Annotated in this window: 199 protein-coding genes and 3 riboswitches (1 of these 202 cut by a window edge); of the genes, 91 read left to right on the plus strand and 108 right to left on the minus strand. The window is 59.7% G+C overall.

The features are described from left to right. Positions 1–198 precede the first annotated feature (198 nt). The 5 genes from ACQZ60_RS21000 (at position 199) to ACQZ60_RS21020 (ending at position 7951) form a co-directional block, all read left to right on the plus strand. Positions 199–1149: a phosphoribosylaminoimidazolesuccinocarboxamide synthase gene (locus ACQZ60_RS21000; RefSeq protein ID WP_065657018.1), complete on the plus strand. Its 951-nt coding sequence runs from the start codon at positions 199–201 to the stop codon at positions 1147–1149. Positions 1150–1151: 2 nt separating this feature from the next. Beyond that, positions 1152–1811, plus strand: a complete 660-nt coding sequence (locus tag ACQZ60_RS21005; protein WP_448736068.1) for a TetR/AcrR family transcriptional regulator — start codon at positions 1152–1154, stop codon at positions 1809–1811. 199 nt (positions 1812–2010) lie between these two features. After that, a complete protein-coding gene (locus ACQZ60_RS21010; RefSeq protein ID WP_059760011.1) occupies positions 2011–3213 on the plus strand; it encodes an efflux RND transporter periplasmic adaptor subunit in 1203 nt (400 codons plus the stop codon). A 53-nt stretch (positions 3214–3266) separates the two neighbouring features. Then, on the plus strand, positions 3267–6356 hold the full coding sequence (locus ACQZ60_RS21015) for an efflux RND transporter permease subunit (RefSeq protein ID WP_448736069.1): 3090 nt from the start codon (positions 3267–3269) through the stop codon (positions 6354–6356). Positions 6357–6505: 149 nt separating this feature from the next. Beyond that, the gene (locus ACQZ60_RS21020) at positions 6506–7951 is read left to right on the plus strand and encodes an efflux transporter outer membrane subunit (RefSeq protein ID WP_059760009.1); all 1446 of its coding nucleotides are present in this window, start codon (positions 6506–6508) and stop codon (positions 7949–7951) included. A gap of 112 nt (positions 7952–8063) precedes the next feature. Here the strand turns inward: ACQZ60_RS21020 and efp are convergent, their stop codons facing one another. Beyond that, positions 8064–8633, minus strand: a complete 570-nt coding sequence (gene efp, locus ACQZ60_RS21025; protein ID WP_003521324.1) for an elongation factor P — start codon at positions 8631–8633, stop codon at positions 8064–8066. Between the two features lie 251 nt (positions 8634–8884). Between efp and epmA the strand changes: the two genes are divergently transcribed. The 3 genes from epmA (at position 8885) to ACQZ60_RS21040 (ending at position 11580) form a co-directional block, all read left to right on the plus strand. Next, entirely contained in the window at positions 8885–9949 is a 1065-nt protein-coding gene (epmA, locus tag ACQZ60_RS21030) for an EF-P lysine aminoacylase EpmA (RefSeq protein WP_020813466.1), read from the plus strand. Next, positions 9946–11010, plus strand: coding sequence for a lysine-2,3-aminomutase-like protein (locus ACQZ60_RS21035; RefSeq protein WP_020813465.1), 1065 nt, complete (start codon positions 9946–9948; stop codon positions 11008–11010). The genes epmA and ACQZ60_RS21035 overlap by 4 nt, the downstream gene beginning before the upstream one ends. A 378-nt stretch (positions 11011–11388) precedes the next feature. After that, a complete protein-coding gene (locus ACQZ60_RS21040) occupies positions 11389–11580 on the plus strand; it encodes a hypothetical protein (protein WP_003492264.1) in 192 nt (63 codons plus the stop codon). A 306-nt stretch (positions 11581–11886) separates the two neighbouring features. Here the strand turns inward: ACQZ60_RS21040 and ACQZ60_RS21045 are convergent, their stop codons facing one another. After that, positions 11887–12123, minus strand: coding sequence for an Lrp/AsnC ligand binding domain-containing protein (locus ACQZ60_RS21045; protein WP_003521320.1), 237 nt, complete (start codon positions 12121–12123; stop codon positions 11887–11889). Between the two features lie 103 nt (positions 12124–12226). Then, positions 12227–13153, minus strand: a complete 927-nt coding sequence (locus ACQZ60_RS21050; RefSeq protein ID WP_020813464.1) for a LysR family transcriptional regulator — start codon at positions 13151–13153, stop codon at positions 12227–12229. Positions 13154–13283: 130 nt separating this feature from the next. On the opposite strand from ACQZ60_RS21050, the gene ACQZ60_RS21055 reads away from it, so the two are divergent. From ACQZ60_RS21055 to modC, 4 genes are all read left to right on the plus strand, one after another. After that, on the plus strand, positions 13284–14567 hold the full coding sequence (locus ACQZ60_RS21055) for an NAD(P)/FAD-dependent oxidoreductase (protein WP_020813463.1): 1284 nt from the start codon (positions 13284–13286) through the stop codon (positions 14565–14567). 267 nt (positions 14568–14834) lie between these two features. Then, on the plus strand, positions 14835–15626 hold the full coding sequence (gene modA / locus ACQZ60_RS21060) for a molybdate ABC transporter substrate-binding protein (RefSeq protein ID WP_020813462.1): 792 nt from the start codon (positions 14835–14837) through the stop codon (positions 15624–15626). Between the two features lie 53 nt (positions 15627–15679). Then, complete coding sequence (modB, locus tag ACQZ60_RS21065) at positions 15680–16387, plus strand: molybdate ABC transporter permease subunit (protein ID WP_059759997.1); 708 nt, start codon at positions 15680–15682, stop codon at positions 16385–16387. After that, positions 16384–17460 (plus strand): molybdenum ABC transporter ATP-binding protein, encoded by a 1077-nt coding sequence (gene modC / locus ACQZ60_RS21070; RefSeq protein ID WP_448736070.1) that lies wholly within the window; start codon positions 16384–16386, stop codon positions 17458–17460. Before modB ends, modC begins: the two co-directional genes overlap by 4 nt. Here modC and ACQZ60_RS21075 read toward each other — a convergent pair. From ACQZ60_RS21075 to thiC, 6 genes are all read right to left on the minus strand, one after another. Continuing rightward, complete coding sequence (locus tag ACQZ60_RS21075; protein ID WP_020813459.1) at positions 17429–17824, minus strand: winged helix-turn-helix domain-containing protein; 396 nt, start codon at positions 17822–17824, stop codon at positions 17429–17431. The genes modC and ACQZ60_RS21075 overlap by 32 nt on opposite strands. A 3-nt stretch (positions 17825–17827) precedes the next feature. Beyond that, the gene (locus ACQZ60_RS21080; RefSeq protein ID WP_448736071.1) at positions 17828–18832 is read right to left on the minus strand and encodes a P1 family peptidase; all 1005 of its coding nucleotides are present in this window, start codon (positions 18830–18832) and stop codon (positions 17828–17830) included. An 88-nt stretch (positions 18833–18920) separates the two neighbouring features. After that, positions 18921–19694, minus strand: coding sequence for a thiazole synthase (locus ACQZ60_RS21085; RefSeq protein WP_448736072.1), 774 nt, complete (start codon positions 19692–19694; stop codon positions 18921–18923). Positions 19695–19698: 4 nt separating this feature from the next. After that, complete coding sequence (gene thiS / locus ACQZ60_RS21090; RefSeq protein WP_080853065.1) at positions 19699–19896, minus strand: sulfur carrier protein ThiS; 198 nt, start codon at positions 19894–19896, stop codon at positions 19699–19701. Further along, a complete protein-coding gene (gene thiO, locus ACQZ60_RS21095; protein WP_448736073.1) occupies positions 19865–20869 on the minus strand; it encodes a glycine oxidase ThiO in 1005 nt (334 codons plus the stop codon). Before thiO ends, thiS begins: the two co-directional genes overlap by 32 nt. Before the next feature lies 1 nt (position 20870). Next, entirely contained in the window at positions 20871–22694 is a 1824-nt protein-coding gene (gene thiC / locus ACQZ60_RS21100) for a phosphomethylpyrimidine synthase ThiC (protein ID WP_448736074.1), read from the minus strand. A 95-nt stretch (positions 22695–22789) separates the two neighbouring features. Then, a riboswitch (TPP riboswitch) is annotated at positions 22790–22901 on the minus strand. A 182-nt stretch (positions 22902–23083) separates the two neighbouring features. Between thiC and ACQZ60_RS21105 the strand changes: the two genes are divergently transcribed. The 5 genes from ACQZ60_RS21105 to ACQZ60_RS21125 are packed head-to-tail and all read left to right on the plus strand — an operon-like array spanning position 23084 to position 28872. Further along, the gene (locus ACQZ60_RS21105; RefSeq protein WP_003521307.1) at positions 23084–23335 is read left to right on the plus strand and encodes an acyl carrier protein; all 252 of its coding nucleotides are present in this window, start codon (positions 23084–23086) and stop codon (positions 23333–23335) included. After that, the gene (locus ACQZ60_RS21110) at positions 23335–24516 is read left to right on the plus strand and encodes an acyl-CoA dehydrogenase family protein (RefSeq protein ID WP_059759982.1); all 1182 of its coding nucleotides are present in this window, start codon (positions 23335–23337) and stop codon (positions 24514–24516) included. Before ACQZ60_RS21105 ends, ACQZ60_RS21110 begins: the two co-directional genes overlap by 1 nt. Before the next feature lie 4 nt (positions 24517–24520). After that, positions 24521–25429 carry an amino acid--[acyl-carrier-protein] ligase gene (locus tag ACQZ60_RS21115; RefSeq protein WP_003504856.1) on the plus strand — a complete coding sequence of 303 codons (909 nt, stop codon included), beginning with the start codon at positions 24521–24523 and terminating at the stop codon, positions 25427–25429. Positions 25430–25435: 6 nt separating this feature from the next. Continuing rightward, positions 25436–26419 carry a DUF1839 family protein gene (locus tag ACQZ60_RS21120; RefSeq protein WP_448736075.1) on the plus strand — a complete coding sequence of 328 codons (984 nt, stop codon included), beginning with the start codon at positions 25436–25438 and terminating at the stop codon, positions 26417–26419. Further along, positions 26416–28872 carry a beta-mannosidase gene (locus ACQZ60_RS21125; protein ID WP_448736076.1) on the plus strand — a complete coding sequence of 819 codons (2457 nt, stop codon included), beginning with the start codon at positions 26416–26418 and terminating at the stop codon, positions 28870–28872. The genes ACQZ60_RS21120 and ACQZ60_RS21125 overlap by 4 nt, the downstream gene beginning before the upstream one ends. Positions 28873–28892: 20 nt before the next feature. Here ACQZ60_RS21125 and ACQZ60_RS21130 read toward each other — a convergent pair whose 3' ends face one another. Together ACQZ60_RS21130 and ACQZ60_RS21135 are read right to left on the minus strand one after the other, a co-directional pair. Further along, positions 28893–30698, minus strand: coding sequence for an alpha/beta fold hydrolase (locus ACQZ60_RS21130; protein WP_448736077.1), 1806 nt, complete (start codon positions 30696–30698; stop codon positions 28893–28895). A 38-nt stretch (positions 30699–30736) separates the two neighbouring features. Further along, a complete protein-coding gene (locus ACQZ60_RS21135; protein ID WP_035264427.1) occupies positions 30737–30940 on the minus strand; it encodes a hypothetical protein in 204 nt (67 codons plus the stop codon). A gap of 102 nt (positions 30941–31042) precedes the next feature. On the opposite strand from ACQZ60_RS21135, the gene ACQZ60_RS21140 reads away from it, so the two are divergent. The 4 genes from ACQZ60_RS21140 (at position 31043) to ACQZ60_RS21155 (ending at position 37214) form a co-directional block, all read left to right on the plus strand. Beyond that, positions 31043–33760, plus strand: a complete 2718-nt coding sequence (locus ACQZ60_RS21140; protein WP_448736078.1) for an ABC transporter transmembrane domain-containing protein — start codon at positions 31043–31045, stop codon at positions 33758–33760. A 43-nt stretch (positions 33761–33803) separates the two neighbouring features. Then, positions 33804–34259 (plus strand): cyclic nucleotide-binding domain-containing protein, encoded by a 456-nt coding sequence (locus ACQZ60_RS21145; protein ID WP_003521299.1) that lies wholly within the window; start codon positions 33804–33806, stop codon positions 34257–34259. A gap of 190 nt (positions 34260–34449) precedes the next feature. After that, the gene (locus ACQZ60_RS21150; RefSeq protein ID WP_051671927.1) at positions 34450–35310 is read left to right on the plus strand and encodes an MBL fold metallo-hydrolase; all 861 of its coding nucleotides are present in this window, start codon (positions 34450–34452) and stop codon (positions 35308–35310) included. Positions 35311–35519: 209 nt separating this feature from the next. Beyond that, positions 35520–37214, plus strand: coding sequence for an adenylate/guanylate cyclase domain-containing protein (locus tag ACQZ60_RS21155; protein ID WP_080815745.1), 1695 nt, complete (start codon positions 35520–35522; stop codon positions 37212–37214). Between the two features lie 34 nt (positions 37215–37248). Here the strand turns inward: ACQZ60_RS21155 and ACQZ60_RS21160 are convergent, their stop codons facing one another. Together ACQZ60_RS21160 and ACQZ60_RS21165 are read right to left on the minus strand one after the other, a co-directional pair. Continuing rightward, complete coding sequence (locus tag ACQZ60_RS21160) at positions 37249–37731, minus strand: class I SAM-dependent methyltransferase (protein WP_448736079.1); 483 nt, start codon at positions 37729–37731, stop codon at positions 37249–37251. A gap of 4 nt (positions 37732–37735) precedes the next feature. Then, a complete protein-coding gene (locus tag ACQZ60_RS21165) occupies positions 37736–39076 on the minus strand; it encodes a nucleotide sugar dehydrogenase (RefSeq protein ID WP_448736080.1) in 1341 nt (446 codons plus the stop codon). A 127-nt stretch (positions 39077–39203) separates the two neighbouring features. Between ACQZ60_RS21165 and ACQZ60_RS21170 the strand changes: the two genes are divergently transcribed. Both ACQZ60_RS21170 and ACQZ60_RS21175 read left to right on the plus strand, forming a co-directional pair. After that, positions 39204–40301: a glycosyltransferase family 4 protein gene (locus ACQZ60_RS21170; protein ID WP_448736081.1), complete on the plus strand. Its 1098-nt coding sequence runs from the start codon at positions 39204–39206 to the stop codon at positions 40299–40301. Next, positions 40298–41041: a polysaccharide deacetylase family protein gene (locus ACQZ60_RS21175; protein ID WP_448736082.1), complete on the plus strand. Its 744-nt coding sequence runs from the start codon at positions 40298–40300 to the stop codon at positions 41039–41041. The genes ACQZ60_RS21170 and ACQZ60_RS21175 overlap by 4 nt, the downstream gene beginning before the upstream one ends. Here the strand turns inward: ACQZ60_RS21175 and ACQZ60_RS21180 are convergent. After that, the gene (locus tag ACQZ60_RS21180) at positions 41033–41995 is read right to left on the minus strand and encodes a glycosyltransferase family 32 protein (protein WP_448736083.1); all 963 of its coding nucleotides are present in this window, start codon (positions 41993–41995) and stop codon (positions 41033–41035) included. The genes ACQZ60_RS21175 and ACQZ60_RS21180 overlap by 9 nt on opposite strands. Positions 41996–42206: 211 nt before the next feature. On the opposite strand from ACQZ60_RS21180, the gene ACQZ60_RS21185 reads away from it, so the two are divergent. The 7 genes from ACQZ60_RS21185 to ACQZ60_RS21215 all read left to right on the plus strand — a co-directional run bounded on the left by ACQZ60_RS21185 (position 42207) and on the right by ACQZ60_RS21215 (position 51889). Beyond that, the gene (locus ACQZ60_RS21185) at positions 42207–44099 is read left to right on the plus strand and encodes an ABC transporter ATP-binding protein (RefSeq protein ID WP_031233340.1); all 1893 of its coding nucleotides are present in this window, start codon (positions 42207–42209) and stop codon (positions 44097–44099) included. Further along, positions 44096–45997 carry an ABC transporter substrate-binding protein gene (locus ACQZ60_RS21190; protein ID WP_142779795.1) on the plus strand — a complete coding sequence of 634 codons (1902 nt, stop codon included), beginning with the start codon at positions 44096–44098 and terminating at the stop codon, positions 45995–45997. Before ACQZ60_RS21185 ends, ACQZ60_RS21190 begins: the two co-directional genes overlap by 4 nt. A 1-nt stretch (position 45998) precedes the next feature. Then, a complete protein-coding gene (locus tag ACQZ60_RS21195) occupies positions 45999–46997 on the plus strand; it encodes an ABC transporter permease (protein WP_059759955.1) in 999 nt (332 codons plus the stop codon). Further along, complete coding sequence (locus ACQZ60_RS21200) at positions 46994–48169, plus strand: ABC transporter permease (protein WP_142779796.1); 1176 nt, start codon at positions 46994–46996, stop codon at positions 48167–48169. The genes ACQZ60_RS21195 and ACQZ60_RS21200 overlap by 4 nt, the downstream gene beginning before the upstream one ends. Positions 48170–48241: 72 nt before the next feature. Beyond that, positions 48242–49450: a glycosyltransferase family protein gene (locus tag ACQZ60_RS21205; protein WP_080853049.1), complete on the plus strand. Its 1209-nt coding sequence runs from the start codon at positions 48242–48244 to the stop codon at positions 49448–49450. A gap of 43 nt (positions 49451–49493) precedes the next feature. Beyond that, complete coding sequence (locus ACQZ60_RS21210) at positions 49494–50741, plus strand: glycosyltransferase family 4 protein (RefSeq protein WP_448736084.1); 1248 nt, start codon at positions 49494–49496, stop codon at positions 50739–50741. Next, positions 50738–51889 carry a glycosyltransferase family protein gene (locus tag ACQZ60_RS21215; RefSeq protein WP_448736085.1) on the plus strand — a complete coding sequence of 384 codons (1152 nt, stop codon included), beginning with the start codon at positions 50738–50740 and terminating at the stop codon, positions 51887–51889. The genes ACQZ60_RS21210 and ACQZ60_RS21215 overlap by 4 nt, the downstream gene beginning before the upstream one ends. On the opposite strand, the gene ACQZ60_RS21220 is transcribed toward ACQZ60_RS21215, so the two are convergent. The 6 genes from ACQZ60_RS21220 to ACQZ60_RS21245 all read right to left on the minus strand — a co-directional run bounded on the left by ACQZ60_RS21220 (position 51855) and on the right by ACQZ60_RS21245 (position 59027). Next, positions 51855–52595, minus strand: coding sequence for a copper homeostasis protein CutC (locus ACQZ60_RS21220; RefSeq protein ID WP_448736086.1), 741 nt, complete (start codon positions 52593–52595; stop codon positions 51855–51857). The genes ACQZ60_RS21215 and ACQZ60_RS21220 overlap by 35 nt on opposite strands. Positions 52596–52620: 25 nt before the next feature. After that, a complete protein-coding gene (locus ACQZ60_RS21225; protein ID WP_080856809.1) occupies positions 52621–53826 on the minus strand; it encodes an MFS transporter in 1206 nt (401 codons plus the stop codon). A gap of 62 nt (positions 53827–53888) precedes the next feature. Then, positions 53889–55322 (minus strand): M81 family metallopeptidase, encoded by a 1434-nt coding sequence (locus tag ACQZ60_RS21230; protein ID WP_020808525.1) that lies wholly within the window; start codon positions 55320–55322, stop codon positions 53889–53891. Positions 55323–55334: 12 nt separating this feature from the next. Continuing rightward, positions 55335–57254 carry a beta-N-acetylhexosaminidase gene (locus tag ACQZ60_RS21235; protein ID WP_448736087.1) on the minus strand — a complete coding sequence of 640 codons (1920 nt, stop codon included), beginning with the start codon at positions 57252–57254 and terminating at the stop codon, positions 55335–55337. A 44-nt stretch (positions 57255–57298) separates the two neighbouring features. Continuing rightward, positions 57299–58081, minus strand: a complete 783-nt coding sequence (locus ACQZ60_RS21240; RefSeq protein ID WP_448736088.1) for an SDR family oxidoreductase — start codon at positions 58079–58081, stop codon at positions 57299–57301. A gap of 82 nt (positions 58082–58163) precedes the next feature. Then, complete coding sequence (locus tag ACQZ60_RS21245) at positions 58164–59027, minus strand: MurR/RpiR family transcriptional regulator (RefSeq protein WP_003504906.1); 864 nt, start codon at positions 59025–59027, stop codon at positions 58164–58166. 243 nt (positions 59028–59270) lie between these two features. On the opposite strand from ACQZ60_RS21245, the gene ACQZ60_RS21250 reads away from it, so the two are divergent. Next, positions 59271–59756, plus strand: a complete 486-nt coding sequence (locus tag ACQZ60_RS21250) for a hypothetical protein (RefSeq protein ID WP_448736089.1) — start codon at positions 59271–59273, stop codon at positions 59754–59756. 152 nt (positions 59757–59908) lie between these two features. Here ACQZ60_RS21250 and ACQZ60_RS21255 read toward each other — a convergent pair whose 3' ends face one another. The 6 genes from ACQZ60_RS21255 to ACQZ60_RS21280 all read right to left on the minus strand — a co-directional run bounded on the left by ACQZ60_RS21255 (position 59909) and on the right by ACQZ60_RS21280 (position 65710). Continuing rightward, positions 59909–61021 carry an ABC transporter ATP-binding protein gene (locus tag ACQZ60_RS21255; protein ID WP_020809503.1) on the minus strand — a complete coding sequence of 371 codons (1113 nt, stop codon included), beginning with the start codon at positions 61019–61021 and terminating at the stop codon, positions 59909–59911. Positions 61022–61208: 187 nt separating this feature from the next. Further along, positions 61209–62441, minus strand: coding sequence for an ABC transporter substrate-binding protein (locus tag ACQZ60_RS21260; protein WP_003521275.1), 1233 nt, complete (start codon positions 62439–62441; stop codon positions 61209–61211). A 38-nt stretch (positions 62442–62479) separates the two neighbouring features. Next, positions 62480–63337, minus strand: a complete 858-nt coding sequence (locus tag ACQZ60_RS21265) for a carbohydrate ABC transporter permease (protein ID WP_020809501.1) — start codon at positions 63335–63337, stop codon at positions 62480–62482. Continuing rightward, positions 63334–64218 carry a carbohydrate ABC transporter permease gene (locus tag ACQZ60_RS21270; protein ID WP_003521273.1) on the minus strand — a complete coding sequence of 295 codons (885 nt, stop codon included), beginning with the start codon at positions 64216–64218 and terminating at the stop codon, positions 63334–63336. The genes ACQZ60_RS21265 and ACQZ60_RS21270 overlap by 4 nt, the downstream gene beginning before the upstream one ends. 12 nt (positions 64219–64230) lie before the next feature. Continuing rightward, positions 64231–65412, minus strand: coding sequence for a Gfo/Idh/MocA family protein (locus tag ACQZ60_RS21275; protein ID WP_448736090.1), 1182 nt, complete (start codon positions 65410–65412; stop codon positions 64231–64233). Between the two features lie 115 nt (positions 65413–65527). Then, positions 65528–65710: a hypothetical protein gene (locus ACQZ60_RS21280; RefSeq protein WP_448736091.1), complete on the minus strand. Its 183-nt coding sequence runs from the start codon at positions 65708–65710 to the stop codon at positions 65528–65530. A 153-nt stretch (positions 65711–65863) separates the two neighbouring features. Between ACQZ60_RS21280 and ACQZ60_RS21285 the strand changes: the two genes are divergently transcribed. The 4 genes from ACQZ60_RS21285 to ACQZ60_RS21300 are packed head-to-tail and all read left to right on the plus strand — an operon-like array spanning position 65864 to position 69766. Next, complete coding sequence (locus ACQZ60_RS21285; protein ID WP_142779806.1) at positions 65864–66616, plus strand: GntR family transcriptional regulator; 753 nt, start codon at positions 65864–65866, stop codon at positions 66614–66616. A gap of 28 nt (positions 66617–66644) precedes the next feature. Then, positions 66645–67667, plus strand: a complete 1023-nt coding sequence (locus ACQZ60_RS21290) for an SIS domain-containing protein (RefSeq protein WP_425646752.1) — start codon at positions 66645–66647, stop codon at positions 67665–67667. Next, positions 67664–68836, plus strand: coding sequence for an N-acetylglucosamine-6-phosphate deacetylase (nagA, locus tag ACQZ60_RS21295; protein WP_448736092.1), 1173 nt, complete (start codon positions 67664–67666; stop codon positions 68834–68836). The genes ACQZ60_RS21290 and nagA overlap by 4 nt, the downstream gene beginning before the upstream one ends. A 3-nt stretch (positions 68837–68839) precedes the next feature. Next, positions 68840–69766 carry an ROK family protein gene (locus ACQZ60_RS21300; protein ID WP_448736093.1) on the plus strand — a complete coding sequence of 309 codons (927 nt, stop codon included), beginning with the start codon at positions 68840–68842 and terminating at the stop codon, positions 69764–69766. A 6-nt stretch (positions 69767–69772) separates the two neighbouring features. Here ACQZ60_RS21300 and ACQZ60_RS21305 read toward each other — a convergent pair whose 3' ends face one another. Next, the gene (locus ACQZ60_RS21305; RefSeq protein ID WP_448736094.1) at positions 69773–71026 is read right to left on the minus strand and encodes an FAD-dependent oxidoreductase; all 1254 of its coding nucleotides are present in this window, start codon (positions 71024–71026) and stop codon (positions 69773–69775) included. Between the two features lie 30 nt (positions 71027–71056). Continuing rightward, complete coding sequence (locus tag ACQZ60_RS21310) at positions 71057–71758, minus strand: phosphatase PAP2 family protein (RefSeq protein ID WP_020809495.1); 702 nt, start codon at positions 71756–71758, stop codon at positions 71057–71059. 188 nt (positions 71759–71946) lie between these two features. Between ACQZ60_RS21310 and dxr the strand changes: the two genes are divergently transcribed. Further along, positions 71947–73140, plus strand: coding sequence for a 1-deoxy-D-xylulose-5-phosphate reductoisomerase (dxr, locus tag ACQZ60_RS21315; RefSeq protein WP_031233630.1), 1194 nt, complete (start codon positions 71947–71949; stop codon positions 73138–73140). Positions 73141–73175: 35 nt separating this feature from the next. Here dxr and hemA read toward each other — a convergent pair whose 3' ends face one another. Further along, positions 73176–74393, minus strand: coding sequence for a 5-aminolevulinate synthase (gene hemA, locus ACQZ60_RS21320; RefSeq protein WP_003521261.1), 1218 nt, complete (start codon positions 74391–74393; stop codon positions 73176–73178). 371 nt (positions 74394–74764) lie between these two features. Between hemA and ACQZ60_RS21325 the strand changes: the two genes are divergently transcribed. From ACQZ60_RS21325 to ACQZ60_RS21345, 5 genes are all read left to right on the plus strand, one after another. Next, positions 74765–75016 carry a YMGG-like glycine zipper-containing protein gene (locus ACQZ60_RS21325; protein ID WP_003504940.1) on the plus strand — a complete coding sequence of 84 codons (252 nt, stop codon included), beginning with the start codon at positions 74765–74767 and terminating at the stop codon, positions 75014–75016. 175 nt (positions 75017–75191) lie between these two features. Continuing rightward, positions 75192–77117, plus strand: a complete 1926-nt coding sequence (locus ACQZ60_RS21330; RefSeq protein WP_448736095.1) for an autotransporter assembly complex protein TamA — start codon at positions 75192–75194, stop codon at positions 77115–77117. Positions 77118–77162: 45 nt separating this feature from the next. Then, entirely contained in the window at positions 77163–81323 is a 4161-nt protein-coding gene (locus ACQZ60_RS21335; protein WP_448736096.1) for a translocation/assembly module TamB domain-containing protein, read from the plus strand. Between the two features lie 266 nt (positions 81324–81589). Then, positions 81590–82066, plus strand: coding sequence for a chemotaxis protein CheW (locus tag ACQZ60_RS21340; protein WP_003504949.1), 477 nt, complete (start codon positions 81590–81592; stop codon positions 82064–82066). A 366-nt stretch (positions 82067–82432) separates the two neighbouring features. After that, positions 82433–84166 carry a methyl-accepting chemotaxis protein gene (locus ACQZ60_RS21345; protein WP_059759921.1) on the plus strand — a complete coding sequence of 578 codons (1734 nt, stop codon included), beginning with the start codon at positions 82433–82435 and terminating at the stop codon, positions 84164–84166. Between the two features lie 46 nt (positions 84167–84212). Here the strand turns inward: ACQZ60_RS21345 and fdhD are convergent, their stop codons facing one another. From fdhD to ACQZ60_RS21385, 8 genes are all read right to left on the minus strand, one after another. Continuing rightward, positions 84213–85028, minus strand: a complete 816-nt coding sequence (gene fdhD / locus ACQZ60_RS21350; RefSeq protein ID WP_082710744.1) for a formate dehydrogenase accessory sulfurtransferase FdhD — start codon at positions 85026–85028, stop codon at positions 84213–84215. 346 nt (positions 85029–85374) lie between these two features. Then, positions 85375–85785, minus strand: a complete 411-nt coding sequence (locus tag ACQZ60_RS21355; protein WP_003492358.1) for a F0F1 ATP synthase subunit epsilon — start codon at positions 85783–85785, stop codon at positions 85375–85377. Between the two features lie 130 nt (positions 85786–85915). Then, the gene (gene atpD / locus ACQZ60_RS21360) at positions 85916–87370 is read right to left on the minus strand and encodes a F0F1 ATP synthase subunit beta (protein WP_003523533.1); all 1455 of its coding nucleotides are present in this window, start codon (positions 87368–87370) and stop codon (positions 85916–85918) included. A 23-nt stretch (positions 87371–87393) separates the two neighbouring features. Further along, positions 87394–88272: a F0F1 ATP synthase subunit gamma gene (locus ACQZ60_RS21365; protein ID WP_035263533.1), complete on the minus strand. Its 879-nt coding sequence runs from the start codon at positions 88270–88272 to the stop codon at positions 87394–87396. A 30-nt stretch (positions 88273–88302) separates the two neighbouring features. Next, positions 88303–89832: a F0F1 ATP synthase subunit alpha gene (atpA, locus tag ACQZ60_RS21370; RefSeq protein WP_004443771.1), complete on the minus strand. Its 1530-nt coding sequence runs from the start codon at positions 89830–89832 to the stop codon at positions 88303–88305. Then, the gene (locus tag ACQZ60_RS21375; protein ID WP_170988551.1) at positions 89832–90398 is read right to left on the minus strand and encodes a F0F1 ATP synthase subunit delta; all 567 of its coding nucleotides are present in this window, start codon (positions 90396–90398) and stop codon (positions 89832–89834) included. Before ACQZ60_RS21375 ends, atpA begins: the two co-directional genes overlap by 1 nt. A gap of 261 nt (positions 90399–90659) precedes the next feature. After that, entirely contained in the window at positions 90660–91046 is a 387-nt protein-coding gene (locus ACQZ60_RS21380; protein ID WP_003523527.1) for an AGROH133_08824 family phage infection protein, read from the minus strand. 79 nt (positions 91047–91125) lie between these two features. Then, positions 91126–93342, minus strand: coding sequence for a primosomal protein N' (locus ACQZ60_RS21385; RefSeq protein WP_448736097.1), 2217 nt, complete (start codon positions 93340–93342; stop codon positions 91126–91128). Between the two features lie 133 nt (positions 93343–93475). On the opposite strand from ACQZ60_RS21385, the gene ACQZ60_RS21390 reads away from it, so the two are divergent. Both ACQZ60_RS21390 and ACQZ60_RS21395 read left to right on the plus strand, forming a co-directional pair. Further along, positions 93476–94411 (plus strand): tyrosine recombinase XerC, encoded by a 936-nt coding sequence (locus tag ACQZ60_RS21390; RefSeq protein ID WP_035263532.1) that lies wholly within the window; start codon positions 93476–93478, stop codon positions 94409–94411. An 80-nt stretch (positions 94412–94491) separates the two neighbouring features. Then, positions 94492–95586, plus strand: coding sequence for a TraB/GumN family protein (locus tag ACQZ60_RS21395; RefSeq protein ID WP_035263531.1), 1095 nt, complete (start codon positions 94492–94494; stop codon positions 95584–95586). Here the strand turns inward: ACQZ60_RS21395 and ACQZ60_RS21400 are convergent. The 16 genes from ACQZ60_RS21400 to sdhC all read right to left on the minus strand — a co-directional run bounded on the left by ACQZ60_RS21400 (position 95570) and on the right by sdhC (position 112506). Next, complete coding sequence (locus tag ACQZ60_RS21400) at positions 95570–96058, minus strand: DUF2867 domain-containing protein (protein WP_035263530.1); 489 nt, start codon at positions 96056–96058, stop codon at positions 95570–95572. The two genes, ACQZ60_RS21395 and ACQZ60_RS21400, sit on opposite strands and share 17 nt — an antisense overlap. Positions 96059–96137: 79 nt before the next feature. Continuing rightward, on the minus strand, positions 96138–96638 hold the full coding sequence (locus ACQZ60_RS21405) for a cytochrome b (protein WP_035263529.1): 501 nt from the start codon (positions 96636–96638) through the stop codon (positions 96138–96140). Between the two features lie 127 nt (positions 96639–96765). Further along, positions 96766–98172: a dihydrolipoyl dehydrogenase gene (lpdA, locus tag ACQZ60_RS21410; protein WP_448736098.1), complete on the minus strand. Its 1407-nt coding sequence runs from the start codon at positions 98170–98172 to the stop codon at positions 96766–96768. Positions 98173–98239: 67 nt separating this feature from the next. Continuing rightward, complete coding sequence (locus ACQZ60_RS21415) at positions 98240–98881, minus strand: LysE family translocator (RefSeq protein ID WP_269831305.1); 642 nt, start codon at positions 98879–98881, stop codon at positions 98240–98242. A 10-nt stretch (positions 98882–98891) separates the two neighbouring features. After that, positions 98892–99302: an MAPEG family protein gene (locus ACQZ60_RS21420; RefSeq protein ID WP_448736099.1), complete on the minus strand. Its 411-nt coding sequence runs from the start codon at positions 99300–99302 to the stop codon at positions 98892–98894. A gap of 23 nt (positions 99303–99325) precedes the next feature. Then, on the minus strand, positions 99326–100558 hold the full coding sequence (odhB, locus tag ACQZ60_RS21425) for a 2-oxoglutarate dehydrogenase complex dihydrolipoyllysine-residue succinyltransferase (protein WP_035263525.1): 1233 nt from the start codon (positions 100556–100558) through the stop codon (positions 99326–99328). A 53-nt stretch (positions 100559–100611) separates the two neighbouring features. Then, on the minus strand, positions 100612–103608 hold the full coding sequence (locus ACQZ60_RS21430; RefSeq protein WP_035263524.1) for a 2-oxoglutarate dehydrogenase E1 component: 2997 nt from the start codon (positions 103606–103608) through the stop codon (positions 100612–100614). Positions 103609–103786: 178 nt separating this feature from the next. Continuing rightward, positions 103787–104689, minus strand: coding sequence for a succinate--CoA ligase subunit alpha (sucD, locus tag ACQZ60_RS21435; protein WP_003492390.1), 903 nt, complete (start codon positions 104687–104689; stop codon positions 103787–103789). A 17-nt stretch (positions 104690–104706) separates the two neighbouring features. After that, a complete protein-coding gene (gene sucC / locus ACQZ60_RS21440; RefSeq protein ID WP_080853030.1) occupies positions 104707–105900 on the minus strand; it encodes an ADP-forming succinate--CoA ligase subunit beta in 1194 nt (397 codons plus the stop codon). Between the two features lie 31 nt (positions 105901–105931). Beyond that, positions 105932–106894 carry a malate dehydrogenase gene (gene mdh / locus ACQZ60_RS21445; protein WP_003523512.1) on the minus strand — a complete coding sequence of 321 codons (963 nt, stop codon included), beginning with the start codon at positions 106892–106894 and terminating at the stop codon, positions 105932–105934. Between the two features lie 178 nt (positions 106895–107072). Continuing rightward, the gene (zapE, locus tag ACQZ60_RS21450) at positions 107073–108236 is read right to left on the minus strand and encodes a cell division protein ZapE (RefSeq protein ID WP_448736100.1); all 1164 of its coding nucleotides are present in this window, start codon (positions 108234–108236) and stop codon (positions 107073–107075) included. 93 nt (positions 108237–108329) lie between these two features. After that, complete coding sequence (locus ACQZ60_RS21455) at positions 108330–108872, minus strand: protease inhibitor Inh/omp19 family protein (RefSeq protein WP_142779826.1); 543 nt, start codon at positions 108870–108872, stop codon at positions 108330–108332. A gap of 205 nt (positions 108873–109077) precedes the next feature. Then, positions 109078–109857: a succinate dehydrogenase iron-sulfur subunit gene (locus ACQZ60_RS21460; RefSeq protein ID WP_003523509.1), complete on the minus strand. Its 780-nt coding sequence runs from the start codon at positions 109855–109857 to the stop codon at positions 109078–109080. A gap of 15 nt (positions 109858–109872) precedes the next feature. Continuing rightward, positions 109873–111714, minus strand: a complete 1842-nt coding sequence (gene sdhA / locus ACQZ60_RS21465) for a succinate dehydrogenase flavoprotein subunit (protein WP_174057456.1) — start codon at positions 111712–111714, stop codon at positions 109873–109875. 7 nt (positions 111715–111721) lie between these two features. Next, positions 111722–112102: a succinate dehydrogenase, hydrophobic membrane anchor protein gene (sdhD, locus tag ACQZ60_RS21470; protein WP_020811956.1), complete on the minus strand. Its 381-nt coding sequence runs from the start codon at positions 112100–112102 to the stop codon at positions 111722–111724. Between the two features lie 11 nt (positions 112103–112113). Continuing rightward, complete coding sequence (gene sdhC, locus ACQZ60_RS21475) at positions 112114–112506, minus strand: succinate dehydrogenase, cytochrome b556 subunit (protein WP_003523506.1); 393 nt, start codon at positions 112504–112506, stop codon at positions 112114–112116. Positions 112507–112812: 306 nt separating this feature from the next. On the opposite strand from sdhC, the gene ACQZ60_RS21480 reads away from it, so the two are divergent. Further along, entirely contained in the window at positions 112813–113193 is a 381-nt protein-coding gene (locus ACQZ60_RS21480) for a hypothetical protein (RefSeq protein ID WP_448736101.1), read from the plus strand. A 53-nt stretch (positions 113194–113246) separates the two neighbouring features. Here the strand turns inward: ACQZ60_RS21480 and ACQZ60_RS21485 are convergent, their stop codons facing one another. The 5 genes from ACQZ60_RS21485 to tsaD all read right to left on the minus strand — a co-directional run bounded on the left by ACQZ60_RS21485 (position 113247) and on the right by tsaD (position 116786). After that, positions 113247–113891 (minus strand): class I SAM-dependent methyltransferase, encoded by a 645-nt coding sequence (locus ACQZ60_RS21485; protein WP_448736102.1) that lies wholly within the window; start codon positions 113889–113891, stop codon positions 113247–113249. Between the two features lie 7 nt (positions 113892–113898). Then, positions 113899–114342: an EVE domain-containing protein gene (locus ACQZ60_RS21490; RefSeq protein ID WP_003523502.1), complete on the minus strand. Its 444-nt coding sequence runs from the start codon at positions 114340–114342 to the stop codon at positions 113899–113901. Positions 114343–114348: 6 nt separating this feature from the next. Beyond that, positions 114349–114642 (minus strand): YciI-like protein, encoded by a 294-nt coding sequence (locus tag ACQZ60_RS21495; protein WP_448736103.1) that lies wholly within the window; start codon positions 114640–114642, stop codon positions 114349–114351. Between the two features lie 63 nt (positions 114643–114705). Next, positions 114706–115689, minus strand: a complete 984-nt coding sequence (locus tag ACQZ60_RS21500; RefSeq protein ID WP_448736104.1) for an NAD(P)H-dependent glycerol-3-phosphate dehydrogenase — start codon at positions 115687–115689, stop codon at positions 114706–114708. After that, on the minus strand, positions 115689–116786 hold the full coding sequence (gene tsaD, locus ACQZ60_RS21505; RefSeq protein ID WP_448736105.1) for a tRNA (adenosine(37)-N6)-threonylcarbamoyltransferase complex transferase subunit TsaD: 1098 nt from the start codon (positions 116784–116786) through the stop codon (positions 115689–115691). The genes ACQZ60_RS21500 and tsaD overlap by 1 nt, the downstream gene beginning before the upstream one ends. A 73-nt stretch (positions 116787–116859) precedes the next feature. Here tsaD and hemC point away from each other — a divergent pair, with 73 nt between their 5' ends. The 6 genes from hemC to ACQZ60_RS21535 all read left to right on the plus strand — a co-directional run bounded on the left by hemC (position 116860) and on the right by ACQZ60_RS21535 (position 122919). Next, positions 116860–117789: a hydroxymethylbilane synthase gene (gene hemC / locus ACQZ60_RS21510; RefSeq protein WP_035262460.1), complete on the plus strand. Its 930-nt coding sequence runs from the start codon at positions 116860–116862 to the stop codon at positions 117787–117789. A gap of 4 nt (positions 117790–117793) precedes the next feature. After that, positions 117794–118534 carry a uroporphyrinogen-III synthase gene (locus tag ACQZ60_RS21515; protein WP_035262459.1) on the plus strand — a complete coding sequence of 247 codons (741 nt, stop codon included), beginning with the start codon at positions 117794–117796 and terminating at the stop codon, positions 118532–118534. Positions 118535–118607: 73 nt separating this feature from the next. Next, positions 118608–120074 carry a mitofilin family membrane protein gene (locus tag ACQZ60_RS21520; RefSeq protein WP_448736106.1) on the plus strand — a complete coding sequence of 489 codons (1467 nt, stop codon included), beginning with the start codon at positions 118608–118610 and terminating at the stop codon, positions 120072–120074. A gap of 4 nt (positions 120075–120078) precedes the next feature. Next, on the plus strand, positions 120079–121695 hold the full coding sequence (locus ACQZ60_RS21525) for a heme biosynthesis protein HemY (protein WP_020813556.1): 1617 nt from the start codon (positions 120079–120081) through the stop codon (positions 121693–121695). A 14-nt stretch (positions 121696–121709) separates the two neighbouring features. After that, positions 121710–122198, plus strand: coding sequence for a tellurite resistance TerB family protein (locus tag ACQZ60_RS21530; protein ID WP_020813557.1), 489 nt, complete (start codon positions 121710–121712; stop codon positions 122196–122198). Further along, the gene (locus tag ACQZ60_RS21535) at positions 122188–122919 is read left to right on the plus strand and encodes a glutamine amidotransferase (protein ID WP_003523491.1); all 732 of its coding nucleotides are present in this window, start codon (positions 122188–122190) and stop codon (positions 122917–122919) included. The genes ACQZ60_RS21530 and ACQZ60_RS21535 overlap by 11 nt, the downstream gene beginning before the upstream one ends. Positions 122920–123043: 124 nt before the next feature. On the opposite strand, the gene ACQZ60_RS21540 is transcribed toward ACQZ60_RS21535, so the two are convergent. Next, positions 123044–124276 (minus strand): MFS transporter, encoded by a 1233-nt coding sequence (locus ACQZ60_RS21540; RefSeq protein ID WP_020813559.1) that lies wholly within the window; start codon positions 124274–124276, stop codon positions 123044–123046. 246 nt (positions 124277–124522) lie between these two features. Between ACQZ60_RS21540 and ACQZ60_RS21545 the strand changes: the two genes are divergently transcribed. After that, complete coding sequence (locus tag ACQZ60_RS21545) at positions 124523–124813, plus strand: YggT family protein (RefSeq protein WP_003523487.1); 291 nt, start codon at positions 124523–124525, stop codon at positions 124811–124813. Beyond that, entirely contained in the window at positions 124810–125121 is a 312-nt protein-coding gene (locus ACQZ60_RS21550) for a DUF167 domain-containing protein (RefSeq protein WP_031234583.1), read from the plus strand. The genes ACQZ60_RS21545 and ACQZ60_RS21550 overlap by 4 nt, the downstream gene beginning before the upstream one ends. Positions 125122–125226: 105 nt before the next feature. Here the strand turns inward: ACQZ60_RS21550 and ppa are convergent, their stop codons facing one another. The 4 genes from ppa to ACQZ60_RS21570 all read right to left on the minus strand — a co-directional run bounded on the left by ppa (position 125227) and on the right by ACQZ60_RS21570 (position 130694). Continuing rightward, complete coding sequence (ppa, locus tag ACQZ60_RS21555; protein WP_003523485.1) at positions 125227–125760, minus strand: inorganic diphosphatase; 534 nt, start codon at positions 125758–125760, stop codon at positions 125227–125229. Between the two features lie 168 nt (positions 125761–125928). Beyond that, complete coding sequence (locus ACQZ60_RS21560) at positions 125929–126435, minus strand: GNAT family N-acetyltransferase (RefSeq protein WP_003523484.1); 507 nt, start codon at positions 126433–126435, stop codon at positions 125929–125931. A gap of 215 nt (positions 126436–126650) precedes the next feature. Next, complete coding sequence (typA, locus tag ACQZ60_RS21565) at positions 126651–128471, minus strand: translational GTPase TypA (protein ID WP_003523483.1); 1821 nt, start codon at positions 128469–128471, stop codon at positions 126651–126653. 162 nt (positions 128472–128633) lie between these two features. After that, on the minus strand, positions 128634–130694 hold the full coding sequence (locus tag ACQZ60_RS21570; protein WP_448736107.1) for a M3 family metallopeptidase: 2061 nt from the start codon (positions 130692–130694) through the stop codon (positions 128634–128636). Positions 130695–130884: 190 nt separating this feature from the next. On the opposite strand from ACQZ60_RS21570, the gene ACQZ60_RS21575 reads away from it, so the two are divergent. The 3 genes from ACQZ60_RS21575 to ACQZ60_RS21585 are packed head-to-tail and all read left to right on the plus strand — an operon-like array spanning position 130885 to position 132730. Then, on the plus strand, positions 130885–131112 hold the full coding sequence (locus ACQZ60_RS21575; protein ID WP_155246314.1) for a hypothetical protein: 228 nt from the start codon (positions 130885–130887) through the stop codon (positions 131110–131112). Beyond that, positions 131070–131528, plus strand: a complete 459-nt coding sequence (locus ACQZ60_RS21580; protein ID WP_020813564.1) for a MarR family winged helix-turn-helix transcriptional regulator — start codon at positions 131070–131072, stop codon at positions 131526–131528. Before ACQZ60_RS21575 ends, ACQZ60_RS21580 begins: the two co-directional genes overlap by 43 nt. 5 nt (positions 131529–131533) lie before the next feature. Beyond that, positions 131534–132730 (plus strand): multidrug effflux MFS transporter, encoded by a 1197-nt coding sequence (locus ACQZ60_RS21585; protein ID WP_448736108.1) that lies wholly within the window; start codon positions 131534–131536, stop codon positions 132728–132730. Positions 132731–132784: 54 nt separating this feature from the next. On the opposite strand, the gene ACQZ60_RS21590 is transcribed toward ACQZ60_RS21585, so the two are convergent. Further along, complete coding sequence (locus tag ACQZ60_RS21590) at positions 132785–134008, minus strand: argininosuccinate synthase (RefSeq protein ID WP_003523477.1); 1224 nt, start codon at positions 134006–134008, stop codon at positions 132785–132787. A 314-nt stretch (positions 134009–134322) separates the two neighbouring features. On the opposite strand from ACQZ60_RS21590, the gene ACQZ60_RS21595 reads away from it, so the two are divergent. Both ACQZ60_RS21595 and ACQZ60_RS21600 read left to right on the plus strand, forming a co-directional pair. Next, complete coding sequence (locus tag ACQZ60_RS21595; RefSeq protein ID WP_031234585.1) at positions 134323–135177, plus strand: SDR family NAD(P)-dependent oxidoreductase; 855 nt, start codon at positions 134323–134325, stop codon at positions 135175–135177. A gap of 128 nt (positions 135178–135305) precedes the next feature. Next, on the plus strand, positions 135306–135953 hold the full coding sequence (locus tag ACQZ60_RS21600) for a LysE family translocator (RefSeq protein WP_003523192.1): 648 nt from the start codon (positions 135306–135308) through the stop codon (positions 135951–135953). A gap of 39 nt (positions 135954–135992) precedes the next feature. Here ACQZ60_RS21600 and ACQZ60_RS21605 read toward each other — a convergent pair whose 3' ends face one another. The 7 genes from ACQZ60_RS21605 to ACQZ60_RS21635 all read right to left on the minus strand — a co-directional run bounded on the left by ACQZ60_RS21605 (position 135993) and on the right by ACQZ60_RS21635 (position 141811). After that, on the minus strand, positions 135993–136787 hold the full coding sequence (locus ACQZ60_RS21605; protein WP_065656934.1) for an ABC transporter ATP-binding protein: 795 nt from the start codon (positions 136785–136787) through the stop codon (positions 135993–135995). After that, positions 136784–137665, minus strand: a complete 882-nt coding sequence (locus tag ACQZ60_RS21610) for an ABC transporter permease (protein ID WP_003505036.1) — start codon at positions 137663–137665, stop codon at positions 136784–136786. Before ACQZ60_RS21610 ends, ACQZ60_RS21605 begins: the two co-directional genes overlap by 4 nt. A gap of 107 nt (positions 137666–137772) precedes the next feature. Beyond that, on the minus strand, positions 137773–138726 hold the full coding sequence (locus ACQZ60_RS21615; RefSeq protein WP_020813569.1) for an ABC transporter substrate-binding protein: 954 nt from the start codon (positions 138724–138726) through the stop codon (positions 137773–137775). A gap of 108 nt (positions 138727–138834) precedes the next feature. After that, a complete protein-coding gene (rlmN, locus tag ACQZ60_RS21620; protein WP_078052458.1) occupies positions 138835–140007 on the minus strand; it encodes a 23S rRNA (adenine(2503)-C(2))-methyltransferase RlmN in 1173 nt (390 codons plus the stop codon). 266 nt (positions 140008–140273) lie between these two features. After that, positions 140274–140777, minus strand: a complete 504-nt coding sequence (locus ACQZ60_RS21625) for an invasion associated locus B family protein (RefSeq protein WP_003523183.1) — start codon at positions 140775–140777, stop codon at positions 140274–140276. Between the two features lie 296 nt (positions 140778–141073). After that, positions 141074–141454 carry a YkvA family protein gene (locus ACQZ60_RS21630; protein ID WP_035263242.1) on the minus strand — a complete coding sequence of 127 codons (381 nt, stop codon included), beginning with the start codon at positions 141452–141454 and terminating at the stop codon, positions 141074–141076. Between the two features lie 51 nt (positions 141455–141505). Beyond that, on the minus strand, positions 141506–141811 hold the full coding sequence (locus ACQZ60_RS21635) for a 4a-hydroxytetrahydrobiopterin dehydratase (protein WP_003505045.1): 306 nt from the start codon (positions 141809–141811) through the stop codon (positions 141506–141508). A 58-nt stretch (positions 141812–141869) separates the two neighbouring features. On the opposite strand from ACQZ60_RS21635, the gene ACQZ60_RS21640 reads away from it, so the two are divergent. Further along, positions 141870–142349 carry a low molecular weight protein-tyrosine-phosphatase gene (locus ACQZ60_RS21640; protein ID WP_080707323.1) on the plus strand — a complete coding sequence of 160 codons (480 nt, stop codon included), beginning with the start codon at positions 141870–141872 and terminating at the stop codon, positions 142347–142349. On the opposite strand, the gene thpR is transcribed toward ACQZ60_RS21640, so the two are convergent. Then, positions 142283–142876 carry an RNA 2',3'-cyclic phosphodiesterase gene (thpR, locus tag ACQZ60_RS21645; RefSeq protein ID WP_003523177.1) on the minus strand — a complete coding sequence of 198 codons (594 nt, stop codon included), beginning with the start codon at positions 142874–142876 and terminating at the stop codon, positions 142283–142285. The two genes, ACQZ60_RS21640 and thpR, sit on opposite strands and share 67 nt — an antisense overlap. Positions 142877–142944: 68 nt before the next feature. Next, positions 142945–143595 (minus strand): arylesterase, encoded by a 651-nt coding sequence (locus ACQZ60_RS21650; RefSeq protein WP_035263240.1) that lies wholly within the window; start codon positions 143593–143595, stop codon positions 142945–142947. A 91-nt stretch (positions 143596–143686) separates the two neighbouring features. Between ACQZ60_RS21650 and ACQZ60_RS21655 the strand changes: the two genes are divergently transcribed. From ACQZ60_RS21655 to ACQZ60_RS21665, 3 genes are all read left to right on the plus strand, one after another. Then, entirely contained in the window at positions 143687–144397 is a 711-nt protein-coding gene (locus ACQZ60_RS21655) for an ABC transporter ATP-binding protein (RefSeq protein WP_035263238.1), read from the plus strand. Further along, positions 144394–146955 (plus strand): ABC transporter permease, encoded by a 2562-nt coding sequence (locus tag ACQZ60_RS21660; RefSeq protein WP_448736109.1) that lies wholly within the window; start codon positions 144394–144396, stop codon positions 146953–146955. Before ACQZ60_RS21655 ends, ACQZ60_RS21660 begins: the two co-directional genes overlap by 4 nt. A gap of 218 nt (positions 146956–147173) precedes the next feature. Beyond that, the gene (locus tag ACQZ60_RS21665) at positions 147174–147911 is read left to right on the plus strand and encodes a Bax inhibitor-1/YccA family protein (RefSeq protein ID WP_035263233.1); all 738 of its coding nucleotides are present in this window, start codon (positions 147174–147176) and stop codon (positions 147909–147911) included. A gap of 113 nt (positions 147912–148024) precedes the next feature. Here the strand turns inward: ACQZ60_RS21665 and ACQZ60_RS21670 are convergent, their stop codons facing one another. The 3 genes from ACQZ60_RS21670 to acnA all read right to left on the minus strand — a co-directional run bounded on the left by ACQZ60_RS21670 (position 148025) and on the right by acnA (position 152442). Beyond that, complete coding sequence (locus tag ACQZ60_RS21670) at positions 148025–148417, minus strand: DUF2794 domain-containing protein (RefSeq protein ID WP_003523170.1); 393 nt, start codon at positions 148415–148417, stop codon at positions 148025–148027. Positions 148418–148817: 400 nt separating this feature from the next. Then, positions 148818–149558 (minus strand): DUF1223 domain-containing protein, encoded by a 741-nt coding sequence (locus ACQZ60_RS21675; protein WP_003523168.1) that lies wholly within the window; start codon positions 149556–149558, stop codon positions 148818–148820. Positions 149559–149748: 190 nt separating this feature from the next. Beyond that, entirely contained in the window at positions 149749–152442 is a 2694-nt protein-coding gene (acnA, locus tag ACQZ60_RS21680; RefSeq protein ID WP_035263231.1) for an aconitate hydratase AcnA, read from the minus strand. A 271-nt stretch (positions 152443–152713) separates the two neighbouring features. Here acnA and ccmA point away from each other — a divergent pair, with 271 nt between their 5' ends. The 5 genes from ccmA (at position 152714) to ACQZ60_RS21705 (ending at position 155827) form a co-directional block, all read left to right on the plus strand. Further along, positions 152714–153355, plus strand: coding sequence for a heme ABC exporter ATP-binding protein CcmA (ccmA, locus tag ACQZ60_RS21685; RefSeq protein ID WP_035263230.1), 642 nt, complete (start codon positions 152714–152716; stop codon positions 153353–153355). A gap of 202 nt (positions 153356–153557) precedes the next feature. Beyond that, complete coding sequence (gene ccmB / locus ACQZ60_RS21690; RefSeq protein WP_059762654.1) at positions 153558–154217, plus strand: heme exporter protein CcmB; 660 nt, start codon at positions 153558–153560, stop codon at positions 154215–154217. A 74-nt stretch (positions 154218–154291) separates the two neighbouring features. Further along, positions 154292–155053 carry a heme ABC transporter permease gene (locus ACQZ60_RS21695; RefSeq protein WP_003520523.1) on the plus strand — a complete coding sequence of 254 codons (762 nt, stop codon included), beginning with the start codon at positions 154292–154294 and terminating at the stop codon, positions 155051–155053. Between the two features lie 4 nt (positions 155054–155057). Then, positions 155058–155231, plus strand: a complete 174-nt coding sequence (gene ccmD, locus ACQZ60_RS21700) for a heme exporter protein CcmD (protein ID WP_035261526.1) — start codon at positions 155058–155060, stop codon at positions 155229–155231. Further along, positions 155228–155827, plus strand: coding sequence for a DsbE family thiol:disulfide interchange protein (locus ACQZ60_RS21705; protein ID WP_059762656.1), 600 nt, complete (start codon positions 155228–155230; stop codon positions 155825–155827). Before ccmD ends, ACQZ60_RS21705 begins: the two co-directional genes overlap by 4 nt. A 16-nt stretch (positions 155828–155843) precedes the next feature. Here the strand turns inward: ACQZ60_RS21705 and ACQZ60_RS21710 are convergent, their stop codons facing one another. From ACQZ60_RS21710 to ACQZ60_RS21740, 7 genes are all read right to left on the minus strand, one after another. After that, a complete protein-coding gene (locus ACQZ60_RS21710) occupies positions 155844–157025 on the minus strand; it encodes a GGDEF domain-containing protein (RefSeq protein ID WP_269828505.1) in 1182 nt (393 codons plus the stop codon). 118 nt (positions 157026–157143) lie between these two features. Further along, on the minus strand, positions 157144–157740 hold the full coding sequence (locus tag ACQZ60_RS21715) for a DUF2585 domain-containing protein (RefSeq protein ID WP_035261531.1): 597 nt from the start codon (positions 157738–157740) through the stop codon (positions 157144–157146). Then, positions 157737–158387: a septation protein A gene (locus ACQZ60_RS21720; RefSeq protein WP_003520517.1), complete on the minus strand. Its 651-nt coding sequence runs from the start codon at positions 158385–158387 to the stop codon at positions 157737–157739. Before ACQZ60_RS21720 ends, ACQZ60_RS21715 begins: the two co-directional genes overlap by 4 nt. Before the next feature lie 2 nt (positions 158388–158389). Next, complete coding sequence (gene ftsY, locus ACQZ60_RS21725) at positions 158390–159826, minus strand: signal recognition particle-docking protein FtsY (protein WP_448736110.1); 1437 nt, start codon at positions 159824–159826, stop codon at positions 158390–158392. Between the two features lie 31 nt (positions 159827–159857). Then, positions 159858–161132: a tRNA (N(6)-L-threonylcarbamoyladenosine(37)-C(2))-methylthiotransferase MtaB gene (gene mtaB, locus ACQZ60_RS21730; protein WP_448736111.1), complete on the minus strand. Its 1275-nt coding sequence runs from the start codon at positions 161130–161132 to the stop codon at positions 159858–159860. After that, on the minus strand, positions 161129–162028 hold the full coding sequence (gene dapF / locus ACQZ60_RS21735; RefSeq protein WP_448736112.1) for a diaminopimelate epimerase: 900 nt from the start codon (positions 162026–162028) through the stop codon (positions 161129–161131). Before dapF ends, mtaB begins: the two co-directional genes overlap by 4 nt. 121 nt (positions 162029–162149) lie before the next feature. Continuing rightward, positions 162150–163220, minus strand: a complete 1071-nt coding sequence (locus tag ACQZ60_RS21740; protein ID WP_236000821.1) for an MBL fold metallo-hydrolase — start codon at positions 163218–163220, stop codon at positions 162150–162152. Between the two features lie 326 nt (positions 163221–163546). On the opposite strand from ACQZ60_RS21740, the gene ffh reads away from it, so the two are divergent. From ffh to trmD, 5 genes are all read left to right on the plus strand, one after another. Further along, positions 163547–165115, plus strand: coding sequence for a signal recognition particle protein (ffh, locus tag ACQZ60_RS21745; protein WP_448736113.1), 1569 nt, complete (start codon positions 163547–163549; stop codon positions 165113–165115). An 11-nt stretch (positions 165116–165126) separates the two neighbouring features. Then, the gene (locus ACQZ60_RS21750; RefSeq protein WP_003492497.1) at positions 165127–165444 is read left to right on the plus strand and encodes a chorismate mutase; all 318 of its coding nucleotides are present in this window, start codon (positions 165127–165129) and stop codon (positions 165442–165444) included. A gap of 33 nt (positions 165445–165477) precedes the next feature. Continuing rightward, positions 165478–165855 (plus strand): 30S ribosomal protein S16, encoded by a 378-nt coding sequence (gene rpsP / locus ACQZ60_RS21755; protein WP_003520510.1) that lies wholly within the window; start codon positions 165478–165480, stop codon positions 165853–165855. 120 nt (positions 165856–165975) lie between these two features. Beyond that, positions 165976–166542, plus strand: a complete 567-nt coding sequence (gene rimM, locus ACQZ60_RS21760; protein WP_020809492.1) for a ribosome maturation factor RimM — start codon at positions 165976–165978, stop codon at positions 166540–166542. A gap of 3 nt (positions 166543–166545) precedes the next feature. Continuing rightward, entirely contained in the window at positions 166546–167244 is a 699-nt protein-coding gene (gene trmD / locus ACQZ60_RS21765; RefSeq protein ID WP_020809491.1) for a tRNA (guanosine(37)-N1)-methyltransferase TrmD, read from the plus strand. Here the strand turns inward: trmD and ACQZ60_RS21770 are convergent. Beyond that, complete coding sequence (locus tag ACQZ60_RS21770; protein WP_020809490.1) at positions 167226–167972, minus strand: sulfite exporter TauE/SafE family protein; 747 nt, start codon at positions 167970–167972, stop codon at positions 167226–167228. The two genes, trmD and ACQZ60_RS21770, sit on opposite strands and share 19 nt — an antisense overlap. Before the next feature lie 265 nt (positions 167973–168237). Here ACQZ60_RS21770 and rplS point away from each other — a divergent pair, with 265 nt between their 5' ends. From rplS to ACQZ60_RS21790, 4 genes are all read left to right on the plus strand, one after another. Then, on the plus strand, positions 168238–168777 hold the full coding sequence (gene rplS / locus ACQZ60_RS21775; protein ID WP_003520506.1) for a 50S ribosomal protein L19: 540 nt from the start codon (positions 168238–168240) through the stop codon (positions 168775–168777). Positions 168778–169067: 290 nt separating this feature from the next. Next, the gene (locus ACQZ60_RS21780) at positions 169068–170801 is read left to right on the plus strand and encodes a type I secretion system permease/ATPase (protein ID WP_020809489.1); all 1734 of its coding nucleotides are present in this window, start codon (positions 169068–169070) and stop codon (positions 170799–170801) included. Beyond that, complete coding sequence (locus ACQZ60_RS21785) at positions 170794–172107, plus strand: HlyD family type I secretion periplasmic adaptor subunit (RefSeq protein ID WP_020809488.1); 1314 nt, start codon at positions 170794–170796, stop codon at positions 172105–172107. The genes ACQZ60_RS21780 and ACQZ60_RS21785 overlap by 8 nt, the downstream gene beginning before the upstream one ends. A 181-nt stretch (positions 172108–172288) precedes the next feature. Next, positions 172289–173251, plus strand: coding sequence for a calcium-binding protein (locus tag ACQZ60_RS21790; protein WP_020809487.1), 963 nt, complete (start codon positions 172289–172291; stop codon positions 173249–173251). Between the two features lie 121 nt (positions 173252–173372). Here the strand turns inward: ACQZ60_RS21790 and ACQZ60_RS21795 are convergent, their stop codons facing one another. Then, positions 173373–174650, minus strand: coding sequence for an MFS transporter (locus ACQZ60_RS21795; RefSeq protein WP_448736114.1), 1278 nt, complete (start codon positions 174648–174650; stop codon positions 173373–173375). A gap of 426 nt (positions 174651–175076) precedes the next feature. Between ACQZ60_RS21795 and leuC the strand changes: the two genes are divergently transcribed. Then, positions 175077–176486, plus strand: coding sequence for a 3-isopropylmalate dehydratase large subunit (gene leuC / locus ACQZ60_RS21800; protein WP_003505108.1), 1410 nt, complete (start codon positions 175077–175079; stop codon positions 176484–176486). 61 nt (positions 176487–176547) lie between these two features. On the opposite strand, the gene ACQZ60_RS21805 is transcribed toward leuC, so the two are convergent. Further along, positions 176548–177054 carry a DinB family protein gene (locus ACQZ60_RS21805; RefSeq protein WP_003505110.1) on the minus strand — a complete coding sequence of 169 codons (507 nt, stop codon included), beginning with the start codon at positions 177052–177054 and terminating at the stop codon, positions 176548–176550. 97 nt (positions 177055–177151) lie between these two features. Here ACQZ60_RS21805 and ACQZ60_RS21810 point away from each other — a divergent pair, with 97 nt between their 5' ends. Next, positions 177152–177748 carry a TetR/AcrR family transcriptional regulator gene (locus tag ACQZ60_RS21810; protein ID WP_003505112.1) on the plus strand — a complete coding sequence of 199 codons (597 nt, stop codon included), beginning with the start codon at positions 177152–177154 and terminating at the stop codon, positions 177746–177748. 12 nt (positions 177749–177760) lie between these two features. Here ACQZ60_RS21810 and ACQZ60_RS21815 read toward each other — a convergent pair whose 3' ends face one another. The 7 genes from ACQZ60_RS21815 to ACQZ60_RS21845 form a co-directional block, all read right to left on the minus strand. Beyond that, complete coding sequence (locus tag ACQZ60_RS21815) at positions 177761–179275, minus strand: M48 family metalloprotease (RefSeq protein ID WP_162996171.1); 1515 nt, start codon at positions 179273–179275, stop codon at positions 177761–177763. Between the two features lie 253 nt (positions 179276–179528). Beyond that, positions 179529–180245, minus strand: coding sequence for an ATP-binding cassette domain-containing protein (locus tag ACQZ60_RS21820; RefSeq protein ID WP_175281121.1), 717 nt, complete (start codon positions 180243–180245; stop codon positions 179529–179531). Next, complete coding sequence (gene thiP / locus ACQZ60_RS21825) at positions 180242–181867, minus strand: thiamine/thiamine pyrophosphate ABC transporter permease ThiP (RefSeq protein ID WP_448736115.1); 1626 nt, start codon at positions 181865–181867, stop codon at positions 180242–180244. Before thiP ends, ACQZ60_RS21820 begins: the two co-directional genes overlap by 4 nt. Positions 181868–181886: 19 nt before the next feature. Further along, positions 181887–182900, minus strand: a complete 1014-nt coding sequence (gene thiB / locus ACQZ60_RS21830) for a thiamine ABC transporter substrate binding subunit (RefSeq protein WP_448736116.1) — start codon at positions 182898–182900, stop codon at positions 181887–181889. A gap of 39 nt (positions 182901–182939) precedes the next feature. Further along, a riboswitch (TPP riboswitch) is annotated at positions 182940–183050 on the minus strand. Positions 183051–183095: 45 nt separating this feature from the next. After that, on the minus strand, positions 183096–183488 hold the full coding sequence (locus ACQZ60_RS21835; RefSeq protein WP_003520331.1) for a VOC family protein: 393 nt from the start codon (positions 183486–183488) through the stop codon (positions 183096–183098). 98 nt (positions 183489–183586) lie between these two features. Beyond that, positions 183587–185413: an ABC-F family ATP-binding cassette domain-containing protein gene (locus ACQZ60_RS21840; protein ID WP_448736117.1), complete on the minus strand. Its 1827-nt coding sequence runs from the start codon at positions 185411–185413 to the stop codon at positions 183587–183589. Between the two features lie 4 nt (positions 185414–185417). Further along, positions 185418–186071, minus strand: a complete 654-nt coding sequence (locus ACQZ60_RS21845; RefSeq protein WP_003520329.1) for a thiamine diphosphokinase — start codon at positions 186069–186071, stop codon at positions 185418–185420. Positions 186072–186160: 89 nt separating this feature from the next. Beyond that, positions 186161–186237, plus strand: a riboswitch (SAM riboswitch). 83 nt (positions 186238–186320) lie between these two features. Between ACQZ60_RS21845 and metA the strand changes: the two genes are divergently transcribed. Next, positions 186321–187247: a homoserine O-acetyltransferase MetA gene (metA, locus tag ACQZ60_RS21850; RefSeq protein WP_003520328.1), complete on the plus strand. Its 927-nt coding sequence runs from the start codon at positions 186321–186323 to the stop codon at positions 187245–187247. Positions 187248–187423: 176 nt separating this feature from the next. Next, the gene (locus ACQZ60_RS21855) at positions 187424–188443 is read left to right on the plus strand and encodes an aldose epimerase family protein (protein WP_448732637.1); all 1020 of its coding nucleotides are present in this window, start codon (positions 187424–187426) and stop codon (positions 188441–188443) included. Between the two features lie 15 nt (positions 188444–188458). On the opposite strand, the gene mtgA is transcribed toward ACQZ60_RS21855, so the two are convergent. Then, positions 188459–189106 (minus strand): monofunctional biosynthetic peptidoglycan transglycosylase, encoded by a 648-nt coding sequence (mtgA, locus tag ACQZ60_RS21860; RefSeq protein WP_211393980.1) that lies wholly within the window; start codon positions 189104–189106, stop codon positions 188459–188461. A 236-nt stretch (positions 189107–189342) separates the two neighbouring features. Here mtgA and ACQZ60_RS21865 point away from each other — a divergent pair, with 236 nt between their 5' ends. Next, complete coding sequence (locus ACQZ60_RS21865; RefSeq protein WP_003520324.1) at positions 189343–190257, plus strand: polyprenyl synthetase family protein; 915 nt, start codon at positions 189343–189345, stop codon at positions 190255–190257. Between the two features lie 30 nt (positions 190258–190287). Here the strand turns inward: ACQZ60_RS21865 and ACQZ60_RS21870 are convergent, their stop codons facing one another. The 6 genes from ACQZ60_RS21870 to ACQZ60_RS21895 form a co-directional block, all read right to left on the minus strand. Next, complete coding sequence (locus ACQZ60_RS21870) at positions 190288–190950, minus strand: OmpA family protein (RefSeq protein WP_003520323.1); 663 nt, start codon at positions 190948–190950, stop codon at positions 190288–190290. Positions 190951–191016: 66 nt separating this feature from the next. Beyond that, complete coding sequence (ispG, locus tag ACQZ60_RS21875; protein ID WP_448736118.1) at positions 191017–192267, minus strand: flavodoxin-dependent (E)-4-hydroxy-3-methylbut-2-enyl-diphosphate synthase; 1251 nt, start codon at positions 192265–192267, stop codon at positions 191017–191019. 120 nt (positions 192268–192387) lie between these two features. After that, complete coding sequence (locus ACQZ60_RS21880; protein WP_020810992.1) at positions 192388–193578, minus strand: MFS transporter; 1191 nt, start codon at positions 193576–193578, stop codon at positions 192388–192390. A 12-nt stretch (positions 193579–193590) separates the two neighbouring features. Beyond that, a complete protein-coding gene (locus tag ACQZ60_RS21885; protein ID WP_448736119.1) occupies positions 193591–194391 on the minus strand; it encodes a DeoR/GlpR family DNA-binding transcription regulator in 801 nt (266 codons plus the stop codon). A gap of 127 nt (positions 194392–194518) precedes the next feature. Beyond that, entirely contained in the window at positions 194519–197980 is a 3462-nt protein-coding gene (gene pyc, locus ACQZ60_RS21890) for a pyruvate carboxylase (protein ID WP_196378335.1), read from the minus strand. 106 nt (positions 197981–198086) lie between these two features. Further along, positions 198087–198824, minus strand: coding sequence for a helix-turn-helix transcriptional regulator (locus ACQZ60_RS21895; protein WP_035265197.1), 738 nt, complete (start codon positions 198822–198824; stop codon positions 198087–198089). 339 nt (positions 198825–199163) lie between these two features. Between ACQZ60_RS21895 and ACQZ60_RS21900 the strand changes: the two genes are divergently transcribed. After that, complete coding sequence (locus tag ACQZ60_RS21900; RefSeq protein ID WP_448736120.1) at positions 199164–200930, plus strand: glucan ABC transporter ATP-binding protein/ permease; 1767 nt, start codon at positions 199164–199166, stop codon at positions 200928–200930. A gap of 630 nt (positions 200931–201560) precedes the next feature. Here ACQZ60_RS21900 and ACQZ60_RS21905 read toward each other — a convergent pair. Then, complete coding sequence (locus ACQZ60_RS21905) at positions 201561–210056, minus strand: GH36-type glycosyl hydrolase domain-containing protein (protein ID WP_448736121.1); 8496 nt, start codon at positions 210054–210056, stop codon at positions 201561–201563. Positions 210057–210631: 575 nt separating this feature from the next. Between ACQZ60_RS21905 and ACQZ60_RS21910 the strand changes: the two genes are divergently transcribed. Beyond that, the gene (locus tag ACQZ60_RS21910) at positions 210632–211810 is read left to right on the plus strand and encodes a M20 aminoacylase family protein (protein ID WP_035265205.1); all 1179 of its coding nucleotides are present in this window, start codon (positions 210632–210634) and stop codon (positions 211808–211810) included. Positions 211811–211886: 76 nt separating this feature from the next. Here the strand turns inward: ACQZ60_RS21910 and ACQZ60_RS21915 are convergent, their stop codons facing one another. Beyond that, entirely contained in the window at positions 211887–212030 is a 144-nt protein-coding gene (locus tag ACQZ60_RS21915) for a hypothetical protein (protein ID WP_003505150.1), read from the minus strand. Positions 212031–212259: 229 nt separating this feature from the next. Here ACQZ60_RS21915 and ACQZ60_RS21920 point away from each other — a divergent pair, with 229 nt between their 5' ends. Beyond that, the gene (locus ACQZ60_RS21920) at positions 212260–213363 is read left to right on the plus strand and encodes an NAD(P)/FAD-dependent oxidoreductase (RefSeq protein ID WP_035265278.1); all 1104 of its coding nucleotides are present in this window, start codon (positions 212260–212262) and stop codon (positions 213361–213363) included. Positions 213364–213371: 8 nt separating this feature from the next. On the opposite strand, the gene ACQZ60_RS21925 is transcribed toward ACQZ60_RS21920, so the two are convergent. The 4 genes from ACQZ60_RS21925 to denD form a co-directional block, all read right to left on the minus strand. Then, entirely contained in the window at positions 213372–214346 is a 975-nt protein-coding gene (locus ACQZ60_RS21925; RefSeq protein WP_035265208.1) for a threonine ammonia-lyase, read from the minus strand. A 112-nt stretch (positions 214347–214458) separates the two neighbouring features. Continuing rightward, entirely contained in the window at positions 214459–216243 is a 1785-nt protein-coding gene (locus tag ACQZ60_RS21930) for an IlvD/Edd family dehydratase (RefSeq protein ID WP_035265210.1), read from the minus strand. A gap of 9 nt (positions 216244–216252) precedes the next feature. Next, a complete protein-coding gene (locus ACQZ60_RS21935; RefSeq protein ID WP_120356970.1) occupies positions 216253–217155 on the minus strand; it encodes an NAD(P)-dependent oxidoreductase in 903 nt (300 codons plus the stop codon). Further along, a complete protein-coding gene (denD, locus tag ACQZ60_RS21940) occupies positions 217152–218138 on the minus strand; it encodes a D-erythronate dehydrogenase (RefSeq protein WP_035265281.1) in 987 nt (328 codons plus the stop codon). The genes ACQZ60_RS21935 and denD overlap by 4 nt, the downstream gene beginning before the upstream one ends. A 199-nt stretch (positions 218139–218337) precedes the next feature. Between denD and ACQZ60_RS21945 the strand changes: the two genes are divergently transcribed. The 6 genes from ACQZ60_RS21945 to ACQZ60_RS21970 all read left to right on the plus strand — a co-directional run bounded on the left by ACQZ60_RS21945 (position 218338) and on the right by ACQZ60_RS21970 (position 224860). After that, a complete protein-coding gene (locus ACQZ60_RS21945; RefSeq protein ID WP_035265216.1) occupies positions 218338–219783 on the plus strand; it encodes an FAD-binding oxidoreductase in 1446 nt (481 codons plus the stop codon). A 117-nt stretch (positions 219784–219900) separates the two neighbouring features. After that, the gene (locus tag ACQZ60_RS21950) at positions 219901–220617 is read left to right on the plus strand and encodes a FadR/GntR family transcriptional regulator (RefSeq protein WP_003520305.1); all 717 of its coding nucleotides are present in this window, start codon (positions 219901–219903) and stop codon (positions 220615–220617) included. Positions 220618–220818: 201 nt separating this feature from the next. Next, positions 220819–221979, plus strand: coding sequence for a fumarylacetoacetate hydrolase family protein (locus ACQZ60_RS21955; protein WP_035265219.1), 1161 nt, complete (start codon positions 220819–220821; stop codon positions 221977–221979). A gap of 21 nt (positions 221980–222000) precedes the next feature. Then, positions 222001–222531 (plus strand): TRAP transporter small permease, encoded by a 531-nt coding sequence (locus ACQZ60_RS21960; RefSeq protein ID WP_003520303.1) that lies wholly within the window; start codon positions 222001–222003, stop codon positions 222529–222531. Positions 222532–222535: 4 nt separating this feature from the next. Next, on the plus strand, positions 222536–223813 hold the full coding sequence (locus ACQZ60_RS21965; RefSeq protein WP_035265222.1) for a TRAP transporter large permease: 1278 nt from the start codon (positions 222536–222538) through the stop codon (positions 223811–223813). Between the two features lie 39 nt (positions 223814–223852). Continuing rightward, on the plus strand, positions 223853–224860 hold the full coding sequence (locus ACQZ60_RS21970) for a TRAP transporter substrate-binding protein (RefSeq protein ID WP_035265226.1): 1008 nt from the start codon (positions 223853–223855) through the stop codon (positions 224858–224860). 106 nt (positions 224861–224966) lie between these two features. On the opposite strand, the gene acs is transcribed toward ACQZ60_RS21970, so the two are convergent. After that, the gene (acs, locus tag ACQZ60_RS21975; protein WP_035265228.1) at positions 224967–226922 is read right to left on the minus strand and encodes an acetate--CoA ligase; all 1956 of its coding nucleotides are present in this window, start codon (positions 226920–226922) and stop codon (positions 224967–224969) included. A gap of 231 nt (positions 226923–227153) precedes the next feature. Here acs and ACQZ60_RS21980 point away from each other — a divergent pair, with 231 nt between their 5' ends. Further along, the gene (locus ACQZ60_RS21980; RefSeq protein WP_003520299.1) at positions 227154–227855 is read left to right on the plus strand and encodes a DUF1013 domain-containing protein; all 702 of its coding nucleotides are present in this window, start codon (positions 227154–227156) and stop codon (positions 227853–227855) included. Positions 227856–227914: 59 nt separating this feature from the next. Here the strand turns inward: ACQZ60_RS21980 and ACQZ60_RS21985 are convergent, their stop codons facing one another. Continuing rightward, the gene (locus ACQZ60_RS21985; RefSeq protein ID WP_035265231.1) at positions 227915–228574 is read right to left on the minus strand and encodes a YggS family pyridoxal phosphate-dependent enzyme; all 660 of its coding nucleotides are present in this window, start codon (positions 228572–228574) and stop codon (positions 227915–227917) included. A 193-nt stretch (positions 228575–228767) separates the two neighbouring features. Here ACQZ60_RS21985 and leuS point away from each other — a divergent pair, with 193 nt between their 5' ends. Then, positions 228768–230686, plus strand: the 5' portion of a protein-coding gene (gene leuS, locus ACQZ60_RS21990) for a leucine--tRNA ligase (RefSeq protein WP_448736122.1). The gene runs 712 nt beyond the window's last position; only the first 1919 of its 2631 coding nucleotides appear in the window; its start codon is at positions 228768–228770; its stop codon lies beyond the right edge, outside the window.

Raw genomic sequence — 230686 nt, forward strand, 5'->3', positions numbered from 1 at the left:
TTCGTCAAAAAACTGACATTTTTATCAAACTATTGATTTTATTAGGTAGTTTCGCGTTTTTAACGGGAACCGGAGAAAAAGGCAGCCTTCATGTCGCGACTGGCCCTGTTCCAGGAAACATGCAATAGGAACGGACGAGAGTTTCAGAAGACTTGAGGCGTCTAACGCCTCTATATAAAGCCAAGAATTGGAGAGCCCGTGCGCATTCTCGATGAAGCCGTCATTTCCGAGCTGCCGAATTATTACCGTGGCAAGGTGCGGGAAAACTACGATCTGCCCGACGGCAACCGCATCATCATATCGACCGATCGTCTTAGCGCCTTTGATCGTATCCTCACCTGCATACCTTATAAGGGGCAGGTATTGACCCAGACGGCACGATACTGGTTCGAACAAACGAAGGATATTTGTCCGAACCACGTTGTGAGCTATCCCGACCCCAATGTCGTCATCGGCAAGCGGCTGGACATATTGCCGGTCGAGGTGGTGGTTCGCGGTTATCTTGCCGGCACCACCGGCACGTCCATCCTGACCCTTTATAAGAAGGGCGAGCGGCAGATGTACGGCATGAGCCTGCCGGACGGGATGAAGGATAACCAGATTCTGCCCGAGCCGGTGATCACGCCGACAAGCAAGGCCTTCGATGGCGGTCATGACGAGCCGCTGACACCGGCCGAGATCGTGGAGAAGAAACTGCTGACGCAGGAGCAATGGGACACGCTTTCCCGTTACGCGCTGGCGCTGTTCAAGCGCGGGCAGGAAATTGCCGCGAAACAGGGCCTCATTCTCGTCGACACGAAATATGAATTCGGCACAGATGAAAACGGCACCATCATCTTGGCCGACGAGATTCATACGCCCGATAGCAGCCGCTACTGGATGGCCGACAGTTATGATGAAAGCTTCCGCAACGGAACACGGCCGGCAAGCTTCGACAAGGATTTCGTGAGGGCCTGGGTCGCCGAACGCTGCGACCCTTACAAGGACGACGTTCCCGAAATTCCGCAGGACCTCGTCTTGCAGACTTCGAAGGTCTATATTGATGCTTACGAGCGCATCACCGGACAAAGCTTCGTTCCCGACGATAGTGGCGAGACGCCGCTTGCAAGAATACGCCGGAACCTGGAGCCGTTCTTCCCCGGAGTCTGACCGTGAGCAAAACGATCGAACAGGCGAGAAAGGACGACAGGAAGACTGACCGTCCTGTCAAGCGCCGGCCTCGCCGTTCCGCCGAGGAAACGCGGCGGGACATTCTCGCCAAAGCAGAAGAGCTTTTCCGGGAACGTGGTTTCAATGCGGTGGCGATTGCCGATATCGCCGCGGCGCTCGGCATGTCTCCCGCCAACGTCTTCAAGAATTTCAGCTCGAAGAACGCGCTCGTCGATGCGATCGCCTTCGAGCAGATCGGCGCATTCGAACGGGGCATCCAGCCGCTGGATAAAAGCCACGCGCCGCTTTCGAGACTGCGCCATCTCGCCCGCACCCTGATGGAACAGCACCACCGGGATCTAAACGACAATCCCTACATATTCGAAATGATCCTGATGACGGCAAAGCAGGACATGAAGTGCGGCGACTATTATAAAGCCGTCATCGCCAACCTGCTCGCTGACATTATCCGCGACGGTATCGACGCGCGAATCTACGCGCCGGCCGAGATTTCTCCCCTGGCGGAAACCGTGCTCCACGCGCTGACAAGCGTGATTCATCCCGTCCTCATTGCCCGGGAAGATATCGGCAATTTAGCAACACGTTGCGATCAACTCGTCGATTTAATCGATGCGGGATTGCGCAATCCGCTTGCTAAGTGACGATTCCCAATTTACGTCACCTTCTCGCAATTGCTTGCGAAGCGCAAAAGCCTGCGCTTCTATGCGCTTGGCGGTCCGGACAGAATGAGCGAATCGGGTCCCTTCCAAGGCCTTCGCCTGTCGTGTCTGTTTCCGGACGCGCATCCGCCGAGCGACATTGCGCTTATAGTTGAATGCGATCGATACGCAGGGAAGAACAATGAGCCGACGTATTTTACCCCTATTTGCTTCTCTGTGTGTGACCGCGCTTCTGGCGGGCTGCAGCGATGGCGGTGAGAGCAGCCAGAACGCCGCCCAGAGCGCCGAGCGTCCGCCGTCTCCGGTCAGCATTATCCTGATGAAGACCAGCGAATATCCGTTGACCACCGTTCTGCCCGGCCGCGCCAGCGCGTTCCAGACAGCGGAAATCCGCCCGCGCGTCACCGGCATCATCCGCGAAATTCCCTTCAAGGAAGGCAGCGAGGTCAAACAGGGTGATATTCTCTACCAGATCGAGGACAATACCTATCTGGCGGAAGTAGCGCAGGCCAAGGCAAACGTGGCGAAGGCGGAAGCAAGCATTCCAAGCGCCCAGGCGAACCTTGCCCGTTACGAACGCCTGGTCAACAGCGGCGCAACGCAGATCGAATATGAAAACGCCAAGGTGACGCTGCTGCAGGCGCAAGCCGATGTGGCCCAGACCAAGGCGGCGCTGGAAACGGCGGAAATCAACCTCGATCTCACCAAGGTTCGCGCTCCCTTCGACGGCATCACCAGCGCAACCGCTTTCAGCATCGGCAACGTGGTGACGGCCAACCAGACGACGGCTTTGACGACGCTGCGCCGCATCGATCCGATCTATATCGATCTGATGGAATCCAGCATCAATCTTCTGCGTCTGAAAAAGGCGATCTCGTCGGGCCAGCTCGGCGGCGACACGAAGGAGACCGGCATTCACCTGACGCTGGAAGACGGCACGGAATACAAGCATGACGGCAAGATCGACATGTCGGACATGGCCGTGAGCGAAACCACCGGCACCTTCTCCATCCGCGCCCTCTTCGAAAACCCGGACGATCTCCTGCTTCCCGGCACCTATGTTCGCGCCACGCTGACCATCGGCAAGGAAAAAGGCTTCCGCATTCCGCAGCGCGCCGCGAGCCGGAACGCCAATGGCGAACTGACAGCGAAATTCGTGACGGCGGAAAACAAGGTGGAAACCCGCACCTTCCCGTCCAGCCAGCAGTCGGGCAATGCCTGGCTGGTGACGGAAAACGTCAAGGATGGCGACAAGCTCATCGTCGACGGCTTCCAGTGGATTGCCGACGGTGCGACAGTCGCACCGGTTGAAGTGACCATCGACGATCGCGGTATCGTCGTTCTGCCGCAGCAAGCTCAGCCTGCCGCCGCCCCCTCGAAATAAGCATGAGCACGAAACCCTCGGTCGAAGCTCGTAAAAGGTAAGGCAGGACTGCCATGGCCCATTTCTTCATCCGGCGCCCCGTGTTTGCATGGGTTATCGCCATCGTCATCATGTTGGGCGGCGCCCTTGCGATCTGGACGCTTTCCATTTCGCAATATCCCGATATCGCACCGACGACGGTACGCGTCAGCGCGACCTATAATGGCGCGAGCGCCGAGACAGTCGAAAAATCGGTGACGACCATCATCGAGGACGGCATGACCGGCCTTGACGACCTCACCTATATGACATCGTCGTCCTCAACGGGCAGCGCCGAAGTGACGCTGACCTTCGGCAATACCATCCTGCCGGACATCGCGCAGGTTCAGGTGCAGAACAAGCTGCAGCTCGTCCAGTCGCAATTGCCCGATACCGTGCAACAGCAGGGTATCCAGGTCAGCCGCTCCACATCGAGCATCCTGATGGTGGGTGCGCTGATCTCGACCGACGGCAAGCGCAACTCCGCCGATCTCGGCGACGTGTTCTCCTCGCGTGTCGAAGACCAGATCAAGCGCCTCGAAGGCGTGGGCAGCATCAACGTCTTCGGTTCCGAATATGCGATGCGCATCTGGCTGGATCCGTTCAAGCTCAACAAGTACCAGCTGACCACGGCCGACGTGACCAGCGCCATCGAAAGCCAGAACACCCAGGTTTCGGTCGGTTCGCTTGGCGCGGTGCCCGCCGTCAAGGGTCAGCAGCTCAACGTGACGGTGACGGCGCAGAGCCAGCTCACCACCGTCGCCGATTTCGAATCGGTCATCCTGAAAGTCGAAAAGGACGGCGCAACCGTTCGCCTGAGCGACGTGGCCCGCATTGAAATCGGCCAGGAAACATATGGCGGCGATTCCCGTTCGAACGGCCGTCCTTCGGCCGGTTTCGCGGTCAACCTTGCCACGGGTGCCAACGCACTCGATACGGCAGCGCGCGTAAAGTCGGCGCTTTCCGCTGTCGAAGGTTCGCTGCCCGAGGGGGTTTCGATCGAATATCCCTATGACACGACACCCTTCGTGAAGCTGTCGATCGAGAAAGTGGTACACACGCTGATCGAGGCGATCATCCTCGTTTTCGTCGTGCTGCTGGTGTTCCTGCAAAACCTGCGGGCCACCTTCATTCCGATGATCGCGGTTCCCGTCGTGCTTCTCGGCACGTTCGGCGTCCTTGCGCTGACAGGATATTCCATCAACACGCTCACCATGTTCGCCATGGTTCTGGCCATCGGCCTTCTCGTTGACGACGCCATCGTCGTCGTCGAAAACGTCGAACGAATCATGTCGGAAGAAGGCCTATCGCCGGTAGAGGCGACCGAAAAATCGATGGGCGAGATCACCGGTGCGATCATCGGCATCGCGCTCGTGCTCACCGCCGTGTTCATTCCGATGGCCTTCTTCGGTGGATCGACGGGCATCATCTACCGTCAGTTCTCGGTCACCATCGTTTCGGCCATGCTGCTTTCGGCGGTGGTCGCCATCGTTCTGACGCCGGCGCTCTGCGCCACGATGCTGAAGCCGATCGACCATCACAAGAAGCAGCGCGGACCGGGCGCGTGGTTCAACCGCGGCTTCGGCAAGACGACGGATGGTTACGTCTCCTCCATTGGCTACCTGCTGAAGCGGCCCCTGCGCGTGATGATTATTTTCGCGATCGTGATCGGCGGCTGCGCCTGGTTCTTCAGCAAGCTGCCCAGTTCGTTCCTGCCACAGGAAGACCAGGGCGTGCTGCTGACGATCATCCAGACGCCGACCGGTTCGAATATCGAACGGACCAACGAGGTGGTGAAGCAGGTCGAAAGCTACTTCCGTGAAAAGGAAGCCGCCAATGTCGAATCGGTTTTCGGCGTTCTCGGCTTCAGCTTCAGCGGTTCGGGCCAGAACAACGCCATCGTCTTCACCAAGCTCAAGGATTTCGCCGAGAGAACGGCCCCCGACCAACACGCCGGCGCCATCGTGCAGCGTGCGATGGGCACCTTCTTCGGTTTCCGCGATGCTCAGGTGTTCCCGCTTCTGCCGCCGGCAATTCAGGGCATGGGCACATCGAGCGGTTTCTCGATGTATCTCGTGGATAGCGGCCGCAACGGCACCGAGGCACTGACCGCCACGTCCAAGGAGCTGATCGCGCTGGCGACCAGCAATCCGAAGGTCAGCTCGCTCAGAAGCGACAGCCAGGACAATGAAACGCAGATGAAGATCATTCTCGATCAGGAAAAGATGGGCGCCATGGGCGTCGATCTATCCTCCGTGAACCTCATGCTGTCGACGATCTTTGCCGGCCGAGATGTCAACGACTTCACGCTGAACGGCGAGCTCAAGCCCGTTTATGTTCAGGGTGATGCGCCCTACCGCATGCAGCCGGACGATCTCAAGTTCTGGTATGCCCGCAATACCAGCGGCGAGATGGTACCTTTCTCCTCCTTCAGCGAGGTGAAGTGGATCAATGCTCCGCCGTCTCTCGCCCGCTTCAACGGCACGGGCGCGATCTCGCTCGAAGGCACCGCCGGTGCGGGCGTTGCATCCGGTGACGCCATGGACGAGATGGAGCGGCTGACGGCAAGCCTGCCGGGCGGCTACACGGTGGCATGGCAGGGCATTTCCTATCAGGAACGCCTTTCCGGCTCGCAGGCTCCGATGCTTTATGCGCTGTCGGTTCTGATCGTGTTCCTTTGCCTTGCCGCCCTTTATGAAAGCTGGTCGATCCCCTTCTCGGTCATCATGGCCGTGCCGGTGGGCGTCCTCGGTGCATTGACCGCGGCGCATTTCTTCGGCCAGTCGAACGACGTCTACTTCAAGGTGGGCCTGCTGACGACCATCGGCCTTGCAGCGAAAAACGCGATCCTGATCGTCGAATTCGCCAAGGAAAGACAGGAGCACGGACTAAGCCTGATGGACGCGACACTGGAAGCGGCAAAGCTGCGCCTGCGTCCGATCATCATGACGTCGCTGGCCTTCATCCTGGGTGTCGTGCCTCTCGCAATCGCAACCGGAGCGGGTTCCGCCGCACAAAATGCAATCGGTATCGGGGTGCTGGGTGGTATGCTTTCTGCAACACTGCTCGGAATTTTCTTCGTTCCGTCCTTTTTCGTCATCATTCGTCGCCTTTCAAGGCGTTAACAAAACAAAAATGGGCTGTGCCAACCGTTAATACGCTGCTAGAAATGTTGCCGATTTGGCAAATGCACGTTTCTACGGCATATCGACCGCGCAGCCCATTTGTCAGCAAGCCGCGCTCGGTAAGCCAACCAGAGAATTGGGAAAATTACATGCTGTCTATTCGCGCTACTCTTCCCCTGACAATGCTGCTGCTCTCAGGCTGTGTTGTCGGGCCCGACCACAAGACGCCGGAAATTCAATTGCCGGGAAAGTTTGCGGAAGCCGGAAAAACCAGTAATGGCGACATCAGCAGCGTTGCGTGGTGGACAGCCTTTAACGATAGCCGCCTCAACGGTTACGTTTCCACTGGCCTCAGCCAGAACCTGACCGTGATGCAGGCGATCGAGCGCATCAATCAGGCGGAAGCCCAGGTTATCTCGGCCGGCGCAGGCGGTCTGCCGAGCCTGACGGCTAACGGCAGCCACACGACCAGCGAGACCAAGGGCAGCTACCGTGATGTTCCCGTCACCAACGTGTCCTCAGGCAGTCTCAGCGTCTCCTGGCTGCTTGACCTCTTCGGCCGCTATCGCCGCGCCACGGAAAGCGCCAATGCATCGCTCGATGCCGCTTACTCCACCGTCGATGTTCAGCGCCTGACGCTGATTTCCTCGGTCGCCGCAGCCTATATCGATGTGCGTTATTATCAGGAACGCCTGGCGATTGCCCGTCAGAACCTGGCTTCCCGCCGCGAAACGCTGGACCTGACCAAGCTGCAGCTTGAAGCGGGTGCGGCCTCCCGCCTCGATGTCGTCCAGTCCGAAGGTCTGGTGAACTCCACGCTGTCCGACATTCCGGGCCTCGAAACCAACTTCCGCAAGGCGGCGCATCGCATCGCCACGCTTCTCGGCCTGCCGGCCTCATCTCTGATTTCCGAATTGCAGAAGGGCGCACGCCAGCCGGTTGCCCGCAGCATTCCGCGCACCGGCATTCCGGCCGATCTCATCCGCAACCGTCCGGACATTCGTGTCGCCGAACGCAATCTCGCCGCCGCAGTTGCCTCAATCGGTGTCGCGGAAGCGCAGCTTTATCCCAGCATCGAGCTCGGCGGCTCGATCACACCAAGCTACAATTTCCTGAGCGGTGGCGGCAGGGGAACGGCCAATAGCTGGTCCTTCGGTCCGAGCCTCGTTCTGCCGATTCTCGATGGCGGCAGCATCCGCGCCAATATCGATCTGGCCAATTCCCAGGCGCGTGAAGAATATCTCGTCTGGAAGCAGACGGTGCTGACCGCTGTGGAAGAAGTCGAAAACGCTCTGGCCGCCGTCACGCGCGATCAGCGCACGGCCGATGCATTGCGCAAGACCGTGGCATCCTATCAGGAAGCGTTGCAGCTTTCGACGGCCAGCTACCGCGACGGCGCCTCATCGCTGCTCGACGTTCTCGATGCGCAGCGCCAGGTATCCACTGCACAGGCAAGCCTTGCACAGGCTGTACAGCAGACCGCGCAGGACTACGTCTCGCTGAACGTGGCGCTCGGCGGCGGTTACGCCGTTGGCCAGACCACGGCTCCGAAGAAGGCGCCCGGCCCGACCCGGACCGCGGCAAAGGCCATGTAAGATACGCCGCAAGGCAAAGAAAAAGCCCGCGTCTCGACGCGGGCTTTTTTATTGTTCATGACACAAAAAAAGCACCGGTCTCCCGGTGCTTTTGTCTAACCGGCCGTCAGGCTCAGTTCTTGGCGCGCTCGACGTAGGAATTGTCTTCCGTCGCGATGACCACGCGGATACCGGCATCGATATGCGGCGGCACCATGGTGCGGATACCGTTGGAAAGAATAGCCGGCTTGTAGGAAGAAGACGCCGTCTGGCCCTTAACGACCGGTTCAGTTTCGGTGATTTCCAGCGTGACGTGGCGCGGCAGTTCGACGGCCAGCGGATTGCCTTCATGAATGGAAAGAATGCAGGTCATGCCTTCCTGCAGATAGGCCTTCTGATCGCCCATCGTCTCAGTGTCGACCACAACCTGGTCATAGTTCTCGGGGTTCATGAAGTGGAAGCCTTCGCCATCTTCATAAAGGAACTGGAAGTTCAGGTCTTCAACGAAAGCGCGCTCGACCTGCTCGGTGGTGCGCCAGCGCTCGGAGACCTTCACGCCGTCTACGATGCGGCGCATGTCCACCTGCGTGACCGGCGTGCCCTTGCCGGGGTGAAAGTTCTGCGCGGTAAGAACGACGTAAAGCTTGCCGTCCACGTCGAGAACATTGCCCTTGCGGACGGATGAGGCGATAACCTTGACCATATGACTTCCTTGTAACTCGATGAAATGCGTCGTAAAGGACTGCGCGGCAGCACCGGCCCCGGCAGACGTTTTGTCTTTTTTCTGGGGCGCAACTACCTTAAATCCGCACGAATTGCCAGCCTTCTACAGCAATTCGCGGAAGAGTGCCTAGCGGTTTTCCGCCCGGAATAGCTTTAAATGACGCGATCAGGCGTTTTGTGGGCCGTTTATCCGCAATTGGGCGCCGCAGAGAAGACGGAAAAGAACAGAGAATGCGCGCAAGCAACGAGACAATGTCGCCATGGTGGACGCCGGACGTCCACGCCGACCGCCGCGCATTTCTCATTGGGCGCAATGCGATCCAGTCGGCTTTTCGCGGCTATTTCGCCAGCGCCGATTTTCTTGAGGTCGACACTGCTGCGTTGCAGATTTCCCCCGGCAACGAAGCGCATCTGCATGCTTTCGCCACACAGGGCCTGACGCCGGCCGGCGACGCCGTGCCGCTTTATCTCCACACCTCGCCTGAATTCGCCTGCAAGAAGCTGCTCGCTGCCGGTGAAAAACGCATCACCTGTTTTGCCCATGTTTACAGAAACCGGGAACGAGGCCCCTTGCATCATCCGGAATTCACCATGCTGGAATGGTACCGGGTCGGCGAAACCTATGAGAGCCTGATGAAGGACAGCGCCAATCTTCTGGCGCTGGCAGCCGAAACCACAAAGACGAAGAATTTCACCTATCGCGGCCGCAACGTTGATCCCTTCCTCGAACCGGAGCGGGTAAGCGTCGCCGAAGCCTTCGAGCGATATGCGGGCGTCGACCTGCTGGCCACCATCAGCCGAAACGGCGAAACCGACGCTCGCCATCTTGCGGCGAACCTCACCGATGCCGGCATCCGCGTGGCCGGTGACGATACCTGGGCGGATATGTTCAGCCGCGTCATCGTGGAGCGGGTGGAGCCGGAACTGGGTTTCGGCAGGGCGACCATTCTCGATGAATATCCGACCTGTGAAGCGGCCCTTGCCCGCAAGTCACCCAAGGATGCGCGGGTGGCGGAGCGTTTCGAGCTATATGCCTGCGGCGTTGAACTCGCCAATGCCTTCGGCGAATTGACCGACGCCGCCGAGCAGAGGCGGCGTTTCGAAATGGAAATGGCCGAGAAGCAGCGGGTTTACGGCGAAACCTATCCGCTGGACGAGGATTTTCTGGCCGCGCTGGCAATCATGCCGCCGGCAAGCGGCATAGCGCTCGGTTTCGACCGGCTGGTGATGCTGGCAACCGGCGCGCCCCGTATCGATCTCGTCATGTGGGCCCCAGTCGCGGAATATCGACGATGACAGGGCTTGAGACCATCAAGACAGCCGAAGCACTTCTCGAAGCGGGGCTTATCGAAGCCGAAGCGCTCGAGACGCTGCGCACGGTGACGCAACGTTACGCGCTCGCCATCACGCCATCGATTGCCGGGCTGATCGACAGCCGCGACCCGCAGGATCCCATCGCCCGACAATTCGTTCCTGATCCGGCCGAACTCGTTCATCTTCCTGAAGAACGGGACGATCCGATTGGCGACGACGCGCACAGCCCCGTCCACGGCATCGTCCATCGTTATCCCGATCGGGTGCTTTTGAAGGCAGTGCATGTCTGCCCCGTCTATTGTCGCTTCTGTTTCCGCCGGGAGATGGTCGGACCGCAGGGCAACGGCATGATGAGCCCGGCGGAACTTGACGCCGCATTCGGCTATATAAATGCCAATCCCGCCATCTGGGAGGTCATCCTGACCGGTGGCGATCCGCTGGTGCTTTCCCCGCGGCGCTTGTCCGACCTGATGACGCGCCTGAGAGACATACCGCATGTCAAGATCGTCCGCTTCCATACCCGCGTGCCGGTGGTCGATCCCGACCGTATAGACGCGGCGCTGATCGATGCGCTGAAGGCCAGTGGCAAAACCACCTATGTGGCCCTGCACGCGAATCATTCCCGAGAACTCAGCGAAGCCGCAAGACAGGCTTCGGCACGCCTGATCGACGCCGGCATCGCCATGGTCAGCCAGACGGTCCTTTTGAAAGGTGTCAATGACGACCCGGCGGTTCTTGCCGAGTTGATGCGCGCCTTTGTCGAGACCCGTATCAAGCCTTATTACCTGCATCATCCCGATCTTGCGCCCGGCACCAGCCATTTCCGGCTGACGATAGAAGAGGGGCAGCGAATCGTTTCCGCTTTGCGGGGGCATGTCTCCGGCCTTTGCCAGCCGACCTATGTTCTCGACATTCCCGGCGGCCACGGCAAGGCGGCAATTGGCAGAAATGCGGCCGAAAAAACCCGCGATGGCTGTTATTCCGTCTCCGACTTCAACGGAAACGATCATATTTACCCACCGCCAGCCACCGGCAGCGATTAAAAAATACATAAAAAGCCTGCTACACCGGGCTTTTCGCGGCGGCAGCCAACGAAAACAAAAATTTCACATTTCCGCCCCTCTCCTGTCATCATAAAGAAAAATATTCTACCTATAACAATCAGCATTGATTTTAGTGCTGGTCTGGATTATCAGTGTGGAACTGGAGAACGAGTCTCCTGATTCCGGGCCAACACCAATACAGGGAGTGTGTCATGTCAAAACATATCAACATCAACGCAATCCTTGGTTTTGAGTCCTGGAACGCTGGATTTAAATCCACGTGTTCCCGCTGCTGTCGAATGTGACTTAACGGTCTCAATTTCCTGAAAATCAGTTCGACAACATGCTGTGTGAAGTAGCCACAGCGGGAGTATATCTATGCAGAAGCAAGTTATTGAATTCGCTGGCGAGCCCGTCGGCATCGTCATCCCGGATAATGACCGGTTGAAGTTCATCGCGGTGAAGTTTCACGTTCACGACCTGGACGAACAGAAGTTCGACAGCGCCGACGACGTGCGGATTGCGATCCGCGATCTCGTGCGCAACCGGAATCTGGCCGCGGTCGCCTGATGCGGGAAAACTTTCGCCCGCTCACAGAACCGTCAAAACCAGAGCGCGCCAAATATCGGACCCCGAACAGCGGCCCGATGGCGCGCTCTTCTCTTGCATGTCTTGTGCGATAATCCGGCTGCCTGCATCGCGCCGGCCGTAGATCGCCAAATCGCTCTGAAGAATAGAGCACGGAAGCGCCCCACCCGCTTCCCATCGTCAGACAGAAAACATTCCAGCAGAATCAAAGTGGCGTATGGCGCCCTGCAAAATGGCACTCGTCGGGCTTTACCCCGCCGCCATGCATATATCGTCAGATAGGCTGCATCAAAACGCGGTGAAGGTCAGCGTCGTCAGCGAACGCACGATTCCCGGAATATTGACGATGTTCTGGTTGATGAACTTGCCGATATCTTCTTCCTGCGGCAGATAGATTTTCAGCAGCAGATCATATTCACCGCTGGTGGAATAAAGCTCGGAAACCAGTTCCGTCTTATAGATGGCGTCGGCGACATCATAGGTCTTGCCGGGCTCACATTGAAGCTGAACAAAAATGGGCTTCACGGACATCTCCCGTATTTGAACTTTCGGTGCATGGCTGCTCGCGCCACGCGTCATGGCGCACTATTGGCTGAGCAGCGTCCGTCTTGCAAGACCGCTCACCGGTTTACGCCGAAAACTCGCCGGCCCCGCCGTTCGCCCCGCTTGCGGCCTCGGAAACGATCCACCGCCGAAAACTCTCAAGCGGCGCATAACCGGCGCGATCCGGCATGCAGGCGAGATAATAGGCTTCTTCGCTCTCCACTTCCCCCGCAACAGCCGCGACCAGACGACCGCTTCGCAACTCCTCCTCGATCATGAAAGAAGGAATGAGCGACGCCCCGACCCCTGCACTCGCGGCCTCGGCAATCGTCGTGAACTGATCGAAAAGCATGCCATGCACATTGTCGAAACCAACGTCGTGGCTGCGAAACCATTGTTCCCAGGCATCCGGTCGGGTCGTCATGTGCAGCAACGGGACATGCAGCAGATCGTCCGGCTTTGAAAGTCCGTGTCGCGCCTTGAAGGCGGGGCTACATACCGGAATGACCTTTTCATGCATCAGGAAAACCAGCTCGGTGCCCGGCCAATGCGGCAATCCGAAATGGATCGCCGCATCGACTGTATCGGTGCGGAAATCGAACAACGATGACCGCGTCAGAAGATTGACCGAAACGCCGGGGTGCCTGGCGATGAAATCGGGAAGGCGCGGCACGAGCCAGCGCGTGCCGAAGCTCGGCAGAACGCCGAGGTTGAGCGTGCCGCCATCCGGATTGGCGCGCAGGTTGAGCGAGGCCGTCGATATGCGCCGCAAGGCCTCGCGGATTTCCCGCGCATAGCCCTCCCCCGCCCTTGTCAGTCGGATCGTCTGCCGCTCGCGCAGGAACAGCGCCACGCCGAGCTGCTCTTCGAGCGCCAGTATTTGACGGCTGACCGCACCCTGCGTCAGCCCCAGTTCCCTCGCAGCGGCGGTGACGCTGCCCGTCCGGGAAGCGGCTTCGAAAGCCGCCAGCAGCGACAGCGACGGCAGAAAACGGCGTGGCGGCAGGGCCATATTCCCTCACGGAATGAACTCTTGACGATATGTCGATATTCAACAAGAAATACCGCTTGTAAAGTCTTATAAACAAGGGCTTGTCACTCATACGAAGAACAAATGAACTGGCCCGGAACATGGTGGAACGATGTATAATGACCCCCGCTCGCACGGCCTCTGGGAAAAGACCGCGCCGCAGCCGCCCGTAACGCCCGCCTTGCAGGGCGCAGCGGTTGCTGATGTCGTCGTCGTCGGAGGTGGCTTCACCGGCCAGTCCGCCGCCCTTCATCTTGCCGAACGCGGTGTGGATGTCGTTCTTCTCGAAGCAAGGGAAATCGGTTTCGGCGGCGCAGGCCGCAATGTCGGCCTCATCAATGGCGGCATGTGGGTTATGCCGAAAGAGCTGCCCGGCGTGCTGGGCGAGGTTTACGGCGAACGCCTACTCGATCTTCTGGGCAATGCCCCGCTTCTCGTGCGCGAACTGGTGGAAAAACACGCAATTCCCTGCGAGATCGAAAAAAACGGCACGCTCCATTGCGCCGTAGGAGAAAAAGGGCTCGCCGAAATCCGTGAGCGCTGCGAACAATGGGCGGAGAGAGGCGCCCCCGTCCGTATCCTCGATGCCGAAGAGACAGCGAGACGCACCGGCAGCACGGGCTATTCCGGTGCGCTTCTGGATACACGCGCCGGTACGATACAGCCGCTCGCCTATGTTCGAGGCCTTGCCGCAGCAGCCCAGAAAGCGGGCGTGTGCCTGCACACCGAAAGCCCCGTGGTAGCGACCGAACGCAGCAATGGAAAATGGGTGGTGAAGACGCCGCAAGGGTCTGTAATCGCCAACTGGATCGTTGTGGCCACTGAAGCCTATAGCACCGGCCCATGGCAGATCGTTCGCGACGAACAGGTCTACCTGCCCTATTTCAATTTCGCGACGAGACCGCTCGGCGATAACCTGCAAAAGAGCATCCTGCCTGGCCGTGAGGGCTGCTGGGATACGAAGGAGATTCTCTCATCCTTCCGCATGGACAAAGCCGGCCGGCTGGTCTTCGGCAGCGTCGGCGCCCTGCGCGGCAGCGGCACCGCCATTCATCGTGCCTGGGCGAAGCGCTCGCTGAAGCGGCTTTTTCCGCAGCTCGGGGATACGGAATTCGAATGTGAGTGGTACGGCCAGATCGGCATGACGGACAATGCCGTTCCACGGTTTCACAAATTCGCTGAAAATGTCGTCGGCTTTTCAGGCTATAACGGCCGAGGCATCGCGCCGGGCACGGCCTTCGGCAAGGTCATTGCGCAGCATATTCTCAGTGAAATTGCTGAAGCCGAATTGCCGCTGCCTATGACGGAACCGAAAGCGCAGTCTTTCCGGGCGGTGAAGGAAGCCTATTACGAGGCAGGCGCGCAGATCGCCCATTTCGCCGGCGAGCGTTTTTGATCGGACACAGAGCCGCTTCAAGGGAACGACATCATCCTTGGGCTTGTCCCAAGGATCTAATCACATTCAAAAAATGGAGACGTTGCAGATGCGCGGGACAAGCCCGAGCATGACGAGGAGAGCTTTTCGAGCTTAACCACCCCTCTAAACAGACATCCCGGCAGCCTCTTTTCCCCATCCCATCGATATATCCTTGAAAATATAATGATTGCCCTATAGGCCTATCGATATATTCATCAGAATATCTCGAACCGGGGGTAACAAACCATGAGACTTTTGCGTCGCAGCTTCTTCAAAACCATTGCCGCCGCCACATCCTTCTGGATGGCGGCCTCCTTTGCGGCCGTTCCGGCCCATGCCGCCGAAAAAGTCACGGTGTTTGCCGCCGCAAGCATGAAAAACGCGCTCGATGCTCTCAACGCCGAATGGGCAAAGGAAAGCGGTAACGAAGCAACCGTTTCGTATGCAGCAAGCTCGGCGCTGGCCAAGCAGATCGAGCAGGGCGCACCGGCGGATATCTTCGTTTCCGCCGACCTTGCATGGATGGACTATGTCGCCGAAAAGAAGCTGATCAACGCTGACAGCCGCTCCAATCTTCTCGGCAACCGCATCGTTCTCGTCGCTCCGGCCGACAAGGCAAAGCCGGTCGAGATCAAGCAGGGCTTCGATCTTGCCGCTCTGGTGGGCGATGGCCGTCTGGCCATGGGCGCGGTTGATTCCGTGCCGGCGGGCAAATACGGCAAGGCCGCTCTGGAAAAACTTGGCGTCTGGTCCTCGGTCGAACAGAAGGTCGCCGGCGCGGAAAGCGTGCGTGCCGCCCTGCTGCTCGTCTCGCGCGGCGAAGCACCATATGGCATCGTCTACCAGACCGACGCCGCCGCCGACCCAGGCGTGACGATCGTCGGCACCTTCCCGGAAGACAGCCATCCGCCGATCATCTACCCGGTCGCCATTCTTTCGGAAGCCAAGTCCCCGGCCGCAAAAGCCTATCTGGATTTCCTGAAGTCGGCCAAGGCAACGCCCTTCTTCGAAAAGCAAGGCTTTACCGTTTTGAAATAAACTGCCTTTCGTGGCCCCAACCTATGGGCCGCGAGAGATGACGATTGCAGGATATGGCATTGCATTGGTGGACACTCAGCCCTGAAGAATGGACGGCGATCAGGCTCAGCCTGTGGGTGTCGTCCATCGCCATGCTTGCCAGCCTGCCTTTCGGCATTCTGGTCGCCGTGGCGCTGGCGCGCGGTCGCTTCTGGGGCAAGTCTCTCCTCAATGGCATCGTCCACCTGCCGCTCATCCTGCCGCCCGTCGTCACCGGCTTTCTGCTGCTCGTCCTGTTCGGCCGCAGGGGCGCGATCGGGCAATTTCTCGATAGCTGGTTCGGCATCGTCTTTTCCTTCCGCTGGACCGGAGCGGCGCTCGCCTGCGCCGTCATGGCCTTTCCGCTGATGGTGCGTTCCATCCGCCTCTCCATAGAAGCGGTGGACCGAAAGCTGGAAGAGGCGGCGGGAACATTGGGAGCAAGCCCGTTCTGGGTGTTCCTCACCGTCACCCTGCCCTTGACCCTGCCCGGCATCATTGCCGGCATGATCCTGGCTTTCGCCAAGGCCATGGGCGAGTTCGGCGCGACCATCACCTTCGTGTCCAATATTCCCGGCGAGACCCAGACTTTGTCCGCCGCCATCTATACCTTCACCCAGGTTCCGGGCGGCGATGCCGGTGCGTTGCGGCTAACCATCGTCTCCGTCGTGATTTCCATGCTCGCTTTGCTCGTCTCGGAGTTTTTGGCCCGCATCGTCGGCAGACGGGTGAGCATGGAATGACGCTTTCGGTCGCCACCCGCCATCGCCTCGGTTCTTTCGAACTCGATGCGTCATTCACCTCCGAAGGCGGCGTCACCGCGCTGTTTGGACGCTCCGGCTCCGGCAAAACCTCTATGATCCGCATCATAGCAGGCCTGTTGCGGCCGGATGAGGGACAGGTTTTGCTCGATGGCGAAGTGCTGGCCGATAGCGGAACACGGCTGTTCCTGCCGGCTCATAAACGCCGCTTCGGTTATGTTTTTCAGGAAGCGCGGCTCTTCCCGCATCTCAGCGTGGCGCAGAACCTGCATTACGGCCGCTGGTTCGCCGTGAACAAAACCGGGAGCGCGAATGAAGACCGCATCGTCGACATGCTCGGCATCGGCCATCTTTTACAGCGCCGGCCGGACAAGCTTTCCGGCGGCGAAAAACAGCGTGTCGCGATTGGCCGCGCGCTCCTCTCATCACCCAGGCTGCTGCTGATGGACGAGCCGCTCGCCTCGCTCGACGAGGAGCGAAAAGCCGAAATCATTCCCTATCTCGAACGGCTGCGCGACGAGACGAAAATCCCGATCGTCTATGTCAGCCATTCTATTCAGGAGGTCGCCCGCCTCGCCGACCGCATCGTGGTGATGAAAGACGGCAAGGTGGAGGCGCAGGGAAAAGCGGCCGACGTGCTTTCCAGACCGGATTTCAGCGCGCATCTCGAACGACGCGAGGCGGGCAGCATTCTTTCCGGGCACATTGAAAGCTTTGATGAGCGGCATGGCCTTGCCGCCGTAAGGCTGAAGACCATGCTGCTCCATGTTCCGGCCAAAAGGGGAGCGTCCGGCAGCCCGGCGCGGGTGCTCATACCGGCGCGCGACGTGATGCTGGCAACCGTAAAACCCGAAGGCTTAAGCGCGCTCAACATTCTCGCGGGCCATATCGCGACTGTTTCTGCCAGCGAAGACGGCATGGTCACGGTTCAGGTGGATTGCGGCGGCGACATCATCCAGTCGCGCATCACCGATCTGTCACGCGAGAGGCTGCAACTGGAGCCCGGAAAACCGGTGCACGCGATCATAAAGTCGGCGGCTCTCGATCCCTATTGAGAGCCGCATCGGGATTGCGGTTGGCCTCCAGCCAGTCGATATCCGCGCGCAAGGCCTCGTTCATCCGCTTTTCCATGCCGCGATAACGCTCCAGCACCTCAGTGCCAAAAGCGGTCAGCGCCGCACCGCCGCCCTGTTTGCCGCCACGTTGCGATTCGATAACCGGTTGCCTGAACATATGGTTCAGCGCATCCACCAGCAGCCATGCGCGGCGATAGGACATGTCCATCGCCCGCCCGGCGGCGGAGATGGAGCCGGTCTCGACAATCAACTCCATCAATTCGATCTTGCCATGGCCGAGACGTTCTCCGGGCGGAAAGTCGATACGAAGAACAGGCTTCAGTGGCGGGAGGGCCTCACTCATCGTTCAAAGGCTCCGTCCATGAAGATCGCGATAGGCCTTTTGCGCTCCATCCACCGGTAAGGCCGTCGCCTCATAGACGCCACGCGCGACCGCGCGCGCCATCACCATGGTCGCCAGATGGCAAAGCTCGGCGAAATGAACGCCGCCCTCAAGCGGCTTTTCACCGGTCGAGGCCGCGAACATGGTGTCGCCGTCGCTTGGCAGATGGGCGGGCAGAACGGCGCGCGCCAGCCCGTCATGCGCCATGATGGAAAGGCGATGCGCCTGCGCCTTGGTGAGCACGGCATCCGTCACCACCGCACCGATGGTTGTTGCCGTGAGATTAACCCCCTTGAGGCGCAGCGCAGTATGATCCGGCTCGAAACGATCGGGAAAACCGCAATCGCCGTATTCACCCTGCACTTCAAACGGCGCGGACCAGAAATGGCGGCTCGTTCCAACGGTTGCCGAGCCGAGCGCATTGACGGCAACGATGGCCGCCACTTTGTACCCGCCGGAACTGACGGCGCTTGCCGAACCGAGCCCGCCCTTGAAGGTGGCGGTCGTCGCACCCGCTCCAGCCCCGACCGTTCCAAGCTCGAAGGGCGTCGCACGCGCCGCCTTGAAGGCTGCATATCCCATCTCGCGATAGGGCGAATGCAGCCCCCAATCCTTGTCGCCGCCATTCAGCAGATCCATCAGGATCGCCTGCGGCACGATGGGAACGCGGGTGGAACCCACCTGCAGGCCGCGTCCGATTTCGCGCAGCCCGGCCTGAACGCCGCCCGCCGCATCCAGTCCGAAGGCAGAACCGCCTGACAGCACGAAGGCATCCACCGTTTCCACTGTCATCGACGGGTCGAGCAGGCCGGTATCGCGCCCGCCCGGCGCACCCCCCAAAACAGAACCGGAGGCAATGGCGGGCTTTTCGAAAACAATCGCCGTAACACCGGAGCCAAGGGCAAGATCGGTGATATTGCCGACCGAAACGCCGCCGATATCCGTCAGAAGATTGGTGAGTGCCGCCATGCCGTTTCCCTTTTCTTCCGGTATCCCGCCACCATCAGGCACTGTCAACGCAAAACGTGAGGTGCCTGATGTCGACGACAAGCCGCGATCAGGAAAAAACCGCCGTTCCAATCACCGGCGTCGAGGGAACAGCCATGTCCCTCGGCTCCAGCGGCCCGGAGAGATATGCCTGATGGCCGGCTTCTATCGCCCGGGCGAAAGCCTCCGCCATGCCGACCGGGTCTCCCGCACCCGCCACCGCCGTGTTGAGCAGAACGGCATCGTAACCGAGTTCCATCACCGTGACCGCATGCGACGGACGGCCGATACCGGCATCGACGATCAGCGGCACATCCGGGAAACGCGCCCGCATGGATTTCAGCGCCGTCAGATTGAGCGGTCCCATGGCGCTGCCGATTGGCGCGCACCAGGGCATCAGCACCTTGCAGCCTGCCTCCAGCAGCTTCTCGGCGACGACCAGATCGTCCGTCGTATAGGGAAAGACCTCGAAACCATCATCGCAGAGGATTTTCGCCGCCTCGACAAGTGCGAAAACATCGGGCTGCAGTGTGTCGTGATGACCGATGATCTCCAGCTTGATCCAGTTAGTGCGGAACAAATCGCGGGCCATCCTTGCCGTCAGCACCGCTTCTTTGACCGTGTGGCAACCGGCGGTGTTGGGCAGGATCTGGCGATCCAGCTCACGGATAAGCTCGAAAAACTGACCGCCCTTCTTGCCAGCCGCTGTTTCCCGGCGCAGTGAAATCGTCAGAATATCCGTGTTGCTCGCCCGCACGGCATCGGCAAGCACGGCGGGGGACGGATAGCGCGCCGTGCCGAGCAGGAGACGGGACGAGACCTCGCGACCATAAAGCGTCAGCATGGTTTCAGCCTCCCTGCATCGGCGAGAGGATTTCGATACGATCGAAAGCCTTCAGCTTATAATCTGCGCGCTCTTCCGAATGCACCAGATCGCCATTTACCGCCGTCGCCAGCCACTCACCCTCGTATTCGAGGCTGGCGAGCAGGCCGGCCAGCGTCTCGGCGGCCAGATCAAGCTCGTCGCCATTCACCAGAAATTTCATGATCCCGTTCCTTTTGAGAGAGAATTTGGCAGACGATTTCAGCCGTCTGCCGCGCCATCGCCGGCGACAGCAGAAAGCCATGCCGGTGCGCGCCGTTGATGAAAATTGTCCGGCCATCCTGCGTGACCTTCGGCAGATTGTCGGGATAGGCGGGGCGCACGCCGGTGCCTGTCTCGATGATTTCCGCTTCCGCGAAAGCCGGATGCACGGCATAGGCGGCATTCAGGAACTCCATCATCGAGCGGGCGGAAATGGCGCCCGCATCTTCCGTCTCGATCATCGTCGCGCCCACCATGAAACGGCAGGGCTCGCGCGGCACGATGTAGAGCGGAATGCGCGGATGCAGCAGCCGGACGGGACGAGACAGGGAAACCTCCCGCGTGGCGAGATAGAGCATCTCTCCCCGCACACCGCGAAGATCGGAAATCCCGCCGATTGCCGCAGCACCAGTGCAATCCACCACCCGGTCGAACGGCTCTTCATCCAGCGGGATACCCATATGGAACTGCACACCCATGGTGCAAAGCCGTTCATGCAGCGATTTCAGTGCAAGACGCGGATCGAGATGCCCCTCACCCGGAAAATAAAGCCCTGAGCGAAACCGCCCGGCAAGATCTGGCTCCAGCGCGGCGATTTCGCCCTCATCCACCCAGCGATAACCGTCGGTTCGCGATGCGAAACGCGAAAGCTCCGCCTTATCGCGGGCCGGCGCAACGACCAGCGTACCGTGCCGCACGACAAGGCCGGGTGTCGCTTCATCCCACCAGTCGAGCGCCGCCTGCCCGAGCGTCAGAACCGGCTCTTCACCGCTTTCACGCTCACACCAGGGCGCCAGCATGCCACCCGCATACCAGGATGCGCCGCGAGAGGGTTCGGCATTGCGCTCGCAAATATCGACGGTAACGCCGGTCCGCACCAGTTCGAAGGCCGCCGTCAAACCGGCGACCCCCGTTCCCTTGACAAGCACGCGCATGTTATTCGGCATCCGCAGGCGTCGCGAGCGGCATGTAAAGCTCGCCGCCTTCCTTGAAACGTGCGGCCATGGCCTCCAGCCCCTCCTTCTGCGCCTCGGCGCGGATATCGTGAGAAATCCGCATCGAGCAGAATTTCGGCCCGCACATGGAGCAGAAATGCGCGACCTTGTGCGCTTCCTTCGGCAAGGTCTCGTCATGGAAGGAGCGCGCCGTATCCGGGTCCAGCGACAGGTTGAACTGATCCTCCCAGCGGAACTCGAACCGCGCGCGCGACAGCGCATCGTCCCGCACCTGCGCTGCCGGATGGCCCTTGGCGAGATCGGCGGCGTGCGCGGCGATCTTGTAGGTGATGACACCGACCTTCACGTCGTTACGATCCGGCAGTCCGAGATGTTCCTTCGGCGTGACGTAGCAAAGCATGGCGGTGCCAAACCAGCCGATCATCGCCGCCCCAATGCCTGACGTGATGTGGTCGTAACCGGGCGCAATATCGGTGGTGAGCGGTCCAAGCGTATAGAAGGGCGCTTCACCGCACGTCTTCAGCTGCTTGTCCATGTTTTCCTTGATCTTGTGCATCGGCACATGGCCGGGGCCTTCGATCATCACCTGGCAATCCTTAGCCCAGGCGATCTGCGTCAACTCGCCCAGCGTTTCCAGCTCGGCGAACTGCGCGGCATCATTCGCGTCGGCAATCGAGCCGGGACGCAGGCCATCGCCCAGCGAGAAGGAGACGTCGTAAGCGCGGCAGATGTCGCAAATCTCCTCGAAATGCTCATAGAGGAAGCTTTCCTTGTGGTGATGCAGACACCACTTGGCCATGATCGACCCGCCGCGCGAGACGATGCCGGTGACGCGGTTGACGGTGAGCGGGATGTAATGCAGCCGCACGCCGGCATGGATGGTGAAGTAATCCACACCCTGCTCCGCCTGTTCGATCAGCGTATCGCGGAACACTTCCCAGTTCAGGTCTTCGGCAATGCCGTTGACCTTCTCAAGCGCCTGATAAAGCGGCACCGTGCCGATCGGCACCGGCGAATTGCGGATGATCCACTCGCGGATATTGTGGATGTTGCGGCCGGTAGACAGGTCCATGACGGTATCCGCACCCCAGCGGATCGCCCAGACCATCTTCTCCACCTCTTCCGCCATGGAGGAGGTGACGGCGGAATTGCCGATATTGGCATTGATCTTGACGAGAAAATTGCGGCCGATGATCATCGGCTCAAGTTCCGAATGATTGATATTGGCGGGGATGATGGCGCGGCCGGCCGCCACTTCCTGACGCACGAATTCCGCCGTGACGTAGTCCGGGATATGCGCACCGAAACTCTCGCCGTCGCGCGCCAACTTTTCCCTGGCCGCCTCGCGCCCGAGATTTTCGCGGATGGCGATGAATTCCATTTCTGGTGTGATGATACCTGCCCGCGCATAGGCAAGCTGGGTCACGGCTTTACCGGCCGTGGCTCTGAGCGGCTGGTGGCGCACGGAAAATTCTGGCGTCAGGCGTTCGCCGGTGGCAAAGCCATTGTCCTCGGGCTTGACGTGCCGGCCGTCATAAGCCTCGACATCGCCGCGCGCCACGATCCAGTCATGACGCAGACGCGGCAGACCCTTTTCAATCAGAACGGGATGCGAAGGATCGGTATAGGGACCGGAGGAATCGTAAACCGTCACCGGCGGTTCGCCCGCCGTCGGATGAACGGCGATCTCGCGCATCGGCACGCGGATATGGGGATGTAAAATGCCGGCTTTGTGAATTTTGGTAGAGGCGGCATGCGGCCCGGTGGTGACGACAAGCGGGATATTCTTGGCAGCGATATTCATCTTGAGGCTCCAAAGTTTGACAGTGGAGACCCAGTTCGAGCCGGAATGATGGAAAATACCGAATTGCCGAAACGCGACGTCATACGCCCGCCCGACCTTCGGTCTTTGCACCGTCCCTACGCCAGTATGAACTGGATCAGGTTCAACGGGTCACTGCGCATGAAAGCAGAATCTCAGCCCCTTGACGGGACACCCCTGGTGAATGGCCACAGCAAAAAACACCGACCGACATTTGTCAAGGCCGACGATCCATGCTTGGCAAAGGTGCGGGAATGGCGCATGCTGCCGTTAGTTGTAATTAACCTAACGGTTTAGGCGAATATTATCGTTTGCAACGTAACGATAAGCACAAACCATCCTGATGTGAAATTCATGGGAGATACGTCGGAATGAACGCGACTATTCGTGAAATACTGGCCAAATTCGGCCAGCTTCCAACCCCTGTCGATACGATTGCAGATGAAGCCGATCTTTATGCGGCAGGCCTTTCTTCCTTTGCATCGGTGCAATTGATGCTCGGCATCGAAGAAGCATTCGATATCGAATTCCCCGACAATCTGCTGAACCGCAAGTCCTTTGCGAGCATCAGAGCCATTGAAGACACCGTTAAGCTCATTCTGGATGGTAAAGAGGCAGCCTGATGAACGTCACCGTAGCGCCGCAGGATGAAACGCTGTCCGCGCGCGCGGGCCGTGTCGCGGCAATTGCCGCCAAACACGCGGATGAGGTGGATGTCACCGGCCGATTCCCACAGGAAGCCGTCGACGCCTTGCGACAGGAACGCCTGCTCGGCATCCAGGTCCCCTCTTCGCTGGGCGGCGAAAGCGCTTCCTTACAGGAAATCGCCGATATCTGCGCCCGTCTCGGTCAGGCCTGTTCGGCAACCGCGATGATTTTCGCCATGCACCATATCAAGGCATCCAGCCTGGTGGAACACGGCGAGACGAGCGCATGGCATGCCGGCTTCATGAGCCGCATCGCCAGCGAACAGCTTCTCCTTGGCTCCGCCACCACCGAAGGCGGCATTGGCGGCAATCTGCGCAACTCCATCTGTGCAATCGAGGTCGAAGGCGATTTCTGCCGGCTGGAAAAGGACGCCACCGTCATTTCCTATGGCAGCAATGCCGATGCGATCCTCATCACCTCGCGCGCCCACAAGGATGCCGCGCCCGCCGATCAGGTGATGACGGTCTTCCTGAAAAACCAGTACACGCTCGAAAAGACCCATGTGTGGGATACGCTCGGCATGCGCGGCACCTGCTCGGACGGCTTCCTGTTTCGTGGCGAAGCGCCGGCGGCGCAGATATTCCCGAAACCCTTTGCGGAAATCGCCGCACAATCCATGCTTGCAAGCTCGCATCTCCTGTGGAGCGCCGTCTGGTACGGCATCGCCTCGGATGCCGTGCTGCGCGCCCAGTCTTTCGTCAGAGCCGCGGCGCGCAAGTCGCCCGGCACCGCCCCTCCCGGCGCGATCCGTCTTGCCGAGGTCTCCACCAAGCTGCAGGTCGTGAAATCCAACATCATCGCCGGCATCAAGGCTTACGAGGACACCAAGAGCGACCCCGAAAAACTGATGTCCATGGCTTTTGCCGTCGCCATGAACAATGTGAAGATTTGCTCTTCCGAAACCATTCTCGAGATCATCGACCACGCCATGCTGGTCTGCGGCATCATGGGCTACAAGAACGGCACGCCCTACAGCCTCGGCCGGCACCTGCGCGACGCGCATTCCGCCCGCCTGATGATTTCCAACGACCGCATTCTCGGCAATTCCGCCAATCTCCTGCTGGTTCACAAGCAGGACACCAGCCTCTTGGGATAAGACCATGGACATGCAAACATCGTTTCTCGATCGACTGTTCGAAGAAGGCCTGCTGATTGAAACCGGTGTGGACGGTCTTTATGGACGCAGCGGCCAGTTCGAGGATGTCATTGCCGCCTTCGAGCGGCTGATCGACCGCACTGGCGGCGCTGACGGCGCCGAAGCAATCCGCTTTCCGCCCGGCATCAACCGCGCCTATTTCGAAAAGAGCGGTTATATGAAGAGCTTCCCGCAGCTCGCCGGCACGGTCCATTCCTTCTGCGGCTGTGAACTCGACCATGTCAGCCTGCTGAAAACCATGGATGAGGGCGGCGACTGGACCAAAGACCAGAAAGCCACCGACATCGTGCTGACGCCGGCGGCCTGCTACCCGCTTTATCCGACGATTGCCAAGCGCGGCGCACTACCTGCCGGCGGCGGTCTTTATGACATCCAGTCCTATTGCTTCCGCCATGAACCTTCCAAGGACCCGGCCCGCCAGCAGCTTTTCCGCATGCGCGAATATGTTTGCATGGGCACCGAGTCCGACGTCACCGAATTCCGCCAGACCTGGATGGATCGCGGCGTGGAGATGATGAAAGCGGTTGGGCTCGACGTCACCATCGATGTCGCCAACGATCCCTTCTTCGGCCGCGCCGGCAAGATGCTGGCCAACAACCAGCGCGACCAGAACCTGAAATTCGAACTCTTGATCCCGGTCACATCCACGACCAGCCCGACGGCCTGCATGAGCTTCAACTACCATCAGGATGCCTTCGGCCAGAAATGGGGCCTCAATCTCGACAATGGCGATGTCGCCCATACCGCCTGCGTCGGTTTCGGCCTTGAGCGCATCGCGCTGGCGCTGTTTGCGCATCATGGTCTCGACGTGAAGAAATGGCCTGCGAAGGTCGTGGAAACGCTCTGGGGCTGATCATTCATGCGGCAGATTTTTCCCGGTCTCGATCCCAGAAACTATGTGCAGCATCCGCTCCATTCCTCCGAGAGAATGTGGCCGGAGACCAATTGCTACATCGATTTGTGGATCGAGGTGCTGGCCTCGAAAGGTCTGTCGCCGGAAGCCATGTTCGGTTTCACGCTCACGCAGGATTTCGAAGGTGACCAGTTCACCTTCTTCAAGGTGCCGCTGGAAGACCTCGAGGCGCTTTATGGCGTTCGCGCCACCGAACTTGCGATCTTCGACAGCGTGGAAAACCACATAGAGGCACAGCTCGCACGCGGTCGCATCTGCCTGATCGAGATGGACAGCTTCTATATGCCGGATACCCATGGGGTGGGCTACCGGAAGGAACATGGCAAGACCACCATCGCCATCAACCGGCTTGATCTCGCGAAGCGTGAACTCGACTATTTCCACAATGCCGGCTTCTTCCATCTTGCAGGCGAAGATTTTGACGGCCTGTTCCAGCATCATCTGGCCGAGACCGACCCGCCTTTCCTGCCCTATACCGAATTTGCAAAATTCGCGGATAGCAGCCCCTCGCCCGCACATATTCGCAAGACGGCCGAACGGCTCCTGAAATTTCATTTTTCCAGACGGCCCTCCGCCAACCCTGTCCGCGCTTTTGCCGGCGTTTTTCCGGCGCAGGTGGAAAAGGTCGCCGACCGACCCTTCGGTTTTTTCCACAAATATGCCTTCAACACGCTGCGCCAGCTCGGCGCCAATTTCGAACTGGCGGCAAGTCACTTCGAATGGCTGGACGCGGACGGTTTTTCTGAAGCAAGAGACCACGCGCTCAAGATTTCCGAGGTTGCCAAGACCGTGCAGTTCCAGCTCGCCCGCGCCGTCACCCGCCGCAAATTTGATGCACTGGCCACCGTGCTCGATCCAGCAGCGGATGCGTGGGATGGCATGATGGAAGCGCTTTCGACTAAACTCACTGATGCCAGCGAGGCCGCGTGAGGACTTATCTTCCCGGCGAAAGCGAGGAATTGCTGAGCGAAGGCTGGACGCTGACGCTGACGTCCGCCGATGCCTGTGAGACGCCGTCCGATATTCCCGCATCGCTCGAAAGCCTTCACGTCTCCGTTCCCGGCACCGTGGCGCAGGCTCTGGAAGCGGCTGGAAAATTCGACCGCCTTGCCCCGGCGCCTCTCAATGACAGGGATGCCTGGTATCGGCTGACGATGATTTCCGATACGCGTGAACGCGCCACCCTGCGCTTCGACGGTCTCTCCACCATTGCCGAAATCTTCTTCAACGGCGAGCTGATCGCCGCGAGCCAGAGCATGTTCGAAAGGCTGGAAGTGCCTGTCGAACTCACGGGCGCGGACGAGCTTTGCATCTGCTTCCGGGCGCTTGCGCCGAGACTTGAAAAAACCGGTCCCCGCGCCCGCTGGCGACCGCAGATGATGAATACGCAGGGGTTGCGGCTGATCCGCACCACCGCACTCGGTTACATGCCCGGCTGGTGCCCGGAAATCCACGCCGCCGGTCCATGGCGACCCATCAGTCTGATCAGACAGGAGGCGGTGCTTTGCACGCTCCGATCTTCGCTGGACGAGGCAGGAACGGGAACGCTCGCCATCTCGCTGGAAACCAACCGGCCCATAAAATCGGCACGGCTTTGCTGCGCGGGTTATAGCGCCGATCTTTCCAGGGATGAGAACGGCAAGTTTTCCGGCGAGCTCCACATACCCGAAGTCGAACCATGGTGGCCGCACACCCATGGCAGGCCTGCGCTGCACGACACGCTTTTGGAACTGGACGGCGAACAACATAGGCTGGGGCGTACCGGCTTCCGGCGGGTCGAGATCGATCATGGCGATGACGGTAACGGTTTCGGCCTCAAGGTGAACGGTCAGCCGGTCTTCTGCCGTGGTGCGGTCTGGACGACGGCCGATATTGTGCGCCTGCCGGGAACGGGGGCGGACTACGAGCCATGGCTTAGAAAAGCCGCGGAAGCCGGCATGAACATGATCCGCATCGGCGGCACCATGGCTTATGAGACGCCGGAATTTTTCGCACTTTGCGACGAACTCGGCATCATGGTTTGGCAGGACGCCATGCTCGCCAATTTCGATTACCCGGCAAAGGACGAGAGCCTGCGCCAGCATATCGTCACGGAAATCTCGCAGTTCCTCAAAGCCACCGCGCTTTCTCCATCGCTCACCGTCTTCTGCGGCGGCAGTGAAATGTACCAGCAGGGCGCGATGCTCGGTCTACCGGAACAGATATGGAAGGGAGCGCTCACCGAGGAGGTTCTACCGGAACTCCTTGCCGAGAAACGCCCGGACACAGCCTATGTCGCCAATTCCCCGTCCGGCGGCGCATTGCCCTTTTTTCCCAACGTCGGGGTCGGCCATTATTACGGCGTGGGCGCCTATTGCCGCCCGCTGGAAGATGCGCGCCGCGCCGATCTGCGCTTCGCCGCCGAGTGCCTCGCCTTCGCCAATATTCCCGAACAGGAAACGCTGGACAGATATCTACCCGGCGTGGCCGTGCACGATCCGCGATTGAAGGCACGCGCACCGCGGGATCGCGGGGCATCCTGGGACTTCGAGGATGTTCGCGACCATTATCTGAAGCTGCTCTACGACGTCGAACCGGATGTTCTGCGTCGCGAAGACGGTGGCCTTTATCTCGACGTGTCCCGGGCCGCCACGGCCGAGGTCATGGAGGCGACTTTCGCCGAATGGCGGCGCAGCGGCTCCTCCTGTCAGGGCGCTCTGGTCTGGACCCTGCAGGATCTCGTTCCCGGCGCAGGCTGGGGTATCATCGATGCCACTGGCCGGCCCAAATCCGTCTGGCACGCGTTGAAAAGGGCGTTCCGCCCCATCCAGGTTACTTTTTCCGATGAGGGCACGAACGGGCTGGATATACACCTCGTCAACGAGACCGGCGGCGGCCTCGAAGCCATGCTGGAACTGACCTGCCTGCGCGAAGGTGTGCAACCCGTCGTCCACGCCAAACGACCGCTCACGCTTTCGCCGCGACAGAGCCAGACCATTGCCGCAACAGATTTGTTCGGCGCCTTTTTCGATACGACCTATGCCTATCGTTTCGGCCCTCCGTCCCATGACGTAACCATCGCCCGGCTTCGCGACGTTGCGACAGGACACGTCATCGCCGACGCATTTCATTTCCCTCTCGGCCGTAAAAAGGCGCTGCACGCCGCAAACCTTCAGGTCACGATCGGTGAAACGAGCGGCAACTGGTCTCTTGAAATCGGCACGGACCGGCTGGCGCAGTCCGTCCATGTCGAGGTGCAGGGTTATTACGCCTCGGAAAACTGGTTCCATCTCGGCCCCGGCGAAACAAGAAAAATCAGCCTCCTGCCGGAGACCCCGGCGACGGAAGCTCCTCCTTCCGGAGAGGTCGTGTCACTGGGTTCCAGCCGGCGATTTTCCTTCTAAAGCATGACGGCCAGGCATTTTTACCGCAAATGCTCGAGAGCCAGCCGCTTCACCGCGTCGATATAGATTTGTCTGGCTTCCGGCGTTGAAAGATTGTGATCGGCATCGGGAATAATGGTCAGCGACACGTTCTTATAGGCAGCCAGTCCTTTGCCATTGGCGTCGAAGTAATATTGGAAATGTTCCAGACCATCGTCGTTGTCGCTGTAGAGCAGATGAACGGCGGTATCATTCGCTTTCAATTTATCGAACGCGCCATAAACGGCACGCCCTTCCTCGCTGCCCCTGCGGAACAGCCTCGCCGTTTTTGTCGAAAGCCTCTTGATCGTCGCCTTGACGATATTCAGCCCCGCGCTTGCCACATCGACATCGCCGCTGATGAGACGTTTGAATGTCGCGCCCTGTCGAAAGCGCTGGCTGTATTCGCCGAAGGAACGCGGGCGTTTATGCAGGGCCTCATCCACCGAGCGGCCTTTGCGCCAATGGAAGACGACCGGATTGACCGCGACCACGGCGTCGATCCGCTCATCGGCGATTGCACCGTTGAAGGCGAGATAAGCGCCGCTGCACCGACCCGCCGCAATGAAAGGTCCCTTGCCGCGCTTGCCGAGAAAATCGAGTGCGGCAGCCACGTCGTCATTCTGCGCGGCATCGTAAAGAACCTGCTCGGGCACGTTTTTGACCGGAGGGCTGTCGGCAATATTAGCCGCATCGAAGCGAAGCGATGCCACCCCCTCGCGCGCCAATGTACGGGCCATCTGCACGGAAAGCCTGCCCCAACCCGCATGCCGGTCATAGGCCGCGCCAAGCAGAAGAACCGAAGAAACCGCCTCCCGGTCGTCCGGCCCGCAAAAAATACCGAAAAGCCGCCCGCCTTCTCCAAATTGCACCGGCTGCTCGACAAAACCGCGCCCACGCTGCGGGGCATTGACTGTAAAATCCTCCGGGGGGATCGCCGGACTCTCGGCATGGGTCTGGGAGAGGACCCAATCGACCAGCCGGTTGACCACATCGTCGGATATTTTCGAAAGCGTAGGGCTGGAGACGAGATCGTCGTAACCTGAAAACTCCGCCTCCTCCACCGCACCGCCAATCGCAATGAGATGCCTGGCGAAGTCGGCATCGGTTACGCGGCCCGGCCGGGAGAGCGCCAGAATGGTGCGCGCCGGAGCAGCGGTCAGATTTGAAAGATTGGCCTTCCTGATCGCATCGGCAACACCGGCAGGCATGGCCATGCCGGCAATCGATCCCGCCTCCGTCATCCGTTGCGCGGGCCGAAGACCGAGGCCATCGTCGATCATGGAGGACCACATCGCCAGCTCACGCAGATAGGCGCGGCCGGAAACGACAGGCGCCAGAAGCGCCATGGAACCCACTTCAGCCACATCGGCAAACGCCTGTGCAGCAATCAGGCAGCCAAGACCCTGAGCGACAACGACCACTTCGGCGCAGCCGGAAAGACGCTTCAGACAATTGAGCGCCACGCGCGCGTCGGAAATCCAGTCCGCTGCACGGCCTGCATCATCAGGGTCGAAGGCGTCACCCGCGCCCAGATAGTCGAATCGCAGGCTGGCGACACCGCAAGCGGCCAGCCGCTCGGCCAGTACCCGTTGAAACTTGCGGCTGCACAGCTCCTCCATGCCCCATGGGCTGACGAAAAGAACGGCATGGCGCTGTCTGACATCCTTGCGCGCCGGATGGAAAATCCCGGTGAGCCCATCAAAAGAGACCGGATGCGCAACCGCCCCATTCGAGGCAATGCCGGAAAGCGACAATGCATCAAGAGACGGATCGCTGCCTGTACGCTCTGAAATATCTATCGCCATCGACCTTGCCATCATTGCGCCAGTGTCTGGCTCAACCATTACGGGATCATTGTATCGAAGCGTCTTACCGCCTGATCTACAATAAAAACAACAACATTAGAGAAGTCTAAAAATATAGTCGCATTTATATCCATTGCCGCCCGCACATTGCAAAAACGAACACCGGGATGGCGGGCAAGTCCCGGCAGGGCCGCTATTTTGCTCGAAACCGCTTGAATATACTGATAAATAGCGAGTCCCATACCTATTTGCAGGAGGAGGTTGCGCCACCCGGCCACCGGATCGTCTAGACACCGCGCAAACCAACACGCCGGGCCACGCCCGACAGGTCATAGAAGTTTTATATGGAACAAAGCCTTACGCGTTATATCTGGTCGCACACGAGGCGGCAGCAGCTTTTCATTCTGCTGATCGTGGCCCTGTCGATGATCCCCTATTTCCTCGCCTTCGATCTGCCCAAGCAGATCGTCAACGGCCCAATTCAGGGGGATGGTTTCGAAGGGGCGAATGCGACGCAGCTTTTCATGCATCTCACGGTCGATATCCCCTACTGGGGCACCGTGACATTATTCCCCGGGCTCGAGCTCAACCGCATGTCGATGCTGATGGCGCTCAGCCTGACGTTCCTTGCGCTTGTCATCATCAACGGGCTCTTCAAATATTACATCAATACCTACAAGGGCCGCCTTGGCGAGCGGCTTCTGCGGCGCATCCGCTTCGAGCTCATCGACAAGATCCTGCGGTTCCCACCCTCCCATTTCAAGCGGGTCAAAGGTGCGGAAATCTCCAGCATGGTGAAGGACGAGGTGGAGCCGCTCGGCGGATTTACCGGCGACGCCTTCGTGCAGCCGGCCCTTCTCGGCGGCCAGGCACTCTCCGCACTCTTCTTCATTCTCGTGCAGAATTTCTGGCTGGGCCTGATTGCGGCTTTCATGGCCGCCATACAGGTGGGCATCATTCCCAAAATGCGCCGCCGCCTCATCGAACTCGGCCGCCAGCGGCAGCTGAGCGCCCGCCAGCTCGCCGGACGCATCGGCGAAATGGTGGACGGTATCGGCACCATCCATGCCTATGATACGTCCAATTACGAGCGCGCGGATGCCTCCCACCGGCTCGGCGACATCTTCAAGATCCGCTACGATCTCTACCAGTGGAAGTTTCTGGTCAAGTTCATCAATAACTTCCTTGCACAGCTCACTCCCTTCTTCTTTTATGCGCTCGGCGGTTATCTCACACTGAAGGGCAGCCTCGATGTCGGGCAGCTGGTCGCCGTCATCAATGCCTATAAGGAACTGCCCGGGCCGCTGAAGGAACTGATCGACTGGGATCAGGCGCGTCAGGACGTGCAGGTGAAATACGAGCAGGTCTTCGAGCAGTTCGATGCTCCGAACATGATCGACGAGAAAGTGCAGAAACTGTCTCCCGGCGCAGTCGCGGCGATCAGCGCCCCGATCGTCGTCGCCAATCTGACACTGGAGGACGACAGCGGCAGCCGGCTTCTGGAACAGGCGTCGCTGAAGGTCGAACCGGGCGAGGTGATCGCCATCGTCGGCGGCTCGGGCGCCGAGGCGCTGGCGGATGCGATCGGCCGCACGCTCTGGCCAACCTCGGGCAAGATCAGCATCAACGACGTCGACATATTGGAACTGCCGGAATCGCTCACCGGGCGGCGCATTTCCTATGTGTCCTCGGACAGCTATTTCTTCCACGCCAGCCTGAAGGACAATCTTCTTTACGGCCTCAAACACGCCCCGCTTGCGGACAGGAACTATGAGGGAGCGGCGCTGGAACATCGCAAGTGGGAAATCCGCGAAGCCAAGATGGCGGGCAATCCGCTGATCGATATCAATAGCGAATGGATCGATTACGCTTCGAGCCCGGCTGGCGACGGCAGGCCGGAGAATCTCATCCGGGCCATTCTGGCCGTCCTCGACAGCGTAGAACTGTCGCAGGATATTCTGGAGTTTGCGCTGCGGTCCTCGATCGACCCTTTGACCGACCTGCATCTTGCCGCGCGCATCGTTGAATTGCGGCATGTGCTGCGTGCGGAGCTCGAAAAGGAAAATCTGAGCGGCCTCATCGCGCCCTTTGAACTGGAGAGCTATAACAGCGAGGCGACGGTCGGCGAAAACCTGCTGTTCGGCACCATGCGGGATTCTTCCCAGACGATCAGGACCGTCATCGAAAGCGACTATTTCCGCTCCCTGATGCGCGAAACCGGTCTCGTGAAAACCCTGTTCGAGATGGGTTACACGATTGCCGAAAACATCGTGGAAATCTTCGCCGACCTGCCGGGAGACCACCCCTTCTTCCAGCAGCTCACCTTCATGACGCCCGACGACATTCCGGTCTATCAGCAGATGCTGCAACGTCTTCAGAGCCGGAGTTTCGACGAAGCTAATGAAAGCGAAAAGCGCGCAATGCTGCGGCTCAGCTTCTTCTACATCGAGCCTCGCCAGCGTTTCGGTCTTCTATCGCCGGAGATCATGAATCGGATCGTCGAAGTCCGGCACATGTTCCATGAGAACCTGCCCGACAGCCTGAAAAACGTGATCGAAATCTACGATCCGACCAAATATATGAGCGCCACCAGCCTGCTGGACAACATCCTATTCGGCAAGGTCAGCCATCGCTACACCGACGCCTCGCGACGCATCACCCGCATCGTCGCCGATGTCATGCGCAAGCAGGGTGTCTATGAACGCGTGCTGGCGGTGGGCCTGGACTTCAACCTCGGCGCGGGCGGCAAGCGGCTTGGCCCGCTCCAGCGTCAGAAGCTCAATCTCGCGCGGGCGCTGATCCGCAAATCCGATTATTACGTCTTCAACCGCCCTCTTCCCGGCCTCGATCCCCGACAGCAGGAGGAAATTGTCGAGCGGGTCATCACACTCCTGAAACAGAACAACAATAACCCGTCGATCATATGGGTCCTGTCGAACGCGACGCTCTCCCGCATGTTCGAGCGGGTGATCGTTGTTCATCAGGGCCTGATCACCGCCGACGGAAGTTACGAGACTCTCGCCGAGGAAAACGGTACATTCAAGGACATGGTCGCAACATAAATCCAAGAAGGTGACCGAGGTGGAACAAGAACAGGGTAAGTCAATGCTGTTTAAAGACGAAATTCAGATGCTGAAAAGGGTGCCGTTTTTTTCGGAAATGGAACCGTCAAAGCTCAAACTACTGGCATTCGCATCCGACCGGGTGTCCTATCATGCTGGCGACGTGCTGTTTCATCAGGGAGATGTCGGCGATGCGGCCTATGTCGTCTTGACCGGAAAAGTCGATGTTCTGGTCGATTCCCCTTCGGGCACGCTGAAAGTGGCCGAAATGACCGGCAATGCCATTGTCGGCGAAATCGCAATCCTCTGCGATAGTGTCAGAACCGCGACCGTTCGCGCCTCCACCAATGTGGAAGCCCTGCGCATCGGCAAGGAACAGTTCTTCAAGCTCATGTCCGATTTCCCCGACATCACCATCAAGGTCATGCGCGTTCTGGCCGAACGCCTTACCCAGACGACGGCGGAACTGAGCAAAGCGCGGGCAGGCGCCCGGACATAAACGACAATTCCTTGCTACCTTGAATGGCGATATTGGAAAAATAAATGTCGTACTATTGCAATATAAATGAAATGCTGACTGAATAAGGGGTAAAGGCGTCCGCCAGAAACGAGCGGATATAAGAATCTATAGAGACAACGGGCTTCATGGGAGGAAAGCGTGCAAGATTCCGTTGTTATTGGGGTGTGTCATGGCGTTCGATTCCGACACAGCAAGTCGGGAAAGTAATAGAAATTTTCGGGTAAAGATCTGGGGTGCGCGGGGAACGCTTCCTGTTTCAGGTGAAAACTTCCGAAAATACGGCGGAAATACCATCTGCATCGAGGTAAGATGCGGCGATCACGTTCTTTTGTTCGATGCGGGTTCGGGCTTGCATCCCGCTGGCCTTGCCCTGCGGGCGGAAGGCATTACCGACGTCAACCTGTTCTTCTCGCATTGCCATTACGACCACATTGTCGGCTTCCCCTATTTCAAGCCCTTTTATAACAGCTCCAACGATGTCGCCATCTGGTCGGGCCACCTCGCCGGCACCATGACCACCCGGGAAATGCTCAAGGACTTCATGAGCCCGCCCTGGTTCCCCGTGCCGCTGGAAATCTGCTGCGCAAAAATCGACACGCGGGACTTCATGCCGGGCGACGCGCTCGATGTGCATCCCGGCCTTTCGATCAGAACAGGAATGCTCAACCATCCCGGCAACGCCATCGGATATCGGCTGGACTGGGAAGGAAAGTCCCTCGCCATCATCACCGACACCGAACATGAGCCGGGCGATATGGACGAAACCGTGCTCGACCTGATCAGGGATGTCGACCTTTTCCTCTATGACGCCATGTTCACCGATGAGGAAATGAGCCTTTATCGCGGCTATGGCCATTCGTCCTGGCAACAGGCGATCCGCCTCGCCAAACGCGCCGGCGCAAAAAATGTCGGCTTCATCCACCACGCCCCAAGTCGCAGCGACGAAGAACTGGACAATATCGAAAAACAGGCGAAAGCCCAGTTCAGTGGGGCCTTCGCGGCCATGGACGGCCAGATCATCGAGCTCTGACGCAATCTGGCTCCGGCAAAGTCGACCTGTCCGACCGCTTTTTCGAAACCCCGATTTCGACATCCCTTGCCATGCGGGCGTTCGAACACGCACAATTGACCGTTTCCGATCGATTGCTCCACGATATTGCCACGAGACGGCCTGCAATAAGGGTGCCACCACATACTACATGATGATTCTGCGCTGAATGACCACATGATGGGATTTGCATGATCCGTTTCTTTTCGGAGACCAATTTGAGACGCGCCCGGATTTTATCCGGCCTCATCATATTTGCTTTCGTATTTTCCCATCTTTTCAATCACTCCCTCGCACTCATCTCCATCGATACCGCCGAACGGGCGCGAAAATGGTTCAGCCTGATCTGGCTCAACCCAGTCAGCAGCCTGCTTTTTTACGGTTCTGTTCTGGTGCATGTCTGTCTTGTTCTGCGCTCGCTTTATCTGCGCAGAACGCTGCGCATGCCGCTCCGCGAAGCGCTTCAGGTCATCTTCGGCCTGTCGATCCCGTTCCTGATCATCGGCCACGCCGTCAATATCCGCGTGTCGCATATGCTTTATGGCATCGATGTCGGCTATTATTCGGTCATCCGCAGGCTGTGGATCAACAACCCGATACAGGGCGCCTGGCAAAGCCTCGCCTTGATCGTGATCTGGGTCCACGGATGCATTGGCCTCTATTTCTGGCTGCGTTACCGGGACTGGTATCCGCGAATAGCCGGGCTGTTCATGACGGTGGCCGTGATGTTGCCGCTCCTGGCGCTGCTGGGCTTCAGCGATGCCGGCCGCTGGCTGGCGGAAATCGATGAAAAATACGCGCTTCCGCCCGGACTTGCCGACAATACGATTCAAAAGGACGAGCTGCCACTGCAGCGGGAAATGGAAACACAGATCCGTTTCATCACCGGCACAGCGGAGACGTTGTTCGTCGGCGCGGTAATGCTGGTTTTCGCCATGCGTGGCGTACGCAGCTTTCGGCAACGATTGACGGCGATCGAAATCCGCTATGAACATGGCGCGCAGGCACATGTACCGGCCGGGCTCAGCATTCTGGAAGCCAGCCGCCTTGCGGGAATTCCGCATTACTCCGTCTGCGGCGGCAAGGGGCGCTGCTCAACCTGTCGGGTCAAGGTCCTGAACAGCAAAGGCCCGCTACCGCCACCGGGAGACATCGAGCAAACCACATTGAGGCGCATCCATGCCGATTCCGATGTTCGGCTCGGCTGCCAGCTACGCCCCACCAGCGATATTGATATCGCGCTTCTCGTTTCGCCGCCCCAGCAAAGCGACCTGCCGGCCGATGCGCAGCCGGCCCGCCCCGGCCGGGAAGAAGAAATCGCCATCCTCTTTTGCGATCTGCGCAACTTCACCACGCTTTCCGAAGCGAAGCTGCCCTATGATGTCGTCTTCCTTCTGAACCGCTATTTCACCATCGTCGGCCAGGCCGTAGAGCAGGCGGGAGGCCATCTCGACAAATTCATCGGCGATGGCGCCATGGCGCTTTTCGGACTTGGCGAGGACGCGGAACATGCCTGCCGCAACGCCATGAAGGCGGCCGCGACCATATTGCGGGATATAGCAATTCTGAACGAGGGGCTGGAGAAACAATTCGCCGTCCGCCTGGAGGTCGTCGTCGGCATTCATTCCGGCCCGAGCATCGTCGGCGTCATGGGATATGGCGCGGCCAAAACCCTGACGGCCATCGGCGATACCGTCAACGTGGCAAGCAGGCTCGAATCCAAGGCCAAGGAATTCGGCGCAGCCATCGTTGTTTCCGAACCAGCCATTATTCAGGCGGGACAGGAGATTGCCGATCTCAGAAGCGAAGAAATCGCCATCCGCGGCCGCAACTCACAAATGAAGGTCTTCCTGCTCTCGAAAGAAGAGAGCGAGCGCTATTTATGAGATAGCCCCGACACACCTGTCGGAGCGCCCGATCTCAAATCTTGCGATAGAGAAAATAACGGTCCGTCGGCACGCTTGCCGGCACCGGCAGCGGCTTGAGCATGGCATGATCCAGAGGCAGGCCGCTGACCGCGAGACCGCCTTTCGCCAGCATACCCACCGCAAGATCGGGCAACCATGTGAGGGTGATCGCATCCTTTTCCGGATAGCCCGTGCCGATATCGGCATGCACGAATGCTGCTTCCGAGCCGATGAAAGCCGGAGCGGTTTGCGATATTTCACCGATCATCAGATCCTCCTGCGCCGGAACGGAGGAGGCATGCGCACCCATGGCCCTGTCGAAAGCGATGATGCGGCGGTTGGGGAACAGCTCCCGCAGGTGATTGAAGGTGCGCCCGTTGCCAAGGCCGATTTCCATAAGCGCGCCTTCATCCGGCAGATCGAGATCGGCTGCAACATGGTTGAGGATATCCCGTTGCGCGGTCAGCCGGCGAATGAAACTATCGAGTCTGCTCATGTTATCAGGCCTTGATGATGTGTTTTGCGGCTATATCCCGACGCGCGAAAACATTGCGCGTGTCGATGATAAGCGGCGCCCATTCGCTTAGAGCGGCATAATCCACATTGTCATGGTCGGTCGCAACGAGAACGGCGTCGAAGGCGCCTATCGCCTGCCTGTCCCACGGCACGGATTTCATGCCCATCAGATGGCTATATTCCCGGGTTTTCGGGATTTCGGCCACGTGGGGATCGAAATAGGCCGCTTCGCCGCCACGCTCCTGAATAAGCTCGATGAGCTTCAGCGAGGGACTTTCGCGAATATCCGGCACATTCTTTTTATAGGCGAGGCCGACGACCAGCACCTTCGAGCGGCTGAGCGCCTTGCCGGAATGAATATCGAGCGCCTCCGCGACCCGCCCGATGACGTGACGTGGCATGCCGGTATTGATCTCGCCGGCCAGTTCGATGAACCGCGTCGGCAATTCATATTCGCGCGACTTCCAGGTGAGGTAAAAAGGATCGATAGGTATGCAATGGCCGCCAAGACCCGGGCCGGGATAAAACGGCATGAAACCGAACGGCTTGGTCTTCGCCGCATCGATCACTTCCCAGATGTCGATACCCATCGCCTCGTAGACGACCTTGAGTTCGTTGACGAGCGCGATATTGACGGCACGGAAGACGTTTTCGGTGATTTTGACCGCCTCGGCCGTGGCATTTGTCGAGACGGGGACGATCTTTTTGACCACCGAACCGTAAAATGCCGCCATCAGTTTTCCGGCCGCCTCGCCATCGCCAGCGACGACCTTCGGAATGGTCGAGGTCTCGAAATCGCGATTGCCGGGATCTTCCCGTTCGGGTGAAAAGCCGATGAAGAAATCGACGCCGGAGACGAGCCCGGTACTTTCCAGAATGGTCTTCACCACCCCGTCAGTCGTGCCGGGATAGGTGGTCGATTCCAGAACCACAAGCTGCCCCTTGCGCAGATGGGCGGCAATATCGCGACAGGTCTTTTCGACATAAGAAAGGTCCGGCTCGCGATATTTCGTCAGGGGTGTCGGCACGCAGATGGCAATGACATCGCATTCGGCCAGCCTGGAAAAATCCGAGGTGGCGACAAAGCCGTCATCCTCTCTCACACTCGCCAGCACCTCGTCGGAAACGGCCTCGATATAGCTGCGCCCGGCCTCGATCGCGGTAATTTTACCGGGATCGATATCGAAACCGACAACCTTGAAACCGCCCCTGGCGATCGTCATGGCAAGCGGCAGACCGACATAGCCGAGGCCGATCACCCCCGCTTTGGCGCTTTTGTTTTCAATGCTGGAAAGCAGGTTCCGGGAAGTGTCTGGGGAAGTCAAAGCGTGTCACGCTCCGCGCATGTGCAAAAGATGCCTTTCAGTTGGGCAAGAATGACGGACCTGTCAAGGCTCGGCCCTTTCAAATTCCGGTTGACGCCCAAGCCACCGCCAACGCACAACCATCGCCATGAAGATCGCCTTTTATGCGCCGCTCAAATCTCCCAACCATCCCGTTCCCTCCGGCGACCGGCTGATGGCCCGTTTGCTAATGACGGCGATCACAATGGGCGGTCACGATGTTTCCGTCGCTTCGGAACTGCGCAGCTTCCTGAAACAGCCGGATGACCCGGCAAGGGCCTTGCTCGCCGATGAGGCCGAGCGCGAAATCGAGATCGTCGCACGGCACTGGCGACGGGAGGGCGTGCCGGATCTCTGGTTTTGCTACCATCCCTATTACAAGGCCCCGGACTTGCTCGGACCGGAACTGAGCAAACGTTTCGACATCCCCTATGTCAGCGCCGAAGCGTCCTATTCGCCGAAACGGAATGGGATGGGATGGCAGGCGGTTCAGGATGGGTTGCTGACCGCATTGAACGCCGCCGCCATCAATATCTGCTTCACCGCGCGGGATCGCGAAGGGCTTGTGCGGGCCTCGCCCACCCTTCGCTGGGCCATGCTGCCGCCTTTCATCGATGCCGGGGCCTTTCTCAAGAACACGCCCCAGCCGACACCCGCAAGGCTCATCACCGTCGCCATGATGCGGGCGGGTGACAAGCTCGACAGCTACCGCGCCCTTTCCGAAGCGCTCGCCCTGTTGCCGCAGGATCTCGACTGGACGCTGGATATCGTCGGCGACGGACCGGAACGCACGGCGGTACAGGCCATGTTCAGCCCGTTTCCCAACCACCGTCTCGTCTGGCACGGGGAAAAAACCGCGGCCGAGATCGCAATGCTTCTTTCAAAAGCCTCTCTCTATGTCTGGCCGGGCCATGGCGAGGCCTATGGTCTCGCCTATCTCGAGGCGCAGGCTGCCGGCCTGCCCGTTGTGGCCGAAAAAGTGGCCGGCGTCCCCGAGGTGGTAAAATCCGGCGCCACAGGATTACTGACACCAGAAAATGATAGAGCCGCCTATGCCGACGCGATTAAAACCCTGCTCGGCGACGACAGACAGCGCGAAGAACTGGCACGGGCGGCCCGACAATTCGTGAGGAATGAACGGTCTCTAGAAAATGCCGCAAAAGAACTGAACCATATCCTGCTGCAAGCAAAGGCGCGAACATCATGAGTCTGGAAAAACTCGTTGCGGCACTGGACGAATGCGGGCGGCGCGGCATATCCGCCGATCTCTGGCTCCGGGACGACGATGCGGTGGAGCCGACGCCCGCGCTCGACACGTTGCTCGATCTTTGCGGCGACTTTTCCGCTCCGGTCACGCTCGCGGTCATCCCCGAGATGACGACCGATAAGCTCGCACGGCATCTGGATGTGTCGGACATTGCCCAGGTCGCCGTGCATGGCTGGTCCCATACGAATTATGCCAGCGAGAAGGAAAAGAAACAGGAACTGGGATCGCATCGCGATCCCGCTGTCGTTCTCGATGAATTGCAATCCGGACTGGATAAACTCCACGACCTGCATGGCGGGCGTTTGGTGCCGATGCTCGTGCCGCCTTGGAACCGTATAGATGCCGGTATCGTGAAGGCACTGGCGGGCTTCGGATATCGCGCCCTATCCGTTTTCGGCCCGGAGAAAAGTACCCTGCCGCCCTGCCTGAACACCCATGTCGATGTGATCGACTGGCACGGCAGCCGCGGTGGCCGCGACGACGACGTGCTCTTTTCGGAGACCGCCGCCCGCATCCTGACGACCGCCGAAAACGGCGGCACGACCGGCATCCTCACCCACCATCTCGTCCATGACGACAATGTCTGGCGCTTTCTGAGACGGCTTTTCGAGGTAACCGCCGATCATCCCGCCGCCCGCTGGCGTTCTTCGAAAGACCTCGTCGACGAAATCTCACCATGATTTCCAGGCGATCAGCAACCCGCTCGCCTCAGTGGAAAGTTCCCGCCTGATCGCTTCCACCGTCTCAAGAGGGGCGCGGTCGGGAAGGGACGCGGCAACGAACCCTGCCGGCGCGAGGCTGATGCTTCCCGCCCGGGCGATGATGGTGAAGATCAAGGGGCCGGTCGACCACCAGGCGGGCGCGCGAGGCATGTCTTCGATAATTCCGGGAAAGGCAGCCAGCATCCTGCTGAAAACCGGATGTCCGGCAGGCGCGGCGATGAAGGAATTGGCAAGCAGCATGCTGCCCTGCCCCGTGTCCCGCGGCGTTTTTTCGTCAAACACCGTCAGCCCCGCCAGAGGCAGGAATGTATCGAAACTCACGTCGTCCCGCGCCGGATACCAGTCGCAATCGAGATAGATGCCGCCAAACCGCTCCAGCAGCATATAACGGGCCACATCCACTGCGCCCGGATAATCGCCCTTTTCCAGCATGGTTTTGAAGACGCCGTTCGAAAACACGCCTTCCCGCTCAAGATCGGCCTCCCGCCAGAGCCGATAGTCGTAACCATGGTTCGAAGCGTGGGCGGCCCATGCCTTAACCGATACCGGCGGGGCTTTTTCCCCGATCCATATCTGGTGAATGAGCCTCGGCACATCTTCACGGCTTTTGACGCTGATCGTGCGACGTTCTTCCGTGGAAAACCGCGCATATTTCTCCAGCACCTGCGGGGGTGGAACAAGCGTATATTGATAACCGATCTTGGCGACCATATCGCCTTCGGCCTTGGCGAGGCGCAGCCGTGCCGCATGCAGCCGGCGCGGCAGGCCGAGCACTGTTTGCTCCCCCATCAGGTGGCCGTCCTTTGCTGCAACCAGCGATAAGAGAAGCGCATTGGCTTCCGCATACTGACCGCCATTTTGCAACTGCCGGGCCTTATCCAGCTGGGCATCGTAATATTTCTTGTCGGACATGGATCCTCATCCAGAAACGCTCGTTAACATATCGCCAAACAAAAAGCGTCAGGCAAGCCGTCGTGTTTCGGAAGCCGGCTTTGAATTCGCTAAACAATTCGATGTTTCAGAGGCATAGACAGACAACAAACCCTGCGATAACGTGGATTTAAGCCCTCCTGAGCAAATTGTCACAAGGCAACGATAAAGAGACGGCAAGGAACCCTTTGGCATGAGCGCAGGCGCAGATTTGCTCCGTATTGAAAATCTGCGGGTCTCGTTTTCTCTCATGGGTGGTACCATCGATGCCGTCAGGGGCGCGAGCCTTCGTATTCTTCCGGGAAAAGTCACTGCTCTCGTCGGCGAGTCCGGCTCCGGAAAATCCGTCATCGGCCAGACCATCATGGGCATCCATCCCAAGACGGCGCGTGTGAATGGCCGCGTGCTGTTCACCGATCCGGAAAATGCCGCAGCCGGCCCCGTCGATCTGCTGCAATTGCCGAAGGACGGCCGGGAAATCCGTTCGATACGCGGAAATCGCATCGGCCTGATTTTTCAGGAGCCGATGACGTCTTTCTCGCCGCTGCACACCATCGGCAACCAGATCGACGAGGCGCTCAGGATTCACAGCATCCTGTCACCGGCCGAACGTGCGGAAAAAATGCATGAAACGCTCGACCTTGTAGGGTTTTCCAAACCCAAGAAGGTCGTGAACATGTATCCCTTCGAGCTGTCGGGCGGCATGCGCCAGCGCGCCATGATCGCCATGGCGCTGATCTGTCGTCCCGCACTTCTGATCGCCGACGAGCCGACGACGGCGCTGGATGTGACCATACAGGCGCAAATCCTCAAGCTGCTGCGCGATCTGCAGAGCCGCCTGAACATGAGCATGCTGCTCATCACCCACGATCTCGGCGTGGTAGCCAATATCGCCGACGAGGTCGCGGTGATCTATCAGGGCGAGATCATGGAGGCCGGTACGGTCGACGACATTTTCAAGTCACCAAGCCACCCCTATCTCAAGGGCCTGATGGCCGCCGTGCCGCATTTCGACATGAAGCCCGGCGAAAGGCTGAAGGCGCTTCGCGAAATCAACATTGACCACGAAAGCCTCGTCGGCAAAAAAAACGCCGCGGTGAACAAGACCCCCGGCCCGCTTCTGACCGTGGACAATATCAGCAAGACGTTCACGACCCGGAAGTCCAGCTGGTTCCGCAAAGGCGACGCCAACGCCACCAAAGCGGTCAACAGCGTCAGTTTTGAAATTCGCCGCGGAGAATGCCTCGGGCTGGTGGGTGAAAGCGGCAGCGGCAAAACCACCGTCAGCAAAATCCTCATGCGCGCCGTTCGCCCGGATGAAGGCTCGGTGACCTTTCACCGGCCTGAGGGCGACATTGATGTCCTCAATGCCAGGGACGGAGACCTGAAAGAGCTGCGGTCGAAGATACAGATGGTCTTCCAGGACCCGATATCGTCGCTGTCTCCACGCATGACCGTGGGCAACATCCTGAGCGAGCCGCTGGAAATCCACGGACGGGGCAATGCGAAATACCGCGCGGAGAAAGTGCGCAATCTCGTCAGGGCCATTGGGCTCGGAGAAAGCGCGCTCAACCGTTACCCGCACAGTTTCTCGGGCGGACAGAGGCAGCGTATCGGCATCGCCAGGGCATTGGCGCTCGGTCCCGAACTTCTCATCTGCGACGAACCCGTTTCCGCCCTCGATGTCTCCGTGCAGGCGCAAATCCTCAATCTGCTGAAGGATTTGCAGCAGGATCTCGGGCTAACCTATCTCTTCATTTCGCATAATCTGGCGGTGGTGGACTATATGGCCGACCGCGTGGCCGTGATGTGCGAGGGTCGTATCGTGGAGCTGGCGCCACGGGAAATCCTGATGCGCTCTCCGGTTCATCCCTATACGAAATCCCTGCTGGCGGCCGTGCCTTTCCCGGATCTCGACCGTCCGCTCGATTTCCGCACCATCGGCAAGATCAGCGCGACGGGCAAATTCGACTGGGGCAAACAGTTCCGCGACGAGGGTGATGGCGACATGATTTCCGCCGATCTCGGCGAAGGCCATTTCGTGCTTGCAAACGGCAATGCCGATATCCGGGAGCTTCGCCCTTGATCACGCGTCGCACCACCCTTGCCCTCTTGGCCTCCGTCTTCCTGCCGGCCTATGCGCGGGCCGGCTATACCGACCCCGCTTATTTCAAGGAAAAACGGGAAAAGGGCGAATTGCCCGACGTGGCCGAACGCCTGCCGAAAAACCCGCGCGTCATCGACATGAAAGCGCTTGGCCGCGAGCCGGGAAAACATGGCGGCTCGGTGCGTATGCTCATTGGCGGCCAGCGCGACATTCGCCTGATGCCGATCAGCAGCTATGCCCGCCTTGTCGGCTATGACGAAAAATTCGAGCTTCATCCGGATATTCTCGAAAGCTACGACGTTCAGGAAGAACGCATCTTCACCTTCAAGCTGCGCGAAGGCCACAAATGGTCCGACGGCAGCGACTTCACCTCTGAGGATTTCCGCTATTTCTGGGAGGACGTCGCCCTCAACAGGGAAATCCACAAGGGCGGCCCGCCGATCGAACTTCTGGTCAACAGCAAGCCGCCGCTTATCGAAGTCATCGACCGGCTGACGGTGCGCTACACCTGGGACGGTCCGAACCCGGATTTTCTGGCGAAGCTCGCAGCGGCCTCACCGGCCCGGCTGTTCCTGCCCGCCGCCTACATGAAACAGTTCCACGTCAAATATCAGACGGCGGAAAAGCTCGCCAAGCTGATAAAGAAAAACAAGACGGATGACTGGAGCGGGCTGCATATCAAGATGTCGCGGCAGGTGCGGCCCGAAAATCCCGATCTGCCGACGCTGGATGCCTGGCGCAACACCACCGCGCCGCCAGCCGAACAATTCGTCTTCGAGCGTAACCCCTATTATCATCGGGTCGACGAAAACGGCCTGCAACTGCCCTATCTCGATCGTTTCCTGCTCAACGTCACTTCGTCCGACATCATCTCGGCCAAGACGGCGTCCGGCGATAGCGATCTGCAATATTTCGGCCTCGATTTCGCCGATTACACCTTTCTGAAGGATGCCGAAAAGCGCTTTCCCCTGAAGGTGAACCTCTACAAGCGCTCTCAGGGTTCACGCATCGCGCTGCTGCCCAACCTCAATTGTGCCGACCCGATCTGGCGCAGCGCTTTTCAGGACGTGCGTGTGCGCCGGGCGCTGTCGCTCGCGATAAACCGGCACGAAATCAACATGGTCTGCTTTTACGGGCTGGCAAAGGAAAGCGCCGATACCGTTCTGCCGGAAAGCCCGCTTTACCGGCAGGAATTTGCGGACGCATGGAGCGCCTTCGACCGGGCGGCGGCCAACAGGCTGCTTGACGAAGCCGGTCTCGACAAGCGCGACAATGCCGGCCTTCGGCTCCTGCCGGATGGCCGCCCGGCCTATATCATCGTCGAAACGACAGGCGAAAGCACGCTTGAAACCGACGTGATGGAACTGGTGACGGATCACTGGCGGCATATCGGCATTGCCGTTTCCGTCCGTCCCACCCAGCGCGATGTCTTCCGCAAGCGCGCCATGGGCGGCGAGGTGCTGATGTCGGTATGGATGGGCATGGATAACGGTGTGCCGACGCCGGACATGCTGCCTTCCGGCCTCGCCCCCACCGGCGATGACCAACTGCAATGGCCGGTCTGGGGCGTACATTATCTTTCCGGCGGCCGCGAGGGCAAGGAGCCCGATCTGCCGGAGGCGGCGCATCTGCTCGATCTCCTGAAAAAATGGCGCAGAAGCGTCACCGAACAGGAGCGCGAAGCCATCTGGCTGGAAATGCTGGGTATTTATACGCAGCAGGTGTTTTCCATCGGCATCGTCAACGGCGCGCTGCAACCCGTCGTTCATGTCAAACGCATGCGAAACGTGCCGGACAAGGCGCTTTTCGGCTACGAGCCCACATCCTATCTCGGCGTCTATATGCCGGATAGCTTCTGGTATGACGGAGACGCCTGATATGCTGCGGTATATTTTAAAGCGCATCCTCGTCATGATCCCGACACTGATCCTGATCTCGATGCTGGTCTTCACCATCATCGAATTGCCGCCGGGCGATTATTTCGAAAGCTATGTCGCCGAGCTGCGCGCCATGGGCGAGACGGCGAACCTTGCCGAAATCGAGGAGCTGCGTGTCCGCTACGGTTTCGACCAGCCGGCCCCGATCCGCTATTTCCGCTGGGCAACCGGCATGCTGGTCGGCGATTTCGGTTATTCCTTCGAATACCAGCTGCCGGTCAGCGATGTGGTGGGAGACCGCCTGTGGCTGACGGTTCTGGTCTCCTTCGTCACCATCATCGTCACATGGCTCCTCGCCTTCCCGATCGGCATCTACTCCGCCACGCATAAATACAGCTGGGGCGATTACGGGCTCACCTTCCTCGGCCTGCTCGGCATCGCCATTCCCAACTTCATGCTGGCGCTGATCCTGATGTATTTCGCCAATATCTGGTTCGGCATCTCCATCGGCCATTTGATGGATCGGGAATATCTGAACCAGGCGATGAGCTGGGCGAAGTTCAAGTCGATCCTCGAACATATCTGGATCCCCGTCCTCATCATCGGAACGGCGGGCACCGCCGGCATGATCCGTCGTCTGCGCGCCAATCTGCTCGATGAATTGCAGAAACAATATGTGGTCACCGCCCGCGCCAAGGGGCTGCACCCCTTCAAGGTGCTCACCAAATATCCGCTGCGCATGGCGCTGAATTTCTTCATCTCGGACATCGGCTCGATCCTGCCCGCCATCATCTCCGGCGCGGAAATCACCGCTGTCGTCCTGTCGCTCGAAACCACCGGTCCCATGCTCATCAGGGCGTTGCAGAGCCAGGACATGTATCTGGCCGGCTCATTCCTGATGTTCCTCGCATTCCTGACGGTGATCGGCGTTCTGGTGTCGGATATCGCCCTTGCCATACTCGATCCGCGAATCCGCTTCGGAGGTGGTAACGTCAAATGACTTCATCCATTCCGAACCCCGGCGAAGCGCTGCCCCACTATGTCTCGACCGCGCCCTTCGACCCGTCGCTGATCGAACCCAACACGTCAGGAATGGCGGCCTTCAGCAAGGCCTCACAGCTCCGCCTCATGTGGTGGCAGTTCCGCCAGCACAAGATCGCGGTGTGGTCCGGCGCCTTTCTGGTGGTGCTTTATCTTTCGATCCTGATCTGCGAATTCCTCGCACCCTATAATCTCCACACCCGCAATATCGAGCATATCTACGCCCCACCGCAGGCTATTCACCTGTTCAATGACGGCAAATTTGTCGGCCCCTTCGTTTATGGCCGGGAAATGACGCTCGACATGGATAATCTGAGACGCGTCTACCGGGATGTGCCGACGGATATCCAGCCACTGCGTTTCTTCTGCAAGGGCGATACCTATCGCTTCTGGGGCATGTTCGAGGGCAGAACCCATCTCGTCTGCCCGGCGGAGGGCGGTGAATTGTTCCTGCTCGGCACGGATCGTCTCGGCCGTGACGTGCTGTCCCGCATCATCTATGGCGCGCGCATTTCGCTGACCATCGGCCTTCTCGGCGTCGCCATGAGCTTCGTTCTCGGCATTGTGATCGGCGGTCTGGCGGGTTATCGCGGCGGCACATTCGATCTGATTGTCCAGCGCATCATCGAAGTGCTGCAATCCATCCCGAGCATTCCGCTCTGGCTGGCGCTTGCGGCGATCATGCCGGTGACCTGGAGCCCCATCCTCGTCTATCTCGGCATCACCATCATTCTCGGCATGCTGGACTGGACGGGCCTTGCGCGCGCCGTGCGCTCGAAACTTCTGGCCCTTCGCGAAGAAGACTATGTTTTGTCTGCACAATTAATGGGTGCCAGCACGCCGCGCATCATCGGCAGACACCTTATTCCCGGCTTCATGTCGCACTTGATCGCCTCGGCAACGCTGACGATACCGGGCATGATTCTCGGCGAAACCGCACTGAGCTTCCTCGGCCTCGGTCTCAGGCCGCCGATCACAAGTTGGGGAATTCTGCTCACGGAGGCGCGCAGCGTCAGCGTCATTGCGCTATATCCATGGCTTCTCATCCCGACGATCCCGGTCGTTCTCGTCATTCTGGCCTTTAATTTCTTCGGCGACGGACTACGTGATGCTGCGGATCCCTTCAGATAAAATGGAACACCCTTTGATAAACTGCCCTTCCGCCATCGCCTTTTTTGTGAAAGGCAAAAAGAGGTGTGGCCCATGACCTCCCGTTTGAACGACGCGCGTATACTCATGTACAGCCACGATTCCTTCGGGCTCGGGCATCTGCGGCGGTGTCGCACCATCGCGCATGCTCTGGTGGAGGATTATCGCGGCCTCAACGTCCTCATCATTTCAGGCGCGACGATTGCCGGCGCTTTCGATTACCGCGCCCGCGTCGATTTCGTAAAAATCCCGAGCGTCATCAAGCTCCGCAATGGCGAATATACGTCCATGGACAGGCATATCGATCTTCAGGAAACCTTGAAGATGCGCCGCTCCATCATCTACCACACGGCCGAAAGCTTCCAGCCGGATATCTTCATCGTCGACAAGGAGCCCATGGGCCTGCGCGGCGAGGTGGAGGAAACGCTCGCCTATCTCAAGGGACAGGGCACCAAGCTCGTCATCGGCCTGCGCGACGTCATGGATGCACCGCAGCTGCTCGAAGCGGAGTGGAAGCGCAACAATGTCATGACCAAGATCGGCCAATTCTATGACCATGTCTGGATTTACGGCCCACCCGATTTCCACGATCCGCTGACAGGGCTCGACGTTCCGCACACCGTTCGCGACAAGATGGATTTCGTCGGTTTCCTGCAGAGATCCAAGACGCAGGCCGAAACCGTATCGCATCGGCCGGAAGGCGATTACCTTCTCGTCACCACCGGCGGCGGCGGCGATGGCAGCGAATTGATCGACGACGTCATCAACGCCTATCGCCATGACAGCGAACTGACGCACAAGGCGCTGGTGGTGCTCGGCCCCTATATGCCGGCGGATCAACGCCAGCGCTTCATGAGCAGCGTTGCCGATATTCCGCATATCGAGATCATCGAATTCGACAACCGCATGGAAGACCTCGTCGCCGGCGCACAGGCCGTCGTCTCCATGGGCGGATACAATACCGTCTGCGAGATATTGTCCTTCGACAAACCCGCCCTCGTCGTGCCGCGCACGGTGCCGCGCGAAGAGCAGCTTATCCGCGCCAGCCGCGCCTCGGAACTTGGCCTTTTCGACATGCTTCTGCCGGAAGATGCCGAAAACCCGGCAAAAATGGCGGCTGCTCTGAAAGCGCTGCCGAACCGCGCACCGCCTTCCGTCAATGCGCGCGGGTTGAAGCTGGACGGTCTGGAAAACATATCGCGCCGGATAGCCGAATGGCTGCCGCCCGAGGGCGACAAGGCGCCGATCACGCTGACCGCGTGACCGGTTCCCCAACAAACACCGCTTCAAAAGAGACACGCGCAACGTGACCGATACAAAAAAAATCGTGGTGCTCCTCAAGGGCTATCCGCGCCTGTCCGAGACTTTCATCGCCCAGGAGCTTTTGGGACTGGAAAAGGCCGGGCTTAAACTCGAACTCATGTCGATGCGCCGGCCGACGGACAAGAAGCGCCATCCCGTTCACGATGAAATCCGCGCGCCCGTCACATATCTGCCGGAATATCTGCACGAGGAGCCGTTGCGGGTTTTGAAGGCGCTTTGGGCCTGCCGCAGGAAGCCGGGCTTCACCAAAGCGCTCCGCCGGTTTTTCAACGACCTGCCGCATGATCTCAGCCGCAATCGCTTCCGCCGTTTCGGGCAGGCTGCGGTGCTCGCGCATGAATGGCCGGCGGATGCCGAATGGCTGCATGTCCATTTCATCCACACGCCCGCCTCGGTCGCCTCCTATACCCACCTCATCACCGGCACGCCCTGGACGATCTCGGCACACGCAAAGGATATCTGGACTTCGAACGACCGCGACCTTGCCGCCAAGCTGCAAAGCGCCCGCTGGGCCGTGACCTGCACTGCCGGCGGCTTCCAGCATCTGCAGACCCTTTCCGGGGCCAGGCAGAATGTGCATCTGAGTTATCATGGCCTCGATCTCACCCGTTTCCCGCATTTCGACACGCCACGACCGGCAAGAGACGGTTCAGATGCCGATGATCCGGTCAGGATTTTGAGCGTCGGCCGGGCGGTCAAGAAAAAGGGCATCGATATTCTCCTGCGCGCGCTCGCCTCGCTGCCGCAGGATATCCATTGGCGCTTCACCCATATCGGCGGCGGCGATGAACTGGCCTCCCTGAAGAAACTTGCAGACGAACTCGGCGTCGCCGACAGGATCGTCTGGACCGGCGCCATGGACCAGAAGCAGGTGCTGGAGAACTACCGGGAAGCGGACCTCTTCGCCCTTGCCTGCCGCATCACCAGCGATGGCGACCGCGACGGCCTGCCAAATGTGCTGGTCGAGGCCGCGAGCCAGGCGCTGACCTGCATCTCCACCAATATTTCCGGCATTCCGGAGTTCTTCGTCAGCGGTGAAAACGGCCTGCTGACGGAACCGGAAAATCCGGCAGCCTTCGCAGAGGCCCTGCGCACAACCATCACCGATCCGCAATTGCGCCAGCGTCTTGGCAGTGCCGCCGAAAACCGTGTGCGCACCGCCTTCGACCACCGCACCAGCATTGTCGAGCTGAAGGCCCTGTTCGAGACCGAGTGGGAAAAAACGCCATGACCGATACGGAAAAACGCCCCTGCGTCTTCTTCTACGTCCAGCACCTTCTCGGCATCGGCCATATCGCCCGCGCCAGCCGCATTGCCAACGCCCTTCAGGCGAACGGTTTCGATGTCGTGCTGGTCACGGGCGGCACCCCGGTTCCGGGCTTTCCGGGCGAGGGCATCCGCCATGTCGAATTGCCGCCCATCGCCGTCAGCGACGGCAGCTTTGCCGGCCTGGTCGACAGTTCCGGCAAACCGGTGGATGACGACTTCAAGAAGCTTAGAACCGACATGCTGATCGGCGCCTATCACGGCGCAAAACCCGATATCGTTATCATCGAGGCCTTCCCCTTCGGTCGCAGGCAGGTGCGTTTCGAATTGTTGCCGCTTCTCGATGAGATAGAAGACAGCGAACCGCGCCCGCTCGTCATGGCGTCGCTGCGCGATATCTTGCAGGAAAAGACCAAACCGGGCCGGGACGAAGAGACCGTGTCGCTGGTGAAGAAACATTTCGATGCGGTGCTCGTCCATGGCGATCCGGATTTCGCCCGGCTGGAAGACACGTTTCCCCTCGCAGGCGAGATCAGCCAGCGCATCCTCTATACCGGCCTCGTCGCCCCCCTTCCGCCGCCGGAACCGGCGGAAAAATTCGATATCGTGGTTTCCGCAGGTGGCGGCGCAGTCGGTGCCGCACTTGTCCGGGCGGCTCTCGAGGCTGCCCCCCTGCTGGATGGCATCAAGAACTGGTGCCTCGTGACCGGTCCCAACATGCCGCAGGCGGATTTCGATGCGATCTCGGCGCGGGCGGCGGGGAATGTGTCCGTCTTCCGTTTCCGCAAGGATTTCGCAAGTTTGCTCGCCGGCGCACGGCTTTCGATTTCACAGGCCGGTTACAACACCGTCTGCGATATTCTTCAGGCAAAATGCCGCTCGCTTCTGATCCCCTTCGCAGCCGGAGGCGAAACCGAACAGAGCGCCCGCGCCGAACGGCTGGCGCGGCTGGGGCTGGCGCATGTGCTGGAGGAGAAGGATATTTCGGCGCAAGCGATGGCCGATGCCATCAAGGCGGCATTGTCCTTGCCGGCACCCGGCACGATCACGCTCGATCTCGATGGCGCGGCCGGAACGGCTAAAGCGCTGCGCCATCTTTACGATGAGCGGTGAGGATCGTCTTCAACTCCCGAACCGCCGCCTCATCGGTAACCTTGCGCCCTGCGCCCGTGAAACCGAGCTTCGCCACCCTGCTGTCGGGATCAAAGGATGGAACGGCGGAACAGGATGCGTGGATTTCCGTGATCGGAAAGCGATCCAGCAAGGTCTGAACGCTCTGCGGACGCACGCCGGCACCGGGCATGAGGACGATCCGGCCTGCCGCCATCTCGGACAGGTGGGCCAAAGCCTCAATCCCCTCAAGCGCCGAACGCGCGCCGCCTGAGGTGAGAATTCTTGGGAACCCCAATGCGATGGCGGCTTCCAGCGCCTCGTCCATGTCAGGCACGACATCGAAAGCGCGATGCAGCGTCACATCCAGCCCATCGGCATGACTGCACAATTCTTCAAGCAAGCCAATATCGAGTGAACCATCGCCACGCGATGCGCCGAGTACCACGCCGGAAAGACCGGCCGCCCTTGCCGCATCAATATCGCGTTTCATCACATCCGCTTCGTCGCGCGTGAACACGAAATCGCCGGCGCGCGGCCTGATCATGACGCTCACCGGCAACCCACAGGATGCCGCGCGCTGCATGAAACCCGCCGACGGCGTCACACCGCCGCCCGAAAGCGCCGCGCAGAGCTCAATCCGATCAGCCCCGCCGCTGACCGCCGCTTCCAGACCGGCGACATCGTCCACGCAAATTTCGAGAATCATCGTAACCTCTTTCATTTGGTGGCCGTTACCTGCGGCGGCCCTTTCCATCAAGCGCGTAAAGCATATAAACGCCGCCGAGCCCTACGATCGCCCCCAATATGGAAGTCCCCGAATAGCTGGAGACCAGGGTTCCAACGGCAAAAATCAACGCGCCCAGACCAGCGCCGAGGAAGATATTGACCGCAATCAGCGAGCTTCCGAGTCCCGGCCGGTCCGCGATCAGTTCCTGCAGATAGGTAATTGGAATGCTGATGATCGCGGCCGCGCCCAGCGCACTGATGACCGTTTGGGCGTAGATATGCCACGGCGCTGAAGCAAGCCCCTGCAGAATGAGATAGATGGCGTAAAGCCCCGCTCCCGCCGCAAGTGTCAGCGTCTGCGGAACCTTCTTCTCGATCCAGCCCCACAGGAGAATGAAGACGATTTCCAGCGCAGCGACGATACCCGCAACAATGCCGATATCCGCCACCGTGCCCCTCGCCTGTCCGGTTATGATGAGCGAGCGCACGGAATCGTTGAGATGCAGCATCGAGCAGATGAGCGCGATGGCGATGATCCGGAGCAGCACCCGCCGCGATCCGATTTCCGCAAGCGAGGCACGCAGGCCGAACCGCGCTTCGGTATTTGCCGATGCCGGCGTGGCGGCCCGCGGCAGGCAGAAGGCAACGAGCAGAAAGCAGACAAGCGCGCAGATGCCCGAAAACAGGAATGCCATCAGCATATTGCCGGAATTCACCAGAAAAACACCGACAATGCCCGGCACCAGCACCCAGGAAAGCGAGATGGTTGCCCGCATGATCGAATTCACCGCGATCATTTCACCCGTCGAAAGGTTGCGCGCATCGGCGCGCACATGGGCGAAGATCAACGAATTCATCGCTCCGAAAATCGGCAGAAGCACAAGCTTCGCGGCAACGAAGGCGGTGGCGTTGCCGGCCAGATAGACCAGCAGATAACCGCTGACACCGAAGAGCGCGATATAGAGCATTGGCTTGCGATATTCACCCAGCCTGTCTGCGACGATGCCCATCAACACGCTGGCGCTGACATTAATGACGGCGGCAAACAGCATCAGCAGCGAATAGACGCTGTTGCTCAGCCCGATTTCGCGAATACCGATGACCGCCTGATAGGGAGCGGTCGCCGCATTCGAAAACCCGAAGAACAGGATGGCGAGCGCCCCGATGCGGATCGACGGATTGTTGATGACGATGGAAAGAGCCGACGGCATGGATATTCGCCTGAGATGATCCGGCACCGCCGGATCGCTGGGTAAAAGCTACCGAACCGCTGTCATCGCCAGCGGGCCGAAAGGATGGGCTGAGGGGTATAATCGAAATGCGGCTTCCATGGGTAAAAATCGCCGTCCCGGCGGCGATTGGAAAGGTTTTCGATATCCTGATTGATGACCCCTTCCGTCAGCGCCATGAGGTTGGGATTGGCGATAGGCGCAAGCTCCGGTGAAAGATAACCGGACTTGACGACCAGCAGCCGCACCTCCTTCGGATTAAAGCCGAGACGGGTGAAATCGGAAATCATGTGATAAGGCCTGCGCCGCGCCGCCAGAATGACCGTGATGCCGCCGATGGCGACCACTGCCTGCCGCTGGTCAGCAGCACCTGGATCGTCCAGTTTCACAACGCGGGCCTCGACGGTCACGGACGGGCTCTGCGGATCGAGACTGCCGCCGATCTTCAGGGAAAGCGCAGCACCTTCGCCGGCCGCAAAACAGGCTTCGACCGCCGGCCTGTCGGTGATGCCGCCCAGCAGCGCACCCTGCCAGTTGCGCGCAATCAGTGCGACCAGAACATCGGCGCGATCGCCAACCCCGCCGCCGGTCGGGTTATCGCCAGAGTCGGCCAAGATGATCGGTCGCGTTGCCGTGTTCTCGGCGATATCCAGAATGGCCTCAAGCGGCTCGGTCACGGGGCCGAAACGAAAATCCTGCCGGGCATCCCAGTAGGATTGCGCGATCTCGGTCGCGACAGCCTGTGCGGCCGCTTTGTCCGTTCCCGTCACCACGGCGCAGGCCGTCGCCCGGGGTTCGTCCGCCCAGACGTAGCCGATCATGAAATTCGCATCCCAAATGCCGGGCCGCGCATCGTGATCCGGCAGAACGGCATAAAGGCTTTTGGTGGGTTCGTCTTCCGTGGAGGTCTTCTCCCCCGGCAGCAGAACGGGGATTTTCGCCCAAGCGACGCCGGGCTTTTCGCCCGTCTTCAGGGCCTTCAGCAACATCGTCCACGCCCGCACCATCGTCTCGCGCACATCGATATGCGGCGCAGTTCGATAGCCGGCAAATATGTCGAGCTGATCGATGATCGTCTGGCTGACATTGCCATGCAGATCATAGCTCGCAGAGACCACGACATCCGGCCCGACGACAGCGCGGGCGCTTGAAATCCAGTCACCTTCCGCATCGTCCATACCTTCGACATTCATCGCGCCGTGCATGGCGAGATAAAGCCCGTCCAGCGGCAGGCAGGCCTTAAGGCGTTCGAGAAACTCCGCCTTGAACGCCTCATAGGCCGCGCGCGAAACCGGTCCGCCCGGCACCGCCCGCGCATGCAGAAGCGGCAACACGTCCGCCCCGCCCCCGCCGAGGAAATTGAAATACTCGGCCTCCAGCAGTTCCGCGCCGCGAAAGACGCGGAAGTCCTGCTCGCCCATCAGCACCGGCGAATAGGTGCTGCATTCGGTATGAATTCCACCCACGGCAATACGCATGTCGGTTTCCCCTCAATAAACCGGGTTCAAGGGGACGATGGCCGCAAAACGCAGCCAGTCCTTTTGCGCCTTTGGCGTCCACGCCGCCTCGGCAATCGCCGGCAGACGGGGGAAAACCAGATGGTTGAAATAGGCGCGATTGAGGAAATGTTCGGACCAGATGCAGGCCTGAACGCCCTTCATCCGCTCCTTCAACTCCTCGGGAAATTCGCCGACGGCCTCATAGGCATAAGTATGCGAAGGCGGAACAGTGCCGGCCCAGCTTGCGCCCGGCTCCTGCCATGCTTCATCCTGCACCATGTCGAGATAATAGGCCTGACCCGGCGTCATCACCACGTCATAGCCCTGCTTTGCAAGCTCAAGCCCGACTTCCGGCTTCTGCCACGCCATCAGCAACGTTCCGGCGGGATCGACACCGCCGCCATGGGAAACCTCGTCCCAGCCGGCAAGCTGGCGGCCGCGCTCATGCAGCATCGCCTGAATGCGCTTCATGAAATAGGACTGGATGCCAAAGGTGCCGTCGAGTCCTTCCTTTTCCATCAGCGCCTTGGCAAGCGGCGAGGCCAGCCACGACCCATCCGCAACCTCATCGCCGCCAATATGGATCAGCCGCGACGGGAACAGCTCCACCATCTCGTCGAATATCTTGCCGAGGAATTCATAGGTCGGCTCGATGGCCGGGTTGAGCGCATTGTTCGGGTATCCCTGCACAGAGCGGTAGCTGTCCGGCGCCTCCTGCCCATCCGTCAGCTCCGGATAGGCCACGAGAGCCGCCGTGCTGTGGCCGGGAATATCGACTTCCGGCACGATTTCGACGTTCAATGCTGCCGCATGCGCGACGACCATGCGCACCTCATCCTGCGTGTAATAGCCGGAGACCGGCTCAGCCCCGTTACCGAGCTGCGGCAGAAGCGGCGCATCCGGACCGCGCGTGGCGCCAACGGTGGTCAGCAGCGGATAGGCCTTGATTTCGAGCCGCCATGCCTCGTCATCCGTCAGGTGCCAATGGAAGCGGTTCATGCGCAGCCATGCGAGAATATCGATGAGCCGCAGCATATCGCCTGTCGGATAGAATTGCCGCGAGACATCGAGATGGCAGCCGCGCCAGCTATAACGCGGCGCATCGCTGATGGTGCCGGAGGCCGGGAAGCGGAATTGGGGATCGATGCGCGCGCCATGCAGCAGCTGCGCCAGAACCGTCAGGCCATATTGCAGACCGGCAGCGGCCGAATATTCCACAACCACCGCTTCTTTTGAGAAAGTGAGGCGATAACCTTCCGCTTCCAGCCCGCTATGCCGCTTGAAACGAAGCGGTTTTCCCTCATGAACCGGCGCAAGGCTGAAGGGCACGTGCCCGACGGCAAAGAGCCGACGGAACAGCGAAAGCACGGTTTCCACCGCAAGCACTTCTTCTGCACGCGCATCTTCCGCCGGGAAGAGCGCGACGGGAAAACCTTCGCCCGGTTCGGCATCGATTTCAGCGGGCCAGGGCTGGATGGAAAAGGGCAGATCGAGCTTGCCTTCGGGAAGCAGCACCGGTGCCGGCTCGCTGTGACGCCCATCCAGCATCAGGTCACCGACATCGACGGCGCGATGCGTTCCATCGGCAAGGCTGAGATAGGCGGATTTCGCGCCATCCGTGCGATGTCGGGCCGGCCGCAGCAGGCCATCGACGGTGAAGCGCCAGGATTTCCCCGGCTCGAGCACGAAGCCCGCCGGGGGTGCAAACTCATGGAAATTGGCGTTGCGGCGCAGATAAACGGCATTGTCGCAAGCGGGGTTGTCTACCGTCCGCGTCAACGACGTGTAGACGATGCGAAAATCCTTCAGCGGCTCGCGGGAAAGATTGACCAGAGTAAAGGTGAAACCGCCCGAGGCGGAATCTTTGAGCGGATGCCAGGAATTTTCGAGACGATAATGTGCGAGCGCCATGATGCTCCCCTCTATTGCGCATTGAGCCCTCAGGAGGGCTTCGGTCAGTAATGTTCGGATTGCGAGAAGGTCCGGGCCAGCGGCGCCTGCCCCGCCGTCAGTCCGCAATCGACCGGCAGGCACACGCCGCTGATCGCCTCCGCCTGCGGGCCGGCCAGAAAGGCGACGGCGTTGGCCACATCTTCGGGCCGCACGATGCGTTGCAGCGGATACCAGTGCTTCGCCTCTTCGAAGACCTGAGGATTGGCGGCGGCCCGCGCCTCCCATGCCTGGGTGCGCACGGTGCCCGGCGCAACGGCATTGGAACGGATGCCGAATTTGCCATATTCCACAGCGATCAACCTGGTCAGATGGATCAGCCCGGCCTTTGCGGCGCTATAAGCCGGGTGGCCGAAGACCGCCATGCCGTTGACGGACGTGATATTGACCACCGACCCCTGGGTCCGCTTCAACGCCTCCTCGAAAGCCCTGAAGCAGAGAAACGGCGCTTCCAGATTGAGGGCATTGTCCCTGCGCCATATATCGGCGGTCGTGTCGTGCAGGCTGACCGCTCTTGCGGCGCCTGCATTGTTGACGAGGGTTACAACATCGCCCAGCTCCGCAACCTCGGCGGCCAGCCTCGCAAGGTCCTGCGGATCGGTGACATCGCAGGTTTTCGCAACGAAGCGGGGACTGGAAAGCAGGGATAGCGCGCTCGAAAGGGCGCCGGGGTCGATATCGACCAACACGACCTTTGCATGGCTTTCAGCGAGCGCCGTGGCAATTGCCCGGCCAATATCACCTGCCGCGCCGGTAACGACGGCGAGCTGGTCTTTCCTGTCCTTCATCTCCTACAACTCCCTTGAAGCTTTCCGACCCGCCACAAAGCGGGTCTCAGGCAAAGCAGCCTGTATTTTTCGTCAGCCCGCCTCAGTCACCGAGCAATTGCTTGTCATCCGGGTCACGATGTTCCACGAGCTGCTGCTTGATGTGACGTAACGTCACCATCGATCGTTGCCGTTGATGATAGGCAGCAAGCGTCGCCAGAACATCGACGGCGGCCAGATAGGCGTAGCGCGATGAGGTGGGGCGGAAGATATTGTTTCCCTCGGGCACATTGACGGCCACCACCATGTCGGCGGCCGCGGCAACAGGCGTGTCGCTCTGGGTGAGCGCGATGGTGGTGACCCCCATTTCCCGCGCCAGCCTGAAACATTTCACCAGTTCCATGTTGCGGCCGGAAAAGGACGAACCGATGATGACGTCTTCCTTGCGCGCCGCAGCCGTCATCATCAGCTGCATGCTGTGATCGGCACTGGTCGAAACGCGCAGGCCCAGGCGGAACAGCCGGTTCTGGATTTCCGAAGCGATCATCGAGGAATTGCCGCCTGCGCCGAAAGCATAGATCATGCCGCTATTGGCGATCCTGATCGCCGCTTCATCTGCAAGGGCGGGATCGAGCGTCCTGTGCAGCAGGAAAAGCGCTTCCTGCGCCTTGGCGAGCACCTCTTCCGCCACATCCGAGGGACCGGTGCTGGAGGGTTCGGAGGTGAGGTATCGGATACCCACATAGGCCGTCTTGGCGAGGCTGACCTTGAAATCCGAAAAGCTCTGGCACCCCAGCCGACGGCAAAACCGCGTCACGGTCGGCGGCGACACTTCGGCGCGGGCCGCAAGCTCGATGATCGAGGCATTGACGGCGAATTCGAAGTCCGAAACCAGAATATCGGCAATCCGCCGCTCCGACTGCGAGAATTGTCCCCTGTCTTCCTGTATTCTTGCGAAAATATCCATGTTCACCGGTCTCCGTTCCGCCAAAACTTAAGGCTTGGCCCCGTTTCCGATGCACCCTAAGAAAGCGCGCCCGTCAACCGCATAGATCCATGAATCGAGGATGTTTCGTTTTGCTGACGACACCACGCACACCTTTGATTTGAAAATTATTTTCTCTGTTGATTGAGAGATGAGCATATGCCAACAATCAACACCAGAGAAATCTCCAAATCTTGAAAATAATTTCAATAATGGACCCAAACCATGCGTGATCCCTTCAAAAACCCCTTTCCCGAAACAGACATCGCCCGCCATTCCATCTGGGAGATGCTGGTAACGCGGGACATCGACGCTTTTCTGGCCGCCGACTGGTCGAAGGTCGCGGATGATTTCGTTGAGGACGGCTTTCTCGGCATCAACGCCAACCGGGGTGCGAACCCGGACAATTGGCGCCTTTCCTTCCCTTCGCTCAGCGCCTATCGCGACGAGTGGCTGCGGCAGGCGCAGGATTTTCAAACCCAGCAATTCGCGGAGGACCCGCGCGATGCGATCTTTGCGACCACCACGCTGGAAGAAATCGAAGTGGAAGGTGAGACCGCGCTGGTGCGCAAGAAGTTCGACGGTGGGCTTCGCAAGGCCGATGGCAGCTTCGACGTCATGAAATGGCAGACGCTCTATTATTGCCGGCTGCATCAGGGACGCTGGAAGATCAGCGGTTTCACCGGCTACATGCCCAACCCCATGCCGTGATCCAGCGGACATCTGGAAAAGCTTTGCACGCCGGGCCGAAAGCCCGGCGTTGTTTTTTCGTCTGGAAGGGGCGGAAAAATGCTGCCGGAGACGGATCGCGTCAGGAACAGCCGGGCATGGAAAAACAGATAACATGGCCCGGCTCCTGCGCCTTATTGGATCAGCTTGAGGACTGAAAGATCGACGCGCCGCTCCAGCGCAATGCCGCTTTCGTCAAACAAATGGCAATCCGATGCCTTGATACCGGTGACGATGGGCTCATCCACGACCACAGGAGCGGAGCCGGAAAGCAGCGCGCAATAATTCTCACCTGTCGGCGCGGCGCCATAGGCGATGGTATTGACCCCGAGCCGCTCGATCACGCTGGGCGCGACCGTGACATTGAGGTCGGCCGTTTCGAGGCCGGTATGTTCCGGGCGGATGCCGAGCGTCAGCTGCGCGCCTTCAAGACCGGCGCGGGGCTCCACCGGCACGGTGATCGTCTGGCCCTCATATTCCACCGTCACACCCTCGGCGCTGACGGATTTGCAGGTGACCTTCAGGAAATTCATCTTCGGGTTACCGATGAATCCTGCCACGAAGAGGTTAGCCGGCTTGTGATAAAGCTCGAGCGGCGCACCGACCTGGGCGATTTCGCCGGCATTCAGCACCACGATGCGGTCGGCCATGGTCATGGCTTCCACCTGATCGTGGGTGACATAGATCATCGTCGCCTTCAGCGTCCGGTGAAGATTGGTGAGTTCGATGCGCATATCGGCGCGAAGTGCTGCATCGAGGTTGGAAAGCGGCTCGTCGAACAGGAATATCTTCGGCTCGCGAACGATGGCGCGGCCGATCGCCACGCGCTGGCGCTGGCCGCCGGACAACATGCCGGGGCGCTGCTGCAGACGCTGATCGAGCTGGAGAATCTTGGCGACGCCCTCGACCTTCTGCTTGATCTTGTCCTCCTCCATCTTCTCGACGCGCAGCGGAAAAGCGATGTTTTCAAAAACCGTCATGTGCGGGTAGAGCGCATAGGACTGGAACACCATGGCGATACCGCGCTTGACCGGCGGCAAGTCATTGACCTTCACGCCATTGATGACGACGTCGCCACCGGAAATATCCTCAAGGCCCGCGATCATGCGCAGCAATGTGGATTTGCCACATCCCGAGGGACCGACAAAAACGACGAACTCGCCATCCCTGATGTCGAGCTGAACGCCCTTGATGACTTCGAAATGTCCATAGTTCTTGCGGACGTTGTTGAGATAAAGCTGACCCAAGACTTGCCTCTCCCGTCAGCGGCCGACATCTGGCCACGTTCAGAGATGTTCCGAAACAGGGGCAAAGCCACACCGGATCGGAACCGTTGAAAACAGGGGAAAGAGCATCCCGGAAGACGCAAGGCATTCCCACGGCGAAACTTGCCGGATGCGGACGGCCAGCGCCCGCATCCGTGCTCATGAAAGATTATTTATACTGCTCGAGAGCCGAAGCCGCTTTCTTCGCGGCATCTTCCGGTGTTGCCTTGCCAGTGACGACAGACTGCACCATCTCGATCATCGTGTCCTGGAAACCCTTGTAGTCCGTGAAGAGCGGCTCGGGACCGCCATAGGCGATACCGTCGATCAGCGGCTTCCAGAAGGGATCCTTGGCGATGAATTCATCGACCTTCGGCGACGGACGCAGCGGGGTGAGGCCCGCGCCGCCCTGCAACTCGTATTCGCCCTGCGGGCCGGGAGAGGTGATGAATTTGGCGAATTCGGTCGCCTTTTCTTCCACGCCGGTTCCCTTGAAGATCGCAAGGCTGTCGGTGATGAGCAGCGTGCCGGGACCCTTTGCTTCCGGGCCAAGCGGCAGCGTGGCGATGCCCCAGTTGATCTTGGTTTCCTGCAGGCGTGTGGCGGCGCCCGAACCGGCCTGGATCATGCCGACCTTGCCATCGAGGAAGATGGCGCGGATTTCGTTCTGCTCATAGGCCGTCGGACCTTCGACGGAATAGGGCGTGATGTCCTTATAGGCCTTCAGCGCTGCAACAACCTGCGGGCTGTCGACGGTGATCTTGTCGCCGTCGATCACCTTGCCGTTGTTGGTGTAAACCCAGTGCATGAACTGGTGCATGGTGTTGTCGAAGGTCTTGGCGGGCAGGCCGTAACCGGCGATGCCTGTCTTTTCCTTGATCTGCTTGGCGAAAGCGATCTCTTCGGCCCAGGTCTTCGGCGGCGTTTCCGGATCGAGACCCGCCTGCTTGAACAGGTCCTTGTTCCAGTAAAGCGCCTTGGTCGAGAAGGCGACCGGCACACCCCACTGCGTGTCCTCGAAGGTCACGGTGTCGACGATGTTGGGGTAATAGCTCTTCTTTTCGTCTTCGGTCATCGGCACCGGAACGATGAGATCGTTCTGCGCGAACTGCTTCAGCGTGCGCGAACCCACATAGGCCATGGCGACCGGGGTGCCGGCGGCGGCGAGCGTGGTCGCCTTGTCCTGGCACTGGGCCCAGCCGACGACCTCGGGCACGACCTTCCAGCCCTCGTTCTTGCCTTCCCATTCCTTGATGTATTTCTCATGGATGGGGTCCATCTTGTCGCCGCAATAGATCCAGCTGATCTCCTTGTCGGCGGCGTGCGCCGTCACCGTCGTAAGGGCAGTGGAACCGGCAAATGCGAAAGCGCAGAGCGCCAATCCGTAATGTTTCAGTGCCATAGGTAGTCTCCCGTTTTGGTGGTCGTTCCGGTTGTTGATTATTTCACCGCGCCGGCGGTAAGGCCGCTGACGAGATATCGTTGCATGAAGAAGATCACGACCATGGCCGGCGCAATGCCGACGAAGCTGGCCGCCATCAACTCATTCCAGATGACTTCCTGGCGACCGAAATAGGCGAAGAGGCCGATGGGCAGCGGCATATATTCGGTCTTGGAATTGAAAGTGAGCGCGAAGATGAACTGCTGGGCATAGGCGCCGATGAAGGTGGTGATGGAGACGACGGCGATGCCCGGCATCGCCAGCGGCAGGATCACTCGGCGGAAGGTGTAGAAATAGCTCGCACCGTCCACATAGGCCGCCTCTTCCAGTTCCCGCGGGATACGCAGCATATAGGTGCGCAACAGCCAGATGGCGGTGGGGATCAGGAAGGCCGCGCCGGGAATGATCATCGCCAGATAGGTGTTCAGCACACCCATGTTGCGCATCAGCCGGTAAAGCGGGATCAGAAGCACCGCGCCCGAAAACATATTGATCGCCAGAAATGCACCGAGCAACTGCCCACGTCCGCGAAACTCGAAACGGGCGAAAGCATAGGAGGCCGGCACCACCAGGATTAGGACGATGATGGTTGAAATGGTGGAGATGAAGAAGGAGTTGAAAACGTAGCGGGCAAAGCCCGGAACGCTGACCCACATGGTCCGGTAGGCCTCGAAGGAACCGTTTTCCGGCCAGAACTTGTAGGGCGAGGAGAAAAGCAGGCTGAGCGGTTTCAGCGAAACCAGAAATCCTTCCACGAAGGGCGCCAGCACGAAGGTCAGGAACACGGCGATACCGCAATAAATCCCGACGATTTCATACCACCTGTAGCGGTTGATCATCGCATTCTTGTCGCTCATCGGCTGGCCTCCTGCGAGATGCGGCTGGTGATGCGGAAGTAGAAATAGGTGAAGATCGACAGGAAGATGCAGATCAGCACGGCGCGGGCCGCACCTTCACCGTATTTGTAAGAGCCGATCGCCGTCTTGTACGTGTCGATGATCATGGTCGTGGTCTGGCCGGTCGGACCGCCCTGTGTCAGGATCCAGATGATATCGAAGGAATTGAAGGTCGAAATCAGCGAGATCATCGACATGGTAATCATGGCCGGCAGCATCAGCGGCAGCGTGATACGGCGGAAGCGGTAGAAGCGGCTTGCCCCGTCTGTCCACGCGGCCTCGTAGAGATCCTGCGGAATGGCCTGGATGGCCGCCAGCAGATAGAGCGTCACCATCGGCACGCCGATCCAGACGTCGGTGACGATCGTTGCCCAGAAGGCCGTTCTGCCATAGGCGAGGAACGCGACCGGACCATCCACCAGGCCGAGGTTCTGGAGCACCCCGGAAATCATGCCGAACTGGCCGTTATACATCCAGCCCCACATGAAGATGCCGATAGCCATCGGCACGATCCATGGCGGCATGGTCAGGATACGGAACAGCGCCCGGCCGGGCACGGCCGAATTCAGCAAGACCGCACCGAATGTGCCGATGATCATCTTTATCGAGACGGAAAAGAACGTCCAGATAAAGGTCCGCGTGATGACATCGGCAAAAGTCGCGTTGAAAATCTTCTCGTAGTTGATGAAGCCGACCCAATTCGTCGTTTTTCTAAGCGACGCATCGGTAAAGGACAGGATGAAGGTATCGACGAGCGGATAAGCAACGATAACCGTGATGTATAAAAGCGCCGGCAGAAGAAGAAGCCAGGCAAAGACGACCGCGCTGCGTTTCGCATCCATCGCGCCGCCCCCTCAAGCCGATTTCACAGCGGGGGATTTCGGCTGCCCGTGCAGCGCCAGATCGTATTCCGCCCACACCGGCTTGAGATCGATCACTTTACGGCCATGGCGCGCTTCGTCCATGGCAAGCGCCAGAATACCGGCCTCGATCGCATCGAGCGCGGAAACCGGAAGGGCCGCACCCTTGACGATATGGGCGATGACGTCCTCGGCCATCTGCTCGTCGGCACCGTAATGCTGCGAGAGCGCGGTCGCCGCCGAATAGGTCTTGGCCACGGTCTTTTCATTGGTCCGGGCATTGTGCACGTTCAGGAAGCCACGCACGAAATCGCCCTCGGCCATGCCCTTGGCGCCGATGACGCAGAAACGGCGGAAATCGTCGGGAACGTTGAGATTGGTATGGAAGGCGAGCGATGCGCCGTTCTCATATTCGACGATCGCCGTCTGGTAATCGATGATGTCGCCGTCGCTGTCGAAGACCTTGTCGGAGCCCATCCAGCCACTCGGCTTGCGATGGTAAACTTCCATGTCGTTGATGCCGTCATGCTGCGGCGCGTTTGCCGGCGTGAAGCTCTTGCGCCCGCCGAAGCTCGAGACGAAACGCGGCCGCGCACCGACCACGCCATTATAGAGATCGAGGTCGTGGCAGCATTTTTCCAGCATGAAAGAGCCGGAATAATTCTCGTAACGCCGCCAGTCGCGCATGAAGAATGCGCCGTGATAGGGCGGGATATGCTCCGAGGCCTCGATGGAAACGACATCGCCCAGCTTGCCTTCCGCCTGCGCGGCGCGCAGATCGCGGTAGAGCGGGGAATAACGCAAAACCAGACCGACGAGCAGCCGCTCATGCCCGTGCTTGTTGAGCAGCCGGGCGAGTTCGAGGCTTTCCTCGATGCTGACGACGATGGGTTTTTCCGAGAAGATGGTGCAGCCGGCCTCAAGCCCGATACGGATATGTTCCAGATGCATGTGGTTCGGTGAGCCGATCATCAAGAGATCGAATTTTTCGTTTGCGATCAGCGCCTCGGGACTATCGTAAGCCTTACCGGCCGAAATGCCCTTTTCCTGCAGGCCCGGCAGGCCCGCCGGCGCGGGATCGACATAACCGACGATCTCGAAATCCTTGTCGATCTCATGAAAAACGTAGCCCAGATAACCGAGACGGAATCCGAGTCCGATAATTCCCACCTTCATGAACTTTGTTCCCTGTTCATTCGTAATTCATTTTCGCAGAAGCGACCATTTCTGTGCTGGTCATCCAGTTATCTGCGATAATTTCCTGCCACGATGAAATTAATTTTCACAACGGTCAAGCTAAATTCGATTTCGCAAACGCTGCCGCGAGTCGGAAACCGACTTTTCCGGCGCGACGGACGCGAAACGGATCGCCGCCGACCACCGATGCAAAAAACAATACCAAAAAAATGCCAATCGTCCAGAGCAATTCCGTTATCGAGAAAATTTTTTTGGTTAATGCGAAAATATCAAGCATACAGCCTTACTATTCGGCAAAATATCGAAAAAACCACCGATTAATCGTACAAATCTAGCAATGGTTCTATTTTGGTATTGCCGATTGCGCGGCATATGATATAGCCAGAGCCGGCCATATCGCCGACCACATGGATCGTGACAGAGGTTATGGATGAACGGGGCAACGCTTAATCTGGACGACCTGCAATCAGGCGGCGGCCCGCTTTACCTGAAACTGCGCCAGACGATTGAAGACGCCATCAATGGCGGCCGCCTGAAGCACGGCGACGCCTTGCCGCCGGAGCGGGATATCGCCGAAAGCGCCTGCGTCAGCCGCGTCACGGTACGCAAGGCGGTGGACGATCTCGTCCGCGACGGCCTTCTCGTTCGCCGGCATGGTTCGGGTACTTTCGTCGTCAAGCCCATCACCCGCATGCAGCAGCCCCTGACCAAACTCACCTCGTTTACCGAGGACATGCGCCGGCGTGGAATGACGGCGAGCACCCGCTGGCTGGACAGAGGCCTGTTCCACCCGACCGGCGACGAGATGATGGCGCTCGGCCTTTCCCAATCCGCCATGGTGGCGCGGCTCACGCGTCTGCGTCTTGCCAATGACCAACCAATCGCACTCGAAGTCACCAGCCTGCCGGGCGATATCCTGCCTGACCCGCAACTGGTGGAAAACTCGCTTTATCTGGAACTCGAGAAAAACGGCATACGCCCGGTGCGCGCCATTCAGCGCATCTCCGCCCGTAACCTCACCGATGAGGAAACATTGCTGCTTGGAGTTCCGCCGGGTTCGGCAGCGCTTTCCGTACAGCGAATGGCCTATCTGGAAAGCGGGCGCCTCATGGAAATATCCCGCGCGCTGTACCGCAGCGACGCCTATGACCTCGTCGCCGAACTGACGATGGGGCCCGAGTGACAAATCTCTTGATCAAGGACACGAAACGATGACAACCCTGATGCGCCAGGAAATCGATGAGATTCCCGATGCAGTCGCCCGCCTGCTTGACAATGCCAATGCCGACTTCCACGAAGCCGGAGGCAGGCTGAAGGCCCGTGACCCGGCCGTTATCGTCACCATTGCACGCGGCTCCTCCGACCACGCCGCGCATTTCCTGAAATATGCGATCGAATTGCAGACCGGGCTTCCGGTCGCTTCGCTCGGCCCCTCGCTCGCCTCGATCTACCAGACGAAACTGCGGCTGGACCGGGCGGCGGCCTTCGCCGTCTCGCAATCCGGCAAAAGCCCTGACATCGTCGCTCTGGCGGAAAGCGCCCGCAAGGGCGGCGCGCTCACCTTCTCGCTTGTCAACACCCTGCCCTCCCCGCTCGGCGATGCTGCCAATCACGCCATCAATATCCAGGCGGGCCCTGAAAAAGCGGTGGCCGCAACAAAATCTTTCGTCAACTCCATCGTCGCCGGCCTCGCAATCCTTGCCGAATGGACGGAAGACAGCCTGCTGGCCAAAGCCGTCAGCGCCCTGCCGCAGAATTTCGCCAGGGCCATCGCGCTCGACTGGAGCCAGATCGGCGAAGCGGTCAAGGGTGAGGAATCGCTCTATATGCTGGGCCGCGGTCCGGCGCTGGCCATTGCCGCGGAAGCCGCGCTGAAATGCAAGGAGACCTGCGAACTCCACGCGGAGGCCTATTCGTCGGCGGAAGTCATGCACGGCCCCGTTTCGCTGGTCGCACCGAAATTTCCCGTCATCGCTTTTGCCGCGCGTGACCGCGCCGAAACCTCCGTGACGGATATCGCGGCCGGTCTCGCCGGCAAGGGCGCAAGTGTTTTCGTTACCTCCGCAAAAGGCAGCCCGGCCAAGCCCCTGCCGTTTGTGGAAACCAATCACCCGCTGACCGACGCCCTGTTGCTGATCGCGCCGTTTTACGGCTTCATCGAGCAATTGTCGCGCGCCCGCGGCTTCAACCCGGATGCGCCCGTGGCATTGAAGAAGGTGACGGAAACCCAATGAGCAGCACCAAGGCATTTGTCGGCGCCCGCATTTTCGATGGCGCCGCGTGGCACGATGGCAAAGCGCTCGTGACCGGTGATGGCCACGTTGCCAACATCATCGACCGCGTATCCGTGCCCGCAGACGCCGAAATCATCGATGCGGAAGGACTGCTCATTGCGCCGGGCTTCATCGACCTTCAGGTCAATGGCGGCGGCGGCGTGATGTTCAACAACGAGCCGGACGTGGAAGGCATTGCCCGCATCTGCTCGGCCCATGCACAATTCGGCACCACGGCGCTGATGGTCACACTCATCACAGACAGACCGGATATCACGGCCAAAGCCGCCGAAGCCGGCATCGCCGCGCACAAGGCAGCGGTGCCCGGCTTTCTCGGCCTGCATTTCGAAGGGCCGCATCTTTCCGTCGCACGCAAGGGCACCCATGATCCGGCGCTGATCCGAAAGATGGAAACGGCCGATCTTGCGGTTCTGACGGGCTGCAAGGCGAAGCTTCCCTTCGTGCTGACAACCATCGCCCCGGAAAACGTAACCGAAGCGCAGGTCACAGCGCTGCACAAAGCCGGCATCGTCGTCAGCCTCGGCCATACCGATGTGGGCCTCAGCGTTGCGACGGCCTATGCCGAGGCCGGCGCATCCATGGTGACACATCTCTTTAACGCCATGAGCCCGCTCGGCCATCGCGAACCGGGACTGGTGGGCGCGGCACTTTCGAACGGCAAGCTGGATTGCGGGCTGATCGCCGACGGTTTCCATGCCGATCCTGCAGCGATCGGCATTGCGCTTCGCGCCAAGAATAATCCCGGCCGCATTTTCCTCGTCACCGACGCCATGTCCACCATCGGCACGAATGATGACGGTTTCGAACTGAACGGCAGGCGCGTCTATCGCAACGGCGGCAGGCTGACGCTGGCCGACGGCACGCTGGCGGGGGCGGATATCGATATGCTCTCCTGCATCCGCTTCATGCATGAAAAGCTGGACACACCGCTGGAAGAGGCCTTGAGAATGGCGTCCGCCTATCCCGCCGAGGCAATCGGCGCTTCCGGGAAAGGTAAGCTCCTGCCCGGCTTCGATGCGGATTTCGTCACGCTGACACCCGACCTTCAGATGCATTCGACATGGATCGGCGCAGAAAAAATCCACGATGCCACCCGTTCCGGAGCCTGAATCATGATCGTTTGTTTCGATATAGGCGGAACGACCATCAAGGGCGCGATTGCCTACGCTCCCGACGATATTCGGCCCGTGCCGCGCATCCCGACGCCCAAGACCAGTTTCGAAGACTTCGCCGCCGGGCTGAAATCCGTCATCGACAATAGCGGCGGTACACCCGCCTGCGTGTCGCTGTCGATTGCCGGCGTCATTGATCCCGACACCGGCAAGGCCACTGTCGCCAATATTCAGAGCATCCATGGCAGGGTCTTGAAGGACGAGCTGGAAAAGGCGCTGAACCTTCCCGTCATCGTATCGAACGATGCGGATTGCTTCGTGATCGCCGAATCGGAAATCGGTTCCGGACGGGGTCATCGCGTGGTCTTCGGCGTCATCCTCGGAACGGGTGTCGGCGGCGGGCTGGTGATCGACGGCAAGCTCATCAACAGCGACGGCGGTTTCGCCGGCGAATGGGGACATGGGCCGGTGGCCGCGACATTGGCCGGAAATCCGCCGGTTTCGCTGCCGCGTTTCGAATGCGGTTGCGGGCTTACCGGCTGTGTCGACGCAATCGGCAGCGCCCGCGGCATGGAAAAACTGCATTCGCATCTTCACCAGCAGACGATGACCAGCGAGGATATTATTTCGGCCTGGCAGGCGGGCGATCCGAAGGCCGCAAGAACCATCGATGTCCTTATCGATATTCTCGCCTCGCCTCTGGCAATGGTGATCAACGTTACCGGCGCAACCATCGTGCCGGTCGGTGGCGGACTTTCGAATTCGAAGGCGCTTCTCGCCGCTTTGGACGAGGTGGTAAGGAGCCGCATTCTGAGGCGCTTCGACCGCCCTCTGGTCGTACCCGCCATCTGCCGCATCGAGCCGGGGCTGATCGGATCCGCCGTTATCGGGCTCAAATATGAGAAAGAAGCCGCCGGCACTGCCTGAGCGGCATCACATCGTCTCGATCTTTTCCCGGCGGAAACCCAGCCCCACCAGCCGACCGGTCAAATGGGAAAGAAGCGGAAACCGCATGATGGCCAGCACAAAGGCTGGCGGTCCCTTCGGTTTTTCCGCATCGGCCCGGCCCTTCTTGCCGCCGATACGCATCATCCGCTGCAGAAATTGCGTGGCCTTGGTCGGGAAGGATCGCCGCTTTTCAATCGCGGCGAGATCGTCATCGGCAATGGCCCGGCCGGACACGAGCACCGGCACCAATATATTGGCCGCCGCAACCGCATCCTGAATGGCCAGATTAATGCCGACACCGCCAACGGGGGACATGGCGTGGGCCGCATCACCGATGCAGATCAGGCCGGGTTTCCACCAGCGCTTCAGCCGGTCGATACGGACGGTGAGGAGATGCACATCGTCCCAGCTCTTGAGCTCATCGAGCCTTTCGCGTGGGAAAGGGCAGATTTCCGCAACCCTGTCCCTGAAGGCTTCAATTCCCTGCAGCTTTATGTCGGCGAAAAATCCCTTTCGCACCACATAACCGCATTGCCAGTAATCGCCCCGGTTGATCATGACGAAACCCTGCCGCGAGCCGGCATGCCCAATGGTTTCCGTCGGATCGTCGGGCTGTTTCGAAAGGCGCATCCACAGCACCTCCGTCGGAATGCCGAAACGCTGCACTTCCAGCCCCGCCGCCTCGCGGACGGTGGAGTTGCGCCCATCCGCCCCCACCACCAGATCGGCTTCGATCTCGATGATGCCTTCCGGTGTGCTGACCGTGAGACCGCCGACATGCCCACCGCGCTCGATCAGTCCGGTCACCGGCGCATTCATCAGCAATCGGAAATTTTCGTATTGCCCCGCCTTGCCGACGATGAAATTGAGAAAATCCCATTGCGGCATAAAGGCGATGAAGCGGTGGCGGACCGGCAGGCGGGAAAAATCCGCTATCGTGATACGCTCGCCGCCGATAACCGCATTCAGCCTTGGCGCACGCGTATGCGGCAGGCTCAGGAACTCATCGATGAAACCGAGTTGCTCCATCAATTCAAGCGTCGAAGGGTGGATGGTGTCGCCGCGAAAATCCCGGAGAAAATCCCCGTGTTTCTCGACGACGACGACATCGATACCGCTGCGCGCAAGCAGCAGGCCAAGCATCATGCCCGCCGGCCCACCGCCGGCCACGGCGACGGACGTGCGGATGTGCTGAACGGCCCTGCCGTCATTTTCCGGAGCGATTGTCCCTTCTTCCATCACCTTCCCCCTACATCCCGCTTTAGGTCTTTATCGTGTATCCGCCGCCGGGAGGTTTGCATTCTTCGGCTGCGGCCAGCCCTGCGCATCGAACCGGAACAGCATTTCGGACCGGGCAAAGATAAAGGCGAAGGCCATGGCCGTCCACATGCCGAGCAAAAGCCCGGCGGCGACATCGCTTGGATAGTGTGCGCCGACGATGACACGCGAAACACCGATGACGAGGGCAAGCAGGAGAAACGCCCAGCGGAAGCGCGGCATCAACATGGCGAAAGCGCCGAAAAACGCCCCGGCGGCGGTCGAATGGCCTGAGGGGAAACTTTCATAGAGATTGTCGCCGGTAAATGGGGTGAGGCTATAGGCGCCCATTTCCAGCAGAAGCTCAGGCCGTGCCCGTCCTATCAGGAATTTCAGCGTATGGACGAGAATGCTCGCCGTTCCGATCGTCAGGAAGAAATAGGTAAGAAGCCGCCATGCCGTCCTCAGCCGACCATTATAGGTCTGCGCCTTTAAAACCCGTGCGGCGACATAGGCCAATATCGCCAGAAGGCCGGTAGAATAGAGCATCCAGCGGAAGGTTCCGAAATCGGTAATGGCGCGATTGAAGGAGACCACGCCCCCTGGCAGCGCCTGCGCGCTTTCGGAAAGACGCGGATCAAAAGGAATGAAGACAAGGACCAGCACAAGGCTTGCCGCAAAAATCCACCCGCTGGAAACCAGAAAACGTCGCATCGATATCCTCTCATTGTTTTTCTTGCATATGGCTTTGCCTTCCGCAAAAACAATAGCCCCGGCTTTGTCCTTGTTATGGCTGGTTTTCGCGGGTAGAGGCTAAGGAATGTTGCTCGAAAGTGCATGGCGTTTTCGGGAAAACGACGTGCACCGAGAGGTGCGAACCGGAAACGACCGACGGACTGAAAATGACGAATGCCAGTGAAATGCCACGCAAGCTGACAATATTGGGTTCGACCGGTTCGATCGGCACCAATACGCTGGATGTCGTCCGTCAGCTGGGTGGCCGCGACGCGTTCGAGATCAAGGCTTTGACCGGCGCGGGCAACATCGCGCTTCTGGCGGAACAGGCGCGGGAATTCGGTGCGCGGCTGGCGGTTACCGCCGAGGACGACAAATACGAAGCGCTGAAATCGGCCCTTGCCGGCACCGGCATCGCGGTTGCGGCGGGCAAATCCGGCCTCGAAGAGGCCGCGTCGACGGATGCCGGCTGGGTGATGGCGGCGATTGCCGGAACCCCCGGCCTTGCGCCTACCCTTACAGCCGCGCGACGTGGCGCAGACATAGCGCTCGCCAACAAGGAATGCCTGGTTTCGGCTGGCGATGTTTTTCTGCGCACGGTCAAGCAGGGCGGCGGCAGGCTGATCCCGGTCGACAGCGAACACAGCGCAATCTTCCAATGCCTGACGGGCGAACATAAGCAGGCCGTGGAACGCATCGTGCTGACCGCATCCGGCGGCCCGTTCCGCACCTGGTCGCGCGAGGAGATGGCCAATGTCACGGCGGATATCGCCCGCGCCCATCCCAATTGGTCGATGGGACTGAAGGTCTCCATCGGCAGCGCCTCCATGTTCAACAAGGGGCTTGAAATGATCGAGGCGAAATATCTCTTCGATCTGATGTCCGATCAGGTGGAGGTGATCGTCCACCCGCAGTCGATCATCCATTCGATGGTGGGTTACACCGACGGCTCCTATATCGCCCAGCTCGGCTCTCCCGACATGCGCACTGCTATTTCTTATGCCCTCACCTATCCGCAGCGCGGCAATCTGAGTGTCGAGCGGCTGGATTTCGCAAAACTGGCGCGGCTCGATTTCGAAGCGCCGGATGAGGCCCGTTTCCCGGCGATCCGTCTGGCCCGCACCGCGCTGGAGCGCGGCGGTCTGCAGGGCGCCGCCCTGAACGCCGCCGAGGAGACCGCCTTTCACGCTTTCGTTGCAGGCAATATCGGTTTTCTCGATATGGCCGAGATCGTCGAAACGGTTATGGACCGCATGCATGACGGCCGCTCCGCCGTCACGATTGACGATGTCTTCGCAGCAGATGAGGAGGCCCGTCGTCACGCCCGCGAATTGATTGCCACCAAAGAAAAGGCCGCGTAAACGCGGCCCGGTCTTCTCTTATCTAAATTGCGGCCTCACGCCACCGCCCGCGCCAGCGCACAATGCGACCAGAGCTGGTGCAGCGCGCCGACCAGATGCTCGATATCGGCATCGCTATGCAGCGGTGTCGGCGTAATACGCAGGCGCTCGGTCTTGCGCGGCACGGTCGGATAGTTGATCGGCTGCACATACACACCGTGATTGTCGAGCAGGATATCCGAAATCCATTTGCACTTGGCGGCATCGCCCACCATGACAGGCACGATGTGGCTTGGGTTGTCCATGTGCGGAATACCGCGCGCATCGAGAAGGCCGCGCAGCTTGCGCACCCGGTCCTGATGGCGCGCGCGCTCGAAGGGACTTGCCTTCAGATGCTGGATCGAAGCAATCGCGCCTGCGGCAAGCGACGGCGGCAGGGCCGTCGTGAAGATAAAGCCGGAAGCGAAGGAGCGGATGAAGTCGCAGACCGCCGTAGAACCGGTAATATAGCCGCCCATGACGCCAAAGGCCTTGCCGAGCGTTCCCTCGATGATCGTCAGGCGATCCATCAGGCCTTCGCGCTCGGCAATGCCGCCGCCGCGCGGTCCGTACATGCCAACGGCATGAACTTCGTCGAGATAGGTCATGGCGCCATAACGGTCGGCCAGATCGCAGATTTCCTTGATCGGAGCGATATCGCCATCCATCGAATAGACGGATTCGAAGGCGATCAGCTTCGGCGCATTCGGATCCGCCGCCTTGAGCTTGGCTTCGAGGTCTTCGAGATCGTTGTGCTTCCAGATCACCCGCTCGCAGCGGCCGTAACGGATGCCTTCGATCATCGATGCATGGTTGAGCGCATCCGAGAAAATGATCAGGCCCGGAATTTTCTGACCGAGCGTGCCGAGGGTGGCCCAGTTGGAGACATAACCCGAGGTGAAAATCAGCGCCGATTCCTTGCCGTGGAGATCGGCAAGTTCGCGCTCGAGCAGGACGTGATAGTGGTTGGTACCAGAAATATTCCGGGTGCCTCCCGCACCCGCGCCACAGTGATCGATGGCGGCCTTCATGGCTTCGATGACTTTCGGGTTCTGGCCCATGCCGAGATAGTCGTTGGAGCACCAGACGGTCACATCCTTACGCTCGCCATTGGCGTTATACCGTGTCGCACGGGGGAAATTGCCCTGCTGGCGCTCGATATCCGCAAAAACGCGATAGCGTCCCTCAGAATGCAGGCTTTGCAGTTCCGTCGTGAAAAATGCCTCGAAGTCCATGCCATGCTCCAGAATTGACCAGATCGTTTTCTCCCCCGACATGGGGACCGTCAACCCTTTTGGGCCACTTTAACCGCGTCTGCGTCAATTCGCCGTTGTTTTGAACCATTCCAATAAACCGTTTATAGAACCCGATGAAAAGTACAAAATTGATTCAAATCAAAAAACCCGGATTTTTGGAACCTTTTTTGCGCCGCGCCGTTGTTTGGGACGCAATCGATTTACGCTCGGCGGAATGCCTGTAAGAGGAGGCTTCCCTAAACGACATCGAATTGTTAGTTATCTGTGGCGGTCGGAGGTAGCAGTCGCCGCAGATAAATATGGGACGCCTACCGAGCCGAAGAGCTCATTGTAACGTTGGAGAGAGTTTCATGAAAAAGGCAATCATATTTGCGCTCGTCGGCCTGTCGCTTGCAAGCTGCACGCAGACTGAAAAGGGAGCTTCCATCGGCGCCGTTTCCGGTGCTGTTATTGGTGGAGCTATCACGGGCAACGTTCGTGGCGCGGCAGTGGGTGCGGCAATCGGCGGCGTCGGCGGTGCCCTCATCGGCAATGCTTCCGAGCCGGGCTATTGCTATTATCGCGACCAGTACGGTCAGCGTTACACGGCGCGTTGCCGCTAATCGCTTCGCGAAATACCGTTGCACAGAAGCCCCGGTCACCCGGGGCTTTTTGCGTTTTGGGCAGCAAAACACAAGCGCAAGGGTCCTCAAAGCCGTTTATTTATGATTAAATTGCAATGTTAACGGACAGGAAACGGGTTAGGGCGACAATAAAGGCTCAACCATAAAGCAGCTTATGCGAAGAACACGAACTAACCCGAAGACAGGTATTGCGTATCGGAAAGCTGGCACCGCACTTGCGGTTGCTGTGACGTTCGCCCTGTATCCGGCGTTTACCCGTGACGCCTTTGCCTTCAAACTGTTCGGCATGCGCCTCTGGGGTTCGGAAGAACCGGAGGTCGAGGTTATCAACCCTGTTAAATACGCCGTCACGCTGGATGCCGCGGACGCCGATAAATCCCTGAAAGACAGCCTGGAAAACAGCTCGCTTCTCCTTGCCGACAAGGACAAGCCGGCCTCCGGCGATCTTGGCCTTCTGATAAAGGCAAGAGACGACCGGGACAGGCTGATCGCGGCGCTTTATGAAAACGCCCGTTATGGCGGCATCGTCAAGGTCACCGTCGCCGGCAAGGATGTGGATAGCCTGCCGCCCAATCCGGTGTTCGATCATTCCGCTCCGGTGCCCGTGGTCATCACGGTTACGCCCGGCCCGGTCTTCAAACTCGGCAATGTCAGGCTTGAAGGCGATGTCACCGGCCGCAACCTTGAGGAATATGGCCTGACGACCGGCGGCGACGCGGGTTCTCTCGCCATCATCCGCGCCGGCAACAAGTTGATCGATGATCTGAAGGCCGAAGGCCGTCCGCTTGCGAAGCTGGCGAAACGCGAGGCCGTCGCCAACCACGCGACAAACACGGTGGACATTACCATGGCGGCCGAAGGCGGTCCCGTGGCGCCCCTCGGCACGGTGACCGTCACAGGTGAAAAAACCGTCGATGGCGATTTTATCCGCCGTTATTCGCGCCTCAATGGCGGCGAGCCCTATTCGCCGGAAAAACTGCGCAAGGCCGCCGACCGGCTGCGGCAGCTCGGCGTCTTTTCCAGCCTGACCATCAAGGAAGCGGGAACGCTGGCGCGCGACGGCACCATTCCGCTTACCATCGAGGTTTCGGAAGGCAAGCACCGCTATTTCGGCGTCGGCGCGCAATATTCCACCACGGAAGGCATCGGTCTCCAGGGTTATTGGGGCCACAGGAACCTGTTCGGACAGGCCGAATCGCTGCGTATCGAAGGTTCGGTTTCGCGCATCGCAGAGGCATCGAGCGTCGAAGGCATGGATTATTCGGCGGGCATCACTTTCACCAAGCCCGGCATGTTCAACCCACGTACCACCTTCAAGACCAGCCTGATTGCCAAGACCGAACACCCCGATACATACGACGCCAAGACCGTGACTGGCACGGCCGGTTTCGCCTACGAGCTGAACGATACCGATACAGCCGCAGCCGGCCTCGAGGTGCAATGGGCCGATACGGAAGACGCATTCGGCAAGAACGAATATCTCACCACCTCCATCCCGCTGGAATTCGTTCGTGATACACGCGACGATAAACTGAACCCGACCGAAGGCTTTCGCGCCTCGGTGGCCGCCAAACCGAGCTACGAAGCACTGAACGGCACCTTCTTTTCCTCTTTCGAAGGCTCCATTTCGGGCTACAAGGGACTTGGCGCCGAGGACAGGCTGATCATGGCCGGAAAGCTTTCCGGCGGCGTGCTGGTCGGCGGCAGCGATCTGCAGGACATACCCACCACCAGGCGCTTTTATGCCGGCGGCGGCGGATCGGTGCGCGGCTACAGCTATCAGGAAATATCGCCCTACAATGCCGCCGGCGACGCGACGGGCGGCCGCTCCTATGTCGTCGGCTCCGTTGAGGCCCGCATCAAGGTCACCGATACGATCGGCATCGTCCCCTTCATCGATGCGGGTGTGGTTTCGGAAGACGTGGCACCCGATTTTTCCGATATCCGGGCTGGCGCCGGTATCGGCCTGCGTTACGCGACGCCCTTCGGGCCTCTGCGTCTCGATGTCGCCATGCCGCTCGACAAATACGATGGCGGCAACAGTTTCGGCATTTATGCTGGCATCGGTCAGTCTTTTTAAACGCCGCAGTCGAACACCCTTACAACAGAGTGTAGATTACCCTTTATGAAAACGTTGATTCGATTGCTGAAATGGCTGGGCTACGCTGCTTTGTGCGGCGTGGTGCTGGTGTTGCTTGCGGTTCTGTTCGTCGGTTTTACCCCGATGGGCGCAAGAATTGCCGCAAAGCAGATTTCATCGCTCGTTTCCACGCCAGATCAGGTAATCGAGATTTCGCCCCCGAGCGGCCTTTTGACCGGCCGCCTGCGGCTCGACAATGTCACGCTTTCAGACCGGCAGGGACCCTATGCCCGCGTGAACCAGATCGCCGTCGACTGGTCGCCGCTCTCGCTGCTTGCCGGCACCTTCCATGCCGACCGGGTCTCGGCCGGATCGATCGATGTCGAGCGCAAACCGCTTGCCCCGGAGCAGACATCGACCAAGAGCTCCGGCAATTCCTCGCTGCCGATCGAAATCGCCGTCGACAAGTTCAGCTTTCCCGATATCAGCCTTGGCCAGTCGCTTCTCGGCCGTCCCTTCGACCTGAACGCGGAAGGCAACCTGACGGCTGCCCAGGACGATATGCGGCTATCGCTCACCGCCCATCGGCTCAATGCGCCGGATGCGGAGGTTAATGCCGACATCGCCTTCCTTCCGAATGAGAATGTCCTGAAGCTGAAAGCGGAGATGAAGGAGCCCGAAGGCGGTCTTCTCGCCACGCTGCTTTCGCTTCCGGGAACGCCTGCGGTGGCAATAGACCTCAACGGCGAAGGCCCGCTTTCCAACTGGACGGGCACGCTGCGCGGCAATGTCGCCGGCAACCCTGTCGTCAACGTCACCGGCCGCCACCTTCTTGCAGATGATGGCACCCGCCGTATCGAAATTGCAGGCGGTGGTCAGCCCGATCTGCTTCTGCCTCCGGCCTTCCGTCAGCTTTTTGCTGGCGAGACAAAGCTCGACGCAAATGCAACCCTTTCGCCGCAGGGCCGCATCGAAATCGGCAGCAGCACGCTGGAGACCGGCACCCTGCTGTTGACGGCGTCAGGCACGGTCGATCCGAACGGTCAGAACGATCTCGCCGCCAATCTCATCGGCACCGCCGGCCCCGTGGATTTTCGCTGGCCGCTGGAGAATGGCGAGGTTCAGGCCCTCATCAACGGCCTCGATCTTTCCCTCAAGGGCGGTGCAGACGCCGCGCATCTCAACACGACGGTATCGTTGCGCAGCCTTTCCCTGCCGCAAGGCAGGCTCGATGACGTCAAGCTGACGGCCGAGAGCGCCGATCTCAACATCGCCAACCGCAGCGGCACGATCGCGACAGTGCTGTCCGTGGCGCAATCCTCCTTCGTCAGTCCCGATATCGACCGGCTGGTGCGGGCGCCCCTCACCATCAAGGCGCCGCTCAGCCTCACCTCTTCCGCCATTGGCTTCGACGGCGCGACGCTGGAAAGCGCCAGTGTCGGTGGAACGCTGAACGGCAGTTTCGATCTCAGCGGCAATCGCCTGACCTCCAGCGTGCAGCTCTTCGCGCTGCCCGCCACCCTTCCACCGGCCCTCGCGGAAAAGTTCGACACCACCATTGCCCTCCAGGGCGATATCGACGTGACCGTCGGCGGACGCACCAGCCTTGAAAACCTCGTCGTCAAATCGGGAACCATCGAAGCGACCGGCAATGTCGGCCTCGAAAACGATGCATTGAGCGCCAGCCTGACGGGTAAATTTCCCGCTCTTGAAAAACTGACGCCACAGGCGAAGGGCGTCGCCGATTTTGCAATCGAAGCCAGCGGCGCGCTAACAGCACCGGATTTCAACGTCACCCTGAGTTCCGAAAGCGCAATCCTTGCCGGACGAACACTCGAATCGCTGAAGGTCAATGCAACGGGCAAAGCCGATCCCACCGCGCCTCAGGCAAAGCTCACCGTCAGCGGCAGCCTCGACCGACAGAAGATCGACGCCAATGCCGATGTGGTGCAGACCGAAAACGGCACGGCCGTCCCTGAGCTGCACGTGGCCGTAGGACGGAATATCTTGAACGGCCAGCTGCAATTCTCGCAGCAATTCCTGCCATCGGGCAATCTCTCCTTCAACTTCCCCGACCTTGCCCTGCTCGCCGCCCTCGCCGCGCAGCAGGCGGATGGCGATATTGCCGGCGACATCGCCCTGAGCAACGCCAATGGCCGGATTGCCGCGACGATCAAGGCCAATGGTGGCAGCATCCGCCAGGGCACGACAACGATCTCCAAACTCGCCGCCGATATTTCCATCGACGATCTTCAGGCTCTCGCCATCAACGGCAAGGTCAGCGCCGACAGCGTCAATGCCGCCGCCGCCGCGATATCAGGCCTGAATGCCACCATTGGCCATTCCGGTACAACGACGCAGTTCGACGTCAATGGCCGTTACGACAATGCGCCGCTGGTGGTAAAAGGCAGCGCAGAGACCGGCGGATCTCCGATGACGGTGCGCGTCGACGCCTTTTCCGCCGCTCCCAAGGGCATTGCGGTTCGCCTTGAAAAACCGAGCACCATCGCCATCCAGAACGGCACGGCCCGCATCTCCGATCTGACCATCATCACGGGTGAAGGACGCGTCGAGGTCAACGGCAGCGCCGGGTCGACGCTCGATATCAATGCCGATATCCGTTCGCTGCCCGCCAGTCTCGCAAATGCCTTCGCCTCCGGGCTGGATGCGGCAGGCAGCATCTCCGGCACGGTGAGCGCCAAGGGTGCGGCATCGAACCCCGCGGTCGATTACAATCTGAACTGGACCAATGCCGAGGTCGCGCAGACACGTGCGGCAGGCCTTGCCGCGCTCGGCATCAAGGCGAACGGCCGTTTTGCCGGTGGCACCTTGCAGATCGACACCAATGTATCCGGCCAGGGCGGCATGTCGCTTTCCGGCGGCGGCTCGCTCGGCATCGCCGGCAATCGTCCGCTTTCGATGGCGTTTTCCGGCAGGCTGCCCTTCTCCGCCGTCGCGGCGCAAACCGCAGCGCAGGGCCTCGATGTGGACGGCACCGCCGCCATCGATGTGAAGATTTCCGGCAGCGCTTCCGCGCCTGTCGTTACCGGCAGCATCACCACCGATGGTACGCGCCTGACCGACGTACGCCGAAACCTGACCATCAACGATCTGGGCGCCACCATCACCTTCGACCGCGACCGTGCCGTCATTTCGCGACTGACGGGCAAGCTGGCGGGCGGCGGAACGATCTCGGGAACCGGCAGCGTCGGCATAGCCGGTGGTTCCGGTTTCCCCGCCGATATATCGATCACGCTTAATCGCGCCGGTTATAATGACGGCACGCTGGTGACGACGGTGGTAAGCGGCACGCTGACGCTGAAAGGCCCGCTGTTGAATTCCCCCGTGCTGGGCGGCAACCTGACGCTGGACAGAAGCGCCATCACCATTCCGGAAAAGCTTCCGGCCTCGCTGACGGAGATCGATGTCAAGCACAAGAACGCGCCACCGAAGGTGCGCGCGCAGGCCAAGGCGCTCGGGGCTGATCAGGGCGGCAGCGGCAGTTCGTCCACCATCAATCTCGATCTGCAGGTGAACGCACCGAGCGGCATCTTCGTGCGCGGACGCGGCATCGATGCGGAACTCACGGGCAATCTGACGATCCGTGGCACGGCAGCCGTTCCCGTCATTTCCGGCGGCTTCGAAATGCGCCGTGGCCGGCTCGAAATCCTCACTCGCCGCCTCGATTTCACCACCGGCAATATCAGTTTCGGCGGCGGCCTCGTTCCGGTCCTCGATATGAAGGCCGACTCGACGGTCGGTTCGACGACTATCACCGTGGCCGTTTCCGGCAACGCCAACGATCCGACCTTTGCCTTCTCCTCGGCGCCCGCGCTGCCGCAGGATGAAGTTATGGCGCAGCTGATCTTCGGCCAGTCCATGTCGAAACTCTCGGCTCTGCAGATCGCAAGGCTGGCCGATGCCGCCGCCCAGTTGGCCGGTGGGCGTTCCACCTCGCTGTTCGACAAGCTCAGAAGCAATCTCGGCGTCGACGATCTCGATATTTCGACCGATTCCGAAGGGCAGGCCCGCGTTTCCGCCGGTAAATATCTAAACGAAAGAACCTATCTCGAGCTGCAGCAAAGCGGCGAATCCGGCGCAAAAGCCATCATCAACCTCGATGTCGGACGGGGTGTGAAGCTACGCGGGGAAGCGGGCGGCGATGGTGAAGGCGCAGCCGGCATATTTTACGAGAAGGAATATTAGCATTCCCAGTAAAAGTGCGTGGCGGTTTTTTCGTCCGGACAATGCGTAAAATCAAAGAGAGTATTTTCGCGTTTCGAAGAAAAGCGAAAATACTCCAGCGCAGCTTCGCATTTAGGTTTGCGAAACCATCTGATGATACAAATCATCCATTGAAGACGGAAATATTGTTTCCGGCTGTTCAGGCACCAGGCAGAACGCCAAATCCGCATATGCAAGTGTCGGTGCACTTGCGCCGGCCTCCACAGCGAGCATTGGGAAGAATTCTGATGGCAATGATTAACTCTACCAATTTTGGCGGTGAGACGCTCGAAATCATCGCGTTCCGCCTGCATGATCAGGAATTCTGCGTAAAGACGACGACCATCCGCGAAATTCGCGGCTGGGCGCCTTCCACGCCCATTCCCCACGCGCCGAAAGACGTCATCGGCGTCATGAACCTGCGCGGCTCTGTCATTCCGATCATCGATCTGGCTCACAAGCTCGGCATGAAGAGCACCGTCGCCAATGAGAGAAGCGCGATTGTGGTGGCGGAAGTGCACAACATGGTCATCGGCATGCTCGTCGACCGCGTTTCCGACATTCTGACGATCCCGGCAAACCAGGTTCAGCCGGTTCCGGAAATCTCGGCCTCCTTCGACAAGTCCTATTCGGAAGGCATTATCGCTAACGAACATGGCATGATCTGCTTCCTGAACCTTGCGAAAATGTTCAAGGGAACCGAAGCGGAAGATCTCGCGGCCTAATCAGGCCTTTTCGGCTGGCCACGCCACAAGAAGAGTATCGATCAATCCAGACCGCCGGAGCACTCGCCCGGCGGTTTTGTTTTTACTCTTTACCTCGCCTTATTAAATAAGAACATTTTAATATTATGGATATCTAATATTAAAGGCCGTGGAACAGTATCGCGCCGGCACGAATATCACGCTGGCCCGATACCTGACCGAGGCGGAGAGACGGAAGTGCCTGCATTGCTGCCTTCGGCGGCAAACCTGTTCGTTGTTCAACATGATACGACGCGGACCGCATATCCTGTGCGGCTCGCCGCGCCGTGGGCCGTTTTTGGGGGACGTATAATGCTGGGGTTAGGTAAAAGCGCAGACAACAGAAATATGCTCGATGCGATATCGAGATCGCAGGCGGTCATAGAATTCGATCTCAAGGGTAATATCCTCACCGCGAATAAAAATTTCTGCACGGCGCTGGGTTATGATCTCACTGAGATCGTCGGCAAGCACCATCGCATCTTCTGCGATAGCGAGCTTGCCGGGTCGCGGGCCTATCAGGAATTCTGGGAGTCTCTCGCCCGTGGCGAGTTCCAGGCCAGGGAATATCGCCGTATCCGCAAGGACGGCTCGGTTATCTGGATCGAGGCCTCTTACAACCCGGTTTTCCGTTCCGGCAAACCCTATAAGGTCGTGAAGATCGCCACCGACATCACCGCCAAGAAAATCAAGGCCGTGGACGATGCGGGCAAGATGGAGGCGCTCTCCCGTTCGCAGGCCACAATCGAATTTTTCCCGGACGGCACCATCATTACCGCCAACCCGAATTTCTGTGCCACGGTGAATTACGACCTCAAGGAAATCGAGGGCAGGCATCACCGCATGTTCTGCGATCCAGCCTATGCCGCCTCGCCCGCCTATGGCAATTTCTGGCCGCGACTGGCGGCAGGGGAATTCATCTCGGATGAATTTGTCCGATACGGAAAGAACGGCAAGGAAATATGGATCCAGGCCGCCTATAATCCGGTGCTGGACGAGGCGGGCAAGGTCGTCAAAGTGGTGAAATTCGCCACCGATGTCACGCCGCGCATGAGCGCCATCAGTGTGCTTGCCGATGCCCTGCGGGCGCTGGCCGAAGGTGATCTTGTGCAGCGCCTCGACAACAGCTTCGTGCCCAGCATGGAAAAGCTGCGCGCGGACTTCAACGAAGTCGTCGCCAAGCTGCAGGCCACCATGCAGACCATCGCCCACAATGCCTCGACAATCGCCTCGGGCTCCGGTGAAATCCGCATCGCCGCCGATCAGCTTTCGCAGCGCACCGAACAGCAGGCCGCCTCACTGGAAGAGACCGCAGCCGCGCTGGAGGAAATCACCACCACCGTTACCGATGCCAGCCAGCGCGCCGGCGAGGCCGGAAAGCTGGTATTGCGAACGAGAGAACATGCCGAACATTCCGGCGATATCGTCCAGCAGGCAATTTCCGCCATGGACGCGATTTCGCGTTCCTCGGGTGAAATCACCAATATCATCGGTGTCATTGACGACATCGCCTTCCAGACCAATCTTCTGGCCCTGAATGCGGGTGTCGAAGCCGCCCGGGCCGGGGAAGCGGGCAAGGGTTTCGCCGTCGTGGCGCAGGAGGTTCGCGAACTCGCACAACGGTCCGCCGTTGCGGCCAAGGAAATCAAATCCCTCATCAACACCTCCCGCGAGCAGGTCGCCAACGGTGTGGATCTGGTGGGCAGAACCGGCGGCGCGCTCCGGGATATCCAGTCGCAGATGAGCGAGATCGACACCAATGTCTCGGCGATCGTTGAAGCCTCGCGCGAGCAGGCGAATGGTCTCAGCGAAATCAATCAGGCCGTCAACGTCATGGATCAGGCCACCCAGAAAAACGCCGCCATGGTGGAGGAAACCACCGCCGCCAGCCACGGCCTCGCCACGGAAGCGGAAAATCTGCACGAATTGCTGCGGCAGTTCAGAATATCGCATGAGGCATCGCCCGTCCGCCCGGCCGACAAAAAGCCAGCCGTCGTCACCCGGCTCCCGACGCCGCAACCGCGATATGCCGCCGCGCCAAGGTCTCACGGAAACGCAGCGGCCGAATGGGCGGAGTTCTAGGCCCGCTCTGAAGCCAAGGGCCGCCGGGAAACGGCGGTCTCAATGTTTATAGAATGATACGATCCGCCCGGGTGAAGATTTCAAAATCTTCACCTCTCACCAGCGCCACAAGTGTGACACCCGAACTCTCGGCCGTTTCGATGGCAAGCGCGGTAGGCGCGGAGATCGCCGCCAGAATGGGGCTGCCAAGAATGGCCGTCTTCTGGACCATTTCCACCGACAGTCGGCTGGTGACCACCACAATGCCCGTATCGGGCGATAGGTCCGCATTGACGACCGCACCTGCGAGCTTGTCGAGCGCATTGTGGCGGCCGACATCTTCGCGGACAGCAAGCAGCCCTTTTTGAGGATTGTAGAAACCCGCGCCGTGAACTGCCCGCGTTTCGCGATTGAGGCTTTGCGCTTCATTCAGCGCTTTCACCGCGGCAACGATATCATCACCCTCAACGGAGACTTCCACGCCGCTCAACTCCGGTACCACACGGACCGCCTGTTCTATGGATTCGATGCCACAAAGACCGCAGCCGACGGGGCCTGCCATATGCCGCCGTCTTGCCCTCAGCGCATCCGCATTGGCATCCTGCAAATCCACCTGAACATCGAAGCCCTGCCCGGCCTCGATCACTTCGATGGAACGGATTTCCACCCTTGTGGATATGATGCCTTCCGTAAGACTGAAACCGACCGCGAAATCGACAAGATCAGCGGGGCTGGCCATCATAACGGCATGGGTGCTGCCGCCATAGGAAAAGGCAACCGGCACCTCCTCCGGCACCGCCCTCTCGCCCTCCACTATGGCCCCTTCGCGCAAAGCGGTTCTTGCGACCCTTCGGTAACTTGCCTCTGCCGACACGCCGATCACTCCTCCATGACGAAAATCCGCTTCGTCTCTCTCACGATCTCAAAGCAGCATTTCTTCCCGGTATCACATCTAACCGAAAGCCCTGAAAATCGGAATCGGTTTCCCGGGTGCGCCCGTTGAAGGCGCTCCCTGCCTCACCCATTTTCCGCACGTCCATCACTGATGCAATCCCGCCAACGCCGTTCAGAAGCTCAGATCAGGCCAGGTGACGGGTTTCTATGCGAAAGCAGCCATGCTTCGCCTGATATGGGGAGGTAACAGCCCAAAACAAAAAAGCGACCGAAGCGGCCGCTTTCTGCTTTAGGTTTTTTGTGGGCAGTCATTCTTTCGAACCCGCCCGGTGCTTTCAAGCAGCGACGAGAACCTCATGCAGGTTCGTCAGTTCGTAAAGGTGCTTTTCAAGCTTAGTCAGATGTTCATGATGATGATTGCCCTCTTCGATTTCGGCCTTGGCCGCATCGATACGCTTCTGCAGCGTGTCGGGAGACATATCGTCGGCCGAAACGGCGGATTCGGCGAGAAGCGTGCAGCCGGTCGGCAGAATATCGGCAAAACCGCCGAAGACGACATATTTATGCGTCTCGCCGGAAGCGAACTTCACCGTTACCAGACCCGGCTTGATCGTGGTCATCGTCGGCGCATGATTGGCCAGAACGGTCATTTCACCCAGCGTAGCCGGGATGACGACTTCCGTAACCGTTTCGGAAACGAGCAGACGCTCCGGGGAAACGAGATCGAATTTGAAACTGTCAGCCATGGCTATTCACTTCTTTTCAATTACGCGGGCGTCACGGACTTGTCTTTTACAACGCAGGCGAAAGCCGTTCCGGTTCGCCACCATTGTCGGCAGGGCGCGCGGCTAGAGCCACGCGCCCGCCAATTCATGATCAGGCAGCCTCGGCAGCCAGCTTCTTTGCCTTTTCGATGGCTTCTTCCATCGAACCGACCATGTAGAAAGCAGCTTCCGGCAGGTTGTCATACTCACCATTGACCAGGCCCTTGAAGCCCTTGATCGTGTCTTCGAGAGCGACGAGCTTGCCCGGCGAACCGGTGAAGACTTCAGCAACGAAGAACGGCTGCGACAGGAAACGCTCGATCTTGCGGGCGCGGGCAACCGTCAGCTTGTCTTCTTCCGACAGTTCATCCATGCCGAGGATGGCGATGATGTCCTGGAGAGCCTTGTAGCGCTGCAGGGTCGACTGAACCTTACGAGCCACTTCATAGTGCTCTTCGCCGACGATCATCGGGTCAAGCATACGCGAGGTGGAGTCGAGCGGGTCAACAGCCGGGTAGATACCCTTTTCAGCGATCGAACGCGACAGAACCGTCGTTGCGTCAAGATGCGCGAACGAGGTGGCAGGTGCCGGGTCGGTCAAGTCGTCGGCGGGAACGTAAATGGCCTGAACCGAGGTGATCGAACCCTTGGTCGTGGTGGTGATGCGTTCCTGCATCTGGCCCATGTCGGTTGCGAGCGTCGGCTGGTAGCCCACGGCCGAAGGAATACGGCCGAGCAGAGCCGATACTTCCGAACCAGCCTGCGTGAAGCGGAAGATGTTGTCCACGAAGAACAGAACGTCCTGGCCTTCGTCACGGAAGTTTTCAGCGATCGTCAGACCGGTCAGAGCGACGCGGGCGCGGGCGCCCGGCGGTTCGTTCATCTGGCCGTAAACGAGTGCTGCCTTGGAGCCTTCGCCGCCGCCGAGCTTGTTGACGTTCGACTCGATCATTTCGTGATAGAGGTCGTTACCTTCGCGGGTACGCTCACCAACACCGGCGAATACCGAGTAACCGCCGTGCGCCTTGGCGACGTTGTTGATGAGTTCCATGATGAGAACCGTCTTGCCAACGCCGGCGCCGCCGAACAGGCCGATCTTACCGCCCTTGGCGTAAGGAGCCAGAAGGTCGACGACCTTGATGCCGGTGACGAGAATCTGTGCTTCCGTCGACTGCTCGACGTAAGACGGCGCGTCCTGGTGGATGGCGCGCTTCTTGGCCGTGGTGATCGGACCGGCTTCGTCAACCGGCTCGCCGATGACGTTCATGATGCGGCCGAGCGTTTCGGGACCGACCGGAACTTCGATCGGCGCACCCGTGTTGACGACGCCCTGACCGCGAACCAGACCTTCGGTCGAGTCCATGGCGATGGTGCGAACGACGTTTTCGCCGAGATGCTGCGCGACTTCCAGAACGAGGCGGTTGCCATTGTTCTCGGTTTCGAGCGCGTTCAGGATCGGAGGCAGTTCGCCTTCGAACGCCACGTCGACAACAGCGCCGATAACCTGGGTAACCTTGCCCGCGCCGTTCACCGCTGCGGTTTTCTTGGGGGTAGCTGCCTTAGCCATTATCCTTACCCTCTTTCCTTACCTCAGAGCGCTTCCGCGCCCGAAATGATTTCAATGAGTTCCTTGGTGATCTGAGCCTGACGCTGACGGTTGTAGGACAGCGTCAACTTGTTGATCATCTCACCGGCATTGCGCGTTGCATTGTCCATCGCGCTCATCTTGGCGCCCATTTCACCGGCTACGTTTTCGAGCAGAGCCCGGAAAACCTGAACCGAAATGTTGCGCGGAATAAGGTCTTCCAGAATAGAAGCCGCATCCGGCTCATATTCGTAGACGGCGTTCTGCGTCGCGGCATCCTCTTCCACAACAGGCGTTGCGGCGGGAATGAGCTGCAGGCCGGTCGGGATCTGGCTGATGACGGACTTGAATTCCGAATAGATCAGCGTGCAGACATCGAACTCACCCGCGTTGAAGAGCGAGATCACCTTCTTGGCGATCTGGTCGGCATTTTCAAAACCGACCTTCTTCACGTCGCGCAGTTCGATGCGCTCGATGATGTTGGCTGCAAATTCGCGGCGAAGGCTGTCGTAACCCTTCTTGCCAACCGTGATGATCTTGACCGTCTTGCCTTCCGAAATCAGCTTGCGGGCGTGATCGCGGGCAAAACGGGAAATCTGCGAGTTGAAACCGCCGCAAAGGCCACGTTCAGCCGTGCAGACGACGAGCAGGTGCACGTCGTCCTTGCCGGTGCCGGTCATCAGCGCCGGAGCAACGTCCGCCTCGACCGCCTTGGCGATGTTGGCGAGAACGGCGCTCATGCGCTGAGAATAAGGCCGGGCGGCCTCCGCAGCTTCCTGGGCGCGCCGAAGCTTCGCCGCGGCGACCATTTTCATCGCCTTGGTAATCTTCTGCGTCGCCTTTACGGAGGCAATGCGGTTTTTCAGATCCTTTAGTGAAGGCATCCGTTATCCGTCCGAGTAAAAGAGCCCTGATTACGAGAAAGACTTGGCGAAGCTATCAAGGGCGCCCTTGAGCTTGCCCTTGGTATCGTCGCTGATAGCCTTTTCCGTGCGGATGGTGTCGAGGATCGCCTTGCCTTCCGAGCGGAGGTAGGAAAGCAGACCCTGCTCGAACTTGCCGACCTGTGCGACCGGAACCTTGTCGAGGTAACCGTTGACACCGGCGAAGATCACCGCGACCTGCTCTTCCGTCTTGAGCGGAGAGAACTGCGGCTGCTTCAGAAGCTCGGTCAGGCGGGCGCCGCGGTTGAGCAGGCGCTGCGTGGAAGCGTCGAGGTCCGAACCGAACTGGGCGAAGGCGGCCATTTCGCGATACTGGGCGAGTTCACCCTTGATCGAGCCGGCAACCTGCTTCATCGCCTTGATCTGGGCGGCGGAGCCAACGCGCGAAACCGACAGACCGACGTTAACGGCCGGGCGAATACCCTGATAGAACAGGTCGGTTTCAAGGAAGATCTGGCCGTCGGTGATCGAGATCACGTTGGTCGGAATGAAGGCCGAAACGTCGTTACCCTGGGTTTCGATAACCGGCAGAGCCGTCAGCGAACCAGCGCCCATTTCGTCGGAGAGCTTTGCAGCGCGCTCGAGAAGACGGGAGTGGAGGTAGAAAACGTCACCCGGATAAGCTTCGCGGCCCGGCGGGCGGCGCAGCAGAAGCGACATCTGACGATAGGCAACGGCCTGCTTGGAAAGGTCGTCGTAGCCGATGAGAGCGTGCTTGCCGTTGTCACGGAAGTACTCGCCCATGGCGCAACCGGCAAACGGAGCGAGGTACTGCATCGGAGCCGGGTCGGAAGCAGTAGCAGCAACGATGATCGAGTACTGCAGCGCGCCGCGCTCTTCCAGAACCTTAACGAACTGGGCGACGGTCGAACGCTTCTGACCGATAGCGACGTAGACGCAATAAAGCTTGTCGCCATCCGGGCCATTGTCGTGAATGGCCTTCTGGTTCAGGATCGTATCGAGGATGATGGCGGTCTTGCCGGTCTGGCGGTCGCCGATGACGAGCTCGCGCTGGCCGCGGCCAACCGGGATGAGCGCGTCGATGGCCTTGAGGCCGGTCGACATCGGCTCATGAACCGACTTGCGCGGAATGATGCCGGGAGCCTTGACGTCGACGCGCGAACGCTTGGCGGCATTGATCGGGCCCTTGCCGTCGATCGGGTTGCCGAGCGCGTCAACGACGCGGCCGAGCAGCTCCGGACCGACCGGAACGTCAACGATAGCGCCAGTCCGCTTTACGGTGTCGCCTTCCTTGATGTCACGGTCCGAACCGAAGATAACCACACCGACGTTGTCGGCTTCGAGGTTGAGCGCCATGCCGCGAATGCCGCCGGGAAACTCGACCATTTCGCCGGCCTGAACATTGTCGAGGCCATAGACGCGGGCGATACCGTCACCGACGGAAAGCACCTGACCGACTTCCGAGACTTCCGCCTCGTTGCCGAAATTTTTGATTTGATCTTTCAGAATTGCGGAAATTTCCGCGGCGCGGATATCCATCAGCCAACCTCTTTCAGTGCAAGCTTAAGGGTGGAAAGTTTGGTGCGAAGAGACGTATCGATCTGGCGAGAGCCGACCTTGACGATCAGGCCGCCGAGGATCGACGGATCGACGGTAACGGAAACCGCCACATCCTTGCCGGTAACGCTCTTCAGCGCCGCCTTCAGTTCAGTTTCCTGCGCCTCGTCGAGCGCATGTGCCGAGGTGACCTCGGCGGTGATTTCGCCGCGGTGGGCGGCGGCAATGGTGCGGTAGGCGCGGATCATGCCGGGAACGGCAAAGAGACGGCGATTATTCGCAACGACCTTGAGGAAATTGAGAGCGAGACCGGCAATGCCGGCCTTTTCGCAGATCGCGGTGATTGCCTTGAACTGATCCTCGGCGGAAAACACCGGGCTCGCAACCAGACGCTTCAAATCGTCGCTTTCGTCGAGAAGTGCGCCGAACTTATCCAGATCGGCCTGAACCGCTTCGACCGCACCCGCTTCCAAAGCAAGCTCGAAAAGCGACGACGCATACCTTTCCGCTACACCGGATGTTCCATGGGAGGTGTCTGCCACGGGCACTTTTTCCCTGCTAATCGTCCAAGACCATCAGCGATGGGGCTCCACCGCATCAAATTCTTGAAATCGTTTCAATTTCCCCGAAAAAGACCGGAATTCCCCCCTGCCTTTTCCCAATTTCGCGGTCCGTCTAGCATAGGACGCCGGGACTCGCAACACGCGTAATAGCGGAAAGCGCCGTTTGGGCAAGGGGGAATGCGTTTAAATTTTCCGATTTCGCCCAGGATGCGGCATCTGTGCGTCACAAAAGGCAAAAAGCCCGCTTCAGACCAGCCCGAACACGTAGCTCAACGACAGTGCAGCGAGCAGAAAGTGTACAACCAGAAGTAAGAAATTCCGCATGGTTGCGCCACCATCGGAGAGTATGGAGAGAATGCCGCCAAAGACACTGAGGCCGAAAGCCGCACCGAAGGCGAGATAGACCATGGGCTGCGCGAGAAGCAGGGCGGCGGCGCCGAGACCGAGATAGAACCCGGCAAGCGACGAACGCACAAGCGCATAACCATCCCTGCGCTCACCCGCCGGCTGCAGACCGAAGGCACGCAGCGTAATACCCGGCGCAAACATGAAAAAAAGGCCCATCACGGCCGAAACCACCGCCGCTCCGAAGGCCAGCTGCTCGCCGAACTCGGCGGGAAAATAAAACTCCATCTCGTTCCCCAAATCATTTTGACTGCCTGCTGCGTTATGACACGGTCATGACAGCGGGAAAACGCCCCGGCGGCAAAGTTCAAAGGAAACTTTGCGGGTCGATATCGAGCTGCACATGCACACTGCCGCGCTCTTTCGGGCCATTGGCCAGAAGCGTGCGGAGAAAAGACTGCATGTCGGAATTGCGCCGCCCGTGCACCAAGAGGCGGAAACGGTGGCGGCCACGGATGAGCGCGAGCGGCGCTTCCGCCGGGCCGAGCAGCATGATGCCGGCAACCTGCGGGGCTGCGGCCCTCAAGCCCCGGGCATGGGTTTCCGCTTCCCCGCGCGTATCGGCGGAGACGATGATCGAGGCAAGCCGTCCGAAGGGCGGCAGAACGGCTTTTTCCCGCTCCACGATTTCCCTTTCGTAGAAGGCCGATGCATCGCCCGAAACGATGGCCTGCATGACGGGGTGCTGCGGCTGATAGGTCTGCAACAGGCCATGGCTCTTCAACCCCGTGCGCCCGGCGCGCCCCGTCACCTGCGACAACAGCTGAAATGTTCGCTCCGCCGCACGCGGATCGCCATTGGCAAGGCCGAGATCGGCATCGACGATGCCCACAAGTGTCATCAGCGGAAAATTATGTCCCTTGGCGACGAGCTGCGTGCCGATAACGATATCGGCCTCGCCCTTGACGATCGCCTCCAGTTCCAGCCGCAGGCGCTTGACGCCCATGAGATCGGAGGAGAGTACGATGGTGCGGGCCTCGGGGAAATGTTTCTCCACCTCCTCGGCGATGCGCTCCACACCCGGCCCGCAAGCCACCAGATGATCGAAGGTTCCGCATTCCGGGCAATGATCGGGCGTCGGCTCGCTGTGGCCGCACTGGTGGCACTGCAATTGATTGCGGAACCGGTGCTCCACCAGCCAGCTGGAACATTGCGGGCATTGGAAACGGTGACCGCAGACCCGGCAGAGCGTCAACGGCGCATAACCGCGACGATTGAGGAAGAGGAGCGCCTGCTCACCCTTTTCGATGGTCTTGCCGATGCCGCGCAGCAGGACGGGCGAAAGAAACCCTCCCCTCTCTGGCGGATGACGCCGCATATCGACAAGGTGCAGATCGGGCATCGCCGCATCGCCGAACCGCGTGTGCAGGTGGATGGTGTTGTAACGCCCCGAACTACCGTTGACCTGACTTTCGACCGATGGCGTGGCCGACACCAGCACGACAGGGAATTCCGCGATCCGCGCTCTCACCACCGCCATGTCGCGGGCATTGTAATAGACGCGGTCTTCCTGCTTGTAGGCCGGGTCGTGCTCCTCATCGACGATGATGAGACCGAGATTGTCGAAGGGCAGGAAAAGGGCCGAGCGCGCGCCGGCCACCACCTTCACTTCGCCCGTCACCGCCTGCCGCCAGACCTTTTCTCGCATCCGCGGCGACAGGTCCGAATGCCATTCCGCCGGTTTCGCACCGAAACGGTCCTGAAAACGTTCAAGGAAGGCCGCCGTCAGCGCAATTTCGGGCAACAGGATGAGAACCTGCCTGCCCTGCCGGAGCGTCTCCGCCACCGCCTCGAAATAGACCTCGGTTTTGCCAGAACCTGTGACGCCGTCGATCAGCGAAACATGAAACCCGCCCTTGCGCACATCCTCGAGTATCTCCGAAGCGGCCTGTTTCTGCGGGCCTTCCAGACGCGGCTCGACATAGTCAGGATCGGGTTCGGCCACGACAGGCGGCGCCGGCAGAAACACCGTCTCGAATACGCCCTGCTTGACGAGACCGTCGATAACGCTGGTCGAAACGCCGGCGGCATGGGCAAGCCCGCTCTTCGTCCAGCCATGCCCTTCAGCCGCCTGTTCCATCACCCGCTCGCGGGCGGGGGTAAGGCGCTCCGGCCGGCCTTCGGTCAGCCGCAGCCCCTCGATCATCGGCTCGGGATCGAAGGCGGCAGGTGCTCTGAGCGCCATGCGGGCCACGAGGCCGGGCGGAGACAGCGTATAGGCGGCGACCCAGTCGACGAAGCGGCGCATTTCCGCCTTCAGCGGCGGGCACTCGAAACTTTTGGTGATGGGCCGCAGCTTCTTCGGATCGACGCCGTTCTCGCCCGCATCGTCCCACACCACGCCAAAGACCTGCCGGGGGCCAAGCGGCACCTGCACGACGGAACCGGTCTCCACCACCATATCCTCGGGCACCGAATAGCTGTAAGGCCCGGGCGCCGGCATGGGCACGAGAACGGGCACCGTGCGCGTGGGCGACGGCGGGTCGAACAGAGCCCCAAACAGATCGGACGAATCTTTAGCCATGATGTGGCGACCATGCCCCGGCGACAGGAAAAAGGAAACCGCCCGGATGTAGTGGGCGCGCCTTGCAAAGTCCACCTCTTAACCAAATGCTGACCATAAGCGCATAGTTTCGAAGCATGGAAAGGAACGCCACGTGACCGAAATCCTGACATTTGCCCAAGCCGATCTTTTGAACGAGCGCCAGTCCTGGCTCGCCGCCCTCGCGGGCGAACGCCGGCTTTCGGACAATACCGTCGAGGCCTATGAGCGCGATACCCGGCAATTTCTGACATTCCTGACCGGTTACATCGGCAAACCGGCCTCAATCACCGATATTGCCGATCTGCGTCCGGTCGATCTTCGCGCCTTTCTGGCCAACCGGCGCAAGGAAGGCGCCGGCGCACGTTCGCTGGGCAGGCATCTGGCAGGCCTGCGCTCCCTGCTTCATCACCTGCAGAAAAAAGGCCTGGTGAATGCCGCAGGCGCCACCGCCATGCGCGCACCAAAACAGCCGAAATCGCTACCGAAACCGCTGACCGACCGGCAGGCGCTGAAAATCACCACGAGTGAAGCGCAATTGAACGACGAACCATGGATCGCCGCCCGCAATGCCGCGGTTCTTTCACTGCTTTATGGCTGCGGCCTTCGCATTTCCGAGGCGCTTGGCCTTACCCCGGCCGATTTCCCACCCGGCGCCCGCAGCCTGCGCATTACCGGCAAAGGCAACAAGACGCGGATTGTGCCCCTACTGGCGGTGGTGACGGAAGCTGTCGATACCTACAGGAAGCTTTGCCCCTATGCCCTGTCGGCGGATGAGCCCATGTTCCTTGGCGCACGCGGCGGCAAGCTGCAGCCCGCCATCATCCAGAGGGAAATGCAGAAGCTGCGCGGCGCTTTCGGCCTGCCGGAAAACGCCACACCGCATGCGCTGCGCCACTCCTTCGCCACGCACCTTCTTGCCGGCGGCGGCGACCTGCGCACGATTCAGGAACTGCTCGGCCATGCGAGCCTCTCCACCACACAGGTCTATACCGGGGTCGACACCGCAAGACTGCTGGAAATCTACGACAACGCCCATCCTCGCGCATGAAGCAGGAAATGGTTAACCATAATCATTAACCAGACATCCAAGCCGCCGTTCTATAAGCGAACGACAACCGGATTGGACCGATGCACAGCCTGATAAAACCGCAAAACCTCACCGCCACCCTGATGGGCAAGACCGGCGACGCCCTGCTGTGGCTGCTTGCCGCCCTGCATGTCACCGCCGTCGCAATCCTGCTCATGACTTTGCTTTCGCTGGGGCAAGCGGAAGCCGCGCAGCAGATCACCTGCACCGGCAGCGACATTCTCGTGGAAATGCGCAAGACCGATCCGCAGGCCCTCGCGAAGATCGAGCAGGAAGCGGCCGCGATCCCGAACGGCAAGGGCAATTTCTGGCGCATCGAAAAGGCGGGAACGCCCACGTCCTATCTTCTCGGCACCATGCATGTCACCGATCCGCGTGTTCTGGAAATGCCTGCCGCCGCCAGCCCCGCCTTCGAGAAAGCCGCGACGGTGATCGTGGAATCGGACGAAATCGTCGATGACAAGAGGGTCGCCGCCTCGCTGCTGAGCAAGCCCGAACTCACCATGTTTCTGGATGGCAAATCGATCACCGACATCCTGTCGCCGGAAAATGTCGCGCGTCTGGAAAAGGGCCTCAAGGAACGCGGCATTCCGCTGAACGCCGTATCGCGAATGAAGCCATGGATGCTTTCGAGCTTCGTCGCCCTTCCCGCCTGTGAGTTCGCCCGCAAGGCCACCGGCCTCTCCTTTCTGGACAAGAAGCTGGCCGAAGATGCCATCGCGGACGGGAAACACCTTGTCGGGCTGGAGACCATGGTGGAACAGCTGACGGCCATGTCCGAGCTGCCGATGGAATTTCATCTTCAGGCGCTGATCGAAACGCTCGAACTGGGCGACCGCATGGATGACATCATGACAACCATGACCGATCTTTACGTCGCCGGCGATATCGGCATGACCATGCCCATGCTGAAAAGCCTGGACCCCAAGAAGGCTGCGGCTGAAAGCGAACAGGGCTACGCCGCCTTCGAGCAGCGCATCATCACCGACCGCAACCACGTCATGGCGGAACGGGCCGCCCCCGAGCTTGCCAGGGGCAATGTTTTCATGGCCGTGGGCGCACTGCATTTGCCGGGCGAGGAAGGCCTTGTCGAATTGCTGCGCGCGGAAGGCTTCACCCTCACGCGGGTCGATTGACCGGCTCACTCCCGATGCTGACGGGCCGGACGTTGGCGCAGAACGGCCGCATCGTCGCCGGCACGATGCGGCGGTGAAACGGTCCGACGACAAGAAGATAAAGCCGCCCAAACAGGTTCTTGCGCCTGACGATGGTGGTGACACTCACCAGCTGGCGGTTTTCCTTCTCTTCGAGATCGACGACGATCCGGAAATCGAGATGGCAGTCGTCGAAGCCCAGCACAGTCCGCTGTGGCGTGGAGGACAGGACTGGAAAACCGCCTGCCGACGTCCCAGCCACCATTTCGACCGCTCTTAAACCGAAAAGCGCCACCACGCGGTTTCGAAGCGCCATAAGGCTGCGGATCCATGCCGGAGGATGATCGAGAAGGAGCCTGCTCACATGGAGGGAGGACGGCTCCGGCGTCACCATCTCTCCCTGATAGCAATCCCGCCAGTCTGCGCCCGGCAATATGTCTTCGATATCCTGCATTCCCGAACCCCGGCCGCACGATGCGGCAGGGGTCACCTTCCTCTTTTTCCGAGAAACCGGAAACGCGACAAACCGCCGCTCAGCCGTGCGTCATGCGCTTCAGGACATTGGTGCGCCAGTAGAACTGGTGAACCAGAACGGCGACGACGTGACCGGCGATCAACACCCACATCAGCGCCTTGAAGGGACCGGAATGCAGCTGCCCGGCCGGCTGAGCGCCGAAGTAATAAGCGGCAATACCGGACAGGGGCAGGACGAGGAACAGGGCATAAAAGGTGAAATGCGCCACCTTCGCCGCAATCTGAAATGGCCTCGGCTCTTCGGCGGGATGCGGCGGCACGCCCTGGAAGAATCGTAGACAGAGGCGCAGCACCGCAAGCAACAGAATGGTGAAGCCGACATAGGCGTGAATATTGGCCGAAGATACCTGTTCCGGCGTCAGTGTTTCGCCCCGCCGCATCAGCCGGTAGGCATGTTCCATCCCATCGGGAAACAACAGGTTGAAGAAGATCAGAAGCGCCATCGCCCAATGAATGATGCGCTGCGGAACGGTGAAGGAAACTTGATTTGGAAACGCCATTTTATTGCCTTTTATCAAAAGGTTAGACAGGCTGTGGCGCGAGTATGGAAAACCCCGGCCTACATGGCAAGCCGGGGTTTGGCAGATGACTGAAATTTAATGTTGGAGTAGAGGGCTCCAACACCGATCACATGTGGATCGGCTTGAAGAAGGTCGCCAGCGCCGCTTCCTTCACGGCTTCCGACATGGTCGGGTGCGCATGGCAGGTGCGGCCCAGATCTTCCGAAGAACCGCCGAATTCCATCAGCACGGTGATTTCGTGGATCATTTCGCCAGCGCCGAAGCCGACGATGTGGCCGCCAAGAACCCGGTCGGTTTCCTTGTCGGCAAGGATCTTCACGAAACCATCCGTCACCTGCATGGCGCGGGCGCGGCCATTGGCGGTGAAGGGGAACTTGCCGACCTTGTAGGCGATGCCTGCGGCCTTCAGTTCTTCCTCGGTCTTGCCGACGGAAGCGATTTCAGGCTGCGTATAGACCACTGCCGGAATGACATCGTAATTCACATGGCCGCGCTGGCCGGCGAGGATTTCCGCGAGAGCAACGCCCTCGTCTTCCGCCTTGTGCGCCAGCATCGGACCCTTCACCACGTCGCCGATCGCATAGATGCCATCGACATTGGTCTTGTAGTGGCCGTCGATTTCGACACGGCCGCGGCTGTCCAGCACAACGCCGGCTTCCGCAAGGCCGAGACCTTCGGTGTAGGGCTTGCGACCGGTGGAGATCAGCACGACGTTTGCTTCCAGCGTTTCGGCAGCACCGCCCTTGACCGGCTCGAACACCACCTTTGCACCGGCAGCGGTCTTTTCAACGGCCGTCACCTTCGCGCCGAGCTTGAAATCGAGACCCTGTTTGGCGAGCAGGCGCTGGGCCTGCTTGGAAACTTCGCCATCCATGCCGCCGAGAATATTGTCGAGATATTCAACGACAGTGACCTTGGCGCCGAGACGCGACCAGACCGAACCGAGCTCGAGGCCGATGACGCCGCCGCCGACAACGATGAGCTTTTCCGGAACCTTGGAAAGAGCGATCGCGCCGGTGGAGGACACGATGACGCTTTCATCGATATCGACCTGAACGCCCGGAATGCCGGCAACATCCGAACCCGTGGCGATGACGATGTTTTTCGCTTCGATTTCTTGGCTCTCGCCCTTGTCGTTGGTGACGGAAACCTTGCCGGCGGAAACCACCTTGCCGGTGCCCTGGAAGGCATCGATCTTGTTCTTCTTGAACAGGAAGGAAACGCCGTCGACATTGGCCTTCACCACGCCGTCCTTATGGCCCATCATCTTTTCAAGGTTCAGCTTCGGCGCGGCGACTTCGATACCGAGCGTATCGACGCCATGGGCGACATGGGCGAAGGTTTCGGACGCGTGCAGCAGCGCCTTGGAGGGGATGCAGCCGACATTGAGGCAGGTGCCGCCATAGGTCGCGCGCTTTTCGATGACAGCGACCTTCAGGCCGAGCTGTGCCGCCTTGACCGCGCAAACATAACCGCCGGGGCCTGTGCCGATTACAACTACATCATATGCCATGTTCGTTTTCCTGATTGATGTCGGGCAAGATGCCGGATCATTGCCCTGCTTGCGTTTGACCTGAAACTCAGGCCGCTTTTTCCGTTGCGAGTTTTATACCGAGAGCGATGAAGACCACGCCGCTGGTGCGGTCGATCCATTGGCTGGCGCGCTGAAATGCAGCCCGCATGCGCGGCGTCGTCATGAACAGGCTGACACCGACGAACCACAGGATAAGGCAGCTCGCCATGACAAGACCGTATCCGAACTTGATGGCGACCGGCGTGTGAGCGTGAACCACTGTCGAAAAGATCGACAGGAAGAAAAACACCGGCTTGGGATTGAGCGCGTTCGCCGCGAAACCGAGCGTGAAAGCCTTAAGCGCCGTCTGGCTGCTTTTCGCCTGAACGCCTTCATCTTCAGCGGCGGGCAATTCGGTCTTGCCGGCGCGCAGCGCCTTGATGCCGATATAGATCAGATAGGCGACGCCCAGCCATTTGACGATGTTGAAGAGATAGATCGACTGGGAGATGATGAGGCCAAGTCCGAGGATCGTATAGGTGACGTGGAACATCAAAGACGTCCCCACCCCGAAGCTGGTGATGATGGCCTGTCTGCGACCGTGCACCATGGCCTGACGCATGACCATAGCGAGATCGGCGCCGGGCGAGACGATCGCAAAGGAGAAGATCGCCATCAGGGATGCAAGTTCGATGAGATATTGATGCATAGGCTCGACCTCAGATCAGCGCGACAAGCATGAGGACCAGACCGCCAAGGGACACGACCCACGCGGTCGACCGCACATAGGGCACGCCTGCCAGATAAAGCGGGATGTAGACGATGCGCGCCATGGTCCATATCCAGCCGCCCGTCAGCCCCCAGCCGGAAGCGTCACCGGCGATCGCAAGAGCGAGAGTGAGACCGACGAAAGCCGGATAGGTCTCGCGAAAATTATCCGAGGCGCGCTGCGCACGCCCTGCAAACACCCCTTTGAGGTCCTGCCGGGTATCGCGCGCGCCCGCATTCCAGGCAAGGCCGAGTTCCCGCGTCGCGGACATGGCCTGAAGGCAGATATGCAGGAGAAGAAGAACGACGCTGAGCGACAGCAGGAACACGAAAGGTCCATTCCCGCCGGCCAGGTTTTCCATCCCTCTTCTCCCCTGTTTCAGTCTTAGAGATCGAGAACCAGACGTTCCGGATCTTCCAGGCTTTCCTTGACGCGAACGAGGAAGGTCACGGCTTCCTTGCCGTCAACGATACGGTGATCGTAGGAGAGCGCAAGATACATCATCGGACGGATGACGACCTGACCGCCGATGGCGACCGGACGCTCCTGGATCTTGTGCATACCGAGGATGCCCGACTGCGGTGCATTGAGGATCGGCGAGGACATCAGCGAACCGTAGACACCACCATTGGTGATGGTGAAGGTGCCGCCCTGCATGTCGGCCATGCCGAGCGAACCGTCACGCGCTGCCTTGGCGAGGCGGCCGAGTTCCTTTTCGACGCCGGCGATGGAGAGCTGGTCGGCATCGCGGATAACCGGAACGACGAGGCCCTTGTCGGTGCCGACAGCCATGCCGACGTGACAATAGTTCTTGTAGATGATGTCCGTGCCGTCGATTTCAGCGTTGACGGCGGGCAGTTCCTTCAGCGCGTGAGTCACGGCCTTGGTGAAGAAGCCCATGAAGCCGAGCTTGACGCCGTGCTTCTTCTCGAACACGTCCTTGTAACGGTTACGCAGGTCCATGACGGCGCTCATGTCCACCTCGTTATAGGTGGTCAGCATGGCGGCGGTGTTCTGCGCATCCTTCAGGCGGCGGGCGATGGTCTGACGCAGGCGGGTCATCTTCACGCGCTCTTCGCGAACGGCATCCTGCTCTGCGGAAACCGGGCGGGGGGCTGCAGCCGGAGCCGGCGCGGCGGCCGGTGCCGAAACGCCCTTGGCGACAGCGGCGAGAACGTCACCCTTCAGAACCTGACCGCGCTTGCCCGAACCGTCGACCTGATCGGCGGACAGGTTGTTTTCAGCAAGCAGCTTGCCGGCGGCAGGTGCGGGCGGCATGGAGCCGGTTGCCGGTGCGGCAACGGCAGCAGGTGCCGGTGCGGCAGCCGCAGCAGGCTTTGCCGGTTCTGCGGCAGGTGCAGAGGTCGCTGCACCGGCGGCACCTTCGGCGATCTGGCCGAGAAGCGCGTCGAGACCGACAGTCTCGCCGTTCTGCGCAACGATTTCGGTGAGAACGCCGGACGCAGGCGCCGGGACTTCGACGGTAACCTTGTCGGTTTCCAGTTCAACGAGCGGTTCGTCGGCCTTGACGGTATCGCCGACCTTCTTGAACCAGGTGCCGACGGTCGCTTCGCTGACGGATTCGCCGAGGGTTGGTACGCGGATTTCAGTGGCCATGATCTAGTTCCGTTATTCAGGTGTCTTTTTTGCGGGGCGATGCGGGAGAGTTTTCACTCTCCCAGCGCGTCTTCCAGGAACGCAGCAAGCTGCGCCAGGTGCTTGGACATCAGGCCGGTCGCCGGAGAGGCGGCAGCCGGACGGCCCGTGTAACGGACCTTCTGGTACTTGGCGTCGATATGCGCCAGGACCCATTCCAGGTAAGGATCGATGAACGACCACGCACCCATGTTCTTCGGCTCTTCCTGGCACCAGACCATTTCCGCATTGCGGAAGCGCGACAGCTCGTTGATGAGCGCCTTGGCCGGGAACGGGTAAAGCTGTTCGATACGCAGCAGATAGATATCGTCGATACCGCGCTTTTCGCGTTCCTCGAGCAGGTCGTAATAGACCTTGCCCGTACACATGACGACGCGGCGGATCTTCGAATCCTTCTGCAGCTTGATCGGGCCGTCCTTGATGACTTCAGCATCGTCCCACAGGAGACGGTGGAAGGAGGACTCGCCTGCAAGCTCGGCCAGCGAAGAGGTGGCGCGCTTGTGACGCAGCAGCGACTTCGGCGTCATCAGGATCAGCGGCTTGCGGAAGTCGCGCTTCACCTGGCGGCGCAGGATGTGGAAGTAGTTGGCCGGCGTCGTGCAGTTGGCAACCTGCATGTTGTCTTCGGCGCACATCTGCAGCCAGCGCTCCAGACGGGCGGACGAGTGTTCCGGGCCCTGACCTTCGTAACCATGCGGCAGAAGGCAGACGAGACCGGACATGCGCAGCCACTTGCGTTCACCCGAAGAGATGAACTGGTCGAACACCACCTGCGCGCCGTTGGCGAAGTCGCCGAACTGAGCTTCCCAAAGGGTCAGCGCATTCGGACGGGCCAGCGAGTAACCGTATTCGAAGCCGAGAACAGCTTCTTCCGAAAGCATCGAGTTGATGACTTCGTAACGGGCCTGCGTCGGCGAAAGGTTGGCGAGCGGGATGTAACGTTCTTCGGTTTCCTGATCGTAGAGAACCGAGTGACGCTGCGAGAAGGTGCCGCGTTCGCAATCCTGACCGGAAAGACGAATCTTATGGCCGTCGGCAACGAGCGAACCGAACGCAAGCGCTTCCGCCATTGCCCAGTCGATGCCTTCGCCCGTCTCGACCATCTGCGAGCGGTTTTCCATGAAGCGCTGGATCGTGCGGTGGGCGCTGAAGCCTTCCGGAATGGTCGACAGCTTCTTGCCGATTTCCTTGAGCTGCTTCATCGGTACGCCGGTCTTGCCGCGACGCTGCTCATCGGCATTGTCGGCAGCGCGCAGACCCGACCACTGACCGTCCAGCCAGTCGGCCTTGTTCGGCTTGTAGGACTGGCCTGCCTCGAATTCCTGTTCGAGATGAGCGCGCCAGTCGGCCTTCATCTTCTCGAATTCGCCTTCATTCATCAGGCCTTCCGCGATCAGGCGGTCGGCATAGATGCGCGCGACTGTCTTGTGGCCACGGATAACCTTGTACATTTTCGGCTGCGTGAACGCCGGCTCATCGCCTTCGTTATGGCCGAAGCGGCGGTAGCAGAACATGTCGATGACGACAGGCTTGTGGAACTTCATGCGGTATTCGGTCGCAACCTTGGCCGCATAGGTAACCGCTTCCGGATCGTCGCCGTTAACGTGGAAGATCGGCGCTTCGATCATCTTGGCAACGTCGGACGGATAGGGCGACGAACGCGAGAAAGCCGGGTTCGTCGTGAAGCCGATCTGGTTGTTGATGATGAAGTGCATGGTGCCGGCAACGCGGTGACCGCGCAGACCGGAAAGGCCGAGAATTTCGGCAACCACGCCCTGACCCGCGAAAGCGGCATCGCCGTGCAGCAGGAGCGGCAGCACCTTGGCGCGTTCCGACAGCGGAATGATGTCGCCGTCCCACACCTTGGCCAGCTGGTCCTGCTTGGCGCGGGCCTTGCCCATGACAACGGGGTTGACGATTTCAAGGTGCGACGGGTTGGCCGTCAGCGACAGGTGAACCTTGTTGCCGTCGAATTCGCGGTCGGAGGAGGCACCGAGGTGGTACTTCACGTCGCCCGAACCCTCGACATCGTCAGGCTTGAACGAACCGCCCTTGAACTCGTGGAACACGGCGCGATGCGGCTTGCCCATCACGTTGGTCAGAACGTTCAGGCGACCGCGGTGGGCCATGCCGAGAACAACTTCTTCCAGGCCTTCCTGGCCGCCGCGCTTGATGATCTGCTCCAGCGCCGGGATCAGCGATTCACCGCCATCGAGGCCGAAACGCTTGGTGCCCTTGAAGCGCACGTCGAGGAACTGCTCGTAGCCTTCGGCTTCGACCAGCTTGGACAGAATGGCCTTCTTACCTTCAGCCGTGAAGGCGACGCCCTTGTCCGGACCTTCGATGCGCTCCTGAATCCAGCCTTTTTCTTCCGGGCTGGACATGTGCATGAATTCGACGCCGATGGTGGAGCAGTAGGTGCGCTCCAGAATATCGATCATCTCGCGCACGGTCGCGTATTCGAGGCCGAGCACGTTATCGATGAAAATCTTGCGGTCGTAATCGCTTTCCTCGAAGCCGTAGGACTTCGGCGACAGCTCGTTGTAATCCTCAACCGCGACCGCGATGCCGAGCGGATCGAGCTTGGCATGCAGGTGGCCGCGCATGCGGTAGGCGCGGATCATCATGATGGCGCGAACGCTGTCACGGGTCGCCTGCAGAACTTCCGCCTGGCTGACCGGCTTGCCGGTGTCGGCGCTCTTGGCCTCAGCTTTCGCCTGAACCTTCTTCTCGATGGCCTTTTCGACCGTGGCCCAGTTGCCGTCGAGTGCGGATACCAGTTCGCCATTCGCCGGGATCGGCCAGTTGGCGCGCTTCCAGGAGGCGCCCTTGGCCGCCTTCTTCACGTCTTCCGGATTATCGGACAACGCCTTGAAGAAGCTCTGCCACTCCGGCGACACGGAAGAGGGGTCCTCTTCGTACCGGGCATAGAGCTGCTCGATATAGGCTGCATTCGCGCCGTCCAGAAACGACGTGATCTGAAACTGCTCGTTCGCTTCTTGCCTTGCCATTGTGTTCTTGCGGACTTATCCGTCCGCCTCCTCGATGCCGTTAGGGCCGTTCGCCGGCCTGCCGCTTTGATTATTGCTGTCTGCCGCCGGGGCGGTATGCCGTTCTGTCTGTCGTTCCTTGCGGCATCGGGCAGCGTGGCATTGAAGCCACGCCGCCCGTTACCGATGTCATGTGGTCTTAGCCCTTGAGGACTTCAACCAGCGTCTTGCCGAGGCGCGCCGGAGAGGGCGATACCTTGATACCGGCTGCTTCCATTGCTGCGATCTTGGACTCTGCGTCACCCTTGCCGCCGGAAACGACAGCGCCGGCGTGGCCCATGGTGCGGCCCTTCGGAGCCGTACGGCCCGCGATGAAGCCGGCCATCGGCTTCTTGCGGCCCTTCTTGGCTTCGTCGATCAGGAACTGCGCCGCATCTTCTTCAGCCGAGCCGCCGATTTCGCCGATCATGATGATCGACTGCGTGGCGTCGTCAGCGAGGAACATTTCCAGCACGTCGATGAACTCGGTGCCCTTGACCGGGTCGCCGCCGATACCGACAGCCGTGGTCTGGCCGAGGCCTTCGTTGGAGGTCTGGAACACGGCTTCATAGGTGAGCGTGCCCGAACGCGAAACGATACCGACCGAACCCTTGCGGAAGATGGAGCCCGGCATGATGCCGATCTTGCATTCTTCCGGCGTCAGGATACCCGGGCAGTTCGGGCCGAGCAGGCGCGACTTGGAGCGGTCGAGGCGAGCCTTGACGCGAACCATGTCCATGACCGGGATACCTTCGGTGATGCAGGTGATGAACGGAATTTCCGCATCGATGGCTTCGATGATGGCGTCTGCTGCACCTGCCGGCGGAACGTAGATCACGGACGCGTCTGCGCCGGTCTTTTCCTTGGCTTCGGCAACCGTTGCGAAGATCGGCAGGCTTTCGCCCTTGGAACCGGTCCAGGTTTCGCCACCCTTCTTCGGGTGAATACCACCAACCATCTGCGTGCCGTAATAGGCAAGCGCCTGTTCGGTGTGGAAGGTGCCGGTCTTGCCGGTCAGACCCTGAACGAGGATCTTCGTGTCTTTATTAACAAGAATAGACATTATTTCCGGTCCCTCAATTAGCCGTTGATCGCCGCGACGATCTTCTTGGCTGCGTCGTCCAGATCGTCAGCAGCCGTAATCGCAAGGCCAGATTCGTTCAGGAGCTTCTTGCCAAGTTCGACGTTGGTGCCTTCGAGGCGAACAACGAGCGGAACCTGCAAACCAACTTCCTTCACCGCGGCGATTACGCCTTCGGCGATGACGTCGCACTTCATGATGCCGCCGAAGATGTTGACGAGGATGCCCTCGACCTTCGGGTCAGCCGTGATGATCTTGAAGGCTGCCGCAACCTTCTCCTTGCCGGCGCCGCCGCCGACGTCGCAGAAGTTAGCCGGCTCTTTGCCGTAAAGCTTGATGATGTCCATCGTCGCCATGGCGAGACCGGCACCGTTGACCATGCAGCCGATGTTGCCGTCGAGAGCAACGTAAGCGAGGTCCCACTTGGAGGCTTCGATTTCCTTGGCGTCTTCTTCGGTCTCGTCGCGCAGCGCCTTTACGTCGTCGTGGCGGAACAGCGCGTTGCCGTCGAAGGACATCTTGGCGTCGAGAACGCGCAGATGGCCATTTTCCATGACGATCAGCGGGTTGACCTCGAGGAGAGCCATGTCCTTCTCGTTGAAGGCCTTGTAGAGGATCGGGAAGAGCGCCTTGGCGTCTTCGGCTGCAACACCATCAAGCTCGAGAGCCTTGGAGATCGCAGCAACGTCAGCGTCGCTTACACCCTTTTCCGGGTTGATGGCGATGGTGTGGATCTTCTCGGGCGTGTCGTGGGCGACAGCTTCGATATCCATGCCGCCTTCCGTGGAAACCACGAAAGCAACTTGGCCGACGGAACGGTCAACCAGCAGCGAGCAGTAAAGTTCGCGGGCAATGTCGGCACCGTCTTCGATGTAGAGACGGTTGACCTGCTTGCCGGCTTCACCGGTCTGCGCCGTTACCAGCGTGTTGCCGAGCATGTCCTTGGCGTGGGAAACGACTTCGTCGATGGACTTCGCCAGACGAACGCCGCCCTTGGCGTCCGGGCCGAGTTCCTTGAACTTGCCCTTGCCGCGGCCGCCAGCGTGGATCTGGCTCTTGACGACGTAGAGCGGGCCGGGAAGCTGCTTGGCGGCAGCTTCGGCTTCCTCGACCTTGAGAATGGCGACGCCTTCAGCAACCGGCGCGCCGTAGCCCTTCAGAAGAGCCTTGGCCTGATATTCGTGAATATTCATGGAATAATCCCTGTTTGGAGCCGCTAGGCTATTACTTCAGCGACGGAGCGATGTTGACGCAGGCTTCGCAAAGACCAGCGACAGCGCCGACGGATTTCTGGAAGGCGGCTTCTTCTTCCTTGTTGAGTTCGATCTCAATGATGCGCTCGATACCGCCGGCACCGATGATGGTCGGCACGCCGACATACATGTCGTCAACGCCATACTGGCCCGAGAGGTGGGCAGCGGCGGGCAGAACGCGTTTCTTGTCCTTGAGATAGGATTCAGCCATTTCGATTGCCGAAGCAGCCGGCGCGTAATAGGCCGAACCGGTCTTCAGCAGGCCGACGATTTCCGCGCCGCCGTCACGGGTGCGCTGGATGATCTGCTCGAGGCGCTCGGCGGTCAGCCAGCCCATCTTGACGAGATCGGTCAGCGGAACGCCGGCAACCGTGGAGTAGCGTGCGAGCGGCACCATGGTGTCGCCGTGGCCGCCGAGAACGAAGGCGGTGACGTCTTCAACCGAAACGTTGAATTCTTCGGCGAGGAACAGGCGGAAACGGGCGCTGTCGAGAACGCCGGCCATGCCGACGACCTTGTTCTTCGGCAGGCCGGAGAACTTCTGCAGCGCCCAGACCATGGCGTCGAGCGGGTTGGTGATGCAGATGACAAAAGCATTCGGGGCATATTTCTTGATGCCGGCGCCGACCTGCTCCATGACCTTGAGGTTGATGCCGAGAAGATCGTCGCGGCTCATGCCCGGCTTGCGGGCAACGCCAGCGGTGACGATGCAGACGTCAGCGCCTTCGATGGCGGCGTAATCGGAAGCGCCGGTGAGCTTTGCATTGAAGCCTTCAACCGGACCGGACTGGGCAATATCCAGACCCTTGCCCTGCGGGATGCCGTCGGCAATATCGAAGAGGACGATATCGCCCAGTTCCTTCAGGCTGGCGAGATGCGCCAGCGTGCCGCCGATCATGCCAGAACCAATAAGTGCAATTTTTTTGCGAGCCATCGAATGCTTCCTCTTGAGCTTCAATTCAATTTCACCGCGCCAAACCGGCAGCCAAATTGTCGCACTCCGATTAGCCCCATTGGCTAAAATTGGCAACAGATTCTTTTCTGGTGAATATTTTCAATCGTTTAGATCATTATTTTCTTACGTAAACGTAAGAAAATACGTCACGAAAGTGTCAAACTTTCTGGCGTTTTTCGTGGTGCAGCGCCAGATAATCCGCGCTGCGCATTTCAAACAGGCGCGAGGCGGTGCGATCGAACTCGAAACCTTCGGTGCCCTTGCGCTTGCCGAGCAAGTCTTCCGGCATGGCGGCAGCGGAGGCAAAAAGCCGGACGCTGTGGTCGTAAAGCGCATCGATAAGGATGATGAAACGCTTGGTCTCGTTGCGCTTGTCCGCATTCAAGAACGGGATATGGTCGATGAAGACCGTATCGAAACGATTGGCGATGGCAAGGAAGTCGGAAGCCCCAAGCGGCTTCTCGCAAAGATCGGAGAAGGAGAAGCGCGCCACACGGCCACTGGCGCGCGGCACCAGAATGGAGCGGCCCTTCATCGGTATTTCCGTCGGCGCGACAAGGTGGCCACCGGTCATGTGCCGCCAGGCCATATCCATCGCCTGATCCGCCGAACCGTCGAGCGGCGTGACATAGACCGGCAGGCTTTCCAGCTTTTCCATCCGGTAATCGGTGGGGCTGTCGAGCGTCACGACCTCAACATATTTCTTCAGCAAGTCGACGAAAGGCAGGAACAGGCCGCGATTGAGCCCGTCCTTGTAGAGATTGTCGGGAACGACGTTGGATGTCGTTACCAGAGTGCAGCCATTGGCGAAGAGTTCGCTGAACAGCCGGGCGAGGATCATCGCATCGGCAATATCCGTAACGGTGAACTCGTCGAAGCAAAGGAGCTCCGCTTCCGCCAGAAGTTGGGCCGCGACAGGCGGAATGGGGTCTGCCTGTTTGGTTTCGCCATTCTTCAGCTTCTGCCGATGCGCATGCACGCGATTATGCACATCCGCCATGAATTCGTGAAAATGGCAGCGCCGTTTGGAAGAAACGGGCGCCATCTCATAGAACATGTCCATCAGCATCGTCTTGCCGCGGCCGACGCTGCCATAGACATACAATCCCTTGACGGACGCAGCTGGACCGGCCTTGCGCGCGAACATCCAGCCGAGCGCGCTTTTTTTCTTGGCGGGCTTTCGTGCCTTCAGATCGGCAAGGATACGGTCGAGGTGAGCCGCCACACCGAGTTGCGCCGCATCCGCCTGCAAGGTGCCAGCTGCCGTTAATGCGTTGAGCTGTTCAACGACACTATGATTGTAATCGGGCAATGGCTTCATGGAAAAGCGCTCCGGCCGCGGACACCGACAGGCATCCGCGACGAATGGAATGGCTCAGAACAGGCAGGGCGATCCGGATACACCGGAAATGCTCTATCGGCTGAGGCTGAGCGGCTGGCCGCTATTGGTCGTGCCGTCAAAGCGCGCATCGGCGCTCTTGTAGACGCGGCCGATCGTATCGCCCGAACGGTTCTTGAAGAGGACCATCTTGCCGGACACTTCCCAGGAGCCCATCGCCGTCAGCTCGCCGGAGCAGCCACGCGTGCCGCCACGCGAACCGCTGCCGAGATTGGTGAGCGTCAGGAACATGTCGCAATTGGCGCCGCCATTGGAAACGCGCCAATTGCCGACCATGGATTCCTTGGTAACGTCAAGTGCGGCTGCCGGCGGAGCGGCAGAAGCGACATTGGTTCCGCCAGGAGCGGCCGAGGCAGGTGCCGACGGGAACTGGCTGCCCGTGGCGCCACCGGGCGGCGGCAGGGCGCCGGACTGGACGGAGGGCACCGGCTGCGCCTGCAAAGGCGGCGTATAACCGGGATTGTTGCTGGCGTTGTTGTTGTAATCGTAGGAGGTACGTTGGCAACCGGCGAGAGTCATCACAACCGCAAGGCCCGTCACCACATATCTGAATTGCATATCAAGCTCCCGATTCTCTCGCTTCCGGAAAGATCATGATCAAACAAGAAGGCTGAATTATTACCAAAGCCTTATCTTGCGCAAGCGATGGCCGGGATAATTACCATTTCGGTCGATTTTTACCGAATTTTCCCACGCCGGGTTGTAAAAAGGGCCACGGTCGAGACCGCGGCCCGCTAGATTTTCTGTCGTCAGCGAATCGCCTTTAAACGCGGCGTTCGACCATCATCTTCTTGATTTCCGCGATCGCCTTGGCCGGGTTCAAGCCCTTCGGGCAAGCCTGCGCGCAGTTCATGATGGTATGGCAGCGGTAAAGGCGGAACGGATCCTCGAGATTGTCCAGACGCTCACCGGTTGCCTCATCGCGGCTGTCGATCAGCCAGCGATAGGCCTGCAGCAGAACGGCCGGACCAAGATAACGGTCGCCATTCCACCAGTAGCTGGGACAGGAGGTGGAGCAGCAGGCGCAGAGAATGCACTCATAAAGACCGTCCAGCTTCAGGCGGTCCTCATGGCTCTGCTTCCACTCCTTGGCGGGCGTCGGCGAAACCGTCTTCAGCCAGGGCTCAATGGAGCGGTGCTGGGCGTAGAAGTTCGACAGATCGGGAACGAGGTCCTTCACGACAGGCATATGCGGCAGCGGATAAACCTTCACCGTGCCGTTGATCTCTTCCATGCCCTTGGTGCAGGCGAGCGTGTTGGTGCCGTCGATGTTCATGGCGCAGGAGCCGCAGATGCCTTCGCGGCAGGAGCGGCGCAGCGTCAGCGTCGGGTCGATATTGTTCTTGATGTAGAGAAGCGCATCCAGAACCATCGGCCCGCAATCGTCGACATCGATATAATAGGTGTCGATGCGCGGGTTCTGGCCGTCATCCGGGTTCCAGCGATAGATGCGGTATTCGCGCACATTCTTGGCGCCGTCCGGCTTCGGCCAGACCTTGCCTTCGCTGATCTGGGAATTCTTGGGGAGAGCGAGTTCAACCATATCCAGTTCCTCAAATCAGTAGACGCGCGCCTTCGGCTCGATCTTTTTCGGATCGATGCCGTCGGCGATGAGGTCGGTGTGAACAGGGCGGTAGTCGAGCTTGACGTCGCCTTCCGGGCTGACCCAGGCAAGCGTGTGCTTACGCCAGTTCACGTCGTCGCGACCGGCGAACGGACCGTCGACGAAATCCTCGCGGGCGTGCGAACCGCGGCTTTCCTTGCGCGCTTCCGCGCCATAGACCGTGGTGATCGCGTTGGCCATGAGGTTGTGCAGTTCGAGCGTTTCGACCAGATCGGAGTTCCAGACCATCGAACGATCGGTGACCTTAACGTCAGGCAGTTCCTTCCAGATGGCGGAAAGACGCTGGCAACCGCTTTCCAGCGATTCCTGCGTGCGGAACACCGCTGCATCATCCTGCATGGCGCGCTGCATCTTGTCGCGCAGCACGGCAGTCGGCGTCGAGCCATTGGCATAACGCAGGCTGTCGAAACGCTCCATGATCCTGTCGCAGGCAGCCGTATCGAGAGCGGGAACCGCCTCGTCACGGTTGATGACCTGAGCCGCGCGGATCGCTGCGGCACGGCCGAAGACCACAAGGTCGATCAGCGAGTTGGAGCCGAGGCGGTTGGCGCCGTGCACCGAGGCGCAGCCGGCTTCGCCAACGGCCATCAGGCCGGGCGCGATGCGTTCAGGGTTGTTGGCATCGGCATTCAGCACTTCACCCCAATAATTGGTCGGAATACCGCCCATATTGTAGTGAACCGTCGGCAGAACCGGGATCGGCTCGCGTGTTACGTCGACGCCGGCAAAAATCTTGGCGCTTTCGGAAATGCCCGGAAGACGCTCATGCAGGATCGCCGGATCGAGGTGATCGAGGTGCAGAAAGATGTGGTCCTTGTTCTTGCCGACGCCGCGGCCTTCACGGATTTCCATCGTCATGCAGCGCGAGACAACGTCACGCGAGGCGAGGTCCTTGGCGGAAGGCGCATAACGCTCCATGAAGCGCTCGCCTTCGGAGTTGACGAGGTAACCGCCTTCGCCGCGTGCACCTTCGGTGATCAGGCAGCCCGCGCCGTAAATACCTGTCGGGTGGAACTGCACGAATTCCATGTCCTGAAGCGGCAGGCCAGCGCGGGCGATCATGCCGCCGCCGTCACCGGTGCAGGTGTGGGCCGAGGTGGCCGAGAAATAGGCGCGGCCGTAACCGCCGGTCGCCAGAACCACCATCTTGGCGGCAAAGCGATGGATCGTGCCGTCATCGAGGTTCCAGGCGACGACGCCGGTGCAGCGGCCGTCCGGAGACATGATGAGGTCGAGCGCGAAATATTCGATGAAGAATTCCGCATTGTTGCGCAGCGACTGCCCATAAAGCGTGTGCAGAATGGCGTGGCCGGTACGGTCAGCGGCGGCGCAGGTGCGCTGCACCGGCGGGCCTTCGCCGTAATTCTGCATGTGACCGCCGAACGGGCGCTGATAGATCTTGCCTTCTTCGTTGCGCGAGAAAGGCACGCCGTAATGTTCCAGCTCATAGACCGCCTTCGGCGCTTCCATGGCGAGATATTGCATCGCATCGACGTCGCCGAGCCAGTCGGAGCCCTTTACGGTGTCGTAAAGGTGCCACTGCCAACAGTCGGGCGTCATGTTGGTGAGCGATGCGGCGATGCCGCCCTGCGCCGCAACCGTGTGGGAGCGCGTCGGGAAAACCTTGGTGATGCAAGCCGTGCGGAAACCCTGTTCCGCCATGCCGAGCGTTGCGCGCAGACCCGCGCCGCCGGCGCCCACCACGATCACGTCATAGGAGTGATCGACATAGGTGTAAGCCTTGCCATTCTGGGAAGGTGAACTGATCGATGCCATGGCGGGATTATCCTGCGAATGCGATTTTCAGAATGGCGAAGATGCAAAGACCGCCAATGAGAACCGCGAAAAACATATTGAGCATCAGAAGAACGAGCTTCGAAACCTCGGCGTGAATGTAGTCTTCAATGATGACCTGCATGCCGAGCTTCATGTGGATGAGGCCGGAAACCAAAACCAGAGCCATGATGACCGCAACGAGCGGGTTCGACAGCGCCGCAACGACTTCAGGATAGGGCGCGCCGGCATATCTGATGAGGAAGACGACAAAGAAGATGAGCAACGGAACGTTGGCGACCGCAGTTACGCGCTGACGCCAGAAATGGTCGGTGCCTTCCTTGGCGGAGCCGAGGCCGCGAACCTTTCCGAGAGGTGTACGCATATCCATGAAAAATCTCCTCAGCGCACGATCAGGGCAATGACCCAGATCAGCGCGGTCAGACAGATCGACACCACCCACGAGGCCTTTGCCAGCTTGGTGGTAAAGTGCTTTTCGAAGCCGTAGCCCAAATCCCACATGAAATGGCGAAGGCCGCCAAGCATGTGATGGACCAGAGCCCAGGTGTATCCGATCAGGATGAGCCTGCCGATGATCGTGCCCATCGCCCAGTTGACCCAGTCGTAATAGGCCGGACCCGAGGCGATAGCGATCAGCCACCAGGCAACCAGAAGCGTTCCGAAATAAAGCGCGCCGCCCGTGATGCGGTGCACGATGGATGCAACCATCGTCGGAATCAGCTTGTAAACTTGAAGATGCGGCGACAGAGGCCGGTTATTAGTCGCATTCGCCATCAGAACCTCGCGGCGTTTTCCCGTGCGCCCATCAGACAGGACGCCCCCAAGCAACAGCACATGACGAAAGAATGTGCATTGCACCAACCGCGACGTTTAATCACATGGGAGCATCACGACAAGCACATTTCATGGCCGATTCCAATTTAATCGATTGGTTCACGAATTTTTTTTGGAATTTTTTTGCGTCAAAATAAAAAATCGAGCGTTTCCAAGATTTACGCCCCTAAAATATTTACCTTTACGTAATTCATGAATCGTGTAATTTACCTTTGGTTAACCAAGAAAATCCGGAGAATGAGGCTCATGTTACAGCGCCGAATCGCCGCTTTGACCATGATGGTCGCAGGCGTCATTTTCACCGTGGTGCCTTCAGCGGCGGCAGAGAATTCTTATGGCCGCCGTGATTATCAGCACAACTATCAACATCGTCAATCGCAGGTAAGCTTCTCCATGGACGGGCTGCCATCCACCCTCTCCGGCGGTACTTACGTCGGTGCGATATCGGCGCTACGCGTTCGCGGCAACGGCAATTATTTCGCAATTGGCGGCGGGCTTTCACGGAAAGGCGCAGCGGTTGCGACGGGCGCGCAGCTTGCGCCAAAGGCGAAAATCATCAATGTCCGTGCTGAAACCGCTGGCGACGCCTGCGCCTACGAGCATGGTGTCTGCATTATCCGGCCATAGAGTATTTCCGGTAAAAGCATGAAGCGTTTTACTGCAAATGCGCGATGCGCTGATCAGATAAAACGCCACACCGTGGTCTTCTTCACTTCGCTGTCTTCCAGCGCCCGCGTCACCGGCACCTGATAGGTCGCCTCCGCGCGGAGCCGCTCTTTGGGCAAATAAGCGCGTCCGGGATCGCCGACGAGGATGGTCACGCCTTTTTCCGTCAGTTCCAGAAACCACGGTACGAGAAGCTCGGCAAAGGCACGGTCGTAAAACACATCGCCGGCCAGTAGAACATCCGCTTCGACCGGTTTCCCAACCAGATCAAGCCCGGTGAAAGCAATGTCCACGCCATTGAGAGCCGCATTCAGCCGAATGGCCGCCTCTGTCCACGGATCGATATCGGCCGCCAGAACAGTACCCGCGCCCGCCTTTGCCGCAGCGATGGCGACCAGACCGGAGCCGCTGGCGAAATCCAGCACGCGCCTGCCGGAAACGCTGTCGGGATGATCGAGAACGTAGCGGGCAAGCCCCTGCCCGCCGGCCCAGGCGAAGGCCCAGAAGGGCGGCGGCAGGCCGATCGCTTCCAGCTCGTCCTCCGTCTTCAGCCACAGCTCATGGGCTTCGGTGGCGAGATGAAGACGCAACTCCGGCACATGCGGCGGATGCATGATGGCGGTATTGTCGAGAATGAAGCGTTCGGGATCGGTCCTCACCGAAGCATCAGTCCGGTGACTTCGGTGGATTTGCGAGACCGCCCATGCGGCAGACCTCAAGATATTCCTCTTCCGTCACCGGCTGCACGGAAAGCCGCATGGAAGTGACAAGCGACATCTTCGCCAGCTTCGGATTGGCTTTCACATCCTTCAGCGAAACGGGCTGCGGCATGTCGCATACGGCGCGGATATCCACGCAATCCCATTTCAGATCGCCTTCGGCGGTCGAATCCGGATGCGACAACGCGCAAACTTCGACGATGCCGACGACATCCAGCCCCTCATTAGAGTGGTAGAAGAAACCCTTGTCGCCGATCTTCATAGCGCGCATGTTGTTGCGCGCCTGATAGTTGCGCACGCCGGTCCATTCTTCGCCGGCCTCGCCCTTGGCCTTCTGCATTTCCCAGGACCATTTGAACGGCTCGGACTTGTAAAGCCAGTAATTCGCCATATCCGGTCATGCTCCCGGATTGTTGAAGACCCAATTATAGGGCTTCACGTCAACGCTTTCGAACAGGCCGGCCTTGGCGTAGGGATCGGCATCGGCGAGAGCCTTCGCGGCGTCGATATCGGCGGCGTCAACGATCACGAGGCTGCCATTCGGCTTGCCTTCGGCATCCAGAAACGGACCGGCGATCTTCAGCGCGCCCTCGGCATTCAGCTTGTTCAGGTGCTCCAGATGCGCCGGGCGCGTTTCCATGCGCACATTCAGATGGCCGGGCTTGTCCTTGCAGATAAAGGCAAACAGCATTTTCGTCTCCTCGTTAAAACATGTCTTCCAAACGCGTCAGCGGTTTGGAGCGAAGACCCGCCCTCATTCGGTGGTGATGGGCCGTGTCATCAATTGTTGCATGGCGCTCGCCACATCCAGATTGCCGTCAATGATAGCGGCCACCGCTTCGGTAACCGGCATGTCGACAGCGTGACTTTCCCCGAGCCGGGCGGCGACGGCTGCCGCGAAAGCGCCCTCCACCAGCCCGCCGGACATATCCTTGCCCTCACCCCGGCCGAGCGCGATACCGAAACGCAGGTTTCGCGACTGGTGGCTGGTGGCGGTTAGCACGAGATCGCCGAGGCCCGAGAGGCCGCGCACCGTGTCCGCCTTCCCGCCCATCGCAACGATGAGACGCGACATTTCGGCAAGCCCGCGCGAAATCAACGCCGCCCGGGCGGAATCGCCAAGACCCGCGCCTTCGACGATGCCGGCGGCAATGGCGAGAACATTCTTCAGCGCCCCGCCAAGCTGCACGCCGATGCGGTCGGTCGAGGCATAAAGCCGGAAGGTCTTGCCGGAAATCGTGGTCGCAAGCCGCTCGGCTATCACCACATCTTCCGCCGCAATCGCCATGGCCGTCGGCAAACCACGCGCTATGTCGGCCGCAAAGCCCGGACCGGACAGAACCGCAATCGGATGATGCGGCAGTTCCGCTTCCAGAAGTTCCGTCAGCAGCCGGCCGGAGCTGCGGTCGATACCCTTGGCGCAGGTGACAATGATAGAGTCATTAGCCAGATAAGGACCGTAGTGACGGGCCGCATCGGCATGAGCCTGCGAGGGCATGGCGAAGAGGACGATGCCGGCGCCGGCCAGCACATCGGGCTCGGCGGAAAATTCAAGCGCATCCGGCAGATCGACGCCCGGCAGCGCCGCCTCGTGCACGCGGTCGCTCCTGAGGTCGGCCATCAGGGATGGGTCGCGGCCGAGCAGGGTCACGTCATGCCGGTTTTCCAGCGCGATGACCACAGCAAGCGCGGTTCCGAAGGCGCCGGCGCCGATGACGACGATTTTCTCCCGCTGCATCAGGCCTTGGCTCCCCTTTTACCGAAACCGATCAATGTCTCCGCACTGCCATCCAGCGGCCAGCGCGAGCGCGGCGGGATTTCGAGCGGATCTGGGTCCCGGCCGTCCGCCATGCGCTCCAGCCCCGCCCAGGCGATCATCGCGGCATTGTCCGTACAGAGCCGGTGCGGCGGCGCGACGAAGCGGAAGCCATGGGTATCGCAAAGCGATTGCAGCGTCTGGCGGATTTCCTGGTTGGCGGCGACGCCGCCGGCGACGACCAGAGCAGGCTCGGTTTCTGTGTGCGGAAATTCCTGCCTGAAACGGGCAAGGCCACGGCCGATCCGATCCTTGAGCGTGCGCGACACCGCTTTCTGGAACGAGGCGCAGATATCGGCGATATCCTGCTCGGAAAGCGGCGCGATGGCGGTCGCCGCCTGCCGCACCGCCGTCTTCAGTCCAGAGAAGGAAAAGTCGAGCCGTGCTTCGCCGACCATGGGACGCGGAAGCGGAAAGCGGTTCGGATCACCCTTCGCCGCCGCCTTCTCGACCGCAGGCCCGCCGGGATAGGGCAGGCCCAGAAGTTTCGCTGTCTTGTCGAAGGCCTCCCCCAAAGCGTCATCGATGGTGGTGCCCCAACGCTCATAATCGCCCACGCCGCGCACCAGCACCAGCTGGGTATGGCCGCCGGAGACGAGCAGCATCAGATAGGGAAAAGACAGACCATCCGTGAGGCGCGCCGTCAGCGCGTGGCCTTCCAGATGGTTGATGGCGTAAAGAGGCTTGCCGGCCGCCTTGGCAATGGCCTTGCCCGTCATCAAACCCACCAGCAGGCCGCCAATGAGGCCGGGGCCGGAGGTGGCGGCGACGGCGTCGACATCGGCAAGGGTCACGCCCGCCTGCTCCAGTGCTTCTTCCACCAGCGTATCCAGCGCCTCAACATGGGCGCGCGCGGCAATTTCCGGCACCACGCCGCCATAGGCGCTGTGTTCCTCAAGCTGCGACAAAACGACGTCGGAGACAATCTCGCCATGGCCGTCCGCATGCCGAACCACAATGGATGCGGCGGTTTCGTCACAGCTTGTCTCTATGCCGAGGATACGAAGAAAGGGGGTCATCAAATCTGTTCGTTCATTGCGATCATGCGCTGAGTTGGTCTAAGACAACTCCGGTAACAATGGATAGACGCGGATGCAAACAAAACCTTTCCGAATCGGCACGCGCGGCAGCCCGCTGGCGCTCGCGCAGGCTTACGAGACGCGCAACCGGCTGATGGCGGCGCATGGCCTGCCGGAAGAAATGTTCGAAATCGTCGTGCTGTCCACCAAGGGCGACCGGATAACCGACCGCGCTTTGTCGGAAATCGGCGGCAAGGGCCTCTTCACAGAGGAGCTGGAAAGCCAGCTTTTGTCCGGCGAACTCGATATGGCCGTGCATTCCTCCAAGGACATGCCGACCGTTCTGCCCGAAGGCCTCTATCTGTCCGCTTTCCTGCCGCGCGAAGACATACGCGACGCCTTCATCGGCCGCACCGCACCGAAGCTGCTGGAGTTGCCGCAGGGCGCCGTGGTCGGTTCCGCATCCCTGCGCCGCCAGGCGCTGATCCGCCGCCTGCGGCCGGATCTGAGCGTCATCATTTTTCGCGGTCAGGTCGATACCCGCCTGCGTAAGCTGGAGGAAGGCCAGGCGGATGCGACGCTTCTCGCCTTTGCCGGTCTGAAGAGACTTGGTAAGGACAATGTTCCGACGGAAATTCTCGACCCGAAGGAATTCCCTCCTGCTCCAGCCCAGGGCGCAATCGGCGTGGAAAGCCGCATCGGCGATACGCGCATGGACGAACTGCTCGCTCCCATAAACGACAGGCCCACTCATGATGCCGTGACCTGCGAGCGCGCCTTTCTGGCAGCACTCGATGGTTCCTGTCGCACGCCGATTGCCGGCTACGCCACCTGCGATGGCCAGGAATTGCATTTTTCCGGCCTGATCCTCACCCCCGATGGCCAGACGAGCCACGGCATCGAAGCCTCCGGCAACCGCCGCGATGCGGCAAAGCTCGGCCGGCAGGCCGGCGAAGACGTGCGCGCCAAGGCCGGCAGCAATTTCTTCGAAGGCTGGAGCTGAGCCGATGCGGATCGTCGTCACCCGGCCGCAGCGTTCGGGCGAAAGGACGGCCGCAAAGCTTGAAGCGCTTGGCCATGCGCCGGTGCTTCTTCCGCTGTTTTATCCCGCCCATCATGGCGAACGCGCCGTCTCTGCGCTATCCGCCCCGCTGGCGGCCATCGCGGTGACCAGCGCCGAGGCGCTGCGGGCGCTGGAAACATCACGGGACGGGCTGGCTCCCTATCTGTCAAAACCGCTTTTCGCCGTCGGCGGAGCAACGGCGGAAGCGGCGGAAAAAACCGGCTTCGAACAGATTTTCACCGCCTCCGGCGACGCCGTGAGTCTGACCGCGCTGGTGACTGAGCACCGGACTCTATTTTCCGAAGAAGAGCCCCTGCTCTATCTCGCTGGCAGGCCCCGTGGCGCCGTCTTCGCGGAAGGCCTTGCCGCCGCCGGCATTCCCTTCAGAACGGTGGATTGTTACGAGATGCTGCCCTCCGACATTTCGGAGACGATGCTAGAGACGGCGCTTGTCGAAAGCGCTGCCGATGTGGTCCTGCTCTATTCATCGGAAGCGGCGCGGTCCTTTTTTCATCACGTATCGACGGAAAAATACGTGGCGGCGCTGGCAACGACACAATTCATCTGCATCAGCCGCAACGTGTTTTCTCTCGTTCCGGAAATCTTCCGCGCAAACGCCAAGGCCGCCGAAGAACCGAGCGAGGCCGCGATGTTTGAACTTCTACACCATAACTCTGGAACCTAATTCGAGCTCGCCTCTTTCCTTTGCCGCCGTCACTGACTAGGTTTAGATTACTGCAGGCAGAAATGAGGTTGTCATGGTATCGGGAAAGCCGCCACGCCACTCCAAGTCCAAAGCCGAACCGGTCACCATCGACCTGGACGCGAAAGACGTGAAAGCAATTTCCGCCGACGTGGACGCTGCCAAGACGGACGAAAAGCCCGGTGACAAAACACCTGCGGCCGCCGCAGAGCCGGGTGTTTCGGACACAAAGCCCGAAGCAGCCGCAACGGGTAACCCCGCCCCCATCTGGGACCAGCCCAAGAAAACCCCTATCGAGCCGGAACCCAATGTCGGCAAAGCGGAATCCGTAGCCACGGCACCGAAGGCTGAGAGCCCCGCAGACAAACAGCCCGCAGACAGGCAGAAAGAGCCCGTCTCGACGGCCCCCGTTTCGCCTAAAGCCGAGACAAAACCGTCGACGGGCGCCACTGACACGAGCGCGACTGCGGCTGCAGCAGCTGCTGCGAAGCCGGCCTTCGGCTCCACAGCGTCCTCCAGCGCATCCAGCGGCGCCACCGCTGCAAAACCAGCGACGGCGACCTCCTCTTCAGGACCGGCAAAGCCCTCCACACCGCAGCAGGCGGAGCGCAAACAGGCGGCAACCTCCGGCCTGATCGCGGCAGGCATCGTCGGCGGCCTTGTGGCGCTCGCCGCCGCCGGCAGCATGCAATATGCCGGCATCCTGCCCTCCTTCAATGCAGGCAGGGCGGGAAGCGAGGAAATCGCCGCACTGAAAACCGATCTGGACAGCTTGCGGCAACAGCTTGCCAGTGCGCCGGCCGCCGACACCTCGGCGCTGGAACAGCGTATCGCAACCCTCGAAGGCGCAAAGGGTGAGACCCCGCAGGTGGATGGGCTGTCGGAAAAAATCGCCGCGCTGGAATCCACCCTCCAGTCGGAGCGATCCGCGCAGGCATCGGCGACGGCGGAACTGACACGCCGTCTTGCGGATGCGGAAGCCAAGATCAACGAGCCGCGCGACGATATCGAAGTCGCCCGCGCCATCGCTTCCGCCGCGCTGAAGGCCGCGATCGATCGCGGTGGGCCGTTCCTGACGGAACTCGACACCCTATCCAAGGTAACGCCCGACGATCCGGCCATCGCATCGCTGCAATCCTTCGCCGCAACCGGTGTGCCGTCACGTTCGGAACTGATGCAGAAATTCCCTGACGTCGCCAATGCGATGCTTTCCGCCGTCAACCAGCCCGACCCCAATCAGGGCATTATGGAACGCCTGACCGAAAGCGCCTTTTCACTGGTGAAGGTGCGCCCGGTCGGAAATATCGAGGGCGAGACCCCCGAAGCCAAGATCGCACGCATGGAAAACAAGCTGCGCAACGGCGATCTGCAGGGCGCGGCGCTTGAATGGAACGGGCTTCCCGATGTCGCCAAGACGGCATCCGCCGATTACAAGAAATCGCTGGATGCGCGCATCGAGGTCGAAAATCTGGTCGGCGGCACGTTGAACCGCGCCATCACCAGCACCGGCAGGCAGGGGTAAGGGCATGACCAGAATTCTGACTTTCGCCGTTATCGTTCTGGCTCTCGGCTTCGGTTTCTCCTGGCTGGCCGACAGGCCGGGTGTGCTCTCCATCGTCTGGCAGGGCCAGCTGATCGAAATGAGCTTGATGGTCGCCGCCTCCATCATCGCGGCGCTGGTCGCCACCGTCATGTTGGTCTGGTGGATCGTCAATGCCATCTGGACCTCGCCCAATGCCGCCCGGCGTTATTTTCGTGCCCGCAAGCGCGACCGTGGTTATCAGGCGCTCTCCACCGGGCTCATCGCTGCCGGGGCCGGCAATGCGATCCTCGCCCGCAAGATGACGGCCCGCACTCAAGGGTTGCTCAGCGCCGATCAGGAGCCGCTGATCCATCTGCTCGATGCGCAGGCCGATCTCATCGAAGGCAAATATGACGAGGCACGGCGCAAATTCGAAGCCATGGCCCGCGATCCCGAGACACGCGAACTTGGCCTTCGCGGCCTTTATATCGAGGCCCGCCGTCAGGGCGCCTATGAAGCCGCCCAGCAATATGCCGAGGATGCAGCGGAGAAGGCTCCCTATCTGCCCTGGGCCGCGCAGGCGACGCTGGAAAACCGCTGCCGCAACGGACAGTGGGACGATGCCATCCGCCTGCTCGACCAGCAGAAGGCGGCCGGCGTCATCGAACGCGGCGAGGCGGAACGTCTGAAAGCAGTGCTTCTTACCGCCAAGGCCGGCGAAAAGCTGGAAAGCGATCCGGTTGGCGCGCGCGAGGATGCCAAGCACGCTCTCAAGCTTGCCAAGAGCCTCGTTCCGGCAGCGCTGATCGCGGCGAAATCCTATCTCCGGGAAGACAATCTGCGCAAGGCAGCCACGGTTCTGGAGCCCGTCTGGAAGAACGATCCGCACCCGCAGATCGCCGAACTTTATGTCCGCGCACGCAGCGGCGATACCGCCATCGACCGGCTGAAACGGGCTGAGCGGCTGGAAAGCTTGAAGCCCAACAACATCGAATCCCTGTTCGCCGTGGCGCAGGCAGCGCTCGACGCCAAGGAATTCGCCAAGGCGCGGGCCAAGGCCGAGGCCGCCGCCCGGATCGAACCGCGCGAGAGCATCTTCTTGCTGATGGCCGATATCGAGGAGGCCGAAACCGGCGATCAGGGCCGTGTGCGCTACTGGATGGCGCAGGCGCTGCGCGCGCCGCGCGACCCCGCCTGGGTGGCCGACGGCGTCGTTTCGGAAAAATGGCTGCCGGTCTCGCCGGTCACCGGCCGTCTCGATGCTTTCGAATGGAAAGCGCCTTTCGGCCAGCTCGAAGCTCCAGTCGAAGACCTGACAATCGAAAACGCGATTGCCGCAGCGCCCGCACGGGCCGAACCGGCCGCGAAAACGATCATTGTCGAAGCCGCGCCGGAGACACGCGCCGAACCGAAACCCGCCCCGGTCGCACCGATCGAGGTCAAGCCGGCCGTATCGGTCCCGCAGGAGAAAAAGCCGGTCACAATCGAAGCGCCAGTGGAAACCGATGTTACGGATGAAAAGGCGGAAGCCGTGCCGTTTTTCGGCGGCGCGCCGGATGATCCGGGCGTCAAGAAACCCGGCGTGGAAGCCGAACCCAAGACCCGGCTCAAACTCTTCTGACGAACAGGATATCGATGTTCCAGCAAATACAGTCGTTTATTCAGAACCTCGTCGGCCCGCATGGGGATGATTTTAGCCCGGACGATCTGAGGGTGGCGGTGGCCGCCCTCTGTTTCCAGGTCATGGAAGCGGATGGCACCGTCTCGAAAAGCGAGCGCGACCGCCTGCGCGAAATCCTGCAGGACTATTACCATCTCGATGCCGGCAAGCTGGACGCGCTTCTCGCCGCCGGCCAGGAGGCCGGCAAGGAAGCCGTCGATTATTACCGCTTCACCACCGATATACGCCGCCATCTCGATGAAGATCAGCGCGTGGAGCTTATTGGCATATTATGGGATATTGTTTACGCTGACGGCGAACGAAGCGAAATGGAAGACCATGTGATCTGGCGAGTCGCCGACCTGCTTGGTGTATCCGTGCGCGACAGGGTTCTGCAACGTCAGCAGGCCGCCACGAGGTCCGGGCCCGCTGAAGAAAGCGAAAACGAAGACGATGCTGTTTGACCCTTCCAGGCAACAGAGAAAACAACCATCGCTGCTCATCGTCCTGCATCAGGAACGTTCCACGCCCGGCCGTGTCGGCCAGATGCTGGTGGAAAAAGGGTATCGTCTGGATATAAGGCGCCCTGCGCTCGGCGATGACCTGCCGCAAACGCTGGAGAAACACGCAGGCGCCATCATCTTCGGCGGACCGATGAGCGCCAACGATTCTCATGACTACGTCAAAGCCGAAATCGACTGGCTGAAGGTGCCGCTGAAGGAAAACAAACCCTTTCTCGGCATCTGTCTCGGCGCGCAGATGCTGTCCAAACATCTCGGCGGCAAGGTGGAGGCCGACAGGGAAGGCAAGGTGGAGATCGGCTGGTATCCGCTTCATGCCACCGAACATGGGCGCCTTCTGATGCCGCATTGGCCGAAGATGGTCTATCATTTCCACAAGGAAGGGTTCGAGCTGCCCCGCGGAGCCGAACTTCTGGCCTCGGGCGAGACCTATCCCAATCAGGCCTATCGCTATGGAAAGAATGCCTGGGGCCTGCAGTTTCACGCCGAACTGACCCGCGCCATGATGCATAGCTGGGTGGTGCGCGGCGCGCAGCGCTTCGGCATGCCCAATGCGCAGGTGGGCAGCCAGCATCTGGAAGGCCGCATGCTGTTCGACACGCCGCTCAGGGCATGGCTCGGCAATTTCCTCGATCTGGTTTTTGAAGGCAAGGCGCAGCGCTAGCGCGGGATGGCGAAAAGTGTAAGCGGTTTTCGCCTGAAATCCCGCGTCTCAACTTTTTGATTTAGATCATGATGATTTTGGGTCGATTCGACCTAAAATCATCATGACCTAATGCCCATCGCCATCAGTTCGGCGCGTCCAGATTGTCGATTCTGCGCAGCTTTGAAAAGCTGAGCGCCCAGATAACCGCCACAGCAAGCGTGCCCGCCCCGCCGATGACAACGGCCGGCACGGCCCCGACGACATGCGCCATGGTGCCGGCGCGGAACTCACCCAACTCGTTCGATGCGCCGACGAACACCATGTTCACGGCATTCACGCGCCCGCGCACCTCATCCGGCGTCCACAGCGCGATCAGGGTCTCGCGCACATAAACCGACACCATGTCGGATGCGCCCATGACCACCAACGCGGCGATAGACAGCCACGCGGTTTGCGAAAGCCCGAAGACCACGGTGGAGATGCCGAAGAGGCCGACGCCGGTAAACATCAGCAGACCGGCATGGTGACGAATGGGCTTGAACGCCAGAATGACCGCAACGGTGATGGCCCCGATGCCGGGTGCTGCCCGCAGAAGCCCGAGACCCCATGGCCCGAGCGTCAGCACTTCCTTGGCAAAAATCGGCATCAGCGCCACCGCGCCGCCCAGCAGCACCGCGAAAAGATCGAGCGAGATCGCACCGAGAACGATTTTTTCCTGCGCGATGAATTTGAACCCGGCGAGCATGGTTTCGAGACTGATGGCTTTTGCCGGGCCGCGTTGTTCCGGCTTGCGGATCGTCACCGCAAGCGCTGCGGACACGATGAAAAGCACGAGCGCCACGCTATAGGCGACGGAAGCACCGAGGCCATAAAGCAGGCCGCCGGCAACGGGACCGAGAATGGACGCCATCTGCCACGAAGAGGAATTCCAGGCGATGGCGTTCGGCAAATCCTCCACCGGCACGAGATTGGGCGCCAGCGACTGAACCGCCGGTCCCATAAAGGCGCGCTCTATGCCGAAGACGACAAGAATGGCGAAGACCGGCCAGGGGGAAAAGCTGTGCGTCAGCGTAAGACCCAGAAGAGCGGCAGCGCACAGCGCCGCAATCAGCAGGCATATGGCCATGATGCGCCGACGATTGTGCCGGTCGGCGACCGTTCCGGTGACGAGGATCAGAAGTAGGGACGGCAGAAACTGGAAAAGACCGATCAGGCCGAGATAAAAGGCGTTGCCGGTCACCTCATACATCTGCCAGCCGACCGAGACGCTGACGATCTGGATGGCGAAAGCGGAAAAAAACCGGGCACTGAAAAAGCGGCGATAGGAACTATGCCGGAATGCACCGAAACGGTTTTCGGCGGAAGGGAGGGACATCGGCTGGGTGCTCGCGAGACAATATGAGAGCTTTGCAATAGAGCGATATCACGGGAATCGCCAGCCCTCACCAGCGGGATGACGAAAAGTGTGAGCGGTTTTCGTCTGAAATCCCTCTACAAAGCCATGAACCAGATTGCGATGATCGCCGGCCGATCAGACCAAAGATCATTACGATCCGGCGCGACACTTGCCGGTTCACGGTTCAATGTCTAAATGTCTTGCAACCAAGATACGGAGATATTGATGCTTGCCCTGTTTCAGACCATCGATCTGGCCTTGAACCTCTATACGTGGGTGCTGATCGCCAGCGCTATTTTTTCCTGGCTTTACGCCTTCAACGTCATCAATTCCCGCAACCAGTTCGTGAACGCCATCGGCAGCTTTCTGTTCAATGTCACGGAACCGGTTCTGCGCCCCATCCGCCGCATTCTGCCCAATCTCGGCGGCATCGACATTTCGCCGATCATCGTGCTCTTGATCATCTTCTTCATCCGCTCCTTCATGTGGAACACGCTTTACCCGATGGTCGCTTGAGCGGCTGCTGGCAGAAGCATAGCGACCATGTCCGCCTGACCGTCCGCCTCACACCGAATGGCGGGCGGGACGCCATCGACGGCGTGGAAAAGGATGCGGAGGGAAACGCGCATCTCAGAGCCCGCGTCAGCGCCGTGCCGGAAGGCGGCAAGGCCAACAAGGCCCTGATTGTTTTGCTGGCGAAAAAACTCGGCCTGCCGAAATCCTCCATCAGCTTCGTTTCAGGCGAAACGGCGCGCAAAAAAATCCTCCGGATCGACACCGACCCGGAGGATTTCGAAGAGCTATTCAAGAAGCTCGAAAACTAAAGCGCATCGCGTCTAATCTGATTCATGCGACGCGCTTTAGATCTTTGTTTTTAAGCATGTCTTAGTCCCAAAACCGCTGCACACTTTTGGGAGACATGCTTTAGATCAGCCCTGCGCCTTGTAGCGCTCGATGGCTTCGACGATCAGCTTCTTGGCGACGTCGACATCCTGCCAGCCGCCCATCTTCACCCACTTGCCGGGCTCCAGATCCTTGTAGTGCTCGAAGAAGTGCTCGATCTGCTTCAGCGTGATTTCCGGCAGGTCGGTGTAGTTGTGGACCTTGTCGTAACGGCGCGTCAGCTTCGGAACCGGCACGGCGAGGATCTTCTCGTCCTTGCCGCCGTCATCTTCCATGATCATCACACCGATGGGGCGGACATTGATGACGCAGCCCGGAACCAGCGGGCGGGTGTTGCAGATGAGAACGTCGATCGGATCGCCATCGTCGGACAGGGTGTGCGGCACGAAACCATAGTTACCCGGATAGGTCATCGGCGTGTAGAGGAAGCGATCGACGATCAGCGCACCGGCATCCTTGTCCATCTCGTACTTGATCGGGTGTCCACCGACCGGCACTTCAACGATGACATTCACGTCATCCGGCGGATTCTTGCCTACGGAAATTGCATCGATACGCATTCGCTTCCCTCATTCGACGGGTTGGATTTGGTTTTCGATACTGGGAAAGTCGCCGCATTGCAACATGGCTTTGGGCGGATAAGGCAGAATGCGGGATTTGAGGCTATCGCATTTGCGCATGGCCGGCCGGGAGAATGAACCCAAGGCCAAATCACCCGGCATTGTTTGTCAGTTCCAGACGAAACCGACCTTGCGAAGCGACTTGCCGTCGAAATCTTCCATGCCTTCGGCGATATCGCGGCCACCGTGAGAGCGGAAAAAGCGGTTGGCCACATCGCTGTCTTCAAGGCACCAGACAACGATGCCGTTGCAGCCAAGCGAGGTCAGCAGTCTGCGCGCTTCCGTAAACAGCAGCGAGCCAAGCCCGATGCCCTGATATTCCGGCCGGAGATACAGTTCGTATATCTCGCCGTCCTGCGGCAGCCCGCGTGCCCGGCTGAGGCCCAGTGTCGCATATCCGGCGACCACACCGGCCACCTCCACCACCAGCATGGTTGCGGAGCCTTTGGTTGCCTTTTTCCACCAGACTTCTCCACGACGCTCGAGCATCTGCGTCAACGGCCGATGCGGGATAAGCCCAGCATAGGCCTGTTGCCACGACAGACGGTGCGCCTCGGAGATGGCGCGCGCATCATGCGGTTCAGCACGGCGAACATCGATGGATAACGTTTTCATAACGCGATTCTGGCCCCGGCCACGCAAACTTACCAGTCATAAAGGTTAACGCCGGCAAGCTTACCCACAGCCTATTCATGTGGACGACCGATAAAAATTAACGCATCCTTAACCTTTGGCAAAGCGCCTTTCGACTCATGCACACATAAAAACGAACGCATAAAAAAACCCGGCTCGAGGCCGGGTTCTTTCAAATTCGTAACGACAAGCCGCAATCAGACAGCGAGCTTGGCCTTTTCAAAACGCTTGCGATCGTTGGCGTCCAGGAACATCTTGCGCAGACGGATGGACTTCGGCGTCACTTCCATCAGCTCATCGTCCTGAATCCAGGAGAGCGCGCGATCGAGCGTCATGCGGATCGGCGGCGTCAGCTTCACGGCTTCATCCTTGCCGGCAGCGCGGATGTTGGTCAGCTGCTTGCCCTTCAGCACGTTCACTTCGAGATCGTTATCGCGAGAGTGAATACCGATGATCATACCGGCATAGACCTTTTCACCCGGCTCGATGATCATCGGGCCGCGATCTTCCAGGTTGAACATGGCATAAGCGACAGCTTCGCCCGAACCGTTCGACAGCAGAACGCCGTTTACGCGGCCGGCAATCTGGCCCTTGAAGGGCTGATAGTCGTGGAACAGACGGTTCATGATCGCCGTACCGCGCGTGTCGGTCAGCAGTTCCGACTGGTAACCGATCAGGCCACGGGTCGGCGCATAGAACTTCAGACGAACGCGATTGCCGCCGGAAGGACGAAGCTCGGCCATTTCAGCCTTGCGCTCGGACATCTTCTGGACGACGACGCCGGAATGTTCTTCATCAACGTCGATCACGACTTCTTCGATCGGCTCCAGCAGGGTGCCGTTCTCATCCTTGTGCATCACGACGCGCGGACGCGAAACGGCAAGCTCGAAGCCTTCGCGACGCATGGTTTCGATCAGAACCGCCAGCTGCAATTCGCCACGGCCGGAAACGAAGAACGAATCCTTGCCTTCGGCTTCTTCGATCTTCAGCGCAACGTTGCCTTCGGCTTCCTTGAACAGGCGGTCACGGATAACGCGGCTCGTGACCTTGTCGCCTTCAGTGCCAGCCAGCGGGCTGTCGTTGACGATGAACGACATGGTAACGGTCGGCGGGTCGATCGGCTGCGCGGTCATCGCCTCGGTGACGGAGGGGTCACAGAAGGTGTCGGCAACAGTTCCCTTGGAGAGGCCTGCAATGGCGACGATGTCGCCCGCATGGGCTTCTTCGATCGACGTGCGCTCAATGCCGCGGAATGCGAGGATCTTGGAAATACGGCCGTTTTCAATAACCTTGCCGTCCTGGCCGAGAACCTTCACGGCCTGGTTAGGCTTGATGGAGCCGGAAGCGATGCGACCGGTGATGATGCGGCCGAGGAAGTTGTTGGCTTCAAGGATGGTGCCGATCAGGCGGAACGGACCTTCTTCAACCTTGGGCTCCGGAACATGTTCGAGAACCAGATCGAGCAGCGGCGCAAGACCCTGATCCTTCGGGCCTTCCGGGTTGACGTTCATCCAGCCGTCACGACCGGAACCGTAGAGGATCGGGAAGTCGAGCTGCTCATCGGTGGCATCGAGGTTTGCGAAGAGGTCGAAGACTTCGTTGATGACTTCTTCGTGGCGGCCATCCGGACGGTCGATCTTGTTGATCGCGACGATCGGGCGAAGACCGACCTTCAGCGCCTTGCTGACCACGAACTTGGTCTGCGGCATCGGGCCTTCCGAGGAGTCGACCAGAACGATTGCGCCATCCACCATCGACAGGATACGCTCGACTTCACCGCCGAAGTCGGCGTGGCCGGGGGTGTCGACGATGTTGATGCGGACACCCTTCCACTCCACCGAAGTCGCCTTGGCGAGAATGGTGATGCCACGTTCCTTTTCGAGATCGTTGCTATCCATCACGCGCTCGGCGACACGCTGGTTGTCGCGGAACGAGCCGGACTGCTTCAGAAGCTCGTCCACGAGCGTCGTTTTTCCATGGTCAACGTGCGCGATGATCGCGATGTTGCGAAGTGCCATTGTTCAAAATCTCTGAGGTTGGGCGCTATATTGATGAGAAACGCCAATTTAGTTTGGCGCGCTCATAACCTTTTTTTTGCAAATGCGAAAGGGGGGCCTTGTCATAAGCCCCCTGCACTCAGGTTCTAGCTCAGAAATATGACAGTCTTTTATACCGAACTCTTACACGAGGCCACGCTTCAAAAGCATGGCATCCGGGCTTGGCATCTTGCCACGAAAAGCAAGATAGGCCTCCTCCGGATCGATGGAACCGCCGACGGAATAGATATTGTCTTTCAACTTGCGCGCCATCTCGCCATCGAAGGGGTTGCCAGTTTCCTCGAAGGCCGAAAAGGCATCGGCATCCAGCACTTCCGACCACATGTAGGAATAATAGCCGGCTGAATATCCGTCACCGGAGAAAACGTGCTGGAAATGCGGGGTCGCATGCCGCATGACGATAGACTTCGGCATGTTCAGGGTGGAGAGCACCTCACCCTGCACGACCATTGGATCGCTCACGTTTTCCCGCGTGTGGAACGCCATGTCGACAATCGCCGACGAGGTGAATTCCACCGTGCTGAACCCGGCATTGAAGGTCTGCGCGGCCAGAACCTTGTCCAGCAGCGCCTTCGGCATCGGCGCGCCTGTGTCATAGTGCAGGGCGTATTTTTCCAGAATTTCCGGCACGGTCAGCCAATGTTCGTAAAGCTGCGACGGCAATTCGACGAAATCGCGCGAGACACCCGTTCCGGAAACGGAAGGGTAAGTGACATTCGACAACATGCCATGCAGCGCGTGGCCGAATTCGTGAAACAGCGTGCGGGCATCGTCGAGCGAAAGCAGAGCCGGTTTGCCTTCGGCCGGTTTGGCGAAATTGCAGACATTGTAGATAATCGGGATTTCTCCGACCGTGCCGTTCTTCAAGGGCAGCTTGTGCTGCGACTGGAAGGAGCTCATCCACGCGCCGGAGCGCTTGGAGGGACGGGCGAAATAATCGCCGAGGAACATGGCTTTCAGATCACCCTTTTCATCGCGGATTTCGAAAACCCGCACATCCGGGTGATAGGCGGCGACGCCTTTGACTTCGACCGCTCGAATCCCGAACAACCGCCCGGCCACATCGAAGCAGGCCTCGATGATCTTTTCGAGCTGCAGATAGGGCTTCAACTCCGCCTCGGAGAAGCTGAATTTCCGTGCCCGCAACTTTTCGGCATAATGCCGCCAGTCCCAGGGCAGCACTTCGTGATTCCTGCCCTCCTCGGCGATGATGGCGGCCAGTTCGGCCTCTTCCTCGCCCGCACGGCGCACGGCCTTTTCCCAGACCTGCCCTAAAAGGCCGTTCACGGCATCGGGCGTCTTCGCCATCGTGTCATCAAGCTTGTAGGCGGCGAAATTCGCGTAACCGAGAAGCTTTGACTTTTCCTCGCGCAGTTCGAGCGTGCGGTGGACGATCTCGCGATTGTCGGTCTCGCCGCCATTCTCGCCGCGCGCCACCCAGGCCCTGAAAGCCTGTTCGCGCAGATCGCGGCGTTCGGAAAAGGTCAGGAAAGGCTCGATGATGGAACGGGAAAGGGTGACGGCAAATTTGCCGTCCTCGCCATGCTCACGGGCCGCACCCGCCATCGCGTCGCGAAGAAAACCGGGAACGCCGGCAAGTTCCTCTTCCGTGGAAAGCAGAAGCTTCCAGTTCTTTTCATCCGCCAGCACATTCTGCCCGAATCTCGCGCCGAGACCGGCAAGCTCCTCATTGATCGCCGCCAGCCGTTCCTGCCGGTCCTTCGGCAGCTTGGCGCCGGAGCGCACGAAACCCTTCCAGTGCCGCTCAAGGACGCGGCTCTCCTCACCCGTCAGCCCAAGCGTTCCGCGCTTTTCCCACAATGTATCGATGCGCTTGAACAGCGCTTCGTTCATGCCGATCTTCGAATAGTGCCGCGACAGTTTCGGTGCGATCTCCCGCTCCAGCGCCTGGATCACACCATTGGTATTGGCGCCCGCCCTGTTCCAGAACAGCGCCGAAATGCGCGAAAGATCGTCTCCGGCGATTTCGAGCGCGGTCACGGTGTTTTCGAAGCTCGGGGTCTCAGCATTGCCGGCAATCGCATCGATTTCCTGTTCGTGGGACAGAAGGGCGGCATCGAAGGCTGGAGCGAAATCCTCATCCCTGATCGCATCGAATTTCGGCAGACCATTGTGGCCGTTCCAGTCAACGAGTGCGGGATAAAGCGCGGTCTTGGATGGCATTTCATCTTCCTTGAACGATTCCGGTTAAGCCCATATGGGCACGCCTCCACCGGCAATTCAATGCCGGACTTTGGTGTAAGGAAGATTGGCTACGACCTGATTTTTGCTTTTGCCCCGACTGCCGGCACAGACGCCGGATACCGATGGCAGGTGACCTATGTAAGGGACTTGACCGACGATACGGACCGGCATGGCAGATGAAATAAAACGCGGGATGTCCGATCTTCTTTGCTTTGGCGTAACAATCATCGATTATGTTGCCGACCGTAACGCAATCGAACTGACACATACTTTACTCGATTTTCAACAATATGATTTATGCGCCATTGATTATCGCCGGGATTTTAGTAAGGCTGACTTACGAAAAGGCGAAGCATGGGCACTAAACGCGAAAAAGACTCGTTGGCATTTTTACTGAACAGCGGCGCACGCCTGCTGAACAGCGCGTTTGAGCGCCGAATTTCGGAGGCCGGACTGGGCCTGACGCCCGGCGAAGCGCGCGCATTGCTGACGGTTGCCGTCGTTGATGGTAGCAAACAGTCGGATATCGCCGCCCGGCTCGGCATCGAACCGATGACGATCTGCGCCTATCTCGACAAGCTGCAATCTCTCGATCTCATCGAACGCCAGCAGGACCCGCAGGACAGGCGCTCCAAGCGCATCGTGCTGACAAAAAACTCCACCGACATGCTGGAAGCCGTGCGCCAGGAAATCGATGAACTCGTCCGTCACGCCACGCAGGGCCTGAATGAAGAGGAGGTCGCGCTTTTCCGCAGCTTCCTGCAGACCCTTCGCAACAATCTCCAGCCGGAACAGCCGGGCCAGAGCTGCTGATCGCAATGTCGCCAAAAACGATCATGTCCAGAAAGCGCACGGCCATACTCGGTGCGTTGCTGACGGCGCTGGCGCCGATTTCCATGGCGATCTACACACCGGCCATGCCGGAACTGACGCGGGTTTTCTCCACCACGGAATCTGCCGTCAAACTCAGCCTCTCGCTTTATTTCGCCGGTTTCGCCATCGCCCAACTGCTCGCCGGCCCGGCATCCGACGCCTTCGGTCGGCGAAAAGCGAGTCTCGTTTTCCTCTCCATCTTTCTGGGCGGCGGACTGCTGGCGATCTTCGCCCCAACAATTGAAGTGCTGCTCTTCGCCCGGCTTGTTCAGGGCATTGGCGCCTCCGTCGGCATGACGGTGGCGCGCGCCATCGTGCGCGATCAATTCACGGGCGCTGAAGCCTCCAGCATCATGAACCTCATTGGCATCATGCTGGCCGTTGGCCCCGCCATGGGCCCGACCATCGGCGGGCTTTCGCTTGCGGCTTTCGGGTGGCAATCGGTATTTTTCCTCATGGCCGGCCTCGGGGCCATCGCCATCTTCTCCGTCGTGGTCTTCCTGCGCGAGACGACGATCCCGGACAGGAACCTTATCCGCCCGCGTCGCCTCCTGTCGGCCTATGGGACATTGCTCACCGAGCCGCGTTTTCTTCTGGCTGCACTGGTGCTCGGCGGTTCCATCGGCGCGCTTTATGCGCAGGCGACCATGCTGACCTTCATCCTCATCAATAAGGTCGGTATGACACCCACCGCCTTCGGCATCGGCATGCTGATGCAGACCGGCGCTTATTTCTTCGGCTCCATCGCCCTGCGTTATATCGCACCGCGGCTGGGCGACCGCCGTTCGGTCGTCCTCGGCCTCTGTTTTTCGGGAACAGGCGGTCTCCTTATCCTGCTGTCGGTGTTCCTGATACCGCCATCCTTTCTTTCGATCATGGGACCCGTGGCGGTGGCGACCGTCGGTATCGCCTTGCTGACGCCATCCATGGTGACGGCGGCCCTCGCCCCTTTCCCGCATATTGCCGGCTCGGCATCGGCGATGATGGGGTTCATTCAGATGGGGTCGGGTTTTGCGGGCGGCGCCGCAGCCTCGCTTATCGGTTCGCCGTTGACCGGCTTCGGCATCATCATCCCCGTGATGGAATTCACCGCAATCGCCAGCTACATCGGCTTCCGCATCGTCTCCAGACGAGAGACATGAAAAAACCCGCCGGCGTCGCCGCCAGCGGGTTTCATTATTTCCATTCCAGCAGAATTACTTGCTGATATTGCGCTTTGCGAGCGTGCGAAGACGCAGCGCATTGAGCTTGATGAAGCCTGCCGCATCCTTCTGGTCATAAGCGCCGTGGTCGTCCTCGAAGGTCACCAGCGCGTCGGAATAGAGCGACTTGGCGCTCTCGCGGCCGGTTACCATGACATTGCCCTTGTAGAGCTTCAGCGTCACTTCGCCTTCCACATGTTCCTGGCTCTTGTCGATCAGCGCCTGCAGCATTTCGCGCTCTGGCGAGAACCAGAAGCCGTAATAGATAAGCTCGGCGTAACGCGGCATCAGCTCGTCCTTGAGGTGGGCTGCACCCCGGTCAAGCGTAATGGATTCGATGGCGCGATGCGCGGCAAGCAGGATGGTGCCGCCGGGCGTCTCGTAAACGCCGCGCGACTTCATGCCGACGAAGCGGTTCTCGACCAGATCGAGACGGCCGATGCCGTTTTCGCGGCCATAGTTGTTCAGCGTCGCAAGAAGCGTCGCCGGCGACATTTCAACGCCGTTGATGGAGCAGGCATCGCCCTTGCGGAAACCGACCTTGATGACGGTTGCCTTATCGGGCGCGGCTTCCGGGGAAATGGTGCGCATATGCACATATTCCGGCGCTTCCTGTGCCGGGTCTTCCAGAACCTTGCCCTCGGAGGAGGAGTGCAGCAGGTTGGCGTCGACCGAGAAAGGCGCCTCGCCCTTCTTGTCCTTGGCAACCGGAATCTGGTGCTGTTCGGCGAAGTTCAAGAGGTCGGTACGGCTCTTGAACGTCCAGTCGCGCCAGGGAGCGATGATCTTGATATCCGGGTTCAGCGCATAGGCCGAAAGCTCGAAACGGACCTGGTCGTTGCCCTTGCCGGTGGCGCCATGGGCAATGGCGTCGGCGCCGGTCTTCTTGGCGATTTCGATCAGGTGTTTGGAAATCAGCGGACGGGCAATGGAGGTGCCGAGCAGATAGACGCCTTCATAAACGGCGTTGGCGCGGAACATCGGGAATACGAAATCACGCACGAACTCTTCGCGGACGTCCTCGATGAAGATTTCCTTGATGCCCAGCATCTCGGCCTTCTTGCGCGCCGGCTCAAGTTCTTCGCCCTGGCCAAGATCGGCGGTGAAGGTCACCACCTCCGCGCCCAGTTCCGTCTGAAGCCATTTCAGGATGATCGAGGTGTCGAGACCGCCGGAATAGGCGAGAACGACTTTCTTAACGTCTTTCGGAAGTGCCATAGTGATGTCCATCTGCATGATGACGGCATTGGGACACCGCCATTTCCTTGGGATTTCGGCACTTTTACAGTGCAACCCGAAATGTGTGAAGCGCTTTTCCGTGAGATAAGCGACAAAACAATTGATGGGCGGGTACGACAGCGAGCGATGACCGGGCGCATCGATGGGAACGAAGCAATTGTCACATGCATTATGAAAATTCGCGCTTTATCATAAGCGGCGCGATCGACTTGAAGACCGTGAATGAAGCCACTCAGGTTCAGGCAACGTTGCAAACCGCTGGAAACAGCCGAAACGACGCGAAGGAGAAACCTATGACGACCATCCACCCCGCATTCAAGGAAGATAATGTCGCTGTCATCACCGGTGCGGCATCCGGCATCGGACTTGCCGCCGCCCGCAAATTCGCCGGTTTCGGCATGAGTGTCGTGCTCGTCGATCTCGACGGCGACAGGCTTGCTGCAGCCCATGCGGATATTCTGGCCGTCGCCAAGGACGGCGAAGCGCAGATCGTCGCCATCCCGACCGACATATCCAAACTCGATGAACTGGAGGCGCTGGAGCGCGCCGTGATCCAGCGTTTCGGACGCGTTCACGTTCTGATGAACAATGCCGGCATCCAGCCCGGCAGCGCCATTTTCGGCCCGCAGGCCAATTGGGAAAAAATCATCAACGTCAATCTGATGGGCGTCGTGAACGGCAGCCGTGTTTTCGGCCAGGGCATGATCGCCCATGGCGAGCCGGCGCTCATCATCAATACCGGCTCGAAACAGGGCATCACCACACCTCCCGGCGATCCCGCCTATAACGTCTCGAAGTCAGGCGTCAAAACCTTCACGGAAGCGCTTCAGCACGAATTGCGCAATATTCCGAACGGCTCGGTTTCCGCCCATCTGCTGATCCCCGGTTACGTCTTCACCGGCCTCACCGCCCATGGCAGAACGGAAAAGCCGGAAGGCGCATGGACCGGCGAACAGACCGTCGACTTCATGGTCGAAAGCATCGGCCGCGGCGATTTCTACATTCTCTGCCCGGATGGCGAGGTGGACCGCCCGACGGATGAAAAACGCATTCTCTGGGCGGCCTATGACATCGTCCAGAACCGCCCGCCGCTGTCGCGCTGGCACACGGAATACTCCGCCGCCTTCACCAGCTTCCTGAAAAACTGAATGTTCCGGGCCGCCGCGATGTAACCGTTGCGGCGGCCTCTCGCGCCGATGCATTGGCGCTCAAAAACATTGGCAGAAGCGCGAAATCGCGTTAAGCACGGCAACCTCCAGATTTTACGGGTGCCGCGATGGATTTCGTTCCAGGCCTGCCAACATTGATCGCCTTCACCATCGCCATTCTGCTTCTGGCGGTGACGCCGGGACCTGACATGACGCTTTGGATCAGCCGCTCGCTGCGCGAGGGCCGGACGGCGGGTTTCATGACGCTACTGGGAACCAATATCGGCATTACCGTGCACACGATGCTCGTCGCCTTCGGCGTTGCCGCCCTCATCGTCGCTTCGCCGACGGCTTTCATGATCCTGAAGACCGGCGGGGCCGCATATCTGGTCTGGCTTGCCATTCAGGCGATCCGCAAAGGCTCGGATTTCGTGATGGTGAAAAGCACCGGCGAAAAAGCGCAATCCTCCCTGAAATCGGCGCTGTTGAACGGCATCTGGGTCAACCTGCTGAACCCGAAGATCATCATCTTTTTCATGACCTTCCTGCCGCAATTCGTCAGCGCATCCGACCCGCATGTAACCGGCAAGCTGATCTTCCTCGGCATATGGTCGATCATCGTCGCGCTGCCGATCGGCATCGGCATCGTGATCGCCGCAGATGTTCTTTCAGCCTGGCTGCAACGCAACCGGAAAATTCTGCGCGGACTGGATTACACGATCGCCGGCGTCTTTTCGCTTTTCGCCGTCAAGATTTTCTTCACGCAGGCGCGCTGACGGCAAACAAAAAAGGCGCCTTACGGCGCCTTTTTACAATCAACCGATCAGCAACTCATCGTCATCGAGCTTCTGGCCGCGTATCTTGCGGAACATGTCGATCAGGTCCTCGACCTCGAGATCCTTGCGGCTATCGCCGGAGACGTCGAGCACGATCTCACCGGCATGCAGCATGATCGTACGGGTGCCGTAATCCAGCGCCTGACGCATGGAATGGGTGACCATCAGCGTCGTCAGCTTGCGCTCCGACACGACCTTGCGGGTCAACTCCATCACGAATTCGGCCATGCCAGGATCAAGAGCAGCCGTATGTTCATCGAGTAGCAGCACGTCCGAGCCGGACAGCGTCGCCATGACGAGCGAGACCGCCTGCCTCTGCCCACCGGACAGAAGATCCATACGGTCCTTCAGGCGATTTTCCAGCCCGAGATTGAGCGAGGCGATGCGCTCCTTGAAGAAATCCCGACGGCCGCGCCCAAGCGCCGGCAGAAGGCCGCGACGCTCGCCGCGCGACGCCGCCAGCGCCAGATTTTCCTCGATGGTGAGCGCGCCGCAGCTGCCCGCCAGCGGGTCCTGAAACACGCGCGCAACCCGCCCAGCCCGGCTGGCGGTCGGTTTGCGGGTAACATCGGCGCCGCCGATCATCACCTTGCCCGCCGTCGGCAGGACATCGCCCGCCAGAACGCCGAGCAGCGTCGATTTACCGGCGCCATTGGAACCGATGACGGTGACGAAGGAGCCATCGTCGATGGTGAGATCGATCTTGGAGAGCGCCTGCTTCTGCAGCGGCGTGCCGCGCCCGAAGACGACCTGGATATCGGAAAGAGAAATCACGATGTTGCTCCCCCGCGACGGAGTCGGGGCAGGATCAATGCGATTGCCACCAATACCGCCGTTACGAAATTGAGATCGGACGCCTTGAGGCCCAGCACATCGCTCGACAAAGCGAGCTGGATGGCGAGACGATAGGCGATGGAGCCGAAGACACAGCCGATCAGCGCAATCAGAATGCCACGCGCGCCGAACAGAGTTTCGCCGATGATGACGGCGGCAAGGCCGACGACGATGGTGCCGACACCGGAGGTCACATCTGCAAAGCCGTTGGTCTGCGCAAACAGCGCGCCGCCGAGAGCGACCAGCGCATTCGAAAGCGCCATGCCGAGGTAGATCTGGTTGCCGGTCTTCACGCCCTGCGCCCGCGCCATCCGGGCATTCGCACCCGTCGCGCGCATGGCAAGGCCCGCATCGCTTTCAAGGAAACGCCAGACGAGGATGACCGCGATCAGCACCAGCGCGCCGACGAAAAGCGGCCGCACCAGATATTCCGACAAGCCGAGGCCGTAAAACGGCGAGATCATCGTATCCTGATTGAGCAGCGCCACATTCGGCTTTCCCATCACGCGCAGATTGACGGAAAACAACGCGATCATCGTCAGGATCGAGGCAAGCAGGTTGAGGATCTTGAAACGAACGTTGAGCGTCGCGGTCACGATGCCGGCGGCGGCACCGGCCACCATCGCAATCGCTGTCGCAACCCAGGCATTCAGACCGGCGATGATCAGCACGGCAGCCACGGCGGCGCCGAGCGGAAACGAACCGTCCACGGTCAGGTCAGGAAAATCAAGCACCCGGAAAGCGAGATAAACGCCGATCGCCACGAAAGCGAAGACCAGTCCCAGCTCCACGGCACCCCAGAAGGCGATTTGGCTCACGGTAATGTCCTTGTTATTGCCGCCATCAGGCGGAGACGGGCACCGTCTCGTGCCACGTAAAACGGGCGGCGAATTTGCCGCCGCCCGTTATTCAGTCTGGTTTCGGTTCAGTCGATGACCTTGGTGGCGCGCTTGGTGATGCTTTCCGGGAAGGTAACGCCAGCTTTTTCGGCGGCCTTCTTGTTGATCACCAGATCAGTGCCGACAGCAACGGTTGCCGGAATATCGCCCGGCTTTTCACCCTTGAGGATGCGGACGACGACGGCGCCGGTCTGCTTGCCAACGTCGAAATAGTTGAAGCCGAGGGCAGCAACCGCACCGCGGGCGACGGAATCCGTATCGGCGGCGTAAAGCGGGATCTTGGCCTCGGATGCAACGCCGGCAGCCGCTTCGAAGGCGGAAACGATGGTGTTGTCGGTCGGAACGTAGATCACATCGGCCTTGCCGACCAGCGCGCGGGTTGCGCCCTGCACTTCTGCGGACTTGGTGGCGACGGATTCAACAACCTTGAGACCCGCCTTCTCGGCTTCGGCCTTTAAGAGGGCCAGCGTCGAAACGGAGTTGGCCTCGGCCGAATTGTAGATGAAGCCGATGGACTTGGCGTTCGGGGAGATTTCCTTGATGAGCGCCAGATGTTCGCCAACCGGCAGCATGTCGGAAAGGCCGGTCACGTTGCGGCCGGGCTTTTGCATGTCCTTGACGAGCTGTGCGCCGACCGGATCGGAAACCGCCGTGAAGACGACCGGAATGTCGCGCGTGGCGGCAACGACGGCCTGGGCGGACGGCGTCGAGATCGGCACGATGACGTTCGGCGCATCGCCCACGAACTGGCGCGCGATCTGCGCCGCGGTGCCGGGATTGCCCTGCGCGGACTCATAAAGGAACTTGAGGTTCTCGCCTTCCTTGTAACCGGCTTCGGCAAGCGCGGCCTTGACGCCATCACGGGCAGCATCGAGCGCCGGATGTTCGACGATGGCGGTGACGGCAACGGTGACGTTTTCAGCCTTGGCCGGCAGAACGAGGGCGCTCGCGGCAGCGAGAGCCAGAACGAATGCGCGCATGGATATCCTCCTGTTGGTTCCCTGTTTTCGTCTTCTTAGGAACAAGACAGCCCGAAATCAATCGGAGACCGCTGCAAAACAAGCTTTCAGGCGGCAATTGCGGCTTATTCAGTCATCCGCGCCATGGTTGGCGATCATCATCGCCTCGAAAGCCAACCTTTCGGTCTTGCGCATGCGCTCCGATTCCGACTTCAGCTGGCCGCAGGCAGCGAGAATATCGCGACCGCGCGGCGTGCGGATCGGCGAAGCATAACCCGCCTGATTGATGAAATCGGCGAACTTCTCGATCTGCGCCCAGTCCGAGCACTGATAGTTCGTGCCCGGCCATGGGTTGAACGGAATGAGGTTGATCTTGGCCGGAACGCCCTTCAGAAGCTGCACCAGCATCTTGGCGTCTTCCAGACTGTCATTCACATCCTTCAGCATCACATATTCGAAGGTAATGCGGCGGGCGTTGGAGAGGCCCGGATATTTACGGCAGGCCTCGATCAGTTCCTTCAGCGGATATTTCTTGTTGATCGGCACCAGCATGTCGCGCAACTCGTCACGCACCGCATGCAGCGAAATCGCCAGCATGACGCCGATCTCATCGCCGGTGCGGAAGATTTCCGGCACAACACCCGAGGTAGAGAGCGTGACGCGACGCTTGGAGAGCGACAGGCCATCGCCATCGGTGGCAATCAGAAGTGCGGTCTTCACATGCTCGAAATTATAGAGCGGCTCGCCCATGCCCATCATCACGATGTTGGAAACCTTGCGGCCTTCGCTCGGCACATAAGCGCCAACCGGCGTCGAACCATCGGGAAAATCACCGAGCCGATCACGGGCCAGCAGAAGCTGGGAGAGAATTTCCTCAGCCGTCAGGTTGCGCACGAGGCGCTGGGTGCCGGTGTGACAGAAGGAACAGGTCAGCGAACAGCCCACCTGGCTCGAAATGCACAGCGTGCCGCGACCCTCTTCGGGAATATAGACCGTCTCGATTTCGACCGGACGTCCCGCACCGCGCGGCGGGAACCGCATCAGCCATTTGCGGGTACCGTCATTGGAGATCTGCTCTTCGACGATTTCCGGGCGGGCAATGGTGAAGGCCGCCTTCAGCTTCTCGCGAAGCTCCTTGGCGACATTGGTCATATTATCGAAATCGGAGACGCCGCGCACATAAAGCCAGTTCCACAACTGGCTGACGCGCATCTTCACCTGCTTCTGCGGCACGCCGATTTCGGCCAGCGCCTCGCCCATGTCCTCACGCGTCAGGCCGATCAGCGACGGCTTGCCGGACATCAGATCGCTATTGGCGATCAGCGGGGTTTTGACTGCCAGGCCGGCAGGGGCTTGCATTACGGACATTACGCTATCCCACCATTCCATGCATCGCACGACCAGCCTTTCGGATAGGCGGAAAATCGTCTGCATGTCGAGAAAATCAAAGGCGGAGCACTTTTCGCGCATCCGCCTGTCAATGTTGCCGCGCCTTTAGCATCAAACAAGCAAAAACGCAAATGGCCGGTCAATGACCGGCCATCGTTGAATGCAATAAAGCGTAAGGGTTACTTGCAGCTCTCGATCTGCTTGAGAGCCGCCGAAATACCCGACAGCGAATAGGAATAGGAGGTCGCGGTGCCACGGCCGGAAACTGCCTTGACGGTCATCGACTTGCCGCCCTTCATGGCGGCAACGAGCGCCGGTTCTTCAGCGGCGTTTTCAACCCAGGCGGCCTTGTCCTTGGTGAACATGACGAAGTTCTTGTTGTCGATCGTCACATTGACCTTGGAGCCCTGCTTCAGCGGATAACCCACCATGGCCTGCGGCTCATAGGAAATGTTCTGGCCCGGACGCTGCGAGACGATGAAGAAGATATCGCCGTGATCGACGCTTGCCGGTTCCTTGGCGGTCGGAATGGAAAGAACGTAGCAGACGGTGCTGTTGCCCGATTTGTACGAATAGGCACCCCATGCATTGAACTGCTGGATGCGCGTGGGCGACTGTGCAGATGCTACGCCGACGCTGGTCAGCAAAATGGCCGCTGCGGTTGCTACACTTCTTACAAACATAGAATTTCCTGCCGGGTTATTGTCTTCCATTGGCCCGAAGCATCGGCGAGCCCAGTTTCTGGATCGGCCACGTTCAGGTGCGGATCGTCTTTTCTCATTGTGGTCGGGAAGCGGTTACCAAACCGTCAACAACACGCATAAAATGCCGGAAACGTCTTGCGGTGTTACAGATTGGCGACTCCCGACGCCCTGAGGAGAAGGGCGCGAAACACCCTTCCTCCGTGTGTATGACACATAAATTCAGGCAAGAATTTGTCGCCCGTCTGGCTCACCCGAACAGGCAGATCACAGAGGCGTTACCCGGCTTCCTGCTGCCGTTTCAGCATGGCGTCAGCCGCCTCGTAATGCTCCATCTTGATATGGGCGCGGATCATGGCGAGCGCCGCCGTGATGACGGCAATATCATCGGTGAATCCGATAACGGCCAGCACATCCGGCATCGCATCCATCGGCATGATGAAATAGGCGAGCGCCGCCAGAATGATACCCTTGGCGCGCAGCGGCGTATCGCGGTCGATCGCGCAATAATAGGCAGCCGCCGCATCGCGTGCGAAAGGCACCTTCGACATAACGCGCTTCAGCTTGGGCCAGAATTTCGCCCGCACCACAGTCTCGCGCTCCTGCTGCCTGTCGGTTTCACCCGGCAGAAGAATTTCACCGATTTTCACATCATCCATGATCGACGGTCCTCCGGTCACGGCTATTATATGGGATTTAAGGTCCGCCGTTCAATTGCTTCGACCCGCAGCCGCCTTCTGCATGGCCTCGGCCAGAAGAAAATCCCGCTCCGTCACACCCTGCGAATCATGGGTGGTAAGGCAGACCTTGACCCGCGAATAGACATTGGACCATTCGGGATGGTGATTGAGCCTTTCCGCGACAAGTGCGGATTCGGCCATGAAACCGAAGGCTTCCGCAAAACTTGAAAACTTGAAGGAACGGACGATTGCCGCCCCATCTTCGCGCAGGGACCAGCCCTCGAGTTTCGACAGGGCCTGCCGGATGGCGTCCGGCTCGAGTCTGGGATATTTCATGAACTTGCCTCCGCTTGAGACCCATTAACGCTTCAACGACCGGATCGACGCATATTCCATGAAACATACAGCTATTCTTTTTGTCTGCATGGGCAATATCTGCCGTTCACCGCTGGCCGAAGGGGTTTTGAGACACCTTGCCGACGGCGCGGCCATGTCTGATCGGCTTACCGTCGATTCCGCCGGCACTGGCGGCTGGCACGCGGGTGATGCGCCCGATCCCCGATCCATCGCCATGGCGCGACGGCATGGCGTCGATATTTCCCGGCAGCGGGCGAGACAGGTCACCCCTGCGGATTTCGAGACCTTCGACCTGATACTCGCCATGGACGAAAACAATCTGGCGAACCTGCTGCAATCGAGCCCGGAAAGGCAGCGGCACAAGATCCATCTCTTCATGGACTATGCCACTGGCCGCCGCGAGAACGTCCCCGATCCCTATTACGGGGCCGAGGATGGGTTCCTCAAGGTCTACAACATGCTCTTGGCAGGATGCAGATCGTTGCTCGAAAAGATGGAGCTGGACCGCGCCTCGTGAAGCGGAAACGCCTCTTCAACGATATAGGGTCCGCCGCCCACCGATTCCTTCGACGACATCAGCACGAAACGGCCGACCGTGAAGGGCGAGGTGCGGAAGTTGCCGCGTCCGGAAAGATACTGCACCACATCGTCGACGCGGGAGGAGCGCAACCGCGCCAGCGTGACATGCGGCATGAACTTGCGCGGATCGGGTGGGAGACCGATCCTTTGGCAGATCCGCTCGATTTCCGCCTGAAGCGCATGCATTTCCGGAGAGGGAGAAACCCCGGCCCAGATGGAATGCGGTTTCTTGGAACCGAAGGACCCCATACCGGTGAGACTGAGCTGGAATTCCGGCCTTTCGATCCGGTCCAGCCTGTCCACGACCTCATCGGCGGTCCGCCCGTCGATGTCACCGATAAAACGCAGGGTTATGTGATAATTCTCCACATCGATCCACCGGGCTCCCGGCAGACCACCGCGCAACAATGAGAGGCTCATAGCCGCATTGCGCGGAATTTCGAGGGCGGTAAACAGTCTCGGCATGGCGAGCTCCCCGAATCTCTTGGCAGAACAAGCATAGCGAATCACGCAATGCAGGCGGGCGCAAGTGCTTATTTTTTTTGCGCACCGATTGTCGTGATGAAGCTTTCAACAGCCGGCAAAGATTTTTCGACCATCATCGCCACACCCCTGGTATTGGGGTGCATCTTGTCATCCAGCTTCAGCGCATCGTCCGTCACCACGCCATCCAGAAAGAAAGGATAAAGCGGCAGGTTGTATTTTCCGGCGAGCTTCGGGAAGATCGGATTGAAGCGGCTGGCATAATCATCGCCCATATTCGGCGGCGCCATAATGCCGACCAGCAACACGGCTATGTTGCGCTTCTGAAAACCGGAAATGATGGTGTCGAGGTTCTTTTCGGTCTGTTCCGGGGGAATTCCGCGCAGAGCGTCATTGGCGCCGAGTTCCAGGATAACCCCATCCGTACCGTCGGGAACCGACCATTCCGCCCGCGCCAGACCACCGGAAGAGGTATCGCCGGACACACCGGCATTGGCGATGGCGACATTGGCGCCCTTGCCCTTTAATGCAGCCTCAAGCTGTGCGGTGTAGCTGTCGTTGGGGGGAAGCTGATAGCCGGCCATCAGGCTGTCGCCGAGTCCGACCAACTGCAATGTCCGCTCCTGAGCCAGGACAACAGTTGCGGAAAAGGCGGCGGCAAAAATGACGATGAAGTGAAACAGGGCAGCTTTAAATCTCATCACGGCTTTCCTAACTTGGTTCCCATTGTCTGAAATACCGACCGCATCGACCGCCAGACCGTTTTCATCACCCTATATAGGAACGAGAATTGTGACGAAAAGCATCATAGAGCTGAAGAAAGCCGACCTCACGCTCGGCAATGCCGCCGCCTCCGTTCACGTTCTCAAGAACATCGATCTTTCAATCGGAGAGAGCGAGGCGGTTGGTATCGTCGGCCCCTCTGGGTCGGGAAAGTCGACACTTCTGATGGTGCTTGCCGGTCTCGAGAGGCTCGATAGCGGTGAAATCATCATCGCGGATACGGAACTGCACAAGCTCGGCGAGGACGCGCTGGCGGATTTTCGTGGCCGGAATATCGGCATTGTTTTCCAGTCCTTCCATCTCATCGCCAATATGACGGCCCTGGAAAACGTTGCGGTTCCGCTCGAACTGGCAAACACCCCGAACCCTTTCGAGATCGCCAGACGCGAGCTCGTCGCCGTCGGTCTCGGCGAACGCCTCAACCACTATCCCGGCCAGCTCTCCGGCGGCGAACAGCAGCGTGTCGCCATCGCCCGCGCGCTTGCCCCCTCACCGGCCGTGCTGATTGCTGACGAACCGACCGGCAATCTCGATACCGATACCGGCAGGCAGATCGCCGATCTTCTCTTTGCCAAACAGGCCGAACGCGGCATGACGATGATCCTTGTCACCCACGATCCGTCGCTTGCCGCCCGGTGCTCACGCCAGATCAAGGTGCGCTCCGGCGAGATAGAGGGCGACAGCGCCACCTCCCATATGGCGCGGGCGGTGTCGGCATGACCGGACCCATTATCCCGTCTCTTGCCAATATCAGAAACGCCGCAAGGCTCGCGCGGCGCGAAATTCGCGGCGGGTTACGCGGCTTTTACATTTTCCTCGCCTGCATCGCGCTTGGAACCGGCGCCATCGCCGCCGTCAATTCCGTCTCGCGCGCGGTCACCAGCGCCATCGCCACCGAAGGTCAGTCAATATTGGCAGGCGATGTGCGTTTCGAACTGCGCAACAGGGAAGCGACACAAGAAGAACGGGCCTATCTAGACAGCCTCGGCACCGTCGCAGTTTCCACCGGGCTGCGCTCCATGGCCCGCCTTGCCGACGGGTCTGAACAGACCCTGACGGAAGTGAAGGCTATCGATGGCGCTTACCCGCTCTATGGCGCCTTCGTAGCCGAACCCAACCGACCGCTGAGCGAGCTTCTGGTCGGGAACGGCGACACCTATGGCGCCATTGCCGCACCGCTTCTGCTGGAACGGCTCGGCATCAAGGTCGGCGATGAAATCCTGCTCGGCAATGTGAAGCTGAAACTGACCGGCACCGTGGTCGACGAGCCGGATGCTCTCTCCGATGGTTTCGGTTTTGCGCCACGACTGATGGTCAGTCGCGACGCCCTTTTCGCCTCGGGCCTCGTTCAGAACGGCAGTCTGGTCGAACACGCCTACAAGATCAGGCTGAACGATCCTTCGGCACGGTCAACGATGACCGATGCGGCCAACAAGGCCTTTCCCGATGCCGGCTGGTCCATCCGCACCAGTGACCGGGCGGCCCCATCGCTCACCGAAAACGTCAATCGCTTCTCGCAATTCCTGACGCTGGTGGGCCTCACCGCCCTCATCGTCGGCGGTGTCGGCGTTGCCAATGCCGTTCGCGCGTTTCTGGATTCCAAGCGCACCACCATCGCTTCGTTGAAATGCTTAGGCGCACCGGCCTCGGTGGTCACCATGACCTATCTCTTCCAGATCGCCTTCATCGCCGCCGTCGGCATCGTCATCGGCCTTGTCGTCGGCGCCGTCGCGCCCCTCATCGCCATGCGGTTTCTGGAGGGCGTATTGCCTGTGCCGGAGGAGCTTGCCTTCTATCCCGGCGCGCTCGGCCTCGCCGCCCTGTTCGGCCTCCTGACGACGCTCGCTTTCGCCATCGTGCCGCTTGGCCAGGCGCGCGAAGTGCCGGCAACGGTGCTTTTCCGCGAACAGGGTTTCGAGGAGGGCAGCTGGCCATCCTGGCCCTACCTGGCCGCAACCGGCCTGCTGCTGGCGGCGCTCGCCGCGCTGGCCATCTTCTCGGCGGAAGACCGCTTCATCGCCTCGGTCTTCCTTGCCGCCATCGCTTTTGCCTTCGTGGTGCTGCGGCTCGTTGCCTCCGGTGTGAAAGCCATCGCCAAGCGCAGTCCGCGCGTTCATTCGGCTGCGCTCAGACTGGCGATCGGTAATATTCACCGGCCAGGCGCGCTCACCCCCTCCGTCGTCCTTTCGCTCGGCCTCGGCCTGACCCTGCTCGTGACGCTCACGCTGATCGACGGCAATCTGCGCCGCGAACTGACGGACAGCCTGCCGGACCGCGCACCGAATTTCTTCTTCGTGGATATTCAGGGCAGCGAACTTCAGGGCTTCCGCGACCTTCTGAAGCGGGAAGCGCCGGAAGGCGCGCTGACCGAAGTGCCGATGCTGCGCGGCCGCATCCTGGCGCTCAACGGCGAGGACGTCACGAAGATGGAGGTACCTCCGGCCGGACGCTGGGTGCTGCGCGGCGACCGGGGTATCACCTATTCGCAGGATATTCCCGAAAATGCGACTCTCACAGAAGGAAGCTGGTGGGGACCGGACTATAGCGGCGAGCCGCTGGTCTCCTTCGCGGCCGAGGAAGCCGGGGAACTGGGTCTCAAGATTGGCGACACGGTGACCGTCAACGTGCTCGGCCGCAGCATAACGGCAAGGATCGCCAATCTGCGCAATGTCGAATGGGAATCCCTGTCGATCAATTTCGTCATGGTGTTTTCGCCAAACACCTTCCGCGGCGCGCCGCATGCATGGCTGGCGACACTCGCCGACCCTTCCGCAACCGCCGCCGACGAAGGCCGTATCCTGCGCGCCGTCACCAACGCCTATCCGACAATCACGAGCGTACGCGTGAAAGATGCGCTCGACGTCGTCAACCGGCTTGTCGGCCAGCTTGCCACCGCCATTCGCGCCGCCGCAGCCGTTGCCCTCATCGCCTCCGTCCTGGTTCTCGCCGGCGCTCTTGCCGCCGGAAACCGCGCCCGTACCCATGACGCGGTCATCCTGAAAACGCTGGGCGGCACACGAAACCTGCTCATCCGCGCCTTCTCTTACGAATATATGATGCTCGGCCTCGCCACCGCCGTCTTCGCACTTTTCGCCGGCGGCGTCTCCGCATGGTTCGTGATCGCCCGCATCATGAAGCTGCCCTCCAGCTTCCTGCCGGATGTGGCGATCGGCACCCTCGTCGTCGCCCTCGTCATGACGGTGGGCATCGGCCTCATCGGCACATGGCGGATTCTCGGGCAGAAAGCGGCCCCGGTTCTCCGGCAGGCAGGTGAATGATCGTCGGTTGTGCGCCGCTTAACTTTAACGATTAATTCTTTGTAATGATCGCCAAAACGTGAGCGCTTTTCGCGCATATGGTGTCTTTTCGACGGGAAAAGGCCTTGTATAGAACACGTTCTGCCATCATATTCTTGATCAGGCTTGCTGAAGCTCCGCAGCGGCGCCCGGGAGGTATCCCGACACCGTAGCAATCACGGAGCTCAAAAGAGGAAACAATGGCTGACTTCAATAACTACCAGAACCGCATGGCGCAGACCCGTGCACAGACTGGTGCGATGATCGATGAAGGTCTTCGCGCCTATATGCTCAAGGTTTATAACCTGATGGCGCTGGCTCTGGTCATCACCGGCGTTGCAGCGTTCGGCACCTATACGCTTGCCGCTTCCAACCCGGCTTTCGCCCAGCTGCTCTATGCGTCGCCGCTGCGCTGGGTCGTCATGCTGGCTCCGCTCGCACTGGTTTTCTTCCTTAGCTTCCGTATCCAGAACATGAGCGTTTCCGCCGCCCAGACGACATTCTGGATCTATGCGGCGCTGATGGGCGTCTCGCTGTCGGCGATCTTCCTGGTCTTCACCGGCCAGAGCATCGTGCAGACGTTCTTCGTGACCGCTGCCTCGTTCGGCGCGCTCTCGCTTTACGGTTATACGACGAAGAAGGACCTTTCCGGTTTCGGTTCGTTCCTGATCATGGGTCTGTTCGGCCTCATCATCGCTTCCATCGTCAATATCTTCCTTGCATCCTCCGCCCTGCAGTTCGCGATTTCCGCGATCGGCGTGCTGATCTTCGCAGGCCTGACCGCCTACGACACCCAGAAGATCAAGGAAATGTATTTCGATGCTGACGATGTTGCCGTGGCCGGCCGCAAGGCCATCATGGGCGCACTGACGCTGTATCTCGACTTCATCAACCTCTTCACCTTCCTCCTGCAGTTTCTCGGAAACCGCGACGACTAAGGTTAAGAGTTCGATTGCCAGACATACGAAAGGCGGCCCTTCGGCCGCCTTTTTATTTGGGAAGATTCTTCACCCTTATCCGCCAGAGGCGGACAGTCCGCTTTTGCGAAAGCTCACTCGATGAGCTTCAAAACCTTGTCGAAGACCTTCAGAACCTGCGGCAACTCATGCCCACGTTTGAGAATGCGGCCATCCGTATTCACCACGCAGTAGGCGCCCTGTTTCGCAGCCAGCTTGGGGTTTTTCTCGATCCTGAAAAGCGGCATTTCACCTGAACGCTTGAAGACGGAAAACACCGCCTTTTCCTTGAGGTGATCGATGGCGTAGTCACGCCACTCGCCCTCGCCCACCATGCGGCCATAGATGCGCAGGATCGCATCCAGCTCGCGGCGGTGAAAGGTGACCGGCAAAGGGTCCTTGTTTTTTTTATATTCGCGGAGATCGATAACGGTGGAATTGTCACGTGAAGCGGTCTGCACCTGCTGCACATCCGGTTGATCGGTCATCCAATACCTCCGATTCCACCCAAATCATCCGTGCAGTGTGAGCCTGAGAGGGCGAAATTGCAAGTCTTTGCACCGGCATGGCGCACAGGACAGGGAATTCCGGGAAAGGTTTGACAAGCCTTCGATGCGCAGCGGAACCGGAAGACGGCAGCACAGAATTGCGCCCGCCGATTCTCCGACAAGCGCTGCCAACGGCAAAAGCAGGGGTTAAAAATGGTAACCATTTAGGCAGCCATTTTCACATGGGCTGCCGTATTTCGGTCAAACCATGGCCCGAATTGGGTGGAATAGTCCTATTGTCAATTGATGCCTAGGCACCAAGATGACCCGGTCCGGTGCATTGACCCTTTACCCCCAGCCCCCAATGCCCGGACCGGATCTTCCATCGCCCGACAGGCGATCAGGGGTTTTCATTTCCAAGCAGAATACTTGCGCCGACGATTGCCGCGGGATCGCCGCCGGCATTGGCCGTCTGCAACAGCACGGCGCAGCCGCCCTTTTTCACCTTGGCCACCACGCTCGCCGGAAGCTTCACCGTCATCGGCGAACCATCCCACATGCCGACTGTCTGCACATCATAGACGCTGTGCCAGTAGGACATTTTTTTCCCCTGGTTTTCGCCCTTCTGCACATCCACGGTCTGTTCGCGCGTGAAATAGGCAACGACGACATCGGCCTTGCCGCTGCCGGCGCCAATATCGATCTCCACCTCGTCACCGGCAAATTTCGACGAGACCGGCACGTTCAGTCCCTTGCCCTCGCGCTTGAACGCATCAAGCCTGTCATAGATGCCGCGAACATCGGCACCCTTGACATGGTCGCGGCCGTTCAGAATGGCCTGCGGCGTATAGACCCCGTTACGGCCGAGCGCGCGCATATAACCATATTGCCGGTCGGTATTTTCCTTAGACGCCAGCGAATCCGTCCAGCCGAGATAGTTCCAGTAATCGACATGGTAGGAAAGACCGACGACATCGCCCTTCTGGATCATCTTGCGCAGGGCTTCATCGGCCGGCGGGCAGGATGAGCATCCCTGCGACGTGAACAATTCGACGACGCCCTTCACGGCCTCCTGCGCCTGCGCGGAGGTGACGAGGAACGTGCCGAGAAGACATATCGACAGGGGGAATTTCAGCGGCATTACAAAAACCTTTGTCCGGAAGAGATCCAGACGAATTGATGCGATCAATCCTGCCGGGATGCAAACCGGAAAATAACGTCTATTGCCCTTCAATAGAAAGTCACGAAGGGGTGAGCGACAATCACAAAAAAAGAGACGATGAAATGGAAAGACGCCGGGATTTCTCCCGGCGTCTTCGATTGTTGAAGCTTTATGCGGCCAGATCGCGAAGAACGGTCTGCAAAATGCCGCCGTTGCTCATGTAGATCACTTCATCCAGCGTATCGATGCGGCAAAGAAGCGGAACTTCCTTCACCGAACCGTCGCTATAGGTGATCTTGGCGATCTTCTTTTCACGCGGCTTGATTTCGCCTTCGAGCCCGTCGATCTCGACGATTTCATCACCTTTGAGATCGAGGCTCGCCCAGGTCGTGCCTTCCTCGAAGACAAAGGGAACGACGCCCATGCCGACGAGGTTCGAACGGTGGATACGTTCGAAAGACTGCGCGATGACAGCCTTGACGCCGAGCAGGTTGGTGCCCTTCGCCGCCCAGTCGCGGGACGAGCCGTTACCATATTCGACACCGGCGAAGATGACGAGCGGGACGCCTTCCGCCTTGTATTTCATGGCCGCGTCATAGATCGACATCTCTTCCTTGGACGGATAGTGAATGGTGTAGCCACCTTCCTTGCCGTTCGGGCCGAGCATGTGGTTGCGGATGCGGATATTGGCGAAGGTGCCGCGCATCATCACTTCATGGTTGCCGCGACGCGTGCCGTACTGGTTGAAGTCGGCAACGGCGACGCCATGTTCCGTCAGATAGGCACCGGCAGGCGAAGCAGCCTTGATCGAACCGGCCGGAGAAATATGGTCGGTGGTGATCTTGTCGCCGAAGAGACCGAGGACACGCGCCCCCTTGATGTTCTTGAGGCCCGAGCCCTTTTTGCCCATGCCGACGAAATAGGGCGGGTTCTGAACATAGGTCGACTGGTCGTCCCAGGCATAGGTCTGGCCCGGAGGAACCTGAACCGCCTGCCAGTTCGCATCGCCCTTGAACACGTCGGCATACTTTGTTTCGTAAAGCTCACGGGTGACGTATTTCAGGATGAATTCCTGGATTTCCTTGGAGGTCGGCCAGATATCCTTGAGGTAGACCGGATTGCCGTTCCGATCGTCGCCGATCGGCTCCTTCGTCAGATCCTTCTGGACCGTGCCTGCAAGGGCATAGGCCACGACGAGCGGCGGCGAGGCCAGATAGTTCGCCTGAACATCCGGCGAAATACGACCCTCGAAGTTGCGGTTGCCCGAGAGAACACCGGCGGTGATCAGGCCCTTGTCGTTGATCGTCTTGGAGATCGCCGGCGGCAGCGGACCGGAGTTACCGATGCAGGTCGTGCAGCCGAAGCCGACGAGGTTAAAGCCGATCGCGTCGAGATCCTTCTGCAGACCGGACTTGTCGAGATATTCGGCAACGACCTGCGATCCCGGTGCCAGCGACGTCTTCACCCACGGCTTGGACTTCAGCCCCTTGGCGACGGCGTTGCGGGCGAGAAGGCCGGCAGCGATGAGAACCGAGGGGTTGGAAGTATTGGTGCAGGAGGTGATGGCGGCAATCGCTACATCGCCGTGACCGAGATCGAAAGCCTCACCTTCGACCGCATAACGGCTCGAAAGCTGGCCGGGCTTCTTATAGTCGTTTTCAAGAGCCGTCGCGAAATTCGGCGCGATGGTTTCGAGCGGCAGGCGGCCTTCCGGACGCTTGGGGCCGGCCATGGAAGGCACGACGTCGCCGAGGTCGAGTTCCAGCGTGTCGGTGAAGACGAGGTCTGAACCGTCGCCTGTGCGCCACATGTCCTGCGCCTTCGAATAGGCTTCGACGAGCGCGATGCGGTCCTTGGCACGGCCGGACATGGTCAGGTAATTGATGGTCTCGCTATCGACCGGGAAGAAGCCGCAGGTCGCGCCATATTCCGGGCCCATATTGCCGATGGTGGCGCGGTCGGCCAGAGACATCGAGTCGAGGCCGGGGCCGAAGAATTCGACGAATTTGGAGACAACGCCCTTCTTACGCAGCATCTGAACCACGGTCAGCACGAGGTCGGTCGCGGTCACACCTTCCTTCACCTTGCCGGTCAGCTTGAAGCCGATAACCTCGGGCAAAAGCATGGAGACCGGCTGGCCGAGCATGGCCGCTTCAGCCTCGATACCGCCAACGCCCCAGCCGAGAACGCCGAGACCATTGATCATGGTCGTGTGCGAATCGGTGCCGACGCAGGTATCCGGATAAGCAATCGTCTCGCCATCCTCTTCCTTCGTCCAGACGGTCTGGCCGAGATATTCGAGGTTGACCTGGTGACAGATGCCGGTGCCGGGCGGAACCACACGGAAATTCTCGAACGCCTGCTGGCCCCACTTCAGGAAGCGGTAACGCTCGCCGTTGCGCTCATATTCCAGCTCAACGTTGCGGGCAAAGGCGCTCGGCGTGCCGAATTCGTCGACGATGACCGAGTGGTCGATGACGAGATCGACGGGAACCAGCGGGTTGATCTTTTCCGGATCGCCGCCAAGGGCCTTGATGCCGTCACGCATGGCGGCAAGGTCGACAACGGCGGGAACGCCGGTAAAGTCCTGCATCAGAACGCGGGCGGGGCGATAGGCGATTTCGGTTTCGGTCAGGCCCTTGTTGTTCAGCCATTCGGAGACCGCCAGAATGTGTTCCTTGGTGACGGACTGGCCGTCCTCGAAACGCAGCAGGTTTTCGAGCAGAACCTTCATGGAATAGGGCAGCTTGGAAACGCCCTTCAGGCCATTGGCTTCAGCCTTGGGAAGGCTGAAATAGACGTATTCCTTACCGTCAACGGTAAGGACGGAACGACATTGGAAACTGTCGAGTGATTTGGGCATGGATAAAAACCCCGCTTACTCTGATAGCCAACACGTGCGTGCGGACACCTATGCACTCATGCACATCAGGATGCGGGTACGACCATTTCCGCTGTCCGCACGTGAAAATTGCTCCTCGCAATCGTCAAGTCCGGCGCAAGATGATGTTCACGCCGGCCGCTGGCGTGTTGACACCCATATAGATAATTTCTCTAAAACGTGCCAGACCATTCAACGAACCTAATCGATTTTTTTATGATCGAGACGACGAAATCGTAATCGGAACCGCAGCATGGATTTGACGGCGGAAAATCTTGGCGTGCGACGCGGCGAAGATTTCATATTCATGAATATTTCCTTCAAGTTAAGCGACGGTGAGGCTCTTGTGCTGACCGGTCGCAACGGTTCAGGAAAATCCACTCTGCTGCGCACGGTGGCCGGCCTGCTGCGGCCCGAACAGGGACGAATAAAGATAGCCGGCAAAGAAATAGACGCTGACATGCGCCCGTCTGAGGCCTGCCATTATCTCGGCCATCGCAATGCGATGAAAACCGAACTGACCGTTTCGGAGAATCTCCGGTTCTGGAAAGACTTCCTCGGCGATTTTTCCGGCGGTGCGGGCGTGGCGATCGATGAGGCGGCGGAGATCGTCGGCCTCGCCGGCATTACCCACCTGCCCTTCGGTTATCTCTCCGCCGGCCAGCAGCGGCGTTTTGCCATGGCGAAACTTTTGATTGCATGGCGGCCGGTGTGGATTCTCGATGAGCCGACGGCGGCGCTCGACAAGGCAGCGGACGGGATGTTTACCGATCTCGTGAAAAACCACCTCGGGAAAGGCGGTATCGTTCTGGCCGCGACGCATCAGCCTTTGGGGCTGGAGAATGCGCGGGAATTGCGGATGACGGGGTTTGCGGGTGTGGAGGCTTGGGCATGAGGACGATGTGCGCGGGGCATACCCCCCTCTGCCCTGCCGGGCATCTCCCCCACAAGGGGGGGGATCGACTCACGGCAAGGTCTCGCCCATCTCAACGCTTGATAATGGAGTGGTGGAAGAGCGTCTTGCCGATCTCCCCCCCTGAGGGGGAGATGCCCGGCAGGGCAGAGGGGGGTAACGCCGCGAACACGAGGGCGTCCCAATGATCGCCCTCCTCCTCCGCGACATCAAACTCTCCATCCGCGCCGGCGGCGGCGCGCTGATCGGCGTGCTGTTCTTCATGACAGTGGTTGCCGTCATTCCCTTCGGCGTCGGCCCCGATCTCAACCTGCTCGCGCGCATCGGCCCGGCCATCGTCTGGATCGGCGCGCTGCTCTCCGCCCTTCTCGGCCTCGACCGGCTGTTTCAGGCCGAGCGGGATGACGGCTCCCTCGATTTGATCCTGATGCAGGAAACCCCGCTGGTCCTGACCGTGTTCGTGAAATGCCTGGCACACTGGGTCACGACCGGTCTGCCGCTGGTGCTTGCCTCCCCTCTGCTTGGCCTCTTCATGAACATGGACGAGATGGCGATCGGCGCCGTGATGCTTACCCTTCTCGTCGGCTCGCCCGCCATCACCTTCATCGGCGCAGTGGGGGCGGCGGTTGCCGTTGCCCTGCCGCGCGGAGGGCTTCTGGTTTCCATCCTCGTCCTGCCGCTCGCCATTCCCGTGCTGATCTTCGGCGTCAGCGCCTCCTATGCGGCGGTACAGGACCCGGCGCCCTTCATGCCGCCATTTCTCATTTTGTGTGCGATCACGTTATTTTCAGCCGTGACCGGACCTTTCTTCGCCGCTTTGGCGCTGCGCAATGTTATGGATTGATGAAACCACGCCAGACGATCCCCGATTGACAGGGATCAATTGCGGGGCGGCCATTCTCGGGTTACACAAACGGCATGAACGAGCAGACCTTCACCATCACCAAATTCAGTGATCTCGCCAATCCCACCCGGTTTCTGGCGCTGGCGGCACGCATTCTGCCATGGCTCGCTGCCTTGACGGCGCTGGTGCTGGCCGCCGGTCTTTATCTGTCCTTCACCACCGAAGGCGATTACCAGCAGGGTTATACCGTACGCATCATGTATGTGCATGTGCCCTCAGCCTGGCTTGCCATGATGTGTTATTCGGTCATGGCGGTCTCCGCTATCGGCACCCTCGTCTGGCGTCACCCGCTGGCGGATGTCAGCCACAAGGCCGCTGCCCCCATCGGCGCGGCCTTCACGCTGATTGCGCTCATCACCGGCTCGCTCTGGGGTAAACCCATGTGGGGAACCTGGTGGGTCTGGGATGCGCGGCTGACCTCCGTTTTCGTCCTCTTCCTGATGTATCTGGGGCTGATCGCGCTCAACCGCGCCATGGACGATCCGTCGAGAGCCGCCCGCGTCAGCGCCGTGCTGATCCTCGTCGGTTTCGTGAATATCCCCATCATCAAGTTTTCGGTCGAGTGGTGGAATACGCTGCACCAGCCGGCAAGCGTCATCCGCATGGGCGGCTCCGCCATCGATGCGGAATTTCTCTGGCCGCTGCTGACCATGGCCGTGGGTTTCACGCTGCTGTTCTTCACCCTGCATATCGCCGCGATGCGCAACGAAATCTGGCGTCGGCGCGTAGCCGCGCAGCGGCGTCTCGCGGCGCGCATGGCGAACCGGGAGGGCTGAAGTGATGACGCACGCCTTTTATATCGGCATGTCCTATGCGGCGACCAGCCTTGTCGTTCTCTGTCTCATCGCCTGGGTCGTCGTGGACGGTCAGGCACGCAAACGGGAATTGAAGGAACTAGAGGCATCCGGCATACGCCGCAGAGCGAGAGCCGGTTCCGCAGGTGACGCGCAATGACGCAGGCTGACCGCGACACCAAGGCCAAAACGACAGGCCGTGCACGCTATGCGCTTGCGCTTCTGCCGTTGCTGCTGTTCGGCGGTTTCGCCCTCGTCGCCGGCAAGATGCTCTACGATCAGGACGTGAACGGCCTGGATATCAGCGCCATTCCCTCGGCGCTGATCGGCACCAGGGCGCCGACCCTGTCGCTACCGCCGCTGGAGGGCTCCAACCTGCCGGCGCTGACCGATGCCGCCATCAAGGGCAAGCTGACTTTGGTGAACGTCTTCGCCTCCTGGTGCATTCCCTGCCGGCAGGAGCATCCGCTGCTTCAGGAATTGGCGAAAGACGGCCGCATTACCGTCGTCGGCATCAATTACAAGGACAAGCAGGATAATGCGCTGCGCTTCCTCGGCGAACTCGGCAATCCCTTTGCAGCGATAGGCGTCGATCCGAACGGCAAGGCCGCGATAGACTGGGGCGTCTATGGCATTCCGGAAAGTTATCTGGTCGGCGCGGACGGCACGATCCTTTATAAAAAGGTCGGCCCCTTCGACGCCCGCAGCGTCGAGCGCGACCTGCTGCCAGCCATCGCGGCCGCTGCCGGGAAATAACCCGCTCCGCAAGGCGTCACCCCTTGGTAACGACCCGCAGCGAAGGGCCTTCAGCCGGCAGACGTATGCCTTCCAGAACGACCTGATCGCGACCGCCACGTTTTGCGGCATAGAGACTGTCATCGGCCCGCTTGATGGCGTCATGAATGGAATGATCTCCCCTCGCGACGGCCGAAACACCGAAGCTCGCGGTAATCTGGCTGGTTACACCCCGGTTGCGCCAATCGAGCGACGAAAGACCTGTCCGCATGCCATTGGCCAGCTGGCCGGCTGCGGCGGCTGTCTGGCCGGGCAGGAAGACCACGAATTCCTCACCGCCAAAGCGCGCCACCAGCGCATCCTCGGGCGCATTTCGCCTGAGAAGATCGGAGAGGCCGATAAGAACGATATCTCCGGCCGCATGACCGTAAACATCGTTGATACGCTTGAAGTGGTCTATGTCGCAGACGATGACCGCACCCTCAGGGGTATCGCTGCGAAAATCGGGAACACGGCGGTCGAAGCCGCGCCGGTTCAGCACATCCGTCAGCGGATCATGCTCTGCCGCATGCAGATGCCGGTCGACGGTGACGGAAATCTGACTCGCGAGCACGGAGAGCGCCAGCAGGAAACCGAAGATGCTGGCGGCAAGCTGCATGTAAAAAGCATAGTCGGATTCGAAGAATTCGCTGAGTTCGATCATCGAGCCGCTCGGCGTCATCACCAGCAGCATGCCGATGCGTACCAGCGTCTCCAGCACCACAAGACAGGCAATTCCCACCATCAGCCTGTCGGCAAGCGCCACTGGCCGCTTCCGCACGATCCAGACCGGGATCGCGAGCAAAAGGGCGCAGACGAGATCGCCGATGACGAGCTCGCGTTTCAGATCCGGCGTGACGAAAACATGGAAAGAGACCAGCAAAACCGCGGCAACCACGATCGACAGCCTGGCCGTGATATAAAGCGGCCGCCCGAAATGGACGAGCAGAGCGTGGCCATAGAGGAAGAAGGCGGAGAAGAACAACAGGTTCGAAACAATCGCCTGTATTTCGAAGGGCAGGCCGCCAAGCACCAAAGGCGTCGCAAAACCGAAGGCCGCCGAAAGATATCCTATACCCCAATAGCGGGCGGAAGCGTGGCCGATCCTTTGCAGGAACAGGAACACCACGCCGAATGTCAGCATGATGAAGGGGAGAAGATAGGCGAAGTTGTCTTGCAATGGGTTCTGCCGGAGGGAGAGACGAGCCTTTGCCTGACACTACCGCAATGCCATTAAGAAAACCTGCATATATTGCGCGGCTTCCGTGCCTTTCGGCCCGCAGCCCAGGAAAACCCGTTCACATTTGCGGGAGCGCGTTCTGCCATTCCTTGATCGCGTCCACGGGCCAGAGCAGCATCACCACGTTCAGCGTCAGGTTGTCACGGATCAGCCAGCCGGTGAAGATTTCGAAGAAGATGGCGATCGCCACCGTCAGCCACACCGGCACACGGGCGGCGAACAGGAAACCCAGCACCATGAAGACGGTATCCATCGCCGAGTTCAGGATGCTGTCGCCGGTGTAACCCAGCGCCATCGTCGCGGTGCGGTAACGATCGATGATGAGAGGCGAGTTTTCAAGAATTTCCCATGCCGCTTCCACCAGAACCGCAAGCGACAGCCGCATGGAAAGCGGTCTGTTGCGGAACAGCAGCCAGGCAAACCAGTAGAACAGGAAGCCATGAATGATATGCGAGGGCGTATACCAGTCGGCCAGATGCTGGGAATTGCCCGGCGTGTTCACGCCCGGTTCGAACAGCTTCACATAACCGCATTCGCAGATCGGAATGCGGCCCATGAAATAAAGGATGACGATCTGCAGGAGAAGCAGCCCGGCGGCCACGCCGAACCATTTGAGCGAGCGCGAACGGGAAGCCGACATCTCTGCAACGGTCATTTTTCGTCCTTGTTAAGCGGTTCCAGCGAATGGCGCATGACGAGCGGCATCTGCGCCATGGTGAAGATGATGGTGATCGGCATCGTACCCCACACCTTGAAGGCCACCCAGGTGTCGGTGGTGAACATGCGCCACACCACCTCATTCAGCACCGCAAGAAAGAGGAAGAATACGCCCCAGCGCAGCGTCAGCTTGCGCCAGCCCTCATCCGTCAGCCTGAAGGCGGAATTGAAAACATAACCGAGCAGCGATTGCCCGAAGAACAGGCCGCCGAGCAGAATAACACCGAACAGCGTGTTGACGATGGTCGGCTTCATCTTGATGAAGGTATCGTTCTGCAACCAAAGCGTCAGCGCGCCGAACACGAACACCACGATGCCCGATATCAGCGGCATGATCGGCAGCTTACGCGTCAGCACCCATGAAACCGAAAGCGCCAGCGCCGTTGCGATCATGAACAGGCCGGTGGCGATGAAGATCGGCCCGCCGAACTCCGTCAGCACGGGGAAGGTGGAGGCCAGCCATTCGCCGCGGGAATTGGCGAAGAAGAACACCATGAGCGGGCCAAGCTCGAGCACGAATTTCAGGAGCGGGCTGATTTCCGCCACCATCTTTTCGCTTTCCTTGGAATTGCTTTCAATATCCATACTCAAACTCCCGCAATGGCCTTGGCGAAATCTTCCGCCTCGAAGGGCTCCAGATCATCAACACCTTCACCCACACCGATGAAATAAACCGGCAGCTTGTGTTTGGCAGCGATGGCGACGAGGATACCGCCCCGCGCCGTGCCATCCAATTTTGTCATAATCAGGCCCGAAACGCCCGCGACATTGCGGAATATTTCCACCTGGTTCATGGCGTTCTGGCCGGTCGTCGCATCCAGCGTCTGCAGCACGGTGTGCGGCGCGTCGGGATCGAGCTTGCCGAGCACGCGCACGATCTTCTCCAGTTCCGCCATCAGCTCCGTCTTGTTCTGCAGGCGACCGGCCGTATCGATGATGAGAACGTCACTTTTCTGCGCCCGCGCCTGCTCATAGGCGTCATAGGCAAGCCCGGCCGCATCCGCGCCAAGCTTGGTGCCGATGAATTGCGAACCGGTACGGTCCGCCCAGATCTTGAGCTGCTCGATGGCCGCCGCGCGGAACGTATCGCCCGCCGCCAGCATAACCTTGAGGCCGGAGCCGGAAAGCTTGGCGGCAAGCTTGCCGATGGTCGTCGTCTTGCCCGTACCATTCACACCGACAACGAGAATGACATGCGGCTTGTGTGAAAGATCAAGCTCCAGCGGCTTGGCCACAGGCTTCAGGACCTTGGTGATCTCGCCCGCCATGATGCGCGCCACATCCTCGCCGCTCACATCCTTGCCGTAACGCTCGGAAGACAGGGCGCCGGTGATACGCATGGCGGTCTCGACACCGAGATCCGACTGGATAAGAAGATCTTCCAGCTCATCGAGCGTATCCTCATCCAGCTTGCGCTTGGTGAAGAGCGCCGAAATCTGCGTGGTCAGCTGCGACGACGTGCGGGCAAGCCCGGCCCGCAGGCGCTGAAACCATGTCAGTTTTACCTGCGGTGCGGCAGGGGTAGGCTCCTGCCGCTCACTGGCGGACGAAAAACCCTTTGGTAGAGCTGGCGGTATAGCGGAGGGCTCGGCGGCAGTCGCGGCTTCGGCCTCGTCAAGCAGCGCGTCCATCGCATCCGCATCCAGCACGACATCCGCTGCTTCGGGGGCAGATTCGGCCTGCTCTTCGGCGGCGGCTTCCGCCTGTAGCAACGACAGCGGCACTACACCCATATCGCCGGAAAACTCGGCACCGGGCAGAAGCGGTGCGTCCTCTTCCTCGTCATCGTCGGAAAGGACCACGTCTGTCGCCTCGTCCGGGGCTGGTCCGCCGGCCGTCTCCATCTCCAGTTCGGAAACCGGGTCCTTCTCGACAGGGCCATGCGCTTCGGCGTCGCTCAGCGCCGCTTCGAAGGAGGCGTTTTCATTGCCGCGCTCAGGCGCGGCGTCCTCTTGCGGCCGGTCGTCCGTTTCGGCCTTGTCCTTGCCGAACGAAAAGACTTTTTTGATGAAGCCGAGGGCCATGGTTGTTCCCGTGTCTTTATCTAGTACCGCTTCAGGCCGCGTCAGCCGCCAGAAGCTTCATGTTCAGATGTTTGCCGTTGTGGCCGGTAATCGCAACCTGCGCAAGAGTGCGCGGGGCAAGATGCAGCGCCTCCACCAGCGTGAAATTGTCGGTATGCGCAAAACCGTTGTTTTCAACGAGGATCGTCTGCACCGAACCGACCATATTTTGCAGATGCGCCAGCTTCAGCGCCTCGCCGCGCTCCCGAAGCCTCGCCGCTCGCTCCTTCACCAAAGCCCGGTCAAGCTGCGGTATGCGCGCCGCCGGTGTGCCCGCGCGCGGGCTATAGGGAAACACATGCAGGCTGGAAATGCCGCATTCTTCCGCAAGCGTCGCAGCGTTTTCGAACATGTCTTCCGTCTCGGTCGGAAAACCGGCGATCATATCCGCCCCGAAGGCGATATCCGGCCGAAGCGACCGCACCTCGTGACAGAAACGAATGGCGTCAGCCCGCAAATGGCGGCGTTTCATGCGTTTCAGGATCATGTCGTCGCCATGCTGGAGGGACAGGTGCAGATGCGGCATGAAACGCGGCTCATCGGCAATCAGATCCATCAGATGGCGGTCGGCCTCGATACTGTCGATGGAGGAGAGCCGCAGACGCAGAATATCCGGCACCTGCTTGAGCAATGTCTTGGCAAGATAACCGAGGGAAGGTTCTCCCGGCAGGTCCGCGCCATAGCTCGTGGCATCCACCCCGGTCAGCACGATCTCGCAATAGCCGCTTTCCGTCAGCCTGCGCGCCTGATCCACCACGGCGCCCATCGGCACGGAACGGGAATTGCCGCGCCCATAGGGAATGATGCAGAAGGTGCAGCGATGATCGCAGCCGTTCTGCACCTGAATGAAGGCGCGCACATGTCCGTCTATGTGCTTCACCATCTGCGGCGCGGTCGCCTTGATGCTCATGATATCGTTGACGCGCAGCTTTTCTTCCGCCGAAACACCGAAATCCGGCAGCGCGCGATAGGAAGCGCTTTTCAGCTTTTCTTCATTGCCGAGCACCGCATCCACCTCGGGCATCTCGGCAAAGGTCTGTTTTTCCGTCTGCGCAGCACAGCCGGTAACGATGATACGGGCATGCGGATTGTCCCGCCGCGCCCGACGGATGGCCTGGCGCGCCTGACGCACGGCCTCACCCGTCACGGCGCAGGTATTGACCAGCACGGCATTGTTGAGCCCGGCCTTTTCGGCCTCCGCCCGCATCACTTCCGATTCATAGGTGTTGAGACGGCAGCCGAAGGTTATGACCTCGACGCCGCTCATATAGCCCCCCGCTCGACCGCATCGCGCGCCCAGACGCCGGTGACGGGATCGACGGAACCCGACCATTCCCATTCGGCAGGGCCGGTCATGATGACATGATTGTCCTCGCGCCAGTCGATGGTCAGCGGCACACGGATGGGGCTGGAGGCGACATCGATTGTAACCTTCCGGCCGGTACGGCCCGTGCGCGCCGCAGAAACCGCTGAAGCGCAGGCGGCCGAGCCGCAGGCGAGCGTCAGCCCCGCGCCGCGTTCCCAGGTGCGGGTGCGCAGCGCGCTGTCGGAAATCACCTGCGCCAGCGTGATATTGGCCTTTTCCGGGAACATGGGGTGATTTTCGAGCAGCGGCCCAAAACGTTCGAGATCGAACTCCATCGGATCGCGATCCACCCAGAAAATCGCATGCGGATTGCCCATGGACATGGCGGCCGGCGAATGCAGGATCGGCGCGTCGATCGGCCCGATCTGCAATTCGATGCGGCTGGTATCGTGGAACTCTTCCAAAAGCGGAATATCGCTCCAGCGGAAACGCGGCAGGCCCATATCGACGGAAATCATGCCGTCTTCATGTTCGACGGCGTTGAGAATGCCAGCCACCGTCTGAAAGGTGAAACTGGTCTTGCCCGTTTCGGAGGACAGCGCCTGCACCACGCAGCGTGTGCCATTGCCGCAGGCTTGCGCCTTCGTACCATCACAATTGAGAATATCGATAAAGGCATCCGTGCCACTGACACGTGGATCGTGAATGGCCATGATCTGGTCGAACTGGGTCGAAGGATCGGCGTTGAGCGCAATCGCCGCCGCCGGCGTGACCATATCCTTGCGGCCGCGCATGTCGACAACGAGGATCTTGTTGCCAAGCCCGTTCATCTTTGCAAATTCGACCGTATCCGCCATTGCCCTAAACCTGAAAACTGTCTGAAAATCGGATTGCATAGGGGATTTTCCCGCGCTTTCGCCCTATATGGCGGAAAGGCCGGCAAATTACCAGACTGTTACGGCGCAAACGGGGCAGCGATCAGGCGGAAGGCGCGTCAAAGACTTCGCCGGGGCGCATGGGCTGAAAACGGCTCTCATCCACCCCTTGCTCCTTGAGTGCCGCCTTCAGCGCCACGAGCGGGGCGTCCACCGCCTCATCGGTCAGCTGCACGGTGCCCCAGTGATGGCCGCAGACATGCGCCGCACCACAAAGCTTCATGCCTTCCACGGCTTCGGCCGGGTTCTGGTGCTGGCCCTTCATGAACCAGCGCGGTTCATAAGCACCGAAAGGCAGGTTGGCGAGGCGGAAATCGCCGTGCTTCTTGCGCGCGGCGTGATAGTTAAGGCCTTCGTGGAAGCCGGTGTCGCCGATATGGTAGATTTTACCGCCCGGCGTTTCGATGACGAAGGCAGCCCATAGCGCCATGCGCCGGTCGTTCAGGCCGCGGGCCGACCAGTGATGGCACGGCTCGAAGTGGATTTTAACCGATCCCGTCTCCACCACATCGCCCCAGTCGCCCACCTTGATACGCGCCGCCTCGACCCCGGTGCGGATGATGGCATCATTGCCGAGCGGCGTGATGAAGAGCGGCTTGTGCGCGACATGCAGGCGCTTCAGCGTTTCCATATCCAGATGGTCATAGTGATTATGCGTCACCAGCACCAGGTCGATGGGCGGCAGGTCCTCGAAACGGATGCCGGGCGGATTGACCCGTTTGGGACCGGCGAAGCTGAACGGGCTGGTGCGCTGCGACCACACCGGATCGATGAGAATATTCAGCCCCGCCGTCTGGATGAGAAACGAGGCATGGCCGACGAAGGTGACGCGCATGTCCCTGCCTTCGATCCGGGCTTCCGGTTTTGCGAAGGGAAAGGGGCTCGGATAGCTTTCCGGCCATGTGGCGCGCTCGCCATTGAAGCGCCATTTCATAAGGCCCATGAAATTGCCGGGCGGCGAACCGCCGGGATTGAAGAAGCGCACCCCGTCGAAATGATCGGAGATCGGGCCGCTATAATAGGCGCTGGCGCTCGAACGACGGGCATAGAGAGCGCCGCCCGCCAGAGCGAGCAGTCCAAGCGTGGAAAAGCGAAAGAAGTTTCGACGGTTCATGCTAAAGGTATAGGGAGCGGAATGGCGCCGTTCAAGCGCCGCCAATGGCAGCCTGCGGCCAATCACGCAAAGATGAAATGCGGGCCTTTTCGGCCACAAACCAGCGCCGCCTTGACTTTTCCCGCACTTTCCTGTTTATCCCGCCCATCAGCTGGCAGTTTCACGACTCCAAGCCGCCGACCGGGACCCGCAAAGGTATAAAGAGATCCCGGAGGTCAACACCCGACAGCGCGATGCGCCCTCGGGTGCTTTTTGGCTTTGCGTCTTGTTTTTGCCAGCGAAAGCACCGACGTTTCGGAAACCCCGGAACGAAGAAGGAAGAAACGATGTTTGAAAACCTCCAGGACCGCCTTGGTTCCATTCTTAATGGACTGACCGGCCGTGGCGCGCTGACGGAAGCCGATGTTGCTGCCGCGCTGCGCGAGGTTCGCCGTGCGCTTTTGGAAGCGGACGTTGCACTGGAAGTCGTGCGTTCCTTCACCGACAGGGTGCGTGAAAAGGCTGTCGGCGCAGCCGTCCTGAAATCCATCAAGCCCGGCCAGATGGTCGTCAAGATCGTGCATGACGAGCTTGTCGAGATGCTCGGCACCGAAGGCGTCTCCATCGATCTCAACGCCCCTGCCCCCGTCGTCATCATGATGGTGGGTCTGCAGGGTTCTGGTAAAACAACCACGACAGGCAAGATCGCCAAGCGCCTGACGGACCGCGAGAAGAAGAAGGTGCTGATGGCATCTCTCGACACGCGCCGTCCCGCCGCCCAGGAACAGCTTCGCCAGCTCGGCGTCCAGACCGGCGTCGACACGCTGCCCATTATCGCCGGCCAGTCGCCGACCGATATTGCCGCGCGCGCCGTACAGGCAGCAAAACTCGGCGGCCATGACGTCGTCATTCTCGATACCGCCGGCCGTACCCATATCGACGAACCCTTGATGCTGGAAATGGCCGACATCAAGAAGAAGTCCAACCCGCATGAAATCCTGCTGGTCGCGGATTCGCTGACCGGTCAGGACGCCGTCAATCTGGCGCGCAACTTCGATGAGCGCGTCGGCATCACCGGCCTCGTGCTGACCCGTATGGATGGCGACGGACGCGGCGGTGCGGCCCTCTCCATGCGCGCCGTCACCGGCAAGCCGATCAAGCTGATCGGTATCGGCGAGCGCATGAACGAACTCGACGAGTTCCATCCGCGCCGTATTGCCGACCGTATTCTCGGCATGGGCGACATCGTCTCGCTGGTCGAAAAGGCCGCCGAAAACATCGATGCGGAAAAAGCCCGCGCCATGGCCGAGAAAATGGCCAAGGGCAAGTTCGACCTCAACGATCTCTCCGACCAGCTTGCCCAGATGAAGAAGATGGGCGGCATGGGCGGCATCATGGGGCTGATGCCCGGCATGGCCGGCATGAAGGACAAGATGGCTTCGGCCGGCCTGAACGACAAGATGTTCGATCGCCAGATCGCAATCATCTCTTCCATGACCAAGGCCGAACGCGCCAACCCGGACATTCTGAAACACAGCCGCAAGAAGCGCATCGCCGCCGGTTCCGGCACGGATGCCGCTGAAATCAACAAGCTTCTGAAGATGCATCGCGGCATGGCCGACATGATGAAGGCCATGGGCGGCAAGGGCAAAGGCGGCATCATGAAGCAGATGATGGGCGGCCTTGCCGGCAAGATGGGCCTCGGTGGCCTTGGCGGCGGCATGCCTGATCTGTCGAATATCGATCCGAAGCAACTTGAAGCGCTCCAGAAACAGGCTGAAGCCGCCGGTCTCGGCAAGCCGGGCACCATGCCCGGTCTTGGTGGTCTGCCGGGCGGATTGCCGGGTCTGGGTGGCGCCAAGCTGCCCGGTCTTGGCGGCATGCCGGGCCTGCCCGGCTTTCCGAAAAAGAAGTGAGGGGGACACCAGTGAACAATGCAGAGGTGAAAGCCCAGCTTTCCGAATACCGCCAGTCGATCGACAATATCGATGCCGCACTGGTTCACATTCTTGCCGAACGTTTCCGCTGTACCAAGGCGGTGGGCGTGCTGAAGGCAAAGTACAATTTGCCGCCGGCCGACCCGGCGCGCGAGGAATACCAGATCGAACGCCTTCGCCGCCTGGCGAAGGATGCCAATCTGGACCCGGATTTCGCCGAGAAGTTCTTGAACTTCATCATCAAGGAAGTCATCCGGCATCATGAAGCAATCGCCGCCGAACATGGCGGCACCGAAAAGACCGCCTGAACGGCGGACAAGCCATCCTAAGGAGTAAATAACATGGCACTGAAAATTCGTCTCGCACGCGGTGGCTCCAAGAAGCGCCCGTACTACCAGATCGTCGTTGCTGACGCCCGTTCGCCCCGCGACGGCCGTTTCCTCGAGAAGGTCGGTTCCTGGAACCCGATGCTCGGCAAGGACAACCCGCAGCGCGTTGAGCTGAAGGCTGACCTCATCAAGGAATGGATCGCCAAGGGCGCACAGCCGACCGACCGCGTTCTGCGCTTCCTCGCAGAAGCCGGCCTTGCCGAGCGCGCCGCTCGCAGCAACCCGGAAAAGGCAAAGCCGGGCAAGCGCGCTCTCGAGCGTATCGCTGAAAAGAAGCAGAAGGCTGAAGATGCAGCCGCTGCTGCTGCGGAAGCCTCTGCTGCAGAATAATCTGCGCGGAAACTTTTGAAGAACGGGTGGCGTGGTTTTCCATGCCGCCCGTTTTTTGTTTATTTTGGCGTCAACAAACCTTAAAGCTGACGCAACCAACACCAGAAGACGGACGGCCCGATGGCAAAGCTGGAAAACCCGGTACTCATGGCAAAGATCGGCGGCGCACAGGGCCTGCGCGGCGAAGTCCGTGTCAGCACCTATACGGCCGATCCGATGGCGCTCGGCGATTATGGCAATCTGGTTACCGCCGATGGCCGTGTTTTCGAAATTCTGGAAGTGCGCGAGGGCAAGAACGTCGTCGTCGTTCGTTTCAGAGGCATCAACGACCGCAATGCGGCGGAGAGCCTGAACGGTCTGGAACTGTTCATCGAGCGCGACAATCTGCCTGACGACGAGCTTGACGATGACGAGTTTTATTATGCCGACCTCGAAGGGCTGGAAGCCGTCGATGCCGATGGCAAAAGTTATGGCGCCGTCAGCGCCGTCTATGATTTCGGCGCTGGTGACCTGCTGGAGCTGAAAGGCGCAGGCCGTCGCCCTGCCCTCATTCCCTTTTCGGAAGCGGCCGTGCTGGAAATCGACCTCGAAGCCGGTCGTATTCTCATCGATCCGATGGCTGCCGGACTGATCGACAATCCCGACGACAAGGACGAAACCGGCGTATCGCCTTTCGGCAAGAAATAAACAATGACCTTCAAGGCTACCGTTCTGACGCTCTACCCGGAAATGTTTCCGGGGCATCTCGGATATTCGCTGGCGGGCAAGGCGCTGGAGCGGGGGCAATGGTCGCTGGACGCCGTACAGATCCGCGAATTTGCCACCGACAAACACAGAAGCGTCGATGACACACCGGCAGGCGGCGGCGCCGGCATGGTACTGAAACCCGATGTTCTGGCTGCGGCCATCGACCATGTTTCGGATGGCGATACACGGCCGCGGCTGCTGATGAGCCCGCGCGGCAAGCCGCTGTCGCAAAACCGTGTGCGCGAACTGGCAGCCGGAGAAGGCGCGATTATCGTCTGCGGACGTTTCGAAGGTGTCGACCAGCGGGTGATAGAGGCGCGCGGGCTGGAGGAAGTGTCGATCGGCGATTACATCCTCTCCGGCGGCGAGCCGGCGGCGCTGACGCTTCTTGATGCCATCGTCCGCATCCTGCCGGGCGTCATGGGCAACGATCTTTCCGGTGTGCATGAGAGCTTCGAAGGCGGACTGCTGGAGCATCCGCACTATACCCGCCCGCAGGTCTGGGAAGGCCGTGACATTCCAGCCGTTCTCACCTCCGGCAACCACGCTGTCATCGACAGGTGGCGCCATGAACAGGCGCTGAAGCTGACGCAGGAAAGACGTCCGGACCTTCTGGTAAAGGCTCAGGCCGAAACGAAATAATAGGCCGTCAGCACCAGCCCGACGGCGATCACCAGCCAGCGAATGATCCATTGCGGCACCCGCCGTGCCGTATGGACGCCCGCATAGCCGCCAAGCGCGGCCGCGGGGAACATGATGAGCGCCGCCCACCAGGAAACGACACCGCCGCTGACGAAGATCGTGATTGCGATGACGGCAATCACGACTGACAAGAGGTTCTTCAGCGCGTTCAGATGATGGTAGCTGCCGCCCGAGGTTATTCCGAGGATAGCCAGCATCATGATGCCCATGCCGGCACCGAAAAACCCACCATAGACGGAAGCGAGACCCTGAAAGACGAGGCTCGTCAGATTACCGGGCGAACGTTCGGCGCTCGCCTTCGGCCGCAGCCACGGGCCGGCAGCGAAAACGGCGGTTGCAGCAAGAAGCAGCCATGGCACGAGCTGGCGGAAGGAAGGATTGTCGAGCGACAAAAGCAGAAGCGATCCCGCCAGCCCGCCGACGACTGAAACGCCAGACAGAAGGATCGCCTCGCGCCAATGGGCGCGGATTTCCGGCCCATAGGCGATCACGGAGGTGATGTAGCCCGGAAACTGCACGATGGCCGATGTGGCGTTGGCGACGATGGGTGGCAGGCCGGCCAGCGTCATCGCCCCGAAGGTCAGGAAGGTGCCGCCGCCGGCAATCGCATTGACGACACCCGACAGAAAGCCGGTGGCGAACAGCATGAGAATAATGAATATGGACATGGCCCCTCCCAAGGTTCCCATGCCATATCCGCCAGCGCGCCGCTTCGCAACTGCCGGAACGCGGCGCGTAATTGATAAAATATTGTCATGAAAGGGATGACAAACGGCGCATCCTCGTGTATGTGCCCGCGTGGAAATGGGAAATATCCCAACCGAAAGCAAAGAATGGCGAACCCGCTCCTGCCGAAAAGCATGGTCTGAAGGCATTGACCGACAGACGAACCGTTGAGCGCTCTGGCTGTTTCAGAAGAAATCAGAGGTTAACATGACCAACATCATTCAGCAGCTGGAAGCCGAACAGGCCGCCAAGATCGAAGCAAAGCGCACCCTGCCCGAGTTTTCTCCGGGCGACACCCTGCGCGTCAACGTGCGCGTTACCGAAGGTAACCGTACCCGCGTACAGGCTTACGAAGGCGTTTGCATCGCCCGTTCCGGCGGCGGTCTTTCCGAAAGCTTCACCGTTCGCAAGATTTCCTACGGCGAAGGCGTCGAGCGCGTATTCCCGATCTACTCCCCGCTGGTCGAAGGCGTTGAAGTCGTTCGCCGCGGTAAGGTTCGCCGCGCGAAGCTCTACTACCTGCGCGACCGTCGCGGTAAGGCTGCCCGTATCGTTGAGAACACCGGTACGCGCGCCCGCAAGCTGAACGAGTCCGAGCGTCAGGCGCTTGCCGACGAAAAGGCACGTCTGGAAGCCGAAAAGGTAGCAGCAGCACAGGCTCTCGCCGCCGAGAAGGCAGCAGCCGAAGCCGCAGAAGCCAAGGCAGCGGAAGAAGCAGCAAAGGCTGCTGAAACCGCAGCGGAATAAGATTTCCATTTCGATGGATTGATCAAAAGGCGGTCTTCGGGCCGCCTTTTTTGTTGCGCCGATATAACGTAGCAAGGCACGCATGCGGCTTGAAAGCTGCGCTTGGCGAACATTGGCGGGCCTGAGAATACCGAAGCTCTTTAAGTCATTTCCTTTGCGGAAAGATGCAGCAGATTTCGACCGGCAACAAATGCCTGCCTGATTTCTTGCTCGAGTGTTTTAGCCCATCCTCGAACAGCATTGCCTAATTGCATTTATTGTGCGATTTTCTTGCCGTTTCAGGTGTTATTATGTTTTTATTTAATTCTTTTTTAACAAAAAATAAGTCTGCTTTTTTCGCCGTTGGTCTCGCCAGCGCGTTGATGAACATTCTTAATCTTTCCGGCTCGCTTTTCATGCTGGAAGTTTACGACCGCATTTTGCCAAGCAAGAGCATTCCATCCCTTGTGGCACTGGTCGTTCTCCTGATCGTTCTCTACGCGTTCCTTATGGGTTTCGACGCGCTGCGAGGCCGTATATTGGCGCGTATTTCAGACAATATGGACGACGCGCTCAATCAGAAGCTTTTCAGGGCGTCGATCAGTGCGCCGCTCCTTGCCTCGGGAAAGATCGATGGGCTGCAGATCGTCGGCGATCTCGATCAGATCCGCCAGTTCCTCTCAGGACCGGGCCCGGCGGCCTTTTTCGACATTCCCTGGCTCCCCATCTATCTGTTGATCTGTTTTGCCCTGCATCCGTGGATCGGGTTCGCTGTGCTCGGCGGAGCCGTAGTTCTCATCGTGCTGACGCTCCTTACGAACTGGCTGACCGAAAGGGCGACAAAGCAGGCTTATACCGCACGAGGGCAGAGAAACGTCCTCGTCGGCAGCAGCCAGCGCAACATCGAATCCATCAAGACCATGGGCATGATGGGGGCGGTGACATCCATGTGGGACGAATTGCACTCCAGATATCGCGCTGTCACCCTGTCGACATCCGATACGGCCGGCATGCTCGGCGCCATGTCGCGAACCTTCCGGCTGTTGCTGCAATCCGGCGTCATGGCCATCGGCGCCGTTCTTGTCATCGACGGCAATGCATCGGCGGGCAGCATCATCGCAGGCTCGATCCTCTCGGCAAAGGCGCTCGGCCCTGTCGAACATGCGATTGCAAACTGGCGCAGCTTCATGACCGCAATACAGGGCTGGAAACGCGTCAACGAGTTTCTGGAACTGGTGCCCGAACCGTCGCCGCCGCTCTCCCTGCCCCGCCCGCAATATACCGTCGCGGTTGACCGTGTAACCGGTGGGCCACCAAACGGCGCGCGCGATACGGTTGCCGATATTTCCTTCACGCTGAACGCAGGCGATGGTCTCGGCATCATTGGCCCAAGCGCCTCCGGCAAATCCACGCTGGCACGCGTGATGACCGGCATCTGGCCCTATGAACGCGGCTCCGTCCGTTTCGATGGGGCCGCGCTCAACCAGTGGGATTTCGAGTTTCTCGGCAAATCCATCGGCTACATGCCCCAGCAGGTGGAGCTGATGCCGGGGACCGTGGCGCAGAATATCGCGCGCTTCGACCGCGATGCGACAGCGGAAGCGGTTGTCGCCGCAGCCAAAGCCGCGCAGGTGCATGAGCTGATCCTGAACTTGCCCAACGGTTACGATACCTATATTGGCGACCGTGGCGAGGCCTTGTCGGGCGGTCAGAAACAGCGCATCGGCCTTGCCCGCGCGCTGTTTGGCGAACCCTTCTTCGTCCTTCTCGATGAACCGAACTCCAATCTGGACAGCGAAGGCGAAGCGGCCCTGCGCACTGCCATTGGCGACATCAGGGCGCGTGGCGGCATTGTCGTCGTCATTGCCCATCGCCCCAGCGCCATCGAAAGCGTCAATCTGGTGATGGTGATGAGCAACGGTCGAATGCTGCGCTTTGGCACCAAGGAGGAGGTCCTCGCGCAAATCCTGCGGCAGAACATCCGCCAGGTGCCTGAAGAGGAAGAAACGCGCAAGATTGAAAACCGGGTGAGCGAAAATGGTTGAGGCGGAAAAACCCGGTATGACGAATGCGTCCATTCTCAGGCACGCGACCGCAGTGGTCGTTCTCGCCCTTGGCCTGCTGGTCGGATTGGGCGGCTGGGCGGCTTTTGCAAAGCTTGCAGGCGCAGTGGTGGCCACCGGCCGGGTTGTCGTTGAAGGCAACTCCAAGAAAATCCAGCATCTTTCCGGCGGCATCGTCAGCGAGATCAATGTCGCCGAAGGCGACAGGGTCGAGGCCGGTCAGGTCCTGTTGCGGCTGAACGCCACCGTCGTGCAGGCCAACCTCTCAATCGTCGAAAATACGCTTGCGCAGCTTTATTCGCGTCGAGCGCGTCTGCGTGCGGAAATTGCCGAGGCGCCATCTTTCACTGTGCAGGAAGATCTGGCGGCACTGACGAGTTCGAAGGCGGCCAAGACCTTTATCGATAGCGAACAGAACCTTTTCAACAGCCGTCGCAACGCCTTGATCGGCATGAAAAAGCAGCTGGGAACACGCAAGGACCAACTCGCTGACGAGGCACGCGGCCTCGAGGTGCAGGTGGAGGCGACGGACAATGAGCTTGCCATTGTAAAGGAAGACGTTTCCAAGACGGACGAGCTCTTCAAAAAAGGGCTTGTCACGCTTCAGCGCCTCAATCTCCTCAAGCGCCAGCTTTCCAATCTCGAAGGTCAGCAGGGTCAATACATCGCCGCCCGGGCACAGACGGTGGGCAAGCTGAGCGAATTGGACCTGCAATTGCTTCAGCTCGATGAAGACCGCAAATCGGAAGTCACGAAAGATCTGACATCGATCGAAGCGACCGTCGCGGAATATGAAGAGCGGCTGGCGGCAACGCGCGACCAGCTGGATCGCCTCGACATCCGCTCGCCGATTGCCGGTCGCATCTACCAGCTCTCGGTGCACAATATAAACGGCGTCATTCAACCGGGTGAAGTTCTGATGCTGGTGGTGCCGGAGCAGGATGAGCTTGCCATCGAGGCCAATATAACCCCACGAGACATCGATCAGATTTACGTCGGCCAGCCGGTAACCATTCGTTTTACGGCATTCAATCAAAGCACGACGCCGGATTTGAGCGCGCAAGTTGCTGTCGTCGCCCCCGATCTGCAGACGGATTCCCGAACTGGCACATCTTATTACGCGCTGCGCATCAAACCCGACAAGGCCGGAATGGGTCATCTGCCCGGCGGGAAATTATATCCCGGCATGCCGGCCGAAGTATTCATACAAACCAGCGAAAGGAGTGTTCTTTCTTATTTTGTGAAGCCGTTCCAGGACAGGCTCAAAAAGACCTTCGTACAGGAATAAACAGTTTCCATTGCATAATTTTGCGAAAGGAATTTCCGCAACACGTTAAAGACGCACTTTATTCAAAAAAACAATTTCTTATATTGTATTATCATTTTTTACGTATTAAATATCACCCGCAATATTTATTATAAATTTAATTTCAATTCATCGATTTCTCAAAAATTTATGGGAGTGTAAAATGGCGTTAAAAGTAACTTTTGGTAATGGTGGCGCTGCTTCGGTCTCTTCGCTCACCAACCTGGTCGATCAGGAAGCTTACAAGCTCCTCACCGAATCCACAGCACAGGTCAAAAACGGTTCTTCGCTCGACTCCGGCGTGGTCAATGTCGGCGCGGTATCGGTTCCCGGCACCGGCGCGGGCGGCACGGTCGATGTTGGCTATGACCCCAGCTCGAACGGCTTCAAATTTGACGTATCGTCGGCATGGAATTCGGTAAAGAACGCTCTCGCCCAGTCCGACACTTCTGAAAACCTTACCTTCAAGGATTTCGTTCACGTCGACGTTTATCTCGGCGGCACCGGTTCGTCCACTGTGGAAGTTCTCAATGCCAAGCGTGGTAACATTACGACTGGCGCCGGCAACGACACGGTCACTGTCTCTGTCGTTTCGAACGACAAGGGTTGGGTCAACAATTTCAACATCGACACCGGTGCAGGCAACGACACGATCAAGATCAAGGCTGGCGCTGCATTGAATGACACGTCTGCGACTGGCACGGGCGGCCTTGCTGCCAATACCCCCGTTGTGAACGGCGGCGCTGGCGTCACCGACGGCAGCTTCACCTCCGTCAAGATCGACGCCGGTGCAGGTAACGACTCTATCGACCTGAGCGGCGTGAACCTCGCTTCATCGCTCGTCACCGGCGGCAAGGGCATCGACCACATCATTGCAAGCGGTGGCGCCGATACCTTCGTCTTCAATCTCGGCGACATGGCCAAGAGCTCCGCCACCGACAGCATCCAAGGCTTCAACGCCTCTATGGACAAGCTGAAACTGGTTGGTACGACCATCGACAACTGGGCGGTGAGGATCGACGATAGCGACACCATCCTCACCTACAACGTCACTGGCGAGCACAAGGGCGAAAAGATCGTTGTCGCCGGTGTTCACCTGACCGGTAGCGACTGGTTCACGGCGTAATTCTCTCGAAGAGAATTCATTATTTGCCGCTTAAAAAAATCGTGGCCCGGAAACATCCGGGCCACGATTTTTTTCATTGGCGACCACCGGCACTCATGGCAGCCGTCGCAATCTTCCAAAGTCAGGCAGGCTTGACCTGAGTGCCCATTCTACGCGTTGCGACGATGACCAGCACCCCGGCAAGCGCCAGGCAGAAGGCAAGGAAGAACATCGGCGCAATGGTGCTGCCGGTCTCATCCTTGATCCAGGGCACCACATTCTGCGCCACGAAGCCACCCAGATTGCCGACGGAATTGATGGCGGCAATGCCGGCAGCAGCGCCTGCACCCTTGAGGAAGCGGCCGGGCAAGCTCCAGAATACCGGCTGGCCGGCAAAGATGCCTGCAGCGGCGATGCAGAGGAAAGCGAACTGCAGGACCGGATCACTGAGCAATGCCGACATCAACAGGCAAAACGCACCGATGAAGGCAGGGCCGACGATATAGGGCGTCTTGTTCTTGGCCTTGTCGGCCGCCAAAGGCACGACGAACAGTGCAACGGCGACGATCACCCAGGGGATGATGTTGATGAAGCCGTTAGCAGTGTTGGAAACGCCGAAGCTCTTCACGATCGTCGGAAGCCAGTAGCTGAGACCATAGGCGGCCAGCGGAAAGCCGACATAGCAAAGCGCCATAAACAGAACGCGCGGATTGACCAGCGCCTTGAAGCCGTCCTCCGCATGTTCTTCCATGCCCTTGTTTTCTTCGGCCAGCCGGTTCTTCAGCCAGGTTTTCTCATCCTGCGTCAGAAACTTCGCCTTTTCCGGGGTGTCGTCGAGATAAAAGAAGGTGGCGATACCGGCGATGACGGCCGGAATACCCGTGGCGAGGAACACCCATTCCCAACCGGCATAACCGAGGAAACCATCCAGATCGAGCAGCATGCCGCCAAGCGGTGCGCCGATGGCATTGGCAAGCGCGCTGAAGATCATGAACAAGCCGATCATGCGGCCACGATAATCGCGCGGGAACCAGAGCGTCATCAGGAACAAAACGCCGGGGAAGAAACCCGCCTCGCAGAGCCCGAGCAGGAAGCGCAGGATGTAGAACATCGTGGCGTTCTGCGTATAGGCAAGCGCGATGGTGACGGCGCCCCAGGAAACCAGAATGCGGGCGAACCATTTGCTGGCGCCGAAACGGTTGAGGAAAAGGTTGCTCGGCACCTCGAAGAGGAAATAGCCGATGAAGAACAGCGAAGCGCCAAGGCCGTAGGCATATTCGCTGAGGCTCAGCGCATCGACCATCTGCAGCTTGGCATAGCTGACATTCTGGCGGTCGATATAGGCGATGAGATAAAGAAGGCCAAGAAACGGCATCAGCCGCCAGGTGATCTTCGAGATAAGGGCTTTTTCGGATACCATATGCTTTTCCCTCCCTTCGATTGCTCGTCGAAATGCAAATGATAAGGGAACCCATCTATATGTGCATTGCAAAATACGCAAGTTGCACTGCATCATAACCACCGGCAACCACTACAAGGCAGGCCCATTGGGGGCTTGAGCCATGATGCAGCGCATATAGAAAATGCCGAACCGTCGCATTCAGGGCTGTACGCATTCATATTGCCGTAAAACCGGCGATCTGCTATGAACGCTGCCATGGGATCTAAATTCGGATGTCTCGCGCAGAATGTTTATGTGCTGCAGGACCACAAGCGTCTGCCGGCACGGTTCTTTGCGCGCGTTTCCGGGGCGCTCACCAGCCGACTTAGGCTCGCCTGACAGCAGCACGCTGTCCACCGCCTTACTGAACCCTCATTACCCTTTTATATGACAAGGCACAGAGCCATGAGCGCACCCCGCACCCTGTATGACAAAATCTGGGACGACCACGTCGTCAATCGTGATCCCGACGGAACCTGTCTTCTCTACATCGACCGTCACCTCGTCCATGAGGTGACGAGCCCGCAGGCCTTCGAAGGCCTGCGAATAGCCGGTCGCCCCGTGCATTCACCTGCCCGCACGCTGGCCGTCGTCGACCATAACGTTCCGACCACGGCCGACCGGCTGGAAGGTATCAAGAACGAGGAAAGCCGCATTCAGGTGGAAGCGCTCGCGCAGAACGCTAGGGATTTCGGCGTCGAATATTATTCCGAGCGCGACAAGCGCCAGGGCATCGTTCACATCGTCGGCCCCGAACAGGGTTTCACCCTCCCGGGCATGACGATCGTGTGCGGCGACAGTCATACCTCGACCCACGGCGCCTTTGGCGCACTGGCGCATGGCATCGGCACCTCGGAAGTGGAGCACGTTCTGGCGACCCAGACGCTGATCCAGAAAAAGGCCAAGAACATGCTGGTGCGTGTCGACGGCAAAATCCCGGATGGTGTTACCGCCAAGGACATCATCCTCGCCATTATCGGCGAGATCGGCACGGCTGGCGGCACCGGTCACGTGATCGAATTTGCCGGCGAGGCGATCCGTTCGCTCTCCATGGAAGGCCGCATGACGGTCTGCAACATGACCATCGAGGGCGGAGCCCGCGCAGGTCTTATTGCACCTGACGAAACCACCTTTGACTACATCAAAGACAAGCCGCGCTCGCCGAAGGGCGAAACGCTGGAACAGGCCATCGCCTATTGGAAAACGTTGAAGTCCGACGAAGGCGCACATTACGACAAGGTCGTGGTACTGAACGCGGCCAATCTGCCGCCGATCGTCTCCTGGGGCTCGTCGCCGGAAGACGTGACCTCCGTTGAAGGGATCGTTCCCAATCCGGATGATATCGAGGAAGAAAACAAGCGTACCTCCAAATGGCGTGCGCTGGAATACATGGGCCTGAAGCCCGGAACGCGCATCACCGATATCGCCATCGACCGCGTCTTCATCGGCTCATGCACCAATGGCCGCATCGAAGATTTGCGCGCGGCGGCGAAAATCGTCGACGGCCGCAAGGTCGCCCCCACGGTCTCGGCAATGATCGTGCCCGGCTCCGGTCTTGTGAAGGAACAGGCGGAAAAGGAAGGTCTCGACAAGATTTTCCTCGAAGCCGGTTTCGAATGGCGCGAACCGGGATGTTCCATGTGCCTTGCCATGAATGACGACCGCCTGAAGCCCGGCGAACGCTGTGCCTCGACCTCGAACCGCAATTTCGAGGGCCGCCAGGGCTATAAGAGCCGCACCCACCTCGTCTCCCCTGCCATGGCAGCAGCGGCGGCGATCGCCGGTCATTTCGTCGACGTGCGCGAGTGGCAATAGGTTCCTGACACCATCGTTTCAGGAAAGCCACCCGTCCCACACAGGGGCGGGTGGCTTTTTATTATGCCCCCTGCAAACGCCGTTGCGGCTGCGTGCCGTGCAGAAACACAGCAAAAGTATCCCAGGGCGGCGTGATGGAGAGCTGGCTCAGAATACGCGCGACCTCCCCTCTGTGAATGCCGGCATGCAGGACCATATGCGAGATCATCTCGGCACGGGACATGTAACCTTTGTCACCATCCGTAAAGGTGAAGGCGACAAATTCGCCAAGCGATGCCGGTGATGTTTTCCCGATGTAGTCGAGATACCAGCCATCCAGAGCAGCGACATCCTTCGCAAGATCATCCAGCTGCGGCGTTGCCTCGGTATTGTCGGAGAGAAAACCGTGCGCCGCTCCGGTGAGATGGCCCGAAAAAATCCTTGCGACCACGTAATAATGATTGATCAGCCGAATTGCCATGTGCCGCTCGGATGCGTTCTGGACGGGATCGAGTTGTTGCAGCTTCTCGAACAAGTCCCTGTTCGCCCATGCGTGATAGCCGAGCAGGCTCCTGAGCAAATCCCTCATGACAATATCCTTTACATCTGAAAAATGTGAGCACTATGTTTATATTTTCGTCATGGAGGATGCCTTGTCTACTCGCATTGCAAAGCGGAAAACCGAGATGCGCAAGGAGCCGCGTCAGGAGCGTTCCAGGGCAACGGTCGATGCTGTCATCCATGCGGCGGCTCGCATTTTAAGCGATCACGGCTGGGCGGGTTTTACCACGAACAGGGTCGCCGAAACGGCCGGCGTCAGCATCGGCTCGCTCTATCAATATTTCCCGGACAAGGTTTCGATCGTGGAAGCGGTACGCCATCGTCACCTCGAGGACTGTCTCTCCATCATGAAGAGCATCGCGCAAAAGCGGCAATCGCTCGCTAGATTCGTTGAAGAGCTCGTGACCGGCATGATCGGGGTCCACAGCATCCATCCCGGCCTTCACAAGGTCCTTCTGGATGATGCGCCGAGCCACCAAGGAACGAACGATCCCAACAGCGCTTTCGAACAGGAATATCTCGGTCTCTATGCGGCAGCGATCGCGGCACATATGACAGCCGGTTCAAAGGTCGAAAGCGGAACCGCAGCGCGGATCGTATCGGATGCCATTGACGGCATCATTCACAATGCCGCCCGCCGCGGAGAGCTGCAGTCGCCCAAAGTCAGGCGGGAAATGATCGCACTGGTTCACGCCTACCTGTCGCAGGCAACCGGCGAATAGGAGGCCGCAAGCTTATTCCGAAATGATCTTCACCCGTTGCCCGGGCTGGATTGTGGCGGTGGCGCTCATGGCGTTGATCATGCGGAACATGTCCAGCTTCCGGTCGGTTCCCATCATCCGCGCCGCCATCGTCGCCACGGTTTCACCGGGCTTCACCGTCACCACCCGCACCCTGAGCGGCTTCAGCGAGGCTATTTCCTGCGGCGTCATCTTGCGGAAGCTGGTGCGCAATGTGTTGGCGATGGAATCGAGCTGGGTATTGCCCTTCGGCACGGCCGTCAGGAAACGAAATATCTGCTGGCCGACGCGAATGACGGTCACGTCGAAATCCCATTTATCCGCGCTTGCCCGCGCCGTCGCAGCCTCCAGACCGTTGATCTGGGTTTCCTTGACGGTTTCCGGCAACAGGCCGGCAACCCAGCCGCTGGTCAGATAATTGGCAAGGCTTGTCTGTTTCGGATCGGCGACGCCGTCGAAACGGATGGCCATATCGCCCGGCCCCGTCGCCAGAACGGCCTCAACCTTGTTGTCGATGACGAAACCTTCCGGCACATCGAAACGAATGCCGAGCGTTCCGTGCAGGAATGTCTGGCCGCGGACATAACCTTCCTGCGGGCTGTCGCCATAAAGCAGGCCGTCTATGCCGTCCAGAAACCACTCGCGACCACGATCCCCGACCTGGCCGTCCTGGCCGAAGGCGCGGGCATGACGGCGCGCAAGCTCGATACGCTGCGGCGTGTTGGGGTGGCTGGAAAGGAAGTCGAGGCTCTGGTCGTTTTCGGGATCGGCCGAGGAAAACCGCGCATAGGCCGCCATGGAATCCAGAAAACGCGGCGAGGCAAAGGGGTCATAACCGGCCTCGCCCAGCATCCGCACGCCGATCACGTCCGCCTGCAATTCCTGCTGACGCGAAAAGGCCGCGAGCCGCAGCTTGCCGCGCGCAAGCGCCTGCTTGCCGGCGAGATCGCTCGACAGAACCTCGGCAACCACGCGGCTGGCAATCACCTCCGCCTCTTCCCGGCGCTGGCGTTCAATGCCATGGTTGGCGGTGACATGGCCCATCTCATGCGAAAGCACGGCAGCCACTTCCGAAGCATCGTTGGCAAGCGCCAGAAGCCCACGCGTCACGTAAAGATATCCGCCCGGCAGCGCAAAGGCATTGATGGCCGGCGAGTTCAGGATGGTGATGCGGTAGGACTGTTGCGGATTTTCCGAAACCGCCGTCAGCGCGCCGGCGATGCGGGCGACGAGCCTTTCCGTCTTGGCGTCACGATATTCGCCGCCATAACTCGCCACGATGCGCGGATGCTCGCGCGCACCCATCTGGGCGCGGGGATCATTCTTCTGCACTTCTTCCACGGTCTGCGGATTATCCGAGGGACGCAAGGTGGACTGGTAGGCCGGGCTGAAGAGAGACTGGCACGATGACAGGAACACCGCAGACGCTGTCAGCACGGAACAGGCGGCAACCATCCTGCCCGAACGGCGAAGGCCTGAACGGGAGAAGAGCCTCCACTGTGCAGTCATGCTATTTCTCATTCTCTATGCCTGCCCCTAACGTTCCTGATCATCCGTTAATTGCAGACCAGAATAACAGATTCGCCCCAACGGGCGATGAATGCCAAAACGGTAAAAACGATCCATCAAGTCCGGAATATTCCTGAAGAACGCAATAATTCCCATCTTTTCTCGGGCAACAACTTGAAACTGGCAAGTGCAAATTAGCGCCATTGAAGTCATCTAAAGCGATTGCCAGCGGCACGCGTCGAAAATAAGGCGATCACCCGTTCAGAAAACTGTCGACCGCCTTCACATTTTGTGTGGCGAAGAAATCTGCGGTCGAACCGGTATAGACAACACGGCCGCGTTCAAGAAACACCACCCGCTGCGCCAGCTTCTTTATGTCTTCGGGATGGTGGGTGACAATAATCACCGTGTTTTTTGTTTCGGCGTGCAAGTCGAGAAGCAGGGAGGTCATGCCCGCCCGCAATCCCGGATCGAGTGCTGCAAAAGGTTCGTCGAGCAACATGACAGGTTTTTTCCTGACCAGCGCGCGCGCCAGCGCCGCCCTCTGTCTTTCTCCACCGGAAAGCGTGCCCGGCAAGCGTTTGTCGAAACCCGCAAGACCGACACGGACGAGGGCCATCTCAATCTCTTGCCGGTCTTCCACCCGCAATTTCAGCCCGGGGCTGACACCGAGAGCGACATTGATGAAGATATCGAGATGGGCGAAAAGATTATTATCCTGAAAGATTGATGAGACCGGTCTTTCCGAAGGATCAAGCGCGGTCATGTCCTGCCCGCCGATCATCACGCGCCCGGAATCCGGTTCCTCGAAACCGGCGACGAGATTGAGAAGCGTGGATTTTCCCGAGCCGGATGCCCCGACAACGGCGGTTATCTGCCCCTTAGGGAACGAACAATCAAGTTCGAAATCCTGTGTTCCAAGCCGTAGCCTGACCTTGTCCAGTTCAACGGCAAAATCATCGCCTGTCATATGCTCGCCCTTGCTGATTGGGACTGCCGTGAAACGCCGCCTGCGGCAAGCAGCAGGCAGACGATGCCGAGAAGGAAGGCATAACCGGCGGCATCATTGGTGCGGTAGCTGCCCATATTGCTATAGACCAGCCACGGCAGGGTGACGAAATTTTCCGAGCCGAACAGGGCAACCGCGCCTAAATCGCCGAGCGACAGGGCCATGGCGAATGAAAACGCCATAGCCAGCGACCGCCACAGAACCGGCAGATCGGCAAACCGCAGCCGCGCGAAACCCTGAAGCCCGAGACTGGCGGAAAGCCGGCCGGTGCGTAAAAAATGACTGGTGAAGGCCGGTTCCAGTACCCGCATGGCAAGCGGCAAAGCCATCAGCATATTGATGAGCCCCACGAGAACGGGTGCGTAGAAGCTGACATCGCCGAAAACCCGCAATAACAGGAACCACCCGCTTCCCAACACGACAGGCGGCACCAAGAGCGCCAGCGAAGACCCTGCCCCCAGCATGGCGGCGAGGAAGCGCAGGGGTTGCCCCGCCTGCCGTCTGGAGCCTATCGCCTGGCGCGCGCCGATGATCGCCATGCAGCAAAGCACGACAAGGGCTGCGGACAGTGCGGCGATTGCAAGACTGGTCACCGCCGCGCGCAGGAAAATCGGCGCGGACAGAAGGCGCGGCAGATCGGCCCTCAAACCTGAGACTGCTATGGCGACAAGCGGCAGGCCGATCAGCAGAACAGCGAACACGATTGCCGCGCCATCCCAGAGGCGGGCACCGATGCCCTTTCCGTCGAAACGGCGAAGGGAACGACCAAGCGAGGGAATTTCCGCTTCAGGCGACGGCAAAAAGGCAAGAAGGCCAAGCAGGATTGCGGTGAGGGCAATTTGCAAAACCGAAAGCGCAATCGCCCGCTGCGGATCGAAATCGAACCGCAGCGCCTGATAGATCGCCACCTCCAGCGTCGTTGCCGCGGGCCCGCCGCCCAACAGAAGAACGAGCGTGAAGCTGGTGGCGCACAGCATGAAGACAAGCCCGGCAATGCCGGGAACGAGACGCGCGACCGCCGGCCATTCGATAAACCGAAAAATCGAAACCGGCCCCATGCCGAGGCTCGCCGCCATGCGCCAATATTCGCCCGGAATGCGCTCCAGCCCGGCCAGCATCAGCCGCACCGAAAGCGGAAGATTGAAAAACACATGGGCAATGAGGATGCCGGACAGGCCGTAAATGCTGAAAGGCTCATCCGCCCCGGCAAAAACGAGTGCCGAATTCAAAACGCCCTGCCTGCCCCAGATGGTGATGATACCGAAGGCGCCGACGATCACCGGCAGACCCATCGGCACCGCCATCAGCCTGATGATCCAGATCCTTCCCGGAAACTCGCGCCGACGGCAAAGCGCCAGCGCCACCGGCAGGCCGAGAACAATGGAAAGAAGGGTGGAAAGCGTTGCCTGATAAAGCGTGAAACGCAGGATGCGCAGCGTATAGGCATCCATGATGCCGGCAGCGGACGCGCCGGCATCAAAAGACAGGAGAGCCGCAACCGCGAGCGCCATGAACAGGAAAACGGCGGCAAAAGCCGCCGTTCCGAAAATGATCGACCGCCGGTAATCGCGACGCAGCATCATGCGCGGGTGTGCCTCTTCCTCAATTCATGCTCATGGCGGCAAGCCATTCATCGATCCATGCCTTGCGGTTCTTCGCCACCTCTTCCGGATCCATCAGGAAAGTCTTCTGCGGCACCACGAGTTTTGAAAACGCCTCCGGCAAGGGCTTGGAGGTCGCCGCGACCGGCATCATCCAGTTGTTTTCCGGAATGGCATCCTGAAAACCGGATGTCAGCGTGAAAGCGAGGAACTGCTTTGCCAGCTCCTTGTGCGGCGCGTTTTTAAGGAGACCGGAAACCTCGATCTGGATGTAATGCCCTTCGGAAAAGGCGGCGGCCTGATAACGATCCGTTTTTTCAGCGACCATGTGATAGGCGGGCGAGGTGGTGTAGGAGAGCACCATCGGCACCTCACCCTTGGTGAAGAGGCCATAGGATTCCGACCAGCCCGGCGTAACGGTGAGAATGCGCTTCCTGAGCTTTTCCCAGGCCTCCGGGGCCTTGTCGCCGTAAACCGATTTCACCCATAGCAGCAGGCCAAGCCCCGGCGTGGAGGTGCGCGGATCCTGAATGACGATTTTCTGCGACGCGTCGCCTTCCACGAGGTCTTTCAGGCTCGCCGGCGGGTTTTTCACCGTCTGCGTATCATAGATGACAGCGAAATGACCGTAATCATAGGGAACGAAAACATCGTCCGTGTAGCCGCCCGGCACCTTGGCCGCCGATGCATCGATGCCGCTGACATCGAACAGACCGGTCTGTTTTGCTTCCGCGACAAGATTGGTGTCGAGACCGACGACGACATCCGCCTTGGACCCCGCCCCTTCAAGCTTCAGACGATTGAGCAGCGCCACGCCATCGGCCACGCCGACGAAATTGACCGTGCAATTGCAAACCTTCTCGAAGGCCTCCTTCACCTTGGGACCGGGACCCCATTCGGAAACGAAGCTCTCATAGGTGTAGACGGTCAGCTCCTGTCTATCCTGTGCGACGGCAAGACCGGGCAGAAACAGCGAGGCGGCAACGAGGGAATTCAGGAAAAGACGACGGCGCACGGGTATCTCCTCAAAAAAACGATAGGGAAATAGCCGCCTGCGTTAAAGCCGTCTAATCCCTCCGCCGGTATGAACCGGATCAGGTTCTTCGGGTTGGCAAGCCTCTCAGCCTTTTGCACCCAAGCGCAAAAGACACCCCGTTAGATCAAGATGATGGTGTAGTCCCGCCGTCCCTGATTGGCAAGATGGCCGAGGTCAGCCCTGTTCCGTCATATGCACCAGTTCCCAGACGTGCCCGTCGGGATCCTGAAAGCTGCCGGCATACATGAAGCCATGGTCCTGAACAGGCTTCCAGCCGCTGCCGCCGGAGGCAAGCGCCGTGGCGATCATCCGGTCGATTTCCTCCCTGCTTCCGGCGGAAAGACAGGTCAGAACCTCGGTGGTTCGCGTCGCGTCGGCAATGTCGCCGTTGATGAAATCGCGGAAACGTCCCTCCTGGAGAAGCATCACGAAGATATTCTCTTCCACGATCATGCAGAGCGTGCGGTCATCCGAATATTCCGGGTTGAAGCTGAAACCGAGAGCAGTGAAGAAGTTCCTTGATGTCTCGATATTCTTGACCGGCAGATTGACGAAAATCATGCGCATTTTCACAACTCCTCCAAACGAACGCCGGCATAGAACGGCAATTCTGCTTTTCTGTCAAAGGCCGAAGGAGGACCGGTCAAACGGGGAACTGATTGCCTTCAGCCCTCCAGTTCCTCGCGCAGCATCTCCAGTTCCAGCCATTCTTCTTCCATGGCCTCCAGCTTGTCGCGCAGCTTTGACATCTCCTGCGCCAGCGTGTTGAAGGCCGCCGGGTCCTTTGTGAAAAGTTCCGGATCGGCCATGCGCTGCTCGCGTTTTGCGATTTCGCCTTGCGCCTTTTCCATCTCCTTCGGAAGATTTTCGAGCGCGAATTTCTGCTTGAAGGAAAGCTTGCCCTTGGCCTTTGAAGGATCCTGCGATGCAGAGGCCGAAGGTGCGGCCTTCGCCTTTTCCTGTTTCTCAGCCTTGCGTTTTTCTTCCGCCGCGCCCTTGCGCTGCGCCATCATGTCCGAGTAGCCACCGGCATATTCGATCCATCGTCCGTCCGGCTCATCCGGATTGACGGGCGCGATGGTGGAGGTGACGGTGCGGTCGAGGAAATCGCGGTCGTGGCTGACGAGGATAACGGTGCCGGAAAAGCCCGCAACGATTTCCTGCAACAGATCGAGCGTTTCGATATCCAGATCGTTGGTCGGCTCGTCGAGGATCAGAAGATTGGTCGGCCGCGCCAGAATGCGCGCCAGAATAAGGCGCGCGCGCTCGCCCCCGGAAAGGTTGCGGATCGGCGTGCGGGCCTGTTCCGGCTGGAACAGAAAGTCTTTCATATAGCCCGTCACATGCTTCAATTCGCCGTTGACCAGCAGATTTTCACCACGACCATCGGTCAGATAATGCGCGAGCGTATCGTTGGGATTGAGATCCTCGCGTTTCTGGTCGAGCGTCGCAATCTCCAGATTGGTGCCGAGCTTCACCGAGCCGCTATCGGGCTCCAGCTGGCCGGTGAGCATCTTCAGAAGCGTGGTTTTACCGGCGCCATTCGGGCCGACGAAACCGATGCAATCGCCGCGATGGACGCGCAGCGAAAACGGCGCGACGATCACGCGCTCGCCATAAGCCTTGGTGATGGCCTCGGCCTCGATAACCAGCTTGCCGGATTCCCGCCCTTCCGTGACGGTCGCCTGCACCGTGCCCTGCGGCCCCTTATGGCCGCGATATTCCGCACGCATGGCCTGAAGCTCGCCGACGCGGCGCATGTTGCGCTTACGCCTTGCGGTCACGCCATAGCGCATCCAGTGTTCTTCGCGCTCGATGGCCTTGCCGAGCTTGTGCTGTTCCAGTTCTTCCTCTTCCAGCACCTTGTCGCGCCATTCCTCGAAATGGGCAAAACCGCGATTGAGACGGCGCGACTGGCCACGATCCAACCAGACGGTCGAGGTCGAGACCTTTTCGAGAAAACGCCGGTCATGCGAAATCAGCACCAGCGCGCTGCGCGTCTGCTGCAACTCGCTTTCAAGCCATTCGATGGTGGGCAAATCGAGATGGTTGGTCGGTTCGTCCAGCATCAGGATATCGGGCTCGGGCGCCATGACGCGGGCAAGGGCCGCACGTCGCGCTTCACCGCCGGAAAGGCTCGTCGGATGTTCCTGTCCGGTGAGGCCAAGATGCTCCAGAAGATAGGTGACGCGATAGGGATCGTCACCGGGTCCGAGCCCCGCTTCGGCATAGGCCTGAACCGTGTCGTAACCGGCAAAATCCGGGGCCTGCTCGAGATAACGGATGGTGGCGGCCGGATGCCGGAAAACCTCACCCGACTGCGCCTCGACCAGGCCCGCGGCGATCTTCATCAGGGTGGACTTGCCGGAACCGTTGCGCCCGACAAGGCAGATGCGGTCGCCCGGTTCCACCTGGAGATTGGCGCCGTCGAGCAGCGGGGTCACGCCGAAGGTCAGCTTGATGTCATCGAGTTTCAAAATAGGGGGTGCCAAGGCGTCAGGCTCCGGTCAGATCATAAGGGCGGGCGAGCACGATGGCTTTTCCGCTTTTCAGCGAGAAATGCACGGGGCCGCCATTCGCGACATTGGAAATAGTGCGGGACGAACCGAAAGCAAGCGCGAAATCCTTCAGCGGATAACGCACATTGCCGATATCGAGCCCCTCAAGGGCGGTAAATCCGGCAACCGAAAACAGCGAGGCGGGCGGCAAATCGATATCCAGCGAACCGGCAAGCAGCGGCCGCGCCTCTTCTTCACCGGAGGTCAGCGTAACGTCGATACCACGTTCGGCGAGCGCCACCGCGTAAAGGAGGTGCTGAAGCGCATGGTCGCTTCTCGCGCCTCCAAGCGCACCGACAAGCACCAGCGAATGCGCTCCACGGGAGAGAGCTTCCGATACCGCGATCTCGCCATCCGTCACCGCCTTTGCGGCCGGGTATGGCTGCCGCGCTACATCGGGCCAGGCCTCCAGCAACTCTTTGCTGGCGGAATCGAAATCCCCGACCCACAACTCCGGCGCAAGGCCAAGCGGCCCGGCATGGCGCATGCCGCCGTCGGCCGCAATCACACGGCTATCCGCGACCGCCTCTTGCAGACGATCGGTCACCGTAACATCGCCGCCAAGCAGAATGGTGAAGCGCTCTTTATCCATGCCCTGCCTTATCGCACCTCGGCCAAAAATGGAAAGCGGAAACCCGATGAAATCGGCCTATATTGATTTTCGCCGGCTTCGGGATTATGAAACGCCTCAGTGGTGATTTGCCGACCGGCTTGCAGCCACTTTAAAGAAGTCGCTAAAGGGTCGAGGAAAAAGGCAATTTCCTGGGACCGGCCGCGATTTCGCTGCCGGTTTTTTTGTTTTCGCAACGTTCTTTACGTGATCCGGAAAAGAGAGTTCGACATGCCGATAAAGATTCCCGATACGCTTCCCGCTTTTGAGACCCTCGTTCATGAGGGCGTGCGGGTCATGACCGAAACGGCGGCCATCCGGCAGGATATCCGCCCGCTCCAGATCGGGCTTCTCAACCTCATGCCGAACAAGATCAAGACGGAAATCCAGATGGCGCGCCTTGTCGGCGCCTCGCCGCTGCAGGTGGAGCTGTCGCTGGTGCGGATCGGCGGCCATCGCGCCAAGAACACGCCGGAAGAACATCTTCTGTCCTTCTACGAGACGTGGGAAGAAGTGCGCCACCGCAAGTTCGACGGTTTCATCATTACCGGCGCGCCCGTGGAAACGCTGGCCTATGAAGACGTGACCTACTGGAACGAAATGCGACAAATTTTCGAATGGACGCAAACCAACGTTCATTCAACGCTGAATGTCTGCTGGGGCGCGATGGCCGCCATCTATCATTTCCACGGCGTGCCGAAACACGAGCTGAAGGAAAAGGCTTTCGGGGTCTACCGTCACCGCAATCTCTGCCCCTCATCGATCTATCTGAACGGCTTTTCGGACGATTTCCAGGTCCCGGTCTCGCGCTGGACGGAAGTACGCCGCGCAGATATCGAAAAACATCCGAAACTCGAAATCCTGATGGAATCCGAGGAAATGGGCGTTTGTCTGGTGCATGAGAAAGAGGGCAACCGGCTCTATATGTTCAACCATGTCGAATATGATTCGACATCGCTTTCGGACGAGTATTTCCGTGACGCGAATGCCGGCGTGCCGATCAAGCTGCCGCATGATTATTTTCCGCACAACGACCCGGAACTTGCCCCGCTCAACCGCTGGCGCAGCCATGCCCATCTGTTTTTCGGAAACTGGATCAACGAGATATACCAGACGACACCCTACGATCTCGAAGCCATCGGGCAGCTGGCCGCGTAAAGCGCGTCGCGTTTTATCGAACGCATGCGACGCGCTTTCGTTCTGTTTTAAGCATGTCTTTTTCCCAAAACCGTGGCACACTTTTGGGAGACATGCTTTGAATTGCGGGATTGCGAATTGCCGGAAAATGACGCAACGTCCGCCCGGCAATTCGCAACATCAGGGAGAATGACGAGATGAGCGACGCGGCGGCGCGGGAGAATTTCGGTTTCACGGCGACCGGCGAAAAGGTCGAACGCGTCACCATCTCGAAAGGCGGTTTGACGGCCAAGGTCATCACCTGGGGCGCGGTCATTCAGGATCTGCGCCTCGAGGGTCACCAGCCGCCGCTCGTTCTCGGCTTCGATAAATTCGAGGACTACAAATATTCTTCCTATTTCGGCGCCACCCCCGGCCGCAACGCCAACCGTATCGGCGATGGCCGGTTCTCGATCGACGGGCACGAATACCAGTTGGAGCTCAATGAAAAGGGTGTAACCCACCTGCATGGCGGCAGCGACGGCATGGGCAAGCGCAACTGGATGCTGATGGAACATGGCGAAAGCCATGCGGTTCTGCAGATCATCGACCCCGATGGCCGCGCCGGTTATCCCGGCAATTGCACGGTCACGGCCACCTATACGATCCTCGACGGCGGCGTGCTTTCGGTGGTCTATGAAACGGTGACCGACAAGCCGACCATCGCCAATGTCTGCCAGCATTCCTATTTCAATCTCGATGGCGCAGACACCGCACTTGGGCATGAGATCAGCATCGCGGCTGATTTTTACCTGCCCACCAATGACAAGCAGATACCGACGGGCGAAATCCGCTCCGTCGAAGGCACCGTCTTCGACCTGCGCCACCCGACACCGATGCGGCGCAAGGAGAATGGCGAGCAGGTTCTCTACGACCATAATTTCTGCCTGTCGCCCGAGCGCCGCGCAAAACGCAAGGTCGCCCGCGCCTATTCACCGGCCTCCGATATCGCCCTTGAGGTTCACACCACCGAGCCCGGTGTGCAGTTTTATTCGGCCTTCAAACTGGACGTTCCGGTTCCCGGCCTCGATGGCCGTCACTACGGCCCCTTTGCCGGTTTCTGTCTGGAAACGCAGATTTGGCCGGACGCCGTCAACCACCCGGATTTTCCGCACGCCATCCTGCGGCCGGGTGAAACCCTACGTCAGGAAACCGACTATATTTTCAAGAAAGGCTGAAGCGGCGCGCCAGAGTCAATCCAGCACGCAGCCGACATAGCCGCCGGAGGCGCGGGCGCGCCGTTCGATAAGGCCGGCAAGCCGTTGCAACCCGCGTCCCGGCTTGCTGGCGACGCGGTCGATTGGATTGGGTAATGACACAGCCAGCAGCGCCGCCTGACGGGAGCTGAGTTTTGCGGCCGGCACCTTGAAATGGTGCTGGGCGGCAGCCTCGATTCCATAAATGCCCGGTCCCCATTCGGCAACGTTGAGATAAATCTCCATCATCCGTTTTTTGGACCAGACGAAATCGGCAGCAATCGCCAGCGGCAACTCCAGCCCTTTGCGTAAAAACGAGCGGCCGTTCCATAAAAACAGATTCTTGGCCGTCTGCATCGGAATGGTGCTCGCCCCACGCGTCGCGGCCCCGTCCAGCGCATTGCTGACCACGGACTGCATCTGGTTCCAGTCCACACCGCCATGGAAACAGAATTGCCCGTCCTCGGACATCATCACGGATTGCACAAGGCGCGGCGAAATATCCTCAAGCGGCACCCAGCGCCGGTCATATCCCTGCAGGGTCACCAGATCGGCGAGCATCAGCGTCGAGACCGGCCGGATAAACGGCAGCGCATAAACCGGAATCAGCAGATAGGGCAGGATCAGCAAAGCCAGCAAGGTCATGACGATACGCTTTGCCAACGTGCGAAAATCCACCTTCGGACTGCTCCGGTCTTCCGCCAGCACGGCGTAATCTGCGTCGCTTTCAGGCGTACTGCTCAATATTCGTCAAAGCCCCGCACCAATTGAAGCCTTTCATAGTCCATTGCCGCCTTCAAGGCGAGTCCGCTCAAATAGTTGCACCTCTGGAATCACGAAAAGGTTTGCCTGCATTCGCGCGGCATGCCAAAGAGCGCGGCATGGACGCTGCGATGACAAATTTCGAAACGAAGCTGCGCGAAAACGCGGCCAAAACCGAAGCCCTGCTTGGCCGCCTGCTTTCCGGCGAAACCCGCGCGGATGAGATCACGCGCCCGCAAAACCTGCTCGACGCCATGCGCCATGGCGTGCTGAACGGCGGTAAACGCCTGCGGCCCTTCCTCGTCATCGAAAGTGCCGCCCTTGCGGGCGGGAATGCCGAAGCCGCCCTTTATGTCGGCGCGGCACTGGAATGCCTCCATTGTTATTCGCTTGTTCATGACGATCTGCCGGCCATGGACGATGACGACCTGCGCCGCGGCCAGCCGACCGTGCATCGCAAATTCGATGAGGCAACCGCTATTCTCGCCGGTGACAGCCTGCTGACGCTTGCCTTCGATATCATCGCCTCGGACGAAAATCCGCTCGCGGCCGAGCGCAAGGCCGCGCTCGTACTCTCGCTTGCCCGCGCAGCGGGCATCGGCGGCATGGCCGGCGGCCAGGCGCTCGATCTCGCTGCGGAAAAGAAAGCACCCGATGAAGCCGGCGTCATTACATTGCAGGCTATGAAAACCGGTGCACTGCTGCGTTTTGCCTGCGAAGCAGGCGCAATCATCGCCGGCAGCGATGTTTCCGAGAGGCAAAGGCTGCGTCTCTTCGGCGAAAAGATCGGCCTCGCCTTTCAGCTTGCCGACGACCTTCTGGATTTGACGGCCGATGCCGCCACCATGGGCAAGGCAACCGGCAAGGATGCCGCGCGCGGCAAGGGAACGCTTGTGGCGCTGCGCGGCGAGGACTGGGCGCGCAGCCAGCTGCGGGAGCAAGTGGCGGAAGCCAGCGAACTCCTGGCCCCTTATGGCGAAAAGGCCGCGATTCTCATCGCGGCCGCCAGATTCATCGCTGAACGAAAAAGCTGAGCGGTTTCAACTCAGCTTTTCATTACCCGATCAGCCCTTGAGCGGCGAAATCAGCACTTCGACGCGACGGTTCTGGGCGCGGCCATCCGGCGTTGCATTCGAAGCGATAGGCTGCGACGGGCCGAAGCCGAGCGTCGAAATACGGCGCTGGTCGACGCCGCGCGCGCCGAGATAATTGGCGACCGATGCGGCACGACGCTCCGAAAGGCCCTGATTGTAACCGGCGCTGCCGGTGGAATCGGTATGGCCGTTGATGTCGATGAGCGTGCGGTTGAACTTGTTCAGCACGATGGCGACGGAATCGAGCGTCTGATAGAATGGCGGGATGACCTGATCCTGGTCCGTCGCGAAGGTGATGTTCGACGGCATGTTGAGAACGATGCTGTCGCCACGGCGGGTAACCGAAACGCCGGTTCCCTGAAGCTGGGCGCGAAGCTCGGCTTCCTGGCCATCCATGTAATTGCCGATGGCGCCGCCGGCGAGCGCGCCGATGCCCGCACCGATAAGCGCGGCATTACGGCGACCGGTCGGCGAACCGCCGACAGCCAGACCACCCAGAGCACCGACCACGGCGCCGATGCCGGCGCCGCCCGCCGTGTTCGACATCTTCTGCTCACCCGTATAGGGATCGGTGGTGGTGCAGGCGGAAAGATAGGTCCCGCAAAGGGCGACGATCGCGATTTTTTTGATCATGTGTTTTGATGCTCCGAGAGGTTCAGGAGGTATGACAGTGGAATTCCGGCCTTTTCACGGTACTCTTTACTCCGCCGCATCTTTCCGGCCAAAACGCTTTTCGATGTAATCGATCACAAGCGCTTCAAAATCGGCGGCGATATTGGGACCGCGCAGGGTCAGCGCCTTTTCGCCGTCGATAAAGATGGGCGCTGCCGGGCTTTCGCCGGTTCCGGGCAGGGAGATGCCGATATCGGCATGTTTGCTTTCACCGGGGCCATTAACAATGCAGCCCATGACGGCGACATTGAGCGCCTCGACACCCGGATATTTCTCACGCCAGATCGGCATGTTCTTGCGAATATCGTTCTGGATGTTCTGGGCAAGTTCCTGAAAGACGGTGGACGTTGTGCGCCCGCAGCCGGGACATGCCGCAACGACCGGAATGAACTGACGGAAACCCATGACCTGCAGCAGTTCCTGCGCCACCTGCACTTCGCGGGTGCGGTCGCCATTCGGCTCAGGCGTCAGCGACACGCGGATCGTATCGCCGATGCCGTGCTGCAAGACGTAACCCATGGCGGCGGACGAGGCGACGATGCCCTTGGAGCCCATGCCCGCTTCGGTGAGGCCGAGATGCAGGGCGTGGTCGGAACGTTCCGACAGCATGGAATAAACGGCGATCAGGTCCTGCACCTGGCTGACCTTGGCCGACAGGATGATGCGGTTGCGCGGCAGGCCGATCTCTTCGGCAAGCTCGGCGGAAATCAGCGCCGACTGAACAATGGCCTCACGCGTGACCTGACGGGCGGAGAGGGGGAAACCCTGCTCCTTGTTTTTGTCCATCAGCGTCGTCAGAAGTTCCTGATCGAGCGATCCCCAGTTGACGCCGATTCGGACCGGCTTGTCGTAGCGGATCGCCATTTCGACGATCTCGCCGAACTGCTTGTCCTTCTTGTCCTTGAAACCGACATTGCCGGGATTGATGCGGTATTTCGCCAGCGCTTCGGCACAGGCCGGATGATCAGCCAGAAGCTTGTGGCCGATATAATGGAAATCGCCGACAAGCGGCACATCAAGCCCAAGCCGCAGCAGCCGCTCACGGATTTTCGGCACGGCGGCCGCGCTCTCGTCGCGGTCAACGGTGATGCGCACGATTTCCGAACCGGCCCGGAAGAGCGCCGCCACCTGCTGCACGGTGGCGTCGATATCCGCCGTATCGGTGTTGGTCATCGACTGCACGACGACGGGCGCGCCGCCACCGACGATGACACCGCCCACGTCTACGGCGACGGATGCGCGGCGGGGCTTGGGATCGTAATCGGCATGTGACGTCATGGCGGTCTCTGGAGCTTGCGGCAAGGTCTGGCAATTGAGGTGAAACAGGCAAGCCTGCTTGTCAACACCCAACGCATGAGAGCTTCTACTTTACCGCAATCATGGCAAAATTCGAGACGCCTATTCCTTGCCCGCGCCATCCGCATGGCGGGCGAGCCGCGAAAGCAGCAGAACCACCACATGCAAGAGCGGCAGGGCGATGAAGACACTGGCAAGACCGGTATGTTCGGCAATAAAGCCGATGGCCGATGGCGCCACCAGAATACCGGAATAGCCCATGGTGGTGACCACCGAGAGACCAATGCCGGGCGCCAGTCCGGGCATGTTGCCGGCGGCGGAAAAGGCAATGGGCACCATGTTGGAAATGCCGATACCGGCAATCGCAAAGCCGATGATCGCGATAGTGGAATTTCCCGCAAGACCGGCAATCATAAGACCGATAATCGACATGGCCGAACAGAAGCGCAGGGTCGTCACAGCGCCGAAGCGGTCACGCACCAGATCGCCGGCAAAACGCATGGCCGCCATGGTCATTGAGAAGGCCGCGAAGGCGAAACCGGACTGCGATACCGAAGCACCGAGTTCATTGCGCAGATAAAGCGCGCCCCAGTCGAGGATAGCGCCTTCAGGAATCATCGAGAACAGCGCCATCAGGCCAATGATCCATGGCAGCGGCGTCAGCGGCAGGCCGCCTTTCGGGCGTTCCTCCTCCGGATGCGGACGATCCGCGAGGACGCGCGGCCACGCGATGACCAGCAGCACGAGTGCGATGACCGTCAGCGCAATGGCGTGCCCCTGCACACCGATGGCCGTGATGAGATAACCGCCAAGACCGGCGCCGATCAGGCCGCCAAGGCTCCAGAAGGCGTGGCACGACGACATGATGGCACGGCGCATATCCCGTTCCACCGCCACGGCATTGGCGTTCATGGCGACATCCATCGCGCCCGTCAGCCCGCCGAACAGAAACACCGCAATCACCCCGGCCCACACCGTGCCCGCCCAGGAAATGAAAAGCAGAGTCGGCAAAAAGATCGCCGCAGTGACGAGGCTCACCGTACGCGAGCCGAAACGGGCGATCTGCGAACCGGCAATCGGCATGAAAACCAGCGAACCGATGCCGAAGACCAGAATGATCAGGCCGAGCGCGCTCTCACTGAGGGACAGGCGCGCCGCAAATTCCGGAATCTTGGGCGCCCATGACCCCATCATGAAACCGTTCATCAAGAACAGCAGGGAAACACCCAGCCTGTGCCGCGTCAGATAGGACGAGCGTATGCCTGTCGGCGAAAATGTCGTGGGGCCATTCATCGGCAATATCCTTCAGACTTGACCATGAGAAAACTGAGCGACGTCATCATCGCCGCAATAAATCTGTACGCCCTTGGCCGACAGCGCCTCGACGAATGCACGGTCGGCATCCTGTTCCAGCACGAGGGAAAGAGGTGGAGAAAAATCATGCACATGGAAAGCTGCCCTGTGGCCGAGCTTTTCCGTGGTGATGGCGGCGACAATCCGCTGGCTGGCGCTGCAGGCGAGCCGCTTGAACACCGCATCCTCGAAAACATCCGCCGACAGACCCGTCTCGGCCACAACGCCACAGACACCGAGAATGCAGAGATCGGGCCGCATCAGTTCGAGCTGCCGAAGCGCCATGGCGTCGATCGCAGCACCTACGGCCGGATCGACCTTGCCGCCGATCAGCACCAGATCGATATCGGCCCGCCCCGTCAGTTCAGCGGCAATGGCGGGCGTATTCGTCACCACCGTCAGGTTGAGCCCGGCGGGAAGCGCCCTTGCAATGGCGAGATTGGTGGAACCGGCATCGATGAAGACAACCATGCCCGGTTCGAGAAGCGGGACAACGGCGCGCGCCAGCAGGGCCTTGCGGTCGGCATCCTCGGCAATGCGCGTCTTCAGCGGCACCGTTTTGCTGTCGGAAAGCAACGCCCCACCATAAACCCGCAGGCATTCTCCCCGGGCTGCCATCTCACGCAGGTCGCGACGCACGGTGTCTTCGGAAACGCCGAAATTCTGCGCGAGATCCTGCGCCAGCACCCGGCCGCTTTGCCGTAACTGCGCAAGGATGAGCGCCTGTCGCTCGCTGACAAAATGATCGCTCATCGGAACTCATGCATAAACAGGAATAAACGTGCACGAACATGCATATTCGAGTTTTTCCGGCTGCGCAACAAAAAACGCCCGCCGGAGAGGCGGGCGTCTGAGACTGCATCAGTGATTTGATACGGCTTTATTCCCCGTAAGCGATCAACAGATCCTTCGCATCGATCTGGTCGCCGGGGCGCACCAGAACTTCTGCGATCTTGCCGTCGCGTTCGGCGTGAAGCGCGGTTTCCATCTTCATCGCCTCGATGGAAAGCAGCACGTCGCCGGCCTTGACCTCCTGGCCCTGGTTGACGAAGACGCGGCTGATCACGCCCGGCATCGGCGCGCCGATATGAACGGCATTGCCAGGTTCGGCCTTGCGGCGCACGGCGGAGCCGGAAGCGCCATGGGCACGATCCGGCACCTTGATGCGGCGCGGCTGGCCGTTGATCTCGAAGAACACCGTCACCATGCCCTTGTCATCCGTGCCGGACGAGGCCTGATTGACGATGACAAGCGTCTTGCCGCGTTCGATATCGGCAAACAGTTCCTCGCCATCCTCCATGCCGTAGAAATAGGCATGGGTGGGCAGCACGGAAACCGGGCCATAGGTCTCGGCTGTCAGCGCGAAATCCGTGAACACCTTCGGATACATCAGATAGGACGCGAACTCGAAATCGTCGACCTTGCGCTCCAGCTTGGTCTCGATCACCTTCCGTTCGGCATCGAGATCAGCATCTTCCAGCAGCGAACCCGGACGAACCGTATAGGGTGCTTCGCCCTTCAGCGCCTTTTTCTGCAGGGCTGCCGGCCAGCCGCCAGGCGACTGTCCAAGATCGCCCTTCAACATCGACACCACCGATTCCGGGAAAGACACTTCACGATCGGGGTTTTCAACGTCGGCCACCGTCAGATCCTGACTGACCATCATCAGCGCCATATCACCGACGACCTTGGAGGACGGCGTCACCTTGACGATATCGCCGAACATGCGGTTGGCGTCGGCATAGGCCTGCGCCACCTCGTGCCAGCGGCTTTCGAGACCCAGCGAACGCGCCTGTTCCTTGAGGTTGGTGAACTGGCCGCCCGGCATTTCGTGCAGATAAACTTCCGAGGCCGGTCCCTTGAGATCGCTCTCGAAGGCGGCATACTGGTTGCGCACAGCTTCCCAGTAGAAGGAAATGCGGCGGATCCATTCGGTATCAAGACCCGTATCGCGTTCCGATCCCGCCAGCGCCTCCACGATCGAGCCGAGGCATGGCTGCGACGTATTGCCGGAGAAGGCATCCATTGCAGCATCGACGGCGTCGACACCGGCATCCACGGCCGCAAGAACGGTCGCGGCGGAAATGCCCGAGGTATCGTGGGTATGGAAGTGGATCGGTAGACCGGTCGCCTCACGCAGCGCCTTGAACAGAACCCTGGCGGCGGCCGGTTTCAGCAGGCCCGCCATATCCTTGACGGCGATGATATGAGCTCCCGCCTTTTCAAGCTCGGCGGCAAGGTTGGTATAATATTTGAGATCGTATTTCGGACGAGCCGAATTCAACAGATCGCCGGTATAGCAGATGGTCGCCTCGCAGAGCTTGTTCTCCTCGGCAATCGCATCCATCGAGACGCGCATATTCTCCACCCAGTTCAGGCAGTCGAAGACGCGGAAAAGATCGACCCCGCCCCTTGCGGCCTGACGGACGAAGTATTTGACGACATTGTCGGGATAATTCTTGTATCCGACGCCGTTAGCGCCGCGCAGAAGCATCTGCAGCAGCAGGTTCGGCGCGCCTTCGCGGATCAGCGCAAGACGCTCCCATGGGTCTTCCGTCAGGAAGCGCATGGAAACGTCGAACGTCGCCCCGCCCCAGCATTCCAGCGAGAGAAGCTGCGGCAGCGCCTTGGCGTAAACGCTGGCGACGCGGGCAATATCATGAGTGCGAACGCGGGTGGCCAGCAGCGACTGGTGCCCGTCACGCATGGTCGTGTCGGTGACCAGAACACGTTTTTCATTGCGCATCCAGTCCGCAAAGCCCTTCGGGCCAAGCTTGTCCAGCAACTGCTTGGTGCCATCGGGCGTCGGCGCATCGATATAAGGCACGACGGGTTTTGCCGCCTTTTCGGACGGCCTGGCGCGACCCTTGGTTTCCGGGTGGCCGTTGACGGTCACGTCGGCAAGATAGGTCAGGAGCTTCGTGGCACGGTCCTGACGCTTGACCTGCGCAAACAGTTCCGGCGTCGAATCGATGAAGCGGGTCGTATAGGTATTGTTGCGGAAACTGTCGTGACCGATGATGGCTTCGAGGAAGGTGAGGTTGGTCGCAACGCCGCGGATACGGAATTCGCGCAGCGCGCGGTCCATGCGGTTGATCGCCTCATCCGGTTGCGGCGCCCAGGCCGTTACCTTGACGAGCAGCGGATCGTAATAGCGGGTGATGACAGCGCCGGTATAGGAAGTACCGCCATCCAGACGAATGCCGAAGCCAGAAGCGGAACGGTAGGCGGTGATACGGCCGTAATCCGGAATGAAGTTATGTTCCGGGTCTTCCGTCGTGATACGGCACTGCAGCGCATGGCCGTTGAGACGGATATCCTCCTGGCGCGGCACGCCGGATTCCGCAGTGCCGATGGCGGCGCCTTCGAGAATATGGATCTGCGCCTTGACGATATCGATACCGGTCACGACTTCGGTAACGGTATGCTCCACCTGGATGCGCGGATTGACCTCGATGAAGTAGAATTTGCCGGTATCGGCATCCATCAGATATTCGACCGTGCCGGCACCGATATAACTGGTCGCGGCGGCGATCTTCAGGGAGTAGGCAGCAAGTTCCTGACGCTGCGCTTCGGTGAGATAGGGCGCGGGCGCACGCTCGACCACCTTTTGATTGCGGCGCTGGATCGAACAATCACGCTCGAACAGATGCACGACATTGCCGTGTGTGTCGCCGAGAATCTGGCTTTCGACGTGGCGAGCACGCTCGACCAGCTTTTCCAGATAGACCTCGTCCTTGCCGAAAGCAGCCTTCGCCTCGCGCTTGGCTTCCGTCACCTCGCGGGCGAGATCCTCTCGTCTGCGGATGGCGCGCATGCCGCGTCCGCCGCCGCCCCAGGAGGCTTTCAGCATGACCGGATAGCCGATTTCCTCGGCCATGCGCTCCACTTCCGCCATATCGTCGGGCAGCGGATCGGTAGCGGGAACAACGGGGACGTTGACCGAGATCGCCAGATTGCGCGCAGCCACCTTGTTGCCGAGCTGGCGCATCGTATCCGCCGTCGGTCCGATGAAGGTGATGCCGGCCTTGTTGCAGGCCTCCACGAATTCAGGGCTTTCAGACAGAAGGCCATAACCGGGATGAATCGCGTCCGCTCCGGAGAGCTTGGCTACGCGAATAACCTCCTCGATCGAAAGATAGCTCTCGATCGGTCCCATATCCTTGGCGAGATGCGGCCCCCTGCCGACCTGATAGGATTCGTCCGCCTTGAAGCGGTGCAAAGACAGCTTGTCCTCTTCCGCCCAAATCGCAACGGTTTTAATCCCAAGCTCGTTCGCTGCCCGGAAAACGCGGATCGCAATTTCGGATCGGTTGGCAACAAGTATTTTCGATATTTTCAAGACGGTCTCCCCACACGCCAAAACAAAATTTCTGCTGCACTGCGGAATTAAGCAGCAAAACCCGGTCTTGGAAAGGGCAATTCCGGCGAGAACTGTCCTGTTTGCGCTAGCTCAGCAAACCATGGCGAAAAGCAAGCGCTACGGTATGCTGCCGGTTCTTGGCGCTGAAACGGCGCTGGATTCCGTTGATATACCAGTCGACCGTGTGGTTGGAGATCGATAGTTGGCGTCCAATTTCGGTGGAGGTCATGCCGTCCGCCATCAGCGTCAGCACCTCCATTTCGCGCCTCGTAAGCTCGAGAGCGGCAACGTCAGGGGCATTGCTGAAGCCATGGGCCTGCCCGGAAAGATCGAGCAGGCGCCAGAACACGGCACGCGTGGCCGCATCCAGCAGTTCCACCTGCAAAGAGGGCAATTGCCGATCCTGGCCGCCGATGAAGACCGCACCGATGAAGCCCGCACGGCCATGTACGGGAAAGGCGTAACCGCCCTGCAGGCCGTACCGGCCGGCATCGTGGAAAAAGACGCTCGCCCTTTTGCGATGCATCGCACGCGGCAGACCCTCCAGCGCTTCCTTCCACTGAAACGGCTTGTGCACCATGCCGATCACCTTGCGGACGGGATCGACGAGATTGTATTTCTTGGCCCTGTAGACCTCCAGCCAGCCTTCGGGCAGATGTTGCGCAAGGATGTGTCCGGTGGAGGCGAGCTCCCCGGTCATCCGCCTGCTGACGAGAAAATATTCGAAACCGTATTCGCGAATGAGCGTTGCAAATTCGGAACGAACGCGGTCGGCGCTTCCCGCCTGGTAACACGCAGAGATGAAGTGAAGAATATCATGCATAAAGACACGTGGTCCGGAGCTTGGCTTGAAGGGAATGACACGAAGGACGTGGTCCCGCGATGACGTCATGTTACTCGGGCGCCGGTCGGTTGAGATTGAACATATCGTCGTTAGCAATCCCTGAAACGAAGATGCGAAATCTTGTGACGGCAGGCCCCGGGAAACATCGGGTTCGGTTTTTTTCGGTTCGCACGCGCGGTCAATCTGTTAAGCCGCCATTCAGACAGAAAGAGCGATAATTACACAAATTTCGCCGTCTCATGCAACCTTGCTAAAATAACTTGCCTTGAGGCCGAACAAACAACCGCTCGAAAAAGACGCTCGGACTGGATTGAAAATTTGACCTTGTTTCAGGTTTACACACGCGCTCTGCGCTATCTGACCGTACATAAATGGCGGGTGACGGTGGTCGTCATCGCCAACGTCATTCTTGCAGCGATCACCATCGCCGAACCGGTGCTGTTCGGCCGGATCATCGACGCCATCTCTTCCGGCACCAATGTCACGCCCATTCTCATTCTTTGGGCCGGGTTCGGTGTCTTCAACACCGTCGCTTATGTGGCTGTCGCCCGCGAGGCCGACCGGCTGGCCCATGGCCGGCGCGCTTCGCTGCTGACGGAAGCCTTCGGGCGCATCATCTCCATGCCGCTTTCCTGGCACCATCAGCGCGGCACATCCAACGCCCTCCACACGCTGCTGCGCGCCAGCGAAACGCTGTTCGGCCTGTGGCTCGAATTCATGCGCACGCATCTGGCCACCTTCGTCGCACTGGTGCTGCTCGTCCCGACCGCTATGTCCATGGACCTGCGCCTCAGCTTCGTGCTGATCGGCCTCGGTATCGTCTACTGGTTCATCGGCAAATGGGTGATGGGCCGCACCAAGGACGGCCAGGCTTCGGTTGAAGAACACTATCACAGCGTTTTTGCCCATGTCAGCGATTCCATCAGCAACGTCTCGGTGCTGCACAGCTACAACCGCATCGAGGCCGAAACGAAGGCGCTGAAATCTTTCACCGAAAAGCTGCTGAGCGCGCAATATCCGGTGCTCGACTGGTGGGCCTTCGCCAGTGCTCTGAACCGCACGGCCTCCACCGTTTCGATGATGATCATCCTCGTCATCGGCACCGTGCTGGTGAAGAACGGCGAGTTGCGCGTTGGCGATGTCATCGCCTTCATCGGTTTCGCCAATCTCCTGATCGGCCGTCTGGACCAGATGCGCCAATTCGTGACGCAGATTTTCGAAGCCCGCGCCAAGCTCGAGGACTTCTTCGTGCTGGAAGATTCCGTCAAGGAACGGGAAGAACCGGGCGATGCGCGCGAATTGTCGAATGTCTCCGGCACGGTGGAGTTCCGCAACATCAATTTCGGTTTCGCCAACACCAAGCAGGGCGTTCACGACGTTTCGTTCACGGCCAAGGCCGGCGAGACAGTCGCTATCGTCGGGCCGACAGGTGCCGGCAAGACCACGCTCATCAATCTCCTGCAGCGGGTCTACGATCCCGATTCCGGCCAGATCCTGATTGATGGGACCGATATTTCGACGGTGACGAAAAATTCGCTCCGCAACTCCATCGCCACGGTGTTTCAGGATGCCGGCCTGCTGAACCGCTCCATTCGCGAAAACATCCGCCTCGGCCGTGAATCGGCCACCGATGCGGAAGTGGTGGAAGCAGCGGCAGCCGCAGCGGCGACGGATTTCATCGACAGCCGCATCAACGGCTATCTGACCCAGGTGGGTGAACGCGGCAACCGCCTGTCCGGCGGCGAGCGCCAGCGCATCGCCATTGCCCGCGCCATCCTGAAGAACGCCCCCATTCTGGTTCTGGACGAAGCGACCAGTGCGCTGGACGTGGAAACGGAAGCTCGGGTGAAGGCCGCTGTCGACGCACTAAGAAAGAACCGCACGACCTTCATCATCGCCCACCGCCTTTCCACGGTCCGCGATGCCGATCTCGTCCTCTTCCTCGATCAGGGCCGGATCATCGAAAAGGGTACCTTCGATGAGCTGAGCCAGCGCGGCGGACGCTTTACCTCGCTGCTGCGCACCAGCGGCCTGCTGACGGAAGACGAAAACCAGCAGCACCGGCCAAAGGCCATAGCCTCCTGAGGGCCTGGCTGACGGAATGAAGACAGGGCGGACAGCATGTTGTCCGCCCTTTTTCTTTGTGCACTTCCCGACGGCTCCGCCAGATCAGAGGTCGCCTACCGAAGAATTCCGGTCAAGGAACTTGCGAACCAGAAATCGATCTGCCCCAAGGGGAGGACACTTGCCAGAAAGGCGACAATACCTACTGCGAGATTGGTCAGGAAAACTCCAAGCAACACCCCAAGCGTTATTCCAACGCTCGTTTTCCGCGGGTAGCGCGCCAGCCAACACGACAACACCAGGGAAAGAATGGCGAGCAACGCCAACAGTGCAAGTTCTGTGAAAGATGCGCTGAATTGCAAGATAACTCCCTTCCGATCGACCGGCTATTCGCGACTGCTGCTTTTCTCGAAAAGATTGACGAGACAGTCCGCATCGGACGATCTGGCACCGCGCCATCAAAACCTTCGCCAATATGACCCTATCTCGGTGCGGCAGGACCTTCCAGCCGATGCTGCGAAGGAGGCCCGGGCTTCCGTGCCAAGATCCGACCCGTCAGCTGAGCCAGGGGCCAGGGTAGCCTCATAAAAATTCAGGCCCCTGCGTTACCACAGGAGCCTGAGTTTAAAGGCGAACGGAGACTTGATCGTCTCAGTCGAAGGGGATCACCCGATCACCTGCCGACAGGGCCTTGCCATCGACGGAAACGGAGACTTCCGCCGTATCGGCCTTGCGGCTTACGACGATATCCCTGGCCTTGCCGTCGAGCGTGATCTTCACCGAGAAGCCGCTCCAGTCCTCCGGCAGCGACGGCGAAATATGCAGCTTGCCGTCGGTGCGGGTGATGCCGAGAATACCCTCGACGGCGGCGCGGTAGAGCCAGCCGGCGGAACCGGTGTACCAGCTCCAGCCGCCACGGCCCGCATAAGCGCCTTCACCGTAGACATCCGCAGTCACCACATAGGGTTCGACCCGATAAGTTTCCGACGCTGCCGCATCGAGCGCATGATTGACGGGGTTGAGCAGCTTGAAGCAATTCCATGCCTCCTGCGCCCTACCCTGCTTCGCAAGGGCGAGAACCACCCAGGTCGCCGCATGGGTATATTGTCCGCCGTTTTCGCGCACACCCGGCGGATATCCCTTGATGTAACCCGGATCATGCGGCGCACGCGAGAAGGGCGGCGTGAACAGCCGGATGATACCGGTCTGCTCATCGACCAGATGCTCCATGACGGCATCCATTGCCTGCCGCGACCGAGCCTCTTCGCCTTCGCCGGAGAGAACGCTCCAGCTCTGGCCGAGCGAATCGATCCGGCATTCCTCGCTTTCGGCGGAACCGAGCGGCGTGCCGTCATCGAAATAACCACGCCGATAATAGCTGCCGTCCCAACCCGCCGTTTCGAGAACATTGCGCAGCTTTTCACGATGCGCCGCCCATTTGCCGACACGATCAGTATCGCCACGCTTTTCCGCAATCTCGATGAAATCGCGCAACGCTCCAGACAGGAACCAGCCGAGCCAGACGCTCGTGCCCTTGCCGCCGACACCGACACGGTTCATGCCGTCGTTCCAGTCGCCGCCGAGGATCAGCGGCAGGCCATTTTCGCCAGTGCGATGAATGGCAAGATCGAGCGCCAGCGCCGCATGCTCGTAAAGCGTGGCGGATCTGTCGCTGGTCTCAGGCTGGAAGAAGGCGTCATGCTGGCCGGGCATCAATGCCGCACCCTTCAGGAAGGGGATGCTTTCATCGAGGATGGCGGCATCACCCGTGGCCGAGACATATTGGTTGATCGCATAAGCGAGCCAGACCACATCGTCCGAAATGGTGGTGCGAACGCCAGCGCCCGTCAGCGGCAGCCACCAGTGCTGCACATCGCCTTCCGGAAACTGGCGGCCTGCCGCACGCAGTATCTGCTTGCGAGCGAGATCCGGCTGGTAGAGCAGGAAGGCCAACGTGTCCTGAAGCTGGTCGCGGAAGCCGAAGGCGCCGCTCGACTGGTAAAAGGCGGTACGCGCGAGAATGCGGCACGCCAACGCCTGATAGGGCAGCCAATTGTTGACCATGTGGTTGAAACCGGCATCCGGCGTGGAAACCTGCAACTGACCGGTAAAGCCCGTCCAGAACGCCTTGCTCTCATCCAGCACCGTCTGGAAGTCCGCCTTGCGAACATCCTTCACCAGCGCTTCGGCCTCTTCCGCATTGTCGGCATCGCCGAGAATGAAGGTCATGTGCCGTTCTTCGCCGGGCTTCAGGTGGATTTCCTGCATCAGCGCAGCACAGGGATCGCCGTCGACCTCGGTGCTGCCACTGAGTGCGGCGCCGGACACGATGCCCTGCGGCGCCTGCGCCGACCCGAAGCGACCGATGAATTCCCGACGGCTGGTCGTGAAGCCGCTCGCCTCGCTGTCGAGCGTCAGGAAAGCGGTGCGGGCGCTGTAGTCGATGCTGTAGGGGTTCGACGCGAAGATCGCATTGTTGCCGGCATCGTGCCTGCTCAGAATGAACGGCGCGGATTTCTGGCCGTTATTGCCGAGCACCCATTCCACATAGGCATAGACCTTCAGCCGGCGGCTTTTCGAACCCTTGTTGCGAACGATGACCTGCGAGAGCTTGACCGGTTTTTCACGGTCTACGGTCTGCGTCAGCTCCACCTCAAGCGTATCGGCCACGCCCGTCAGCACGGAGTAACCGAGACCATGGCGCGTTTCGAACATGGCTTCAGGATCGCGCGACAGCGCGGCACAGGGCGTATAGAGCTTTCCTGTCTCCACATCGGCGACGTAGAAGGCCTCACCCGGCCGGTTGATGACCGGATCGTTGCTCCAGGGTGTCAGCTGATAGTCGCGCGAATTGCGGCTCCAGCTGAAACCGGCACCTTCCGCCGAAATATGGAAGCCGAAATTCTCGTTCGAGATGACGTTGATCCACGGATGTGGCGTGGACTGCCCGCCATTGAGGCGCACGACATATTCCTGACCGCTTCTGGCAAAACCGCCGAAACCGTTCCAGAAATCGAGATCGCCCGCATCCTCCACCGGCTCCGCCACAGGGAAGACCGGAACAGGCAAACGGGCCTGTGCAGCGTCGCTCGTGCCGTCGGGGCCGCGATGGGCCGCAAACAGCGATACCGCGCGGTTGATCTGGTCGACGATCTTGCCGTTGCGCACATGGAGAACGACGCGGGAAGCGGCGAGAAGCGCGCTCCAGGTCTCTTCATCCATCAGGTCGCGGCGCACCGAGAAGACGTGCGGACGTCCGCCATCGGCGGGATTGATGCGGCGCTGCGCCTCGGAAATATGATCCAGCGCATGCTGCATGTCCTGCGCATAGGACGCAGCCCGTTCGTTGACGATGACGAGATCAAAGATCACGCCGCGCGAGCGCAGATATTCGTGGGCGCTCAGCGCCTCACGGGCGATATCCATGTCCATATCGTCGTTGATGCGCAGGCTGAAGATCGGGAAATCGCCGGAAATCGCAAGCGGCCACAAAGCGCGCTGCGAGGCGAGACCCGTTTTCAGCGTTTCCGAATCCGCACGCAGATGCATGTCGGGATAGGTCAGATAACGGCCGAGATGCTGGAAGGCGGCCGCCTGCTGCGAGGTGACGCCCACATGGCGCATCTGTACCTGCGTACGCGTCCAGGCATGCACGAGTTCATGCGCGAAGGCATCCGGATGACGATAACGGTCGATTGCCTTGTCGACTTCTTCACGGCTTGGCGCGGCAATCGTCCAGAAGATCACGCTCACCTTCTTGCCCGCCGGCACGCGCACGGTGCGGCGCAGCGACAGGATAGGATCAAGCGTGAAGCCGTCGGTGCTGGAAAGCGTCGCACCGGCATCGAAAGCCGCCGCTTCGCGCAGCGAACGTCCGCGACCGATGAACTTGGCGCGATCCGTCTCGAATTCCGTCGGGCGCGACGGGCCGGCATTGTCCGCGGCCAGATGCGCGATGACGGTGCCGGGCTCGTTCGGACTGCGACGGTTGCGCCATGCGCGGATAACATCGCCGCGCCGGCCGATCTCCGTCTGCACGAACATGCGCGAGAACAGCGGATGGGCGTTGTCGTCATCCTCCGACGCAATCACCGGCTCCATATAGGAGGTCACTTCGATATAGCGATCCTCGGAACCGACGTTGAGCAGGGTGACGCGGCGGCCCTCGGCATCGTGCTCGGTGGCGACGATACATTCAACCACGCTCTGCAGGTCGCCGGTAGTCTTGTGGAACTCGGCCTTGTCGTCGGTGAAGATCGTCTTGGTCTTTTCACCTTCGATAACGCGCGGCTCCGCCGTCGCGCTCCACCATTGTCCATTGGTGGTGTCGCGCAGGAAGATGAAGGTTCCCCATCGATCCTCCGTCGGATCGGCCTTCCAGCGGGAAATCGCCTGGCCGTTCCACTTCGAATAACCGGCACCCGTGGAGGTGAGCATGGTCGAGTAGTGGCCATTCGACAGGAACACCACTTCGCGGTCACGCACAGCCGGATCGGCAATGGAGCGCACTTCCGCACGCAGCAGGTCTGCCTGTTCCTTGCCGGGGGTCTCCGGCTCGTATTTCGCGCTCATGACCGGCACTTCGCGCGGCGCCTTTTCCTGCAGCAGCAGTTCGGCCGCCTCGATCACAGGATCGGAATGGAAGAGTTCGCGCAGCACGCCATCGAAAGCGACGTTGGCGACGGCCGCAATCGACATGCCGTGATGGTGGGCATAGTAATTGTAGACCACTGCGCAGACCTTGCCGTCCGGCACACGTGTCGGCGTGAAATCCACCGCATCGTGGAAACCGTACTGGCCAAGCGCGCCAAGCTTGCGCAGTTTGTCGAGGTTTTCGAGCGCACCGTCAGGATCGTACTGGCTGGCGAGGATCGACGCATAAGGCGCGATCACCGCATTCTGGCCAAGGCCACGCTTCAGACCAAGCGTCGGCACGCCGAAGTTGGTGTACTGATAGTTCATGTTGTGATCGCGGGCGTTGAACGCCGCTTCGGAAATGCCCCATGGCGTGCCGAGACGACGACCGTGGTTCATCTGTTCCTTGACGATCAGATTATTGGTCTGGTTGAGAATACCCCCCTGACGCTCCTGCATGACAAGCGGCGGCATCAGATATTCGAACATCGAGCCGGACCAGGAAACCAGCGCGCCCTGCGCACCGATCGGCACGACCTGGCGGCCGAGACGGTACCAGTGTTCGGTCGGCAGATCGCCCTTGGCGATGGCGAAGAGGCTGGTCAGGCGGCATTCGGAAGCCAGAAGGTCGTAGCAGGCCTCGTCCAGCTCCTTGCTTTCGACACGATAGCCAATCGACAGAAGACGGCGATCCTTGCGGTAAAGGAAGGTGAAATCCATCGAGAAGGCGAGGTTGCGGCTGCGGTCGCGCAGCGATGCGAGGCGCTGGCGCAGCGGCTCCATGTTGGTGAGGTCGATGGCGCTGTCGGAAATATGCGCCTCGCAGCAATCGACGAGCAATTGCGCCCAGCGGGTCACTTCCGCGCTCTGCGCGGATTTCACCTCGTGATCGACGTTGGTTGCGAGTTTCTGGATATCGCGCGCAAGAACCGCGAGATTGATGACACGGATCGAGGCGAATTCATGCTCGCGCTTGACCGAGGCCAGAGCGTTCGAGAAGCCGATGATGCGCTCCTCAAGGCGACGATGCAGCGGGCGCAGGTTCTTGCGGTCGTCGGGCAGCGCCTTCAACGTTTCACGCAGAATGCCGGCAAGATCGCCGATACCGTCCAGATTGCCCTGAAGATGCGCGGACGGCGCTTCTGCCCAATCACGGCAGGCGGACGAAACCGCGATCAGGTGACCGGCGAGATTGCCGCTATCCACCGCCGAAACATAGCGCGGCCCAAGCGTCTGCAACGTGTCGGTATGATACCAGTTGTAGAGATGGCCACGATGTTTCTCCATCTTTTCGACGGTCTGGATCGTGTTCTCGATCCGCTCCAGCGTATCGGCAAAGCTGATCCAGCCGAACTGGCGCGCCGAAATAATGGAAAGCAGATAGACGCCGATATTGGTGGGCGAGGTACGCGAAGCGACGATCGGCTCCGGCGTTTCCTGGAAGTTATCCGGCGGCAGGTGGTTTTCCTGCGGCGTCACGAAGGCCTCGTAATAACGCCAGGTGCGACGCGCGATCTTGCGAAGCTCGAAGGAGACGTGTTCTGAAACGAACAGCCGGTCTTCGGTTTCAGCCGACTGGCTGACATACCATGCAACGGCGGGGGACAGAACCCAGAGCAACGTGAAGGGAATGCCGATCAGGAAAGCGTTGTCGCCCGGCAGCGCCGCAAACAGCAGGCCAAGCATCGCCACCACGGGCGCATGCCACATCTGGCGGTAATAATCGATGATGCTGCCCTGCGCGCTCGACTGCATGCTGGCGGCGGTACGCCATTCCAGCATCAGCTTGTGGCTGACCAGCAGACGGTAAAGCGAACGGGCAATCGCATCCGTCATCATGCAGGCGGCATCGGCGATGAAGACGATGCGCAGCGCCACCTGTGCATTGGTGGCGCGGATTTCCGACCAGATGGTATGGAAATGCGCCTGCGGCACGATATCGGTGGAGCGCGGCACGAGACCGGACAGCAGGGAAAGCGTGGGCGCGACGAACAGCGAGAAGATCAGCAGGATCTGCCAGATCAGCGCACCGAGCGGATCCATGAAATACCAGCCGAGGATCGAGGCGAAGAACCAGGCGATCGGCGTCAGCGAGCGACGCAGATTGTCAACCATCTTCCAGCGGCCGATGGCGGTAACGCCACGGGCACGATCGAGGATAAAGGGCAGAAGCTGCCAGTCGCCACGCGCCCAGCGATGCTGGCGCGACACTTCCACTTCATAGCGGGTCGGGAAGTCCTCCACCAGCTCAACATCGGTCACCAGCGCACAGCGTGCAAAGGAGCCTTCGAGCAGATCGTGGCTGAGGATGGAGTTTTCCTCGATGCGGCCCTTCAGCGCCGCCTCGAAGGCATCCACATCGTAAAGACCCTTGCCAGTGAAGGTACCTTCGGAGGTCAGATCCTGATAGACGTCGGAAACCGTGAAGACATAGGGATCGATACCGCGGTTGATCGAGAAGACACGCTGGAAGACGGACGCATCCTTGCCGGTCGTCAGCGAGGGCGTCACGCGCGGCTGCAGCAGGCCGTAGCCTTCGACAACCCGTCCGGATACCGGATCGATCACCGGACGGTTGATCGGGTGATGCATCTTGCCGACGAGCTTGGTCACCGCATCGCGCATCAGGCGCGTATCGGCATCCAGCGTCATAACGTATTTGACATCGGCCGGCACGATGTTCGCGCCGCCGAGGAAGGTCGTATCCTTGTCGCCGCGCAGCAGCATGTTCAGCTCATGCAGCTTGCCGCGCTTGCGCTCCCAGCCCATCCAGCAGCCTTCGGCCGGATTGTAGAGGCGGCGGCGGTGCAGCAGGTAAAAGCGCGTCTTGCCATCAAAGGCATAACGGCTGTTCAGCGCCGCAAGCTCGCGCTTGGCATAGTCGAGAATTTCAAGGTCGTCGTCGGACTGCTCGTATTGCGCATCGCGCCAGTCGCTCACCAGCGAGAAGTAGATTTCGCCATGCGGATTGGCCAGATAATGCACTTCGATATTGCGCATCATCTCGTCGACGCTGTCGCGGCTGGTCAGCATGCAGGGCACGGCGACCAATGTGCGGGCATCCTGCGGAATGCCGTTCTTGAACTCGTATCCGACCAGCCGGAACGGTTTCACGAAGAAGGTAACGAGGGTGTTGAAGAGGCCGGTCGCGCCTTCGGATGCCGGCAATGCGAACATCAGCAGGAAGGCGGTCACAACATACCAGGGCATGCCGGCCTGCGCCAGGAACCAGCCGACAGCGAGCATGGCGAGCGCGGTGATGAGAAGCACCGGCGCGGCGATTGCCAGCCAGTTGAACTTGCGCATCGAGCGCACGATGCGCTGCGACACCAGCGGCCGGTAACCCAAAGCCTTTTCAAGCTCGAAGCGGCGCTGGCCGACAAGCACGGAGCCGACATTGACGCGATGGGTTTCATCCGCACCCGCCGGCGTCTCCGAACGCGCCATTTCGACAGCGGCGCGCGCAACCTCGACTTCGGTCTTGGGAGAACGGCGCGCCAGAAGTTCGATCGTGTTGCGATAGGTGTTGCGCGAACCGAAATCGAGAACCTCGTAGTCGGTCTCTTCGCGCAGAACCTTGTCGATATGGCTGACTTCCTCGAACCACACCGACCATTCGGTATCGTCGATTTCGCGCAGGCTCTTGACGATGTTGCCCATCGTCACATTGCCGGATGCCAGGCGATTATGTTCCGACATCATGACGTTTTCGGCATCGGTGCCGGCAGCGTGAAGACGCTCTTCTAGCCAGGCAACGGCAAAACCGGAGGTCTGCGAACCGTTCCTCAGACGATAAAGGAACTGCGTCGCGAAAGTCGGGTCGTCGACCAGCGAATCGACCTGCTTGAGAAGCGCTGCCGAGGCTTCCGCATCGTTCAGACGGATGATTTCATCGACGACCTCATTCGCCTTCTGGCGCATGCGGCGCGAACGCTCCACGCGGATGGAGATACGGCGAAGATTTTCGATGAGGACGAAACGGATGATCGACGGCAAAGCCCACAATTCGCCGATCTGCAGCGTCTTCGACGTCTGGTAGCCATCCACTAGCGCCGTCATGTTCTCGCGCGAAACAGTGCTGTGGGTATGGGCGACATAAAGCCAGCCGAGCGCCATGACCCGCGGGATCGTCACGCCGCCCACCGTCATCGTCGGCAGCTGGCGATAGAACTTGCGCGGAAAATCGCGGCGGACTTCCTGGATCGCCTCTTCGATGACGTAGTGATTGTCGAGCAGCCATTCCGCCGCCGGCGTTATCGTCGCGCCATTTTCCGCATCGACGGCCGTGGTGCGATAGACCCTGAGGATTTCCTTCTCGTTCTCGCGATGACGCTCGAAGAAATCGAACTCCATGAAGCCGGGAAGGCTATCGGCGCCATCGCGCGAAAGCGCGGCGCCCGCATCATGCAGTTCCTCCACCGTCATATAGGACGCGCGGATCGAATCGTTGTGATCGATCTGCTTCGTCTCGGAATCACGGGCGGCGGCGGTCGGGGTAATATGAAATGACATCGGGCTCGTATTCTGAACTTTATGGAAACCTGTTCGACTTGACCGGCATTTCGTCCGTGGCGGGAACACACACGAAAATCGGGCCACGCTATATTTATGACTTATCCTGAACCTTCGGTGAACCGGACCGGACGCTGTGCGGAACGGATCGTCAAGTGCAGAATATCCGCAAGCGCGTCATGCTGCAGCGTCATTATTCCGGAATATCTGCGAAACTGGAGATCGGAGCGGACAGGGCGTTTTCGATGAGGGGAAGAAAATGGCGTCGTTCGGCCCGGCAATGCCGTTCCGACCGGATTTCGCACCCTCCCCGATGGCGAAAATTGTTCGCGCAACGTCCGATAATCCCCCGTTGACAACCCAAAGGGCAACACGAACCGAGAGGCCCGCGCTACATCCGAAAGAAGCTAATGCCCCAGGACGTCAATAGTTCCATGCCACCTGTCGCGGCACGATGCAAGCGCTGAATTTCGGGGCATTTCCGGGCAGGCTACGCCCCTTACGCATGGCTGCATATGCTGCTATGTCATTTACAAAAGGCGCCGGAAAAAACGGCCGAACCCGGGACTTTAAAAATGACCAGACAGACCGCAAATCTCGCATCCTTTGCCAACCATATGCCGGATGTAGTGGCCATTCGCCGCCACCTGCACCGCAATCCCGAAATCGGCCTTTCGGAGTTCAAGACGTCGGATTTTATCGCCGAACAGTTGGAGGCAATGGGCTATGAGGTTACGCGGGGCCTGGCCGGAACCGGTGTCGTCGCCACGCTCAGCAATGGCGACAGCACCCGCACGCTCGGCATCCGCGCCGATATCGACGCCCTGCCGATCCATGAGGAAACCGGGGCGGATTATGCGAGCGCCAATCAGGGCGTGATGCATGCCTGCGGTCATGACGGCCACACCGCCATGCTGCTTGGTGCGGCAAAGATCATTGCCGAGCGCAAAAATTTCGACGGAACCCTGCATCTGATCTTCCAGCCGGCGGAAGAGAATTTCGGCGGCGCCCGCATCATGATCGAGGACGGCCTGTTCGAGCGTTTTCCCTGCGATGCGGTTTTTGCCCTTCATAACGACCCCGGCGTGCCCTTCGGGCAATTCGTGCTACGCGACGGGCCGATCCTTGCCGCCGTCGATGAGTGCAAAATCACGGTCAACGGATATGGCGGCCACGGCGCCGAACCGCAGGATGCGGCCGATCCCATCGTTGCCGGCGCAAGCATCATCATGGCGCTGCAGACCGTGGTCTCCCGCAACATCCATCCGCAATTATCGGCGGTCGTCACGGTTGGCGCGTTCCATGCCGGTGCTGCCAGCAACGTCATTCCCGAAACGGCGGAAATGCTGCTGACCATCCGCTCCTTCGATCCGGGCGTGCGCGACGAGCTGGAAAAGCGCATCCGGGCGATAGCCGAAGGCCAGGCGGCCAGCTACGGCATGAGCGTCACCATCGATTACGAGCGCGGTTATAATGCAACCGTCAACCACAAGGCGGAAACGGATTATGTCGCCGATCTCGCCCGGCGTTTTGCCGGACCTGAAAAGGTGGTCGAGATGCAGCGCCCGTCGATGGGTGCGGAAGACTTCGCCTATATGCTGGAGAAACGGCCCGGCTGTTATTTCTTCCTCGGCACCGCGCGCACGGAGAATGACCCGCCGCTGCACCATCCGAAATTCGATTTCAACGACGATATCCTGCCGATCGGAACCGCTTTCTGGGTCGATCTGGCGGAAGATTACCTGAAGGCCTGAATGGGCATGAAAAAGGCCGGTCGGAGGAGCGACCGGCCTTTTATTCTCAAATTACCTGACGAGAAAATCGGGAGGATCAGGGAACGAGACCGAAAATGACGGCAGCGACAAAAGCCACGCAGACGCCGACAAGAGCCGCATGGACCGAATCTTTCCAGTTGCGCGGCGACTGGGGCTGCGAGACAAAGTCTTTTACTTTTCCTGCCTTGGAATAAGACATTGTACACTCCCTTCCTGCTCGGCCCTTCAAAGCGGGCATTGCTTATTTCACTTATAGAATAGCTTTATTCCCCACTGTTTCAGTAGAGATAAAATTCCATAAGATTGGCGCATCGGGAAAAATACCGATTGCGACTTGCCCACCGGCAAGCATCAATCTACCCATTGCGCAGGATCAACGCGGTGGAGGGCATTTCCGTTCAAAACCGGTGGCGGGCACGGAAAAGACCATGACGGATATCGACGCCATCATCATCGGAGCCGGGGTGATAGGGCTCGCGACAGCGCGTGAACTGGCGATGCGTGACCTCTCCGTCATCATCCTCGAAAGCGGGAAGGAATTCGGCTCTGCCACCTCCTCCCGCAACAGCGAAGTCATCCACGCCGGGCTCTATTATCCGGCCGGAAGCCTCAAGGCCCGACTTTGCGTGGAGGGCAAGGAGCGGCTCTACGCCTTCTGCCAAAGCCATGGCGTGGCACATCGCCGCTGCGGCAAGCTCATCGTCGCCACGCGCGATGAAGAAACGGCCATGCTCGCCACGCTGTACGAGAAAGGCAAAGCCAATGGCTGCAACGACCTTGAGCTGATCGACGAGCGACAGGCGCGCCTGCTCGAACCCGCGCTCGCCTGCGTCGCAGCCCTGATATCGCCCTCGACCGGTATCATCGATAGCCACGGCTATATGCTGGCGCTGCTTGGAGACGCGCAGGATCATGGCGCGGCCCTTGCCCTGAACGCACCCTTCGAAAAGGCAGAGGCGATGGGCAATGGTTTCCGCGTTCATGTCGGCGGAGCGGAACCCACCAGCCTGACATGTCGGCTGCTCATCAACTCCGCCGGGCTTGTTGCACCCATGGTGGCGAGAAAGATCGAAGGATTGCCGGAGGATGGAATCCCACAGGCGCGTTTCGCCAAGGGCAGCTATTTTTCGCTGGCCGGCAAGTCGCCCTTTTCACGGCTGATCTACCCCGCACCGCACACCCATGGCCTCGGCGTGCATCTCACGCTCGATCTCGCCGGCCAGGCCCGTTTCGGGCCGGATGTGGAGTGGGTGGACACCATCGACTATGCGGTCGATCCCCGCCGCATGGAGGGGTTTGGCGATGCGATACGGCGCTATTGGCCAAGCCTTCCCGATGACGGGCTGATCCCGGCCTATTCCGGAATCCGGCCGAAGATTTCCGGCCCGGACGAACCGGCCATGGACTTCCGCACCGATGGGCCGGAAACCCACGGCGTTGCCGGCCTCGTCAATCTTTTCGGCATAGAAAGCCCCGGCCTCACCGCCTCGCTGGCTATCGCCGATGAGGTCGCCGCACGGCTAGACGCCTAACCTTAACCTCAGCCGAAACGGGACAGGGCGCCGGCCATGATCTCCGGATCGACATTGCCGCCGGAAGCGACTGCGATCACCGTTTCGCTTTCCAGTTCATCGCCGTGGAAGAGAGCCGCCGCCAGCGCCACCGCACCACCGGGTTCGACAACGATCTTCAGCCGGTTGAAGGCGAGAACCATAGCCCGCAACGCTTCCTCCTCGGTCACGGCAACGCCTCTCCCGCAAAGCCCCGCCATGATCGGGAAGGTAATGTTGCCGGGTTGCGGCGTGATGATCGCATCGCAGACGGAACCGGATGTCGAAGCATTACGCTCTATCTTGCCCGAGGCGAGCGAGCGCGCCACGTCATCGAAATTTTCGGGCTCGGCAGTCCTGACTTTGTAATTTGGAGCCTTTGCGGCGAGCGCGAGCGAAATGCCGGAGGTGAGACCGCCGCCGCCGCACGGCACCAGAACCTCGGCCGCACCGACGCCAAGCTCCGCGCCCTGTTCGGCAATCTCCAGCCCCACCGTGCCCTGCCCGGCAATGACCAGCGGTTCGTCGAATGGCTTGATCAGCGTCAGCCCGCGCTCGCGCGACAGGCGGTCGCCGATGGCGTCACGGTCCTCGTTTGCCCGGTCATAGAGCACGACCTCTGCGCCATAAGCGCGGGTATTGTCGATTTTGATCTTCGGCGCATCCGACGGCATGATGATGACGGCGGGAACATTGTGCAGGCGGGCGGCAAGCGCCACGCCCTGCGCATGGTTGCCGGAGGAAAAGGCGATCACGCCCTTGGCGCGCACCTCCGCCGGAAGGCCGGAGACGGCCGACCAGCCGCCACGAAACTTGAAGGAACCCGTTCTCTGGAGGCATTCGGCCTTTACGAACAGCTTCCGCCCAGCAATCTCGTCCAGAAAAGGCGATGAGAGAAGCGGCGTGCGAACCGCATGGTTGCCGATGCGCCCACGCGCGGCTTCTATCATCGAAATATCTGTCATGTCGTGCCCCTGTGATGCGGATTTGCGGGTACATTAAGAGGTCGCAATCAATTGCGAAACCGACCGGAAAAGAAAAATCCCCGGACGTGGTCGGGGATTTTATCGTATGTGATCAATGATTGTGCCGGGGCATCTTCTCGGCGATCCGGCGGAAATCCGCGGCCCCTTCCAGAACCGCGCCATCCGAAAGCTGGGTCACTGATTGACGATAGATGCGCTGCCAAGGCGTCGCATCCGCAGGAACGGCGGGAATGCCATCGGCTTTGCGGGTGGCGAGCTCCTCATCCGGCACCAGCGCATTGCACTCGCCCTCATTGAAATCGATGCGGATCACATCCCCCGTACGGAGCCATGCCAGCCCACCGCCGGCCGCACTTTCCGGCGAGGCGTTGAGGATGGAGGGGCTGTCTGCCGTTCCCGACTGCCGGCCGTCGCCGATCGTCGGCAGGCTGGTGATGCCCTTCTTCAACAGCGCATCCGGCGGCTGCATGTTGACGACCTCAGCCGAACCCGGCCAGCCGAGCGGCCCCGCACCGCGAATAACGAGAATGGTGCGCTCATCGATATCGAGGGACGGATCGTTGATACGGGCGTGATAGTCTTCCGAACCATCAAACACCACGCATTTGCCCTCGAAAATCCCCTCGCGGCCCGGCTCGCTCAGATAACGCTGGCGGAATTCCGCCGAGATCACGCTCGTCTTCATGATGGCGAAATCGAACAGATTGCCCTTGAGGACGAGGAAACCCGCCCGTTCCTTCAACGGCTTATCGTAAGGCAGGATCACGTCGCGGTCGGTCGATTCCCGCCCTTCCAGATTTTCCGCCATGGTCTTGCCGGTTACGGTCGGACAGCTTCCGTCGAGCTTGCCGGCCTGCAGAAGCTCCCACATGATGGCGGGCGTGCCGCCGGCGCGGTGATATTTCTCACCCAGCCATTTGCCGGCAGGCTGGACATTGGCGATAAGCGGAATGTCGTAACCGTGGACCTGCCAGTCTTCCTCGCGAAGCTCGACGCCCGCATGTTTCGCCATCGCTGCCAGGTGAGGCTGGGCATTGGTGGAACCGCCGATTGCGGAATTAACGCGGATCGCGTTCAAAAACGCCTCGCGCGTCATGATGTCGGAGGGCTTGATGTTCTCGACAACCAGCTCGACGGCGCGGCGGCCAGTGCGATAGGCCATCTGGCCGCGTTCGCGGTAAGCGGCAGGGATCGCACCGCAGCCGGTGAGCGACATGCCGAGCGCCTCCGCCATGGCGTTCATGGTCGATGCTGTGCCCATGGTGTTGCAATGGCCGACGGAAGGTGCGGATTCGAGCGCCGCCTGCAAGAATTCCTCGCGGGTGATTTCGCCGGCACCGTATTTACGGCGCATGCGCCAGATGACCGTGCCGGAACCGACCAGATCGCCGTCATGATAGCCGTCGAGCATCGGCCCACCGGACAAGACGATGGCCGGAATATCCACCGTGCTTGCCGCCATCAACGCCGAAGGCGTGGTCTTGTCGCAGCCCGTGGTCAGAACGACACCGTCGAGCGGATAACCGTAAAGCACTTCCACAAGGCTGAGATAGGCGAGATTACGGTCGAGCGCAGCCGTCGGGCGCTTGCAGTTTTCGAACATTGGATGGGTCGGAAACTCGATGGGAATGCCGCCCGCATCGCGGATGCCGTCCCGCACCCGCTTGACCAGTTCCACATGGACGCGGTTACAAGGCGTCAGGTCGCTGCCGCTCTGGGCGATGCCGATGACCGGCTTGCCGGAGCGAAGCTCTTCCGGCGTCACGCCGTAATTCATGAAGCGCTCCAGATAGAGCGCCGTCATGTCGAGATGGTCGGGATTGTCGAACCAGTCCTGCGACCGCAGGCGGCGCATCGGTCTCTTGTCGTCGCTCATAAGCCTGCCTCAGCCCTGTTCCCGGTTGTTCAGTTTTTCGAGGTAAAGCAGGATGCCGCTATGGTCGATATCGGCACCGCCGTCACCGACGAAATCGTCAAATTCCCGCGTCACCTGCTGGGTAAGCGGCAGGTTGAGAGACAGATCCTTCGCCGTCGCCAGCACGCCATTCAGGTCCTTGAGCTGGAACTTGGAGGGACCGCCCGGCACGAAATTGCGCTTCACCATGCGGTCGCCATGCAGTTCCAGGATTCGGCTTTCGGCAAAACCGCCGCGTATGGCGTTGCGGAACCCTTCACGGGATGCACCGCCCGCTTCCACCAGCATCATCGCCTCGGCAACCGCGCCGATGGTGATGGCGACAATCTGCTGATTGGCAAGCTTGCAGAGCTGGCCCGCACCCGAGGGACCGACATAGGTAAGCCGGCCCATCGGCGCGAAAACATCGGCAAGACCCGAAATCAGCGTCTCGTCCCCACCGGCCATGATGGCGAGCGTACCGGCCGTCGCGCCCGGCACACCGCCGGAAACCGGCGCGTCGACATGATGAATGCCAAGCGCCTCAAGCCGGGAGGAATGTTCCCGCGCAATCGGCGGCGCAATCGAACTGCTGTCGATGACGACCGCGCCCTTTTTCAGCGCTTCGGCCACGCCGGCCTCAAACAGCACTTCTCCCACGGCCTTGCCGTCGCTCAGCATGGTGATGACGATATCGGCACCCTTGGCGGCCTCCGCCGGCGATGCCGCGACGACCGCGCCATCGGCAACAAGCGCCTCGGCCTTATCGACGCTACGGTTCCAGACGGTGACCGAAAAGCCGGCACCCAGCAGGCGCCGGGCCATCGGCCCGCCCATCAGGCCCGTGCCGATAAAGGCAACGGACCGCTTCTTCTCCTCCCCGTCGACACTCATTTCAGTGAACCTCCCAGTTCGTCCTCGATATGAACCTGAATGATTTCTTCGAAGGAGCTTTCAGCCGTAAAGCCCAGTTCGCGGGCGCGCTTGGCTTCGAAACCGGGGGCCCAGCCTTCGCACATGCGCATGATCATCTCGTTCGGCTCGCGGCGGATGAGGGCGACGGCCTTTTCGCCCGCCACCTTGCGCAGCGCCTCGATCTGCTCGCCGACGGTGGCGCTGAGGCCCGGCATCGACAGGTTGCGGCGCGGGCCGACCTTTTCGACGTCAATCGTTGCGCCATGGATGAGGAAGCCGACGGCGGAACGTGGCGAGGCGTGCCAGTGGCGAATGCTTTCCGGAACCGGCAGAACCGCTTCCTGCCCGACCAGCGGCTCCCGCAGAATATTGGAGAAGAAGCCGGAAGCGGCCGCATTCGGTTTGCCGGGACGAATGCAGATGGTCGGCAGGCGAATACCGATGCCGTCAAAGAAACCGCGACGGCTGTAGTCGGACAGCAGCAATTCGCAGATCGCCTTTTGCGTACCGTAGCTGGTCAGCGGCGTGGTGTGGAACTCGTCCGGGATCGGGTAGGGAAGCGGCGCACCGAAAACGGCGATAGACGAGGTGAAGACCACGCGCGGCTTGTAACCATCCTTGCCATTGGCAATGCGGATGGCATCGAAAAGATAACGCGTACCGTCGAGATTGATGCGGTAGCCCTTGTCGAAATCGAGTTCGGCTTCACCGGAGACGATGGCAGCGAGGTGAAAAATGGCATCGGGACGGGCTTCAACCAACTTTTCGGCCTCACCCGGCGCGGAGAGATCGGCGGCACGCGCATCGACCTTACCGGAAAAACCGGCGGGCGCTTCGGGCTGGAACACGTCGATAAGCGTGAACTTGTCGATTGGCTTGCCGCCAAGCGATCCATCCTTGACGAGGCGCTGCGTTAGCTTGCGGCCAACCATGCCTGCGGCGCCGATGATTGCGATATGCATGTCTTCCTCCTCTTTGTCCCGGCCATTCTCCCGGGACCGAAAAAACACCATCGGCCAATCGACCGATAAATTAGCTTGTAAGGTTGTCTGATAACCTTATATGATCGGATTGAAAATAGTATTTTTTCACAAACCGGCAAAAGCAAGGGCGAAAGAGCCCTGTCCGGAAACTTAGGGCGGATTGGACGGAGAGGGTGGAATGACGATCGTAAGCGAAACCGATATCGAGGAATTGCGGTTCTCGTTGAAGAACAGGCTCGGCGAGGCTTTGCTGCTGACATCGCAGGAAGACATGCTGCGCTATTGCCGCGACTGGCACGGCGATGTCACCAGCTCGGCCGTGGCCGTCATCCGCCCCCGGTCGACCAAGGAAGTCTCCGACACCGTTCGCGCCTGCGCGGAACTTGGCCTTGCCATCATCCCCCAAGGCGGCAACACCGGTCTGGTGCTCGGTGGCATTCCCGATGCCCCCAAACATCAGGTCGTATTGAGCCTCGAGCGCATGAACGCCATCCGCACCATCGATAGCGACGATTTTTCCGCCGTCGTGGAAGCCGGCTGCATTCTCTCGGAATTCAAGGATGCGGTTCAGGACAAAGGCATGTTTTTCCCGCTGTCGCTCGGCGCGCAGGGCAGCTGCCGCATCGGCGGCAACGTCTCCACCAATGCCGGCGGCATCAATGTCCTGCGCTACGGTATGACCCGCGAACTGGTGCTGGGTCTCGAAGTCGTATTGCCGGACGGCACCATCTGGAATGGCCTGTCGACGCTGCGCAAGGACAATCGCGGCATCGATCTGAAGCAGCTCTTCATCGGCGCCGAAGGAACGCTCGGCATCATCACCGCCGTTGCCGTCAAGCTTTACCCCAATCCCGAACATGTCGAGACGGCGCTGCTCGGCCTCAATTCGCTTGATGACGCCATCAAGCTTTACCGCCGCGCCCGTCGCGAATGCTGCGACCTGATGTCCGCCTTCGAATTCATGCCGCCTGTCGCCTTCACGCTGGCTATCGAAGCTATACCCGACCTGAAAATGCCGATTGCCGGCGACTATCCGGCCTATGTGCTGATGGAAATTTCAGGCTCCGGTCTGGTGGACACGGCCGACCTTATGGGACGCTTCCTAGAGGGCGTGATGGAAGACGGGCTGGTGCTGGACGGCGTCATCGCTTCTTCACGGGCACAAGCGCAATCGCTCTGGCTGTTCCGCGAAGGCATGAACGAGGGTCAGGCGTTGCGCGGCGCGCATATGCGTACCGACATTTCCGTACCTTTGTCGAAACTCGCCGCTTTCGTGGCCGAAGCCGAGGCGGAACTGGCGGAAAAACTGCCGGAATGCCTCGCGGTTTCCTATGGCCATGTTGGGGACGGCAACGTCCACCTCAACGTGCTGCCGCCGAACGGTTCGACGCCGGAAGAGCGCGACACCTTCATTTACAAGTCCAAGACACTCGTTAACGAGGTCCTTGACCGTTACGTCGGCAGCATCAGCGCCGAGCACGGCATCGGCCGCCTGAAACGCTCCGATTTCGAAAGCCGGCTATCCGACGTACAGCGCCGGATGATCACCGGCCTGAAAAACACCTTCGACCCTGATTTGCGGATGAATCCCGGTTGCCAGATAACCCTGCAACCGGATAGCTAATCGAGGAACGGCAAAGGCGGCTGAAAACGCCGCCTTTGAAAACCCCGCTGACGGCGAAGGAGGAAGTCGCCTGCCGCGGGAAAACGAACCAATCGTTTCTGTGGAACGGGAGCAACCATGACGCTGGAGTTCAATCAGATACATCGCAACGACCATCTGCCCGGCCGTATCGCCGCGGAGATTGCGCGCGAAATCAATGATTCGAAGCTCGGACCGGGTGACAGGCTGCCGACCGAACATGTTCTGGCAAAAACCTTCGGGGTCAGCCGTTCGGTCATCCGCGAAGCGATTGCACAATTGCGCAACGAAGGCTTTGTCGAAACCCGGCAGGGTGTGGGCGCATTCGTCACCGATCCCCGGCAAAGACTGTCCATCCGCATCGAGCGGTCGCGGCTGAACGATCCGGAAAATTTCCGCGATCTTTTCCAGCTTCGCATGCCGCTGGAAATAGAGGCGGCGGGGCTGGCTGCACTGCACCGCAGCCCGCAGCAGCTGACGCGGCTGGCGGCAGCTTTGGAAAAGATGAAAACCGCCGATGACTGGTCGACGGAAGGCGTTGCCGCCGATCTCGACTTCCACCGCATTCTGGCGGAAGCGACTGAGAACGAATATTTCCTGATGTTCCTCGGCTTCATCGCGGAACGCATCAGCTCCGCCATCAACATTGCTTTTTCGCGTGCGGTTTTTGGTGAAATTCTCGAGGTGACGATCGCCGAACATGTGGCAATCTACGAAGCCGTCGAGAAGGCCGATGCCACTGCCGCCAAGAACGCCATGCGCAAGCACCTGATCGGCGCAGCCAGCCGGGTCAATCTCGAACTGGATATCTTCTGAGCAGCAAATGAGCACGCCGGTAAAGCTATAGGACAGGTTTACGGCTTTCCGGGAATTGAGACGCGAAAGACGATAATTTTGTCGGCGAGGCCGCTAGACTCGTAACAAAAGTCATACTAAGAAGAATGGGATTAAGTTGTCAGACATCCAGACAATAAGACCGCAGGAGGCGGCCTGTCGGGTGCTGAAGGGGAGGACTACATGACCGGTACAAGGTCCATCGACGCTATCGCAATTTTGCCTGAAGATTTCGAAAACGCGCTGCTCGTCGGCCGCGTCTGGTCGAAAAGCGAAGGCGGCCCCTGCCCCGTCCTGCTGAAGGGCGGCGTGCTTTATGACCTCACTTCGATTTCCCCAACCATGTCCGAACTTCTGGAGAAGACCGACCTAGTAGAGCAGCTCGCCGACACCGGCACTTTCGTCGCACTCGGCGCACTGGAAGCTTTTCTGGACGGTTCCGCCGGCGAACTCCTTGCCCCCAACGACATTCAGGCCGTGAAGGCCGCCGGCGTCACCTTCGCCGACAGCATGCTGGAACGCGTGATCGAGGAGCAGGCAAAGGGCGATCCGCTGCGTGCGCAGGAAATTCGCGGACGGCTGGCGCCGGTTCTCGGCGACAATCTCAAGGGACTTGAGGCCGGCTCCGAAAAAGCTGCCGAAGTGAAAAAACTGCTGCAGGAAATGGGCCTCTGGTCGCAATATCTGGAAGTGGGCATCGGCCCGGATGCGGAGATATTCTCCAAGGCGCAGGCCATGGCTTCCGTCGGCTGCGGCGCGCTGATCGGCGTTCACCCGAAATCGCAGTGGAACAACCCGGAGCCGGAAGTGGTGCTGGCCATCGCTTCCGACGGCCGCATTGTTGGCGCAACGCTCGGCAACGACGTCAATCTGCGCGATTTCGAAGGTCGTTCCGCCCTGCTGCTCAGCAAGGCGAAGGACAACAATGCGTCCTGCGCGATCGGTCCCTTTATCCGCCTGTTTGACGGCAACTTCACCATTGAAGATGTGAAGAAGTCGCAGATATCGCTTCTGGTCGAGGGCGAAGACGGTTTCACCATGACGGGCGTCAGCCCCATGGAAGCGATCAGCCGCACGCCGGAGAACCTCGCTTCGCAGCTCTTGAACCGTAACCATCAGTATCCTGACGGCGCCGTCTTTTTCCTTGGCACGATGTTCGCGCCGGTGAAGGATCGCCATGGCCCAGGCCTCGGTTTCACCCATTCAAAGGGTGACCGTGTCGAAATCTCCACGCCCAAGCTCGGTAAGCTGATCAACTGGGTCACCACGACCGACGAATGCCCGGAATGGACATTCGGCACCGCGGCCCTGATGCGCAACCTGGCGAAACGAGGGCTGCTCTAGATATTTCTTCGGGAGGGGAAAATGCAAAAGACCATCAATCTGTTTTACCGGATTCTCGAAATCATTCTCGTCCTGCTGCTCGCCGGCATGTCGATCATGGTCTTCGTCAACGTCGTCATGCGTTATACGATGAACTCCGGCATCAACGTCTCGGAAGAACTGTCGCGTTATTTCTTCGTGTGGCTGACCTTCATCGGCGCCGTGTTGACCTTCCGTGAGAACAGCCACATGGGCATCGAAACGCTCGTGATGTTCCTGTCCCGTCGCGCCCGCATCGTCTGCATGATCGTGTCGAACATCATCATTCTGGCCTGTTCCGCCATCTTCTTCTGGGGCACCTGGAAGCAGTCCGGCATCAATGCCAGCATGCATGCGCCCGTCACCAAGCTTTCGATGATCTGGGTCTATGGCGTTGGCATGTTCACCGGAGGCCTGATGTTCATCATCGCACTGGAGCGCCTGTACCGTTACTTGACGGGCGGCGTGACAGAAGACGAAATCGCCCAGTTCGCGGGCGAGAATCTGACGATCGAACAGCTTTCGGAGCGCTGATACCATGACACTTCTCGTTTTTGTCGGCTCTCTGCTGGGAGCCATGGCGATTGGCGTTCCCGTCGCGTTCTCGCTGATGTTCTGCGGCGTCGTGCTCATGTGGTACATGGGCATGTTCAACACCGCCATCATCGCCCAGAACATGATTTCGGGCGCGGACACCTTCACGCTGCTCGCCATCCCCTTCTTCATTCTGGCTGGCGAACTGATGAATTCCGGCGGTCTGTCTCGCCGCATCATCGACTTTGCAATCGCACTCGTCGGTCATATCCGTGGCGGTCTCGGCATCGTGGCCATCGTTGCAGCCATCATCATGGCCAGCATTTCCGGTTCGGCCGCAGCCGATACCGCAGCCCTTGCCGCAATCCTCATCCCGATGATGGCGAAGGCCGGTTACAATATTCCGCGCTCCGGCGGTCTCATCGCCGCAGGCGGCATCATCGCGCCGGTCATCCCGCCATCCATGGCCTTCATCGTTTTCGGTGTTGCCGCCAACGTCTCGATCACCCAGCTTTTCCTTGCGGGTATCGTTCCCGGCATTCTGATGGGTGCATCGCTCATTATCGCCTGGTTGATCGTGGTCCGTAAGGATAACGTCAAGCCGCTGCCGAAGACCTCCGCCAAGGAACGTCTGACCGCCACTGCTCGCGCCGGCTGGGCGCTCGGCATGCCTGTCATCATTCTCGGCGGCATCAAGGCCGGCATCATGACGCCGACGGAAGCTGCCGTCGTTGCGGCTGTTTACGCGCTTTTCGTCGGCATGGTGATCTACCGCGAACTGAAACCGGCCGATCTGTTCCACGTGCTTCTGCGCGCCGCCAAGAGCACTTCCATCATCATGTTCCTGGTTTGCGCGGCGCTCGTCTCCGCATGGCTCATCACGGCAGCGAACATTCCGAACGAAGTCGCAGGCTATATCGAGCCGCTGATCGACCGCCCGATGCTTCTGATGGCCGCGATGATGGTGCTGGTCTTCATTGTCGGAACCGCACTCGACCTGACGCCGACCATCCTGATCCTGACGCCTGTTCTGATGCCTATCGTCAAACAGGCGGGCATCGACCCGGTCTACTTCGGCGTTCTCTTCATCATCAACAACGCCATCGGCCTGATTACCCCTCCGGTTGGCGTGGTGCTGAACGTCGTCAGCGGCGTCGGCCGCATCCCGCTCGGCAAGGTCACGGTCGGCGTCTGGCCGTTCCTCGTTGCTGAAACCATCGTACTGGCGCTGCTGGTGATTTTCCCGGACATCGTCCTCGTACCGCTGCAGTATCTTCGTTAATTCAACCTGCTTCTCGCAAACAATCCAAGGGAGGATATTATGAGAAAGCTTCTTCTGACCACCACGGCCATCGCTTTCGCAGTTGGCGCCGCCGCTCCGGCAATGGCCGAGTTCAACAGCCGCAATATCCGCGTTTCGAACGGCATCAACCAGGATCATCCGGTCGGCGACGGCATCAAGGCCATGCAGGCCTGCCTCGACGACAAGTCCGGCGGCAAGCTGAAGCTGACGGCATTCTGGGGCGGCGCTCTCGGCGGTGACCTTCAGGCGACGCAGGCTCTGCGCTCCGGCGTTCAGGAAGCGGTCGTGACGTCCTCGTCGCCGCTCGTCGGTCTCATCCCGTCGCTCGGCGTCTTCGACCTGCCATTCCTCTTCGCCAACGCCAAGGAAGCCGATGCCGTCATGGACGGCGCCTTCGGCGACATGATGAACAAGAAGCTGGAAGAACAGGGCCTCGTAAACCTGGCCTACTGGGAAAACGGCTTCCGCAACCTGTCGAACTCCAAGCATGCCGTGAACAAGTGGGAAGACTTCTCGGGCCTCAAGGTCCGCGTGATGCAGAACAACATCTTCCTCGACACCTTCCAGAACCTCGGCGCCAATGCAACGCCGATGGCCTTCGGCGAAGTCTTCTCGGCGCTGGAAACCAACGCGATCGACGCGCAGGAAAACCCCTATGTGACGATCGACACCTCCAAGTTCTACGAGGTGCAGAAGTACATCACCGAGACGAACCACGCCTACACGCCGTTCCTCTTCCTCTTCTCCAAGCCGATCTTCGACAGCTACACGCCCGAAGAACAGGCCGCCCTGCGTGAATGCGCAGTCGTCGGCCGCGACGAAGAGCGCAAGGTCATCCGCGACCTGAACCAGAAGTCGCTGGAGAAGATCAAGGCTGCCGGCCTCGAAGTGAACACGCTGTCTGCAGAAGAGCAGACCCGTATCCGCGAAAAGTCGATGGTCGTCTACGAAAAGCACAAGGCTGAAATCGGCGCAGACGTCGTCGACGCCGTTCTGGCGGACCTGAAGAAGATCCGCGGCCAGTAATCCTTACCGGATACAATTGAAAACACCCGGAGGTTCCGCCTCCGGGTGTTTTTGTTTGTGAAAATCGCAGATGGAAAAAGGCTGCCGAAGCAGCCTTCCCAGAAGATCAGGACGCGGTGCGGTTCTGCCGGTTGGCGATGAGGTCTTCGACCACCGCCGGATCGGCGAGCGTCGACGTATCCCCCAGCGCACCAAAGTCGTCCTCGGCGATCTTGCGCAGGATGCGCCGCATGATCTTGCCGGATCGGGTCTTGGGCAGACCCGGCGCGAACTGGATCTTGTCAGGTGTCGCAACCGGTCCGATCTCGTTGCGCACGTGCTTTACCAGCTCCTCGCGCAGCGCATAGTCGCCATTCTGGCCCGCCATCAGCGTGACATAACAATAAATGCCCTGGCCCTTGATGGCATGCGGGTAGCCCACCACAGCCGCTTCCGAAACGAGGTGATGCGACACCAGCGCCGACTCCACCTCGGCCGTGCCGAGGCGGTGGCCGGAAACGTTCAGCACGTCATCGACGCGGCCGGTGATCCAGTAATAGCCGTCCTCGTCACGCCGGCAACCGTCGCCGGTGAAGTACTTGCCCTTGTAGGTCGAGAAATACGTATCGATGAAGCGCTGATGATCGCCATAGACGGAGCGCGACTGGCCCGGCCAGCTATCGATGATGCAAAGATTGCCGTCAGCGGGTCCTTCCAGCACATTGCCCTCGGCATCGACAAGCTGCGGCTGCACGCCGAAGAACGGCCGTGTGGCCGAACCGGGTTTCAGATCGGTCGCGCCCGGCAGCGGCGAAATGAGAATGCCTCCGGTTTCCGTCTGCCACCAGGTGTCGACGATCGGGCTCTTATCCTCGCCGACCACATGGTAATACCACTCCCAGGCTTCCGGATTGATCGGTTCGCCGACCGTGCCGAGAAGCCGCAGACTCTCGCGCGAGGAGCGCTGGACGAACTGGTCGCCGGCCCCCATCAGCGATCTGAGCGCCGTCGGCGCGGTGTAGAAAATATTGACCTTGTGCTTGTCGATGACTTCCCAGAAGCGGCCCTGATCCGGGAAATTGGGAACACCTTCGAACATCAGCGTCGTCGCGCAGTTCGCAAGCGGCCCGTAGACGATATAGGAATGGCCCGTGACCCAGCCGACATCGGCCGTACACCAGAAAACCTCACCATCCTTGTAGTCGAAGACATATTCATGCGTCATCGACGTATAGACGAGGTAGCCGCCCGTCGTGTGCAACACGCCCTTCGGCTTGCCGGTGGAGCCGGACGTATAGAGGATGAATAGCGGGTCTTCCGCACGCATCTTCACCGGCGGGCAATCCGGCTTCACGGTGGCGATTTCCTGATGGTACCAGATATCGCGGCCTGGCGCCCAGCCGGTCTTGCCGCCGGTGCGGCGCACTACCAGAACCTTGTTGACGATGACATATTGTTTGGCGGCGATATCGATCGCCTTGTCGGTATTTTCCTTGAGCGGGATCGGCTTGCCGCCGCGCACGCCCTCATCGCAGGTGATCACGAAGGTAGACTGGCAATCGACGATGCGGCCCGCCAGCGCTTCCGGCGAGAACCCGCCGAACACGACGGAATGGATGGCGCCGATGCGGGCGCAGGCGAGCATCGCGTAAGCCGCCTCGGGTATCATCGGCATATAGATGGTGACGCGGTCACCCTTCTTGACGCCGTGCTTCTTCAGCACATTCGCCAGACGGCAGACATAGTCATAGAGCTGGTTATAGGTGATCTTCTTGTCGATATAGGGATTGTCGCCTTCCCAGATGATCGCCGTGCGCTCTCCATGCGTCTTCAGATGCCGGTCGATACAGTTATAGGAAACGTTCGTCAGGCCGTCCTCGAACCACTTGATCGGCACCCTGCCCTTGAAAGACGTGTTCTTGACCTTGGTATAGGGCTTGAACCAGTCGATCCGCCGGCCGTGCTTGTCCCAGAACTTTTCCGGATCCTCGACGCTCTCCTGATACCATTTCTGGTAACGCTCATTGTCGATGAGCGTGCGGGCCTTCGCCGATTTGAGAACCGGGTAGATTTTGGCAGACATGAACTCCTCCTGGAACCGATATGGCTTTTAACGTGGCCCGAGACTCCCACCTCAGGCATGTGTTGAATTCATAGCAGTTCAAATTCGCACGGCAATTAGACAAAGGTCATTTGTTTCGCAAAGAATTGCAATTCTGATGCAATGCAGCTATAGAGCCCCCATATCCCGGAAATTAGTGGTTGATACCCACGGCCCGCGACACCGGCGCGGACGGACAGAAGGACTGTATCTATGGCTCAACAATTGCTCATGCCAAAGGCTACGGCTGTATGGCTGGTTGACAACACCGCGCTGTCGTTCGATCAGATCGCCACGTTCTGCAAACTGCATCCGCTCGAAGTCAAAGCGATTGCCGACGGTGAAGCCGCACAGGGCATCAAGGGTCTCGATCCGATTGCAACCGGACAGCTCTCCCGCGACGAAATCGCCCGCGCCGAAGCCAATCCCAACCACAAGCTCAAGCTTTCCGAACCGAAGGTCCGCGTGCCGGAATCCAAGCGCCGCGGCCCGCGCTACACCCCGGTTTCCAAGCGTCAGGATCGTCCGAACGCCATTCTCTGGCTCGTTCGCAACCACCCGGAACTAAAGGATGCGCAGATTTCGCGTCTCGTCGGCACCACGAAGTCGACGATCGAGCAGATTCGCGACCGTACCCACTGGAACTCGGCCAACCTGACGCCGATGGACCCGGTGACGCTCGGCCTCTGCAGCCAGATCGATCTCGACCTTGAAGTCGAACGCGCCTCGCGCGGCCGTCCGCTTCCGACCGCGGAAGAACTCGACAATACGCTGCAGCCGGCAACGGCGACGGAAGGTCTGGACTACAGCTTCCAGCGCGAGGAAGACGAGCAGATCGACGCCGATGCGGTCTTCAAGAAGCTCAGCTCGCTGAAGTCTACGCAGAAGGACGAAGACGAGGACGATCACTACTGATCGAACGTCTTTTAGAGTTTGAAAACCCGGCCTCAGCGCCGGGTTTTTTATTTGCAGCCTTATCGCGTACCGAAGATCGCCGAGCCTACACGGACACTCGTCGCGCCGAATTCCACGGCGGTTTCGAAATCGCCCGACATGCCCATGGAAAGCTTCTCAAGCCCACATTGTTTGGCAAGCTTCGCCAGAAGCGCAAAATGCGGACCCGGATTTTCATCCGCCGGCGGAATGCACATCAGTCCTTCGATCTGCAATTTCAGCTCATCCCGACAAAAGCCGACGAAAGCCACGGTCTCACGCGGATCGATGCCCGCCTTTTGCGGCTCAAGCCCGGTATTGACCTGCACATAAAAACGAAGGCTGCGACCCTGTTTACCGCATTCCTCGGCAAGTGCGCGGGCGATCTTTTCGCGGTCGACGCTCTGCACCACATCAAACAGCGCCACGGCATCCGCCGCCTTGTTGGACTGTAGCGGGCCAATCAGATGCAACTCGATATCAGGCGTCTTCTCTTTAAGGCCTGGCCACTTGCCCTGCGCCTCCTGCACGCGGTTCTCGCCGAACACGCGCTGGCCCGCATCGATGACCGGCTGAATCGCCTCCGCCTCGAAGGTCTTCGAGACCGCGACGAGGGCAACATCCGCCGCCTTGCGTCCGGATTTTTCCGCAACATCGGCAATGCGCTGCCTGACATCCTCAAGACGTGCTTCGATTTCCATCACAAGACCTTCATTTGAACCATTCGCAACGCTAACTAGACGCCGATTGCCTTGATGCCAAGCGGGTTTAGCACCATTTGAGGCACGCTGGCCAAGATTGAACGCCCGAATGCCCCGCCAAACTTGACGCCCCGGTCGTTTCATGGTGAAGGTCAGCGCAAATTTTTCCCCTCGATACCCGGAATTCTAAACAATGGCCATCGAACGTTACAATCCTCGCGACGCCGAGCCGCGCTGGCAGCAGAAATGGAACGAAGACAAGGTTTTCGTCACCGACAACAGCGATCCGCGCGAGAAATATTACGTTCTGGAGATGTTTCCCTATCCGTCGGGACGCATTCACATGGGCCATGTCCGCAACTATGCCATGGGCGACGTGGTCGCCCGCTACAAGCGCGCCCGCGGTTTCAACGTCCTGCACCCAATGGGCTGGGACGCCTTCGGCATGCCTGCCGAAAACGCCGCCATGCAGAACAAGGTTCACCCGAAGGACTGGACCTACCAGAACATCGCCACCATGCGCGGCCAGCTGAAATCCATGGGTCTGTCGCTGGACTGGACCCGCGAATTCGCGACCTGCGACGTGGAATATTACCACCGCCAGCAGGCGCTTTTCGTCGATTTCATGGAAAAGGGTCTGGTCTATCGCAAGCAGTCCAAGGTCAACTGGGACCCGGTCGACCATACGGTTCTCGCCAACGAGCAGGTGATCGACGGTCGCGGCTGGCGCTCCGGCGCGCTGGTCGAACAGCGCGAGTTGACGCAATGGTTCTTCCGCATCACCGATTTCAGCCAGGACCTGCTGGACGAGCTGGATACGCTCGACCAATGGCCGGAAAAAGTGCGCCTGATGCAGAAGAACTGGATCGGCCGCTCCGAAGGCCTGTCACTGCGCTGGCAGACGGTCGCCGACACGGCGCCGGAAGGTTTCTCCGACATCACCGTCTATACGACACGCCCGGACACCCTGTTCGGCGCATCCTTCCTGGCAATCGCCGCCGACCACCCGCTGGCGAGAGAACTGTCCGCGAACAACCCGGCGATTGCCGAGTTCTGCGACGAATGCCGCCGCCATGGCACCTCGCTCGCAGCGCTCGAAACGGCTGAAAAGAAGGGTATCGATACCCGCGTCAAGGTCGTGCACCCGCTGGACCCGAGCTGGGAGTTGCCGGTCTATGTCGCCAATTTCGTGCTGATGGACTATGGCACCGGCGCGATCTTCGGCTGCCCGTCGGGTGACCAGCGCGATCTGGATTTCGCCCGCAAATACGGCCTGCCGGTTGTGGCCGTCGTCGCACCCGAAGGCCCCGATGCTGCAAACTTCACCATCGATGATACCGCCTTCACCGATGACGGCGTGATGATCAATTCCGGCTTCCTGAACGGTATGAAGACGGCTGACGCCTTTGAGGCGATGGCGCAGAAGCTTTCTACGCAGACGCTGGGCAACGCGCCGCAGGCCGAGCGCAAGGTCAATTTCCGTTTGCGCGACTGGGGCATTTCCCGCCAGCGTTATTGGGGTTGCCCGATCCCGGTCATCCATTGCGAAGTCTGCGGCGTCGTACCGGTCCCGAAAAAGGACCTGCCGGTCAAGCTGCCCGACGACGTGACGTTCGATGTGCCCGGCAACCCGCTGGACCGGCACCCCACTTGGCGTCATGTCTCCTGCCCGCAATGCGGCCATGACGCGCGCCGCGAAACCGATACGATGGATACTTTCGTCGATTCCAGCTGGTATTACACGCGCTTCACCGCGCCGTGGGAAGACGCACCGACCGATCCGAAGGTCGCCAACCACTGGCTGCCGGTCGATCAGTATATCGGCGGCATCGAGCACGCGATCCTGCATCTGCTCTATTCGCGCTTCTTCACCCGTGCGATGCGCGAGACAGGCCATGTCGGCGTCAAGGAACCCTTCAAGGGCCTGTTCACGCAGGGCATGGTGGTGCACGAGACCTATAGCCGCGGCGAAGGCACCGCACGCGAATGGGTACCGCCTGCCGAACTGAGGATCGAAGAAAACGACGGCACACGCCGCGCCTTCCTGCTTTCTTCCGGCGAAGAGGTGAAAATCGGCTCCATCGAGAAGATGTCGAAGTCGAAGAAGAACGT

The sequence above is a fragment of the Agrobacterium sp. 22-223-1 genome, assembly GCF_053522385.1.

Excerpts from the sequence above, each read along its gene's own strand:
- ACQZ60_RS21010 (WP_059760011.1), top strand. The coding sequence starts at position 2,011 with ATGAGCCGACGTATTTTACCCCTATTTGCTTCTCTGTGTGTGACCGCG.
- ACQZ60_RS21015 (WP_448736069.1), top strand. The coding sequence starts at position 3,267 with ATGGCCCATTTCTTCATCCGGCGCCCCGTGTTTGCATGGGTTATCGCC.
- ACQZ60_RS21020 (WP_059760009.1), top strand. The coding sequence starts at position 6,506 with ATGCTGTCTATTCGCGCTACTCTTCCCCTGACAATGCTGCTGCTCTCA.
- efp (WP_003521324.1), bottom strand. The coding sequence starts at position 8,633 with ATGGTCAAGGTTATCGCCTCATCCGTCCGCAAGGGCAATGTTCTCGAC.
- epmA (WP_020813466.1), top strand. The coding sequence starts at position 8,885 with ATGCGCGCAAGCAACGAGACAATGTCGCCATGGTGGACGCCGGACGTC.
- ACQZ60_RS21035 (WP_020813465.1), top strand. The coding sequence starts at position 9,946 with ATGACAGGGCTTGAGACCATCAAGACAGCCGAAGCACTTCTCGAAGCG.
- ACQZ60_RS21040 (WP_003492264.1), top strand. The coding sequence starts at position 11,389 with ATGCAGAAGCAAGTTATTGAATTCGCTGGCGAGCCCGTCGGCATCGTC.
- ACQZ60_RS21050 (WP_020813464.1), bottom strand. The coding sequence starts at position 13,153 with ATGGCCCTGCCGCCACGCCGTTTTCTGCCGTCGCTGTCGCTGCTGGCG.
- ACQZ60_RS21055 (WP_020813463.1), top strand. The coding sequence starts at position 13,284 with ATGTATAATGACCCCCGCTCGCACGGCCTCTGGGAAAAGACCGCGCCG.
- modA (WP_020813462.1), top strand. The coding sequence starts at position 14,835 with ATGAGACTTTTGCGTCGCAGCTTCTTCAAAACCATTGCCGCCGCCACA.
- modB (WP_059759997.1), top strand. The coding sequence starts at position 15,680 with ATGGCATTGCATTGGTGGACACTCAGCCCTGAAGAATGGACGGCGATC.
- modC (WP_448736070.1), top strand. The coding sequence starts at position 16,384 with ATGACGCTTTCGGTCGCCACCCGCCATCGCCTCGGTTCTTTCGAACTC.
- ACQZ60_RS21075 (WP_020813459.1), bottom strand. The coding sequence starts at position 17,824 with ATGAGTGAGGCCCTCCCGCCACTGAAGCCTGTTCTTCGTATCGACTTT.
- ACQZ60_RS21080 (WP_448736071.1), bottom strand. The coding sequence starts at position 18,832 with ATGGCGGCACTCACCAATCTTCTGACGGATATCGGCGGCGTTTCGGTC.
- ACQZ60_RS21085 (WP_448736072.1), bottom strand. The coding sequence starts at position 19,694 with ATGCTGACGCTTTATGGTCGCGAGGTCTCGTCCCGTCTCCTGCTCGGC.
- thiS (WP_080853065.1), bottom strand. The coding sequence starts at position 19,896 with ATGAAATTTCTGGTGAATGGCGACGAGCTTGATCTGGCCGCCGAGACG.
- thiO (WP_448736073.1), bottom strand. The coding sequence starts at position 20,869 with ATGCGCGTGCTTGTCAAGGGAACGGGGGTCGCCGGTTTGACGGCGGCC.
- thiC (WP_448736074.1), bottom strand. The coding sequence starts at position 22,694 with ATGAATATCGCTGCCAAGAATATCCCGCTTGTCGTCACCACCGGGCCG.
- ACQZ60_RS21105 (WP_003521307.1), top strand. The coding sequence starts at position 23,084 with ATGAACGCGACTATTCGTGAAATACTGGCCAAATTCGGCCAGCTTCCA.
- ACQZ60_RS21110 (WP_059759982.1), top strand. The coding sequence starts at position 23,335 with ATGAACGTCACCGTAGCGCCGCAGGATGAAACGCTGTCCGCGCGCGCG.
- ACQZ60_RS21115 (WP_003504856.1), top strand. The coding sequence starts at position 24,521 with ATGGACATGCAAACATCGTTTCTCGATCGACTGTTCGAAGAAGGCCTG.
- ACQZ60_RS21120 (WP_448736075.1), top strand. The coding sequence starts at position 25,436 with ATGCGGCAGATTTTTCCCGGTCTCGATCCCAGAAACTATGTGCAGCAT.
- ACQZ60_RS21130 (WP_448736077.1), bottom strand. The coding sequence starts at position 30,698 with ATGGCGATAGATATTTCAGAGCGTACAGGCAGCGATCCGTCTCTTGAT.
- ACQZ60_RS21135 (WP_035264427.1), bottom strand. The coding sequence starts at position 30,940 with ATGGGACTCGCTATTTATCAGTATATTCAAGCGGTTTCGAGCAAAATA.
- ACQZ60_RS21140 (WP_448736078.1), top strand. The coding sequence starts at position 31,043 with ATGGAACAAAGCCTTACGCGTTATATCTGGTCGCACACGAGGCGGCAG.
- ACQZ60_RS21145 (WP_003521299.1), top strand. The coding sequence starts at position 33,804 with ATGCTGTTTAAAGACGAAATTCAGATGCTGAAAAGGGTGCCGTTTTTT.
- ACQZ60_RS21150 (WP_051671927.1), top strand. The coding sequence starts at position 34,450 with ATGGCGTTCGATTCCGACACAGCAAGTCGGGAAAGTAATAGAAATTTT.
- ACQZ60_RS21155 (WP_080815745.1), top strand. The coding sequence starts at position 35,520 with ATGATCCGTTTCTTTTCGGAGACCAATTTGAGACGCGCCCGGATTTTA.
- ACQZ60_RS21160 (WP_448736079.1), bottom strand. The coding sequence starts at position 37,731 with ATGAGCAGACTCGATAGTTTCATTCGCCGGCTGACCGCGCAACGGGAT.
- ACQZ60_RS21170 (WP_448736081.1), top strand. The coding sequence starts at position 39,204 with ATGAAGATCGCCTTTTATGCGCCGCTCAAATCTCCCAACCATCCCGTT.
- ACQZ60_RS21175 (WP_448736082.1), top strand. The coding sequence starts at position 40,298 with ATGAGTCTGGAAAAACTCGTTGCGGCACTGGACGAATGCGGGCGGCGC.
- ACQZ60_RS21180 (WP_448736083.1), bottom strand. The coding sequence starts at position 41,995 with ATGTCCGACAAGAAATATTACGATGCCCAGCTGGATAAGGCCCGGCAG.
- ACQZ60_RS21185 (WP_031233340.1), top strand. The coding sequence starts at position 42,207 with ATGAGCGCAGGCGCAGATTTGCTCCGTATTGAAAATCTGCGGGTCTCG.
- ACQZ60_RS21195 (WP_059759955.1), top strand. The coding sequence starts at position 45,999 with ATGCTGCGGTATATTTTAAAGCGCATCCTCGTCATGATCCCGACACTG.
- ACQZ60_RS21200 (WP_142779796.1), top strand. The coding sequence starts at position 46,994 with ATGACTTCATCCATTCCGAACCCCGGCGAAGCGCTGCCCCACTATGTC.
- ACQZ60_RS21205 (WP_080853049.1), top strand. The coding sequence starts at position 48,242 with ATGACCTCCCGTTTGAACGACGCGCGTATACTCATGTACAGCCACGAT.
- ACQZ60_RS21215 (WP_448736085.1), top strand. The coding sequence starts at position 50,738 with ATGACCGATACGGAAAAACGCCCCTGCGTCTTCTTCTACGTCCAGCAC.
- ACQZ60_RS21220 (WP_448736086.1), bottom strand. The coding sequence starts at position 52,595 with ATGATTCTCGAAATTTGCGTGGACGATGTCGCCGGTCTGGAAGCGGCG.
- ACQZ60_RS21225 (WP_080856809.1), bottom strand. The coding sequence starts at position 53,826 with ATGCCGTCGGCTCTTTCCATCGTCATCAACAATCCGTCGATCCGCATC.
- ACQZ60_RS21230 (WP_020808525.1), bottom strand. The coding sequence starts at position 55,322 with ATGCGTATTGCCGTGGGTGGAATTCATACCGAATGCAGCACCTATTCG.
- ACQZ60_RS21235 (WP_448736087.1), bottom strand. The coding sequence starts at position 57,254 with ATGGCGCTCGCACATTATCGTCTCGAAAATTCCTGGCATCCGCTCAAA.
- ACQZ60_RS21240 (WP_448736088.1), bottom strand. The coding sequence starts at position 58,081 with ATGAAGGACAGGAAAGACCAGCTCGCCGTCGTTACCGGCGCGGCAGGT.
- ACQZ60_RS21245 (WP_003504906.1), bottom strand. The coding sequence starts at position 59,027 with ATGGATATTTTCGCAAGAATACAGGAAGACAGGGGACAATTCTCGCAG.
- ACQZ60_RS21250 (WP_448736089.1), top strand. The coding sequence starts at position 59,271 with ATGCGTGATCCCTTCAAAAACCCCTTTCCCGAAACAGACATCGCCCGC.
- ACQZ60_RS21260 (WP_003521275.1), bottom strand. The coding sequence starts at position 62,441 with ATGGCACTGAAACATTACGGATTGGCGCTCTGCGCTTTCGCATTTGCC.
- ACQZ60_RS21265 (WP_020809501.1), bottom strand. The coding sequence starts at position 63,337 with ATGAGCGACAAGAATGCGATGATCAACCGCTACAGGTGGTATGAAATC.
- ACQZ60_RS21270 (WP_003521273.1), bottom strand. The coding sequence starts at position 64,218 with ATGGATGCGAAACGCAGCGCGGTCGTCTTTGCCTGGCTTCTTCTTCTG.
- ACQZ60_RS21275 (WP_448736090.1), bottom strand. The coding sequence starts at position 65,412 with ATGAAGGTGGGAATTATCGGACTCGGATTCCGTCTCGGTTATCTGGGC.
- ACQZ60_RS21280 (WP_448736091.1), bottom strand. The coding sequence starts at position 65,710 with ATGCTTGATATTTTCGCATTAACCAAAAAAATTTTCTCGATAACGGAA.
- ACQZ60_RS21285 (WP_142779806.1), top strand. The coding sequence starts at position 65,864 with ATGAACGGGGCAACGCTTAATCTGGACGACCTGCAATCAGGCGGCGGC.
- ACQZ60_RS21290 (WP_425646752.1), top strand. The coding sequence starts at position 66,645 with ATGACAACCCTGATGCGCCAGGAAATCGATGAGATTCCCGATGCAGTC.
- nagA (WP_448736092.1), top strand. The coding sequence starts at position 67,664 with ATGAGCAGCACCAAGGCATTTGTCGGCGCCCGCATTTTCGATGGCGCC.
- ACQZ60_RS21300 (WP_448736093.1), top strand. The coding sequence starts at position 68,840 with ATGATCGTTTGTTTCGATATAGGCGGAACGACCATCAAGGGCGCGATT.
- ACQZ60_RS21305 (WP_448736094.1), bottom strand. The coding sequence starts at position 71,026 with ATGGAAGAAGGGACAATCGCTCCGGAAAATGACGGCAGGGCCGTTCAG.
- ACQZ60_RS21310 (WP_020809495.1), bottom strand. The coding sequence starts at position 71,758 with ATGCGACGTTTTCTGGTTTCCAGCGGGTGGATTTTTGCGGCAAGCCTT.
- dxr (WP_031233630.1), top strand. The coding sequence starts at position 71,947 with ATGACGAATGCCAGTGAAATGCCACGCAAGCTGACAATATTGGGTTCG.
- hemA (WP_003521261.1), bottom strand. The coding sequence starts at position 74,393 with ATGGACTTCGAGGCATTTTTCACGACGGAACTGCAAAGCCTGCATTCT.
- ACQZ60_RS21325 (WP_003504940.1), top strand. The coding sequence starts at position 74,765 with ATGAAAAAGGCAATCATATTTGCGCTCGTCGGCCTGTCGCTTGCAAGC.
- ACQZ60_RS21330 (WP_448736095.1), top strand. The coding sequence starts at position 75,192 with ATGCGAAGAACACGAACTAACCCGAAGACAGGTATTGCGTATCGGAAA.
- ACQZ60_RS21335 (WP_448736096.1), top strand. The coding sequence starts at position 77,163 with ATGAAAACGTTGATTCGATTGCTGAAATGGCTGGGCTACGCTGCTTTG.
- ACQZ60_RS21340 (WP_003504949.1), top strand. The coding sequence starts at position 81,590 with ATGGCAATGATTAACTCTACCAATTTTGGCGGTGAGACGCTCGAAATC.
- ACQZ60_RS21345 (WP_059759921.1), top strand. The coding sequence starts at position 82,433 with ATGCTCGATGCGATATCGAGATCGCAGGCGGTCATAGAATTCGATCTC.
- ACQZ60_RS21355 (WP_003492358.1), bottom strand. The coding sequence starts at position 85,785 with ATGGCTGACAGTTTCAAATTCGATCTCGTTTCCCCGGAGCGTCTGCTC.
- atpD (WP_003523533.1), bottom strand. The coding sequence starts at position 87,370 with ATGGCTAAGGCAGCTACCCCCAAGAAAACCGCAGCGGTGAACGGCGCG.
- ACQZ60_RS21365 (WP_035263533.1), bottom strand. The coding sequence starts at position 88,272 with ATGCCTTCACTAAAGGATCTGAAAAACCGCATTGCCTCCGTAAAGGCG.
- atpA (WP_004443771.1), bottom strand. The coding sequence starts at position 89,832 with ATGGATATCCGCGCCGCGGAAATTTCCGCAATTCTGAAAGATCAAATC.
- ACQZ60_RS21380 (WP_003523527.1), bottom strand. The coding sequence starts at position 91,046 with ATGGAGTTTTATTTTCCCGCCGAGTTCGGCGAGCAGCTGGCCTTCGGA.
- ACQZ60_RS21385 (WP_448736097.1), bottom strand. The coding sequence starts at position 93,342 with ATGGCTAAAGATTCGTCCGATCTGTTTGGGGCTCTGTTCGACCCGCCG.
- ACQZ60_RS21395 (WP_035263531.1), top strand. The coding sequence starts at position 94,492 with ATGCACAGCCTGATAAAACCGCAAAACCTCACCGCCACCCTGATGGGC.
- ACQZ60_RS21400 (WP_035263530.1), bottom strand. The coding sequence starts at position 96,058 with ATGCAGGATATCGAAGACATATTGCCGGGCGCAGACTGGCGGGATTGC.
- ACQZ60_RS21405 (WP_035263529.1), bottom strand. The coding sequence starts at position 96,638 with ATGGCGTTTCCAAATCAAGTTTCCTTCACCGTTCCGCAGCGCATCATT.
- lpdA (WP_448736098.1), bottom strand. The coding sequence starts at position 98,172 with ATGGCATATGATGTAGTTGTAATCGGCACAGGCCCCGGCGGTTATGTT.
- ACQZ60_RS21415 (WP_269831305.1), bottom strand. The coding sequence starts at position 98,881 with ATGCATCAATATCTCATCGAACTTGCATCCCTGATGGCGATCTTCTCC.
- ACQZ60_RS21420 (WP_448736099.1), bottom strand. The coding sequence starts at position 99,302 with ATGGAAAACCTGGCCGGCGGGAATGGACCTTTCGTGTTCCTGCTGTCG.
- odhB (WP_035263525.1), bottom strand. The coding sequence starts at position 100,558 with ATGGCCACTGAAATCCGCGTACCAACCCTCGGCGAATCCGTCAGCGAA.
- ACQZ60_RS21430 (WP_035263524.1), bottom strand. The coding sequence starts at position 103,608 with ATGGCAAGGCAAGAAGCGAACGAGCAGTTTCAGATCACGTCGTTTCTG.
- sucD (WP_003492390.1), bottom strand. The coding sequence starts at position 104,689 with ATGTCTATTCTTGTTAATAAAGACACGAAGATCCTCGTTCAGGGTCTG.
- sucC (WP_080853030.1), bottom strand. The coding sequence starts at position 105,900 with ATGAATATTCACGAATATCAGGCCAAGGCTCTTCTGAAGGGCTACGGC.
- mdh (WP_003523512.1), bottom strand. The coding sequence starts at position 106,894 with ATGGCTCGCAAAAAAATTGCACTTATTGGTTCTGGCATGATCGGCGGC.
- zapE (WP_448736100.1), bottom strand. The coding sequence starts at position 108,236 with ATGAAGCCATTGCCCGATTACAATCATAGTGTCGTTGAACAGCTCAAC.
- ACQZ60_RS21455 (WP_142779826.1), bottom strand. The coding sequence starts at position 108,872 with ATGCAATTCAGATATGTGGTGACGGGCCTTGCGGTTGTGATGACTCTC.
- ACQZ60_RS21460 (WP_003523509.1), bottom strand. The coding sequence starts at position 109,857 with ATGGTTGAACTCGCTCTCCCCAAGAATTCCCAGATCAGCGAAGGCAAG.
- sdhA (WP_174057456.1), bottom strand. The coding sequence starts at position 111,714 with ATGGCATCGATCAGTTCACCTTCCCAGAATGGCAAGGCTTACACCTAT.
- sdhD (WP_020811956.1), bottom strand. The coding sequence starts at position 112,102 with ATGGATATGCGTACACCTCTCGGAAAGGTTCGCGGCCTCGGCTCCGCC.
- sdhC (WP_003523506.1), bottom strand. The coding sequence starts at position 112,506 with ATGGCGAATGCGACTAATAACCGGCCTCTGTCGCCGCATCTTCAAGTT.
- ACQZ60_RS21480 (WP_448736101.1), top strand. The coding sequence starts at position 112,813 with ATGTTACAGCGCCGAATCGCCGCTTTGACCATGATGGTCGCAGGCGTC.
- ACQZ60_RS21490 (WP_003523502.1), bottom strand. The coding sequence starts at position 114,342 with ATGGCGAATTACTGGCTTTACAAGTCCGAGCCGTTCAAATGGTCCTGG.
- ACQZ60_RS21495 (WP_448736103.1), bottom strand. The coding sequence starts at position 114,642 with ATGCTGTTTGCCTTTATCTGCAAGGACAAGCCCGGCCATCTGAATGTG.
- ACQZ60_RS21500 (WP_448736104.1), bottom strand. The coding sequence starts at position 115,689 with ATGCAGCGGGAGAAAATCGTCGTCATCGGCGCCGGCGCCTTCGGAACC.
- tsaD (WP_448736105.1), bottom strand. The coding sequence starts at position 116,786 with ATGACCCCCTTTCTTCGTATCCTCGGCATAGAGACAAGCTGTGACGAA.
- hemC (WP_035262460.1), top strand. The coding sequence starts at position 116,860 with ATGCAAACAAAACCTTTCCGAATCGGCACGCGCGGCAGCCCGCTGGCG.
- ACQZ60_RS21515 (WP_035262459.1), top strand. The coding sequence starts at position 117,794 with ATGCGGATCGTCGTCACCCGGCCGCAGCGTTCGGGCGAAAGGACGGCC.
- ACQZ60_RS21520 (WP_448736106.1), top strand. The coding sequence starts at position 118,608 with ATGGTATCGGGAAAGCCGCCACGCCACTCCAAGTCCAAAGCCGAACCG.
- ACQZ60_RS21525 (WP_020813556.1), top strand. The coding sequence starts at position 120,079 with ATGACCAGAATTCTGACTTTCGCCGTTATCGTTCTGGCTCTCGGCTTC.
- ACQZ60_RS21530 (WP_020813557.1), top strand. The coding sequence starts at position 121,710 with ATGTTCCAGCAAATACAGTCGTTTATTCAGAACCTCGTCGGCCCGCAT.
- ACQZ60_RS21535 (WP_003523491.1), top strand. The coding sequence starts at position 122,188 with ATGCTGTTTGACCCTTCCAGGCAACAGAGAAAACAACCATCGCTGCTC.
- ACQZ60_RS21540 (WP_020813559.1), bottom strand. The coding sequence starts at position 124,276 with ATGTCCCTCCCTTCCGCCGAAAACCGTTTCGGTGCATTCCGGCATAGT.
- ACQZ60_RS21545 (WP_003523487.1), top strand. The coding sequence starts at position 124,523 with ATGCTTGCCCTGTTTCAGACCATCGATCTGGCCTTGAACCTCTATACG.
- ppa (WP_003523485.1), bottom strand. The coding sequence starts at position 125,760 with ATGCGTATCGATGCAATTTCCGTAGGCAAGAATCCGCCGGATGACGTG.
- ACQZ60_RS21560 (WP_003523484.1), bottom strand. The coding sequence starts at position 126,435 with ATGAAAACGTTATCCATCGATGTTCGCCGTGCTGAACCGCATGATGCG.
- typA (WP_003523483.1), bottom strand. The coding sequence starts at position 128,471 with ATGGCACTTCGCAACATCGCGATCATCGCGCACGTTGACCATGGAAAA.
- ACQZ60_RS21570 (WP_448736107.1), bottom strand. The coding sequence starts at position 130,694 with ATGCCATCCAAGACCGCGCTTTATCCCGCACTCGTTGACTGGAACGGC.
- ACQZ60_RS21575 (WP_155246314.1), top strand. The coding sequence starts at position 130,885 with ATGGCAGATGAAATAAAACGCGGGATGTCCGATCTTCTTTGCTTTGGC.
- ACQZ60_RS21580 (WP_020813564.1), top strand. The coding sequence starts at position 131,070 with ATGGGCACTAAACGCGAAAAAGACTCGTTGGCATTTTTACTGAACAGC.
- ACQZ60_RS21585 (WP_448736108.1), top strand. The coding sequence starts at position 131,534 with ATGTCGCCAAAAACGATCATGTCCAGAAAGCGCACGGCCATACTCGGT.
- ACQZ60_RS21590 (WP_003523477.1), bottom strand. The coding sequence starts at position 134,008 with ATGGCACTTCCGAAAGACGTTAAGAAAGTCGTTCTCGCCTATTCCGGC.
- ACQZ60_RS21595 (WP_031234585.1), top strand. The coding sequence starts at position 134,323 with ATGACGACCATCCACCCCGCATTCAAGGAAGATAATGTCGCTGTCATC.
- ACQZ60_RS21600 (WP_003523192.1), top strand. The coding sequence starts at position 135,306 with ATGGATTTCGTTCCAGGCCTGCCAACATTGATCGCCTTCACCATCGCC.
- ACQZ60_RS21615 (WP_020813569.1), bottom strand. The coding sequence starts at position 138,726 with ATGCGCGCATTCGTTCTGGCTCTCGCTGCCGCGAGCGCCCTCGTTCTG.
- rlmN (WP_078052458.1), bottom strand. The coding sequence starts at position 140,007 with ATGTCCGGCAAGCCGTCGCTGATCGGCCTGACGCGTGAGGACATGGGC.
- ACQZ60_RS21625 (WP_003523183.1), bottom strand. The coding sequence starts at position 140,777 with ATGTTTGTAAGAAGTGTAGCAACCGCAGCGGCCATTTTGCTGACCAGC.
- ACQZ60_RS21630 (WP_035263242.1), bottom strand. The coding sequence starts at position 141,454 with ATGGATGATGTGAAAATCGGTGAAATTCTTCTGCCGGGTGAAACCGAC.
- ACQZ60_RS21635 (WP_003505045.1), bottom strand. The coding sequence starts at position 141,811 with ATGAAATATCCCAGACTCGAGCCGGACGCCATCCGGCAGGCCCTGTCG.
- ACQZ60_RS21640 (WP_080707323.1), top strand. The coding sequence starts at position 141,870 with ATGAAACATACAGCTATTCTTTTTGTCTGCATGGGCAATATCTGCCGT.
- thpR (WP_003523177.1), bottom strand. The coding sequence starts at position 142,876 with ATGCCGAGACTGTTTACCGCCCTCGAAATTCCGCGCAATGCGGCTATG.
- ACQZ60_RS21650 (WP_035263240.1), bottom strand. The coding sequence starts at position 143,595 with ATGAGATTTAAAGCTGCCCTGTTTCACTTCATCGTCATTTTTGCCGCC.
- ACQZ60_RS21660 (WP_448736109.1), top strand. The coding sequence starts at position 144,394 with ATGACCGGACCCATTATCCCGTCTCTTGCCAATATCAGAAACGCCGCA.
- ACQZ60_RS21665 (WP_035263233.1), top strand. The coding sequence starts at position 147,174 with ATGGCTGACTTCAATAACTACCAGAACCGCATGGCGCAGACCCGTGCA.
- ACQZ60_RS21670 (WP_003523170.1), bottom strand. The coding sequence starts at position 148,417 with ATGACCGATCAACCGGATGTGCAGCAGGTGCAGACCGCTTCACGTGAC.
- ACQZ60_RS21675 (WP_003523168.1), bottom strand. The coding sequence starts at position 149,558 with ATGCCGCTGAAATTCCCCCTGTCGATATGTCTTCTCGGCACGTTCCTC.
- acnA (WP_035263231.1), bottom strand. The coding sequence starts at position 152,442 with ATGCCCAAATCACTCGACAGTTTCCAATGTCGTTCCGTCCTTACCGTT.
- ccmA (WP_035263230.1), top strand. The coding sequence starts at position 152,714 with ATGGATTTGACGGCGGAAAATCTTGGCGTGCGACGCGGCGAAGATTTC.
- ccmB (WP_059762654.1), top strand. The coding sequence starts at position 153,558 with ATGATCGCCCTCCTCCTCCGCGACATCAAACTCTCCATCCGCGCCGGC.
- ACQZ60_RS21695 (WP_003520523.1), top strand. The coding sequence starts at position 154,292 with ATGAACGAGCAGACCTTCACCATCACCAAATTCAGTGATCTCGCCAAT.
- ccmD (WP_035261526.1), top strand. The coding sequence starts at position 155,058 with ATGACGCACGCCTTTTATATCGGCATGTCCTATGCGGCGACCAGCCTT.
- ACQZ60_RS21705 (WP_059762656.1), top strand. The coding sequence starts at position 155,228 with ATGACGCAGGCTGACCGCGACACCAAGGCCAAAACGACAGGCCGTGCA.
- ACQZ60_RS21715 (WP_035261531.1), bottom strand. The coding sequence starts at position 157,740 with ATGACCGTTGCAGAGATGTCGGCTTCCCGTTCGCGCTCGCTCAAATGG.
- ACQZ60_RS21720 (WP_003520517.1), bottom strand. The coding sequence starts at position 158,387 with ATGGATATTGAAAGCAATTCCAAGGAAAGCGAAAAGATGGTGGCGGAA.
- ftsY (WP_448736110.1), bottom strand. The coding sequence starts at position 159,826 with ATGGCCCTCGGCTTCATCAAAAAAGTCTTTTCGTTCGGCAAGGACAAG.
- mtaB (WP_448736111.1), bottom strand. The coding sequence starts at position 161,132 with ATGAGCGGCGTCGAGGTCATAACCTTCGGCTGCCGTCTCAACACCTAT.
- dapF (WP_448736112.1), bottom strand. The coding sequence starts at position 162,028 with ATGGCGGATACGGTCGAATTTGCAAAGATGAACGGGCTTGGCAACAAG.
- ACQZ60_RS21740 (WP_236000821.1), bottom strand. The coding sequence starts at position 163,220 with ATGAACCGTCGAAACTTCTTTCGCTTTTCCACGCTTGGACTGCTCGCT.
- ffh (WP_448736113.1), top strand. The coding sequence starts at position 163,547 with ATGTTTGAAAACCTCCAGGACCGCCTTGGTTCCATTCTTAATGGACTG.
- rpsP (WP_003520510.1), top strand. The coding sequence starts at position 165,478 with ATGGCACTGAAAATTCGTCTCGCACGCGGTGGCTCCAAGAAGCGCCCG.
- rimM (WP_020809492.1), top strand. The coding sequence starts at position 165,976 with ATGGCAAAGCTGGAAAACCCGGTACTCATGGCAAAGATCGGCGGCGCA.
- trmD (WP_020809491.1), top strand. The coding sequence starts at position 166,546 with ATGACCTTCAAGGCTACCGTTCTGACGCTCTACCCGGAAATGTTTCCG.
- ACQZ60_RS21770 (WP_020809490.1), bottom strand. The coding sequence starts at position 167,972 with ATGTCCATATTCATTATTCTCATGCTGTTCGCCACCGGCTTTCTGTCG.
- rplS (WP_003520506.1), top strand. The coding sequence starts at position 168,238 with ATGACCAACATCATTCAGCAGCTGGAAGCCGAACAGGCCGCCAAGATC.
- ACQZ60_RS21780 (WP_020809489.1), top strand. The coding sequence starts at position 169,068 with ATGTTTTTATTTAATTCTTTTTTAACAAAAAATAAGTCTGCTTTTTTC.
- ACQZ60_RS21785 (WP_020809488.1), top strand. The coding sequence starts at position 170,794 with ATGGTTGAGGCGGAAAAACCCGGTATGACGAATGCGTCCATTCTCAGG.
- ACQZ60_RS21790 (WP_020809487.1), top strand. The coding sequence starts at position 172,289 with ATGGCGTTAAAAGTAACTTTTGGTAATGGTGGCGCTGCTTCGGTCTCT.
- ACQZ60_RS21795 (WP_448736114.1), bottom strand. The coding sequence starts at position 174,650 with ATGGTATCCGAAAAAGCCCTTATCTCGAAGATCACCTGGCGGCTGATG.
- leuC (WP_003505108.1), top strand. The coding sequence starts at position 175,077 with ATGAGCGCACCCCGCACCCTGTATGACAAAATCTGGGACGACCACGTC.
- ACQZ60_RS21805 (WP_003505110.1), bottom strand. The coding sequence starts at position 177,054 with ATGAGGGATTTGCTCAGGAGCCTGCTCGGCTATCACGCATGGGCGAAC.
- ACQZ60_RS21810 (WP_003505112.1), top strand. The coding sequence starts at position 177,152 with ATGCGCAAGGAGCCGCGTCAGGAGCGTTCCAGGGCAACGGTCGATGCT.
- ACQZ60_RS21815 (WP_162996171.1), bottom strand. The coding sequence starts at position 179,275 with ATGACTGCACAGTGGAGGCTCTTCTCCCGTTCAGGCCTTCGCCGTTCG.
- ACQZ60_RS21820 (WP_175281121.1), bottom strand. The coding sequence starts at position 180,245 with ATGACAGGCGATGATTTTGCCGTTGAACTGGACAAGGTCAGGCTACGG.
- thiP (WP_448736115.1), bottom strand. The coding sequence starts at position 181,867 with ATGATGCTGCGTCGCGATTACCGGCGGTCGATCATTTTCGGAACGGCG.
- ACQZ60_RS21835 (WP_003520331.1), bottom strand. The coding sequence starts at position 183,488 with ATGCGCATGATTTTCGTCAATCTGCCGGTCAAGAATATCGAGACATCA.
- ACQZ60_RS21845 (WP_003520329.1), bottom strand. The coding sequence starts at position 186,071 with ATGGATAAAGAGCGCTTCACCATTCTGCTTGGCGGCGATGTTACGGTG.
- metA (WP_003520328.1), top strand. The coding sequence starts at position 186,321 with ATGCCGATAAAGATTCCCGATACGCTTCCCGCTTTTGAGACCCTCGTT.
- ACQZ60_RS21855 (WP_448732637.1), top strand. The coding sequence starts at position 187,424 with ATGAGCGACGCGGCGGCGCGGGAGAATTTCGGTTTCACGGCGACCGGC.
- mtgA (WP_211393980.1), bottom strand. The coding sequence starts at position 189,106 with ATGACCTTGCTGGCTTTGCTGATCCTGCCCTATCTGCTGATTCCGGTT.
- ACQZ60_RS21865 (WP_003520324.1), top strand. The coding sequence starts at position 189,343 with ATGGACGCTGCGATGACAAATTTCGAAACGAAGCTGCGCGAAAACGCG.
- ACQZ60_RS21870 (WP_003520323.1), bottom strand. The coding sequence starts at position 190,950 with ATGATCAAAAAAATCGCGATCGTCGCCCTTTGCGGGACCTATCTTTCC.
- ispG (WP_448736118.1), bottom strand. The coding sequence starts at position 192,267 with ATGACGTCACATGCCGATTACGATCCCAAGCCCCGCCGCGCATCCGTC.
- ACQZ60_RS21880 (WP_020810992.1), bottom strand. The coding sequence starts at position 193,578 with ATGAATGGCCCCACGACATTTTCGCCGACAGGCATACGCTCGTCCTAT.
- ACQZ60_RS21885 (WP_448736119.1), bottom strand. The coding sequence starts at position 194,391 with ATGAGCGATCATTTTGTCAGCGAGCGACAGGCGCTCATCCTTGCGCAG.
- ACQZ60_RS21895 (WP_035265197.1), bottom strand. The coding sequence starts at position 198,824 with ATGCATGATATTCTTCACTTCATCTCTGCGTGTTACCAGGCGGGAAGC.
- ACQZ60_RS21905 (WP_448736121.1), bottom strand. The coding sequence starts at position 210,056 with ATGTCATTTCATATTACCCCGACCGCCGCCGCCCGTGATTCCGAGACG.
- ACQZ60_RS21910 (WP_035265205.1), top strand. The coding sequence starts at position 210,632 with ATGACCAGACAGACCGCAAATCTCGCATCCTTTGCCAACCATATGCCG.
- ACQZ60_RS21915 (WP_003505150.1), bottom strand. The coding sequence starts at position 212,030 with ATGTCTTATTCCAAGGCAGGAAAAGTAAAAGACTTTGTCTCGCAGCCC.
- ACQZ60_RS21920 (WP_035265278.1), top strand. The coding sequence starts at position 212,260 with ATGACGGATATCGACGCCATCATCATCGGAGCCGGGGTGATAGGGCTC.
- ACQZ60_RS21925 (WP_035265208.1), bottom strand. The coding sequence starts at position 214,346 with ATGACAGATATTTCGATGATAGAAGCCGCGCGTGGGCGCATCGGCAAC.
- ACQZ60_RS21930 (WP_035265210.1), bottom strand. The coding sequence starts at position 216,243 with ATGAGCGACGACAAGAGACCGATGCGCCGCCTGCGGTCGCAGGACTGG.
- ACQZ60_RS21935 (WP_120356970.1), bottom strand. The coding sequence starts at position 217,155 with ATGAGTGTCGACGGGGAGGAGAAGAAGCGGTCCGTTGCCTTTATCGGC.
- denD (WP_035265281.1), bottom strand. The coding sequence starts at position 218,138 with ATGCATATCGCAATCATCGGCGCCGCAGGCATGGTTGGCCGCAAGCTA.
- ACQZ60_RS21945 (WP_035265216.1), top strand. The coding sequence starts at position 218,338 with ATGACGATCGTAAGCGAAACCGATATCGAGGAATTGCGGTTCTCGTTG.
- ACQZ60_RS21950 (WP_003520305.1), top strand. The coding sequence starts at position 219,901 with ATGACGCTGGAGTTCAATCAGATACATCGCAACGACCATCTGCCCGGC.
- ACQZ60_RS21955 (WP_035265219.1), top strand. The coding sequence starts at position 220,819 with ATGACCGGTACAAGGTCCATCGACGCTATCGCAATTTTGCCTGAAGAT.
- ACQZ60_RS21960 (WP_003520303.1), top strand. The coding sequence starts at position 222,001 with ATGCAAAAGACCATCAATCTGTTTTACCGGATTCTCGAAATCATTCTC.
- ACQZ60_RS21965 (WP_035265222.1), top strand. The coding sequence starts at position 222,536 with ATGACACTTCTCGTTTTTGTCGGCTCTCTGCTGGGAGCCATGGCGATT.
- ACQZ60_RS21970 (WP_035265226.1), top strand. The coding sequence starts at position 223,853 with ATGAGAAAGCTTCTTCTGACCACCACGGCCATCGCTTTCGCAGTTGGC.
- acs (WP_035265228.1), bottom strand. The coding sequence starts at position 226,922 with ATGTCTGCCAAAATCTACCCGGTTCTCAAATCGGCGAAGGCCCGCACG.
- ACQZ60_RS21980 (WP_003520299.1), top strand. The coding sequence starts at position 227,154 with ATGGCTCAACAATTGCTCATGCCAAAGGCTACGGCTGTATGGCTGGTT.
- ACQZ60_RS21985 (WP_035265231.1), bottom strand. The coding sequence starts at position 228,574 with ATGGAAATCGAAGCACGTCTTGAGGATGTCAGGCAGCGCATTGCCGAT.